Annotated in this window: 215 protein-coding genes, 7 tRNA genes, 1 other RNA gene, 2 pseudogenes and 1 riboswitch (1 of these 226 running past the window's edge); of the genes and pseudogenes, 151 read left to right on the top strand and 74 right to left on the bottom strand. The window is 72.1% G+C overall.

The features are described 5' to 3' along the window. Positions 1-89 carry the final stretch of a 2'-5' RNA ligase family protein gene (locus DEJ22_RS11320; protein ID WP_111227222.1) on the top strand. The gene continues 403 nt to the left of window position 1, outside the view, so only the last 89 of its 492 coding nucleotides appear in the window; the start codon falls outside the window, past its left edge; it ends in the stop codon at positions 87-89. A gap of 36 nt (positions 90-125) precedes the next feature. Here DEJ22_RS11320 and DEJ22_RS11315 read toward each other — a convergent pair whose 3' ends face one another. The 3 genes from DEJ22_RS11315 to DEJ22_RS11305 form a co-directional block, all read right to left on the bottom strand. Continuing rightward, on the bottom strand, positions 126-1,373 hold the full coding sequence (locus DEJ22_RS11315; protein WP_111227221.1) for an FAD-binding protein: 1,248 nt from the start codon (positions 1,371-1,373) through the stop codon (positions 126-128). 64 nt (positions 1,374-1,437) lie between these two features. Beyond that, positions 1,438-2,922 (bottom strand): MDR family MFS transporter, encoded by a 1,485-nt coding sequence (locus DEJ22_RS11310; protein ID WP_111227220.1) that lies wholly within the window; start codon positions 2,920-2,922, stop codon positions 1,438-1,440. A gap of 118 nt (positions 2,923-3,040) precedes the next feature. Further along, positions 3,041-3,322, bottom strand: coding sequence for an acylphosphatase (locus tag DEJ22_RS11305; protein ID WP_220033770.1), 282 nt, complete (start codon positions 3,320-3,322; stop codon positions 3,041-3,043). 102 nt (positions 3,323-3,424) lie between these two features. On the opposite strand from DEJ22_RS11305, the gene DEJ22_RS11300 reads away from it, so the two are divergent. From DEJ22_RS11300 to DEJ22_RS11275, 6 genes are all read left to right on the top strand, one after another. Beyond that, positions 3,425-4,138 (top strand): NUDIX hydrolase, encoded by a 714-nt coding sequence (locus DEJ22_RS11300; RefSeq protein ID WP_111227219.1) that lies wholly within the window; start codon positions 3,425-3,427, stop codon positions 4,136-4,138. Positions 4,139-4,146: 8 nt separating this feature from the next. Continuing rightward, a complete protein-coding gene (nadA, locus tag DEJ22_RS11295; RefSeq protein WP_111227218.1) occupies positions 4,147-5,418 on the top strand; it encodes a quinolinate synthase NadA in 1,272 nt (423 codons plus the stop codon). 32 nt (positions 5,419-5,450) lie between these two features. Then, entirely contained in the window at positions 5,451-7,151 is a 1,701-nt protein-coding gene (locus DEJ22_RS11290) for an L-aspartate oxidase (protein ID WP_111227217.1), read from the top strand. Then, positions 7,148-8,071: a carboxylating nicotinate-nucleotide diphosphorylase gene (gene nadC, locus DEJ22_RS11285; RefSeq protein ID WP_111227216.1), complete on the top strand. Its 924-nt coding sequence runs from the start codon at positions 7,148-7,150 to the stop codon at positions 8,069-8,071. Before DEJ22_RS11290 ends, nadC begins: the two co-directional genes overlap by 4 nt. Positions 8,072-8,076: 5 nt before the next feature. Then, complete coding sequence (locus DEJ22_RS11280; protein WP_111227215.1) at positions 8,077-9,249, top strand: cysteine desulfurase family protein; 1,173 nt, start codon at positions 8,077-8,079, stop codon at positions 9,247-9,249. 69 nt (positions 9,250-9,318) lie between these two features. Further along, positions 9,319-9,585 carry a hypothetical protein gene (locus DEJ22_RS11275; RefSeq protein WP_111227214.1) on the top strand — a complete coding sequence of 89 codons (267 nt, stop codon included), beginning with the start codon at positions 9,319-9,321 and terminating at the stop codon, positions 9,583-9,585. Between the two features lie 181 nt (positions 9,586-9,766). Here DEJ22_RS11275 and DEJ22_RS11270 read toward each other — a convergent pair whose 3' ends face one another. Then, entirely contained in the window at positions 9,767-10,264 is a 498-nt protein-coding gene (locus tag DEJ22_RS11270) for an MSMEG_6728 family protein (RefSeq protein WP_111227213.1), read from the bottom strand. 87 nt (positions 10,265-10,351) lie between these two features. Between DEJ22_RS11270 and DEJ22_RS11265 the strand changes: the two genes are divergently transcribed. After that, on the top strand, positions 10,352-10,948 hold the full coding sequence (locus DEJ22_RS11265; protein ID WP_181430796.1) for an NAD(P)H-dependent oxidoreductase: 597 nt from the start codon (positions 10,352-10,354) through the stop codon (positions 10,946-10,948). A 144-nt stretch (positions 10,949-11,092) separates the two neighbouring features. Here the strand turns inward: DEJ22_RS11265 and aroQ are convergent, their stop codons facing one another. Continuing rightward, positions 11,093-11,572, bottom strand: coding sequence for a type II 3-dehydroquinate dehydratase (gene aroQ, locus DEJ22_RS11260; RefSeq protein WP_111227211.1), 480 nt, complete (start codon positions 11,570-11,572; stop codon positions 11,093-11,095). Positions 11,573-11,705: 133 nt separating this feature from the next. Between aroQ and DEJ22_RS11255 the strand changes: the two genes are divergently transcribed. The 4 genes from DEJ22_RS11255 (at position 11,706) to DEJ22_RS11240 (ending at position 14,937) form a co-directional block, all read left to right on the top strand. Further along, positions 11,706-13,376 (top strand): sodium:solute symporter family protein, encoded by a 1,671-nt coding sequence (locus DEJ22_RS11255; RefSeq protein ID WP_111227210.1) that lies wholly within the window; start codon positions 11,706-11,708, stop codon positions 13,374-13,376. Between the two features lie 24 nt (positions 13,377-13,400). Then, positions 13,401-13,727 carry a hypothetical protein gene (locus DEJ22_RS11250; RefSeq protein ID WP_181430794.1) on the top strand — a complete coding sequence of 109 codons (327 nt, stop codon included), beginning with the start codon at positions 13,401-13,403 and terminating at the stop codon, positions 13,725-13,727. A 164-nt stretch (positions 13,728-13,891) separates the two neighbouring features. After that, positions 13,892-14,287, top strand: coding sequence for a VOC family protein (locus DEJ22_RS11245; RefSeq protein ID WP_258379624.1), 396 nt, complete (start codon positions 13,892-13,894; stop codon positions 14,285-14,287). Between the two features lie 35 nt (positions 14,288-14,322). Further along, entirely contained in the window at positions 14,323-14,937 is a 615-nt protein-coding gene (locus DEJ22_RS11240) for a DNA-3-methyladenine glycosylase I (RefSeq protein ID WP_111227209.1), read from the top strand. 11 nt (positions 14,938-14,948) lie between these two features. Here the strand turns inward: DEJ22_RS11240 and DEJ22_RS11235 are convergent, their stop codons facing one another. Both DEJ22_RS11235 and DEJ22_RS11230 read right to left on the bottom strand, forming a co-directional pair. Further along, entirely contained in the window at positions 14,949-15,419 is a 471-nt protein-coding gene (locus DEJ22_RS11235) for a GNAT family N-acetyltransferase (protein ID WP_146241759.1), read from the bottom strand. Continuing rightward, positions 15,416-16,186: a LysR family transcriptional regulator substrate-binding protein gene (locus DEJ22_RS11230; protein WP_111227207.1), complete on the bottom strand. Its 771-nt coding sequence runs from the start codon at positions 16,184-16,186 to the stop codon at positions 15,416-15,418. The genes DEJ22_RS11235 and DEJ22_RS11230 overlap by 4 nt, the downstream gene beginning before the upstream one ends. A gap of 33 nt (positions 16,187-16,219) precedes the next feature. Here DEJ22_RS11230 and DEJ22_RS11225 point away from each other — a divergent pair, with 33 nt between their 5' ends. From DEJ22_RS11225 to DEJ22_RS11215, 3 genes are read left to right on the top strand one after another with little or no spacing between them, the layout of a single operon-like run. After that, entirely contained in the window at positions 16,220-16,609 is a 390-nt protein-coding gene (locus DEJ22_RS11225; protein WP_111227206.1) for a DUF5997 family protein, read from the top strand. Between the two features lie 28 nt (positions 16,610-16,637). Then, positions 16,638-17,153, top strand: a complete 516-nt coding sequence (locus DEJ22_RS11220; RefSeq protein WP_111227205.1) for a hypothetical protein — start codon at positions 16,638-16,640, stop codon at positions 17,151-17,153. A 31-nt stretch (positions 17,154-17,184) separates the two neighbouring features. After that, positions 17,185-17,712 carry an Lrp/AsnC family transcriptional regulator gene (locus tag DEJ22_RS11215; RefSeq protein WP_111227204.1) on the top strand — a complete coding sequence of 176 codons (528 nt, stop codon included), beginning with the start codon at positions 17,185-17,187 and terminating at the stop codon, positions 17,710-17,712. A gap of 39 nt (positions 17,713-17,751) precedes the next feature. On the opposite strand, the gene DEJ22_RS11210 is transcribed toward DEJ22_RS11215, so the two are convergent. Further along, positions 17,752-18,183, bottom strand: a complete 432-nt coding sequence (locus DEJ22_RS11210) for a GNAT family N-acetyltransferase (RefSeq protein ID WP_111227203.1) — start codon at positions 18,181-18,183, stop codon at positions 17,752-17,754. 111 nt (positions 18,184-18,294) lie between these two features. Between DEJ22_RS11210 and DEJ22_RS11205 the strand changes: the two genes are divergently transcribed. From DEJ22_RS11205 to DEJ22_RS11165, 9 genes and pseudogenes are all read left to right on the top strand, one after another. Then, positions 18,295-19,692, top strand: a complete 1,398-nt coding sequence (locus DEJ22_RS11205; protein ID WP_111227202.1) for a hypothetical protein — start codon at positions 18,295-18,297, stop codon at positions 19,690-19,692. A gap of 91 nt (positions 19,693-19,783) precedes the next feature. Further along, on the top strand, positions 19,784-21,694 hold the full coding sequence (locus DEJ22_RS11200) for a hypothetical protein (RefSeq protein WP_111227201.1): 1,911 nt from the start codon (positions 19,784-19,786) through the stop codon (positions 21,692-21,694). Between the two features lie 171 nt (positions 21,695-21,865). Next, positions 21,866-23,188, top strand: coding sequence for an alpha/beta hydrolase (locus tag DEJ22_RS11195; protein ID WP_258379618.1), 1,323 nt, complete (start codon positions 21,866-21,868; stop codon positions 23,186-23,188). Further along, positions 23,185-25,632 (top strand): bifunctional lysylphosphatidylglycerol flippase/synthetase MprF, encoded by a 2,448-nt coding sequence (locus tag DEJ22_RS11190; RefSeq protein WP_111227200.1) that lies wholly within the window; start codon positions 23,185-23,187, stop codon positions 25,630-25,632. Before DEJ22_RS11195 ends, DEJ22_RS11190 begins: the two co-directional genes overlap by 4 nt. Positions 25,633-25,875: 243 nt before the next feature. After that, positions 25,876-26,009, top strand: a riboswitch (FMN riboswitch). A gap of 90 nt (positions 26,010-26,099) precedes the next feature. Next, entirely contained in the window at positions 26,100-26,741 is a 642-nt protein-coding gene (locus DEJ22_RS11185; protein WP_111227199.1) for a riboflavin synthase, read from the top strand. A 44-nt stretch (positions 26,742-26,785) separates the two neighbouring features. After that, positions 26,786-27,400: pseudogene (gene ribB, locus DEJ22_RS11180) on the top strand (3,4-dihydroxy-2-butanone-4-phosphate synthase); the annotation flags it as partial. Between the two features lie 29 nt (positions 27,401-27,429). Beyond that, positions 27,430-27,909, top strand: a complete 480-nt coding sequence (ribH, locus tag DEJ22_RS11175; protein ID WP_111227198.1) for a 6,7-dimethyl-8-ribityllumazine synthase — start codon at positions 27,430-27,432, stop codon at positions 27,907-27,909. A 92-nt stretch (positions 27,910-28,001) separates the two neighbouring features. Beyond that, on the top strand, positions 28,002-28,679 hold the full coding sequence (locus DEJ22_RS11170; protein WP_111227197.1) for a TetR/AcrR family transcriptional regulator: 678 nt from the start codon (positions 28,002-28,004) through the stop codon (positions 28,677-28,679). After that, positions 28,676-29,263 (top strand): hypothetical protein, encoded by a 588-nt coding sequence (locus tag DEJ22_RS11165; protein WP_111227196.1) that lies wholly within the window; start codon positions 28,676-28,678, stop codon positions 29,261-29,263. Before DEJ22_RS11170 ends, DEJ22_RS11165 begins: the two co-directional genes overlap by 4 nt. Before the next feature lie 168 nt (positions 29,264-29,431). Here the strand turns inward: DEJ22_RS11165 and DEJ22_RS11160 are convergent, their stop codons facing one another. Continuing rightward, entirely contained in the window at positions 29,432-29,602 is a 171-nt protein-coding gene (locus DEJ22_RS11160; protein WP_181430791.1) for a hypothetical protein, read from the bottom strand. A gap of 90 nt (positions 29,603-29,692) precedes the next feature. Beyond that, positions 29,693-30,247 carry a TetR/AcrR family transcriptional regulator gene (locus DEJ22_RS11155; RefSeq protein ID WP_111227195.1) on the bottom strand — a complete coding sequence of 185 codons (555 nt, stop codon included), beginning with the start codon at positions 30,245-30,247 and terminating at the stop codon, positions 29,693-29,695. 136 nt (positions 30,248-30,383) lie between these two features. On the opposite strand from DEJ22_RS11155, the gene DEJ22_RS11150 reads away from it, so the two are divergent. The 5 genes from DEJ22_RS11150 to DEJ22_RS11130 all read left to right on the top strand — a co-directional run bounded on the left by DEJ22_RS11150 (position 30,384) and on the right by DEJ22_RS11130 (position 36,545). Continuing rightward, positions 30,384-32,432, top strand: a complete 2,049-nt coding sequence (locus DEJ22_RS11150; protein WP_111227194.1) for an aldo/keto reductase — start codon at positions 30,384-30,386, stop codon at positions 32,430-32,432. Then, positions 32,411-33,502 carry a LacI family DNA-binding transcriptional regulator gene (locus tag DEJ22_RS11145; RefSeq protein WP_258379616.1) on the top strand — a complete coding sequence of 364 codons (1,092 nt, stop codon included), beginning with the start codon at positions 32,411-32,413 and terminating at the stop codon, positions 33,500-33,502. The genes DEJ22_RS11150 and DEJ22_RS11145 overlap by 22 nt, the downstream gene beginning before the upstream one ends. Before the next feature lie 222 nt (positions 33,503-33,724). Continuing rightward, complete coding sequence (locus DEJ22_RS11140) at positions 33,725-35,293, top strand: MFS transporter (RefSeq protein ID WP_111227255.1); 1,569 nt, start codon at positions 33,725-33,727, stop codon at positions 35,291-35,293. Between the two features lie 82 nt (positions 35,294-35,375). Continuing rightward, complete coding sequence (locus tag DEJ22_RS11135; protein ID WP_111227193.1) at positions 35,376-35,885, top strand: flavin reductase family protein; 510 nt, start codon at positions 35,376-35,378, stop codon at positions 35,883-35,885. 45 nt (positions 35,886-35,930) lie between these two features. Continuing rightward, positions 35,931-36,545 carry a superoxide dismutase gene (locus DEJ22_RS11130; RefSeq protein ID WP_111227192.1) on the top strand — a complete coding sequence of 205 codons (615 nt, stop codon included), beginning with the start codon at positions 35,931-35,933 and terminating at the stop codon, positions 36,543-36,545. 97 nt (positions 36,546-36,642) lie between these two features. On the opposite strand, the gene DEJ22_RS11125 is transcribed toward DEJ22_RS11130, so the two are convergent. Then, the gene (locus DEJ22_RS11125; RefSeq protein WP_146241758.1) at positions 36,643-37,215 is read right to left on the bottom strand and encodes a TetR/AcrR family transcriptional regulator; all 573 of its coding nucleotides are present in this window, start codon (positions 37,213-37,215) and stop codon (positions 36,643-36,645) included. Positions 37,216-37,411: 196 nt separating this feature from the next. On the opposite strand from DEJ22_RS11125, the gene DEJ22_RS11120 reads away from it, so the two are divergent. Further along, a complete protein-coding gene (locus tag DEJ22_RS11120; RefSeq protein WP_181430790.1) occupies positions 37,412-38,383 on the top strand; it encodes a carbohydrate kinase family protein in 972 nt (323 codons plus the stop codon). Between the two features lie 23 nt (positions 38,384-38,406). On the opposite strand, the gene DEJ22_RS11115 is transcribed toward DEJ22_RS11120, so the two are convergent. The 5 genes from DEJ22_RS11115 to upp all read right to left on the bottom strand — a co-directional run bounded on the left by DEJ22_RS11115 (position 38,407) and on the right by upp (position 44,143). Then, the gene (locus DEJ22_RS11115; RefSeq protein ID WP_181430788.1) at positions 38,407-39,897 is read right to left on the bottom strand and encodes a serine hydrolase domain-containing protein; all 1,491 of its coding nucleotides are present in this window, start codon (positions 39,895-39,897) and stop codon (positions 38,407-38,409) included. Continuing rightward, entirely contained in the window at positions 39,894-41,243 is a 1,350-nt protein-coding gene (locus DEJ22_RS11110) for a cryptochrome/photolyase family protein (RefSeq protein WP_111227188.1), read from the bottom strand. The genes DEJ22_RS11115 and DEJ22_RS11110 overlap by 4 nt, the downstream gene beginning before the upstream one ends. Next, on the bottom strand, positions 41,240-41,740 hold the full coding sequence (locus tag DEJ22_RS11105; RefSeq protein WP_111227187.1) for a MarR family winged helix-turn-helix transcriptional regulator: 501 nt from the start codon (positions 41,738-41,740) through the stop codon (positions 41,240-41,242). The genes DEJ22_RS11110 and DEJ22_RS11105 overlap by 4 nt, the downstream gene beginning before the upstream one ends. 293 nt (positions 41,741-42,033) lie before the next feature. Next, on the bottom strand, positions 42,034-42,801 hold the full coding sequence (locus tag DEJ22_RS11100) for a winged helix-turn-helix domain-containing protein (protein ID WP_111227186.1): 768 nt from the start codon (positions 42,799-42,801) through the stop codon (positions 42,034-42,036). A gap of 706 nt (positions 42,802-43,507) precedes the next feature. After that, on the bottom strand, positions 43,508-44,143 hold the full coding sequence (gene upp, locus DEJ22_RS11095) for a uracil phosphoribosyltransferase (protein ID WP_111227185.1): 636 nt from the start codon (positions 44,141-44,143) through the stop codon (positions 43,508-43,510). 75 nt (positions 44,144-44,218) lie between these two features. Between upp and DEJ22_RS11090 the strand changes: the two genes are divergently transcribed. Continuing rightward, on the top strand, positions 44,219-44,650 hold the full coding sequence (locus tag DEJ22_RS11090) for a nucleoside deaminase (RefSeq protein WP_111227184.1): 432 nt from the start codon (positions 44,219-44,221) through the stop codon (positions 44,648-44,650). Positions 44,651-44,669: 19 nt separating this feature from the next. On the opposite strand, the gene DEJ22_RS11085 is transcribed toward DEJ22_RS11090, so the two are convergent. Together DEJ22_RS11085 and DEJ22_RS11080 are read right to left on the bottom strand one after the other, a co-directional pair. Continuing rightward, on the bottom strand, positions 44,670-45,047 hold the full coding sequence (locus tag DEJ22_RS11085) for a hypothetical protein (RefSeq protein WP_111227183.1): 378 nt from the start codon (positions 45,045-45,047) through the stop codon (positions 44,670-44,672). A 49-nt stretch (positions 45,048-45,096) separates the two neighbouring features. Next, positions 45,097-46,053 (bottom strand): cation diffusion facilitator family transporter, encoded by a 957-nt coding sequence (locus DEJ22_RS11080; RefSeq protein WP_111227182.1) that lies wholly within the window; start codon positions 46,051-46,053, stop codon positions 45,097-45,099. Between the two features lie 91 nt (positions 46,054-46,144). Between DEJ22_RS11080 and proC the strand changes: the two genes are divergently transcribed. Continuing rightward, on the top strand, positions 46,145-46,975 hold the full coding sequence (proC, locus tag DEJ22_RS11075; protein WP_111227181.1) for a pyrroline-5-carboxylate reductase: 831 nt from the start codon (positions 46,145-46,147) through the stop codon (positions 46,973-46,975). An 82-nt stretch (positions 46,976-47,057) separates the two neighbouring features. Here proC and DEJ22_RS11070 read toward each other — a convergent pair whose 3' ends face one another. Together DEJ22_RS11070 and DEJ22_RS11065 are read right to left on the bottom strand one after the other, a co-directional pair. After that, positions 47,058-47,696, bottom strand: a complete 639-nt coding sequence (locus tag DEJ22_RS11070) for a potassium channel family protein (protein ID WP_111227180.1) — start codon at positions 47,694-47,696, stop codon at positions 47,058-47,060. Between the two features lie 67 nt (positions 47,697-47,763). After that, positions 47,764-49,203, bottom strand: coding sequence for a TrkH family potassium uptake protein (locus DEJ22_RS11065; RefSeq protein ID WP_111227179.1), 1,440 nt, complete (start codon positions 49,201-49,203; stop codon positions 47,764-47,766). 71 nt (positions 49,204-49,274) lie between these two features. Between DEJ22_RS11065 and DEJ22_RS11060 the strand changes: the two genes are divergently transcribed. The 5 genes from DEJ22_RS11060 (at position 49,275) to DEJ22_RS11040 (ending at position 50,957) form a co-directional block, all read left to right on the top strand. Beyond that, positions 49,275-49,790 carry an ArsR/SmtB family transcription factor gene (locus DEJ22_RS11060; RefSeq protein WP_111227178.1) on the top strand — a complete coding sequence of 172 codons (516 nt, stop codon included), beginning with the start codon at positions 49,275-49,277 and terminating at the stop codon, positions 49,788-49,790. 123 nt (positions 49,791-49,913) lie between these two features. Next, on the top strand, positions 49,914-50,108 hold the full coding sequence (locus DEJ22_RS11055) for a helix-turn-helix domain-containing protein (RefSeq protein WP_111227177.1): 195 nt from the start codon (positions 49,914-49,916) through the stop codon (positions 50,106-50,108). 125 nt (positions 50,109-50,233) lie between these two features. Then, entirely contained in the window at positions 50,234-50,332 is a 99-nt protein-coding gene (locus DEJ22_RS11050; RefSeq protein ID WP_003792170.1) for a 30S ribosomal protein bS22, read from the top strand. A gap of 71 nt (positions 50,333-50,403) precedes the next feature. Next, a complete protein-coding gene (locus tag DEJ22_RS11045) occupies positions 50,404-50,667 on the top strand; it encodes a glutaredoxin family protein (protein WP_111227176.1) in 264 nt (87 codons plus the stop codon). Continuing rightward, positions 50,664-50,957, top strand: coding sequence for a Dabb family protein (locus tag DEJ22_RS11040; protein ID WP_111227175.1), 294 nt, complete (start codon positions 50,664-50,666; stop codon positions 50,955-50,957). Before DEJ22_RS11045 ends, DEJ22_RS11040 begins: the two co-directional genes overlap by 4 nt. Positions 50,958-51,034: 77 nt before the next feature. Here the strand turns inward: DEJ22_RS11040 and aspS are convergent, their stop codons facing one another. Then, positions 51,035-52,375, bottom strand: a complete 1,341-nt coding sequence (gene aspS, locus DEJ22_RS11035; RefSeq protein ID WP_111227254.1) for an aspartate--tRNA(Asn) ligase — start codon at positions 52,373-52,375, stop codon at positions 51,035-51,037. A 140-nt stretch (positions 52,376-52,515) separates the two neighbouring features. Between aspS and DEJ22_RS11030 the strand changes: the two genes are divergently transcribed. Next, positions 52,516-52,824 (top strand): hypothetical protein, encoded by a 309-nt coding sequence (locus tag DEJ22_RS11030; protein ID WP_111227174.1) that lies wholly within the window; start codon positions 52,516-52,518, stop codon positions 52,822-52,824. A 24-nt stretch (positions 52,825-52,848) separates the two neighbouring features. Next, complete coding sequence (locus DEJ22_RS11025) at positions 52,849-53,061, top strand: hypothetical protein (RefSeq protein WP_111227173.1); 213 nt, start codon at positions 52,849-52,851, stop codon at positions 53,059-53,061. Between the two features lie 20 nt (positions 53,062-53,081). Here the strand turns inward: DEJ22_RS11025 and DEJ22_RS11020 are convergent, their stop codons facing one another. Continuing rightward, on the bottom strand, positions 53,082-53,456 hold the full coding sequence (locus DEJ22_RS11020; RefSeq protein WP_258379623.1) for a MerR family transcriptional regulator: 375 nt from the start codon (positions 53,454-53,456) through the stop codon (positions 53,082-53,084). A gap of 133 nt (positions 53,457-53,589) precedes the next feature. Here DEJ22_RS11020 and DEJ22_RS11015 point away from each other — a divergent pair, with 133 nt between their 5' ends. The 6 genes from DEJ22_RS11015 to ccsB all read left to right on the top strand — a co-directional run bounded on the left by DEJ22_RS11015 (position 53,590) and on the right by ccsB (position 59,837). Further along, positions 53,590-55,080: a SulP family inorganic anion transporter gene (locus tag DEJ22_RS11015; RefSeq protein WP_111227171.1), complete on the top strand. Its 1,491-nt coding sequence runs from the start codon at positions 53,590-53,592 to the stop codon at positions 55,078-55,080. A 105-nt stretch (positions 55,081-55,185) separates the two neighbouring features. After that, positions 55,186-55,842, top strand: a complete 657-nt coding sequence (locus DEJ22_RS11010; RefSeq protein WP_111227170.1) for a histidine phosphatase family protein — start codon at positions 55,186-55,188, stop codon at positions 55,840-55,842. Next, positions 55,842-56,453, top strand: coding sequence for a TlpA family protein disulfide reductase (locus DEJ22_RS11005; protein WP_111227169.1), 612 nt, complete (start codon positions 55,842-55,844; stop codon positions 56,451-56,453). Before DEJ22_RS11010 ends, DEJ22_RS11005 begins: the two co-directional genes overlap by 1 nt. Before the next feature lie 45 nt (positions 56,454-56,498). Continuing rightward, complete coding sequence (locus tag DEJ22_RS11000) at positions 56,499-57,197, top strand: cytochrome c biogenesis CcdA family protein (RefSeq protein WP_111227253.1); 699 nt, start codon at positions 56,499-56,501, stop codon at positions 57,195-57,197. 28 nt (positions 57,198-57,225) lie between these two features. After that, on the top strand, positions 57,226-58,851 hold the full coding sequence (resB, locus tag DEJ22_RS10995) for a cytochrome c biogenesis protein ResB (protein WP_111227252.1): 1,626 nt from the start codon (positions 57,226-57,228) through the stop codon (positions 58,849-58,851). Positions 58,852-58,856: 5 nt separating this feature from the next. Continuing rightward, positions 58,857-59,837 (top strand): c-type cytochrome biogenesis protein CcsB, encoded by a 981-nt coding sequence (ccsB, locus tag DEJ22_RS10990; protein WP_111227251.1) that lies wholly within the window; start codon positions 58,857-58,859, stop codon positions 59,835-59,837. Between the two features lie 215 nt (positions 59,838-60,052). Here the strand turns inward: ccsB and DEJ22_RS10985 are convergent, their stop codons facing one another. Beyond that, positions 60,053-61,033, bottom strand: coding sequence for an o-succinylbenzoate synthase (locus tag DEJ22_RS10985; RefSeq protein WP_111227168.1), 981 nt, complete (start codon positions 61,031-61,033; stop codon positions 60,053-60,055). Between the two features lie 192 nt (positions 61,034-61,225). Here DEJ22_RS10985 and DEJ22_RS10980 point away from each other — a divergent pair, with 192 nt between their 5' ends. From DEJ22_RS10980 to DEJ22_RS10965, 4 genes are all read left to right on the top strand, one after another. Further along, positions 61,226-61,858: a hypothetical protein gene (locus DEJ22_RS10980; RefSeq protein ID WP_111227167.1), complete on the top strand. Its 633-nt coding sequence runs from the start codon at positions 61,226-61,228 to the stop codon at positions 61,856-61,858. Between the two features lie 61 nt (positions 61,859-61,919). Then, on the top strand, positions 61,920-62,849 hold the full coding sequence (locus tag DEJ22_RS10975; RefSeq protein WP_111227166.1) for a 1,4-dihydroxy-2-naphthoyl-CoA synthase: 930 nt from the start codon (positions 61,920-61,922) through the stop codon (positions 62,847-62,849). A gap of 16 nt (positions 62,850-62,865) precedes the next feature. Next, positions 62,866-64,017, top strand: a complete 1,152-nt coding sequence (locus DEJ22_RS10970) for an AMP-binding protein (RefSeq protein ID WP_111227165.1) — start codon at positions 62,866-62,868, stop codon at positions 64,015-64,017. A 24-nt stretch (positions 64,018-64,041) separates the two neighbouring features. Continuing rightward, complete coding sequence (locus tag DEJ22_RS10965) at positions 64,042-65,037, top strand: 1,4-dihydroxy-2-naphthoate polyprenyltransferase (RefSeq protein ID WP_111227164.1); 996 nt, start codon at positions 64,042-64,044, stop codon at positions 65,035-65,037. A 40-nt stretch (positions 65,038-65,077) separates the two neighbouring features. Here the strand turns inward: DEJ22_RS10965 and DEJ22_RS10960 are convergent, their stop codons facing one another. Then, positions 65,078-65,449: a DUF4229 domain-containing protein gene (locus DEJ22_RS10960; protein ID WP_111227163.1), complete on the bottom strand. Its 372-nt coding sequence runs from the start codon at positions 65,447-65,449 to the stop codon at positions 65,078-65,080. A 78-nt stretch (positions 65,450-65,527) separates the two neighbouring features. On the opposite strand from DEJ22_RS10960, the gene DEJ22_RS10955 reads away from it, so the two are divergent. Beyond that, on the top strand, positions 65,528-65,887 hold the full coding sequence (locus DEJ22_RS10955; RefSeq protein WP_111227162.1) for a PLDc N-terminal domain-containing protein: 360 nt from the start codon (positions 65,528-65,530) through the stop codon (positions 65,885-65,887). Then, positions 65,880-67,619: a 2-succinyl-5-enolpyruvyl-6-hydroxy-3-cyclohexene-1-carboxylic-acid synthase gene (menD, locus tag DEJ22_RS10950; protein ID WP_111227250.1), complete on the top strand. Its 1,740-nt coding sequence runs from the start codon at positions 65,880-65,882 to the stop codon at positions 67,617-67,619. The genes DEJ22_RS10955 and menD overlap by 8 nt, the downstream gene beginning before the upstream one ends. 76 nt (positions 67,620-67,695) lie before the next feature. Here the strand turns inward: menD and DEJ22_RS10945 are convergent, their stop codons facing one another. Further along, entirely contained in the window at positions 67,696-68,955 is a 1,260-nt protein-coding gene (locus DEJ22_RS10945; protein WP_111227161.1) for an isochorismate synthase, read from the bottom strand. Between the two features lie 84 nt (positions 68,956-69,039). Between DEJ22_RS10945 and DEJ22_RS10940 the strand changes: the two genes are divergently transcribed. The 4 genes from DEJ22_RS10940 to DEJ22_RS10925 are packed head-to-tail and all read left to right on the top strand — an operon-like array spanning position 69,040 to position 73,558. After that, positions 69,040-69,831: a demethylmenaquinone methyltransferase gene (locus tag DEJ22_RS10940; RefSeq protein ID WP_111227160.1), complete on the top strand. Its 792-nt coding sequence runs from the start codon at positions 69,040-69,042 to the stop codon at positions 69,829-69,831. 32 nt (positions 69,832-69,863) lie between these two features. After that, positions 69,864-70,940, top strand: coding sequence for a polyprenyl synthetase family protein (locus DEJ22_RS10935; RefSeq protein ID WP_111227159.1), 1,077 nt, complete (start codon positions 69,864-69,866; stop codon positions 70,938-70,940). A gap of 58 nt (positions 70,941-70,998) precedes the next feature. After that, entirely contained in the window at positions 70,999-72,369 is a 1,371-nt protein-coding gene (locus tag DEJ22_RS10930; RefSeq protein WP_111227158.1) for an FAD-dependent oxidoreductase, read from the top strand. A gap of 10 nt (positions 72,370-72,379) precedes the next feature. Continuing rightward, positions 72,380-73,558 carry a heparan-alpha-glucosaminide N-acetyltransferase domain-containing protein gene (locus DEJ22_RS10925; RefSeq protein WP_111227157.1) on the top strand — a complete coding sequence of 393 codons (1,179 nt, stop codon included), beginning with the start codon at positions 72,380-72,382 and terminating at the stop codon, positions 73,556-73,558. 66 nt (positions 73,559-73,624) lie between these two features. Here DEJ22_RS10925 and cls read toward each other — a convergent pair whose 3' ends face one another. Next, positions 73,625-75,085: a cardiolipin synthase gene (gene cls, locus DEJ22_RS10920; protein WP_111227156.1), complete on the bottom strand. Its 1,461-nt coding sequence runs from the start codon at positions 75,083-75,085 to the stop codon at positions 73,625-73,627. Positions 75,086-75,096: 11 nt separating this feature from the next. Further along, positions 75,097-75,585: a YajQ family cyclic di-GMP-binding protein gene (locus DEJ22_RS10915; protein ID WP_058730193.1), complete on the bottom strand. Its 489-nt coding sequence runs from the start codon at positions 75,583-75,585 to the stop codon at positions 75,097-75,099. 184 nt (positions 75,586-75,769) lie between these two features. On the opposite strand from DEJ22_RS10915, the gene DEJ22_RS10910 reads away from it, so the two are divergent. From DEJ22_RS10910 to DEJ22_RS10890, 5 genes are all read left to right on the top strand, one after another. Further along, positions 75,770-75,851, top strand: a tRNA-Tyr gene (locus DEJ22_RS10910). Between the two features lie 128 nt (positions 75,852-75,979). Next, complete coding sequence (locus DEJ22_RS10905) at positions 75,980-76,801, top strand: inositol monophosphatase family protein (RefSeq protein ID WP_111227249.1); 822 nt, start codon at positions 75,980-75,982, stop codon at positions 76,799-76,801. Positions 76,802-76,970: 169 nt separating this feature from the next. Next, the gene (locus tag DEJ22_RS10900; RefSeq protein ID WP_111227155.1) at positions 76,971-78,173 is read left to right on the top strand and encodes a M23 family metallopeptidase; all 1,203 of its coding nucleotides are present in this window, start codon (positions 76,971-76,973) and stop codon (positions 78,171-78,173) included. A 92-nt stretch (positions 78,174-78,265) separates the two neighbouring features. Beyond that, positions 78,266-78,337, top strand: a tRNA-Thr gene (locus DEJ22_RS10895). Between the two features lie 32 nt (positions 78,338-78,369). Beyond that, positions 78,370-78,446 (top strand) — tRNA-Met (locus DEJ22_RS10890). Between the two features lie 310 nt (positions 78,447-78,756). On the opposite strand, the gene DEJ22_RS10885 is transcribed toward DEJ22_RS10890, so the two are convergent. Beyond that, on the bottom strand, positions 78,757-79,134 hold the full coding sequence (locus DEJ22_RS10885) for a hypothetical protein (RefSeq protein WP_111227154.1): 378 nt from the start codon (positions 79,132-79,134) through the stop codon (positions 78,757-78,759). 121 nt (positions 79,135-79,255) lie between these two features. On the opposite strand from DEJ22_RS10885, the gene DEJ22_RS10880 reads away from it, so the two are divergent. From DEJ22_RS10880 to DEJ22_RS10870, 3 genes are read left to right on the top strand one after another with little or no spacing between them, the layout of a single operon-like run. Next, positions 79,256-79,705 carry an FAS1-like dehydratase domain-containing protein gene (locus DEJ22_RS10880; RefSeq protein WP_111227153.1) on the top strand — a complete coding sequence of 150 codons (450 nt, stop codon included), beginning with the start codon at positions 79,256-79,258 and terminating at the stop codon, positions 79,703-79,705. Beyond that, the gene (locus DEJ22_RS10875; protein WP_111227152.1) at positions 79,702-80,127 is read left to right on the top strand and encodes a MaoC/PaaZ C-terminal domain-containing protein; all 426 of its coding nucleotides are present in this window, start codon (positions 79,702-79,704) and stop codon (positions 80,125-80,127) included. Before DEJ22_RS10880 ends, DEJ22_RS10875 begins: the two co-directional genes overlap by 4 nt. Continuing rightward, positions 80,124-81,161: a UDP-N-acetylmuramate dehydrogenase gene (locus DEJ22_RS10870; RefSeq protein ID WP_111227248.1), complete on the top strand. Its 1,038-nt coding sequence runs from the start codon at positions 80,124-80,126 to the stop codon at positions 81,159-81,161. Before DEJ22_RS10875 ends, DEJ22_RS10870 begins: the two co-directional genes overlap by 4 nt. Positions 81,162-81,283: 122 nt before the next feature. Here DEJ22_RS10870 and DEJ22_RS10865 read toward each other — a convergent pair whose 3' ends face one another. Beyond that, positions 81,284-82,468, bottom strand: coding sequence for a pyridoxal phosphate-dependent aminotransferase (locus tag DEJ22_RS10865; protein WP_111227247.1), 1,185 nt, complete (start codon positions 82,466-82,468; stop codon positions 81,284-81,286). A gap of 212 nt (positions 82,469-82,680) precedes the next feature. On the opposite strand from DEJ22_RS10865, the gene DEJ22_RS10860 reads away from it, so the two are divergent. From DEJ22_RS10860 to rplA, 5 genes are all read left to right on the top strand, one after another. Next, positions 82,681-82,753, top strand: a tRNA-Trp gene (locus DEJ22_RS10860). A gap of 35 nt (positions 82,754-82,788) precedes the next feature. Further along, positions 82,789-83,052 carry a preprotein translocase subunit SecE gene (gene secE / locus DEJ22_RS10855; RefSeq protein WP_111227151.1) on the top strand — a complete coding sequence of 88 codons (264 nt, stop codon included), beginning with the start codon at positions 82,789-82,791 and terminating at the stop codon, positions 83,050-83,052. A 148-nt stretch (positions 83,053-83,200) separates the two neighbouring features. Next, on the top strand, positions 83,201-84,247 hold the full coding sequence (gene nusG / locus DEJ22_RS10850; protein ID WP_111227150.1) for a transcription termination/antitermination protein NusG: 1,047 nt from the start codon (positions 83,201-83,203) through the stop codon (positions 84,245-84,247). 159 nt (positions 84,248-84,406) lie between these two features. Then, positions 84,407-84,838, top strand: a complete 432-nt coding sequence (rplK, locus tag DEJ22_RS10845) for a 50S ribosomal protein L11 (protein WP_017888638.1) — start codon at positions 84,407-84,409, stop codon at positions 84,836-84,838. An 85-nt stretch (positions 84,839-84,923) separates the two neighbouring features. Beyond that, positions 84,924-85,613 (top strand): 50S ribosomal protein L1, encoded by a 690-nt coding sequence (gene rplA, locus DEJ22_RS10840; RefSeq protein WP_066655236.1) that lies wholly within the window; start codon positions 84,924-84,926, stop codon positions 85,611-85,613. A gap of 215 nt (positions 85,614-85,828) precedes the next feature. Here rplA and DEJ22_RS10835 read toward each other — a convergent pair whose 3' ends face one another. Together DEJ22_RS10835 and DEJ22_RS10830 are read right to left on the bottom strand one after the other, a co-directional pair. Then, a complete protein-coding gene (locus DEJ22_RS10835; RefSeq protein ID WP_258379622.1) occupies positions 85,829-86,434 on the bottom strand; it encodes a YqaJ viral recombinase family protein in 606 nt (201 codons plus the stop codon). Between the two features lie 200 nt (positions 86,435-86,634). Continuing rightward, positions 86,635-87,846, bottom strand: coding sequence for an ROK family transcriptional regulator (locus DEJ22_RS10830; RefSeq protein WP_111227148.1), 1,212 nt, complete (start codon positions 87,844-87,846; stop codon positions 86,635-86,637). A 143-nt stretch (positions 87,847-87,989) separates the two neighbouring features. Here DEJ22_RS10830 and DEJ22_RS10825 point away from each other — a divergent pair, with 143 nt between their 5' ends. The 11 genes from DEJ22_RS10825 (at position 87,990) to DEJ22_RS10775 (ending at position 99,307) form a co-directional block, all read left to right on the top strand. Then, positions 87,990-88,736, top strand: a complete 747-nt coding sequence (locus tag DEJ22_RS10825; RefSeq protein ID WP_111227147.1) for a sugar phosphate isomerase/epimerase family protein — start codon at positions 87,990-87,992, stop codon at positions 88,734-88,736. Then, on the top strand, positions 88,733-89,878 hold the full coding sequence (locus DEJ22_RS10820; RefSeq protein WP_111227146.1) for a Gfo/Idh/MocA family protein: 1,146 nt from the start codon (positions 88,733-88,735) through the stop codon (positions 89,876-89,878). Before DEJ22_RS10825 ends, DEJ22_RS10820 begins: the two co-directional genes overlap by 4 nt. Positions 89,879-89,994: 116 nt before the next feature. Further along, entirely contained in the window at positions 89,995-91,296 is a 1,302-nt protein-coding gene (locus DEJ22_RS10815) for an ABC transporter substrate-binding protein (protein WP_111227145.1), read from the top strand. Positions 91,297-91,516: 220 nt separating this feature from the next. Beyond that, positions 91,517-92,512: a carbohydrate ABC transporter permease gene (locus tag DEJ22_RS10810; RefSeq protein ID WP_181430786.1), complete on the top strand. Its 996-nt coding sequence runs from the start codon at positions 91,517-91,519 to the stop codon at positions 92,510-92,512. Continuing rightward, positions 92,505-93,344: a carbohydrate ABC transporter permease gene (locus DEJ22_RS10805; protein WP_111227144.1), complete on the top strand. Its 840-nt coding sequence runs from the start codon at positions 92,505-92,507 to the stop codon at positions 93,342-93,344. Before DEJ22_RS10810 ends, DEJ22_RS10805 begins: the two co-directional genes overlap by 8 nt. A 183-nt stretch (positions 93,345-93,527) precedes the next feature. Next, the gene (locus tag DEJ22_RS10800; RefSeq protein ID WP_111227143.1) at positions 93,528-94,475 is read left to right on the top strand and encodes a TolB family protein; all 948 of its coding nucleotides are present in this window, start codon (positions 93,528-93,530) and stop codon (positions 94,473-94,475) included. Between the two features lie 195 nt (positions 94,476-94,670). Beyond that, entirely contained in the window at positions 94,671-95,411 is a 741-nt protein-coding gene (locus tag DEJ22_RS10795; RefSeq protein ID WP_111227142.1) for a response regulator transcription factor, read from the top strand. Then, positions 95,408-96,868: a sensor histidine kinase gene (locus tag DEJ22_RS10790; protein ID WP_111227141.1), complete on the top strand. Its 1,461-nt coding sequence runs from the start codon at positions 95,408-95,410 to the stop codon at positions 96,866-96,868. Before DEJ22_RS10795 ends, DEJ22_RS10790 begins: the two co-directional genes overlap by 4 nt. Positions 96,869-97,134: 266 nt before the next feature. Beyond that, positions 97,135-97,650 (top strand): 50S ribosomal protein L10, encoded by a 516-nt coding sequence (gene rplJ / locus DEJ22_RS10785; protein WP_111227140.1) that lies wholly within the window; start codon positions 97,135-97,137, stop codon positions 97,648-97,650. Between the two features lie 51 nt (positions 97,651-97,701). Next, entirely contained in the window at positions 97,702-98,085 is a 384-nt protein-coding gene (gene rplL, locus DEJ22_RS10780) for a 50S ribosomal protein L7/L12 (RefSeq protein WP_058727461.1), read from the top strand. A 304-nt stretch (positions 98,086-98,389) separates the two neighbouring features. Continuing rightward, entirely contained in the window at positions 98,390-99,307 is a 918-nt protein-coding gene (locus DEJ22_RS10775; protein ID WP_111227139.1) for a hypothetical protein, read from the top strand. Positions 99,308-99,437: 130 nt separating this feature from the next. Here the strand turns inward: DEJ22_RS10775 and DEJ22_RS10770 are convergent, their stop codons facing one another. Next, complete coding sequence (locus tag DEJ22_RS10770; RefSeq protein ID WP_111227138.1) at positions 99,438-100,862, bottom strand: APC family permease; 1,425 nt, start codon at positions 100,860-100,862, stop codon at positions 99,438-99,440. Positions 100,863-100,990: 128 nt separating this feature from the next. On the opposite strand from DEJ22_RS10770, the gene DEJ22_RS10765 reads away from it, so the two are divergent. From DEJ22_RS10765 to DEJ22_RS10745, 5 genes are all read left to right on the top strand, one after another. Continuing rightward, a complete protein-coding gene (locus DEJ22_RS10765; RefSeq protein ID WP_111227245.1) occupies positions 100,991-102,892 on the top strand; it encodes an ABC transporter ATP-binding protein in 1,902 nt (633 codons plus the stop codon). Positions 102,893-102,902: 10 nt separating this feature from the next. Further along, positions 102,903-104,267, top strand: coding sequence for a cystathionine beta-synthase (locus DEJ22_RS10760; RefSeq protein ID WP_111227137.1), 1,365 nt, complete (start codon positions 102,903-102,905; stop codon positions 104,265-104,267). A gap of 20 nt (positions 104,268-104,287) precedes the next feature. Beyond that, positions 104,288-105,433: a cystathionine gamma-synthase gene (locus tag DEJ22_RS10755; RefSeq protein ID WP_111227136.1), complete on the top strand. Its 1,146-nt coding sequence runs from the start codon at positions 104,288-104,290 to the stop codon at positions 105,431-105,433. Positions 105,434-105,564: 131 nt separating this feature from the next. Further along, a complete protein-coding gene (locus DEJ22_RS10750; RefSeq protein ID WP_111227135.1) occupies positions 105,565-106,950 on the top strand; it encodes an MFS transporter in 1,386 nt (461 codons plus the stop codon). A 63-nt stretch (positions 106,951-107,013) separates the two neighbouring features. Further along, on the top strand, positions 107,014-107,556 hold the full coding sequence (locus tag DEJ22_RS10745) for a sugar ABC transporter substrate-binding protein (RefSeq protein WP_111227134.1): 543 nt from the start codon (positions 107,014-107,016) through the stop codon (positions 107,554-107,556). A 38-nt stretch (positions 107,557-107,594) separates the two neighbouring features. On the opposite strand, the gene DEJ22_RS10740 is transcribed toward DEJ22_RS10745, so the two are convergent. After that, positions 107,595-108,176, bottom strand: a complete 582-nt coding sequence (locus DEJ22_RS10740) for a TetR/AcrR family transcriptional regulator (protein ID WP_111227133.1) — start codon at positions 108,174-108,176, stop codon at positions 107,595-107,597. Between the two features lie 362 nt (positions 108,177-108,538). Here DEJ22_RS10740 and DEJ22_RS10735 point away from each other — a divergent pair, with 362 nt between their 5' ends. Beyond that, positions 108,539-109,795, top strand: coding sequence for a multidrug effflux MFS transporter (locus tag DEJ22_RS10735; RefSeq protein WP_111227132.1), 1,257 nt, complete (start codon positions 108,539-108,541; stop codon positions 109,793-109,795). 95 nt (positions 109,796-109,890) lie between these two features. Continuing rightward, positions 109,891-111,921, top strand: coding sequence for a helicase HerA-like domain-containing protein (locus DEJ22_RS10730; protein ID WP_111227131.1), 2,031 nt, complete (start codon positions 109,891-109,893; stop codon positions 111,919-111,921). A gap of 68 nt (positions 111,922-111,989) precedes the next feature. Here DEJ22_RS10730 and DEJ22_RS10725 read toward each other — a convergent pair whose 3' ends face one another. Both DEJ22_RS10725 and DEJ22_RS10720 read right to left on the bottom strand, forming a co-directional pair. Beyond that, complete coding sequence (locus tag DEJ22_RS10725; protein ID WP_146241755.1) at positions 111,990-112,634, bottom strand: hypothetical protein; 645 nt, start codon at positions 112,632-112,634, stop codon at positions 111,990-111,992. A 305-nt stretch (positions 112,635-112,939) separates the two neighbouring features. Beyond that, positions 112,940-113,027: transfer RNA gene (locus tag DEJ22_RS10720), tRNA-Ser, on the bottom strand. Between the two features lie 119 nt (positions 113,028-113,146). Between DEJ22_RS10720 and pta the strand changes: the two genes are divergently transcribed. Together pta and DEJ22_RS10710 are read left to right on the top strand one after the other, a co-directional pair. Then, positions 113,147-115,255 carry a phosphate acetyltransferase gene (gene pta, locus DEJ22_RS10715; RefSeq protein WP_111227129.1) on the top strand — a complete coding sequence of 703 codons (2,109 nt, stop codon included), beginning with the start codon at positions 113,147-113,149 and terminating at the stop codon, positions 115,253-115,255. 64 nt (positions 115,256-115,319) lie between these two features. Next, the gene (locus DEJ22_RS10710) at positions 115,320-116,516 is read left to right on the top strand and encodes an acetate/propionate family kinase (RefSeq protein ID WP_111227128.1); all 1,197 of its coding nucleotides are present in this window, start codon (positions 115,320-115,322) and stop codon (positions 116,514-116,516) included. A gap of 193 nt (positions 116,517-116,709) precedes the next feature. On the opposite strand, the gene DEJ22_RS10705 is transcribed toward DEJ22_RS10710, so the two are convergent. After that, positions 116,710-117,384, bottom strand: coding sequence for an SDR family oxidoreductase (locus DEJ22_RS10705; protein WP_111227127.1), 675 nt, complete (start codon positions 117,382-117,384; stop codon positions 116,710-116,712). A gap of 36 nt (positions 117,385-117,420) precedes the next feature. Between DEJ22_RS10705 and ffs the strand changes: the two genes are divergently transcribed. The 12 genes from ffs (at position 117,421) to DEJ22_RS10645 (ending at position 131,628) form a co-directional block, all read left to right on the top strand. Then, positions 117,421-117,517, top strand: an RNA gene (gene ffs / locus DEJ22_RS10700) — signal recognition particle sRNA small type. A gap of 153 nt (positions 117,518-117,670) precedes the next feature. Continuing rightward, complete coding sequence (locus DEJ22_RS10695; RefSeq protein WP_111227126.1) at positions 117,671-120,640, top strand: DNA polymerase III subunit gamma and tau; 2,970 nt, start codon at positions 117,671-117,673, stop codon at positions 120,638-120,640. Continuing rightward, entirely contained in the window at positions 120,640-121,239 is a 600-nt protein-coding gene (recR, locus tag DEJ22_RS10690; RefSeq protein WP_111227125.1) for a recombination mediator RecR, read from the top strand. Before DEJ22_RS10695 ends, recR begins: the two co-directional genes overlap by 1 nt. Positions 121,240-121,360: 121 nt before the next feature. After that, positions 121,361-122,626 (top strand): aspartate kinase, encoded by a 1,266-nt coding sequence (locus tag DEJ22_RS10685; protein ID WP_111227124.1) that lies wholly within the window; start codon positions 121,361-121,363, stop codon positions 122,624-122,626. A 37-nt stretch (positions 122,627-122,663) separates the two neighbouring features. Continuing rightward, complete coding sequence (locus DEJ22_RS10680) at positions 122,664-123,713, top strand: aspartate-semialdehyde dehydrogenase (RefSeq protein WP_111227123.1); 1,050 nt, start codon at positions 122,664-122,666, stop codon at positions 123,711-123,713. 113 nt (positions 123,714-123,826) lie between these two features. Then, the gene (locus DEJ22_RS10675) at positions 123,827-125,314 is read left to right on the top strand and encodes a malate:quinone oxidoreductase (protein ID WP_111227122.1); all 1,488 of its coding nucleotides are present in this window, start codon (positions 123,827-123,829) and stop codon (positions 125,312-125,314) included. Between the two features lie 48 nt (positions 125,315-125,362). After that, positions 125,363-126,571, top strand: a complete 1,209-nt coding sequence (locus DEJ22_RS10670; protein WP_111227121.1) for an Rv2578c family radical SAM protein — start codon at positions 125,363-125,365, stop codon at positions 126,569-126,571. A 157-nt stretch (positions 126,572-126,728) separates the two neighbouring features. Continuing rightward, positions 126,729-127,973 carry a sensor histidine kinase gene (locus tag DEJ22_RS10665; protein ID WP_111227120.1) on the top strand — a complete coding sequence of 415 codons (1,245 nt, stop codon included), beginning with the start codon at positions 126,729-126,731 and terminating at the stop codon, positions 127,971-127,973. Further along, positions 127,970-129,148 (top strand): hypothetical protein, encoded by a 1,179-nt coding sequence (locus tag DEJ22_RS10660; RefSeq protein WP_146241754.1) that lies wholly within the window; start codon positions 127,970-127,972, stop codon positions 129,146-129,148. The genes DEJ22_RS10665 and DEJ22_RS10660 overlap by 4 nt, the downstream gene beginning before the upstream one ends. Further along, positions 129,135-129,836, top strand: a complete 702-nt coding sequence (locus DEJ22_RS10655) for a response regulator transcription factor (RefSeq protein ID WP_224441368.1) — start codon at positions 129,135-129,137, stop codon at positions 129,834-129,836. Before DEJ22_RS10660 ends, DEJ22_RS10655 begins: the two co-directional genes overlap by 14 nt. Continuing rightward, complete coding sequence (locus tag DEJ22_RS10650; RefSeq protein ID WP_111227118.1) at positions 129,836-130,471, top strand: thymidine kinase; 636 nt, start codon at positions 129,836-129,838, stop codon at positions 130,469-130,471. The genes DEJ22_RS10655 and DEJ22_RS10650 overlap by 1 nt, the downstream gene beginning before the upstream one ends. A gap of 119 nt (positions 130,472-130,590) precedes the next feature. Further along, positions 130,591-131,628: an LLM class flavin-dependent oxidoreductase gene (locus DEJ22_RS10645; protein ID WP_111227117.1), complete on the top strand. Its 1,038-nt coding sequence runs from the start codon at positions 130,591-130,593 to the stop codon at positions 131,626-131,628. A gap of 18 nt (positions 131,629-131,646) precedes the next feature. Here the strand turns inward: DEJ22_RS10645 and DEJ22_RS10640 are convergent, their stop codons facing one another. The 5 genes from DEJ22_RS10640 to DEJ22_RS10620 form a co-directional block, all read right to left on the bottom strand. After that, entirely contained in the window at positions 131,647-132,267 is a 621-nt protein-coding gene (locus DEJ22_RS10640; RefSeq protein ID WP_111227116.1) for a response regulator transcription factor, read from the bottom strand. After that, on the bottom strand, positions 132,264-133,292 hold the full coding sequence (locus tag DEJ22_RS10635; protein ID WP_111227115.1) for a sensor histidine kinase: 1,029 nt from the start codon (positions 133,290-133,292) through the stop codon (positions 132,264-132,266). Before DEJ22_RS10635 ends, DEJ22_RS10640 begins: the two co-directional genes overlap by 4 nt. A 149-nt stretch (positions 133,293-133,441) precedes the next feature. After that, positions 133,442-133,515, bottom strand: a tRNA-Pro gene (locus tag DEJ22_RS10630). A 104-nt stretch (positions 133,516-133,619) separates the two neighbouring features. After that, positions 133,620-134,576: a metallophosphoesterase gene (locus DEJ22_RS10625; protein ID WP_111227114.1), complete on the bottom strand. Its 957-nt coding sequence runs from the start codon at positions 134,574-134,576 to the stop codon at positions 133,620-133,622. Beyond that, complete coding sequence (locus DEJ22_RS10620; RefSeq protein WP_111227113.1) at positions 134,573-137,134, bottom strand: transglycosylase domain-containing protein; 2,562 nt, start codon at positions 137,132-137,134, stop codon at positions 134,573-134,575. Before DEJ22_RS10620 ends, DEJ22_RS10625 begins: the two co-directional genes overlap by 4 nt. A 50-nt stretch (positions 137,135-137,184) precedes the next feature. Between DEJ22_RS10620 and sp36 the strand changes: the two genes are divergently transcribed. Next, positions 137,185-137,343 (top strand): Sp36 family protein, encoded by a 159-nt coding sequence (gene sp36, locus DEJ22_RS10615; protein ID WP_111227112.1) that lies wholly within the window; start codon positions 137,185-137,187, stop codon positions 137,341-137,343. After that, positions 137,340-137,801: a RidA family protein gene (locus tag DEJ22_RS10610; protein ID WP_111227111.1), complete on the top strand. Its 462-nt coding sequence runs from the start codon at positions 137,340-137,342 to the stop codon at positions 137,799-137,801. Before sp36 ends, DEJ22_RS10610 begins: the two co-directional genes overlap by 4 nt. A 74-nt stretch (positions 137,802-137,875) precedes the next feature. Here DEJ22_RS10610 and acs read toward each other — a convergent pair whose 3' ends face one another. After that, positions 137,876-139,828, bottom strand: a complete 1,953-nt coding sequence (gene acs / locus DEJ22_RS10605) for an acetate--CoA ligase (RefSeq protein ID WP_111227110.1) — start codon at positions 139,826-139,828, stop codon at positions 137,876-137,878. 554 nt (positions 139,829-140,382) lie between these two features. Here acs and DEJ22_RS10600 point away from each other — a divergent pair. From DEJ22_RS10600 to DEJ22_RS10540, 13 genes are all read left to right on the top strand, one after another. After that, entirely contained in the window at positions 140,383-141,441 is a 1,059-nt protein-coding gene (locus tag DEJ22_RS10600) for a TadA family conjugal transfer-associated ATPase (RefSeq protein WP_111227109.1), read from the top strand. Beyond that, positions 141,438-142,295 (top strand): type II secretion system F family protein, encoded by an 858-nt coding sequence (locus DEJ22_RS10595; RefSeq protein WP_111227108.1) that lies wholly within the window; start codon positions 141,438-141,440, stop codon positions 142,293-142,295. Before DEJ22_RS10600 ends, DEJ22_RS10595 begins: the two co-directional genes overlap by 4 nt. A gap of 129 nt (positions 142,296-142,424) precedes the next feature. After that, positions 142,425-142,586, top strand: coding sequence for a DUF4244 domain-containing protein (locus DEJ22_RS10590; RefSeq protein WP_349775143.1), 162 nt, complete (start codon positions 142,425-142,427; stop codon positions 142,584-142,586). Between the two features lie 80 nt (positions 142,587-142,666). Beyond that, complete coding sequence (locus tag DEJ22_RS10585; protein ID WP_146241753.1) at positions 142,667-142,972, top strand: TadE family type IV pilus minor pilin; 306 nt, start codon at positions 142,667-142,669, stop codon at positions 142,970-142,972. Between the two features lie 476 nt (positions 142,973-143,448). Next, positions 143,449-146,214 carry a type I DNA topoisomerase gene (topA, locus tag DEJ22_RS10580; RefSeq protein WP_111227244.1) on the top strand — a complete coding sequence of 922 codons (2,766 nt, stop codon included), beginning with the start codon at positions 143,449-143,451 and terminating at the stop codon, positions 146,212-146,214. After that, positions 146,211-146,852 (top strand): dTMP kinase, encoded by a 642-nt coding sequence (gene tmk, locus DEJ22_RS10575; RefSeq protein WP_111227105.1) that lies wholly within the window; start codon positions 146,211-146,213, stop codon positions 146,850-146,852. Before topA ends, tmk begins: the two co-directional genes overlap by 4 nt. Before the next feature lie 25 nt (positions 146,853-146,877). Further along, positions 146,878-148,020: a DNA polymerase III subunit delta' gene (locus DEJ22_RS10570; protein WP_111227104.1), complete on the top strand. Its 1,143-nt coding sequence runs from the start codon at positions 146,878-146,880 to the stop codon at positions 148,018-148,020. 263 nt (positions 148,021-148,283) lie between these two features. Further along, on the top strand, positions 148,284-148,919 hold the full coding sequence (locus tag DEJ22_RS10565) for a TetR/AcrR family transcriptional regulator (protein ID WP_111227103.1): 636 nt from the start codon (positions 148,284-148,286) through the stop codon (positions 148,917-148,919). Positions 148,920-148,963: 44 nt separating this feature from the next. After that, positions 148,964-149,036 (top strand) — tRNA-Thr (locus tag DEJ22_RS10560). A 201-nt stretch (positions 149,037-149,237) separates the two neighbouring features. After that, positions 149,238-150,248 carry a Gfo/Idh/MocA family protein gene (locus DEJ22_RS10555; protein ID WP_111227102.1) on the top strand — a complete coding sequence of 337 codons (1,011 nt, stop codon included), beginning with the start codon at positions 149,238-149,240 and terminating at the stop codon, positions 150,246-150,248. Positions 150,249-150,323: 75 nt separating this feature from the next. After that, entirely contained in the window at positions 150,324-151,823 is a 1,500-nt protein-coding gene (gene dacB / locus DEJ22_RS10550) for a D-alanyl-D-alanine carboxypeptidase/D-alanyl-D-alanine endopeptidase (RefSeq protein WP_111227101.1), read from the top strand. A gap of 40 nt (positions 151,824-151,863) precedes the next feature. Next, positions 151,864-152,484, top strand: coding sequence for an isochorismatase family protein (locus tag DEJ22_RS10545; protein ID WP_111227100.1), 621 nt, complete (start codon positions 151,864-151,866; stop codon positions 152,482-152,484). 29 nt (positions 152,485-152,513) lie between these two features. Then, positions 152,514-153,995, top strand: a complete 1,482-nt coding sequence (locus tag DEJ22_RS10540; protein ID WP_111227243.1) for an NAD-dependent succinate-semialdehyde dehydrogenase — start codon at positions 152,514-152,516, stop codon at positions 153,993-153,995. A gap of 38 nt (positions 153,996-154,033) precedes the next feature. Here DEJ22_RS10540 and DEJ22_RS10535 read toward each other — a convergent pair whose 3' ends face one another. The 9 genes and pseudogenes from DEJ22_RS10535 to DEJ22_RS10495 all read right to left on the bottom strand — a co-directional run bounded on the left by DEJ22_RS10535 (position 154,034) and on the right by DEJ22_RS10495 (position 163,328). Beyond that, complete coding sequence (locus DEJ22_RS10535; RefSeq protein ID WP_111227099.1) at positions 154,034-155,890, bottom strand: ABC transporter ATP-binding protein; 1,857 nt, start codon at positions 155,888-155,890, stop codon at positions 154,034-154,036. Positions 155,891-156,057: 167 nt separating this feature from the next. Next, positions 156,058-157,482 carry an MFS transporter gene (locus DEJ22_RS10530; RefSeq protein WP_111227098.1) on the bottom strand — a complete coding sequence of 475 codons (1,425 nt, stop codon included), beginning with the start codon at positions 157,480-157,482 and terminating at the stop codon, positions 156,058-156,060. A gap of 216 nt (positions 157,483-157,698) precedes the next feature. After that, positions 157,699-158,340, bottom strand: a pseudogene (ribA, locus tag DEJ22_RS10525) (GTP cyclohydrolase II); the annotation flags it as partial. An 11-nt stretch (positions 158,341-158,351) separates the two neighbouring features. Continuing rightward, the gene (ribD, locus tag DEJ22_RS10520) at positions 158,352-159,434 is read right to left on the bottom strand and encodes a bifunctional diaminohydroxyphosphoribosylaminopyrimidine deaminase/5-amino-6-(5-phosphoribosylamino)uracil reductase RibD (protein WP_111227096.1); all 1,083 of its coding nucleotides are present in this window, start codon (positions 159,432-159,434) and stop codon (positions 158,352-158,354) included. A gap of 57 nt (positions 159,435-159,491) precedes the next feature. Beyond that, entirely contained in the window at positions 159,492-160,097 is a 606-nt protein-coding gene (locus tag DEJ22_RS10515) for a GNAT family N-acetyltransferase (RefSeq protein WP_111227095.1), read from the bottom strand. Between the two features lie 2 nt (positions 160,098-160,099). Then, positions 160,100-161,110, bottom strand: coding sequence for a tryptophan--tRNA ligase (trpS, locus tag DEJ22_RS10510; RefSeq protein WP_111227094.1), 1,011 nt, complete (start codon positions 161,108-161,110; stop codon positions 160,100-160,102). A 35-nt stretch (positions 161,111-161,145) separates the two neighbouring features. Next, on the bottom strand, positions 161,146-161,988 hold the full coding sequence (locus DEJ22_RS10505; RefSeq protein WP_111227242.1) for an exodeoxyribonuclease III: 843 nt from the start codon (positions 161,986-161,988) through the stop codon (positions 161,146-161,148). A gap of 220 nt (positions 161,989-162,208) precedes the next feature. Further along, entirely contained in the window at positions 162,209-162,481 is a 273-nt protein-coding gene (locus DEJ22_RS10500) for an HPr family phosphocarrier protein (RefSeq protein WP_111227093.1), read from the bottom strand. Positions 162,482-162,557: 76 nt separating this feature from the next. After that, a complete protein-coding gene (locus DEJ22_RS10495) occupies positions 162,558-163,328 on the bottom strand; it encodes a DeoR/GlpR family DNA-binding transcription regulator (RefSeq protein WP_058728882.1) in 771 nt (256 codons plus the stop codon). 261 nt (positions 163,329-163,589) lie between these two features. Between DEJ22_RS10495 and ptsP the strand changes: the two genes are divergently transcribed. From ptsP to DEJ22_RS10475, 4 genes are all read left to right on the top strand, one after another. Next, complete coding sequence (gene ptsP, locus DEJ22_RS10490) at positions 163,590-165,245, top strand: phosphoenolpyruvate--protein phosphotransferase (protein ID WP_111227092.1); 1,656 nt, start codon at positions 163,590-163,592, stop codon at positions 165,243-165,245. 84 nt (positions 165,246-165,329) lie between these two features. After that, on the top strand, positions 165,330-166,886 hold the full coding sequence (locus DEJ22_RS10485; protein WP_258379615.1) for a PTS mannitol transporter subunit IIBC: 1,557 nt from the start codon (positions 165,330-165,332) through the stop codon (positions 166,884-166,886). Between the two features lie 75 nt (positions 166,887-166,961). Beyond that, positions 166,962-167,399, top strand: coding sequence for a PTS mannitol transporter subunit IIA (locus DEJ22_RS10480; RefSeq protein ID WP_022907882.1), 438 nt, complete (start codon positions 166,962-166,964; stop codon positions 167,397-167,399). Next, entirely contained in the window at positions 167,396-168,550 is a 1,155-nt protein-coding gene (locus DEJ22_RS10475) for a mannitol-1-phosphate 5-dehydrogenase (protein ID WP_111227091.1), read from the top strand. The genes DEJ22_RS10480 and DEJ22_RS10475 overlap by 4 nt, the downstream gene beginning before the upstream one ends. A gap of 124 nt (positions 168,551-168,674) precedes the next feature. Here the strand turns inward: DEJ22_RS10475 and DEJ22_RS10470 are convergent, their stop codons facing one another. The 8 genes from DEJ22_RS10470 to DEJ22_RS10435 are packed head-to-tail and all read right to left on the bottom strand — an operon-like array spanning position 168,675 to position 178,325. Then, positions 168,675-169,283, bottom strand: coding sequence for a hypothetical protein (locus DEJ22_RS10470; RefSeq protein WP_111227090.1), 609 nt, complete (start codon positions 169,281-169,283; stop codon positions 168,675-168,677). Further along, positions 169,280-169,627 (bottom strand): hypothetical protein, encoded by a 348-nt coding sequence (locus DEJ22_RS10465; protein ID WP_111227089.1) that lies wholly within the window; start codon positions 169,625-169,627, stop codon positions 169,280-169,282. The genes DEJ22_RS10470 and DEJ22_RS10465 overlap by 4 nt, the downstream gene beginning before the upstream one ends. Then, positions 169,617-173,663, bottom strand: coding sequence for a type VII secretion protein EccCa (gene eccCa / locus DEJ22_RS10460; protein ID WP_111227088.1), 4,047 nt, complete (start codon positions 173,661-173,663; stop codon positions 169,617-169,619). Before eccCa ends, DEJ22_RS10465 begins: the two co-directional genes overlap by 11 nt. Then, positions 173,660-174,502 carry a hypothetical protein gene (locus DEJ22_RS10455; RefSeq protein ID WP_111227087.1) on the bottom strand — a complete coding sequence of 281 codons (843 nt, stop codon included), beginning with the start codon at positions 174,500-174,502 and terminating at the stop codon, positions 173,660-173,662. The genes eccCa and DEJ22_RS10455 overlap by 4 nt, the downstream gene beginning before the upstream one ends. 2 nt (positions 174,503-174,504) lie before the next feature. Further along, the gene (locus tag DEJ22_RS10450; protein ID WP_111227086.1) at positions 174,505-175,878 is read right to left on the bottom strand and encodes an EsaB/YukD family protein; all 1,374 of its coding nucleotides are present in this window, start codon (positions 175,876-175,878) and stop codon (positions 174,505-174,507) included. Next, positions 175,875-176,123 (bottom strand): hypothetical protein, encoded by a 249-nt coding sequence (locus DEJ22_RS10445; protein WP_111227085.1) that lies wholly within the window; start codon positions 176,121-176,123, stop codon positions 175,875-175,877. Before DEJ22_RS10445 ends, DEJ22_RS10450 begins: the two co-directional genes overlap by 4 nt. Continuing rightward, complete coding sequence (locus tag DEJ22_RS10440; RefSeq protein ID WP_111227084.1) at positions 176,107-177,222, bottom strand: DUF6177 family protein; 1,116 nt, start codon at positions 177,220-177,222, stop codon at positions 176,107-176,109. The genes DEJ22_RS10445 and DEJ22_RS10440 overlap by 17 nt, the downstream gene beginning before the upstream one ends. Then, positions 177,219-178,325: a double zinc ribbon and FHA domain-containing protein gene (locus DEJ22_RS10435; RefSeq protein WP_111227083.1), complete on the bottom strand. Its 1,107-nt coding sequence runs from the start codon at positions 178,323-178,325 to the stop codon at positions 177,219-177,221. The genes DEJ22_RS10440 and DEJ22_RS10435 overlap by 4 nt, the downstream gene beginning before the upstream one ends. Positions 178,326-178,454: 129 nt before the next feature. Between DEJ22_RS10435 and DEJ22_RS10430 the strand changes: the two genes are divergently transcribed. The 6 genes from DEJ22_RS10430 (at position 178,455) to DEJ22_RS10405 (ending at position 183,568) form a co-directional block, all read left to right on the top strand. Further along, positions 178,455-178,790, top strand: a complete 336-nt coding sequence (locus DEJ22_RS10430) for a WXG100 family type VII secretion target (protein ID WP_079236509.1) — start codon at positions 178,455-178,457, stop codon at positions 178,788-178,790. 29 nt (positions 178,791-178,819) lie between these two features. Continuing rightward, positions 178,820-179,137 (top strand): pore-forming ESAT-6 family protein, encoded by a 318-nt coding sequence (locus DEJ22_RS10425; protein WP_111227082.1) that lies wholly within the window; start codon positions 178,820-178,822, stop codon positions 179,135-179,137. Between the two features lies 1 nt (position 179,138). After that, entirely contained in the window at positions 179,139-179,522 is a 384-nt protein-coding gene (locus DEJ22_RS10420; protein WP_111227081.1) for a DUF6507 family protein, read from the top strand. After that, positions 179,519-181,882, top strand: a complete 2,364-nt coding sequence (locus DEJ22_RS10415; protein WP_111227080.1) for a TNT domain-containing protein — start codon at positions 179,519-179,521, stop codon at positions 181,880-181,882. Before DEJ22_RS10420 ends, DEJ22_RS10415 begins: the two co-directional genes overlap by 4 nt. Beyond that, the gene (locus DEJ22_RS10410; RefSeq protein WP_146241752.1) at positions 181,875-182,390 is read left to right on the top strand and encodes a hypothetical protein; all 516 of its coding nucleotides are present in this window, start codon (positions 181,875-181,877) and stop codon (positions 182,388-182,390) included. The genes DEJ22_RS10415 and DEJ22_RS10410 overlap by 8 nt, the downstream gene beginning before the upstream one ends. A gap of 500 nt (positions 182,391-182,890) precedes the next feature. Further along, a complete protein-coding gene (locus DEJ22_RS10405) occupies positions 182,891-183,568 on the top strand; it encodes a hypothetical protein (protein ID WP_111227078.1) in 678 nt (225 codons plus the stop codon). A 444-nt stretch (positions 183,569-184,012) separates the two neighbouring features. Here DEJ22_RS10405 and DEJ22_RS10400 read toward each other — a convergent pair whose 3' ends face one another. Together DEJ22_RS10400 and DEJ22_RS10395 are read right to left on the bottom strand one after the other, a co-directional pair. After that, a complete protein-coding gene (locus tag DEJ22_RS10400; RefSeq protein WP_181430783.1) occupies positions 184,013-184,669 on the bottom strand; it encodes a TNT domain-containing protein in 657 nt (218 codons plus the stop codon). Positions 184,670-185,109: 440 nt separating this feature from the next. Then, entirely contained in the window at positions 185,110-186,717 is a 1,608-nt protein-coding gene (locus tag DEJ22_RS10395) for a hypothetical protein (protein ID WP_181430781.1), read from the bottom strand. Between the two features lie 9 nt (positions 186,718-186,726). On the opposite strand from DEJ22_RS10395, the gene DEJ22_RS10390 reads away from it, so the two are divergent. From DEJ22_RS10390 to DEJ22_RS10375, 4 genes are read left to right on the top strand one after another with little or no spacing between them, the layout of a single operon-like run. Then, entirely contained in the window at positions 186,727-187,053 is a 327-nt protein-coding gene (locus tag DEJ22_RS10390; protein ID WP_181430779.1) for a hypothetical protein, read from the top strand. Positions 187,054-187,072: 19 nt separating this feature from the next. Further along, positions 187,073-188,005, top strand: coding sequence for an NADP-dependent oxidoreductase (locus tag DEJ22_RS10385; RefSeq protein ID WP_111227075.1), 933 nt, complete (start codon positions 187,073-187,075; stop codon positions 188,003-188,005). A 60-nt stretch (positions 188,006-188,065) separates the two neighbouring features. After that, the gene (locus tag DEJ22_RS10380) at positions 188,066-188,602 is read left to right on the top strand and encodes a DUF805 domain-containing protein (RefSeq protein WP_258379614.1); all 537 of its coding nucleotides are present in this window, start codon (positions 188,066-188,068) and stop codon (positions 188,600-188,602) included. Then, positions 188,599-189,192, top strand: coding sequence for a DUF805 domain-containing protein (locus DEJ22_RS10375; protein ID WP_111227074.1), 594 nt, complete (start codon positions 188,599-188,601; stop codon positions 189,190-189,192). The genes DEJ22_RS10380 and DEJ22_RS10375 overlap by 4 nt, the downstream gene beginning before the upstream one ends. A gap of 76 nt (positions 189,193-189,268) precedes the next feature. Here DEJ22_RS10375 and DEJ22_RS10370 read toward each other — a convergent pair whose 3' ends face one another. From DEJ22_RS10370 to DEJ22_RS10345, 6 genes are all read right to left on the bottom strand, one after another. Further along, on the bottom strand, positions 189,269-189,913 hold the full coding sequence (locus DEJ22_RS10370; protein WP_181430777.1) for a TNT domain-containing protein: 645 nt from the start codon (positions 189,911-189,913) through the stop codon (positions 189,269-189,271). A 70-nt stretch (positions 189,914-189,983) separates the two neighbouring features. Then, positions 189,984-190,757, bottom strand: a complete 774-nt coding sequence (locus DEJ22_RS10365) for a succinate dehydrogenase iron-sulfur subunit (RefSeq protein WP_066655113.1) — start codon at positions 190,755-190,757, stop codon at positions 189,984-189,986. Further along, on the bottom strand, positions 190,757-192,550 hold the full coding sequence (gene sdhA, locus DEJ22_RS10360; RefSeq protein ID WP_111227072.1) for a succinate dehydrogenase flavoprotein subunit: 1,794 nt from the start codon (positions 192,548-192,550) through the stop codon (positions 190,757-190,759). The genes DEJ22_RS10365 and sdhA overlap by 1 nt, the downstream gene beginning before the upstream one ends. Positions 192,551-192,637: 87 nt before the next feature. Further along, complete coding sequence (gene sdhD, locus DEJ22_RS10355) at positions 192,638-193,084, bottom strand: succinate dehydrogenase, hydrophobic membrane anchor protein (RefSeq protein ID WP_111227071.1); 447 nt, start codon at positions 193,082-193,084, stop codon at positions 192,638-192,640. A gap of 20 nt (positions 193,085-193,104) precedes the next feature. Further along, complete coding sequence (gene sdhC / locus DEJ22_RS10350; RefSeq protein ID WP_111227070.1) at positions 193,105-193,554, bottom strand: succinate dehydrogenase, cytochrome b556 subunit; 450 nt, start codon at positions 193,552-193,554, stop codon at positions 193,105-193,107. A 78-nt stretch (positions 193,555-193,632) separates the two neighbouring features. Next, the gene (locus DEJ22_RS10345) at positions 193,633-194,871 is read right to left on the bottom strand and encodes a glycosyltransferase family 4 protein (RefSeq protein ID WP_258379613.1); all 1,239 of its coding nucleotides are present in this window, start codon (positions 194,869-194,871) and stop codon (positions 193,633-193,635) included. 226 nt (positions 194,872-195,097) lie between these two features. Between DEJ22_RS10345 and DEJ22_RS10340 the strand changes: the two genes are divergently transcribed. The 15 genes from DEJ22_RS10340 (at position 195,098) to DEJ22_RS10270 (ending at position 211,922) form a co-directional block, all read left to right on the top strand. Beyond that, a complete protein-coding gene (locus DEJ22_RS10340; RefSeq protein ID WP_111227068.1) occupies positions 195,098-196,213 on the top strand; it encodes a mannose-1-phosphate guanylyltransferase in 1,116 nt (371 codons plus the stop codon). 67 nt (positions 196,214-196,280) lie between these two features. Beyond that, positions 196,281-198,266 (top strand): alpha/beta hydrolase, encoded by a 1,986-nt coding sequence (locus tag DEJ22_RS10335; RefSeq protein WP_146241749.1) that lies wholly within the window; start codon positions 196,281-196,283, stop codon positions 198,264-198,266. A gap of 131 nt (positions 198,267-198,397) precedes the next feature. Next, positions 198,398-198,796, top strand: a complete 399-nt coding sequence (locus DEJ22_RS10330; protein ID WP_146241748.1) for a hypothetical protein — start codon at positions 198,398-198,400, stop codon at positions 198,794-198,796. Positions 198,797-199,064: 268 nt separating this feature from the next. Further along, positions 199,065-200,135, top strand: a complete 1,071-nt coding sequence (locus tag DEJ22_RS10325; protein ID WP_111227065.1) for a BMP family lipoprotein — start codon at positions 199,065-199,067, stop codon at positions 200,133-200,135. Positions 200,136-200,230: 95 nt separating this feature from the next. Continuing rightward, a complete protein-coding gene (locus DEJ22_RS10320) occupies positions 200,231-201,751 on the top strand; it encodes an ABC transporter ATP-binding protein (RefSeq protein ID WP_111227064.1) in 1,521 nt (506 codons plus the stop codon). Then, entirely contained in the window at positions 201,748-203,124 is a 1,377-nt protein-coding gene (locus DEJ22_RS10315; RefSeq protein WP_258379612.1) for an ABC transporter permease, read from the top strand. Before DEJ22_RS10320 ends, DEJ22_RS10315 begins: the two co-directional genes overlap by 4 nt. After that, positions 203,121-204,407 (top strand): ABC transporter permease, encoded by a 1,287-nt coding sequence (locus DEJ22_RS10310; protein ID WP_111227063.1) that lies wholly within the window; start codon positions 203,121-203,123, stop codon positions 204,405-204,407. Before DEJ22_RS10315 ends, DEJ22_RS10310 begins: the two co-directional genes overlap by 4 nt. A 169-nt stretch (positions 204,408-204,576) precedes the next feature. Continuing rightward, on the top strand, positions 204,577-204,936 hold the full coding sequence (locus DEJ22_RS10305; protein WP_502862546.1) for a cytidine deaminase: 360 nt from the start codon (positions 204,577-204,579) through the stop codon (positions 204,934-204,936). A gap of 1 nt (position 204,937) precedes the next feature. Continuing rightward, positions 204,938-206,227 (top strand): thymidine phosphorylase, encoded by a 1,290-nt coding sequence (locus tag DEJ22_RS10300; protein WP_111227061.1) that lies wholly within the window; start codon positions 204,938-204,940, stop codon positions 206,225-206,227. A gap of 118 nt (positions 206,228-206,345) precedes the next feature. Continuing rightward, a complete protein-coding gene (locus tag DEJ22_RS10295; protein ID WP_111227060.1) occupies positions 206,346-207,458 on the top strand; it encodes an adenosine deaminase in 1,113 nt (370 codons plus the stop codon). A 3-nt stretch (positions 207,459-207,461) separates the two neighbouring features. Next, the gene (locus DEJ22_RS10290) at positions 207,462-207,908 is read left to right on the top strand and encodes a PTS sugar transporter subunit IIA (RefSeq protein ID WP_111227059.1); all 447 of its coding nucleotides are present in this window, start codon (positions 207,462-207,464) and stop codon (positions 207,906-207,908) included. Beyond that, positions 207,905-208,183, top strand: coding sequence for a PTS sugar transporter subunit IIB (locus DEJ22_RS10285; protein WP_111227058.1), 279 nt, complete (start codon positions 207,905-207,907; stop codon positions 208,181-208,183). Before DEJ22_RS10290 ends, DEJ22_RS10285 begins: the two co-directional genes overlap by 4 nt. 32 nt (positions 208,184-208,215) lie before the next feature. After that, on the top strand, positions 208,216-209,043 hold the full coding sequence (locus DEJ22_RS10280; protein ID WP_111227057.1) for a purine-nucleoside phosphorylase: 828 nt from the start codon (positions 208,216-208,218) through the stop codon (positions 209,041-209,043). A gap of 65 nt (positions 209,044-209,108) precedes the next feature. Next, entirely contained in the window at positions 209,109-210,797 is a 1,689-nt protein-coding gene (locus tag DEJ22_RS10275) for a phospho-sugar mutase (protein ID WP_502862544.1), read from the top strand. 537 nt (positions 210,798-211,334) lie between these two features. Then, on the top strand, positions 211,335-211,922 hold the full coding sequence (locus tag DEJ22_RS10270; RefSeq protein WP_111227056.1) for a type IV toxin-antitoxin system AbiEi family antitoxin: 588 nt from the start codon (positions 211,335-211,337) through the stop codon (positions 211,920-211,922). Positions 211,923-212,025: 103 nt separating this feature from the next. On the opposite strand, the gene DEJ22_RS10265 is transcribed toward DEJ22_RS10270, so the two are convergent. After that, positions 212,026-213,804 (bottom strand): acetyl/propionyl/methylcrotonyl-CoA carboxylase subunit alpha, encoded by a 1,779-nt coding sequence (locus tag DEJ22_RS10265; RefSeq protein ID WP_111227055.1) that lies wholly within the window; start codon positions 213,802-213,804, stop codon positions 212,026-212,028. 79 nt (positions 213,805-213,883) lie between these two features. Next, a complete protein-coding gene (locus tag DEJ22_RS10260; RefSeq protein ID WP_111227054.1) occupies positions 213,884-214,693 on the bottom strand; it encodes a Maf family protein in 810 nt (269 codons plus the stop codon). A 14-nt stretch (positions 214,694-214,707) separates the two neighbouring features. On the opposite strand from DEJ22_RS10260, the gene DEJ22_RS10255 reads away from it, so the two are divergent. The 4 genes from DEJ22_RS10255 (at position 214,708) to DEJ22_RS10240 (ending at position 219,166) form a co-directional block, all read left to right on the top strand. Beyond that, complete coding sequence (locus DEJ22_RS10255) at positions 214,708-215,967, top strand: class I SAM-dependent RNA methyltransferase (RefSeq protein WP_111227053.1); 1,260 nt, start codon at positions 214,708-214,710, stop codon at positions 215,965-215,967. Between the two features lie 129 nt (positions 215,968-216,096). Then, positions 216,097-216,813 (top strand): response regulator transcription factor, encoded by a 717-nt coding sequence (locus DEJ22_RS10250; protein ID WP_111227052.1) that lies wholly within the window; start codon positions 216,097-216,099, stop codon positions 216,811-216,813. A 134-nt stretch (positions 216,814-216,947) separates the two neighbouring features. Beyond that, a complete protein-coding gene (locus tag DEJ22_RS10245; RefSeq protein ID WP_146241747.1) occupies positions 216,948-218,120 on the top strand; it encodes a sensor histidine kinase in 1,173 nt (390 codons plus the stop codon). Further along, on the top strand, positions 218,117-219,166 hold the full coding sequence (locus DEJ22_RS10240) for a DUF8320 family protein (RefSeq protein WP_111227050.1): 1,050 nt from the start codon (positions 218,117-218,119) through the stop codon (positions 219,164-219,166). Before DEJ22_RS10245 ends, DEJ22_RS10240 begins: the two co-directional genes overlap by 4 nt. A 530-nt stretch (positions 219,167-219,696) precedes the next feature. On the opposite strand, the gene DEJ22_RS10235 is transcribed toward DEJ22_RS10240, so the two are convergent. Next, positions 219,697-219,954, bottom strand: a complete 258-nt coding sequence (locus tag DEJ22_RS10235; RefSeq protein ID WP_111227049.1) for an acyl-CoA carboxylase subunit epsilon — start codon at positions 219,952-219,954, stop codon at positions 219,697-219,699. A gap of 49 nt (positions 219,955-220,003) precedes the next feature. Continuing rightward, the gene (locus DEJ22_RS10230; protein WP_111227048.1) at positions 220,004-221,599 is read right to left on the bottom strand and encodes an acyl-CoA carboxylase subunit beta; all 1,596 of its coding nucleotides are present in this window, start codon (positions 221,597-221,599) and stop codon (positions 220,004-220,006) included. 74 nt (positions 221,600-221,673) lie between these two features. Between DEJ22_RS10230 and DEJ22_RS10225 the strand changes: the two genes are divergently transcribed. From DEJ22_RS10225 to DEJ22_RS10215, 3 genes are all read left to right on the top strand, one after another. Further along, positions 221,674-222,531 carry a biotin--[acetyl-CoA-carboxylase] ligase gene (locus tag DEJ22_RS10225; protein ID WP_111227047.1) on the top strand — a complete coding sequence of 286 codons (858 nt, stop codon included), beginning with the start codon at positions 221,674-221,676 and terminating at the stop codon, positions 222,529-222,531. A gap of 4 nt (positions 222,532-222,535) precedes the next feature. Then, positions 222,536-223,054: a PH domain-containing protein gene (locus DEJ22_RS10220; RefSeq protein ID WP_181430775.1), complete on the top strand. Its 519-nt coding sequence runs from the start codon at positions 222,536-222,538 to the stop codon at positions 223,052-223,054. Between the two features lie 73 nt (positions 223,055-223,127). Beyond that, the gene (locus tag DEJ22_RS10215; RefSeq protein ID WP_111227045.1) at positions 223,128-224,435 is read left to right on the top strand and encodes a UDP-glucose dehydrogenase family protein; all 1,308 of its coding nucleotides are present in this window, start codon (positions 223,128-223,130) and stop codon (positions 224,433-224,435) included. Positions 224,436-224,519: 84 nt separating this feature from the next. On the opposite strand, the gene DEJ22_RS10210 is transcribed toward DEJ22_RS10215, so the two are convergent. The 3 genes from DEJ22_RS10210 to DEJ22_RS10200 are packed head-to-tail and all read right to left on the bottom strand — an operon-like array spanning position 224,520 to position 227,831. Further along, on the bottom strand, positions 224,520-225,698 hold the full coding sequence (locus tag DEJ22_RS10210; RefSeq protein WP_181430773.1) for a glycosyltransferase: 1,179 nt from the start codon (positions 225,696-225,698) through the stop codon (positions 224,520-224,522). Continuing rightward, positions 225,695-227,305 (bottom strand): ArnT family glycosyltransferase, encoded by a 1,611-nt coding sequence (locus DEJ22_RS10205; protein ID WP_111227043.1) that lies wholly within the window; start codon positions 227,303-227,305, stop codon positions 225,695-225,697. The genes DEJ22_RS10210 and DEJ22_RS10205 overlap by 4 nt, the downstream gene beginning before the upstream one ends. Before the next feature lie 40 nt (positions 227,306-227,345). Then, complete coding sequence (locus tag DEJ22_RS10200) at positions 227,346-227,831, bottom strand: GtrA family protein (protein WP_258379611.1); 486 nt, start codon at positions 227,829-227,831, stop codon at positions 227,346-227,348. Positions 227,832-227,933 lie beyond the last annotated feature (102 nt).

Raw genomic sequence — 227,933 nt, 5'->3', positions numbered from 1 at the left:
TCCGGGCGACCCCGCTGCCGGAGACCCTGACCGTCGGCGGGGTCCGGCACTGGGACGGGGAGACGAAGACGGTCACACCGCTCGCGTGACCCGCGTGGCGGGCGGGTCCGGCCTGGAGGCGCGGTTCAGGTCCGCAGCACCCGCTCACCGAACACGGACGCGAACCGCCGTTCCGGGTCGGCCGCCGCCACCAGCCTGCGGAAGTCCGGCAGCCGCGGCCAGAGGGCCTCGAGCGCGTCGACGTCGAGCGAGCTCGTCTTGCCCCAGTGCGGCCGCCCGTCCAGCCGGGCCAGTCGTGCCTCGAGGTCCGGGAGCAGCGCCGCGACGGCGTCCGGGTGCTTCCGCCAGGTGAACGCGATGCACAGGACGTCCTCGCCCTGCGTCGGGCTCAGCCAGAACGGATCGGCGGCCATCGTGCGGAGCTCGCACACGTGCAGGTGCGGCTGGATGCGGTCCGCGAGTCCCCGCACGGCCTCGAGCGCGGCGGCGGCGTGCCGCAGCGGGACGAAGTGCTCGCTCTGCACCTCGGACCCGACGCTGGGCACCGCGTCGATCGGGAAGTGCGGCAACCGGTCCCACCAGGGACCGACGGAGCCGTCCCGCGCGGTGTGGTGCCCGTCGGCCGGTCGCCCGGGCAGCCGCGGTGCGCCGAGCACGGCGTCGGGCACGGACACGTCGTCGGCGCCGTCGCGCACCCGGGACTTCAGGAGGACCTCGCTGACCCGGTCCCCGAAGACCGTGTACGAGCACACCGAGTAGGCCTCGGCGTGCACGTCGGCGACGTTCGCGACGAAGCGGTCCCAAGGGATCGGACCGTACGTGTCCTGCCGCATCCGGTAGCTGGGCTCGACGTCGAGTTCGACGCGGGTGACGATCCCGAGCAGCCCGAGGTGCAGGACGGCCCCGTCGAAGTCGTCGTCGCCGCGCCGCAGCACCCGCCGCGCTCCGTCGGCGCCGAGCAGCTCGAACGACCGCACCGCCGTGCTGAGCGAGCCGAGCCTGGTCCCCGAGCCGTGCGTCCCGGTGGCGATCGCACCGCCGATCGAGATGTGCGGCAACGATCCGGTGTTGTGCAGGGCGACCCCGGCAGCGTCGAGCTCGGGGGCGACGAGTCCGTACCGGGTGCCCGCGCCCATGGTCGCGGTGCCCGCTGCGTGGTCGACGACCAGGTCGCTGGGGACGCCGGTCAGGTCGAGCAGCACACCGGACGTGTCCGCGACGTCGTTGAAGGAGTGTCGGGTGCCGATGCCGTGCACCCGCGGTGCCCGGGCGACGATCTCGGCGGCCTCGTCGATGGTCCGCGGGCGGACCACCCGCTCCGCCGTGTAGGTGACCGTGCCGGACCAGTTGCGTTCGCGCGCCGTCGACCCCATGGCCCCCACGATGCCACCGACGCGCCGGTCCGGGACGCCGGCGGCACGAGGGAGGCGGCCCGGGTCAGTGCACCGCCGGGGCGCCGGCGGGTGCGCCCTCGGGCGTCTCCGGGCGGCGGACGAACGCGGACGTGAGGATGCCGAACAGCGAGATGACGCCGCCCACGAGGAACGCGGTCTGCACACCGGAGGCGGTCGCGGCGGCGACGCCGGCTGCGTCCGCGTCGGCGCCCGCCGTGGCGGCGCCGATCGTCAGGAGCGTGACGAAGAGCGCCGTCCCGGCGGCGCCGGCCAACTGCTGCGCCGTCCCGAGCACCGCGCTGCCGTGCGAGTAGAGCTTCGGCGGCAGGCCACCGAGCGCGGCGGTGAAGAGCGGCGTGAAGGTCAGCGCGAGGCCGACGCTCAGCACGACGTGGGCACCGAGGACGAACCACACGCTCGTGTCGACACCGACGGTGGAGAGCGCCCAGAGCACGGCACTGATGATGATCGACCCGGGGACGAGGAGCACGCGCGGCCCTCGGCGGTCGTAGATGCGACCGACCACGGGGGAGAGCAGCCCCATGATCAGGCCGCCCGGGAGCAGCAGGAGGCCGACGGTCAGGACCTCGAGCCCGAGGACGCGCTCGAGGTAGATCGGCAGCAGGATCAGCGTGCCGAACATCGCCATGAAGCTCAGGCCCATCGCCACGATCGGCACCGTGAAGCCCTTGGTGCGGAAGGTCCGCAGGTCGAGCAGGGCGCTGTCGGTGCGCTGCAGGCGGGTCTGCCGGACGACGAAGAACGCCAGCGCCGCGAAGCCGACGACCAGCGCGAGGACGGGAACGAGCGGACCGGTCGACCCGGCCTCGCCGAAGCTGGAGAGCCCGAAGACGATCCCGCCGAACGCCACGGCGGAGACCACGACCGACAGGACGTCGAGCGGCGCGCGGCGGGGCGTGGTCACGTTGCGGACCTTGAGCATGCCGAGCACGAGCGCGGCGACGGCGATCGGCAGCACGAACCCGAACAGCCAGCGCCACGAGAACGCGTTGAGGATCAGGCCGGAGATGGTCGGGCCGACGGCGGGTGCCACCGAGATGACGATCGAGATGTTGCCCATGATGCGACCGCGGTGGGCGGGCTCGACCAGGTTGAGGACGGTCGTCATGAGCAGCGGCATCATGATCGCGGTCCCGCTGGCCTGCACGATGCGGCCGACGAGCAGCACGGGGAAGCCGGGCGCCGCGAGCGCGACGAGCGTGCCGAGGCTGAACAGCGCCATCGCCGCGATGAAGACCTGGCGCGTGCTGAAGCGCTGGAGCAGGAAGCCGGTGATCGGGATCACCACCGCCATGGTGAGCAGGAAGCCCGTGGTCAGCCACTGGCCGGTGGCGGCGGAGATGTCGAGGTCCTCCATGAGCCGGGGCAGCGCGACGCCCATGATCGTCTCGTTGAGGATGACGACGAACGCCGAGACGAGCAGCAGCCCGATCACGAGTCGGGTCTCGCCGGCGGAGGGCTGCGAGACGCTCCCGGTGCGCGGGGCGGAATCGACGGCCTGGGTCATGCGGGGCTCCTGGGGAGTGACGGCGGACTACGAGGGGGCGCGGACGGCGCAGACAGGGCAACCGCCTGAACGGATCCGAGTATTCCGCTTCCGTGTGTCATCCTCGTGAACGGGGTGCTCACCGCAGGATCGCGAACCCGTCGCCGTCGCCGTGGGGCACGACGCTCCGGAGCGTCACGTCGGTCACGGTGGCGGTCGGCGGTCCGGTGCGCAGGAACGCCATGAGCGCCTCGACCGACTCGGACGGCCCCTCCGCCTCGACCTCGACGGTGCCGTCGAACAGGTTCCTGGCGTACCCGTCGAGCTCCAGCCCGTCTGCCTTGCGTGCGGTCCAGTACCGGAAGCCGACCCCCTGCACGGAGCCCGACACCACGGCGTGCACCCTCGTCACCGTCGTCATGCCGCCAATGTAGGCACGGTCGGGGCGGGGGAGGTTACGGCACTGTTCCGGTCTCGTGAAACCGCTGATAGTGTCATTGCAACCCGAACACTTCGAGTCAAGATGACACAAACAGATCCCACCCCCATCCGCGTCGCGGCCTCCACCGTGATCGTCGCGCTGCGCCCGCACCCCGACACCGGCGCCCCGGCCCTGTGGATGCCCCTCGTGCGGCGGGTGACCGATCCGTTCGAGGGCTCGTTGGCGCTCCCGGGCGGCTGGGTCGGGGCGGACGAGGGGCTCGAGGACTCCGCGGCCGCTCGACTGCGCGAGACCACGAACGTCCAGCCGCGCTACCTCGAGCAGCTCTACGCGTTCGGTGACGTCGACCGGTCCCCGACCCGCGTCGTGTCGATCGTGTACTGGGCGCTGGTGCACCCGGACGAGGCGGACTCGGTCCCCGACGACTGGAACGTCCGCTGGTTCCTGGCGGACGAGCACCCGCCCCTGGCCTTCGACCACGACCGCATCGTCGACTACGCACTCTGGCGCCTGCGCAACAAGGTGTCGTACTCCCGCATCGCGCAGGCGTTCCTGGGGGACCGGTTCACCCTCGCCGAACTCCGCGGCGTCTACGAGGCCGTGCTGGGACGCACGCTCGACCCCGCGAACTTCCGGCGCCAGGTCGCACAGGGCGACGCCGTGCTGCCCACCGACGAGACGACGAGCGGTGACCGTCACCGTCCGGCCCGGCTCTACCGCTCGAACCCCGACCTGGCGTACGCCGACAACGGGCCGCTGACCGCTCCCGTCCCCGCGACGCCCCCGACCCGATAGGAACCACCGTGTCCATCGCGCTCACCATCGACCGCATCTCCGACGGCAGGGCCGCCGGCAGCACCTGCACCCCCGACCTGGCGATGCCGACGTGGGAGGTCGACGCCCTGCCCGGCTACGGTCCCGGGTCGTCGATGACCGACGTCATCCCGACGACCGCCCCGCGGCAGGGGCAGATCCCGGACGAGTACAAGCACGCCTCCGACGACGAGCTGCACCAACGGATCGAGCGGGCGAAGGCGTCGCTGGGGGACCGGGTCGTCGTGCTCGGGCACTTCTACCAGCGCGACGAGGTCGTGCGGCACGCTGACTTCCTCGGCGACTCGTTCCAGCTGGCGAACGCCGCCCTGACGAAGCCCGACGCCGAGGCGATCGTGTTCTGCGGTGTGCACTTCATGGCGGAGACGGCCGACATCCTGGCCCGCGACGACCAGCGCGTGATCCTGCCGAACCTCGCCGCCGGCTGCTCGATGGCCGACATGGCCGACATCGACAGCGTCGAGGCGGCCTGGGCCGAGCTGACCGCGGTCTACGGCACCGAGCCGGACGCCGACGGACGCGTGCCGGTGATCCCGGTCACCTACATGAACTCCGCCGCCGACCTCAAGGCGTTCTGCGGTCGGAACGGCGGGATCGTCTGCACGTCGTCGAACGCCGCGACCGTCCTCGAGTGGGCCTTCGAGCGCGGGCAGCGCGTCCTCTTCTTCCCCGACCAGCACCTCGGCCGGAACACGGCGAAGGCGATGGGGATCAGCACCGACCTGATGCCCATGTGGAACCCGCGGAAGCCCCTCGGCGGCAACACCGTCGCGGACCTCGAGGCGGCCCGCGTGGTGCTCTGGCACGGCTTCTGCTCCGTCCACCGCCGCTTCACGGTGGAGCAGATCGAGCAGGCGCGACGCGAGCACCCCGGCGTCCGGGTGATCGTCCACCCCGAGTGCCCGATGGCCGTGGTCGACGCCGCGGACGGCGCGGGCAGCACCGACCTCATCCGCCGGACCGTCGCGGCCGCCACCGAACCGACCACGTTCGCCATCGGCACCGAGATCAACATGGTCAACCGGCTCGCCGCGGAGTACCCCCAGCACACGATCTCCTGCCTCGACCCGGTCGTCTGCCCGTGCTCGACGATGTACCGGATCCACCCCGGGTACCTCGCCTGGGTGCTCGAAGCGCTCGTCCGCGGCGAGGTCCTCAACGAGATCGTCGTGCCGGCGGACGTGCAGGCCGACGCCCGGGTCGCGCTCGAGCGCATGCTCGCCGCGAAGCCGCGGGGCTGACGGACACCGGGTCGGACCGCAGGGAGCGCAGCGTGCACGTCGTCATCGTCGGGTCGGGCATCGCCGGCCTCACCGCCGCGATCCGCGCGAGCGCGCGGCACGACGTCACCCTGGTGACGAAGGGGGTGCTCGCGGACGGTGCGACGGCCGCGGCCCAGGGCGGCATCGCCGTCGCGCTCGGGGCCGACGACTCCGTCGCGCTGCACGAGCGCGACACCCACACCGCCGCTGCCGGCACCGCCGATGCCAGGGCCGTCGCCGTGCTCTGCGCCGACGGGCCGGCCCGCGTCCACGACCTCCTGGCACTCGGAGTGCCGTTCGACCGGAGCACGGACGCCGCCGCACTCGAGCGCCACGGCGACGACCTGGCCCGTGGGCGCGAGGCGGCGCACGGTCGCTGGCGCGTCCTGCACGCCGAGGGCGACGCCACCGGTGCCGCCGTCGAGCGGACGCTCGTGGACGCGCTGCACCGCCAGCGCGTCACGGTGCTGGAGCGCACCTGCCTCACCGACCTGGTGGTCCGTGACGGCGCCGTCGTCGGGGTCGACGTGCTCGACCTGTTCGGCGAGCCGCAGCGGATCCACGCCGACACGGTCGTGCTCGCGTCCGGCGGATCCGGGCACCTCTACCGTGAGACGACGAACCCGCTGGTCGCGACCGGCGACGGCGTGGCGGCCGCGTGGCGGGCGGGCGCCGTCCTCGCCGACCTGGAGTTCGTGCAGTTCCACCCCACGCGGCTCGCCGTGCCCGGCGGCGGCCTCGTCTCCGAGGCGGTCCGCGGCGAGGGCGCCGTGCTGCGCGACGCCTCCGGCCGTCGGTTCATGCAGGCGGTGCACCCGGACGCCGAGCTCGCTCCGCGGGACGTCGTCGCGCGAGGGATCGCCGCGGCGGTGCGCGACCAGGGTGGGCAGCCCGTCCTCCTCGACGCCACCGGCCTCGACCCGACGTTCCTCGTCGGACGCTTCCCGGGCCTGACCCGCGCCACGCGGGCCGCGGGGTTCGACTGGACGCGCGAGGGCGTCCCCGTCGCCCCGGCAGCCCACTACGCGATGGGCGGGATCGCCACGGACGCGGAGGGCCGGACGAGCCTGCCCGGACTCCTCGCCGTGGGCGAGGTCGCCTGCACCGGCGTCCACGGCGCGAACCGACTCGCGTCGAACTCGCTGCTCGAGGGACTCGTCTTCGGTGTCCGCGCGGCGGACGCCGTCGGGTCGCCCCGACCCGCGACCCCGCGTCTCCGCGGTGACGCCGCCCTCCCGGTGCACGCGGTCCCCGACGCCCCGGTGACGCACGAGGCGGCGGGGCGCCGTGCCTCCCGTCCGGACAGTGCCGTCGAGGGTCGGGACGGGGTGCGCCGGACGGGAGGCACGGACGACCGTCCCGACGCCGGTGCCGTCCGGCGGGCGGTCCAGACCGAGATGACGGAGCGGGTCGGACTGCTCCGCGACGCGACGGGGCTCGCCGCGGCGCGGCGAGCGCTGGCAGCGCTCCGTCCGCCCACGCCGTGGACCGTGCGCGACCACGAGGACCGCGCGCTGCTCGACCTGGCGCGGGTGACGGTGCTCGCGGCCGAGGCCCGCACGGAGTCCCGGGGCGCGCACGCCCGGACCGACCACACCGACACCGACCCGTCCGCACCGCCCAGCACCGCCTGGGTGCGCGCCGCGCGCACGGGCGCCAGCACGTCCGCCGACACCGCAGCAGCCACCGTCCCGCAGGGAGTCCCCGCATGACCAGCACCACCGAACCCGTGACCGGGACCACCGTCGTCGCGCCGTCCGACCCCGGCTCGATCCCGCCCCACGCCCTCCGCCGCATCGTCGAGACCGCGCTCGAGGAGGACGCGCCCTGGGGTGACGTCACCAGCGAGACCCTCATCCCCGTCGACGCCGTCGCGGCCGCCGTGCTCGCCGCGCGAGAACCGGGTGTGCTCGCCGGGGGCGGGGTGTTCGCCGCGGTGATGCACGCCGTCGACCCGTCCATCCACACCGAGCTGCAGCTGTCCGACGGCGCGGCGTTCGAGGCGGGGCAGGTCCTGGCGACGGTGCACGGCCCCGCGCGGTCGGTGCTCCGTGCCGAGCGGGTCGGCCTCAACCTGGTGCAACGGATGTCGGGCGTCGCGACCGCCACCGCGCAGTACGTCGCGGCCGTCGCCGGCACCGGGACCCGCATCGCCGACACCCGGAAGACCACCCCGGGCCTCCGGGCGCTCGAACGGTACGCGGTGCGCTGCGGTGGCGGACACAACCACCGGAACTCGCTCTCCGACGCCGTGCTCGCCAAGGACAACCACCTCGCGGTGCTGCTGGCCGGCGGCACCTCGATCGGTGACGCCGTCCGCGATGCCCGCCGCCGCCTCGGGCACACCGTGCACCTGGAGGTCGAGGTCGACCGGATCGACCAGGTCGACCCCGTCGTCGCGGCCGGCGTCGACACGATCATGCTCGACAACTTCACGCCGGAGCAGCTCGTCGAGGGTGTCCGGCTCGTCGCGGGTCGCGCGGTCGTCGAGGCCTCCGGCGGGGTGTCGCTCGAGACCGTCGGACGGATCGCCCGCACGGGTGTCGACGTCGTCTCCGTCGGTGCCCTGACCCACTCGGCCCGCGCGCTCGACCTCGGGCTCGACGTCGACGTGGCGACCGCCGCCGACTGAGCGCCGTGTTCTACCTGGACCGCGCGGCCACCACACCCGTGCGCCGCGAGGTGCTCGAGGCCATGTGGCCGTACCTGACGGGTGTCTTCGGCAACCCCTCGTCGACGCACGGCGTGGGCGGAGCCGCCGCTCGCGGGCTGGCGGAGGCGCGCGCCGCGGTCGCGACGTTCCTCGGCTGCCGACCGGGCGAGGTCGTGTTCACCTCCGGGGGCACCGAGGGCGCGAACACCGCCGTCAAGGGCATCGCGCTCGCCGCGCCCCGTGGTCGCCACGTCGTCACGAGCGCCGTCGAGCACGACGCCGTCCTCGAGAGCTGCCGGTACCTCGAGCGCCACCACGGCTTCGCCGTCACGGTCGTGCCGGTCGACCGTGACGGGCTCGTGGCACCGGGCGCGCTCGCCGCGGCGCTGCGGCCGGACACGAGCCTGGTGTCGATCGCGCACGCCGACAACGAGATCGGCACCGTCCAGGACCTGCCGCAGCTGGCCGCCGTCGCGCACGGTGTCGGCGCACGCTTCCACACCGACGCCGTGCAGAGCGCCCCGTGGCTGCCCGTGGGGCTCGACCGGCTCGGGGTCGACGCGTTGTCGTTCTCCGGGCACAAGCTCGGCGCGCCGAAGGGGACCGGCGTGCTCGCGGTCCGTGGCGGCGTGCCCCTCGAACCGCTGCTGCACGGCGGCGGCCACGAGCGGGGGAGGCGGTCGGGCACCGAGGACGTCGCCGGCGCGGTCGCCGTCGCCACCGCGGTGACGCTCGCCGCTGCCGAGCGGGACGTCGCGGCCGCTCGCGCCACCGTGACGCGCGACGCGCTCGTGCAGGGCGTCCTGACGACGGTGCCCGGCGCGGTGCTGACCGGGTCGGCCGAGCGCCGGCTCCCGGGACACGCGTCGTTCTGCTTCCCCCGGGTGCCGGACGGTCCGCCTGCGGTCAACGGGGAGACCGTCCTGCTCGAACTCGAGCAGCGCGACGTCGTCTCGTCCTCGGGGAGCGCCTGCGCCGCCGGCAGCACCGAGGCCTCGCACGTCCTCACCGCGCTCGGCCTGACGGAGGACACCGCCCGGACCGCCCTCCGGCTGACGTTCGACGCCGACCTGTCGGACGACGACGTCCCCGTCGTGGTCGGGGCGGTGGCGGACGCCGTCGCCGCGGTGCGGACGCTCGCGCAAGGGGTGTACTAGACGTTCTCCTCCACAGTTGGGGTCGTGTCCCCCCTTCTGTGGACCGTGCTCGTCGGTCACCATGGAGGCATGGCGAACGCGATCACCACTCGGGTCCGGCGGGAGGACCGCTTCCGGGCGGTCCAGCTCCTCCCGGCACCGGCCACGGTCGTCGCGCTCGCCGTCGCCGCGCAGCACGACCTCGGTACCGCCCCGCTGGGCGTCATCGCGACCGTGGGTGCCGTCGCCACCGTCGCCAGTGCCGTGCTGCCGACGGTCCGACCCGCGGCGCTCCGTCGCCCGATGCCCGCGCCGGACGAGACGGACCGGTACCGAGGGGACACCGGACGACCCTGAGGAACCCACCCGAGACCGGCACCACGGTCCCGTCCCCCGCGGGACCCGCGGTGCCCCGACCGGACACGGACCCCTGACCGTGTCCGGCACGGGACACGACATCCCCTGTCGTCGTGCCCCGTGCGGATGCCGCGCCCGTCGTGGACGCGGCGCCGGACCCTGACCGGCGCCGCACCCCCTGTCAGTCCACGACGGGCCGCGGTGCCACCACCGCTGCCGCGGACTCCGGGGGTTCCGGCGTACCGGGCCAGACGTACTCCAGGTCGTCGGGGACGTCGGGGAAGAGCGGCCGGTAGTGCTCCGGCGCCTTCTGCACGAGCTTCGACCGGTGGGACCGGTGCACCGCGGGGTCGGCGTTCCACGCGGGGACCGCGAAGTCCCCGCGCTCGTACGCCGCCAGGTCCTCCGGTACGCGGCCGAGGTCGAGCAGCGTCTTCTCGAGGCAGGTGTCGACGTGCCCGCGCTCGAGCCACTCGCGGCACGTCGCGTCCTGGTAGGCCATGAGCGCGGGCCGGTACCCACGCCACATCGCGACGACAGGGTGGTGCTGCCACCCGTAGTCCGGCAGGGTCAGGGCCCGCATCACCTGGAGCGTCTCGACGCGCTGCTTGCCCAGCCGCTTGTCGTCGAGCACCTCGGCGGAGGCGCGGAAGTCGGCGTACGGCAGGAAGGTCTGCATCGACCGGAGGCTACGCCGGGCCGCTGGCACACGACACAAGACGTCACACCCGAGCAGGGTCGCGGGTGGCGTGTGAGCATCGAGCGCATGGACGGAGCACTCGTCGTCGGCGTCAGCGGCAGCCCATCGGACCCCTCACGCACCTCGACCCTCGTGGCGGCGACCGTGGCACGGCTCGCCGAGGACCTTCCCGACGCCCGCACCCGGACCGTCGAGATCGGTCCGCTGCTGGCCGACCTCGGGGCGGCACCCTCGCGGGAGGCCATGTCACCCGTGACCCGGGAGGCCCTCGAGACGGTCGAGGCGGCCGACGTCCTGGTCGTCGGCAGTCCCGCGTTCCGGGCTGCGTACTCCGGCGCCTTCAAGCTCTTCTTCGACTGGGTCGGGCAGTACGACCTCGTCGACACCCCGGTGCTCCTGACGGCGACCGGCGGCAGCGACCGGCACGCGCTGCTCGTCGAGCACCAGATGCGTCCGCTGTTCGGGTTCTTCCAGTCGACGACCCTGCCGCTCGGCGTGTTCGGCAACGAGCGGGACTTCACGAAGCGGGAGGGCGGCTACGACATCGCGAGCGTCGACCTCGAGCTGCGCATCGACCAGGCGGTCCGTCGGGCGCTCCCGATCGTCCGCGGGGGCTTCGCGGCCGTCGGCGCACCCGACGTGCGGCGTCCCGCCGACTTCTAGTCGCTGCCCCGGGCCGAACCGAGGCCGGTCGGGGCCGCGCGACCGGGCACGCCACGCCGCGCGTCGTCAGCCGCGTGGGCGGGACCGGACAGGACGGGGCCGGACGGGAGGCGCGGGGCGGACGTGCGCCGCGCCTCCCGTCCGTCAGTCGGTCGGGTCGGCCACCAGGGACGCGACGTGCGCCACCGCCAGGCGGTAGCCGTCGGCGCCGGCCCCCGCGATCACCGCGGTCGCCGCCGTGGCGACGTGGTCGACGTGGCGGAACGGCTCGCGCCTCCACGTGTTCGACAGGTGCACCTCGACCACGGGGACGCTCAGGGCCTCCACCGCGTCGTGCAGCGCGACCGAGGTGTGCGCGTACGCCGCGGGGTTGATGACGACCCCGACGAAGTCGTCGAGCGCCTCGTGCAGCCACTCCACGAGTTCGCCCTCGCGGTTGGTCTGCCGGAAGTCCGCCTCGAGGTCGTGCACGGCCGCCTCGGTGTGCACGATCGCCTCGAGCTCGGCCAGCGTCACGGTGCCGTACTGCGCCGGGTCGCGGCGTCCGAGGATGTCGAGGTTCGGCCCGTTCAGGACGAGGATCCGCCGCGGGCGTGTCGTGGTGTCGGTGACCGGCTCGCTCATGGGGAGAGCCTACCGAGCGGTCGGGCAGCGCGACGGATCCATGCGCCGGCTATGTGAACGGTCACATCGCGGTGTAACGTTCCCGTCCGGGTCGGCGCAGTTGCCGACTGCAACACACTGATGTGGAGATCGCATGGTTCTCGCTGCGGCGACCAACGGGATCCGGCTCGAACTGGGCTGGGTCGACTACTTGATGATCATCGTGTACTTCGCGGTGGTCATCGGCATCGGGTTCACCGCCCGCAAGCAGGTCCGGACGAGCATGGACTTCTTCCTGTCCGGCCGCTCGATGCCGGCCTGGATCACCGGCCTGGCCTTCGTGTCCGCCAACCTCGGCGCCACCGAGATCCTCGGCATGGCGGCGAACGGCGCGCAGATCGGCATGGCGACGCTGCACTACTACCTCATCGGCGCCGTGCCGGCGATGGTGTTCCTCGGCCTCGTGATGATGCCCTTCTACTACGGCTCGAAGGTGCGCTCGGTCCCTGAGTTCATGCTCCGACGGTTCGGCAAGGCACCGCACCTGGTGAACGCGATCGCGTTCGCGGTGTCGAACGTGCTCATCGCCGGCATCAACCTCTACGCGATGGCGATCGTCATCGAGGCGATGCTCGGCTGGCCGGAGTGGCTCGCCATCCTCGTGTCCGCGGCCTTCGTCCTCGCCTACATCACGCTCGGTGGCCTGAGCAGCGCGATCTACAACGAGGTCATGCAGTTCTTCGTGATCATCGCCGGTCTCGTGCCGCTGACGATCGTCGGCCTGCACCGCGTCGGCGGATGGGGTGGTCTGACCGAGGCGATCAAGCAGACCCAGGGCGTGCAGCACCTGCAGACCTGGGCCGGCACGGGCATCGGCGACGTCACGAACCCGATCGGCGCGAACTGGCTCGCGATCGTGCTCGGCCTCGGCTTCGTGCTCTCGTTCGGGTACTGGACGACGAACTTCACCGAGGTGCAGCGCGCGTTCTCCGCGAAGAACATGTCCGCCGCCCGCCGCACCCCGCTCATCGCGGCGATCCCGAAGCTCTTCATCCCGTTCATCGTCGTCGTGCCCGGCCTCATCGCGGCGGCGGTCGTCGGCAACCAGTTCGCCTCGGGGGAGCTGACCTACAACGACGCCATCCCGAAGCTCATCCAGATGTACCTGCCGACCGGCGTGCTCGGCATCGCGGTGACGGGTCTCCTCGCCTCGTTCATGGCGGGCATGGCGGCGAACGTGTCGTCCTTCAACACCGTCTTCACGTACGACATCTGGCAGCGCTACATCAAGCCGAACATGCCCGACCTGCACTACCTGACGACGGGCCGCTGGGTCACCGTCGTCGGTGTGCTCGTCGGCATCGGCACGGCGTTCCTGGCCGCCCAGGCCGGCAACATCATGACCTACATGCAGACGCTGTTCTCGTTCTTCAACGCACCCCTGTTCGGCGTCTTCATCCTCGGCCTGCTGTGGAAGCGGATGACCACCCAGGGCGCGCTCTGGGGCTACGTGCTCGGCATCGTCACGCCGACGATCACCTGGATCGCCTACCTGGTGAACCCGTCGCTGTTCTCGACGGCGACCGCCGAGACCATGTACGGCGCGATCATCTCGTTCGTCACGGTGCTCGTCGTGGGCGTGCTCGTCTCGCTCGCCACGAAGCCGAAGGACGTCTCCGAGCTCGGCGGCCTGGTCTACGGCGTCGGCAGGATCGACATGTCCGCCGGGGCCGTCGCGACGGACACCGCCTGGTACCGCTCGCCCGCGCTGCTCGGCACCGTCGCGCTCGTGCTCTGCGTCGCCCTCTACCTGCCGTTCCTCTAGGCCCGGACCCGAAGGAGTACTCCCATGCGTGAGGACACCACGAAGCTCACCGAGGAGCAGGCGGCCCTCGTCCGCTCCACCCGCCGTCTCGACCTGCGCCGCATCCTCGGCGGCCTGTTCGTGCTCTACGGCGTGATCACCACGATCGTCGGCATCGTCCACTGGGACACCGACCCGGAGAAGACCGGCGGCATCCACATCAACCTGTGGGTCGGCCTCTCGCTGCTCGTCGGCGGTCTGCTCTTCTTCCTCTGGGACCGGCTCAACCCGGTCCCCGCGGAGGACATCGTCGGCCAGGCCGAGGCCGAGGAGCACCAGAAGGCAGCCGGCGAGGGCCGCGAGCTGGTCTGACGCGTCGCGCGCAGTCGCCCGGCGTCGAACCACGGAACCGACATCGAACCAGCGCCCAGCCCTGGTTCGATGTCGGTTCCGTGGTTCGTTGCGGGGCGGAACGGTTGCGCTCGTCGGGCGCCAGGGCCAGGTTGGTGGTGACGAAGGGAACCACCGTGGAACAGATGGTGTTCATCAACCTGCCGGTCGCCGACCTCGACCGCGCGGTCGGCTTCTACGAGGCGCTCGGGTACACGGTGGACCCGGAGTTCACCGACGAGACCGCCGCCTGCATCGTCGTGAGCAGCGCCGTGTACGTGATGCTCCTCACGCACGCGAAGTTCCAGGAGTTCACCGACGGGACGATCGCCAGCCCGGGAACGGTCGAGGTGATCAACTCCCTCAGTGCCGCGTCGAAGGACGAGGTGCACCGGATCGTCGATGCCGCCGTGATGAACGGTGGGGACGAGGACCGGCCGGAGACGGACCTCGGGGTCATGTACCAGCGGAGCTTCACCGACCCGGACGGACACCGGTGGGAGATCGTCTGGATGGACCAGGCCGCGATGTCGGGGGAGTGACCTGCGCTGTCGGTGTCCTCGGCCAGGATGGTCCCGTGAGCACCGACCCGACGACCACCACCGACGGCCTGGTCACGGGCGACGACGGCCTCGCCCGACCGCTGTGGGCTGTCGCCGACCCGTTGCTGCGCGACTACTACGACACCGAGTGGGGCATGCCGGTCCACGACGAACGCGGGGTGTACGAGCGGCTCTCGCTCGAGGCGTTCCAGTCCGGACTGTCGTGGCGCACGATCCTCGCGAAGCGTCCGGCCTTCCGAGCGGCCTTCGCCGACTTCGACCCCGACGTCGTCGCGCAGTTCGGCGAGGACGACGTCGCGCGTCTGATGGGTGACGCCGGCATCGTCCGGAACCAGGCGAAGATCCGCGCGACCATCACGAACGCGGCCGCGACCGTCGCGCTCCGGGCGGACGGTGGACTGGCCGACCTCGTCTGGTCGTTCCGCCCCGCCGAGACGCCCGCGCCACGGACCGCGGCAGCGGTCCCGACCACCTCGCCGGAGTCGGTGGCCCTGTCGAAGGCGCTCCGGGAGCGGGGGTTCGCGTTCGTCGGGCCGACGACGATGCACGCGCTGATGGAGGCGCTGGGCATCGTCGACACCCACCTCGTCGGCAGTCACCGACGCGGCACCTCCGGCGTCTGGAGCTGAGCCGACCGCTCTCAGGCGAGCGGCAGCTGCATCTGCGTCGCGGTCACCCGGTAGCCGAGCTGGGCGTACAGGTCCTGCGCGCCGGTGTTGTACCCGAAGACGTTCAGACCGATGCTCGCTGCGCCGTTCGCCCGCGCGACGTCGTGCGCGGCCGCGATCGCGCGTCGAGCGTGACCGCGGCGTCGGTGCTCCTCGGCGACCTCGACGTCGAACACCCACCACTCGGCGCTGCCCGGGCTGAACGGACCGATCCACAGGTACCCGACGACGGCGTCCGCGTCGTCGACCAGGTCCCACACGAAGTGCTCGGGCAGGGGAGCGCCGTCCGGGAACCACTGGTCGAGCGACCGCTGCTTGTTCGCTTCCGCCTGCTCGCGCGTCTCGCCGGCGCGCACGCGCGACTCGACGTACTCCGCCATGGTGCGCTCGAGCCACGCCGGGATCGCCGACGCCGGCATCGGGACGAGTCGCGTACAGGTCACCGGTTGCCCTTGGACCCGCGCTTCGGCTTGCCGTTCCCGAGCCGCTGCGTACCCGGACGGCCGGACCCGCGGGGCTTCCGAGCACCCTTGCCCCCGGCCTTGCCGCCGGACGGCTGCTTCGCCGAGGCCTTGCCGCCACCGGAGCGCGCGGCGCCGCCGGAGCCACCACGGGACCCACGCGGGTCGCCGTCGTCCGCGCGATCGGAGCCTCCTGGCCGTTCCGCCGCGTTCCGCGAGCTGTTGGCGGTGCGACCGCGGACGACGCCGATGAACTCCTCGGTGGTGTCGGACGCGTCGGCGTCGCGCCAGACGAGCGCGATGCGGGTGCCCGCAGCGCCCGCGAGGGGCTTCGCGACCAGGTCCTTGCGGCTCGCGGCGCGGAACAACGACTGCGGCAGCACGACGACACCGACGTTCGCCTCGACCAGGTCGAGGGCAGCGGACACGTCCGCCGGCACCGGACCGGCGTCGACGACGTGCACGTCCGAGAGGTCCGCGTCGGTCACCGTGTCGGCGTCCGCGAGCGGAGCGTCCCTCGGCATCGCCACGACGGCCGTCTCGGTCCACAGGGGGATGGCGTTGAGGTGGGCGCCGACCGGCATCCGGGCGAAGGCCATGTGCGCCTCGCCGGTGAGTGCCTGGTCGACGTCGTCCGGGCCGATCGGCAGCAGGCCGAGCTCGGCGTCCGGGAAGCGTTCCCGCCAGACCCGGACCCACTTCGCGGGGGAGACCCCCGGGACGAAGGCGATGGTGAGGGCCGCGGTCATGCAACCGAGTGTAGGGGCCGTACCCTTGTACGCATGGCGCAGGAACAGACGATGAAGCCCGAGACGGCTGCGAAGAAGCTCGGCATCCTGCTGGCGGCAGCCCCGGAGTCGTTCCGTGCGGAGCCGGTCACGCGGACCGCCTTCGACGAGCTCCGCACGCAGCCGCCGACGTGGCTCGAGGACCTCCGTCGTGACGGACCCCACCCGCGCCCCGTGGTGGCACAGAAGCTGGGCGTGTCGATCTCGGGCCTCGTCCGTGCCGGTGTCGACGAGCCGCTGACCACCGCCGAGATCAAGGCGCTGCTGCAGGAGATGCCGGAGTGGCTCGTCCGCGAGCGTGCCACCCAGGCCGAGGTGCACGCGGAGAACGCCCGCGTGAAGCAGGAGCGGGCCGACAAGGCCGCCGCTCGCGCCCAGGACTGACCCCGGTCCCTCCCGGACGTCGTCCGCCATGACCGCCGTGCACGAGACCGTCGCCGACGCGATGCTCGTCGTGCCGCAGTTCGCCTCGGTGTGCTGCATCGTCGGTGACCGCTACCGACCGCGCCCCGGCGTGATCGTGCCCGCGACCGTGATGCTCGTCGCGATGCTCATGCCGGTAGTGCAGGCGGGTGCCTCGTGGACGTTGCTCGCAGCTGCCGCGCTGCTGCTCCTGGCCCCGCTGCCGGTGATGCGCCGCCGCCGACCGGACGGGCACCGTGCGGAGCCGATGGACGTCCATCGTGCGCTGTCGTCCGTCGTGATGGCCGGGATGCTCCTCATGGGGCACGCGACCGGCCTCGCCGACGGGCACGCCGGACACGGCATCGCGCTGTCCGCGGTGCTCGGCGCCGGGGTGATCGGGTACTGCGCGTTCAGCGGCTGGCTGCTCCGCCACGAGTGGGCGCGGGAGGACCGTCGCGCGGTCCGCAGCGGCGAGGTCTTCGCGATGACCGTCGCCGTGGTCGGGATGACCCTGGCGATGTAGCGGGAGCGTCGTGCAGCGGTAACGTCGGGGCGTGTCCGACCGTCCCGCTCGCCGCCCCGACCCCGCTCCGCGCCTCGACGAGGTCGACGAGCGCATCCTCTGGACCCTCGCCGCCGACGCCAGGATGCCGAACAACCGGCTCGCCGCGGCGGTGGGTGTCGCGCCCTCGACGTGCCTGACCCGCGTGCGGGCACTCGAGGACGCCGGGCTCATCCGCGGGTACCGGGCGGACGTCGACGTCGCCAAGCTCGGGTTCGCGATCGAGGCGATGGTCTCCGTGCGGGTGCACGCCGCGGCCCGGCACGAGTTGCGGGACTTCGCGAAGCGGCTGCTCCGGGTGCCGGTCGTGCAGGACGTGTCGTTCCTCGCGGGCGACAAGGACTTCCTCGTGCACATCGCGTGCACGTCGACGGAGCAGCTCCGCGACTTCGTGGCCGACGAGTTGAGCGGAGACCCGGCCGTCGCGACCACGCAGACGAACATCGTGTTCGAACGGCTCGTCGCCGATCGGGCACACCAGGGCCGGTCGTTCGACGAGCTGCGGCGCTGGCGCGCCTGACCCGCGCGGACGCCACTGGCACGCCCGACCCGCGCGCGCCTAGCGCGTGCGGGTCATCGGCACGTGCGGGATGGCGTCCTCGAGGAAGTCGTCGCCCGAGCGCACGAAGCCGAACCGGGCGTACCACTGCTCGAGGTGGGCCTGGGCGTTGATCGCGATCGAGCCCGACCGCGACTCGGCGATCGCCGCCTCCATCAGCTGCGCCCCGAGCCCCTGCGAGCGAGCGTGGCGCGCGGTCGCGACCCGGCCGATGCGCTCGGTGCCGTCGTCCTCGCGGAGCAGCCGGAGCGTCGCGTCGACGGAGCCCCGCCCGGCCCAGAACTGCAGCGTGCCGGGCTCGAGGTCACGGCCGTCGATGTCGGGGTAGGCGCACTCCTGCTCGACCACGAAGACGTCCTGCCGGAGCCGGAGGATCTCGTGCAGTGTCACGATGTCGAGATTGCGCGTCGGGGCGTTGAAGATCGAGACCATGTCTTGCGTTTCCTGACTGTTCGTCGAGGAACGGGGTGCGTTCCGGAGCGGTTCGGCGTACATTGCCGGTCAACCACTCTACGTGCGCAGCCGAGATCAGGAGGTGAGCGCATGGACCAGCCGTTGCGCGACCCCTGGCGCGCGCTGCTCCGGTACGCCGTCGTCGGCGTCGGGGTCGCCGCTGCCCTCGTGCTGCTCTCGCTGCTGCTCGGGGCCCGGCCGGCCGCCGCGGCGGAAGCCTCCGCGCACCGCGGTCTGGTCGGTGGGGTCGTGCAGGACGTCGGCGGGAGCGTGCAGGGCGTCGCGAGCGGTGTCGGGGAGACCCTCGGCACGGCCGTGGCTCCCGTGCGCACCGCGGTCCCGCAGCCCCAGCCCGCTGCTCCTGCGCCTGCCGCTCCCGCTCCGGCCGCCCCCGCTCCCGCCCCGGCACCGGCTCCGGCACCTGTCCAGGCCGCGCCGCCGGTGCAGCACGCCGCGCCCGCCGCGCCGAGCGACCCGCACACGAGCGTGACGGCGCCGGCTGCGCCGCAGGCGGCCCCCGTCGAGGCACCCCGCCCGGCCGCCGTGCCGACCCCGGCCACCCCCGCGACGGGCGGCGGCTCGGGCGACGCGGGCAGCGCCTCCCGGCCGGTCACCGACACCCTGACGGGCGCGCTCCGACCCGTCACCGACACGGTGCAGACCATCACCGACGCGCGTCCCGTGACGGGCGTCGTCGACGGCGTCGATCGCGTGGTCGGCTCGCTCCCGGTGACTCGTGACCTGCTCGGTGACGACACCGTCGGCACCGTCACCTCGCCGGTGACCGGTGTCGTCGACGACGTCGTGGGCGGCGTCGGGATGACGGTCGGCGCGCTCCCCGGGACGGTGGAGCAGGTGCTCCCGCCCGTCGAAGGGGTGCTGCCGCTCCCGGTCCTGCCGCTCCCGGTCGCGCCGGTCCTGCCGCTCCCGGTCGCGCCGGTCCTGCCGCTGCCCGGCACGCCGGTCCTGCCGGAGCCGCCCCTCCTGCCGGGAGGCACGGCTCCCCTCCCCGGGACCTCCCCGGCCCCGGTGGTCGGCCCGGTTGCGGAGCCCGTCGGGACCGGACCGGCGACCGGTACGACCGACCGAGCGGCCCTGGACGCTGCCGGCTCGCCGCTCCTCGGACCGGGCGCCTCCGCGGCTCCCGTGTCCGGGACGCTCGACGCAGCCCCGGCCCGCGCCGACGGCACGGTGGCGCAGGTCGTGGCTGCCGCGAGCCCCGTCGCCCCGCTCCTGGCCGCAGCGACGCTGGGTGGTCACGCGCTGCTCGTCCCGGCGGACGGTGAGGGCCACCACGGCCTGCCGTTCGGCCCCGAAGCCTCCGGTGTCGCCGGCGGCGCCTCCTCCGGTTCCGCGGGCGCAGCGCCCGTCGGGATCGACGGCGCAGCCGGTGCCCGGTTCTCCCTCGCCGCGGGGTCGCGCGGCACCCTCGCCGACGACGCTGTCCCCGCGTCGGTCGTCGGCGACCACGACGTCGCTCCTGACTGAGATCGGTGCGCCTGTCCACCACGGCAGGCACGCACCACCCGACCGCGATCGCGGTCGGCGACAGATCTCGATCAGTGAGGAACGAACGACCATGAACAAGTACGTCTGCAGAGGGCTGTGGTTCACCCTCTTCGTCGGAGGCCTGACGCTCGGAGGGACAGCGGCCGCGAACGCCGCGACGACCTCCGGCACCGACGGCATCCTGTCCGGCACGCAGGTCGTGCCCTCCGTGAGCGCACCGGTGTCCGTCGCCGGGAACGCCCTCGGGGTGCTCGGCGACGCCGAGTCCACCACCCCGGCCCCGGCCGCTCCCGCCCCGGCGGCTCCGGCTCCGGCTCCGGCCACCGCTCCCGCCCCGGCGGCTCCGGCTCCGGCACCAGTCACCTCGGGCACCGACGGCGTGGCGTCCGGCACCCAGGTCGCGCCCGTCGTCACGGCACCCGTGCAGGCGACCGGCAACGCGGTGGCCGTCGGCGGTGACGCCGAGGCGACCGCGCCGGCTCCCGCGCCGGCTCCCGCTCCTGCGGCAGCCCCGGCCCCGACCGCAGCTGCTCCGTCGACGTCCGGTACCGACGGCATCGCGTCCGGTACCCAGGTCGTCGGTGACGTCACCGCCCCGGTGACGGCCGCGGGCAACGCGATCGCCGTCGCAGGGGACGCGGACGCCGCGTCGGCACCCGCGTCGGCTCCTGTGGCGGGCACCCCGGCCACGGCGGAGCCAACGTCGGCACCGTCCACGTCCGGGTCGGACGGCGTGGCCGCCGGGACGCAGGTCGCCCCGGTGGTGTCCGTCCCGGTGACGGTCACCGGCAACGGCATCGGCGTGCTCGGTGACGGCTCGGCGACGAGCCAGGCGCCGGCCACCGGTTCAGGTCCGGGTTCGGGTTCGGGTTCGACCCCGACCGCGGACGGCACGACCTCGGGTGTCGACTCCGTGCTCGGTGGTACGCAGGTCGCTCCGGTCGTCTCGGTCCCGGTGACCGTGGGCGGGAACGGCATCGGTGTCGTCGGTGACGGCACCAGCACCACCACCCCCGGTGCCGGCACGACCCCGGGCTCGGGTACGGGTTCGGGTTCGACCCCGACTGCGGGAGGTACCACCTCGGGTGACGACTCCGTGGCCGGTGGTACGCAGGTGACCCCGGTCATCAGCCTGCCGATCACGATCGGTGGGAATGGCATCGGCATCATCGGTGACGGCACCAGCACCACCACCCCCAGCACGACCCCCGGTTCGGGTTCGGGTTCGGGCTCGACCCCGACCGCTGGAGGCACCACCTCGGGTGACGACTCCGTGCTCGGTGGTACGCAGGTGGCTCCCGTCGTCTCGGTCCCGGTAACCGTGGGCGGGAACGGCATCGGTGTCGTCGGTGACGGCACCAGCACCACCACCCCCGGTGCCGGCACGACCCCGGGCTCGGGTACGGGTTCGGGTTCGACCCCGACTGCGGTAGGTACCACCTCGGGTGACGACTCGGTGGCCGGTGGTACGCAGGTGACCCCGGTCATCAGCCTGCCGATCACGATCGGCGGGAACGGCATCGGCATCATCGGTGACGGCACCAGCACCACCACGCCCGGCGCCGGCACGACGCCGGGCACCGACCCCGGCACGGACCCGGGGACGGACCCGGGGACGGACCCCGGCACGACCCCGGGGACGGACCCCGGCACCGACCCGGGCACGACCCCCGGCACCGACCCGGTGACGACGCCCGTCGACGTCACCGACGGTGACGGCGCTCCCGGTGCCACGGACCCGGGCGTGACCACGGTCCCGGTGGCGACCACCGGATCGACCACGGTCGGCGCGGTCGTCGCGACCAGCGCCTCCCGTCCGGCGGTGACGGCACCCGCCGCCGCCAGCACGGCGACCACCGCGGACGCGCAGCCCGCGCTCGCCTACACCGGTGCCGGGTCGCAGACGGTGCCTGCGGGCACCGCCCTGCTGCTCCTGCTCCTCGGGGCCGGCGCACTGGCGCTCCGCAAGCGGATCGCCTGACACGACGGGTCGGAGGGGCACCGTCAGCGGTGCCCCTCCGACCCGTGTGCCCGGGCACCGGCCCGTCTGAAGGGCGGCTGGTGCCTTCCTGGGAGCGATCGGTGCCCAACCTGTGCGCAGTGGAAGCGCACGTCAGGGTGTCCGGCGGTGCTCCGGGGCCACGATGAACCCGTGCTCCACGAACTCCTGCGCATCCCCATCACGGGCGCGAGCCTGCTCGTCCCCGTGTACGTCCTCGCCGCCGTGCTGGCGGCGTGGGTCGTCGTCGGACCGGTGCACGAGCGCCGTCGCCTGCGCCGTGCGGCGGTCCGCCTCGGAGCGGCGGTGGTCGGTGCGCTCGTCGGGCTGGGCGTCGTGTGGTGGACGGGTGACGTGCAGGACGACTTCGGGGTGCAGTTCACCCCGGTGACCAGGATGTGGGTCGCCTTCGCGTTCGCGGCGGCCGCGCTCCTGCTCGTGGTCCTGGTGCAGGGCGGGTGGCTCGCACGGGTCCTCGCCGTGGCCGCAGCCGGTGCCGTGGTGCTCTCCGCCGGTCTCGGTGTCAACGTCGACTTCGGCTTCTACAAGGACGTCGAGCAGGCCGTGGCCACGAACCCGTACCCGACGAGGGTGTTGCCGGCCCTCCACTCGACGGAGCGCGACGTCAGCGTCGCCGACTGGCACGCACCCGCCGACATGCCCAGGACGGGGGAGACGCTCAGCGTCCGCATCCCCGGGACCGTGTCGCACTTCCGCGCCCGTGATGCCGTCGTCTGGCTGCCGCCGGCCGCACGGGTCGCCGACCCACCGCGTCTGCCCGTGCTCGTCGCGCTGTCCGGGCAGCCCGGACAGCCGGCCGACATGTTCCAGACCGGTGACCTCGGGGGGTTCCTCGACCGGTACGCGGCGGCGCACGACGGGCTCGCTCCGATCGTGGTCTCGCCCGACCAGCTCGGTGCGCCGAACCGCAACCCGATGTGCGTCGACTCACGGCGGCTCGGCCGCAGCGCCACCTACGTCATGACCGACACCGTCCGCTGGATCGACCACCACCTGCCCGTCGCGACCGGACCGGGTGCGTGGGGCGTCCTCGGGTTCTCACAGGGCGCCACCTGCGCCGAGCAGTTCTCGACCGCGCACCCCGAGGTGTTCGGGACGGCGCTGGCGATCTCGAGCGAACTCGCGCCCGTCACCGGGTCGGCCCGGCAGAGCGCCGCGCTGGCCTTCGGTGGCTCGACGTCCGCGTACCGAGCGGCGGCTCCGAGCGCGATCATGGCGGCACACGCGCCCTACCGCGACCACCTCACCGTGTTCGGCTACGGTCAGGACGACGCACCCTACAAGGCGTCGACCGAGGCACTCCGCGCCGCCGCGGTCCGCGCGGGCATGCAGACACAGGTCATCGTCTCGCCCGGTTCCGCGCACGACTGGAACACCGTGCGGTACGTGCTCGCGAACGGGCTGCCGACGGTCCTGTCGCACCTCGGGCTCCCGCAGACGGAGGGCGCACTGTGAGCAGTCAGGACACCACCCGGACCTCGGCGCTCTGGTCGCGGTGCCTCCGGGCGCTCCGTCGCTACCCGGTCACGGCGGTCGTCGCGGTGCTGGTGCTCGGCACGTCGACCGCGGGGCTGCTCATCCGGGTCCTGGGCAGGACCGGTTCGGTCGACGCGGTCCACTTCGGCCCCTTCCGGGTCTTCGCGGTCACCACCGGGGCGCTCGCGCTGGTGCTCACCATCGCAGGGGTCGTCGTCCTGGTGGGCGCCTCGGAGCGCCTGATGGGCGGTCGACGCACGGTGCTCGCGTTCGTCGCGACCACCGTCGTCGGGACGGGGATCGGCTCGCTCACGGCCTTCGTGGACCAGGACGGCCACGAGGTCGGTCGGCTCCTGCTCGGCCGCGCCACCAGCTTCGACCCGTGGACCGCGCTCGTCGGGACCATCGTCACCGCCAGCGCCTTCGCCGGCCCGCTCTGGCGTCGGCGCATCCGGGTCAACGCCGTCGCGGTCGTGGCCGCGCTGCTGCTCTACGCCGGGCACGCCTCGGACCTCTCCGCGGCACTCGCGGCGGCGGCCGGGTGGGTGCTCGGCGACCTGCTCCGCAGCGGTCCGGCTCGGCTCGGGTGGACCCGGAGCTCCCACCGCGAGACCCGGGTGCTGCTCGGCACGGTCGTCCTGGTGTCGGCGGTCGGGCCCTTCATCGCGCTCGTCTCGCGGGCCCGGGTCGGCCTCCTCGCCCCGCTCGCCGCGGTGGTCGGGACGGGGCCGGCCACCTCGGTCCGGGGATGCCACGCGGACGGCGCGTCGGGGGAGTGCCTGCGCGGCCTGCTGGCCTTCCGGGCCACCGACCCCTGGACGCTCGTGCTCGCGGTCGCGCCCCTCCTGGTGCTCGTGGTCGCGGGGCTCGGCCTGTTCCGCGGCAGCCGGTTCGCGGTGTGGCTCGCGGTCACGGTCGACGTCCTGCTCGCCGCGGCCGCCGCGGTGACCTACGGCGTCCTGCCGGCACGTGCGGCCGAGCTGCACGGTGCCGAGAACCGTTTCGTCGTGACGGTCTCGGTGGCCGCGTCGATCGTCGTCCCGCTCGCGACGGCGATCGTGCTCGTGCTCCTGCGCCGGGCCTTCACCGTGCTCCCGTCCCGACGCCGCGTCGTGACCTTCTCCGTGGTCGTGCTCGTCACCCTCGCGGTGGTCGCGACGGTCCTGCTCGTGACCGCAGCGTCCTCGCCGCGCCCGGTGCCCGACGCCTGGCGACTCGTCGTGGCCGCGCTCGGCCCGCTGTCCCCGGTGCTGGCCTGGGACCGGCTCGCGGCGCTCGACCCGGCGCTCCGGTTCGTCCTCGCCGCCGCGGGGCCGGTCGTGTGGCTCGTCGTCGCGGTCGCTGCGATCCGTCCGACGGGCGCGGTCGAGCAGGACGCCGACGCCGACGGCCTCCGCGAGAGCCGCCTCCGTGCGCGCACCCTGCTCGAGGCCGCGGGCGGTGACACGTTCGGGTGGATGACGACCTGGCAGGGCAACGCCTACTGGTTCGCCGACGACGGCCGGGCCGGCGTCGCGTTCCGTCGGAACGGGCGGGTCGCGGTCACGGTCGGCGGACCCTTCGGGTGGCCGGACGCGCGTCACGCCGCCATGACCGCCTTCGCGCGGTGGTGCGACGACAACGGGTGGACGGCCGTGTTCTACGGCATCGGGGTGGACGCTGCCGGGACCCTCACGGCGCAGGGCTGGGACACGCTGCCGGTCGCGGAGGACGCCGACCTCGACCCGCGCACCTGGACGACGAGCGGCAAGAAGAAGCAGGACGTCCGCACGGCCGTGAACAAGGCCGGACGCGAGGGCATCACCGCCCTGTGGTCGTCGTGGCAGGACCTGCCGCCGTCGACGGTCCGGCAGATCGAGGCGATCTCCGAGGAGTGGGTCTCCGAGCGAGAACTGCCCGAGATGGGCTTCACGCTCGGGGGCGTCGACGAGATGCGGGACCCCGCCGTCCGGACCCTCGTGGCGCTCGACCCCGAGGGCACGGTGCTCGCCGTGACGAGTTGGCTCCCGAGCCACCGAGCCGGACGCGTCGTCGGGTGGACCCTCGACGTGATGCGGCGCACGAGCGCGGCGCCGAACGGTGTGATGGAGTTCCTCGTCGCGAGCGCGGCGGACCGGATGCGCGAGGACGGCGTGGAGCGGCTCAGCCTGTCCGCCGCCCCGCTCGCGCAGTCGGCGGGAGGCAGCCCGGCGGGCGACGGCGTGCAGGACCTGCTCGACCTGGTCGGCGGGGTCCTCGAGCCCGTGTACGGCTTCCGGTCGCTGCTGCGCTTCAAGGCGAAGTTCGGGCCCGAGCTGCACCCGCTCGTGCTCGCCTACCCGGACCCGGTGGCGCTCCCAGCGATCGGCGTCGCGGTCGTGCGCGCCTACCTGCCCGACCTCTCGCTCCGGCAGGCGGTGTCGCTCGTGCGCGGGCGCGGCTGAGCGGGGGACACCCTCCCGCCCCGGGGTCGGCGTCGCGCCGACCGCTCCCGGGCGCGGAGCTCCCGACGCCGGTGTCCCGCCGAGACGCCTCCGGTCACGGGAGACGCCGCCGGATCCGCCGGTGTCTGGCAGTGCCGCCGGCGTCTCGCGCTGCCGCCGTCGTGTCGTGGGGCCGACGGCCGTCACACGGCGCAACGCCGTCGGACGGGCGGTCGGGGGCGTGGGGTATCGTTCGGGGTACGCAAGCGCTCCGGGGTCGGTGCAAGTCCGAACCGGTGGTGACAGTCCACGAGCTGACGACGGGTGCGAACCCGACCGATGCTGACCCGGTGGGATTCCGGGACCGACGGTGAGAGTCCGGACGGGAGGAAGCGCTGGCGGGCAGGACGCTCCCGTGACCGGGTGCGCCCGGTCCGTCGATGCCGACGATCGTCGAGCACCCCCGGAGTCCCGTTGAGAGGACACCAGTGTTCACCGGCATCATCGAGGAACTCGGCACCGTCACCGCCGTCGAGCAGCACGGCGACTCCGTCGCGCTCACCGTGCGCGGCCCGAAGGTCGTCGCCGACGCACGGCACGGCGACTCCATCGCCACGAGCGGCGTCTGCCTGACGGTCGTGGAGCAGACCGACGAGACCTTCACCGCGTTCGTGATGAAGCAGACGCTCGACATGAGCGCCCACGGCACGCTCGTCGTCGGGGACCGGCTCAACCTCGAGCGCGCGGCCTCCGTCGGCGACCGACTCGGCGGCCACATCGTGCAGGGGCACGTCGACGGCACCGCCACGGTGCTCGAGACCGCCGACGGCGACGGGTGGCGGCGCGTGCGGTTCTCGCTCGCGCCGGACCTCAGCCCGTTGGTGGTCGACAAGGGGTCCGTCGCGGTCGACGGCGTCTCGCTCACCGTCAGCGCCGTCTCGTCCGAGCACACCCCGCCGGCCGACGCCTGGTTCGAGGTGAGCCTGATCCCGGAGACGCTCGAGGCCACCACGCTCGGCGCCCGCGTCCCCGGTGACCGGGTCAACATCGAGACCGACGTCCTCGCACGGCACGTCCGCCGCATGCTGCGGCTCGACGCCGCGACGGCGCCCGTCCTGGAGGCACGGTGACCGCCGTCGGGGCCCCGCACGCCGAGCAGGCGGCCGGCCCGGTCCTGTCGAGCATCGACGACGCGGTCGCCGCGATCGCCGCGGGGCGCCCGGTCATCGTCGCCGACGACGAGCACCGTGAGAACGAGGGCGACGTGATCCTCGCCGCGGAGCTCGCGACGCCGGAGTGGGTCGCGTGGACGGTCGCGCACTCGTCGGGCTTCATCTGCGCCCCCGTCAGCGCCGCGATCGCGGACGCGCTCGACCTGCCGCCGATGGTCGCCCGGAACGAGGACGTCCGCGGCACGGCCTACACCGTGACCGTCGACGCCGCCACCGGTGTGACGACCGGCATCAGCGCGCACGACCGGGCACGGACGCTGCGGGTGCTCGCCGACCCGACCTCGGTCCGCGACGACCTGCACCGACCGGGGCACGTCGTCCCGCTGCGGGCACGTCCCGGTGGCGTCCGTGAGCGCGCCGGGCACACCGAAGCCGCGATCGAACTGGTCACCGCAGCCGGGCTCCGTCCCGCCGCGGCGATCTGCGAGATCGTCGGCGAGGACGGCGAGATGATGCGTCTGCCGGCCCTCGTCGAACTCGGGGCGCGCGAGGGCGTGCCCGTCATCACCATCGCCGCACTCGTCGAGTGGCTCGACGCGGCCGACCGGGCAGCGGCGACGTCCGCGCCCACGGAAGGAACGACACGATGAGCGGAGCAGGAGCCGCGGAGCGCGACCACGTCGACGGCACGGGGGTCCGGGTGGCGATCGTCACCGGGCAGTGGCACGAGACCATCGCCGGGGGCCTCCTCGCCGGGGCACAGCGCGAGGTCGAGCGCCTCGGCGCGACGGCCCAGGTCGTCCCCGTACCGGGCAGCTTCGAGCTGCCGGTCGTCGCGAAGACCGCTCTCGAGTCAGGCTTCGACGCGGTGGTCGCCCTCGGCGTGATCATCCGCGGCGGGACCCCGCACTTCGAGTACGTGTCGAGCGCAGCCACGAGCGGGCTCACCACGGTCGCGATCGAGACCGGCAAGCCCGTCGGCTTCGGGGTGCTGACCCTCGACGACGAGCAGCAGGGGATCGACCGGGCAGGACTGCCCGGGTCGAAGGAGGACAAGGGCGCCGAGGCCGCGCACGCGGCGATCGCCACCGCGGTCTCGCTCCGGAGTCTCCGACAGCTCGCCTGACCGGACGACGCAGCGCCCCGCACCACGGACTCGTGGCGCGGGGCGCTTCGTCGTCCGTGGACAGGAGTCAGCACCCGGTGTAGTTTTTGAACATGTTCGAAAATGCGGGTACGGCGGGCAGCAAGCGGGACCGGACGCGGGGGCGCCTCCGCGAGGTGGCGCTGCGGTCGTTCCGCGAGCAGGGCTACGACGGGACGACCATGCGGGGGATCGCTGCTGCAGCGGGACTCTCGGTGGGGAACGCCTACTACCACTTCCCGACGAAGGACCACCTCGTCCAGGAGCTCTACGTCGAGGTGCAGCACGAGCACGTCGCCCTCGCCGGCCCCGCGCTCGACGGCGTCGAGGACCTGACCGAGCGCGTCGGTGTCGTGGTCCGGACCGGCCTGGCGAACCTGTCGGCCTGGCACGCGATCGCACCGCAGTTCCTCACCACCGCCATCGCTCCGGGCTCACCGAACAACCCCTTCTCCCCGGAGTCGGCCCCTGCACGTGACGTCGTCCTCGGACTCTTCGAGCGCGCGGTCTCGGAAGCCCGGACACGGGTGCCCGAGGAGCTGCACGCCGACCTCCCGCGGGCGCTGTGGACCGCCTACCTGCTCGTCACGCTCTTCTGGGTGTACGACGACTCACCGGGTCAGCGCCGGACCGACCGCCTGGTGGACGCGGCGCTGGGGATCCTGCGCTTCGCGCTGCCGATGCTCCGCGTCCGGCCCTTCCGGCGTTCCGTCGTGCGCATCGTGGGCATCGTCGCCGGGCGGGACGCATGAGCGACGACGAGGGGCGACCGACCGACCTCGTTGGGTTCCCCGTCGCGCCAGCACCCGGGTCGTCGGCCCGGCCCCCGGGGCGTACCTGGACCCTCGACGACTCGGTCGCACTCGAAGCACGCGCCTTCGCCTGGCTGATCGTCGTCGTGCTGCCGGCCCTCAGCCTCCTGCCGACGCTCGTCGGCCTCGTCGTCGCGCTCTTCCCGGGTGACGTCACCGTGGCGGACGCGACCGCGTCCCTCCCGTGGGTGGTCCTGGTGCCGGTGCTCTCCGCGATCCCGGCCCTCGTCGCTGCTGTCCTGGTGCTGCCGGTGACGTGGCTCGTCGGGCTCCGGCTCCGGCGCGTGCGTTCGGACCGGGCGCACGTGGCCTGCACCGCGCTGACCGCCGCGGTGCTCGCGACCGTCTCGACCGCCGTGGTCGCGGTCCTCCTGTCGGGCGGGTACGGCGATCCCCTCGTGGTCACCGGGTCGGCGCTGCCGATGGGGTTGGCCGCCGGTGTGGCGGGCGCCCTCGCTCGGCGCGGTCAGCTGCGGAGCGGCCGTGGGGCCGGTCCGACAGCGGAACCGGCGCCGTCCGCCTGATGCCGCTCGCGTGGGGTCGCGCCGCGGAACCGGCATCGAACCAGCTGTGGGGGGTGGCTCGATGTCGGCTCCGTGGTTCGACGCCCAGGCCGAGGCGCTCGGTGCACGGACGACGACGGCCCCGTGCCTCCTGGCGGAGGGACGGGGCCGTCGTCGTGTGGCTGCGGGTTACTTCTTGCCGAAGACGTGGATCGGCAGGAAGAACGAGATGGTCATGAGGAGCAGGCCGCCCATGAAGACGAACGCCTGGCCCGACTCCACCTGGAACGCGAACCCGAACAGGTACATCGACACCAGCAGCAGCAGGATCGAGAAGAAAGCGGCGATGACGCGGCCCACAGTGGTACCTCCGGTTCGAGCGGGTGGATCGCGACCAGTCTATCCCCAGGAATGCCGGGACCGGTTCACCCGCGTCGCGCGGACGGTCGGTTAAGCACCCGGTCGGGTCGCGATGAGGCGGTCGACGACCGCGAGCAGGGCGTCCATGTCGACCGTGCCCCGGTTCGGACGGAGGTCGGTGGCGATCGCCGCCCCGAGCGATGCCTGGTGGTAGAGCCCGTCGCCCAGGAGCTTGACCGCCTGCGCCGTGGGGACGTCACCGAGCGCGTCGACCAGGGTCTCGAGCCAGGCGTTCTCGGTCTCGTCGAGGGTCCGGCCGGCCTCTTCGTACCCGGCCTGCTGCAGCCGACTGGCCGCGAGCAGGGCCAGGTCGAGCTCACTGCCGACGTACAGGCAGTTCCGCACGAAGTACCGCGCGGCGCCGTCCTCGGCCTCGCGCATCCGGTCGACGTCGATCGCCGACAGGTCCGAGAGTCGCTCGCACAGCCCCTCGACGAGCGCGGCCTTCGAACCGAAGTGGTAGAGCAGGCCGCCCTTGGACACACCGGCCCGTGCGGCGACGGCGTCGAGGGTCGCCGGACGCTCGCCCTCCTCGCAGACGATCGCGACGAAGCTGTCCAGGACACGGTCACGGGCACTTGCCATGCGGACGAGTCTAGGGAACCGTCCGGACCGTGACGACCGATCGGTTCCGTGAACGTTCACGAACGCCTTGTCGCGCAGCACCCGCGGGGCTAGCGTCACCGTGACCGTGAAGGTTCACGACACGAACAGGATCCGCATGTCAGCGCAGACCGCGACCCCCTCGCCCACGCCCTCCGGGGACCCCGCCGCCGACGGCACGGCCGGCCCGGGCTGGGCCGTCCTCGGCCCGGGCGGCATCGCCCGCCGCTTCCTCTCGCAGCTCCCGGCGAGCACCGGCACCCTCGTGGCCGTCGGCAGCTCGTCTCCGGAACGCGCGCAGGCCTTCGCCGGGGAAGCCGCCGAGCACGGCTTCGCCGACGTCCGCGCCGGAGCGTACGACGCGGTGCTCGCCGACGCCGCCGTCGACGCGGTGTACGTCTCGACCGTGCACACCGGTCACGCCGACCTCGTGCTCCGCGCCCTCTCCGCAGGCAAGGCGGTGCTCTGCGAGAAGCCCCTCGCCCCGAACCACGGCACCGCCATGGCGCTCGTCGACGCCGCGCGCCAGGCGGGTCTGCCCCTGGTCGAGGCCTACATGTACCGCTTCCACCCGCAGACCGCGGCCCTGCTCGACCTGGTCCGCGACGGCGCGGTCGGCGAGGTCACCCACGTCGACGCCTCGTTCGCGTTCCGCGCCGGCGAGCGCTCCGGGCGCCTGTTCGACGTCGGGACCGCGGGTGGCGGCATCCTCGACGTCGGTGGCTACCCGGTCACGATGGTGGCCGCGGTGGTCCAGGCCGCCACGGGCACGGCCGTCGCCGAGCCGGTGGAGCTCACCGCCACCGGCACCCTCGGCCCGACGGGCGTCGACGAGTGGACGGTCGCGCGCCTGACCTACCGGGACGGCACCACCGCCAGCGTCCGGACCGGTGTGCGCGTGCAGGACGAGAACACCGTGACGGTGCACGGCACCCGCGGACGGATCGTGCTCACCGATCCCTGGACGCTCTCCGACGACCCGACCATCACGGTGCACACCGTCGACGACGACCCGCGCACGCTCTCGTTCGCGGGGGCCCGGCCGTACGCGCTCGAGGCGGACGCGACGACCGCGGCCCTGGCCTCGGGTGGGGTCGAGGCCGCACAGATGACGCTCGACGAGACGCTGGCCACCGCCCGGACCCTCGACCGCTGGCGCGCGGCGATCGGGCTGCGCTACCCGTTCGAGGCCGAGACGGCGGACATCCCGACGGTGAGCGGTCGTCCGCTGCGCGTGCGCGACGACGCCCCGATGCGGTACGGCGAGGTCCCGGGCGTCGGCAAGCGGATGTCGCGCCTCGTGATGGGCGTCGACAACCAGCCCGACCTCGCACACGCCAGTGCGCTCTTCGACATGTTCGTCGAGCAGGGCGGCAACGTCTTCGACACCGGGTACATCTACGGCGGCGGTGTGCTCGAGGGGCGGCTCGGCAGGTGGATCGAGAACCGCGGGATCCGCGACGAGGTGGTGGTGATCACGAAGGGCGCCCACACCCCGTACTGCGATCCCGAGTCGCTCACCCGGCAGCTGCTCGAGAGCCTCGAGCGGCAGGGCACCGACCACGCGGACGTCTACATGATGCACCGCGACAACCCGGACGTACCGGTGGGCGAGTTCGTCGACGTGCTCGACGAGCACCGACGCGCCGGTCGCATCCGCGTGTTCGGCGGGTCGAACTGGACCCCCGCACGGTTCGACGAGGCCAACGCGTACGCCGCCGCCAACGGTCGGCACGGGTTCGAGGTCCTCAGCAACCACTTCGGGCTCGCCGAGGCGTACGACGTGCCGTGGGACGGGTGCGAGCACGCGACCGACCCGGCGTCGAAGCGGTGGCTCGAGGAACGCCAGGTCCCGCTGCTGCCGTGGTCGTCGCAGGCCCGCGGGTTCTTCACCGGACGTGCCGCCCCGGAGGACACGAGCGACGCCGAGCTCGTGCGCTGCTACTACTCCGACGCCAACTTCGAGCGCCTCCGCCGCGCGCGGGAGCTCGGCGAGCGGTACGGCGTCCCGGCGACCGCGATCGCGCTGGCGTACGTGCTGCACCAGCCGTTCCCGACCTTCCCGCTGTTCGGCCCGCGGACCATCGCCGAGGCGCGGTCCTCGATGACGGGCCTGTCGGTCGAGCTCAGCCCGGAGCAGGTGGCGTGGCTGGACCTGCGCGCCTGACCGGGACCGACGCGACGGAGGACGCGGGCGGGGCCGGTCCGGTCGCGCCCGCGTCGCTCCGTCGGGCCCCACGCACCGTCGGCCTCCCGGCGAGCCGCGCGACGATCCACGACGTCGCGGCGGCGGCCGGGGTGTCCCGCCAGACGGTGACCCGCGCGATGAACGGTCTGTACGGGATCAGCGAGACGACGAAGGAACGCGTCCTCGCCGCGGCCGCCGCGCTCGACTACCGGCCGTCCCGGTTCGGGCGCGGGCTCGTGACGGGCGGGGACCGTCAGCTCGGGCTGGTGGTGAACGACCTGCGCAACCCCTACTCGCCCGAGCTCGCCGCCGCCGTGCTCGGGCTCGCGGCGGCGCGGGGGTGGGACGTGATGCTCGCCGACGTGGGCCTGGCGGGGGACTCGGACCGTGCGGTGCAGGCGCTCGGCCAGCAGACCGACGTCGTCGTCGGCTACCTCGGTGCCCGGGCGCCCGAGTGGATCGAGCGCCTCGGGCCGGTGCCCGTCGTCGAGCTCGACCCCGCCGGCGAGGTCCTCCGCGGTGCGGTCCGCATCGACCCCGCGGCGGCGATCGAGGAGCTCGCGGACCACCTGGTGCGCACGGGCGTGCGCCACCCGGTGATCGTCGACGCGTCGGACACCGGACGCCCGAGCAGCCGCGGTGGGCTCATGCTCGACGCACTGCGACGCCGCGGCTACCTGCCCGAGGTCGCCGTCGCCGACGCCCCGACGTCCGAGCACGGCGCGGCGATGGCCGCTCGTGCGCTCGAGCGCTTCCGCCGTGTCGACGCGGTGCTGGCCTTCAACGACCTGATGGCGCTCGGCGTGCTCGCCGCGTGCCGCCGTGCGGGGGTGGACGTCCCGCGGGACGTCCGGGTGGTCGGTGTCGACGGCCTCGCGCTCGGCACGCTGGTCGCGCCGACGCTCACGACGCTCGCGGTCGACCTCGATGCCGTGGCCCGCGAGGCGCTCGACCTCGCGCTCGGCATGCTCGCGGGGGAGCTGCCGCGCTCGGGGGAAGCCGTGCGGCGCACGGTCCGGCACCGGCTGCTGCTGCGCGAGTCCGCCTGAGCGCTCGCGGTGGGGAGGGCGGCCGGCAGGCGGACGGGAGGCTCGTGGGGACGCAGCCACGGGCCTCCCGTCCGCGCGTTGATTGCAGTTGCAACCATGACCGTCCAGACGGTACACTTACGGAGTCCTGACGGGGCGCGTGTCCATCCCGCGTCCCGTCTCGTCTGCCCCATCGAAGTGTCCGCCGTCGACCTGGTCCGGCTCGTTCCCCAGGGAGTCACCGTGTCCGCTCTGCTCACCAGCCCCGTCGCCACCGCCGTCACCGGCAGCCGCGCCCGACGGTTCGCGGCGCTCGCCGTGCTGATGCTCCCGGTGCTGCTCATCTCCGTCGACAACACCGTGCTGAGCTTCGCGCTGCCCACGATCGCGCGCGCCCTCGACCCCAGCGCGACGACCCAGCTCTGGATCGTCGACGCCTACCCGCTCGTGCTCGCCGGTCTGCTCGTCGTGATGGGCAGCATCGGCGACCGCATCGGGCGACGCCGGATCCTCGTCATCGGCGCGACCGGCTTCGCGCTCCTGTCCGTCGCCGCCGCCTTCGCGACCGAGGCCTGGATGCTCGTCGCCGCCCGCGCCGTGATGGGCGTCTTCGGCGCGATGCTCATGCCCGCGACGCTCTCGATCATCCGGAACGTGTTCGTGGACGCGGGGGAGCGCCGCTTCGCGCTCGCGGTCTGGTCGACGATGTTCGCAGCGGGCAACGCCCTCGGTCCCCTCGTGGGCGGCGTGCTGCTCGCGCACTTCCACTGGGGCGCGGTCTTCCTCGTCGCGGTGCCGATCCTCGTGCTCATGCTCGTCGGCGTCCCCTTCTTCGTCCCGGAGTCCCGCGACCCGCAGCCCGGGCCGGTCGACGTCCCGAGCATGCTCCTGTCGCTCGGCACCCTCGCCCCGACGGCCTGGGCGATCAAGTCGGTCGTGCACCCGGAGGAGCGCGGCTTCGCGATCGCGATGCTCGCCGTGGGCGTCCTCTGCGGCATCGCGTTCGTCCGTCGCCAGCTCCGGTCGCGCACCCCGATGCTCGACCTGCGGCTGTTCCGGAGCACCGCCTTCACGGGCAGCGTCCTCATGAACATGGCGGCGATGTTCTCGCTCACCGGGTTCCTGTTCTTCATCGCCCAGCACCTGCAGCTCGTCGCCGGGCTGGACCCGTTCGCCTCCGGCCTGGTACTCGTGCCGGGATCGGTCCTGACCATCGTGGCCGGGCTCGTCGTCGTGCCGATCGTCGCGCGGGTCGCGCCGCGCTGGGTGGTGGCGGTCTCCCTGACCTTCTCGGCCGCGTCCTACGCCATGGTCTCCGTGCTCGGGCACCACGCCTCGATCGTCGCGCTGGCGTTCGCCTTCGTGCTGCTCGGCATCGGGATCGGAGCGTCCGAGACCGTCACGAACGACCTCATCATCTCCACCGCACCCGCGGACAAGGCCGGTGCCGCGTCCGCGGTGTCGGAGACCGCGTACGAGATCGGTGCCGTGCTCGGCACGGCGGTGCTCGGGACCATCCTGGCCACCGCGTACCGGTCGCACGTCGTGGTGCCGGACGGGCTGGGCGGCGCAGCGCACACCGCGGCGCAGGAGACCCTCGGCGGCGCGGTCTCGGCGGCCGCTGACCTCGGCGGCACGGCCGGGCAGGCGCTGCTCGAGAGCGCCCGTGCAGCCTTCGACTCCGGTGTCACGATCACCGGAGCCGTCGCCGCGGTGCTCATGCTCGTCGCCGCGGCGGCGTCCGTGGTCATGCTCAGGCGCGACCGACCGCTCCCGGCGCGCCCGGGATCGGACGAACCTGGGAATCGTTGACCTGAACCCCGGTTGAGGTCCTACGTTGGGACGTGGCCGCGCAGCCGCGGCCGACCCCACCCGGAGGAACCCCACGACTGCCATGCCCGACGAAGCCCCGGCCACGACCGCCGACGCCTACAAGGCCGCCTTCCGCGGACACCCGGCCGGTGTCGCGGTCATCACCGCCGAGGGCCCGGACGGCCCCACCGGCCTGACCGCCTCGAGCGTCGCGAGCGTGGCGGTGGACCCGCCCGTCCTCGTGTTCTCGCTCTCCACCAAGTCCGGTTCCGCGGGCGTCGTGCTCGGGGCTGACGTCTTCGTGGTGCACCTCGTGGACTCGCTGAGCGTCGGCCTCGCCAAGCGGTTCGCCGCCACCGGCAGCCCGGCGGCGGACGACCCGATGTGGGGGACCCTGCCGACGGGGGAGCGCTACCTGCCCGCCGCCGCGACCGCACTGCGGTGCCGACCGCGCTCGACGACCGAGATCGGTTCGTCGACGGTCGTCGTGGCCGAGGTCCTCGACATCGTCGTCGGCCAGGAGCACGGGGAACCGCTCGTCTACCACAACCGGGAGTTCCACTCCCTCTCCGATCGTTCCCGGCTCTCCTGAGCCGCGGAGCCCGCCCCGCCAACCCCTGATCGAAAGGACCTCGCAATGGCCGAGTACACCCTGCCCGAGCTGCCGTACGACTACGCCGCGCTCGAGCCGCACATCAGCGGCAAGATCATGCAGCTGCACCACGACAAGCACCACCAGACCTACGTCACGGGTGCGAACACGGCGCTCGAGCAGCTCGCCGAGGCCCGTGAGTCCGGCAACCTCGCCAACGTGAACAAGCTCGAGAAGGACCTCGCGTTCAACCTCGGCGGTCACGTGAACCACTCGATCTTCTGGACCAACCTCGGCCCGGACACGAAGGTCCCGGAGGGCGAGCTCGCCGCGGCGATCGACGAGTTCTTCGGCTCGTTCGAGAAGTTCCAGGCACAGTTCTCCGCCGTCGCCACGGGCATCCAGGGCTCCGGTTGGTCGGTGCTCGCCTGGGACCAGGTCGGCCAGAAGCTCACCACCTTCCAGCTGTTCGACCAGCAGTCCAACGTGCCGCTCGGTGTCGTCCCGATCTTCATGCTCGACATGTGGGAGCACGCCTTCTACCTCGACTACCTCAACGTCAAGGCGGACTACGTCAAGGCCGTGTGGAACATCGTCGACTGGGAGAACGTCGCCGCTCGCTTCGCGAACGCCAAGTCGCAGTCCTTCGTCACGCTCTGACGTGCGGGGCGGTCACCACAGTGACCGACCGACGGACGGGAGGCGCGGTGCCGGTCGGCAGCGCGCCTCCCGTCCGTCGTCCGTGCGGTCCCTGCGGTCAGGCGGCCGCCAGACGGGCGCTCGACGCGAGCTCCCGCGCGATCGCCCGGATGGCGGCGTCGACGTCGGTGTGCTCCGGGTCGACCAGCGCGCCCCACTGGGCGCCCCGCGCGGACTCGACCGCGGCCCGCGCGGTGCGCTCCGCCTCGACGTCGCAGTGGCCGTGCGCGCGACACCAGGCCGCGAGCTCGGCGACGCGTCTGCGGTGTAGACGCTGCTGGCGGTCCCGGCCGTCCAGCGACTCCACACACCCGAGTTCGAACGTGAGCCGGACCGCCAGTGCCCGCTCCGGGGAGTCCAGTCCGCCGAACACCGCGACGAGGTGCTCGGTGAGCGAGCACGGGTCCGCGTCCGGGGCGAGCGAGCGGTCCTCGTCGACGGACAGGTGGTCGACGACGGCGTCGATCAGTGCCTCGCGCGTGCCGAAGTGGTACACGATCGGGTACGCGCTCGTCCCGAGCACGCGTCCGAGGCTCCGGACCGACGCGTCCTCGAGCTTCGTGTGTCGGAGGTGTCCGGCGACCTTGGCGACGATCGCGGGCTTGAGGGTCGGGTCGGGTCTCCTGGGCATGGTCCCTCCGGCGATGGTTCGAGTGGTGGTCCGCGACCGCGTGACCACGATCATCTGGAATGTTAGCGGATAGGTGTGACGAGGGCTGCCTGCTCGTCGCGTCCCCGTTGCCGTCTCGTGCGTCTTCCGTCTCACGGACTTCGCTGCGGCGCTCCGTGAAGCGGAGCAATCCTCGATTCCGCCTAGGATGGGAGACGTGTCACCCCTTCCCGAGCCCGTCCCGCCCCCTCCGGGCCCCGCAGCACCGCGCGCAGGACGGCAGGACGCGGGGCGCCGTCGCGGCGTCGGGAAACGCTTCCTGGTCGTCGGCGACGTCCTCGACGGCGTCCTCGTCCGGACCACCGCCGCCGCGATGGGTGTCCACGACCCGGGAGCCGTCATCCGCCACCGGCCGGTCGGCGCGGCCGGCAACGTCGCGACCTGGCTCGGGTGGCTCGGCGCCGACGTCGACCTGGTCGCCCGCGTCGGGGTCGACGACGTCCACCGGCACGAGCGGTCCCTGACCGACGCCGGCGTGCGTGCGCACCTCCGGTACGACGCCCGGACCACGACCGGTGCGCTCGTGTCGGTCCAGAACGACGCGGGTCGCACGACCATGTCCGACCCGGCGGCCAGCGGTGTGCTGTGCGCGGAGGACGTGCCGGACGAGCTCGTCGACCGAGCGGACATCGTGCACCTCACCGGCGCGGCGATGCTCGGCGGCGGGGCCGATCGGATCGCGGAACTCGTCGGACGGGCGCGGACGGGTGGCGCGCGGGTGTCGCTCGACCCCTCGTCGGCGGCCGTCGTCCGGGCCATCGGGTCCGGTGCCGCGACGGCGGCGCTCACCGGTGTCGACGTCCTCTTCCCCAACGTGCCGGAGGCGCTCGCCCTGACCGGGACCACGCGGCTGACCGAGGCCCTGCGACGGTTGACCGACGTCGTCCCGCTCGTGGTCGTGACGACCGGGGTGGACGGCGCGGTCGTCGGACGGCCGGGGCGGTCGCCGCTCCGCGTGCCGGCGGTGGTGACGACCGCGGTGGACACGATCGGCGTGGGCGACGCGTTCGCGGCGGGGTTCCTCCGCGCGTGGGCCACGGATCCGGTGCGCGTCGGTTGCGCCGCACAGGAGGGCGCGAGGCTCGCCGCCCGCGCGCTCGGGTTCGTCGGGGGCAGGCCACCCGTCTAGCGGCACGGCCGACAGCCCGCCGTTCAGCGCTCGGCGGGCTCGGCCGTCACGACCAGGGTCTGCACGCGACCGGCGGCGAGCGGGGCCAGGCGGATCTCCACGCGGAGGCGACCGGCGCTGCCGGGCAGCCACCACCGCAGCTGCGACGGCACCGCGGACTGCTCGTCCACCGGCTCGGCACCGAGGTCGGCGCCGACCGCCCGCACGGCCTCGAGCGCCGCACGCCGGCGCGCCGCCCACGGCCGGTCGAGTGGCACGTTCGGGGTGCAGATCGTCGACGCGAGGTCGGCGGCCTCGCGGTCGTCCACGTCGGGCGACGCCCAGGCCCGCAGGAGCGCCGAGACCGCAGACCGCGCCGCCCGGGCAGCCTCGACCGTGCGGCGGACGCCGGGTGCCGACCGCGACCCCACGCCGTCGCGGGTCTGCTCCGGCCCCGCCGCGCCGTCGGCGAGCGCCTCGGTGAGCAGCGCGTCGAGCGCCCGGTCGGCCGCGACGGAGACCTTCGCCTGGGTGGTGTTCTCGAACGCCACCACCCCGATCCCGAGCTCGGTCGACCACCGCATGTGCGCGGAGAAGCCGGGGTACCCACCGGAGTGCGAGACGATCTCGCCGGAGCGGGCGTCCTGCTCGACGAAGAGTCCGAAGCCGTAGCCGGTCACACGTGCCGACCCGGGGACGACCGCCGGCGGGACGACCCGCATCGCCTGCTGCATGGTCCGCCGGTCCGCGGGGGAGAGCGGGCCGGGTTCCGGCGCGTCGGACGCGGCGGACGCCAGGTGCCGGGCCCACCGCGACAGGTCGCGCACCGTGGAGAACAGGCCGCCGATCGCCGAGAAGGCGCCGGGCCCGGTCATCGGCTGCGGGGTCCAGGCGCCGTCGTCGTCCCGCTGACCGGTCACGACCCAGCCGCGGGCCTCGGCGGCGCTGAAGACGGTGTCCGTCAGCCCGAGCGGCCGGAGGACACGGTCCGTCGCCGCGCGGGTGAACGACGTGCCAGCCGCCCGGGCGACCGCGCGACCGAGCAGCGCGTAGCCGGTGTTCGAGTAGGCGAAGCGTGTGCCGGGCACCGAGTCGAAGAGCAGGCCGGCGCGCAGGACCGCGTCGAGGTCGTCGTCGCCGATCGACTCCTGCCGGTCCGCCCACGGGTCGTCCGTGGGCAGGCCGCCGGACATGGTGAGGAGCATCCGCAGGGTGGGGACGGGTGCGTCCGACGACGGCAGGTCGACCGCGGCGAAGGCCGGGACGGCGTCGGTGATCGGTGCGTCGAGGTCGGCGAGCCCGTCCGCCACGAGGGTGAGCAGCGTCGCCGCGGTCACGCTCTTCGTGCACGAGGCGATGCGGTAGACGGTGTCGGCGTCCGGGGCCTGCCCGTCGCCCCGGTCGCCGTGACCGCCCGAGGCTACGAGGCCCTGGCGGTCGAAGACGCCCCACACGCTGCTCGGCGTCGTGCCCGCGGCGACACGGTCGCGGAAGAGCGCGTCGATCCCGTCGAGGACGTCGGACGACGGGGTCACGCGCGGCGCATCTGCTCGTAGGCGTCGAGCGCTCGCTGTCGCGAGGCCCGGAGGTCGACCATCGGTTCCGGGCGGTCCTCGTCCGCGGGGACCCACCGCCGCACGTACTCGCGGTGCGGGTCGAACCGCTCGAGCTGGCGGTCGGGGTTGAAGACGCGGAAGTACGGGGCGGCGTCGAAGCCCGACCCCGCCACCCACTGCCAGTTCGCGGCGTTGTTCGCGGGGTCGGCGTCGACCAGTGTGTCCCAGAACCACTGCTCGCCGATGCGCCAGTCGACGAGCAGGTTCTTCACGAGGAAGCTCGCCGCTGCCAGCCGGACGCGGTTGTGCATGGCGCCGGAGTGCCAGAGCTCCCGCATGCCGGCGTCGACCAGGTCGTAGCCGGTCCGGCCGTGCCGCCAGCGGTCGAGCTCGTCCTCGTCGACGTCGCGCCAGGGGAACGCATCGAACGCACGCCGCACGTTCACGGTCGCGATGTCGTCGCAGTGGAAGTACTCGTTCCAGTTGAACTCGCGCCAGGCGAGCTGCCGCAGGAACGCCGGTGCCTGCCGGCGCTGGGCGGGTTCCAGGTCGCCGTGCAGGCGGTGCCAGACCTGGTACGGGCTGACCTCGCCCCAGCGGAGGTGCGGCGACAGGTCGCTCGTCGCGGCCATCGCCGGTTCGTCACGCTGGTCGTAGTCCTCGAGGGCGTCGTGCACGAACTGCTCGAGCTTGCGGTGGGCACCGGCCTCACCCGGCTCCCACGCGTCGCGGAGTCCGCCGGCCCAGTCCGGTGCCGTGGGCAGCAGCGCCCAGTCGTCGAGGTCGTCCGAGGGCACGTGGGCGGGAGCCGGCAGGTCCCGCGGCTGTGGCAGTGGGTGTCGCGGTTCGGGCATCGCCTGGGCGGCGCGCCAGAACGGCGTGAAGACCTTGAACGGCTCGCCCTGACCGGTGAGCACCGTCCACGGTTCCCAGAGCAGGTTGGCCGCGAAGCTGTGGGCGTCCTTGCCGTCGTCGACCAGGGCGCTCTTGATGCTCGCGTCGAGGTCCCGTTCGACCCTGCCGTAGCGACGGTTCCAGTACACCGCGTCGGCACCGGCCTGCGCGACGAGCTCGGGGATCACCGTCGCCGCACTGCCGCGGCGCAGCACGAGCCGCGAGTGCCGGTGCCGGAGCTCGGCGTCGAGCGCCGTCAGGGAGTGGTGCAGCCACCAGCGGCTCGCGGCCCCGACAGGACGGATGCCCGGTGTCTCCTCGTCGAGCACGACCACCACCGTCACCGGCCCACCGTGGTCGATCGCAGCCCGGAGCGCCGGGTTGTCGCCGAGGCGCAGGTCCTCGCGCAGCCAGACGACCGCGCCGCTCATGCCGACACCCGGTCGGCACCGCGGTCGCGACGCTCGGAGCCGCCGGCGGCGACGCGGAGCTTCGTGCAGAGTTCGGTGAGGGTCCGGAGCTCGTCGTCGTCGAGACCGGCGCCGACCTGCTCCGCGATCGTCTGTGCGTGCTGCACCGCGACGGAGCGGTAGACGTCGAAACCGTGCGCGGTGAGCGCGACGATGACCCCGCGGGCGTCGGTGGGGTCGGGCTGCTTCTCGACGAGGCCACGGGACGCCAGGCGGTCGACGAGACGGCTCACACTCGGCTGCGTGAGGAGCAGGTGGCCGGTCAGGTCGCGCATCCGGCACCGACGACCGGGCTGCGTCGACAGGTTGAAGCAGACGTCGTACTCGTTGAACGAGATCTCCCCACCGGGGAAGTCCGCGTTGAGTGCGCGCATCACGGTCACCTGGGCCCGGAACAGGGCCTCCCAGGCCGCGACGGCGGTCGCCTTGTCGCTGCGGCGTGCGTCGTCCACGGTCATCGTCCCTCCGGTCGTGCGTCGATCCACACTACCGACGCCGGGCGACAGCGAGAGCGGGTCGCGGGGGACAGTGGTGGGACCCCGCCGGGAGGGACGCCCGGCACGACGAAGGCCGGTCGCCTTCTGGGCGACCGGCCTTCTCCCTTGCACCAAGAGTGTCCTGCAATCACATTCCGCAGACGGTGCCACAGCAAACACTGCCTGCACGACCGACTGTATAACGGCGAGGTAACGGTGCGCCAGCGTGTCCCGCAACCGTTCGCTGCGAGTTCGCCGAACGGATCCGGTGTGGATCAGAAGAGGTCGGGCGACGGCGTCGACGCGTAGCGCACCGCGACGTCCGCGTGGCGGTCGAACCGGTAGCCGACGCCGCGCACCGTCCGGACGATCTCCTCGAAGGCACCGAGCTTCGACCGCAGGCGCCGCACGTGCACGTCGATGGTGCGCTCGTTCGGGGTCTCGTCCTCGCCGTCCGACCACAGGCCGTCGATGATCGCAGCACGATCGACGGTCTGTCCCTCGCGGAGGACGAGGAACTGGAGGAGCTCGAACTCCTTGTAGGTCAGGGGAGCGGCCTCGCCGTCGAGCGTGACACGCTTCCGGGAGATGTCGATGACGACCCCGGTCTCCTCGGGCTCGGGCTTCTCCGCCTGCTTCCGCGCCGCCACGGCGGATCGGTCCTGCAGTGCGAGGCGCACGACGTCGACGTCGCGGCCACCGGACCCCTCGGCGGCGACGGCGACCGCGGCGTAGGTCTCGGACGACGGGACGAGCTGCGCGGTGAGGGCCTTGAGCTGCTCGACGACCGCGGCGAGGGTCGTCCCGGCGGCGGCAGCGGCCGCCTCGTCGATCCCGACGTAGAGCGCGAACCCGCGGGCCTCGGTGCCCTCCGGCAGCGCCCGGTTGCGCTGCGGCGCGACGACGGGGCTGGTCGGGATGCCGCTCGGGACCGGCGGGGCGACCGGCTGCCGGCGCGGACGGATCGGGGTCACGGTCCCGAGGTCGGTCGACGCGGCGGCGGTGCGGAGGGCGGTGCGGGGCTGGGCGATGGTGAGCGACATGGCGGTTCTCCGGGCGGGTGGCTGCGGTGTGGTGCACCGCGGCGGTGTCGAATGCGTCGGTCCGGGTACGGCGGATCGCCGTGTCGCCCAGCGGTCCTGCGGTGGACCGGGGCCTCCCGGGAGGTGCGGGGGACGGTGCCTCGTGCGCTCGCAGTGCCTGCGCGTCGTCGAGGTGGCGTCACCCGGGGATCACACGCGCGCGACCGGGGTGGTGTCGCGGGGGATCCGGCTGGAACGGGTACCGATCAGGCACACATTCGACAACGCATGACCGCCGTCGCCGGCATGATCATGCCGGCGGTCCCCAGGGCCTCGCAGAGGACTCGGGTGGACACGGTTGCAGTCATGGGACGAGTATCGGCGGTATACCAAGGCGCTGTCAACCGTCCGCCCGGACGGTGACCGGAGTGGACAGACGGTGCGCCGACCGGACCGACGACCGGACGGGAGGCGCGCTGCGGCCCCGCCACGCGCCTCCCGTCCGCCGTCGTGCGGAGCGGACGCGGTGCGCGAGACGCCGGCGTGCGTGCCGGACGCCGCCGCTCGCGCGAGACGCCACCGGACGCGGCGGCGTCTCGACGACGCCGCCGCGTCTCGCGGCGACGCCGGCGTCTCGACGCGACCGCCGCGGACGAGAGACGCCCCCGCCGACCGGCCCGCCACGAGGGGCGGAGCCGTGTCGACGGGGGCGTCGGGGGAGCGGGCGCTACTCGGCCAGGCCGTACAGGCGGTCGCCGGCGTCGCCGAGGCCCGGGACGATGTAGCCGTTCTCGTCGAGCTTCTCGTCGAGGGCGCCGAGGACGATGCTCACGTTGCGGTCGCCGACGGCCTGCTCGACCGCGGCGAGGCCCTCGGGAGCGCCGAGGATGCACACGCAGGTGACCTCCTCCGCGCCGCGGGCGAACAGGAAGTCGATGGCGGCCGCCAGCGTCCCGCCGGTCGCGAGCATCGGGTCGAGCACGAAGCACTGGCGCCCGGACAGGTCGTCGGGCAGGCGCTCGGCGTAGGTCTGCGGCTCGAGCGTGTCCTCGTTGCGGGCCATGCCGAGGAACCCGACCTCGGCGGTCGGGACGAGCTTGACCATGCCCTCGAGCATGCCGAGGCCGGCGCGCAGGATCGGCACGACGAGGGGACGGGGCTTCGCGATCGCGACACCCATGGTGTGGGCGACGGGGGTGTCGATCGGCGTGGCCGTGACCCGGACGCCCCGCGTGGCCTCGTACGCGAGGAGCGTGACGAGCTCCTCCGTCAGTGCGCGGAAGGTCGGGGAGGGTGTGGTCCGGTCGCGGAGCACCGAGAGCTTGTGGGTGATGAGCGGGTGGTCGGCGACGTGGACTCGCATGGGATCGAGCGTACCGTGCCGATGGGGCAGGATCGACGCGTGGAACACCCAGCAGGTCGCCCGTTCGCCGCGGCGATGGACATCGCCCTGGCCGAGGCCCGTGCCTGCCTCGCGACCGGGGACGTCCCGGTCGGCGCCGTCGTGCTCGACGCCACGGGAGCGGTCGTCGCGGTGGGGCGGAACGAGCGCGAGGCCCGGCAGGACCCGACGGCGCACGCCGAGGTGCTCGCGCTGCGGGCGGCGGCGGCGGTGGCGGGGGACTGGCACCTCGCCGAGCACACCCTCGTCGTGACGCTCGAGCCCTGCCCGATGTGTGCCGGCGCCGCGCTCGCGGCCCGTGTGCCGCGGATCGTGTTCGGGGCGTGGGACCCGAAGGCCGGGGCGAGCGGCAGCGTCTACGACATCGCCAGGGACCGTCGGCTCCCGCACCGGTCCGAGGTGGTCGGTGGCGTGCGTGAACAGGCCTGCGCGGACCTGCTCGACGCGTTCTTCCGCGAGCGCCGCTGACGGGCCCTGCGTCCGACACCTACTTCCAGAGCACCGCGATCAGGACGTTGGCGATCGCGAGCGCACCCGCCGAGTGGAAGAACGGCAGCGCGGCCTTCGGCTTCGCCTGTCCGGCGTCCGCCCGCCCCTGGCGTGCCCGGGCGACGAGGGCCAGGACCAGGGCGACCGCGGCGACCACCAGCTTCACCCCGAGCTTCGCGTGGTTCGCACCGCCGTCGCTCGACGCGTCGATGATGCCCATCATGGCGAGTCCGGTGACGAGCTGCACGACGAGCCCGACGACCATCCACCCGGTCTGGAACCCGCCCTTGCGACGCACCTGGACGAGGAACGCGCCGATCACCGCCGCGAGACCGAGGAAGTGCAGGACGAGCAGGATCGAGAAGAGCGCGTTCATGCTCCCGAGCCTGCCGGAAGCAGCGCAGGCGCCGCCAGCAAGGACTGCCTCAGTCGGCCGCGCGGATGACGATCGCCTCGGTCGGCGGACGCGGTCCGGTCCGGAGGACGTCCGGCTCGACGTAGATCACACGGGCGACCGGCACGGCGGCGCGGATGCGCTGCTCGACGGTGTCGATGCCAGCGGCCACGTCGCCGAGCCGGCGGTCGCCGTCGACGGCGACCTTCATGCCGACCATCAGCTCGTCCGGCCCGAGGTACAGCGTCTTGAGGTGCACGATCGACTCGACCTCGGGACCGTCGAGCACGGCGGCCTTGATCCGCTCGACGTCGGCGACGCTCGCGCCCTCGCCGACGAGCAGGCTCTTCGTCTCGATGCCGAGCACGACGGCGACCGCGATGAGCAGCAGTGCGATGAGGATCGTGCCGATCGCGTCGAACACCCCGTTGCCGGTGAGCACGGTGAGACCGACGCCGAACAGGGCGAACACGAGGCCGGTCAGCGCGGCGGTGTCCTCGAGCATGACGACGGGGAGCTCCGGCGCCTTCGCCCGGCGGACGAACTGCACCCACGACTGGGAGCCCCTGTGCGGACGGGCCTCGCGCAGGGCGGTGCGGAGCGAGAAGCCCTCGAGCCCGATCGCGATGACGAGCACGGCGACGGGGAGCCACCAGTTCGAGATCGGGTGCGGGTCGGCGAGCTTCTCGATGCCCTCGTACAACGAGAACACGCCGCCGATGGTGAACAGGATGATCGAGACGACGAACGCGTACACGTACCGCTCGCGGCCGTGGCCGAACGGGTGCTCCTGGTCGGCCGCGCGTCGGGCACGGCGACCGCCGAGCAGGAGCAGGAGCTGGTTCGCCGAGTCGGCGAGGGAGTGCACGCCCTCCGCGAGCATGGCCGCGGACCCGCTGATCGCGGCCGCGACGAACTTCACGATCGCGATGCCGACGTTGGCGGCCAGCGCGGCGAAGATCGCCTTCGTGCCTCCGGAAGCGCTCACGGGTGTCCCTTCTCCCTGCCGTGCACCGGGCCCGTCCCGGGCGGCCCGCTGACGGCGATCCTAGGCGCGGGCGCTGGGTAGGGTCGGGAGCATGACGATCGCACTGCCCCGCACCGCCATGCTCGGTGTCGGCTCCATGTCCGGCAGCGTCCTCGAGGGGCTGCTCGCCGCGGGCCTCGACCCGGCGACCGTGACGCTCACCACCCGGTCCGAGCCCTCTGCGGCGGCGTGGCGCGAGCGCGGACTGGAGGCGTCGGCGACGGAGACCGACCCGGACGCCAACCGGGCGGCCGTCCGCGGCGCCGGCCTGGTCGTCCTCGGGGTGAAGCCGTACCAGGTCGGCGAGGTCCTCGACGAGGTCGCCGCCTCGCTCCACCCCGGCGCGGTGGCCGTGAGCGTCGCCGTCGGCACCACGCTCGCCTCGATGGAGGCGCGGGTCCCCGCGGGCGTCCGTGTCGTGCGGGCGTTGCCGAACACCCCGATCGGCGTCGGCCACGGGGTCACCGGTGTCAGCGCCGGGTCCACGGCCGACGACGATGCCGTCGCGCTCGCGTCGAGCGTCTTCGCCGCGTCAGGGCAGGTCATCGAGGTGCCGGAGCCGCAGCTGGACGCGCTGTCCGCCGTCTCGGGTTCCGGACCCGCGTACGTGTTCCTGCTCGTCGAGCAGTGGCAGCAGGCCGCCGAGGCGCTCGGGTTCACCCCGGAGCAGGCCGCGACGATGGTGCAGGGGACCCTGCGGGGAGCCGTCGAGCTCCTCGCCGCGTCCGGACGGGAGCCCGCCGACCTGCGCCGCGCCGTCACCAGCCCGAAGGGCACGACCGAGCGCGCGGTCGCCGTCCTGCAGGAGGCCGACCTGGCCGGCATCTTCACGCGCGCGTCGCGCGCGGCCATCGCACGGGCCGAGGAGATCGCCGCGTCCTGACCCGGCTCGGGGGCCGTGACCGGGAGCCGGACGGGAGGCCCGTGGCGGCGTCGCCACGGGCCTCCCGTCCGCCGCCGGGTCGCTACTCGAGCGCGGCGAACCGCTCCAGGTCCGTCTCGGTCCCCGAGACGATGATCACGTCGTCCTCGCCGATGACGCTGTCCGGCGTCGCCGGCACGAACGCCTTCCCCGGCGACTTGATGCCGAGCACCGTGAGGCCGTGCCGGGTCCGGATGACGGTGGTCGCCAGGTCCTTGCCGCGCACCGCCCGCGGCGGGAACATCTTGACGACCGCGAAGTCGTCGTCGAACTCGATGAAGTCGAGCATCCGACCGGAGACCAGGTGCGCGGTCCGTTCACCCGCTTCGCGCTCCGGGTACACGACGTGGTTCGCACCGATGCGCGACAGGATCGTGCCGTGCGAGCGGCTGACGGCCTTCGCCCAGATCTGCGGGATGCCGAGGTCGACGAGGTTCGACGTGATGAGCACGCTCGACTCCAGGTGCGAGCCGACGGCCACGACCGCGATCGCGAAGTCCTGCGCGCCGATCTGCCGCAGGGCGTCGATGTCCGTCGCGTCCGCCTGCACGGCGTGGGTGACCCGGTCGGACCACTTCTGCACGAGGCCGGCGTCGGTGTCGACGACCAGGACCTCGCGGTGCTGGCGCTCGAGCTGACCGGCGGTGGCGGCTCCGAAGCGGCCGAGGCCGAGGACGAGCACGGGCGCGTCGTGGCTGACGGCCCCGGTGACGGGGTGGGGTGCGCGGCGGTCGGCGCGGGGGCGGCGGTCAGCCAACGATCGGCCTCTCCTCGGGACGGCGGAACAACTGCCGGCTCTGGCTGGCGGCCAGCGCGGCGGCGATGGTCACTGTACCGACCCGGCCCAGGAACATCGTGGCGGCGAGGACGTACTTGCCGGCCTCGGGGAGCTCGGCGGAGATCCCGGAGCTCAGACCGCAGGTCGCGAAGGCGGAGATGACCTCGAAGAGCACGCGGTCGAGCGAGTCGCCCGTGATCTGCAGCAGGACCACCGTCATGACGGCGACGATCGTCGCTCCCCAGAGCACGACCGCGACGGCGACGCGCAGGACGTCGCCGGGGATGCGGCGGCCGAACGCCTCCATGCCCTGGCGGCCGCGGGCCTCGGCGACCGCGGCCAGGAAGAGCACCGCCAATGTCGTCACCTTGATGCCACCGGCCGTCGACGCCGAGCCGCCACCGATGAACATGAGCATGTCGGTGACGAGCAGGCTCGCGCCGTGCATCTGCTCGACGTCGATCGTGGCGAACCCGCCGGATCGCGTCATCGTCGAGAAGAACAGCGCCTGGAACGCGGTGTGTCCGGCGCCGGCGTCCCCGAGCGTGCGGGGGTTCGACGCCTCGAGTGCCGTGTAGACGACCGCGCCGAGGACGAGCAGCACCGCGCTGGTGGCCAGGGTCAGCTTCACGTGGATCGGCCACCGCCGCGGGGTGCGGAACTGCTTGGTGACGGCCCGGATCACCGGGAACCCGATCGAGCCCGCCACCACCGCGACCATGAGGAGCGACAGGAACCAGTAGTCGTTCGCGAAGGGGGCCAACCCCTCGGCGTTGGGGGAGAACCCCGTGTTCGTGAAGGCCATCGCCGAGTAGTAGAAGGCGTCCCCGACGGCGGTCCAGAAGGGGTAGCCCGCCGCGAGCACCGACGGCAGCAGGAGCACACCGATCGCGACCTCGATCGTCAGGGTGCTCACCGCCACGGTGAGCAGGAGCGTGCCGACCTCCCCGAGCCGCACGGCCTGCCCCTCGGGCACGGCCCCGGAGTGCGTGCGGAGCGGGTTCGAGTCGCCGGCGGCGATGAGCTTCGCGCGGAGCCCCAGTCGCCGCGTGACGACCAGGCCGAGGATCGAGGCGAAGGTGAGGACGCCGACGGCGCCGATCTGGGTCCCCACGACGATGAGCACCTTGCCGAAGACCGACCAGTGCGTGGCCATGTCGACCGTCGCCAGCCCCGTCACGCAGACGACCGACGCCGCGGTGAACAGCGCGTCCGCGAAGTGCGTCGGGGTCCGGTCCGCCGCCGCCCACGGGGTCATGAACAGGGTCGTGAAGATGAGGATCAGCGCGACGAAGACCAGGATCGCGAGCCGGGACGGTGACGACCGGAGGACGCCGAGCACGCCGTCGAGACGCCGTCTCGCGCCGCTCGTCGGCGTGTGCCGGTTGAGCGGCTCGGTGCGGTCGAGCATCCTGTGCCTCCGGAGCCGTGGGCAGGTCAGCGGTCATGGTACATGCGTACGGGTCCGGCTAGCCTTGCCGCATGGCCGACATCTTCACCGTCGTGGCGGACCCGACCCGGCGCGAGCTGCTCGGGGCGCTGCTGACGGCGTACGGGTCGGACGCCACCGGCGGCGAACTCAGCGTCGGGCAGCTCGTCGAGAAGATCGGCGTGAGCCAGCCGACCGTGTCGAAGCACCTCCGGGTCCTGCGCGACCACGGTCTCGTCTCCAGTCGCGAGGAAGGCCAGCACCGCTTCTACCGGCTCGACCCGGAGCCGCTCGTCCGGCTCGAGGAGTGGGTCGTCCCGTTCACGGGCGCGGTCGACGCGGACGGCACCCCGGCGACGACGTCGTGGACCCTCGATGGACAGCCGGTCTCGTTCCGCCGGACCGGCACCTCCGGACGGTCCACCGTCGAGGTCGGCACCGAGCTGGGGCGTGTCATGGCCGAGGCCTCGCACCGCGCCACCGCCGCGTTCACGGGTGCGCAGCAGGGCTGGGAACGTGTGGTCGACCGGAGCCGGAAGCGCTTCACCCGCCGCGGCGAGGACGACTGACGCGGACGGTCGAGCGCGGGCTCGGAGTCTCCTGGACACGCGGTCCCACGCGCCCCTATGCTCACCCTGACCACACAGGTCACACCGACCCCGTGCTCGTGCACGGCCACCCGAAGGCGGACCATGACCGGCAGTTTCGACGACGTGCGTTTCCTCACCGTCGCTGAGGTCGCCGAGATGATGCGCGTCTCGAAGATGACCGTCTACCGCATGGTGCACGCCGGGGAACTGCCCGCGATCCGCTTCGGCCGGTCCTTCCGCGTGCCGGAGTCGGCCGTCGCCGAACTCCTGCGCGGCGGCGTCGCCGACGTCGGCTGAGGTCGGTCCGGCCCGCGCTCGTTCGACAGGACCGCTGCGCTCCGCTAGACTCGGCCGGGTTGATTTTCCGCGGTCTCTTCGGGCCCGGTGTCCACACATCTGCATCGTTCCGAGCGAGGTCCACTATGGGTTCTGTCATCAAGAAGCGTCGCAAGCGCATGGCGAAGAAGAAGCACCGCAAGCTCCTTCGCAAGACGCGTCACCAGCGTCGCAACAAGAAGTAAGTCCAGTACTTGCACCCGAAGCCCCGGTCCGCCGGGGCTTTCGTGTTCCCCGGGCCGGTTATGGTGGGGGCATGCCCGCCGTGACCCTCCTGACGAAGCCCGGCTGCCACCTCTGCGACGACGCACGACCCGTCGTCGAGCAGGTCGTGGCGGCGCACCCCGGTGTCACGCTCGAGGAACGGTCGATCCTCGACGACGACGCGCTGCGCGAGGAGTACGCCGAGGACATCCCGGTCGTCCTCGTCGACGGACGGGTGCACAGCAACTGGCACGTGGACGCCGACCGGCTGCACCGTGCCATCGAGAACGCAGAGAAGGCCGAGGCCCGCGCATGATCCACCACGTCGTCTCCTGGACCGTGCGGGAGGACCTCGACCGCGCCGCGACGATCGAGCGCATCCGCGAACTGCTGACGGGGCTCGTCGGCACGATCGGCTCCGTCCGGTCCCTCGAGGTCGTCGAGAACGTCGCGTACCCGGGGAAGAACCAGGACGTCGCCGTCGTCGCGACGTTCGACGACCTCGCCGGTCTCGACGAGTACCAGTTCCACCCCGACCACCAGGCGGCGGCAGCGGAGATCCGCGAACTCGTCACGGGGCGGGCGGCCATCGACTGGGAGCGCTGAGCAGCGCCTCCCGGCGCGCACGCGACAGCGGCCACCCTCCTGTCGGAGGGTGGCCGCTGTCGTGTCCGCGCTGGTGACTACGGGGTCAGGCGCGTCGGACCGCGGAACAGGTACGTGACCTCGCGGATGGACGGCTCGTGCAGCGCGAGCATGAGCACGCGGGCCAGGCCCATGCCGAAACCGCCGTGCGGCGGGACGCCGTAGCGGAAGAAGTCGAGGTACCAGCCGAGCTCCTCGGGGTCGAGGCCCTTCTCGACGGCCTGCGCCTCGAGCACGTCGACGCGGTGCTCGCGCTGGGCACCCGTGGAGATCTCCGCGCCGTTGAACAGCAGGTCGTAGCTGTTCGTGAGCGACGGGTCGTCGGCGTGACGCATGTGGTAGTACGGGCGGATCGAGGCGTCGTAGTCGGTGACGAACACGAACTCCGAGCCGTGCGTCTCCTTCGCCCAGGCGCTCACGCGGCGCTCACCCTCGGGGTCGAGGTCGCCGTCCGCCCGCACGACGTCGTGTCCGCTGTCGGCGACGATCTTCCGCGCCTCGGCCAGCGTCACGCGGGGGAACGGGGCGGTCGGCACGACGAACTCGAAGCCGAAGACCTCCTCGATCTCCTTGCCGTACTTCTCCTTGACGGCGGTGAAGCCCGCGACGAGCAGCTCCTCGTGCATCGCCATGACGTCGGCGTGCGACTCCACCCACGAGATCTCGGCGTCGACGCTCGTGAACTCGGTGGCGTGGCGGCTCGTGAAGGACGGGTCCGCACGGAACGCGTCCGCGATCTCGAACACCGCTCCGAAGCCGGCGGGCTGCGCCATCTGCTTGAAGTTCTGCGGGGACTGCGCCAGGTAGGCGGTGGTCTCGAAGTACTCGAGCTGGAACAGCTCGGCGCGCGACTCGGACGCCGACGCCATGAGCTTCGGCGTGTGGATCTCGATGTAGTCGCGCTCGACCCAGTAGGTACGGAACGCGTGCTCCAGCGTGGTCTGGATGCGGAAGATGAGGTTCTGCTTGCGGTTGCGCAGGTCGAGGAATCGCCAGTCGAGGCGCTTGTCGAGCGACGAGTCGTCCGCGATGGGCGTCTCCGGGATCGCCGCGCTGACGACCTCGAGCGAACCGACCTTGACCTCGAGCCCGCCGAGCTTGACGCGCTCGTCGTGCTTCAGGGTGCCGCGGACGTGCACGAAGGTGCCGTGCGCCAGGCCGGAGATCTCGTTCGTGATGGCGAGCCGGGCCCGGGCGTCGTCGTCGCCGTCCTCGGCCTCGCGCGTGGCGGGGTTCACCAGCTGCGCGGCGCCGGTCTCGTCGCGGAGGACGACGAACTGGACCTTCTTCTGGTCGCGGACGGTCTCCACCCAGCCGGCGACGGCAACGGGGCCGTCGGGGAGGGCGGCGAGGTCGGCGATGCGGGTGCGTTCGATCACGGTCGTCGAGTCTACGGCCTCCTCCACAGATGGGGTCGCGGCGCGTTCTCTCCACAGCTCCGGCCGGGAGGCGCGGCACGCCTCCGGCACCTCCGTAGCGTCGTCCGTGCGGTCGGGTCGCGAGTCGAGAGGGGTCCCGGATGGCGGCATCGGGAGCGGGGCTCGCGGCCTGGCCGCCCGTCGCGGTGGCGGCGGTGGCGGCGGCGCTGGTCGGGTCGGCACTGACGCTGGTGGGCGCGGCCGTGGGCGGCGTCTGGGCGCTGCTGCGGTGGCGGCGGGTCGTGGCACGTGAGGAGCGTGACCGGGCCTGGGCGGGGTCCGTGTGGACGGTGGAACACGCGAGCGACGCAGACGTCGGGCGTGCGGAGATCGGTCGGGCCAGCGCGCAGGCGATGTCCGACATGCAATCCTCCGCGACGACGACATCGCGGTCGGCAGGATCGTGTTGACGCTCATCACGAAGGGAGACAGACGTGGCAGTACAGGACCCGACGGAAGCGTTCATCGAGCGCGACGATGAGCGGTGGCGGCAGCAGGTCCGACGGCGGTACCGCTTCCGCCCTCGGAAGGCCCGCCGGATCATCCGACTCCACGACGACACGCAACTCTGGCTCGAGGAGCTCCGGGCGGTGCGGCGCGAGCGGGCACGGCTCATCGAGGCAGGAGAACTGCAGGTCGATCGGTGACCGTGCGGAGTCTGGTGCTGTCAGGGGAGCGAAGCGCGCAGGGTGCTGAGCGTGCCGATGAACTCCTCGGCCATGCCGGCGCGCTCGACGAGCTTCGCGTGCCGGGCGCGCGCGTCGTCGAGGGATGCGTCGAGCCGTGCCGCGAGTGCCGCCTGGTCCTCGGGGCCGGCGTCGGCCAGGGCGTCGACGACGCGCAGCAGCTCCGCCATCTCGTCGAGTGAGAACCCGAGGGGCTTCATCCGGCGGATCACGAGCAGGCGTTCGAGGTCCTGTGCGGTGTACACGCGGAACCCTCCGGCGGTCCGGCCGCTCGGCACGAGGAGCCCGACCTCGTCGTAGTGGCGGATCGTCCGCAGGGACATCCCCGCTCGTTCGGCGAGCTCGCCGATGTGCATGGTGTCACCCGGCGTCGGGGTGGTGGAGTCGGTCGCGTGCACGGAAGCCATGGTGGCAGACCGCCTCTCGAGGTCGCTCGGTGCTCGGTGTGCGTCGCAACCCTACCCTCACGTCAGGGTAGTGTTGCCGGTGATGTCCCTCGCACCCCTCGCCCCCGCGGCGCCCACCGTCCTCAGCGCGCTCCGGTCGCCCCGGCTCCTCACCCGTGAGCTCCTGGCCGGTGTGGTCACGGCACTCGCCCTCATCCCCGAAGCGATCTCCTTCTCCGTCGTCGCCGGGGTCGACCCGGCCGTCGGACTCTTCTCGAGCGTCGTCATCGCGGTGGTGATCTCGATCGTCGGCGGTCGACCCGCGATGATCTCCGCCGCAGCGGGCTCGGTCGCGCTCGTGATCGCCCCGCTCGTGCGTGACCACGGCGTCGCCTACCTCGTCCCCGCGGTGGTGCTCGGCGGCGTGTTCCAGCTGGTGCTCGGCTTCCTCGGCGTCGCCCGGCTCATGCGCTTCATCCCGCGCAGCGTCAACGTGGCCTTCGTCAACGCGCTCGCGATCCTCATCTTCACCGCGCAGCTGCCGAACCTGTTCGGCGACGACGTGCCGCTCGTGGTGTGGCCGCTCACGGCGCTCGGCGTCGGCATCATCATCGCCTTCCCCTTCCTGACGAAGGCCGTCCCGGCTCCGTTGATCGCGGTCGTGGTGATCACCGCGATCACGATGGTCTTCGGCGTCGCCGTCCCGACCGTCGGCGACGAGGGGGCGTTGCCGACCGCGCTGCCCGGCTTCGGCGGCATCACCGTCCCGCTGTCGCTCGAGACCCTGCAGATCGTCGCGCCCTACGCGTTCGGTGTCGCGATCGTCGGGCTCATCGAGACGCTGCTCACCGCGCAGCTCGTCGACGCGCTCACCGAGACCCGGTCCAGTGCCTGGCGTGAGTCGTGGGGGCAGGGCGTCGCCAACATCGCATCGGCGTTCTTCGGCGGGACCGGCGGGTGCGCGATGATCGGGCAGACGGTCATCAACGTGAAGACCGCGGGCGCACGGACCCGGGTGTCGACCTTCGCCGCCGGCGCCTCGGTGCTCGTGCTCACGATCGTCCTCCACGACCTGGTGGCCCAGATCCCGATGGCGGCCCTGACCGCCGTGATGCTCATGGTCTGCGTCGCCACGTTCGACTGGCACAGCGTCCGACCGCGCACGCTCGGGCGGATGCCGCTCGGCGAGACGGCGGTCATGGTCATCACCGTCGTGGTGGTCGTCGCGACCGACAACCTCGCCACGGGCGTACTGGTGGGCGTGGTCGTCGCCGCCCTCGTGTTCGCCCGTCGCGCCGCGCACGTCGTCTCCGTGGTCCGCGAGCCGGTCGACGAGCACACCGTGCGCTACCGCGTCCGCGGCGCGCTGTTCTTCGCGTCGTCGAACGACCTGGTCACGCGGTTCTCCTACGCCGAGGACCCGGAACGGGTGATCGTCGACATGTCCGACGCGCACGTGTTCGACGCGAGCACCGTCGCGGCGCTCGACGGCGTGGAGCAGCGGTACGCGCGGCACGGCTCGACCGTCGAGGTGGTGAACCTCAACACGGGCTCGGTCGCCCTGCACGGCCGGCTCACCGGGCGCCTGGGCTGACGGGCCGGCCGGTCCGAGTCCGGTCGACCGGGGCTGAACGGTCGCACATCCGGTGAATCCCCTGTGGGGCGGGTGATGACGGCGGAGCGACCTAGACTGGAACCCATGCCCGCGACACGGATCCACCTCGTCCGGCACGGCGAGGTCCACAACCCGGGGCGAGTGCTCTACGGTCGGCTGCCCGGCTTCGGCCTGAGCGATCTCGGTGCCGAGATGGCAGCCGCGTCCGCGACCACCTGGCACGACGCCGGGGTCGACGTCCGGCGGATCGTCGCCTCGCCGCTCCAGCGCACGCAGGAGTCCGCGGCACCGTGGGCCGCCGCGTACGGGCTCGACGTCTCGCTCGACGAGCGCCTCATCGAGCCGACGAACCGGTACGAGGGTCAGCGCCCGGGCTTCACCAAGCGCTCGATCGGCCGGCCCGCCGAGTGGCCGTGGATCGCGAACCCGTTCCGACCGAGCTGGGGCGAAGCGTACGAGTCGATCGCCGACCGGATGCTCGCCGCGGTCACCTCCGCGTGGGAGAGCGTCGACGGCGGCGACGTCGTCCTCGTCAGCCACCAGCTGCCCATCTGGATGGTGCACCGCCGGCTCGCGGGGGAGCCGCTCTGGCACGACCCGCGCAAGCGACGGTGCGACCTCTCCAGCATCACGACCCTCGAGCGTGTGCCCGCCACCTCGTCCGGTCGCTTCACCGAGGTCGGGTACGCGGACCCCGCGCAGTCCCTGCGGGCGTCCGCGATCGACGAAGGAGCAGTCTGATGTCCACTCGCAGCCGGATCGCCGCCGCCGTGGCATCGGCGGTGATCGCAGCCCTGGCGCTCGCCGGGTGCTCGTCGTCGAACGACGACCTGTCCCGCCAGTACGGCAGTGGCACCACCCAGAACTACATCTCCGGCAACGGGGCGGTGACCGAGGTCGCTGCTGACGACCGCAGCGCCCCGGTCGACTTCACGGCGAAGGACACCGACGGCGACACGATCTCGGCGGAGGCGCTCCGCGGCAAGGTCGTGGTCCTCAACTTCTGGTACGCCGGGTGCCCGCCGTGCCGTGCCGAGGCGAAGTACCTCAACCAGGTGCACGACGAGTACGCGGACGACGACGTGGCCTTCGTCGGCGTCAACGTCCGCGACGAGGAGGGCACGGCGGCCGCCTTCGAGCGCACCTTCGACGTGCCGTACCCGACGGTGCTCGACGCACGAGACGGCACGGTGCAGCTCGCGCTCTCGGGGCAGATCGCACCGAACGCGGTCCCTGCCACGATCGTGCTCGACAAGCAGGGCCGTGTGGCCGCCCGCGTGCTCGGTGCGGTCGACGGGAAGAGCATCCTGCAGACCCTGGTCCGCGACGAGCTCGACGGCAAGGCGTCCTGACCCGTGCCCGGCAACCCCTTCGCCGACGCGATCCTGAGCGGCCAGATGCTGGTGGCGCTGCCCGTCGCAGCGCTGGCCGGACTGGTGTCGTTCCTGTCCCCGTGCGTGCTCCCGCTCGTGCCCGGCTACCTGGGCTACGTCGGCGGGATCGCCGAGGGCGGGCAGCGCAGGGGCCGGGTGGTGCTCGGGGTCGTGCTGTTCGTGCTCGGCTTCACGGCGGTGTTCGTCGCCTACACGACCGTGTTCGGCGCGCTCGGCTTCTGGCTCGTGCGGTGGCGTGACCTCATCACGCAGGTGCTCGGGATCGTCGTGATCCTCATGGGCCTGGTGTTCATCGGGCGCTTCACGTTCCTGCAGCGCACGATCAAGCCGTCGTGGACCCCGGCGACCGGGCTCGTCGGCGCACCGCTGCTCGGCATCGTGTTCGGGCTCGGCTGGACGCCCTGCCTCGGGCCGACCCTCGCCGCGATCAACCTGCTCAGCGTCCAGTCGGGCAGTGCCTGGCAGGGCATGTGGCTCGGCGTCGCCTACTGCCTCGGGTTGGGGATCCCGTTCGTCCTCGTCGCGCTCGGCGCCGGCTGGGCGACCGGTGCGATCCGTGCCGTGAAGCGCCACATGCGCACCGTCAACATCATCGGAGGAGCGATCCTGATCGTCATCGGTCTGCTCATGGTCACCGGTATCTGGTCGGCCGTCATGTCGAGCCTCGGGGCGGTGATCCAGAGCTTTGTCCCCGCGGTCTGAGCACGACACCACCTCCGGCGTCGACCCGATGCGGCCGTCGGACCACGTCGACAGCGCCCTCCCTGCCTCCGACGACGGCGGCGTGACGCAGCCGAGGCTCGGGTTCCTCGGGTACCTGCGCTTCTTCTGGCGCCAGCTGACGAGCATGCGCACCGCGCTGTTCCTCCTCATGCTGCTGGCGCTGGCCGCGATCCCCGGGTCGCTCGTGCCGCAGCGCACGGCCGACCCGAACGGTGTCGTGCAGTACAAGGCGGACCACCCGCAGCTGTTCCCCGTGCTCGACGCGCTGCAGGTCTTCGACACCTACACGTCCGTGTGGTTCTCGGCCATCTACCTGCTGCTCTTCGTGTCGCTCATCGGCTGCATCGTCCCGCGCACGAAGCACCACTGGCAGGCGCTCCGCACCCGCCCGCCGAAGACACCGGTGCGCCTCGGTCGGCTGGCCGGCTACCGGTCCGTGCCCGTCGAGTCGGACGCGACCACGAGCCTCCCGTCCGTCGACGACGCCGTGACCCGCGCGGCGGCGCTCCTCAAGCGGTCCGGCTACCGCGTCGAGCGGTTCGGGGACTCGGTCAGTGCCGAGCGCGGGTACCTGCGCGAGACCGGCAACCTCGTCTTCCACGCGGCCCTCGTCGGTGTCCTCGTCGCGGTCGGCCTCGGCGGTGGGTTCAGCTACACCGGGCAGCGACTGCTGGTCGAGGGCCAGACGTTCTCGAACGTCCTCGGTTCCTACGACTCGTTCAACCCGGGACGCTGGTTCCGGCAGACCGACCTCCAGGGCTACAACCTGCGGCTCGACAAGTTCACGACCACGTACGAGGAGAAGAACCTCGACGCACTCGGTCAGGCGCTCGACTACTCGGCGACGGTCACCAGCCAGGAGAAGGGCCAGGCGGCGAAGACGAGCCGGATCGGTGTGAACGACCCGCTCTCGGTCGGCGGGACGAACGTGTACCTCCTCGGCAACGGCTACGCCATGCAGGTCACGGTCCGCGACGGCAAGGGCAACGTGGCGTTCCAGGACGTCGTGCCCTTCCTGCCCGAGGACGCGAACTACACGTCCACCGGCGTCATCAAGGTGCCGGACGCCTCGCCGTCGCAGCTCGGGCTCGTCGGGTTCTTCTACCCGACGGCGTCGAAGCTCTCGACCGGTGCGTTCGCGAGCGCCTACCCGGACGCGCAGAACCCGCTCCTGACCCTGCAGGTCTACCGCGGTGACCTCGGGCTCGACAGCGGTGTCCCGCAGAGCGTCTACTCGCTCGACACCAGTGGCCTCGAGCAGATCGCGGGACGGCAGTCGACGACGGCGAGCATCGAGCTCAAGCCCGGTGAGACGAAGACCCTGCCCGACGGCACGGGCTCGATCAGCTTCGACGGCGTGAAGCGCTACGTCTCGCTCGACGTGCACCACGACCCGTCGCAGCTGTTCGTCGCCGGGTTCGCCGTGCTCGCGGTGCTCGGACTGCTCACGTCGCTGTTCGTGCCGCGCCGCCGCGTGTGGGTGAAGGCCGTCCCGCGCAAGGGTGCGGAGCACGGCGAGTACGACCTCGAGTACGCCGGTCTGGCGCGCGGCGAGGACCCCAACCTCGAGCGCGCGGTCGACGACATCGCCCGCCGGCACCTGTCGGACCTCGGAGTTAGGATTCCTGCGTGAACGACATGACGACCAACCTGGCGACCTACTCGGTCGTCCTGACGTACTCGGCCATGGCGGTCTACGTCATCGCGTTCATCTCGTTCGCACTCGACATGGCCAAGCGGTCGGGCCAGGTGACGGCCGCTGCCGGCGGCGCCGCTGCGGCTCCCGCCGAGCGCACCGTCGCGACGGTGCAGGGCGGGACGGTCGTGCTCGAGAAGGTCACCGCCGACGCCGGTCGCTCCGGCGGCGGCGGCACGAAGTTCGAGCGTGTCGGCATGGCGATGACGATCCTGGCGCTCGTGCTGCACGTCGGTGCGACGGTGCTGCGCGGCATCGCCGCCGATCGTGTGCCGTGGGGCAACATGTTCGAGTTCTCGCTCACGGGCACGGCGCTCATCACGCTGATCTTCCTGCTCGTGCAGTTCTGGCAGAACCTGAAGTTCCTCGGGGTGTTCATCACCGGGCTGACGATCATCCTGCTCGGCATCGCGACCGTGAACTACTGGGTGCCCGTGGTGCCGCTGCAGCCCGCGCTGCAGTCGTACTGGCTCGTCATCCACGTGTTCGTCGCGATCGCGGGCACGGGGTTCTTCGCCCTCGGTGCCGGCCTCGCCGTCGCGCAGCTCGTGCAGACGCACCGGCAGGGCCGGCCTGCCTCGAAGCAGCTCCGCTTCATGGAGACCCTGCCCGACGCCGACCGGCTCGAGGTGCTGACCTACCGCGTGCTGCTCGTCGGCTTCGTGCTCTGGACCTTCACGCTCATCGCCGGCGCGATCTGGGCCGAGCGGGCATGGGGCCGCTACTGGGGGTGGGACACCAAGGAGGTCTGGACCTTCATCATCTGGGTCGTCTACGCCGGGTACATCCACGCTCGTGCGACCCGCGGCTGGCGCGGTGCCCGGTCCTCGTGGCTGGCACTCATCGGCTTCGCCGCCGTGATGTTCAACTTCTCGGTGGTCAACGTGTTCTTCAAGGGCCTGCACAGCTACTCGGGTCTGTGAGCGCGGCAGGGCGTCGCTGACGCGACCACTCGACGGACGGGAGGCGCGGTGCCGGACGGCACCGCGCCTCCCGTCCGTTCCGGTGCCGGTCGCGCGCGTCCTGTTCCCACCCGCGAGTGGGCCTGATCCCTCACGCTCCGTGGTCGGCGCCGACACAGTGCGCCCGTCCGGCGGACGTGAGCGGCATGTCCTGGCCGCTCGACGCCGCCGCCCGCCTACGCGGCGGCGAGCAGGGCGTGGACGCGTCCCAACCGCGCGAGCCACCATGCCGTCCGCTGTGGTGACGCGGCGTTCCGTTCCAGCAGCTCCTGCGACACCTCCACCCGACGGACCGGCACGCGGCCGTCGGCCGGCAGTAGGGGAGCGGCGGTGACGTCCGACCCGAACATCGCGGCTGTCCCGAGGCCGGCCGCGTAGCCGGGGCTCATCGCCGCCGCCGCGAGGAACGCCCCCATGCCGAGGCCCACCGACGTGTCCAGGGCGCTGGAGACCACGCACGGCAGACCGGCCTCGGCGACCACCGCTCGCGCTGCCGTCACGCCCCCGAGGGGCTGCGCCTTCACGACGAGCACGTCCGCTGCGCCGGCGCGTGCGACCGCGAGGGGGTCCGACGCCTTGCGGACGCTCTCGTCTGCGGCGACGGCGACTCCGAGCCCCGCGGTCCGCGTGCGCAGGGCCGCCAGCTCGGGAACGGTCCCGCACGGTTGCTCGGCGTACTGCAGGTCGAACCGTGCGAGCCGCTCGAGCGCATCGGTGGCCTGGTCGAGGGTCCACAGGCCGTTGGCGTCGACACGCACCGCCGCGTCGGGACCCATCACCCGCCGGACCTCGGCGACCCGGGCGACGTCGTCCTCGACGGTGGTCCCGGGCTCGGCGACCTTGACCTTGGCGGTCGTGCACCCCGGGAAGCGGGCGAGCAGGTCCGCGACGGCGTCCGGTGCGATCGCGGGGACCGTCGCGTTCACCGGGACGGACTCCGCCGCCGGCTCGTGCTCGGTCCACCCGAAGTCCACCGCGGCGCGGAGCCACGCGGCCGCTTCGGCGTCGTCGTACTCGACGAAGGGCGAGAACTCGGTCCAGCCGGCCGGTCCGCGGAGCACGAGGGCCTCGCGGACGGTGATGCCACGGAACCGGACCCGCATCGGGAGGGCGACGACGTGGGCGTCGGCGGTGAGGTCGGCGAGGTCGGGGAGCACACCCCATCCTCCCGCACCGGCACCACCGACGACCGGGCCGCGGCGGTCGGGCTGTCCCGCGTCCAGCGCACCCGCCGGTTCCTCGGAGCCGACCGCCAGGGCCGGCCACTAGCATGCATCGGTCGGCCAGGGTCGACGAGGCCGCGGAGCAACGCGGCGCGAACGTGCAGCGACCGAGGAGAGGGAGGGCCGGTGGCGTCGGATCCGCAGCAGCGCGCCGCAGCGCAACGCGCCGCCGCCGAGCGTGCAGCAGCGCAGCGGGCGGCCGCCCAGCGCCAGACCCCGCAGCGCCAGACCCCGCAGCGCCAGACCCCGCAGCGCCAGCCGGCGCAGCGTCCGACCGCCCAGCGGCCGACGACCCAGCGTCCGGCCGCCCAGCATGCTCCCGCGCAGCGCGCCGCTGCACCCGCGACGGCATCGGAGGCGCGCGGCGGCGCAGCCCGGTCCGACCCCCGGTCGACGGGGGACTTCGAGCGGCTCATGCAGCGGAACACCGTCGACACACGGATCCTCGCGCAGACCGCCCGACGACGGAAGAACCCGATCACCGGCAAGATCGCTCTCGGCCTGGCGGTGGTCTCCGCGGCCGTGGACGCCAGCGCGTTCGCCGTCTTCATGGGCGGTGACACGACCTTCGCCTTCGGTATCTGCTTCGTGGTCGTCTTCCTCACGCTCATCGCGGCGGTGCTCGGCTTCATCGCCGCGGTCGGGTCGTTCGGCCGCTGGTACGGCGCGGTCGGGGTGGTGCTGGCGTTCTTCGCCAACCCGGTCATCCTGATCGTGCTGCTCGTGGTCGTCGCACCCGAGGCGCTTTCGGGGATGTAGCCGGGCGGCTCCGCGCGTCGACCGATCCGACGGCACGGGTGTCCGGCGATACGGTGGGGACATGGCAGCTCCCGTCTCCGACCTGTTCGACCCCGACGTCTGGACCGCCGCCCCGGTCGCGGAGCACTTCACCGACATCACGTACCACAAGCACGTCTCGCAGGGCATCGTCCGGGTCGCGTTCGACCGGCCCGAGGTCCGCAACGCCTTCCGCCCCCGCACCGTCGACGAGCTCCACCGCGCGCTCGACGACGCCCGCCAGGACCCGCGCGTCGGGGTCGTCCTGCTCACGGGGAACGGTCCGAGCCCGAAGGACGGTGGCTGGGCCTTCTGCTCCGGCGGGGACCAGCGGATCCGCGGCCGCAGCGGCTACCAGTACGTCGGTGACGAGGGCGCTCCGCCCGAGGGCGTGGACCCGGCCGCGGCCCAGGCGTCGATGGGCCGCTTGCACATCCTCGAGGTGCAGCGCCTCATCCGCATGATGCCCAAGGTCGTCATCGCGGTCGTGCCCGGGTGGGCCGCCGGCGGCGGACACTCCCTCCACGCGATCTGCGACCTCACGATCGCGAGCGCCGAGCACGGACGGTTCAAGCAGACCGACGCGGACGTCGGCTCGTTCGACGGTGGGTACGGCAGCGCCTACTACGCGAAGCAGATCGGGCAGAAGTTCGCACGCGAGGTGTTCTTCCTGGCCGAGGAGTACTCGGCGCAGCGCGCGTACGAGATGGGCGCGGTGAACAAGGTCGTCCCGCACGAGGACCTCGAGCGCGAGGCGATCCGGTGGGGCGAGACGATCCTCGGCAAGTCGCCGACCGCGATCCGCATGCTGAAGTACGCGTTCAACGCGGTGGACGACGGCCTGGTCGGGCAGCAGGTCTTCGCGGGCGAGGCGACACGCCTCGCCTACGGCACGGACGAAGCCGTGGAGGGTCGCGACTCCTTCCTCGAGAAGCGCGCGCCCGAGTGGACGTCGTTCCCGTGGCACTACTGACGCCGGGTCGGCGCGCGTGAGCCGGCCGCTCGTCGCGGCGGGTGCGTCGGACCCGGTCGCCGTGCTGCGCGGCCTGGAGGCTGCCCTCGCCGGCGGACCCGCACTCCTCCCCGTCGCCGAGGACGCACCGGCGCTGCCGACGCCGGCTCCGTCGCACGTCGCCCAGCGGGTCGCCGTCGTCGTCGAGACGAGCGGCTCGACCGGCACCGGGAAGCGTGTGGCGCTGTCCTCGGACGCGCTCCTCGCGGGCGCGGCCTCGGCCGACGCGGCACTCGGCGGCCCGGGACGCTGGGTCCTCGCGCTGCCGACGCACTACATCGCGGGCCTCAACGTGCTGACGCGTTCGATCACCGCCGGCACGACGCCCGTCGTCCTGGCGCCGGGCCACTTCGACGCCGGGAGCTTCGCGGACGCGGTCGACCGGCTCGACGTCGGCCCCGAGGCCCCGCACCGGTACACCTCGCTCGTGCCGGTGCAGCTCGCGCGGGTCCTCGCCGACCCCCGTGCCACGGCGGCTGCGGCCCGCTTCGACGCCGTCCTCGTCGGTGGGCAGGCGACGCCGGCCCCGCTCCGGCAGCGGGCGCTCGACGCCGGGGTCCGCATCGTCACGACCTACGGCGCGAGCGAGACGAGCGGCGGGTGCGTGTACGACGGCACACCGTTCGGCACCGTCCGCACCGCGCTCGTCGACGGCGCGCTCGAGCTCGCCGGTCCGATGCTCGCCGAGGGTTACCTCGACGACCCGGAACGCACCGCAGCGACCTTCACGGAGCGGGACGGGCACCGCTGGTACCGGACCGGCGACGCGGCCGTGATCGACGACGACGGACGGGTGCGCGTGCTCGGACGCCTCGACGACGTCATCGTGTCCGGCGGCGAGAAGGTCCCGCTCGGCGCGGTCGAACGGCGCGTCCGCGAACTCGCCGGCCAGGAGGCCGCCGTCGTCACCCGGCGGGCGTCAGGGGAGTGGGGCGAGGTGCCGGTCGTCGTCACGGAGCACCCGCTCGACCTCGACACCGTGCGCGCCCACGTCGCCCGCACGCTCGGGCGGGCCGCGCGTCCCGCGGACGTCCTGGTCGTGGACGCGGTGCCGATGCTCGCGTCCGGCAAGCCCGACCGCCGTGCCGTCCGAGCGCTCGCGGACCCCGAGGGTGCTCCGACCCCGTAGCCGTCACGGATACGATGGTCGGCCGTGGCACGTACGAAGAACACGACCCCGGCACGCGGACGCAGCGGCAACCCGGCGAAGGCCGCTGCACCCCAGCGCACGAAGCAGCGGGCGACGGCTCGCGACTGGATCGGCGGAGCCCGGCTCCGCACCCTCACGCTCGGCGTCGTCCCGGTCGTGCTCGGGACCGGGGTGGCGTTCGTCGACTCCGGCGAACCGGGCGACTTCGGGAGCTACCTCGGCCGTGACCACCACCTGGCGGTCGCGCTCCTCGCCCTCGCGGTCGCGCTGTTCCTGCAGATCGGCGTGAACTACAGCAACGACTACTCGGACGGCGTCCGGGGCACCGACGAGTTCCGCGTCGGCCCGGCCCGGCTCACGGGTGCGGGGCTCGCGAAGCCGCGCACCGTGCTCACCGTCGCGCTGACGTTCTTCGGGCTCGCGGCCGTCGCCGGGCTGGTCATCGTGCTGCTCACCGGGCTGTGGTGGCTGCTGCTCGTCGGGGCGGCAGCGATCGTCGCCGCCTGGTTCTACACCGGCGGGAAGAAGCCCTACGGCTACAACGCGCTCGGCGAGGTCTTCGTCTTCGTGTTCTTCGGCCTGGTCGCCGTGCTCGGGACCCAGTACGTGCAGATCCGCGAGGTGACGGCGAGCGGCTGGGCAGCAGCGGTCGCGGCCGGCTTCTTCGCCTGCGCCGTCCTCATGGTGAACAACATCCGCGACGTCGACGAGGACCGACAGGCGGGCAAGCGGACCCTGGCGGTCGTCGTCGGACGTCCCGTGGCCCGCGTGCTGTTCGGCCTGTTCCTGATGCTGCCGTACGTCGTGCTGCTCTGGTTCGTGCTGCTCTACTTCCGCACCGGCTTCGCGTACTTCTCGCTGTTGCTCGCGCTGCCGGCGCTCGCGATCGGTGTGTCCTCACGGAAGCCCCGCGAGCTCGTCACCGCGCTGCAGCTGTCGTCGTTCGCCTCGCTCGCCTACGGCGTGGTGCTCGGCCTGACCCTGGTCCTCCTGCCGTAGGAGCGGCGGCGACCAGCGGACGTCCGACGTCCGACCGGGACTACTCCTCGTCGCGCTCCCGACGGGCGCGGTGCCGGTCGGCATCGCTGCGCGCGGCGTCGGTGCCCGCGACGTCGGTGCCCGCTGCGTCGGAGCCCGCGGCTCCCGACCCTGCCGCCTCGGTGTCCGCGGCGTCGACGAAGTCGTCCTCGAAGTCCGAGTCCGCGTCACGCTCGGGACGACCGCGACGCGACGCGATGGTGGACGTCACCTGCCCGCGCAGGCCGGGCAGCGCGATGTAGGACACGAGCAGGCCGATGAGGGCGGCGCCGATCGCCGCCCAGTACCAGCGCAGTCCGATGACGAGCAGGACGGCCAGCGCCGCGGCGAAGATGCCGAGTCGGGCAAGGGTGTAGACGAGCCACGCTTTCACCCGACGATTCTACGGAACACCGCCGTGGTGTCGGCTGACGGGCAGGTCGGTCCCAGGAGTGCTGCCTAGACTCCGGGGATGGTCCGTCTGTGGTTGATCGTCGCCGTCGCCGCCGTGGCCTTCACGGTCTACGCGGTCATCGACTGCGCGACCATGCCGCGCCAGCGGATCCGGTCCCTGCGCCGCGGGTGGTGGATCCTCCTCGTGGTCGTCCTGCCCGTCCTCGGCGGGGCGCTCTGGTTCCTGCTCGGTCGGGCCCCCGCGACCCCCGGACCGACGCCCCGGTACCGTGGACCCGAAGACGACCCGGACTTCCTCGGCGGCCCCCGTGCCGCCGGGTCACCCCGCACCGGAACGGACCAGGACGACGCAACCCTCCGAGACCTCGAAGACCAGTTCCGAGACGAACGAGACGACGACAGCCGCCCCGATCGCTGACGGTCCCACCGGATCCGGCAGCCCCGCGACCGACTTCGCGCTCGCGCTCCTGCGCGAACTCGCGCGGGCGGGGGTGACCGACGTGGTGGTGAGCCCCGGCTCCCGCTCGCAGGCGCTCGCACTCGCGGCGGTCGCCCTCGAACGAGCGGGCGGTGTCACCGTGCACGTGCGGCTCGACGAGCGGACGGCCGGGTTCTTCGCCCTCGGCCTGGCGGTCGAGTCCGGTCGACCCGCAGCGGTCGTCACGACGTCGGGCACCGCTGTCGCGAACCTGCACCCGGCCGTGCTCGAGGCACACCACTCCGGCGTGCCGGTGATCGTCCTCAGCGCGGACCGTCCGGAGGAGCTCCGGGGGATCGGCAGCAACCAGACGACCGTGCAGCCCGGGCTCTTCGGACCGGCGGTCGCCTTCGTCCGCGACGTGCAGGCCCCGACCTCGGCAGGGGTCGACGTCGACGCCGTCCGTTCGCTCGCGCGCGAGGCGGTCGCCGTCGCAGCCGGGCACACCGGACAGCCCGGTCCGGTGCAGCTGGACGTCGCGTTCCGCGAACCGCTCTCCGCCGGCCTCCGCGCCGAGGACGTGCCGGGGGTGCCGGACGACGAGGTGGACCTCGAGCACGCCCGGCGCCGCGTGCACACCGGGCTGCCGGTGGCCGAACTCGCCCCCGACGACGAACCCGCGACGGTCGTCATCGCCGGGCACGACGCGGGCGCGGACGCGGAGCGCATCGCCTGGGAGCTCGGCGCGCCACTGCTGGCCGAGGTCTCCAGCGGTGCGCGCTTCGGCCGCAACCTCGTCGTCGCCTACCGCGAGCTGCTCCGCGACCCGGAGCTCGGCGGCGCCGTCCGCCGGGCCGTCGTGCTCGGACACCCGACCCTCAGCCGCGAGGTCCCCGCGCTCCTGCAGCGGGCCGGCGTGGAGACCGTCGTGGTCCGCGGTGCGGGAGCCGACCCGTACGACCCCGCCCGTGCCTCCCGTCCGGACGCAGCCACCGCCTTCGTGTCGGACGTCCGCGCGACGGGCCGCACCACCCCGGCACACCGCGCGTGGGTCGGCCGTTGGGTGACCACGAGCCGCGCGCTCCTCGGCGACGGCGACGCCGGGCCGGACCTCGACGCCAAGCGTTCGGGGGACCGAGCCGAGCGCAACCGCTACCTGCGCGACGAGGTGGCGCTCCGACGCCGACCGGTCGACCGCACCATGCTCGTCGACGCGGTGTGGGGCGCGACCTGGCCGCACGACCGACTCGTGCTCGGCGCGTCCCAGCTCATCCGCGTCGCCGACGCGCACGTGCCGGGCAAGAAGCTCCGGGTGCACGCGAACCGCGGGCTCGCGGGGATCGACGGGACCGTCTCGACGGCGCTCGGCATCGCGGCGGCCCTCGAGCGCACGGCGGACTCGGTCGGCACGACGCGGGTGCTCGTCGGGGACCTCACGTTCCTGCACGACATCGGCGCGCTCGTCACGGGCACCGAGGAGCCGACGCACCGTGTGCAGGTCGTCGTGGGCAACGACGTCGGCGGGGCGATCTTCCGCGGTCTCGAGGTCGCGGCGACCACACCGGACGCGGACATGCGGCGGATGATGACGACACCGCAGCACGTCGACGTCGAGCGGGTCGTCACGGGGCTCGGCTGGGAGTACCGGCGCGCAGCGACCTGGGGCGACCTGGAGGCCGTCCTCACCGACCCGGCGCAGCGTCTCGTCGTCGAGGTGCCGCTGGCCGACTGACCGGAGCGGGTGCCCGTCGTGGGCACCCGTCGGGCGGGAGGCGCGAGGCGGGGCCGTCCCGCGCCTCCCGACCGTGTCAGGCCAGGGCGTCGCGGACGGGTCGGAACTTCAGGGCCGTCTCGGCGACCTCGCGCGCCGGGTCGGACCCGGCCACGATGCCGGCGCCCGCCCAGGCGCGGACGGTGCCGTCCGGGTCGATCCGGGCGCTCCGCAGCGCGAGCATCCACTCGCCGTCCCCGTTCGCGCCGAGCCACCCGACGGGACCGGCGTACCGCCCGCGGTCGACGCCCTCGAGCTCGGCGACGAGCCGCACCGCGACGTCGGTCGGCGTGCCGGCGACCGCAGCCGTCGGGTGCAGTGCGTCCGCGACGTCGAGGGAGGTCGTGCCGACCGGCAGGGTCGCGCGGACGTCGGTGGCGAGGTGCCAGAGGTTGGGCAACTGCAGGCGGAAGGGTTCGGGGTCGGCGCGCAGGTCGCTCGCGATCGGGCGGAGCGCCGCGAGCAGGCTCGCGATCGCGAAGCCGTGCTCCTCGACGTCCTTCGCGCTCGACGCCAGGGCCTCGGCGGCGGCACGGTCGGACACGGGGTCGGTGCCCCGCGCGGCACTGCCCGCGAGCACCCGGGCGGAGAGCTCGGTGCCGTCGGTGCGCGCGAGCGTCTCCGGTGTCGCACCGACCAGGCCGTCGACGGCGAAGGTGACGCACTGCGGGTACGCGGCGGCGAGGTCGAGCAGCACGGCGCGCCGGTCAGCACCGGGCGGGAGCGTGCCGACCAGGTCACGGGCGAGCACGACCTTCTCGGCGTCCCCCGCAGTGATCCGGCGCACGGCGTCCGCGACGGCCGCGGCGTAGGCCTGTTCGTCGATCTGCCCAGGGCCGAGGGGGACGGAGACGTGACCACCCACGGCCGGGACGGGGACCGAGGTCCGCGAGAACCCGAGCGGCGCCGGGTCCGGCGTCGTGTCCACCGCGGTCAACCACGCCTTGCCGCGCCGCTTGCCGATCACCACACGCGGGACGATCAGCACGCTCTCCTCTGCGGAGTCGTCGGCGAACGCGAACGAGCCGAAGGCGACCAGGCCCGTGCCCCGCAGCTGCACCGGGTCGTCCACCGTTGCGGCGCCGACCAGGTCGCGCCACACCGAGGACGCCTGCCGCATCCGGTCGGGGCCGGAGAACGAGAAGCGCACGGCTTCTCCGATGCCGACGATCCCGTCACCGTTCCGCACGAACGCCAGCGGTGCGTCCCGGAGCGTGTGCCGGAGGACGTCCCCCGGGTCGTCGAGGATCCTCGTCGAGACCGTGAGCGAGGGCGCCGCCGTGGTGGTTCGGGTCACGGACTGATCGTACGCGCGCAGCCGGTCCGCGGACCTCCGCCGGGCGTCCGGGCAGCTGCGAGCCGTGCCCTCTAGGATGGTGCGGTGAGCAGAGCGGACCTGAGCAAGCGGCCGGACGAGGTGGCGGCCATGTTCGACGACGTCGCCGCGAAGTACGACCTCACGAACGACATCCTCTCGGCGGGCAACGCCCCGCTGTGGCGCGTCGCGACGGTCCGTGCGGTCGACCCCCAGCCGGGTGAGAAGGTGCTGGACATCGCCGCCGGTACGGGCACCAGCGCGGCAGCGCTGGCGAAGAAGGGCGCGGACGTCACGGCCCTCGACCTGTCCGCCGGCATGATCGCCGTCGGCCGCGAGCGGCACCCCGAGATCTCGTTCGTCGAGGGCGACGCGGAGCACCTGCCGTTCGACGACGACACGTTCGACGCGGTCACGATCTCGTTCGGGCTGCGCAACGTCAACGACCCGATGCAGGCGATCACCGAGATGCTGCGGGTGCTCAAGCCCGGTGGTCGCGTGGTCATCTGCGAGTTCTCGACGCCGCCGATGGCACTCCTGCGCTTCGGCTACGGCGCGTACCTCAAGCGCGTGCTCCCGGGCATCGCGCGCCTGTCGAGCAGCAACCCCGCCGCCTACCGGTACCTGGCCGAGTCGATCGAGGCGTGGCCGGACCAGCAGGTCCTCAGCCAGTGGCTCCGTGGCGTCGGCTTCACCATGGTCGCCCACCGCAACCTGACCGCCGGCATCGTCGCGCTGCACCGCGGCCGGAAGCCCGTCGCCGGCACCGTCCGCGAGTCCGTCGCCCGTCGGGCGAAGGCGCGCCGTCAGCACCAGCACACCGGCGAGCAGCCGAGCGTCGACCCCTCCGACGCCTGACCGGTCCCCGGACCCCGAACACGGAGCAGCACTTGAACCCGAGCGTCCCGGTCGCACGTCGCGCACCGAGCCTCCGCGCCTCGTTGGGCATCGGCGAGCGACTGTTCGCCACGCCGTCCGAGCGACGCTTCATCACCGCGGTCGACGACGGGCTCGAGCTCGTCGAGCAGGGGCTCGAAGAAGCCATGCGCTCCACCGACACCCTCGCGGACACGACGAGCAGGTACCTGCTCGCAGCGGGTGGGAAGCGCATCCGCCCGACGCTGACCCTGCTCATCGCGCAGCTGGGCCAGGGGGTGACCGACGCGGTCGTCAAGGCCGCGGTGAGCATCGAGACGACCCACCTGGCGTCGCTCTACCACGACGACGTCATGGACGAGGCGCCCGTGCGTCGCGGAGTGCCCGCCGCGCACGTGACCTACGGCAACAACGTCGCCATCCTCACCGGCGACCTGCTGTTCGCCCGGGCCAGCCTCATCACCGCGGACCTCGGCACCGAGGGCATCCGCATGCAGGCCGAGACCTTCCAGCGGCTGTGCATGGGGCAGCTGCACGAGACGACGGGCCCCCAGCCCGACGACGACCCCGTCGAGCACTACATCCAGGTGCTCAGCGACAAGACCGGGTCGCTCATCGCCACCGCGGCGCGCGCCGGGGTCATGTTCTCCGGAGCGGACCGGGCCTACCTGGACGCCGTCGGCACCTTCGGCGAGAAGGTCGGCGTCGCCTTCCAGCTCGTCGACGACGTGATCGACCTCGCGCCGGCGAAGGACCGAACCGGCAAGATCGCCGGCAACGACCTGCGCGCGGGCGTCGACACGCTCCCGCTCCTGCAGCTCCGCCGCCTGGCTGCCGGCGACGAGGGCGCCGCGGCGCTGCTCGACCGCATCGAGCTCGACGTGAAGGGCGCCCCGGACGACGCCGTCGACTCGGCTCCGTACCAGTCAGCCGTCGCCGCGCTGCGCGAGCACGAGGCGACGACCGCCACCCGCGCCGTCGCCGTCCGGTGGGCCGAGGAAGCGGTCGCCGCGCTGGAACCGCTGCCCGACGGCACCGTCAAGCGGGCACTGACCCGCTTCGCCGAGTCCGTCGTCGAGCGCAGCCGCTGACCCGGGGGTCCACCGCCACCGACCGGGAGCACCCCGCCCGAACGAACTGGAGACATCAGTGCCCACCCTCCGACTCGCCATCGTCGGCGCCGGCCCCGCCGGCATCTACGCCGCCGACATCCTGCTGCGCGAGGCCCACGGCTACGACGTGTCGATCGACCTCTTCGAGCAGCTGCCCGCACCGTACGGCCTGGTCCGGTACGGCGTCGCCCCGGACCACCCCCGCATCAAGGGCATCGTGAACGCGCTGCGTGACGTGCTCGACCGGGGTGTGGTGCGCCTGTTCGGCAACGTGCGCTTCGGCGAGGACATCACGCTCGACGACCTCAAGCAGCACTACAACGCCGTGCTGTTCTCCACGGGAGCGATCAAGGACGCCGACCTCGACATCCCGGGCATCGACCTCGACGGCTCGTACGGCGCGGCGGACTTCGTCAGCTGGTTCGACGGCCACCCCGACGTCCCGCGCACGTGGCCGCTCACGGCGTCGAGCGTTGCGGTGATCGGCAACGGCAACGTCGCCCTCGACGTCTCGCGCATCCTGGCGAAGCACGCGGACGACCTGCTGCCGACGGAGATCCCGGCGAACGTGTACGAGGGGCTCAAGGCCTCCCCGGTCACGGACGTCCACGTCTTCGGACGTCGCGGCCCCGCGCAGGTGAAGTTCACGCCGCTGGAGCTCCGCGAGCTCGGCGAGCTCCGCGACGTCGACATGGTGGTGTACGACGAGGACTTCGACCACGACGAAGCCTCGCGCACCGCGATCCAGACGAACAAGCAGGTCATGGTGATGAACCGCGTCCTCGAGCAGTGGCGGACGCGCGAGGTCGGGACGGCAAGCCGTCGTCTCCACCTCCACTTCTACGCGAAGCCCGTCGAGCTGGTCGGCTCGGACGGCCACGTCACCGCCCTGCGGTACGAGCGGACCCGGCCGAACGGCGAGGGCGGGGTCGAGGGGACCGGGGAGTTCCGCGAGGTCCCGGTGCAGGCCGTCTACCGCGCCGTCGGCTACTTCGGCTCGCCGCTGCCCGGCGTGCCCTTCGACGAGCGCACCGGGGTCATCCCGAACCGCGAGGGCCAGGTGCTCGACGAGGACGGCACGCCGCTCCCCGGCGTCTACGCCACCGGGTGGATCAAGCGCGGACCCGTCGGTCTCATCGGCCACACGAAGTCCGACGCGATGGAGACCGTCCAGCACATCGTGAACGACCAGGCGTTCTGGTGGACCCCGGCGGACCCCTCGCCGGAGGCGGTGCCGGCACTGCTCCGCGAGCGGGGCGTGGACTACACCGACCTCGACGGTTGGCACGCCCTCGACGAGCACGAGCAGGCCCTCGGCGCCGTGGAGGGCCGCGAACGCATCAAGGTCGTGCCACGCGACGAGATGGTCGACGTCTCGCTGCGCCGCGCCGGCTCCGCCGCGGGTTGAGCACGCAGCGATGACCGCCGCACACCCCGCGCCGCCCGCCGCGATGCGGGGTGTGCTCGTTCCTCCGGGTCGACTGCAGGGGGTCGACGTCGCCCGGGCAGTCGCACTGCTCGGCATGATGGCCGCGCACATCGGCGGTATCGCCGACGAGTTCGACTGGGGCGACCCGACCACCTGGTCCGCGGTTGCGCACGGGCGCCCGTCGACGCTGTTCGCCGTGCTCGCGGGTGTCTCCATCGGCCTGACGAGCGGGCGGACCGCTCCGCCGGGGCCGCCGGTGATCGGTCGGGTGCGCGCACGGCTCGCGGTGCGCGCGGTCGCCGTCGTCGCCATCGGTCTCGCGCTCATGGCACTCGACACCCCGGTCTACGTCATCCTCCCGACGTACGGGGCGCTCTTCCTGCTCGTCCTGCCCGTCCTGCGACTGCGTCCGGTGTGGCTGCTCGTGATCGCGGCGGTGTGCGCGCTCCTGTCGCCGGTCGTCGCGCTCGCCTCGGTACCGCTGTACGCGGGCGCCGGCATGTGGGAGGTGCAGCTCGGACTCGTCTACCCCGTGGTCACCTTCCTGGCGTACGTCCTGGTCGGTCTCGCGGTCGCCAGGACCGGACTGGGGCCGGGCCGCCGGTACCCGGGCGCGCCAGCGGCGTCCGGGCCGAGCCGGTGGGAGGAGGGGCGGGGCACGCAGGTCGCGCTCCTCGCGTCCGGCGTGCTGGTCGCCCTCGCCGCGTACGCGATCGGGAACGTCCTGGCACCGGTCCCGGCCGACGCCGAGCTGGCGGCGTTCCCCGGGGTTCCTTGGGCGCCGGACGGCAGCGGGGGAGCGGCGGCGCTCGCGCAGCTGCTGCTGTCCCCGCGCGACCACTCGTCGTCGGTCGTCGACGTCGTCGGGACCGCCGGGGTCGCGGTGGCCGTGATCGCCCTCTGCACCCTGGTGTTCGACGGTCGTGGCCGGACGGTCGCGAGGTCCGCCTTCCCACTCGCCGCCGTGGGGTCGATGCCGTTGACGGTCTACGCGGGCCACCTCGTGGTGATCGCCCTGCTGCCGGAGTACCCGGAGTCGGGCGCCGCGTGGGCGTGGTTCGCCATCGGGTCGGTGCTCTTCGCGATGGTGTGGCGCACGTTCCTCGGGAGCGGGCCGCTCGAGCGTCTGGTCGCCCGGCTCACCGGGCTGGTGCCGGCCGCTCGGTGACTGACCGGCACCGCGGACGACCGAGCCCGCAGGAGGAGCCGTGCCGGGCCTCCCGGCCGGTGTTCCCTACTGCAGGGCGGCGGTGAGGCGCGCGACGTTGTCGAGGACCTGCGACCGCCGCGGCCGTTCGAGCCAGGCGTCGAGCGTGAGCTCGAAGGACGCGTCCTTGTAGGCCGCCTGCACGTCTCGCAGCGCGTCGACGAACCGCTTGCCGCGGACCATGACGGAGACCTCGAGGTTCAGGCTGAAGGACCGCATGTCCATGTTGCTCGACCCGATCACCGAGACGTCGTCGTCGATCGTGAAGTGCTTGGCGTGCAGGATCGTCGGAGCCCGGTACAGCCAGATCTTCACGCCGGCGCGGAGGAGCTCCTCGTAGTAGGAGCGTTGTGCGTGCCACGTCATCGCGTGGTCGCCCATCTCGCCGACGAACAGCTCGACCGCGACACCGCGCTGCGCGGTCGTGGTGATCGCGTAGAGCATGGAGTCGTCGGGCACGAAGTACGGCGAGGTGATCGAGACCTTCTCCTGCGCGGCGTAGAGGAGCGCGTTGAACAGGCGCAGGTTGTTCTCGCCGTCGAAGCCCGGACCGGACGGCACGACCTGGCAGTCGAGCGCGTCGCCGCGGTCGGCGCGGTGGACCGGGTCGCTCTCACGGAGCAGCAGCTCGTCGGTCTCGCTGTACCAGTCGGTCACGAACAGGGCGTTGAGGCCGGCGACGACCGGTCCCTCGAACCGGGCGAACAGGTCCTTGTAGACCATGCCCTTCTCGATGTGCGCCTTCAGGTCGTACGACGGGTCGATCAGGTTCTGCGAGCCGGTGAAGGCGACCGACCCGTCGATCACCATGATCTTCCGGTGGTTGCGCAGGTCCGGGCGCTGGAACTTCCCCTGCAGCGGCTGCAGCGGCAGCATGAGGTGCCACTCGATGTTCGCCCGGTCGAGGAACGCGAGCGTGTCCTTGTAGCCCGGGTACCCGCGGCTCGCCCAGTGGTCGAGCAGGAACCGGACCGTGACACCGCGGGCCTGGGCCCGGGCGAGCGCCTCGAAGTACGGCCGCGTGGTGTCGTCGAGGGTCGCGATGTAGAACTCGACGTGCACGAAGCGCCGCGCCCGGTCGATCTCGCGGGTCATCTCCCGCACCGACTCGTACGAGTCGGGGTAGAGCTCGGCGGAGTTGCCGCCGACGAGGGGCATCGCGCCCAGCTCGCGGTTGAGCGTCGTCACGCTCTCGAGCCACGGCGGCCACGGGTGGTCGCGCCGCACGCGTTCGATGCCCTCGGTCTGCTCGAGGATGTACGCGTTGATCTCGGTCTGCTTCTCGCGCCGCGACCTCGGCAGCTTCGTCGACCCGATGACCAGGAAGACGACGAACCCGATGTACGGGATGAGGAAGATCGCGAGCAGCCAGGCGGTCGCGGTCTGCGGCTTCCGGTTGTACGGGACGTAGATGATCGAGAAGACACGGATCGCCAGGTCCAGCAGGACCAGGAGAACGGTGATCGCGACGCCGAGCCAGTGCTCCACGACGTGCGGCGCTAGCGGAAGTTGATGAACTGCAACGGCACGTCGAACTCTTCACCCTTGAGGAGCTGGATCGTGTTCTGCAGGTCGTCACGGCTCTTCGACGAGACCCGGAGCTCGTCGCCCTGGATCTGGCTCTTGACGCTCTTGGGCGCGTTCGCGCGCAGGAAGGCGCCGATCTTCTTCGCGACGTCCTGCTCGATGCCGTTCTTGAACTTCACCTCGATGCGGTACTCCTTGCCCGAGGGGTAGGGGTCGCCGGCGTCGAGGCTCTTCAGGGAGATGTTCCGCTTGATCGCCTTGCTCTGCAGCACGTCGAGGACGGCCTTCGCGCGCTCCTCGGAGTTCGCCTTGATGAGCACGTCCTCGCCGCTGAAGGCGATGGACGCGTCGGCGCCCTTGAAGTCGTACCGCTGCTCGATCTCCTTGGCCGCCTGGTTGAGGGCGTTCTCCGCCTCCATCTTGTCGACCTTGCTGACCACGTCGAAGGAACTGTCTGCCATGCGGGACAGCCTAACGGCGCACGGCGGGCCCGGTTCGGCCCGCAGCTCGGCGGGGGATGCACGCACGGACGAGCGTGCGTGTGGAGGAACGTGCGGTCGCAGCGTGGTCACGAGCACCCTCCGAGATCCGCTATGCTCTTCAGCGCGCCTTCGGTTGGTGACAACACCGGCCGGGTGCGCACATGGCGAGTTACCCAAGCGGCCAAAGGGATCTGACTGTAAATCAGCCGGCGTAGCCTTCGGGGGTTCGAATCCCTCACTCGCCACGGTTCTCGGAACAGCCCCGTCCCTCCCGGACGGGGCTGTTCGCGTTCCGGGCTGTTCTCGGTCCGAGCCGGCCTCGGTGCGCGCCGTCACTGTGCGGCTGAGCGCGCACGTCGGGCAGGCTGGGGTCATGCCCGAGACGCTCACGCCCGCCCAGTTCGCCGACCTCGCCGAGTCCGTCGCCCGCGAGGCCGCGGCCCTCGCTGCCCGCCGTCGCGCGGAGGGGGTCGAGGTGGCCGACCGGAAGTCGAGCATCGTCGACGTCGTCACCGCGGCCGATCGGGAGGTCGAGGACCTCATCCGCACGCGCATCGCCCAGGCGCGCCCGGACGACGCGTTCCACGGCGAGGAGTCCGGGTCGGACGCCGGTTCGACGGGCGTCACCTGGGTCGTCGACCCGATCGACGGCACCGTCAACTACCTGTACGGCAGCGAGCAGTACGGCGTGAGCATCGGCGTCGTCCGGGGGAGTGCGGATCCCGTGACCTGGCAGGCGATCGCCGGCGTGGTCGTCGCACCCGCCACCGGCACCGTCTGGCGGGCCGTGTCGGGCGAGGGAGCGACGCGGGACGGAGTGCCGCTGGGGGTCGCCGCGCCGGCCTCGCTCGGCGAGGCGCTCGTCGCCACCGGGTTCGGCTACACCGCCGACCGCCGCCGGGAGCAGGTCGCGGTGCTGGCCGGCCTGATCGGCGAGGTGCGGGACGTGCGCCGGGCCGGAGCGGCATCGCTCGACTGCTGTGCCGTGGGTGCCGGGACGGTGGACGCGTACTACGAGCGCGGGATCAACCCGTGGGACATGGCGGCAGGGGCGGTCATCGCCGCGGAGGCCGGGGCGACCGTCCGCATCTGGGAGGCCGGCGGCACCCGCTCCTTCCTCTTCGCCGCACCCGCCGTGGCCGACGAGCTCGAGTCGCTCGTGCGTCGGCTCGAGGACGACGTGCTCGGCGCCTGACCGTCCGCTGCGCGGTGCACGGACGACGCGCCACGTGCCTCCCGGCGTCGGTGCACGGTCGTGCACCCGACTGGCGACGAGCCACGCCCCCTGCTAGCGTGCTGCAGTCCCGTTACCTGCTCGTTACCAACGAGCGCCCCGCGCCCCGATCAGGATCAGCTCCGAACACATGCCCCACGCCTCCCGGACGACCACGCAGACGCCCTCCCGCACCGACCCCGCGACCGCTCACGAGCCGGTCGTGCACCTGACCCGACGCGCCCGCATCGAGGCAGAGCGTCGGGCGGCAGCGACGCAGTCGTCCACCGTGGCAGGACTGTCCGACTCCCGGGAGCCAGGACTCGCGTCGCCCTCGTTCGACGATCTCGTCGCACCGTCGACGCCCGCGGCCCCCGTCTCGCCGATCGACCTCGCTCCGGTCTCCCCGGCCATGCCGGCTCCGTCGGCCGGGGCCGTGACGCCGCCCGCTCCTGCGTCCCCGGACGTCGCGCCCGTCGTCGACGCGACCCCCGCACCGACGCCCTCGACTGCCGTTCCCCGCCGGGTGCTCGGGCAGGTCCCGCCCGCGCGTCGGACCGGCCGCGTCACCCCCGCGGTGCACGTCGACCGCGCCACCCGCCACATTGCCGCCGTCCCGACGACCCCTGCCGCCGGGCGCGAGCAGGCCGTTCGCGGCAGCGCGTTCCGACGAGCCGCCTCCCGGGTGACCGCCGTGGGCGCCCTCCTCTTCGCCGCCGGCCTCGTCGTGTCGACGTCGCTCCCGGCGCAGGCGCTCTGGGTCCCGACGGCCGACTCGACCACGGCCCGCACGACCGCCGCCGGAGCCGCGCAGTCGCTCAGCGTCGGTGCGGCGGCCGGTGATGCCGAGACCGCGCGTGACCAGTACTCGGTGACGTCGGCGACGCAGTACAAGAACGTCGATGCGTCGTCGTTCTCGAACGACCCGAACGGTTCGATCCAGTGGCCGTTCCTCACCGGCGTGCCGATCACCTCGGGCTTCGGCGGCCGACAGGTCGCGGGCTGCTCGTTCTGCTCGACGAGCCACATGGGTGTCGACTTCGCTCCGGGCGAGGGCACACCGATCCGTTCCGTCGCGGCCGGCACGGTGATCAAGGTCCAGGCGCATGACGGCGGCTTCGGCAACGACGTGTGGGTGCAGCACGACGTCGACGGCAAGCAGTTCACCAGCGTCTACGGCCACATGAAGGACGGCACCTTCAAGGTCGTCAAGGGCCAGCAGGTCGCCGTCGGGGACGAGCTCGGCGAGGTCGGGTCGACCGGCAACTCGACGGGCCCGCACCTGCACCTGGAGATCCACGTCGACGGTGTCCCGGTGGACCCGCTGACCTGGCTGCGAGCCAACGCGAACTAGCGGGGGAGCGGCGGCACGCCCGGGCGTCACGTCCGGTTCCTGACCACCGTCGCGCGTCTGCTATTCTCGTGTGGTGCCGCCGAGCGGCACTCGCCCCGATAGCTCAGTGGTAGAGCACTTCCATGGTAAGGAAGGGGTCGTCAGTTCAATCCTGACTCGGGGCTCCGACCCGGAGCTGTTCTCGCTCCGGATCTCTGGCGGGGTAGCTCAGTTGGTTAGAGCACACGACTCATAATCGTGGGGTCACGGGTTCAAGTCCCGTCCTCGCTACCACAGGCCCGGCGGCCAGTTCGCCGGGCTTTCGTCGTTCCCGGGCTCCGCCGCGCGTCCGGTCCGACGGTTCTTTCCCATGACGAGTGCTGTGTCTGGTGGGATCGGGCATGCCTGGTGGTTCCGCTCGACCAGGTACGCCCGTTCACACCCGGTACGCCCGTTCTGCCGGGGGGCACCGGCAGCGCGCGCCGCAGCACGACACCGGCAGCGCGCGCCGGCAGCACGACACCGCAGCGCATCGGCAGCGCTCGAGCCACAGCGCGACGCCCGCGGCGCCGCCCTCGCCCCGACGGCCGACCGGACCGACGCCTCAGCGCGGGGGAGCGGTGAGCACGCCCGCTGCGCGGAGCGCCCGCTCGAGCGTCGCCTCGACCTGCCGCCACGCGCTCCGCCGCCTACCGGCACCGATGCTCCCGCCGGACACCGCCACGCCGTGCTGGGCATGCCGCAGCGTGATGGTGGTGGACGTGCCCGTGACCGTCGTCGAGACCTCGTAGCGCCGGAACTCGCGCGACGGGTGCACCAGTGCCCCGAGCAGGATCGTCAACAACCGGTTGCCGGTCGTCGCGGTGATCGTCCCACCCGTGGACTCCACCCGGTGCCCGGTCTCCCGGAGTGCTGCTCCGGCGACCTCCATGGCGGTGCACCGGTCTCCCGTGTGCACCGCGTACTCCGTCGTGTGCTCCATGCGTCCCTCCCCGAACCCGGAGTCGTCCCCGCTGCGTCCCCCCGGACGCCGTGCGGTGATCATAGCCGATGCAAGCTCATGAACAGGGGGCGTGTCGCGGGTGCTCGGTAGACTCTCCCTCGTGTCTGTGAACCCCGAGCTCGTCGGCAGGACGTTCCCGCCGGCCCCGCCCTACCTGGTCGGTCGTGAGAAGGTGCGCGAGTTCTCGCGCGCCGTGTTCGCGACGAACCCGATCCACCACGAGCCCGAGGCGGCCCGCGCCGCCGGGTACGCCGACGTCGTCGCGCCGCCGACCTTCGCGGTCGTCGTGCAGGAGGCGACGCTCGCGCAGCTCCTGGCCGAGCCCGACGCCGGCATCGACTTCTCCCGCGTCGTGCACGGCGAGCAGTCCTTCACCTACGACCGGGCGATCGTCGCCGGCGACGAACTCACCGCCACCCTCACCGTCACGAGCGTGAAGACCCTCGGCGGCAACGCGATGGTGACGGCCGAGAGCACGATGAACGACGCCACGGGGGAGCACGTCGTCACGGCGACCTCCACCCTCGTGGTCCGAGGAGACGACGCATGACCACCGCCCCCGTCACCGCACTCGAGGTCGGCACCGTCGTCGCCGAGCGCGAGGTCCACCTGACCCGCGACTCGCTCGTCCGCTACGCCGGCGCCTCGGGGGACTTCAACCCGATCCACTACCGCGACGACGTGGCCGCGTCCGTCGGGCTGCCCGGCGTCCTCGCCCACGGCATGCTCACGATGGGCCTCGCGGTCCAGCCCGTCTCCGAGTGGCTCGGCGACCGCGGCTGGGTCCAGCGCTACGGCGTCCGGTTCACCCGCCCCGTGGTGGTCGACCCGGAGCAGGGTGCGACCGTCGGCGTGGTCGCCAAGGTCGGCACCGTCGACGGCGAGGGTCGCCCGCAGCGCATCGACCTCACCGTGACGGCCGCCGGGCAGACCGTGCTCGGCAAGGCGCAGGTCACGGTGGTGTTCCACTGACCGGGGGGACGCGGCTGGCCGACCTCACCACGTTCCGCGTGGGCGGCCCCGCTGCGACGCTGCTGACCGCGGAGACCACCGACGAGCTCGTCGCCCACGCGCGCACCGCGTGGCAGGACGACGAGTGGCTCGTGGTCGGGGGTGGCAGCAACCTGCTCGTCGCCGACGAGGGCTTCGCGGGCACCGTGGTGCTCGTGCGCACGCACGGGCTGGCCGCGGAGCCGGACGCCGACGGCGTCACCGTCCGCGTCGCGGCCGGCGAGCCCTGGGACCGGTTCGTCGCGACGACCGTCGAGAACGGGTGGACCGGCCTGGAGGCGCTCAGCGGCATCCCGGGCACCGTCGGCGCCGCCCCCGTGCAGAACATCGGCGCCTACGGGGTCGAGCTCTCCGACGTGCTCACCCGGATCGAGTTCCTCGACGCGTCGACGGGGGAGCGCACGTGGGTCGGCGCGGCCGAGCTGGCGCTCGGCTACCGGACGTCGACGCTCAAGCACGGGCGACGGGGGGTCGTCCTCACCGTGGAGTTCCGCCTCGGCACGACCGTCGACGAGGGGGTCCCGGTGCGCTACGCCCAGCTCGCCGGCTCGCTCGGCGTCGACCTCGGCACCCCGGTCGACCCGATGACGATCCGGACGACGGTGCTCGGCCTGCGGTCCTCGAAGGGCATGGTGCTCGACGCCGACGACCCGGACACGTGGAGCGCCGGGTCGTTCTTCACGAACCCCATCGTGTCGGCGGCCTTCGCCGAGACGTTGCCCACCGAGGCCCCGCGCTGGCCGGCCGGCGACGACGTGAAGCTCAGCGCAGCCTGGCTCATCGAGCACGCCGGGGTCCACCGCGGGTACGCAGTGCCCGGGTCGCACGCGGGGATCTCGTCGAAGCACACCCTGGCGCTCACGAACCGCGGTGGCGCGACGGCGGCGCAGGTCGCCGAGCTGGCGCGCTACGTGCAGGTGACCGTCCTCAACCGCTTCGGGGTCGCGCTGGTCCCGGAGCCGGTGGTGGTCGGGGACCTGCTCGCCGCGAGCTGACCGCCGGACGTGCTCCGGCCCGCCCGGACGGCCGACGCGGTCTCGCGGAACGCGACGTGGGCGGTTCCTCGCAGCGACGTACCGTCGCGAGGAACCGCCCACGTCGCGTGGTGCGGTGTGGCCTAGGCGGAGAAGAACTCCGCCAGGCGGCGGACGCCCTCGGCGATGTCGTCGTCGCCGAGCGCGTACGACATCCGGATGTAGCCGGACGGGCCGAACGCCTCGCCAGGGACGACCGCGACCTCGGCGTGCTCGAGGATCAGGTCCGCGAGTTCGAGCGTCGTCGTGGGGGTCGAGCCGGCCCACTCGCGGCCGAGCAGCGCCGTGACGTCCGGGTACACGTAGAAGGCGCCCTTCGGCGTCGGCGTGACGAAGCCCGGGATCGCGTTGAGCCCCTCGACGATGGTGCGACGGCGACGGTCGAACGCCTCGCGCATCGCCTCGACGGGCTCCTGCGGGCCGGTCAGTGCGGCGATCGCGGCACGCTGTGACACGTTCGCGACGTTCGAGGACAGGTGCGACTGCAGGTTGGAAGCGGCCTTGACGGCGTCAGCCGGCCCGATGAACCACCCGACCCGCCAGCCGGTCATCGCGTAGGTCTTGGCGACACCGTTCACCAGGATCGTGGTGTCGGCGAGGGCCGGGACCGCCTCGAGGACGCCCGTGAACCGGACGTCGTCGTAGACCAGGTCCTGGTAGATCTCGTCGCTGATCACCCAGATGCCGTGCTCGAGCGCCCACTCGCCGATCGCCTTCGTCTGCTCGGCGGAGTACACCGAGCCGGTCGGGTTCGACGGCGAGCAGAACAGGAGCGCCTTGGTGTGCGGCGTGCGCGCGGCCTCCAGCTGCTCGACCGTGACGAGGTAGTCCTGGTCACTGCCGGCGAAGACCTCGACCGGCGTGCCACCGGCCAGGCGGATCGCCTCCGGGTAGGTGGTCCAGTACGGGGCGGGGAGCAGGACCTCGTCGCCCTCGTCGACGATCGTCTGGAACGCCTGGTAGACGGCTTGCTTGCCGCCGTTCGTGACGATGACCTGCGACGGGTCGACGACGACGCCGGACTCGCGGGCGGTCTTCTCGGCGATCGCACGCTTCAGCTCAGGGAGGCCGGTGGCCGGCGTGTAGCGGTGGTTCGCGGGGTCCTGGACGGCGAGGACGGCCGCCTCGACGACGTGCCGTGGCGTCGCGAAGTCCGGCTCGCCGGCGGCGAAGGAGATGACCGGACGGCCGGCGGCCTTGAGCGCCTTGGCCTTCGCATCGACCTTGAGCGTCGCCGACTCGGCGATCGCGGCGATGCGCGAGGCGATGCGCGGTCGGTCGGTGGTCGCGTCGACGGCGTGCTGGACGGACTCGTGGGCGGTGGACTCGGGGCCGGGGGCTGCGGTGCTCACGGCCGCCAGCCTACCGGCGCGGCACGCCGGGGAGGCGGCCAAGTGGACAGCGTGTGACGGACTCCCGTACACTCGACCACCGGTGCACGGAACGGTGACGGAACGTGCCCGGGGGTTCAACCCCTCCTAGGGCGGTGGCTCAATTGGTAGAGCAGCGGTCTCCAAAACCGCAGGTTGCAGGTTCGAGTCCTGTCCGCCCTGCAAGTCTGGAAGGTGTGAAGTTGGCGAGCAAGGACATGGAAACGACGACGGACGACGTCGTCGCGAAGGCGAAGGCCGACCGCGCCAAGCGCGGTGGCCCGTTCGCTGCCATCGCCCTCTTCATCCGCCAGGTCATCGGCGAGCTCCGCAAGGTCGTCACGCCGACACGCAAGGAGCTGTTCAGCTACACCGGTGTCGTGCTCGTCTTCGTCGTCGTGATGATGATCCTGGTGTCGATCCTCGACTTCGTCTTCGGTCTCGGCGTCGGGTACGTCTTCGGCAACGGTCCCACGGTCTGACCCGACCTCGGCCGGCCGAGTGACGGCTGGTAGGCGTCCGTGCACCTGGCTGGATCCCGACAGGAGTACGGTCGCCCCGAGACGGCGACGGATGCGTACCGCTCCGACCGAACACCCGATCCGCACCACCGAACGGAAAGAATCGACAGTGTCTGACAACTCCCGCGACGACATCGACCTCGCCACGGCTGCCGAGCAGTCCTCCGAGGTCGAGGAGAACCAGGAAGGCGACGTCGAGACGAGCGAGGGCCGTTCGGTCGAGTCCGCCGAAGAGCGCGCCATCTCGGTCGAGGACGAGGACGACGAGTCCCTCGGCCTGAGCGACGAGCCGGACGACGGCACGGTCGACGCCTCCATCGACGAGGCCCTCGCCGCGCTGGCCGAGTCCCGCGACCCCGAGGCCGACGCGGTCGTCGACGACGCGCTCGAGATCGACTCCGCCGACGAGGCCGAAGCCGCCGTCGAGGCGGTCGAGGACGAGGAGGAGTCCGAGCTCGAGGAGGCCACCGCGGCCGAGGCGAACGAGACGCTCGCCGCGGACGAGGCGCTGGACGACACCGAGGCCGAGGAGTCCGAGGTCGACCCGTACGAGGCGTTCAAGGCCGAGCTGCGGATGAAGCCGGGCAAGTGGTACGTCATCCACTCGTACGCGGGCTTCGAACGCCGCGTGAAGTCGAACATCGAGAACCGCATGGTCTCGATGTCGATGGAGGACTCCATCTACCAGGTCGAGGTCCCGATGGAGGACGTCGTCGAGATCAAGAACGGGCAGCGCAAGCTGGTCACCCGCGTCCGGATCCCCTCGTACGTGCTCGTCCGCATGGACCTCAACGAGGACTCGTGGTCCGTCGTCCGGCACACCCCCGGTGTGACGGGCTTCGTCGGCAACGCGCACAACCCGACGCCGCTCCGGTTCGACGAGGCGTTCGGCATGCTGAAGTCCCTGGTCCAGGTCGCCGAGGCCGCTCCGGCCAAGGGTGGCGCGAAGTCCGGCGGTGCCGCCCAGGCCCAGCCGCAGGCCGAGGTCGACTTCGAGATCGGGGAGACCATCACCATCAAGGAAGGCTCGTTCGCGGGCCTGCCGGGTTCGATCTCGGAGATCAAGCCGGAGAGCGGCAAGCTCACCGTCCTCGTCTCGCTGTTCGAGCGCGAGACCCCGGTCGAGCTGAGCTTCGACCAGGTCACCAAGCTCTAGATCGTCCCCACCCGTCGACCCGGTCCTGGTGATCGGGTAGACTATTGAGGTTTGGCCCCGCGTGCTGAGGCATGCGGGGCTTCACCGCGGTCCGGATCCGCCGGGCCAGCGGGAGAGTGCACGGATCCCCGTGCGTTCGATTCCAGGAGGAAGCACAACATGGCACCGAAGAAGAAGGTCACGGGCCTCATCAAGCTGCAGATCAACGCGGGCGCCGCCAACCCGGCCCCGCCGATCGGTCCTGCGCTCGGTCAGCACGGCGTGAACATCATGGAGTTCTGCAAGGCGTACAACGCCGCGACCGAGTCGCAGCGCGGGAACGTCGTGCCGGTCGAGATCACCGTCTACGAGGACCGTTCGTTCACGTTCGTCCTCAAGACCCCGCCGGCCGCAGAGCTGATCAAGAAGGCCGCGGGTGTGCAGAAGGGGTCCTCGACCCCGCACACGGTCAAGGTCGCGAAGATCTCGATGGACCAGGTCCGTCAGATCGCCGAGACCAAGCAGGCCGACCTGAACGCCAACGACATCGAGCAGGCCGCGAAGATCATCGCCGGCACCGCTCGTTCGATGGGCATCACGGTCGAGGCGTAAGCCTCAGCGCTCCACACACCCCGACCCCTCCCCGTGGGAGAGCCTCGCCGGCTCGTCAACCACGTAGCTCTGCAAGGAGAACACCATGGCGAAGAAGTCCAAGGCCTACCAGGCCGCGGCCGCGAAGATCGAGGCCGACAAGTTCTACACCCCGACCGAGGCAGTCGCCCTCGCGAAGGAGACCGGCTCGGCGAAGACCGACTCCACGGTCGAGGTCGCGCTGAAGCTCGGCGTCGACCCGCGCAAGGCCGACCAGATGGTCCGCGGCACCGTCATCCTGCCGCACGGTACGGGCAAGACCGCCCGCGTCATCGTCTTCGCGGTGGGCGCTGCGGCCGAGGCCGCCATCGCCGCCGGGGCCGACGAGGTCGGTGGCGACGAGCTCATCGCGAAGGTGGCCGAGGGCTACACCGCGTTCGACTCCGCCGTCGCCACGCCGGAGCTCATGGGCAAGGTCGGTCGACTCGGCAAGGTGCTCGGCCCGCGTGGCCTCATGCCCAACCCGAAGACCGGCACCGTGACCCCGAACGTCGCGCAGGCCGTCAACGACATCAAGGGCGGCAAGATCGAGTTCCGCGTCGACAAGCACGCCAACGTGCACTTCGTCGTCGGCAAGGCCTCGTTCACGCCGGAGCAGCTCGACGAGAACATCTCGGCCGCGCTCGAGGAGATCGTCCGCCTCAAGCCGTCCGCCTCGAAGGGTCGCTACATCATGAAGGGCGCCGTCTCGACGACCTTCGGACCGGGCATCCCGCTCGACGTCAACGCCATCTGATCCACTGATCGGATCGAAGGACCCGCACCGTATCGGTGCGGGTCCTTCTGCGTTCCCGGCTGTCGAGCCGGCCCCGCTGTACGCGGTGCTCGACTGGCTGCTGTCCTCCGACCGGGCGCTCCGGCGTGGTGGCGCTGTCCTGCCTCGGCATCGCGGTCTCCACCGGGCTGATGGGCATCCTCGCGGTGGGACGAGCCGACTGCGCCCGGTGGGGTCTAGACCCGGAACGCCCGCAGCTTGTCGAGCACGAGGTCGGCGAGCTGCACGAGACCACGGATCTGGTCGTCGTCCCGGTCGACCCACCGGCACTCGGGCTCGTCAGCCACAGGCACGAAGTCGTCGTGCCGTTCCCAGACGAACAGGGTCCGCTCGGCGCCGAGCACGTACTGCTGCCACCACACCTGCCGCAGGTAGTGCCGGGGGATGCTCCGCCAGGCCTTGCCGGTCGTCTTGATCTCGGCGAGCACGAGGCGCTGCGACGCGTCGTACCCGACCCCGTCCGGGGTCGCCAGGTGGGCGCGGTTGGTGCTGGCGTGGAACAGGTGCGCGGACGGCTCGATGCCGTGCGTCGCCGCGACCCAGGCGGCGATGACCGGTTCGCGGTCCTTGCCGTGCTCGGTCCACGCGTTGCCCGAGAACCGGGAGCCGTAGCGCTTGTCGGCGACGACGGCCTCGACGGCGCGGAGCGAGGCCAGCCGCGCGACGTCGGTGGCGGTGATGCCCATCGCTCGGGCGCGCAGCCACGCGACGCGGTCGGACGAGTGCGCGACGATGCGCTCGGTGTGGCCGCGGAGGGCGGTGAAGGCGCCACGGGCCGGCATGTGTGCGGGGGACGCTCCGCGTGCCGTGACCGGTGCCGGTGGTGCCGACCGTGTGCCGGACGCAGCCGACGTGGTGGACGCGGGGCGTTCCTCCAGGCCGGGGTCCAGGTCGCCCCACAGGGTGGGCTGCACGATCGTCACCCGACGATTCTCACCCCGCGGGCCGACACGGCGCGAACCGACGCGCGCGGTGTCCGCGCTCAGGAGACGAGCGCGCGGTGCTCCGCGAAGGCGACGAGCTCGTCGACGCCGGCGGGGGAGAGCGCGTACCCGATCGCGAGCGCCGCGGCGCCCTGGAGTGCGGCGAGCGACCCGGCACGGGACTGCGCGATGACGAGGTGCTCGGTGGCGAGGGGCATCGACCGGGCGTAGACGACCTCGCGGACCCCGGCGAGCAGGTGCTCCCCGGCACGCGTGATCGATCCGCCGAGCGCGATCACCGAGGGGTTCACCAGGGAGACACAGGTGGCGAGGACCTCACCGATGTCACGCCCGGCCTGGCGGACGGCTCCGATCGCGTCGAGCTCGGACCGGTTCACGAGGTCGATGACGTCACCGCTCGTGTGCACGTCGTGGCCCTTCGCGCGCAGTGCGCGGGCGATGGCGGGACCGGAGGCGACGGCCTCGAGGCACCCGGTGTTGCCGCAGTGGCACGGGACGTCACCCGCGCGGGAGACCCGGACGTGCCCGATGTCGCCCGCGGTGCCCTGCGCCCCACGACGGAGCTGCCCGTCGGAGACGATGCCGGAGCCGATGCCCGTCGCCACCTTCACGAACAGCAGGTGGTCGACGTCCGGCCACCCGTGCTCGCGTTCGCCGAGCGCCGCGATGTTCACGTCGTTGTCGAGCAGCACGTGCGCGGCGACGTGCCCCCGCAGCCACCCCGGCACGTCGAAGCCGTCCCACCCGGGCATGATCGGCGGGTTCGCCGGGCGCCCCGTCGAGAACTCGACCGGGCCGGGCACGCCGATGCCGATCGCGACGACGTCCTCGCGGACGCGCCCCACCTCGGCCAGCAGTTCGTCGATCGTCTCGACGAGCCAGCTCAGCGTGGGGACCGGGCCGGCGGCGATGTCGATCCGTGCCTCGCGCGTGGCGAGGGGCGACGCGACCAGGTCGGTCACGGCGACGCGACCGTGCGATGCGCCGAGGTCGGCCGCGATGACGAGGCGGGCGCGGGGCACGAGGGCAACCTGCGCGGGCGGCCGACCGCCGGTCGACGCAGCCGTCTCGACGGCACCCACGAGCCCCACGTCGATGAGGGCGTCGAGGCGCACGGCGATCGTCGAGCGTGCCAGTCCTGTCAGGGCGGCGAGCTCCGCCCGGGTCCGCGGCACGCCGTCGCGGAGGATCTGGAAGAGCTCGCTCGTCCCGACCGGAGGCGACGCTGCCGTCCGGGTGAAGTCGACCATGTCGGGAGTGAAGCACACATCGAACGCACCGCGCAACGAAGATTGTCGAGGAGGTCGCAACTTTTGCTTGACCGCCGACAGAAGCGGCCATAGTGTGACGCTCGATCACTGACGATCCACCATCTCGACGAGGAGAACACCTGGTGACGCAACCCCTCTCGGTCCAGCTCTACACGGTGCGGGACGCCCTCTCGGCGGACCTGCCCGGCACGCTCCAGCGCATCGCCTCCATCGGCTACACGAACGTCGAGGCCTTCGGCTTCGTCGACCGCGCCGAGGAGCTCCGGGACGCCCTGGCCGCCGCCGGCCTGCAGGCACCCAGCGGCCACGCGCGGCTCCTGGACGCCGGCGAGCAGGACCTCGAGCGCATCCTCCACGCGAGCACCACCATCGGGCTGGGCACGCTGATCGACCCGCACATCGACGAGACACGCTGGACGACGCGCGAGGACGTCGAGGCCATCGCCCGCGAGCTGAGCGCCCTCGCCCCCCGGGCCGCGGACCACGGGCTCGTGCTCGGCTACCACAACCACGCGTTCGAGTTCTCGAACCGCATCGACGGGGTCAGCGCGTACGAGGTCTTCGCCGACGCCCTGTCCGACGACGTCGTGCTCGAGCTCGACACCTACTGGGTGCGGGTCGGCGGCGACGACCCGGTGGCGATCATCGGCAAGTACGGCGACAAGGTGCAGTTCCTGCACGTCAAGGACGGCGACGGCTCGCACGACGACAAGCAGCAGGTCGCCGTCGGTGACGGGGTCATGCCGATCCGCGAGATCGTCGCCGCCGCGCCGGACGCGCTGCACGTCGTCGAGCTCGACGACCACGAGGGCGACGTGTTCCAGGCCGTCGCCGACTCCTACACGTTCCTCCAGGGGGCACGTGCATGACCGACACCGCAGTGGACCAGCAGGCCGTCGGGACGACGAGGACCGGCCCGGTCGGTGTCGGCGTCATCGGGGCCGGGGTCATCTCCGACCAGTACCTGTCGAACCTGACGGTGTTCCCCGACGTCGTCGTCCGCTTCATCGCCGACATCGACGAGCCGCGTGCCGCCGCCCAGGCCGAGAAGTGGGGCGTCGCCGGGTCCGGGTCCGTCGAACAGCTCCTCGCCGACGACGACATCGAGATCGTCGTGAACCTCACGATCCCCGCCGCCCACGTCGAGGTCGCCCTGCAGGCGCTCGCCGCCGGCAAGCACGTCTGGGGTGAGAAGCCCTACGCCCTCGACCGGGAGAGCGCCGCGCAGCTCCGCGACGCGGCCGCCGCGGCCGGCAGGACCGTCAGCGTCGCGCCGGACACGTTCCTCGGCGCCGGGCTGCAGACCGCCCTGCGCACCATCCGCGAGGGCCGGATCGGGACGCCCCTGAACGGACTGACGCTCTTCCAGAGCCCCGGTCCGGAGTCGTGGCACCCGAGCCCCGAGTTCCTGTTCGCGTACGGTGCGGGTCCGCTGTTCGACATCGGCCCGTACTACATCACGACGCTCGTGCAGGCGTTCGGGCCGGTCGCGAAGGTCACCGCCACGGCCTCGAGGTCGCGCGCGACCCGCACCATCGGGTCCGGTCCGAAGGCGGGCACCGAGTTCCCGGTGGACGTGCCGACGAACCACTCCGCGCTCATCCAGTTCGAGGACGGTGGCAGCGCCCAGAGCGTCTTCTCCTTCGAGTCGGACCGCGGCCGCACCGGCTTCGTCGAGATCGCGGGGGAGACCGGCACGGTCGTCTTCCCGGACCCGAACGAGTTCGACGGCGACACGCAGCTGTACGCCCACGGCACCGAGGAGCCGGAGACCATCCCGGCCGTCGGCTCCACCTACTCGCGCGGCACGGGCGTGGTCGACCTCGCCCGCTCGCTCCGCGCCGGCCAGGACAACCGGGTCCCCGGTGCCCTCGCCTTCCACGTCCTCGACGTCATGGTCTCCATCGCCGAGGCAGCAGAACGTGGTGAGACGGTGCTCGTCGAGAGCACCGTCGAGCCCTCCCCGACCCTCCCCGAGGGCTGGGACCCCGCGGAGTCGACCCTGTCCTGACCAGGACGGGGCGGACACCGCCCGCGGGCCGGCGCCGACGTCGGCCCGCACCGACACAGCAGCACCCGACACGCACCACCCTTCGCACCATCTCAACGACGAGAAAGTAGAGAGTCATGCGCACTGCCATCCGCGCACTGGCCATCACCGCGGCCGCGGCACTCACCGTGACCGGCCTGACGGCCTGCTCCTCCGGGTCGTCCGGTTCCTCCGGCGACTCGAAGACGCTCACGTACTGGGCGTCGAACCAGGGCACGTCCCTGCAGAACGACAAGGAGGTGCTCACCCCCGTCCTCGAGAAGTTCACCGAGGAGACCGGGATCAAGGTGGACCTCCAGGTCATCGGTTGGAACGACCTGCAGAACAAGATCCAGACCGCCGTCACCTCGGGTCAGGGGCCTGACGTCGTCAACATCGGCAACACCTGGGCGACCTCGCTCCAGGCCACCGGCGCCTTCCAGGAGTTCGGCGACGCGGAGATGAAGGCCATCGGCGGCGCCGACAAGTTCGGCAAGGTCGCGCTCTCCACCGGCGGCGCCCCGGGTGAGACCGTCACGAGCGTCCCGCTCTACGGTCTCGCCTACGGCCTGTACTACAACAAGCAGATGCTCGCCGACGCCGGCATCACGCCCCCCACCACGTGGGAGGAAATGGTCGAGGACGCGAAGAAGCTGACCGCCGACGGCAAGTACGGCTTCAGCCTCGCGGGCGGCTCCTACACGGAGAACTCGCACTTCGCGTTCATCAACTCGGCCCAGAACGGGGGCGAGTGGTTCGACGAGGACGGCAAGCCGACCTTCACGTCGAAGGCGAACGTCGAGGGCATCAAGCGCTACCTGGACCTCATGCAGGACGCGAAGGTCGCGAACCCCTCGAACGCGCAGTACGACAACGCAACGCAGTCGACCACCGACTTCGCCAAGAAGAAGGCCGCGTTCATCCTCAACCAGAACAACGCGAACGCGACGATCGAGTCCCTCGGCATGAAGTCGGACGAGTACGGCGTGGTCGCACTGCCGGCGCCGGAGGGCGGCAAGGAGATCGCCAGCTTCCCGGCCGGTATCAACCTGTCGATCTTCAAGAACACGAAGAACAAGGACGGCGCGCTGGAGTTCGTCAAGTACATGACGAGCATGGACACGCAGACGACGCTGGACAAGCCGTACTCGGCGCTGCCGGTGCTCGCCGAGGCTGCTGACTCCGTGACGGACGAGCAGACCAAGACGTTCCTCGACATCTACAACAACAAGGCGAAGCCGCTCCCGCTGGTGCCCGCCGAGGACCAGTTCGAGTCGACGGTCGGCAAGGCGATGAACGACATGTTCGCCAAGATCGCCACCGGCTCGACGGTGTCCGAGAGCGACATCAAGTCGGCGCTGCAGACGGCTCAGGACCAGGTGTCCCAGGCCGCCGGTTGATCCGTCCGGAGGCCCGGGTCGCGTCCGCAGGACGCGTCCGGGCCTCCGCCCCTCGCCTGGTCACCGCCGCGCACCGTCCGCGCCGACGCACCAGCAGCCCCGCACCCGGCCCACGCGCCGGGGGTGAGCCGATCGGCTCACGTCTGCCGTTCCTCCCGGCCGCTGCCACGGTCGGACGGACGAAGCACCCGATCCCATCCTCGCCGGAAGGCCACCACCCATGTCCACCTCGGTCCTGCCCGACTCCGAGCGCATCGACCTGACCCACACGAAGGCCCCGACGCTGTCGGGGCCCCAGCCGGGTCGGAAGCCGAAGCGCCACTGGCTGCCGTACGCGCTCGTCGCGCCGGCCATCCTGTTCGAGCTGCTCATCCACATCGTGCCGATGCTCGTCGGCATCTGGATCTCGTTCATCCAGCTCACCAAGTACTTCATCGCGAACTGGGGTGCGGCGCCCTTCGCCGGGTTCCGCAACTACTCGGTCGTCGTCGACTTCGACCAGGCGATCGGCAAGGGCGTCCTCAACTCGTTCCTCGTCACCTGCGCCTTCACGGTGCTCGTGGTCGGGCTGTCGTGGGTCCTCGGCATGGCCGCCGCGGTCGCGCTGCAGAAGCCGTTCGCCGGCCGGGGCCTGTTCCGCACGCTGTTCCTCGTGCCGTACGCGCTGCCGATGTACGCGGGCGTGATCACGTGGAAGTTCATGTTCCAGCGCGACACCGGGGCGTTGAACCACCTGCTCGTCGACCAGCTCGGGCTGTTCGGCGGGAGCGCACCGTTCTGGCTCATCGGCAACAACGCCTTCGTCGCCGTCGTCGTGGTGGCGATCTGGAAGACCTGGCCGTTCGCCTTCCTCATGCTCATGGCCGGCCTGCAGTCCGTGCCGAACGACGTCTACGAGGCCGCGTCCGTCGACGGTGCGAAGCCCTTCCGCCAGTGGCGGTCGATCACCCTGCCGATGGTGCGTCCGGTGAACGTGACGCTCGTGCTCGTGATGTTCCTCTGGACGTTCAACGACTTCAACACGCCGTTCGTGCTCTTCGGCTCGACCGCGCAGCCCCCGGCGGCCGACCTGCTCAGCTTCCACATCTACAACGCGTCGTTCATCACCTGGAACTTCGGCTCCGGTGCCGCGATGAGCGTCCTGCTCCTCATCTTCCTGCTCATCGTCACGGGCATCTACCTGGCCGTGACCAACCGGAGGTCCGTCCGTGCGTGAGACAGTCGGCGCCAAGTCCTTCAAGATCGTCACCCTGGTCGTCCTGACCCTGTTCACGGTCGTCCCGCTCTACGTCATGGTCACGACGGCGATGAAGCCGCTCGGTGACGTGCAGGACAACTTCACCTGGATCCCCTCGAACATCACGATCCAGCCGTTCATCGACATGTGGTCGACGGTGCCGCTGGGCCGGTACTTCATCAACTCCCTGGTGGTCTGCACGGTCGCCACGGTGTTCTCGCTCATCATCGCGACGTTCGCCGCCTACGGCGTCTCGCGCTGGAACTTCAAGGGCAAGAGCGCCTTCACGACCGCCGTGCTGTCGACGCAGATGTTCCCGGGCGTGCTGTTCCTGCTCCCGCTGTTCCTCATCTTCACGAACCTCGGGAACGCGATCGGCGTCCAGCTCGTCGGGTCGTGGCTCGGCCTCATCATCACGTACCTGACCTTCACGCTCCCGTTCTCGATCTGGATGCTCGCGGGCTACTTCGAGACCATCCCGCGTGAGCTCGACGAGGCCGCGATGGTCGACGGCTCCGGCCCGATGGGCGCCCTGTTCCGGGTCATCCTGCCGTCGGCCCGTCCGGGGCTCGTGGCGGTCGGCATCTACTCGTTCATGACGGCCTGGGGCGAGGTCCTCTTCGCGTCGGTCATGACGAACGGTCTCGGCTCGACCCTGGCGGTCGGTCTGCAGCAGTACTCGACGCAGACCAACGTGTACTGGAACCAGGTCATGGCGGCGTCCCTCGTGGTGTCGATCCCCGTGGTGCTGGCGTTCCTCATCGTGCAGCGCCAGTTCGTGGCCGGCCTCACCGCAGGTGCGGTGAAGTAGGCGCGGCTCGGGCTCGGGCTCGGGCCCGGGCTCGGGCTCGCGGTTCGGGCTCGGGCTCGCGGCTCGGGCTCGGGCTCGGGCTCGCGGCTCGGGCTCGGGCTCGATCGGTTCCGCGGAAGCGACAGATTGCCGGCAACCATCGCTAGCAATCTGTCGCTTTCGCGCATCAGACAGGATGGACACATGAGCGAGAACCGCGGACGGCAGCTGCTGCCGGGGCAGACCAGCCGGGTGCACGTGTACGACGTGGACGCGCGCACGAGTCGGCTCGTGTTCGAGTCGCGGACGCTGCTCGTCGAGGCGCCGAACGTCCTCGACGACGGCACGCTCGTGCTGAACGGCGACGGGGACCTGTGGCTGCTGCCGCTCCCGGCGCCCGGCGAGGACGGCGTGCTCGACGAGACCGCCCTCGTCCGCGTGCCGATGCCCGGTGTCGACGAGATCAACAACGACCACGTGCTCGACCCCACCGCAGACTCGGTCGTGGTGAGCGCCCGCGACGGCGAGCTCTACCGCGTCCCGCTGCCCGAGGGCGGCTCGGCGGCCCGCATCACCGACACCACCGCGGTGCTGCCGGTCGTCCGCAAGTACTACCTGCACGGGATCGCACCGGATGGATCGGCGCTCGCCGCGATCGTGGGGGAGCGCACCCCGGAGGGCGTCTGGACCACCGACGTCGCCCTCGTCGACCCGTCGTCGGGCGACACGACCTTCCTGACGCGCGACGCGCACCCGGACGACGGCTGCGCGATCAGCCCGGACGGCCGCACGGTGCTGTTCAACACGGAGCGGTTCACCCCGGGCACCGCGCAGCTCGCCGCACTCCGCCTCGACGAGGGGTCGTCGCCCGTGTCCATCACCGGCGACGAGCGGGTGAACTGGTTCCCGCACCTGTCGCCGGACGGCACGCACCTGCTCTACCTGTCGTACGAGCCCGGCGTGCAGGGCCACCCCGCCGACCACCGCGTGGAGCTCCGCCTGCTCCCCGGGTCCCTGACCCGCGGGGCCCGCATCGCCGTCGTGCCGGAGACGCTCGTCACGCTCGACGGCGGGCAGGGCACCGTCAACGTGCCGCCGTGGTCCCCGGACTCGGCGTGGTTCGCGTACTGCGACTACCCGGTGGGCGGCTGACGGCTGCCCGGAGGCACGACGGCGACCGCGCGAGACCCGGCTCTGGCTCGGGCGCGGGCGCGGGTGCGGGTGCGGGTGCGGGTCGGACTCGGCCTGCCGGTGCGCGGGAGGGCCGCGGCGGGACCCCCGGTGATCCACAGGGCGCCGAGGGCTGCTCCTCAGACGGCTCATAGGAACCTCTCCGATCCTCGGAACGTGACCGTCTCCCAGCCCGCCGCAGCTCCTCGTCTCACCCGCGCCGACGGCACCCCGTTGCGCATCCTCGTCGTCGACGACGAGGCCAGCCTCACCGACCTGCTCTCGATGGCGCTCCGCTACGAGGGTTGGGACGTGAAGAGCGCGAACGGCGGGCAGGAGGCGCTGACCACGGCACGCGAGTGGAAGCCCGACGCCATGGTGCTCGACGTGATGATGCCGGACCTCGACGGGCTGCAGGTGCTCGGACGGCTCCGCCAGAACAACGACGACACCCCGGTGCTGTTCCTCACCGCGAAGGACTCCGTCGAGGACCGGGTCACCGGGCTGACCGCGGGCGGCGACGACTACGTCACGAAGCCGTTCTCGCTGGAGGAGGTCGTGGCGCGCCTCCGCGGCCTCATCCGCCGCTCCCAGATCTCGATCTCCGAGGCCGGCGACTCCCGCATCGTCGTCGGCGACCTCGTGCTCGACGAGGAGTCGTACGAGGTGTCGCGGGCCGGCCGGCCGATCGAGCTGACCGCGACCGAGTTCGAGTTGCTCCGCTTCCTCATGCGCAACCCCCGGCGGGTGCTCTCCAAGGCGCAGATCCTCGACCGCGTCTGGTCCTACGACTTCGGTGGCAAGTCGAGCGTCGTCGAGATCTACATCTCCTACCTGCGCAAGAAGATCGATGCCGGCGAGACCCCGATGATCCACACGGTGCGCGGCGTCGGGTACGTCATCAAGCCGACCTCGTGACGCTCCGTCGACGGCTCGTCCTGAGCATCGTGGCGCTGGTCGTCGCCGTCAGCGCGGTGATCGGCGCGGGCAGCATCATCGCGCTGTTCTCCATCCAGCGCGCGGCGATCGACGAGCAGCTCTCCTTCGCGACGACGCGCGCCCAGCGATCGGTCGAACAGCAGGGGCCGGGTGGTCCCGGCCTGGAGATCGGTCGACCGAGCGGGCAGTCCGCCGGGACGCTCACCGTCTACTTCCTCAACGGCAACGCCGTCGTCGGGAGCGTCCTCGACAACGCCGGTGACGTCGACCGGCTCACTGCCTCGGCGGTCCGGCCGCTGGGCGACCTGACGGTCGACGGCGACGCGCACACCGTCGACCTCGGCGACGACCTCGGACGGTACCGCGTCACCGCGGTACCGCTCGGGCCCGCCGTGCTCGTGGTCGGGCTGCCGATGACACCGGTCTACGAGAGCGTCTGGAAGCTGTTCGCGGTCGTGCTGGTCGTCACGGTGCTCGCCCTCCTGGTCGCCATCGCGCTCGCCGCGGTCGTCGTCCGCCGGTCGCTCCGCCCGCTCGAGCGGGTCGCCGAGACCGCATCGTCCGTGGCCCGGATGCCCCTCGAGCGGAGCGACGCACTCGACGGCGTCCGAGTGCCCGACACCGATCCGCGCACCGAGGTCGGACGGGTCGGCGCCGCGTTCAACCGCATGCTCGGGCACATCGCGGGCGCCATGCAGGCCCGCGAGCGCTCGGAGCAGAAGGTCCGGCAGTTCGTCGCCGACGCGTCGCACGAGCTCCGCACCCCGCTCGCGTCGGTCCGCGGGTACGCCGAACTCACCCGGCGGATGGGCGCCGACCTGCCCCAGGACGTCGTGTACGCGATGAGCCGCATCGAGTCGGAGTCGAAGCGCATGACCAGCATGGTCGAGGACCTGCTCCTGCTCGCCCGCCTGGACGAGGGCCGGGAGATCCAGTTCGCCGACGTCGACCTCACCGGGCTGGTGCTCGACGCAGTGAACGACGCCCACGCCGCCTCACCCGACCACGTGATCGCCGTCGACCTGCCCGAGGAACCGGTGGAGGTCACAGGCGACGCGGCCCGCCTGCACCAGGTGATCGTCAACCTCGTCACGAACGCCAGGACCCACACGCCGGAGGGCACGCGCATCACGGTGGGCATCGCCCGGGTGCCCGGCGGCGTCGACCTGACCGTGCGTGACGACGGACAGGGCATCGATCCGGAGTTCCTGCCGAAGCTGTTCGAGCGGTTCGCCCGAGCCGACAGCTCGCGGTCGCGGAGCGCTGGGTCGACGGGCCTGGGGCTGGCGATCGTGGACGCGGTCGTGCAGGCGCACGGTGGCAGTGTCGAGGTCGCGAGCGTGCCCGGCGACACCGTCTTCACGGTGCACCTGCCGGCCACGCGATCGGTCGGACCGATCGAGCGACCGGTCACGGGCGCCGACCCGACCGTCTGATGGACGGGAGGCGCGCGGCGGTGCCGCCCCGCGCCTCCCGACCGGCGCTTGGTCGCCGTCCGATCGTGTGGTACCTTCTTCGAAGCCAAAGACCGCCGGTCGTCTGTGCGCTCGCGTACAGACCGAAGGTCCTCACTCGTGGGGCAGCCAGCGCAGGTGTTCAGATCCACTCCTCCCGATCGTGGGGGAGCAGCTCCGAGCCTCTGCGCCGGAGCTTTTTTCGTGTGGTGACCAGGGGCTAGCCGGCAAGAACCCCAAGGAGAACCATGGCGAACAAGGAAGCTGCGGTCGCCGAGCTCACGGAAGCATTCCAGAGCTCGAACGCCGTTCTGCTCACCGAGTACCGCGGTCTCACGGTCGCGCAGCTCAAGGAGCTCCGCAACTCGATCCGTGAGCACGCCACGTACGCCGTGGTGAAGAACACGCTGACCAGGATCGCGGCGAACAACGCCGGCATCACGTCGTTCGACGACGAGCTCGCCGGTCCGTCCGCTCTCGCCTTCGTCCACGGTGACACCGTCGCCGTCGCGAAGTCGCTGCGTGCATTCGCCAAGGCGAACCCCCAGCTCGTGGTGAAGGGCGGTTACTTCGACGGTAACCCGCTCACCGCGACCGAGGTGGACAAGCTCGCCGACCTCGAGTCCCGTGAAGTCCTGCTCGGCAAGCTCGCCGGCGCCTTCAAGGCCTCGCTGTTCGGTGCTGCGTACCTGTTCCAGGCACCCCTCTCGCAGGCCGTCCGCACCGTGGACGCCCTCCGCGAGAAGCAGGAGTCCGCGGCCTGACCAGGCACGCGTTCATCAACCACACGTACTAGCTAGTAGTAGGAGAAAATCATGGCGAAGCTTTCGCAGGACGAGCTCATCGAGGCCTTCAAGGAGCTCACGCTCATCGAGCTCTCGGACTTCGTGAAGAAGTTCGAGGAGGTCTTCGAGGTCACCGCTGCTGCCCCCGTCGCGGTCGCCGCGGCCGGTGGCGCTGCTGCCCCCGCCGAGGAGGTCGAGGAGAAGTCGGAGTTCGACGTCGTCCTCAAGTCGGCCGGTGACAAGAAGATCCAGGTCATCAAGGAGGTCCGTGGCCTCACGTCGCTCGGCCTGGGCGAGGCCAAGGCGCTCGTCGAGACCGCCGACGCCAAGATCCTCGAGGGTGTCAACAAGGAGACGGCCGACAAGGCGAAGGAGGCCCTCGAGGCCGCCGGCGCCACGATCGAGCTCGCGTAAGTACCCCTTACGGCTCTTCACGGAGGCCGCTGCCCCCTCGGGGCGGCGGCCTTCGTCGTGCGCGGGGCGCGGCTGCGCCGGCCCGTTGCCGCTGCCGCTGTCGCTGCCGTTGCCGCTGCACTGTCGCTCGGGCGGAGATCCCGCGAAAGCGACAGAGTGCGCCCGACTGTCCGCGGTGATCTGACGCTTTCGTGGTGGTGACGGGCAGCGGGAGTGCACCGGCAGGCGGTCGGGAGGCGCGGGAACTGTCCACAGATCGGCTCGACCAGCCTGATCGACGCCGTCAGGGCGACAAGGTTGCGCCATGCATCCGTCGAACGCCGTCCCCGTCCTGCGCACCGATGTGCTCGACCGCGCGAACGCTCGCGATCTGCAACGTCGCCACCGCGCCGGTGAGGTCGTCCGGGTGCGTCACGGCGTGTACGTCGAGGCCGCGGCGTGGGCTGCTCTCGACGAGCGTGCGCGGCACCTCGTTCGGATGCGCGCCGTCCTCCCACTGGTGCGAGCGGGCAGCATGTGGGCGCTCGACTCCGCCGGCGCGGTGCTGGGCGTCCCGAGGATCGAGCCGTGGCCCGCGCAGGCGCACGTGTTCGCGCCGGACCTCGATGCCGACCGCCGTCGTGTCGGTCTGACGATGCACGCCGAGCACCCGGTGCGGTCCGGGATCGAGTTCCACGGCGTCGGCGTGACCGAGCTCGCGCAGACCGTCGTCGGACTCGCTCGTCGCGGGTCGCTCTGCACCGCGGTCGTCTCGCTCGATCACGCGCTCCGTTCCGGTGTCCCGGAGGAAGAGCTCCGTGCCCGCGCAGCCGACGCCGGACCGTGGGGAGCTGCGCGCGTCGAGCAGGCGCTGCGTCGGTGCGACGCCCGGCACGAGTCCGTGGGCGAGTCGTGGTTCGCCGCGCGCGCGGGACAGCTCGGTCTGCGGGGGCTCGTTCCGCAGCACGTCTTCGTTGCTCCCGACGGGACGATCGACCGCGTCGACTTCTGGCTGCCGGACGAGGGCGTCGTCGTCGAGTTCGACGGCCGCCAGAAGTACGACGATCCGGACATGCTGCAGGGCAGGAGTGCATCCGACGTCGTGTGGGCGGAGAAGATCCGCGAGGACCGTCTCCGCGCACGCCCCGAGGTCCGGACCGTCGTCCGTCCGCGGTGGTGGCACCTCGTCGATCCCGAGCGCTTGCGCGCGCTCTTCCGGATGCACGGCGTGCGGTGCCGGTGAGCGGCTCGCGGGGCGGTGCGCGCTCAGCGGTACGCGACTGAGTGCAACGCGAAAGCGACAGTGTGCGCCCGAGGGGTTGCGGCAGTCTGTCGCTTTGGCGGAACGAACCAGGCGGGCGCCGCCGCGTGCGTCAGCGCAGCGTGCTGCGGCGGCGGCCGTAGGCCAGGTACAGCACGGCTCCGGCGACCATCCACAGGCCGAAGGCGATCCAGGTTCCGGCGCCCAGGAACACCGCGAGCAGGACGCAGCACAGTGTGCCGAGCACCGGGACGACCGGGAAGAGCGGGACGCGGTACGAGCGCTCGAGGTCGGGCCGGGTGCGGCGGAGGACCATCACGGAGACGTTGACGAGTGCGAACGCCACGAGCGTGCCGATGCTCGTCGCGTCGGCGAGTTCGCCGAGCGGCACCAGTGCGGCCGCGACGGCGACGACGACCCCCACGATGAGCGTGTTCGCGACCGGGGTGCCGGTGCGGTGCGAGACACTGCCGAAGACCGGGGGCACCATGCCGTCGCGAGCCATGGTCAGCAGGATGCGGGTCTGGCCGTAGAGCACCGTGAGCACGACGCTCGCGATGGCGATCACGGCACCGATCGAGAAGACGAGGGCGACGACGGGCTGGCCGGTGACCTCGACGACGATGCGGACCAGGGAGGCCTCGTCGGAGGAGAACGACGTCCACGGGCGGGCACCGATCGCGGCGACGGCGACCAGGATGTACAGCGTCGTGACGATCGCGATGGAGGCGATGATGGCGCGGGGCAGGTCACGGCGCGGGTCCTTCGCCTCCTCGCCTGCCGTCGACGCGGCGTCGAAGCCGATGTACGAGAAGAACAGGCGCGAAGCCGCGGCCGTCACTCCCGCGGCACCCATCGGCGCGAGCGGCGCGAAGTTCTGCGACGAGAACGCGGTGAAGGCGACGACCACGAAGAACACCAGCAGTGCGATCTTCACGACGACCATGAGCGTGTTCGCCCAGGCACTCTCGCGGGCGCCGGGCAGCAGGACGGCCGTCGCCAGCAGCACGAGGACCGCCGCCGGCAGGTTCACGAGGCCGCCGTCGCCCGGGGGAGCGGCGATCACGGCCGGCAGGTGCAGCCCGAAGACCCGCAGCGTCTCGTCGACGTACTCGCTCGCGCCGACCGCGACGGCGGCGACGGACACCGCGTACTCGAGCACCAGGCACCAGCCGCACACCCAGGCGATGCCCTCGCCCATGGTCGCGTACGTGTACGAGTAGCTGGACCCCGACGTCGGCACGGCACCCGCCATCTCGGCGTACGACAGTGCGGACAGCAGGGCGGCGACCCCGGCGAGGACGAACGAGATCCAGACCGCCGGCCCGGCGAGCGGGACCGCCGTGCCCAGGACGACGAGGATGCCCGTGCCGAGCGTCGCGCCCACGCTGATCATCGTCAGGTGCCACACCCCGAGCGAGCGTCGGAGCGGCTCGCCGTTCACCCCGGCGGCGGCCTCGGCCTGCAGCTGCTCGATCGGCTTGCGGCGCGCGAGCTGGTGGCGGAGGGACGTGGGGCGGGAGGGCGCGGACGTCATGGGACCTCGGTGTGGGCGCAGGGAAGGGGACGGACGATGGTCGCACGCCCCCTGAACGGGGTCAAATACGCCGACGGCTGACGACCGCTGCCCGGCAGGTGCGCCCGGGATACGTTGGTCCCATGAGCATGGGCCACGGGATGCGTCCGGGCGGTCCCCGCGGCGGCGGGCGCATCTCCAGCGGGGACGTGGCGGCGCAGAGGGCCGCCAACGCCGAGGCACCGCGCATCCCGCACCTGCTCCGACGGATCGCCGGGCTCTTCGTGCCCCACCGCCGCGCCATCGTGCTCACCGTCGTGCTCGTGCTCCTCGGCGCCGCGATCTCCGTCATCCCGCCGCTCCTGACCCAGCAGGCCTTCGACCGGGGGCTCTTCCCGCCGTCCGGCCGTCCGGACGTGCCGGTGCTCCTCGAGCTCGTCGGCGGGATGATCGCGCTCTGGATCGCGAGCGCCGGGATCGGCATCTGGCAGACCTGGCTGACCGCGACCGTCGGCAACAAGGTGATGGGCGCGATGCGCATGCGCCTCTTCGCGCACCTGCAGCGCATGGAGCTCGCCTTCTTCACGCGGACGAAGACCGGCGTGATCCAGTCGCGGTTGCAGAACGACGTCGGCGGCGTGGCGAGCGTGCTGAACAACACGATCTCGTCGGTGCTCGGCAACACCGTGACCGTGATCGCCGCGGTGGTCGCGATGCTGCTGCTCAGCTGGCAGATGACCCTGGTGGCCGTCGTCCTGCTCCCGCTGCTCGTCATCGCCCAGCGCCGGGTCGGCCAGGTGCGCGCCCGGATCGCCGCGCAGACCCAGGAGTCGCTGTCGGACATGACGGCGATCACCCAGGAGGCCCTGAGCGTCTCCGGCATCCTGCTCGCCAAGAGCTTCAACCAGCAGCGCAGCGAGACGCAGCGCTACGCGGACGAGAACCGCAACCAGATCCGGCTGCAGGTGCGCCAGCAGATGTCGGGGCAGTGGTTCTTCGCCATCGTGCAGGTGTTCCTGTCGATCATCCCGGCGGTCATCTACGTGGTCGCCGCGTACCTCATCATCGGCGACGTCCCGATCACCGCCGGCACCATCGTCGCGTTCACCACCGTGCAGTCGCGGTTGCTCTTCCCGACCGTCGGGTTGCTGCGTGTGGTGCTCGACCTACAGACCTCGGGCGCGCTCTTCGCCCGCATCTTCGAGTACCTCGACCTGCGCCCCGCCATCACGGACGCTCCGGACGCCCGGCCCGTCGACGAGTCGCGCGTCGGGCACGTGGCGTTCGAGGACGTGACCTTCACCTACCCCGACGGCGAGCCCGACAAGCCGACCCTGCGAGGTGTCTCCTTCGAGCTGCAGCCCGGCCGGTTCGCGGCCTTCGTCGGTCCGTCGGGCGCGGGGAAGACGACGATCTCCTACCTGGTGCCGCGCCTGTACGAGGCGACGGCGGGATCCGTCCGGTTCGCCGGGGCCGACGTGCGCGACATCGAGCACGAGGACCTCGTGCGCCACGTCGGGATCGTCAGCCAGGAGACGTACCTCTTCCACGCCTCCATCGGCGACAACCTGCGGTACGCGAAGCCCGACGCCACCGACGAGGAGGTCGAGCGCGCCGCCCGCGCCGCGAACATCCACGACACGATCGCGTCGTTCCCGGACGGCTACGACACGGTCGTGGGCGAGCGGGGGTACCGGCTCTCCGGCGGCGAGAAGCAGCGGATCGCGATCGCCCGCGTGCTGCTCAAGGACCCGCCGGTGCTCGTGCTCGACGAGGCCACGAGCGCGCTCGACTCGATCTCGGAGCACGTCGTGCAGACCGCACTCGACGCCGCGGCCGCCGGTCGGACGACGATCTCGATCGCGCACCGACTGTCGACGGTCCGCGACGCCGACGTCATCTTCGTCCTCGACCACGGCCGGATCGTGGAGCAGGGCACGCACGACGAACTCCTCGAACGCGACGGCACCTACGCGGCGCTGTACCGCCAGCAGAACACTCCGACGACCTCGTTCGTCGCATCCCAGCCGACGGGTGGCCCGGCCACCTAGACTCTGCCGCGTGCGATACGCGAACTCCGTCGTCGACCTGGTCGGCGACACCCCGCTCGTCCGGCTGAACCGCGTCACCGAGGGCATCCGGGCGACCGTGCTCGTCAAGGTCGAGTACCTGAACCCGGGCGGCTCGTCGAAGGACCGCATCGCGACGCGGATCATCGACGCGGCCGAGGCCTCGGGCGACCTGCGCCCCGGCGGCACGATCGTGGAGCCGACCTCGGGCAACACCGGTGTCGGGCTCGCCCTGGTCGCCCAGCAGCGCGGCTACCGGTGCGTGTTCGTGCTGCCGGACAAGGTCGGCGAGGACAAGCGGAACGTGCTCACCGCGTACGGCGCCGAGATCGTCGTGACGCCGACGGCCGTGCCGCCGGAGCACCCGGAGTCGTACTACTCGGTGTCGGACCGTCTCGTGCGCGAGATCCCGGGCGCGTACAAGCCGAACCAGTACGCGAACCCGAACGGCCCGCGCAGCCACTACGAGACCACCGGTCCGGAGATCTGGCGTGACACCGAGGGGCAGATCACCCACTTCGTGGCGGGCGTCGGCACGGGCGGGACCATCTCCGGTACCGGCCGCTACCTGAAGGAGGCGTCCGACGGTCGCGTCCGGATCGTCGGTGCCGACCCCGAGGGCTCCGTCTACTCGGGCGGCACGGGTCGTCCCTACCTGGTCGAGGGCGTGGGCGAGGACTTCTGGCCCGGCGCGTACGACGCCGGCGTCCCCGACGAGATCATCGCCGTCTCCGACGCCGAGTCGTTCGCGATGACCCGGCGCCTGGCGCGCGAGGAGGGCCTGCTCGTCGGTGGGTCCAGCGGCATGGCGGTCGTCGCCGCCCTGCGTGCCGCGCGCGACCTGACCGAGGACGACGTCGTCGTGGTGCTGCTGCCCGACGGCGGCCGCGGGTACCTCGGCAAGATCTTCAACGACCGGTGGATGCGCTCCTACGGCTTCGCCGAGACCGACGACGACCGCACGGTCGGCTCGGTCGTCGCGGGCAAGGACGGCCGGCTGCCCGACCTCGTGCACGCGCACCCGTCGGACACGGTGCGCGACGTCGTCGAGATCATGTCGACCTACGGCGTCTCGCAGATGCCCGTGCTCACCGCCGAGCCGCCCGTCGTGATCGGCGAGGTCGTCGGCGCCGTGGCCGAGAAGGACCTGCTCGAGCAGGTCTTCACCGGTGCTGCCGCGATGACCGACGCGGTGAGCGGGTTCGTCGGCGACCCGCTGCCGCTCATCGGGGTCGGCGAGTCGCTCGCGGCGGCCCGTCGTGCCCTCGAGACCGTGGACGCGCTGCTCGTCGTCGACGACGGCAAGCCCGTGACGGTGCTCACCCGCCACGATCTCCTCACCTCCCTGTCCGACTGACCCGCAAGGAACCAGAACGCATGACCGAGTTCGCCACCCGCGCCGTCCACGCCGGCCAGGACCCCGACGCCACGACCGGTGCCGTCATCCCGCCCATCCACGTCACCTCCACCTACGTGCAGGACGGCGTCGGGAACATGCGCAACGGCTACGAGTACTCCCGCGGCGGCAACCCGACGCGCGACGCGCTGCAGACCCTGCTCGCGGACCTCGACGGCGGCGTCGCGGCGTACTCGTTCGCGTCGGGCCTGGCCGCCGAGGACGCCCTGCTCCGCGCGTACCTCGAGCCCGGCGCCCGCGTCGTCATGGGCAACGACGTGTACGGCGGCACGCACCGCCTGGTGAACCGCCTGCACGTGCCGTGGGGCGTGGAGCTCGTGGTCGTCGACATGAGCGACGTCGACCGGGTCCGTGCCGCGCTCGAGGGCGCACCGGCGAAGACGGTCCTCTGGGTCGAGACCCCGACGAACCCGCTCATGAAGATCGCGGACATCGCACTGCTGTCCGAGGTCGGGCACGCGGCCGGCGCGCTGGTGGTCGTCGACAACACCTTCGCGTCGCCGTACCTGCAGCAGCCGCTCTCCCTCGGCGCGGACGCGGTGTCGTACTCGACCACGAAGTACCTCGGCGGACACTCCGACGTCGTCGGTGGCGCGGTCGTGCTCCGCGACGAGGCGTTCGCGGAGCAGGTCGGCTTCCTGCAGTTCGGTGCGGGCGCGATCGCCTCGCCGTTCGACGCCTTCCTGACGACCCGCGGGATCAAGACACTGCCCGTCCGCATGGAGCGGCACTCCACGAACGCGCAGGCGGTCGCCGAGGCGCTGGTGTCCGCCCCCGGCGTGGAGCGCGTCTACTACCCCGGGCTCGCCGACCACCCCGGCCACGAGGTCGCGGCGAAGCAGATGCGCGGATTCGGCGGCATGCTGTCGGTCGCGCTGTCCGGCGGCCCCGAGGCCGCGAAGCGCTTCGTCGAGTCGACCGAGGTCTTCACGCTCGCTGAGTCCCTGGGCGGCGTCGAGTCGCTCATCGGGTACCCGAGCGAGATGACGCACGCGTCGGTGCAGGGCACGGAACTGGCGGTGCCGGAGAACGTGGTGCGCCTGTCGGTGGGCATCGAGGACGCCGGCGACCTGGTCGCGGACGTCCTGCAGGCACTGTCGCGCTGAGTGCGACCCGCTGACCCGGCGCGCTGACGCGGGACGTGACGGACGGGAGGCTCCCCACCGGACCGGTGGGGAGCCTCCCGTCCGTCGTGCGGACCGGACGGATCGTCGGGGCGCGCCCCTAGGCTGGTCCGGTGAGCAGCGTGGCGACGAGGTCGGGGATCCTCAGCGGACGGTACGCGCTCGCGACACTCGGCATGGTCGCCATCGTCGGGGTCGCCGCCTTCCAGAACCTGGCGATGACCACGGTCATGCCGGAGATCAGTCGCGACCTCGACGGCCAGACGCTCTACGCACTCGCGTTCGCCGCGCCGCTCGCCGCCGGCGTCCCCGGCATGGTGCTCGCGGGCACCTGGACGGACCGCTCGGGCGGCCGGGTCGTGGCGTGGGTCTCCGCCGCGCTGTTCGCGGTCGGGACCGCCCTGGTGATGACCGCGCCGACCATGGAGGTCTTCCTGACCGGCCGCCTGGTCGAGGGCTTCGGCGCGGGGGCGATCGACGTGGTCCTCTACGTGCTCGTGGCCCGGATCTTCCCCCCGGAGCTGCACGGGCCCGTGTTCGCCGGGTTCGCCGCCGCGTGGGTGGTCCCCGCGCTCGTCGGCCCGGCGCTCGCCGGGATCGTCACCGAGGTCTGGGGGTGGCACTGGGTCTTCGCCGGGGCCCTGGTGATCGCTGTGGTCGCCTTCGCCCTGCTCGTCCCGACGCTGTCCCGGCTGCACGCGCCGCCCGCGGAGCGCCGACCCGCGTGGCAGCGGGGCCGGATCGTCTGGTCGGTCGCGGCCGCCCTGGCGATCCTGCTGCTCAACGTGGCACCGGACCTGGGCGTCGGGGCGCGTGTCCTCGCCGTCGCCGTCGGGGTCGTCGGGGCCTGGGCCGCGCTCCGCCCGCTCCTGCCGGCGGGGACGTTCCACGCGGCGCCGGGTCTGCCGTCGGTGGTGCTCCTCCGCGGTCTCGTCGCCGCCGCGTTCTTCGGGAGCGAGGCGTACGTGCCCTTCCTGCTGCAGTCCCGGCACGGACTGTCCGCATCGGCAGCGGGCCTCGCGCTCACCGTCGCGTCGCTCAGCTGGGCCGGCGCGAGCTGGCTGCACGGCCGCCTGGGCGAGGACCGGCTCACGGCGGCCAGGACGTTCCGGATCGGCCTGGCGCTCGTGCTGGTCAGCCTGCTCACGGCGCTCGCGGTCGCGGTCTGGGGCCTGCCGTGGACGGTGCTGGTGGCGGGCTGGTTCGTCGGGGGCGCCGGCATGGGCGGCATGTACCCGCGGCTGTCGATGCTGACGCTGCGGTTCTCGGGCGAGGGCGACGACGGGTTCGCGAGCTCGGCGCTCACGATCGCCGATGCCGCGGGCAGCGTCGTCGGCCTCGCGGTCACCGGTCTGCTGTTCGTCGGCAGCGGGGGAGCGGACGGCGCCTGGTCGTTCCCGCTCGTGTTCGTCGCGATGACGGGCATCGCGCTCGTGGGCGCGGTGGCCGTCCGTCGGCTCGGTCCCGTCCCACCCGCACCGGCGGGCGGTCCTGCCTGAGGCCGCGCCGACACGGACCGTCCGGGGCGGTAGCGTGGCAGTCGACCGAGTGGAGGACACCGAGTGCGCATCACCGTCGTGGCCGTCCTGGTGGGCCTGTCCCTCGCCCTGACCGGGTGTCAGGGCGCGACGACCGCTGCGCCGACGCCGGTCAGGAGCACCGACCTGACGAGCTCGGACGGCGGCTTCGACCGGAACGCCGTGGTCGGCGTGGTGCTCCCGGCCGGTGACGACGAGCTCGCGGTGGACCTGCGCGACGGCCTCGACGACGCGGGGTTCCGTGCGGAGGTCCGCGTGGCTCCATCCGAGGGGGCCGCGGTCGCGCAGCGACGCGCGGTGGACGGACTCGTGCGCGACGGGGCCAAGGCGCTGCTGGTGCGTGCGGTCGACGCGGACGCGCTGCGGGAGGCCGTCCAGACCGCGCACGACGCCGGGGTGGTGGTCGTCTCGCTCGGTGACACGGTGCCGGCGAGCGGTACCGGGGGCGACGGGGTCTCCGCCGACCACCGTGTCCGCGCCTCGGACGACCCGGAGGTCACCGCGCGGTCGGCGGTCGAGGTGGTGCGTTCCCTGCAGCGCGGCGAGCGGCCTGACGTCGACGACTGATCGGTGCGCTGCCCGCGGCGCCGGTCGGGGTCACCCGGTCAGTGCCACCACGCCGGGAAGGACGACGTGATCGTCTCGACCAGGGACTTCCGCGAGCGCCGCGGGCCCGCCAGCCAAGCCTCGATCGCACCGACGAAGCCCTGGGCGACGAAACCGGCTGCGACGTCGTCGAGCAGCGGCGGACGCGTCTCGGCGTCGAGTTCGCGGATGTGCTGTGTGCTCGAGACGGTGAAGTGCTCGACGAGCATGCGGTGCAGCGCGGCGTCCTCGGTGTCCGGCAGCCCCCGGGCGTAGATGTCGCGGTGCGCCACGACGTGCTCCACGACGGCGTCGATGCCCCGACGGGTGATCGCGGCGAGCTCGTCCGGACCGGCACCGCGCGCGGAAGCGGTCCGGCGGGCCTCGACGTCGTCCTCGCGGATGCGGTCGAGCTCCGGGGTGAGCACGTCGGCGAGCAGCGACCCGGGTGAGACCGCGTGGGAGTAGAAGGTCGCGCGGTTGATCCCGGCGGCCCGTGTGACGTCGGCGACCGTGATCTCCGACACGGGCCGGTCGGCGGCGAGCCGGAGGATCGCCTCGCGCAGCGCTGCCGTGGTGTGCAGGATCCGGGCGTCGACCACGACACCACCCCCTCTTCGTTCCGTCCGCGTCCCGCGGCCCCGAGCAGTCCGACGCTACCGCATGGCGACCGCGCGGACGGGACACTGCGCGCAGTGTGACGGGGCGGATCGCGCCCGGTCGTTCCGAGAGCGCTCACGCAGCCCGTAGGATGGTTCCGCGGCCGAATCGATTCGATTCGACACGACGGATCACCTCCGGCGTCCGCGATCAGCACCCCGTCCGGACCCCGCCGAGGGTCCTGCCCGGCCGCCCCGGTCGGTTCCTCGGCCCGCCCGGCTCGTCCCGCCCAGCTCGTCCCGTCGGGCTCCGTGCCGGCCGGTACGGCACCCTCCGCCCCGTCTCTCCCCGTGAAGGACCACCTGTGACCGCGCCCGCCACCACCGGCTCGCTCCGCGTCGTGCTGCACCCCGGTGACTCGCTCACCCGTGGGCAGCGCCTCGTCTACGTCTTCGTGCTCGGCGCGCTCACCGCGCTCGGACCGTTCACCATCGACCTCTACCTGCCGGCGTTCCCGTCGCTCGAGCACGAGTTCGGGATCAGCGAGGGCGCCGTCCAGCTGACGCTCACGGCGACGACGCTCGGCTTCGCGGTCGGGCAGCTGCTCGTGGGGCCGTGGAGCGACAAGGTCGGGCGCCGACTGCCGCTCATCATCGCGACCTCGGTGCACGTCGCCGCCTCGGTGGGTGCCGCGCTCGCGCCGAACGTCGAGGTGCTCGCCCTCTTCCGCGTGCTCCAGGGCATGGGCGCCGCGGCCGGTGGTGTCGTCGCGATGGCGACCGTGCGCGACCTGTTCGGCGGGAAGCCGCTCGTGCGGATGCTGTCCCGCCTGGCGATGGTCAACGGCCTGGCGCCGATCCTCGCGCCGCTCATCGGATCGCAGATGCTCCAGTTCGTGAGCTGGCGCGGCGTCTTCGTGTTCCTCGCCTGCTACGGCGCGGCGGTCGTCATCGCATCGTCGATCCTCATCGTCGAGACCCTGCCGCCGGAGCGCCGCCGCGAGGCCGGGCACTCCACCATCGGGCAGCGGTACAAGGCGCTGCTGTCCGACCGGATCTTCGTCGGCGTCGCGCTGATCGGCGCGATGGTGTTCAGTGGTCTGTTCTCGTACCTCAGCGCGTCGCCGTTCCTGTTCCAGACCGTCTACGGCCTCGACGCACAGCAGTACGGACTGCTCTTCGCCGTGAACTCGATCGGCGTCGTCGTCGGCGTGCAGGTGTCCTCACGGCTGGCGCAGCGGGTCGGTCCCCAGTGGATCCTGGCGTGTGCGACGGCGACCCTGTTCGTCGCGGCCGTGGCGATCGTCGTGCTCGACCAGCTCGGTGCCGGGCTCGTCGGGGTCCTCGTGCCGCTGTGGTTCTTCATCGCTGCGTGCGGGTTCACGTTCCCGCTCGTGCAGGTGATCGGTCTCGCGGCCCACGGGAAGGAGGCCGGCACCGCGGCGTCGCTCCTCGGTGCGCTGAACTTCGGTGTCGCCGGTCTCGTCTCGCCGATCGTCGGTTGGCTCGGCATCGACGCGGCCACGCCGATGGCCGGGGTCATGACGTGCACCTCGGCGGTCGCCGTCCTCGTGCTCTGGGTGGTCGTCCGCCCGCGGACGGTGCCGGCGCTCTCGCACTGACACGTTCGCGCCGCCGCGCTCGCCCCGCCGCGTTCGCCCCGCTGCGTTCGGCCCTACCGCGTCCGCCGTGCCGTGCTCGTCCGTAGGCTGCGGGCATGAGCGACGTGGTGGAGCAGGCCCGGGCGGCAGCAGCGGCGGCGCAGGCCGCCGCCGAGGGGGCGCGCCGGCTCGCCGACGCGGCCGCCCGGCGTGCGGAGGAGCTCGCCGCCGCGGTCGAGCGGGCCGCCGGGCAGGCGGCGTCGGCAGCGGCACCGACCGGCGCCGCGCCGCGGGCGGGCACGGAACCGCTCCCCGCCGGCGACGGCTCCGCGGCGCCCGCACCGGACCCCGCCGGTGCCGCGCCGCACGCCACCACCGAGCCGGGCGCGACCACACCGGGCGGCACCGCGACGTCGGCGACGGGCACCGAGCCTCCCGGCCCGCTCGGTCCCGACGCCGTCGCCGCCGTCCGGGCCGGCTACGCCGTGGCGGGCACCGCGCTCGAACTCGGGGCCCTCGTGAACGGCGGACCCCGGCCCGACGTGCAGGTCCGCATCCCGCTCGGGATGCTGAACCGCCACGGCCTGGTCGCGGGCGCGACGGGGACGGGCAAGACCCGCACCCTGCAGCTCCTCGCCGAGCAGGCCGCCGCCAGTGGCGTCCCGGTCTTCGCCGCCGACGTCAAGGGCGACCTGTCCGGGATCGCCGCGCCCGGCCAGCCGAGCGAACGGCTGCTCGCGCGCACCGTCGCGATCGGGCAGCGCTGGCAGGGCCTGGCGAGCCCCGTCGAGTTCTACTCGCTCGGTGGTCAGGGGACCGGGGTCCCGATCCGTGCGACGGTGTCCGGCTTCGGGCCGCTCCTGCTGTCGAAGGTGCTCGGCCTCAACGAGACCCAGGAGTCGTCGCTCGGGCTCGTGTTCCACCACGCCGAACGCGCCGGGCTGCCGCTCGTCGACCTGTCCGACCTCCGGGCCGTGCTCACGTTCCTCGTCAGCGACCAGGGCAAGGCCGAGCTCGCCGAGCTCGGCGGGCTGTCGAAGCAGACCGCCGGCGTCATCCTCCGTGAGCTGGTGACCTTCGCCGACGCCGGAGCCGACCGGTTCTTCGGCGCCCCCGAGATCGACACGCAGGAGTTCCTGCGCACCGCGCCGGACGGCCGCGGCATCGTCAGCCTGCTCGAGGTCCCCGGGGTGCAGGACCGGCCCGAGGTGTTCTCGACCTTCCTCATGTGGCTGCTGGCGGACCTGTTCAACGAGCTGCCCGAGGTCGGCGACACCGACCGGCCGAGGCTGGTGTTCTTCTTCGACGAGGCGCACCTGCTGTTCGCGGGCGCGTCGAAGGACTTCACGGCGCAGATCGTGCGGACCGTGCGGCTCATCCGGTCGAAGGGCGTCGGCATCGTCTTCGTGACGCAGACGCCGAAGGACGTGCCGGACGACGTGCTGGCACAGCTCGGCTCCCGGGTGCAGCACCAGCTCCGGGCGCACACCCCCGACGACGCGAAGGCGCTCCGGGCGACGGTGTCGACGTACCCGACCAGTGACTACGACCTCGCCGAGGTGCTGACCTCGCTGGCGACCGGCGAGGCGATCGTCACGGTGATGAACGAGGACGGCGCGCCGACACCGGTCGCGTGGACCCGGCTGCGCGCGCCCCAGGGATCGATGGAACCGTTGCCGGCGGCCGGACTGGAGGCACGGGTCGCCTCGTCCCCGCTCCTCGCCCGGTACGGCACGGCCGTCGACCCCGAGTCGGCGCGCGAGGTCCTCGCGGCGCGCCTGGAGTCCGCCGCTGCGCAGGCGGCGGCCGCCCGGGCGCAGGTCGAGGCGGAGGCGGAGGCGGCGCGCGCCGCTGCCGCTGCCGCGGAGGAGTCGGCGGCGCAGACGGCGCACGACGAACGCGAACGTGCGGCGGCGCAGGCGGCGTACGAGCGGGCACAGCGCGAGTTCGAGCGGGCTGAACGGGCGGCGGCGGAGCGTCGGTCGCGGTCGACGTCCTCGCGCTCGACGTCGTCGGGTTCGTCGTCCCGCCGTCGTCCCCGCCCGGCCGACGACGCGCTCGGGGACCTGCTCGGCCCGGGCCTCGGGCGGACCATCGCGAAGGAGGTCGTGCGCGGCATCTTCTCGACGCTCCGCCGACGTCGGTGAGGTCACCGCGCCGGACGTCGTCCCGGTCCCGGCACCCGGCGGGTCGTCGCCGGACGGTCAGCGGACCGTCAGCGGGTCAGGAGGTCGACGGTCTCGACCGCGACGAGACCCACCACGATGCACACCGCGGCCGCGACGACCGCGAGCACACCGCTGCGTCGCTCGTACCAGGTGCGGCTCCCGGGCCAGCGCCGCGACGCCTCGCGCACGTGGACGGGGCGGCGTTCGTGCTCGACCGGGACGTCGAGGGTGTCGAGCACACGGTCGAGGGCGGCGTCGCCCCAGACGTCCGCACGCATCCGGAACAAGTGCGTCCCGTCCGCGTCGAAGGCGAGGAGCTCACGCGTCGTGCGGTCCGGCGAGGTGCCGTAGGTCGGCGCGACCACGATCCGACGCACCCGCTCGCGGGCGATCCGGCGGTTCGGGGTGAGCACGGCGTTGAGCACCACCGAGTCGGCGTCGATGCCGAGGAACGCCTGACCGAGACGGACGAAGAGCACCCCGACCAGGACGGCCGCCACGACGACGAGCGAGGCGACCAGGGTCCACCAGCGCACCGGGAGCGAGACCCAGACCAGGGCGACGGCGAGCGGCACGGCGGAGCACACGACGCTGAGCACCGTGGAGCGGACGAGCGAGCGACGCGGGCGCAGGAACACGTCGAACACCGGTGTCCGCAGTCGTCGGGCGGCTGGCATCGTCGCTTCCCCCACGTGGGTCTCCTCACCCCTCGGGCGCGCACGGGGCAGGCCGAGGCCCGCCCCGCGGGCGACGCCCCTGCCGCCCGCTGCACCGTGGTCGACCCGTCCCGGGGTCGTCCGTCTGCACAGACTAGGGGGTGTGACGGGCAGGAGGACAGCCCGTTCCACCCCGGATCGGCGTGTTCCGGCCAGACCGGTCCGGGCGGGGTGCGCCGGTGTCCCGCGCGTGGGGGACCTGCCGGAACGCACAGCAGGCGCGATCACCCTGGTGATCGCGCCTGCTGTGCGTGTGGTGCTCGTACTGCTCGTGTTCGTACTGGCGGAGAATGGGGGATTCGAACCCCCGAGGGCTTGCACCCAACACGCTTTCCAAGCGTGCGCCATAGGCCACTAGGCGAATTCTCCCGGTGTCGTCTCGCGACGACACCCAATGGTACAGGTTCGCGAGGGTGGTGACGACCACCTCCCTCCACAGCCCCGGCGGCTCCCAGAGCGCACGGTGCCCGCGCGACTAGCCTGGAGGCGTGTCGACCCGCATCTACATCACGTCAGCAGAAGGACACACGGGCAAGAGCACCGTCGCCCTCGGTGTCCTCGAGACCCTCGCGCGGTCCGTCGGACGCGTCGGCGTGTTCCGTCCGGTCGCCCGGTCGGTCGCCGAGCCCGACTACGTGCTCGAGCTCCTCCTGCAGCACAGCGCGGTCGGACTGTCCTACGACGAGGCCGTCGGCGTCACCTACGACGACGTGCACGCCGACCCGGACGCGGCCCTCGGCACGATCCTCAACCGCTTCGCGCAGGTCGAGCGGCAGTGCGACGCGGTCGTGGTGCTCGGGTCGGACTACACGGACGTCGGCAGCCCCACCGAGCTCTCCTTCAACGCGAAGGTCGCCGCGAACCTCGGTGCGCCCGTGCTGCTCGTGCTGGGTGGACGCGACTCGGCTGAGCGGGGTGCCCGGACGCCGGACGCGATGGCACAGGTCGCCGACGTCACGACGAGCGAGCTCCGTGCCGCGCACGCGCAGCTGCTCGGGGTCGTGGTGAACCGGGCCGACCCGGACGCCCTCGCGGCGATCGTCGCGAGCGTCGAGCGCGCCGTGCGCGACGACCACCCCGACACCCCGGTGTGGGCGATCCCGGAGGACCGGGTGCTCGTGGCCCCGACCGTCCGGGCGCTGCTCGAGGCGACGGGGGCGACGCTCGTCCGCGGGGACGAGGCACTGCTCGACCGAGAGGCCCTGGGCACGGTCGTCGCCGGCATGAGCATGGAGAACGTGCTTCCCCGGCTCATCGAGGGCGGCATCGTCGTCGTGCCGGGGGACCGCAGCGACGTCCTGCTCGCCACCGTGCTCGCGAACCAGTCCGAGACCTTCCCGAGCCTCGCCGGCGTGATCCTCAACGGCGGGTTCGAGACGTCCCCGCAGATCACGCGCCTCCTCGACGGCCTGTCGAGCTCGCTGCCGATCGCCCGGAACGAGCTCGGCACGTACGACACCGCGCTCCGGATCACGCACACCCGGGGTCGGCTGGCGGCCGACTCACCGCGCAAGGCCGACCTGGCGCTGGCCCTGTTCGAGCAGCACGTCGACGCCGACGCCCTGCGCGACCGCCTGCAGCTCACGCCGTCGGGGGTCGTCACGCCGCTCATGTTCGAGCACGGGCTGCTCGACCGGGCCCGCGGGTACGGCAAGCGCATCGTCCTGCCCGAGGGCGACGACGACCGCATCCTGCACGCCGCGTCGACGCTCCTGGCGCGGCAGGTATGCGAGCTGACGATCCTCGGCGAGCCCGGGGCCATCCGTGCCCGGGCGACCGAGCTCGGCCTCGACCTCGAGGGCGCGCAGCTCGTCAGTCCCTTCGACCCGGAGCTCCGGGAGCGCTTCGCCGAGGAGTACACGCGACTCCGGGCGCACAAGGGCATGTCGATCGAGCTCGCTCGTGACACCGTCACCGACGTCTCGTACTTCGGCACCCTCATGGTCCAGCTCGGCCTGGCGGACGGCATGGTCTCCGGTGCGAAGCACACCACGGCGCACACCATCCGACCGTCGTTCGAGATCATCAAGACCCGGCCCGACACGTCGATCGTGTCGAGCGTGTTCCTCATGGCGCTGGCCGACCGGGTGCTCGTCTACGGCGACTGCGCGGTGATCCCGGACCCGACGAGCGAGCAGCTCGCGGACATCGCGATCTCGTCCGCCGAGACCGCGACGCAGTTCGGGATCGACCCCCGGGTCGCGATGCTCAGCTACTCGACGGGTGACAGCGGCACCGGTGCTGACGTCGACAAGGTGCGTGCCGGCACGGCCGTCGTCCGCGAGCGTCGCCCGGACCTGCTCGTCGAGGGTCCGATCCAGTACGACGCCGCCGCCGACCCCACGGTCGCCCGCACCAAGATGCCGGACTCGCCGGTGGCCGGTCGCGCGACGGTCTTCATCTTCCCGGACCTCAACACCGGGAACAACACCTACAAGGCCGTGCAGCGGTCCGCCGGTGCGGTCGCCATCGGCCCGGTCCTCCAGGGGCTGCGCAAGCCGATCAACGACCTGTCCCGTGGTGCCCTCGTCAGCGACATCGTGAACACCGTCGCGATCACGGCCATCCAGGCCGGCACCGCGACCGACGCCGCCTGACCGACGCGGGTCTGCCGACCCGGCCGCACCGCGCCTCCCGACCGACACAGAAAGTGACCTCCCCGTGACCGCAGCCCTCGTCGTGAACTCCGGATCGAGTTCGTTCAAGTACCAGCTCATCGAGCTCGAGGGCGAGCGCACGCTCGCGTCGGGACTCGTGGAGCGCATCGGGGAGTCGGCCGGTGCCTGGAAGCACACCAACGCGGTGACGGGGGAGTCGTCCTCGAACGACTCCGCATCGGTGCCGGACCACGCGGCCGGGTTCCAGGCGATGATCGATGCCTTCGCGAAGGTCGGACCCTCGTTCGAGGAGCACCCGCCGGCCGTGGTCGGACACCGGGTCGTGCACGGGGGGACCACGTTCGACCGGGCGACCATCGTCACCGACGAGGTCGAGCAGCAGATCGAGGACCTGAACAGCCTCGCACCGCTGCACAACCCGGCGAACCTCGAGGGCATCCGCGCGGCGAAGCAGGTCTTCTCGGACGTGCCGCACGTCGCCGTCTTCGACACCGCCTTCCACCAGACGATGCCGCCGCACGCCTACACCTACGCGATCCCCGCCGACCTCGCCGAGCAGTACCGGATCCGCCGCTACGGGATGCACGGCACGAGCCACAAGTACGTGTCCGAGCAGACCGCGGAGTTCCTCGGCCGCCCGCTGTCCGACCTGAAGACGATCGTGCTGCACCTCGGCAACGGGGCGTCGGCCGCAGCGATCGACGGCGGGCGCTCGATCGAGACGTCGATGGGGCTCACGCCGCTCGAGGGGCTCGTGATGGGCACGCGGTCCGGGGACCTCGACCCGGCCGTGCTCGTCCACCTGCACCGCGAGGCCGGCATGTCGTTCGACGAACTCGACACGATGCTCAACAAGGAGTCCGGGCTCCTCGGGCTGACCGGCAACGGTGACATGCGCGACGTGCAGGACGCGGCACTCCGTGGCGACGAGGAGGCGGAGGCGGCGCTCGCCGTGTACCGGCACCGGATCCGACGCTACGTCGGGGCGTACACGGCACAGCTCGGCGGGCTCGACGCCGTCGTCTTCACCGCCGGCGTGGGGGAGAACAACGCGCTGCTGCGGCGCCGTGTGCTCGCGGGGCTCGAACACCTGGGCATCGAGGTCGACGCCGACCGGAACGAGCTCCACTCGAAGGAGGCGCGGCTCATCTCGACGGACTCGTCACGTGTCGCGGTGCTCGTCGTCCCGACGAACGAGGAGCTCGAGATCGCGCGGCAGTCGGCGGACGTGGCGCTGTAGTCCGCCGCCGCCGCGCGTCGCCGGGTGCCCGGTGGCGCCCCGGAGTCCGCGAGACGCCGCCGGGCGCCTGAGACGCCGCCGGGTGCCCGAGACGCCGCCACTTCCGGCGGCGTCTCGCTGGCACGCAGGTGTCTCGCGGTTCCTGCGGACGCACGGGGCAGGAGTCGGGACGCCTCGCCCGGCTCGGCTCAGCTCAGCTCAGGGCGTGCAGCGCCGCGGGGATGGGCGTGTTGCCGCTCGTCACCTCGAACTGCACCCCGACGGCCGTGTCGTCGAGCAGTGCGTGCAGGACGAGGGCGGCGACGTCCGCGCGGGGGATCGACCCGCGGGGGACCGTCCGGCCGACGTGCACCGTGCCCTGCGGGGGCGTGTCGAGCAGGGCCCCGGGACGGATGATCGTCCAGCGGAGGTTGCGCATGCGGATGTTCGCGTCCGCCTCGGCCTTCGCGCGCAGGTAGACCTGGAACACGTCCGCCTCGGTCTTCGCGGGGACCTCGGCGCGTTCGGGGTCGTACGTGTCCGCCGCCATCGCGGAGATCATCACGTACCGCTGGATGCCGACCCGCTCAGCGGCGTTCGCGAGCAGGATCGCGGCGTCCCGGTCGACGCTGAGCTTGCGCTCGGCACCGCTGTTCGGGCCGGCTCCGGCGGCGAAGACCACCGCGTCGACGCCGCGCAGGCGCAGTCCGAGCTCGTCGTCGTCGAGCTGCTCCAGGTCCGCCACGAGCGCCGTCGCGCCCTGCTGCTCGACGTCGGTCACGTGGGCGGGGTTGCGGATGATCGCGACGGCGTCGTGGCCCGCGTCGGTGACGAGTCGGGCGAGGAGCAGGGCGATCTGGCCGTGGCCTCCGGCGATGGCGATCTTCATGCGTCCGATTCTGCCCGCGGGATCCGGTAGACTTTCGGAGGCTCCTCACGTGACGCCATCCAGGCCAACTCCCCCAGGGCGGAAACGCAGCAAGGGTAACCGGGCTCTGGCGGGTGCGTGAGGAGTCTTCTTCGTTCTCAGGGCCCGATGCCGCACGGGGCGCGAGCGGTCCGCTCACGTGGTCCGCAACCGGTCGGGAGGCGCGGTGCCACCGCCCGTGCCGTCGCGCCTCCACAGGTGGTCGCGGAGGGCCTGTGCTGTCGGCCGTCCCGGCTACCCTTGTCGCGTGGTCACCGCCCTGTATCGCCGTTACCGGCCCGAGAACTTCGCCGAGCTGATCGGACAGTCGCAGGTCACCGACCCGCTGCGGACAGCCCTGCGGACGAACCGCGTCAACCACGCGTACCTCTTCAGCGGCCCGCGGGGCTGTGGCAAGACGACGTCGGCCCGCATCCTCGCGCGCTGCCTGAACTGTGCCGAGGGGCCGACGGACACGCCGTGCGGCGTCTGCCCGAGCTGTGTCGAACTCGCTCGCGGGGGTGGCGGCTCCCTCGACGTCATCGAGATCGACGCCGCGAGCCACAACGGCGTCGACGACGCGCGTGACCTGCGCGACCGCGCCGTCTTCGCACCGGCCCGCGACCGCTACAAGATCTTCATCCTCGACGAGGCGCACATGGTGACGCCGCAGGGCTTCAACGCGCTGCTCAAGCTGGTCGAGGAGCCGCCGGAGCACGTGAAGTTCATCTTCGCGACCACCGAGCCGGAGAAGGTCATCGGCACGATCCGGTCCCGGACCCACCACTACCCGTTCCGTCTGGTCCCACCAGCGACCATGCTCGAGTACGTCGAGCAGCTGTGCCAGCAGGAGTCCGTGTCGGTCGCACCCGGTGTGCTCCCGCTCGTCGTCCGTGCCGGCGGGGGATCGGTGCGCGACACGCTGTCGCTGCTCGACCAGCTCATGGCCGGCAGCGAGGACGGTGCGATCGCCTACGAGCGTGCGGTCGCCCTGCTCGGGTACACGGACGCCGCCCTCCTCGACGACGTGGTCGACGCGCTGGCCGTGGCCGACCCGGCGTCGGCCTTCGCCGCGATCGACCGCGTCGTGCAGACCGGACAGGACCCGAGGCGCTTCGTCGAGGACCTCCTCGAACGCCTGCGCGACCTCATCGTCGTGGCGGCCACGAACGAGAGCGCTGCGGCGGTGCTGCGCGGTGTCTCGCCGGAGGAGCTCGACACCATGACCCGCCAGGCGGGCGTCTTCGGTGCGACAGCGCTCTCGCGCTCCGCCGACATCGCCAACCGGGCGCTCACCGAGATGACCGGCGCCACCTCGCCCCGGCTGCACCTCGAGTTGATGACCGCCCGCATGCTCGTCCCCGAGGCGGACGACACGCAGCGTGGCGCGCTCGCTCGTGTGGAGCGCCTCGAGCGTCGTGTCGGCGTGGGGGACGCCGGCGGGCACCAGGCCGCGGTCCCGACCGAGTCCGCTCCGGCGCCGGCGGTGGCAGCGCGTCCTGCCGCCGTGTCGACCGTCCCGGCGCAGCCGACCAGCGGGCAGGCCACGGCCCCGTCGACGACGCCGTCCAGCCCGACGGCCGCCGGGCCCGTGGCGTCGCGACCGGCTCCGTCGGCCTCGGCAGCACCCTCGTCGTCGTCGAAGCCCTCCGCCCCGCAGCCCGATCCCGGCGCCGCCGTCCGTGACGCTGCGGCGTCCTGGGCGGCCGTCGCCCCGAGCGGCACCGGTACCCCCGCTGCGCCGGACCGACCGGTGCAGGAGCGGCCCACCACCCCGGCTGCCCACGAGCCCTCGGGCACCGCGAACGGATCGTCGACCGGTCAGGGCACGGCCGTGGGGGACGAAGCGGTCGTGCGCCCCGTCGCCGCCGTCGGCTTCCAGCAACTCCGTGACGCCTGGCCGCAGGTCGTCGAGCACGTGCAGCGTGCCCGGCGGTCCGCCTGGTCGGTCGTCGTCACGGCGCAGGTGACGGCACTCCGCGAGGACGTCCTGACCCTCACCTTCCCGAGCCACCAGGACGTGGCGTCGTTCAAGGAGATGTCCGACCCGACGACGAGCGTGAGCGAACTGCTCCGCTCGGCGATCATCGACGTGCTCGGCCTCCGGGTGAAGTTCGTCGCGCGCGGGCCCGGGCAGCAGCGGCCCGGTGGCGGCTCCGGAGGTGACGGCGCGCCGCAGCAGCCTGCGGGTTCGGTGCCGGGACGCTCCGGCGCGACACCGCAGGTGGGCGGTCCGCAGCGGCAGGGCGAACGGCAGCAGTCGCAGCAGCAGCACGCGTCGCCGCAGCAGCCGACGCCGGCGCAGCAGCAGCCGCCGGCGCAGCAGCAGCGGAACACGCCGCAGCCGTCGTCCGCTCCGGCGGCACGGCAGTCGACTCCGCAGGAACGGTCGGCACCGCAGCAGCAGGCGCCGACCGAGCAGCACCAGGGTGCAGCGGCTCCGGCGCAGCGCGAGACCCCGGAGCAGCAGACCCAGCAACAGCAGCGCGCGCAGCAGCAGCCCGCTCCGCAGCAGCAGGCGGCTCCGCAGCAGCAGGCGACGGCGGGACCGAGCGGACCGGTCACCGACTGGGTCGTCGCTGCGATCCCCGCGACCGACCCGACCGCCGGTGCCGTCCCCGAACACCTCGAACCCAGCTGGTCGGCCCCGTTCGGTACCACGGACACCGGCGAGCCGGTCGTTCCCGTCACGCCGGTCTCCGACCCGGTCGCGGACGCCGCGCTCGCCGCGCAGCTCCGCCCGGCCTCAGCCCTCGGGAGCGCGGCGGAACGCCAGCAGTCTGCACCGGGTGTAGCCGGCGCCCCGTCGGTGCCGACCGGCACGCAGCCGACGTCGCCCGACTCCGGACAGGCGCGGGGCCAGAGCACCCAGACTCCCGCCACGGCGCCGTCCGCTCCCGCACCGGCCGGCAACCCGGACGTCCCCGTCGACGACTACCCCCTCGACGACGACCCCTACGACGACGGTGCGCCGTTCCCCGACCCGGGGGCAGGGCAGTCCCAGCCTCGCCGATCGCCGGCGGACGGCCCCGCCACCGGTGGCGCACCGACCCAGGCACCTCCGGCGCGGACCCAGTCGCCTCCGGCGCAGGCACCGTCTGCTCCGCCCCGGCAGCACGCCGCGCCGCCCCAGGTGCGCCGCACCCCCGTCGCCGGCCGCTACGGCGAGGCCGTCGTCCGTGAGATCCTCGGTGCCCAGTTCATCGAGGAGACCGCCCTGCACGAGGAAGGCGCCTGATGTACGACGGCATCGTCCAGGACCTGATCGACGAGTTCGGTCGTCTGCCGGGCATCGGCCCCAAGTCGGCGCAGCGCATCGCGTTCCACATCCTGCAGACCGAGTCGTTCGACCCGGCACGGCTGTCCGAGCTCCTGGCCGAGGTCAAGGAGAAGGTCCGCTTCTGCGAGGTCTGCGGCAACGTCACCGAGAACGTGCGGTGCAGCATCTGCCGTGATCCCCGTCGGTCGCCGTCGGTGATCTGCGTCGTGGAGGAGGCGAAGGACGTCGCCGCCATCGAGCGCACGCGCGAGTTCCGCGGCCTCTACCACGTGCTCGGCGGTGCGATCAGCCCGATCGACGGCGTCGGCCCGGACGACCTGCGGATCCAGCAGCTCATGACGCGCCTGGCCGACGGCACCGTGGACGAGGTGATCATCGCGACCGACCCGAACCTCGAGGGCGAGGCGACCGCGACCTACCTCAGCCGTCTGCTCGTCCCGATGGGCATCCGCACCACGCGCCTCGCGTCCGGCTTGCCGGTCGGTGGCGACCTGGAGTACGCAGACGAGGTCACGCTCGGCCGGGCCTTCGAGGGCCGTCGCGTCGTCGGGAACTGAGGCCGTCCCGCGCAGGATCGTTGCGTCGCCGCCCGCTCGCACGCAACATCCGCGGAACACCCTCTACGATTGACGGACCGCGCGACCGTCGCGGAACCGTCGTCCCCGGGAGTACCAGCCAGTGGCCCTGATCGTGCAGAAGTTCGGTGGATCGTCCGTCGCGGACGCCGAGAGCATCAAGCGCGTGGCGAAGCGGATCGTCCAGACGAAGAAGGCCGGCAACGACGTGGTCGTGGCCGTCTCGGCGATGGGCGACACCACCGACGAACTCGTCGACCTCGCGCACTCCGTGACGCCGATCCCCGCAGGTCGTGAGCTCGACATGCTGCTCACCGCGGGGGAACGCATCTCGATGGCGCTGCTCGCGATGGCGATCAAGAGCCTCGGCGTCGAGGCGTCGTCGTACACGGGCAGCCAAGCCGGCATGCTGACCGACGCCCAGCACGGCAAGGCCCGCATCGTCGACGTCACCCCGAAGCGCGTGCGTGAGGCGCTCGACGCCGGACACGTCGCGATCGTCGCCGGCTTCCAGGGCTTCAACCGGACGACCGGCGAGATCACCACGCTCGGTCGCGGTGGGTCGGACACGACCGCCGTCGCCCTCGCCGCGGCCCTCGACGCCGACGTCTGCGAGATCTACACCGACGTCGACGGCATCTTCACCGCGGACCCCCGTGTGGTGCCCAAGGCGAAGAAGGTCGACCGGATCACGAGCGAGGAGATGCTCGAGCTCGCCGCGTCCGGCGCCAAGGTCCTGTACATCCGTGCCGTCGAGTACGCCCGTCGGCACGGCGTCACCCTGCACGTCCGCTCCTCGTTCAGCAACGCCGAGGGCACCATCGTCTACAACCCTGCAGAGGGGGAAACCGTGGAAGAACCGATCATCACCGGCATCGCCGGAGACCTCTCCGAGGGCAAGATCACCGTCGTCGGCGTGCCCGACACCCCGGGCAAGGCCGCCGAGATCTTCACGATCGTGGCGCGCGCCGGCGCGAACATCGACATGATCGTGCAGAACGTGTCCGAGGCCGTGACCGGTCGCACGGACATCTCCTTCACGCTGCCGAAGGACCAGGGTCAGGGCGTCCTGACCGCGCTCGAGGTCGCGAAGGCCGACATCGGGTACGAGGGCATCCAGTACGACGACCAGATCGGCAAGCTCGCCCTGGTCGGTGCCGGCATGCGCACGAACGCCGGTGTCTCCGCCGCGCTGTTCCGCGCGCTGCACGAGGCGTCGATCAACATCGAGATGATCTCCACCTCGGAGATCCGGATCTCGGTCGTCACCCGGGCCGACACCCTCAACGAGGCGATGCGCGTCGTGCACAAGGCCTTCGGGCTGGACGCCGACCAGGAAGCCGTCGTCTACGCGGGCACCGGGCGCTGAGCGCGGCACCGACACGACCCAGGAGCAGGAGCACCACATGAGCACCACCGTCGCCGTCGTCGGCGCCACCGGCCAGGTCGGCGCCGTGATGCGCCGTCTCCTCGAGGACCGCGCGTTCCCGGCCGACCGGGTCCGGTTCTTCGCCAGCGCCCGGTCCGCCGGCACCACCCTGCCGTTCCGCGGCGAGGAGATCGTGGTCGAGGACTCCGAGACCGCCGACCCGTCGGGCATCGACATCGCGCTGTTCTCCGCCGGTGCGACCGCGTCGCGCGCACTGGCACCGCGCTTCGCCGCGGCCGGTGCGATCGTGGTGGACAACTCGAGCGCCTGGCGCATGGACCCCGACGTGCCGCTGGTCGTGAGCGAGGTCAACCCGCACGCGATCGACGACGCCCCGAAGGGCATCATCGCGAACCCGAACTGCACGACGATGGCGATCATGCCGGTCCTCAAGGTGCTCGACACCGAGGCCGGGCTGCGCCGTCTCGTCGCCACGACCTACCAGGCGGTCTCGGGCTCCGGGCTCGCCGGCGTCGAAGAGCTGCTCGGCCAGGCCCGAGCGGCGCTCGAGCAGGACACCGCGGCGCTCACGCACGACGGTTCGGCGGTGACGTTCCCGGAACCGGTGAAGTACGTCCGCCCGATCGCGTTCGACGTGGTGCCGCTCGCGGGCAGCATCGTCGAGGACGGCCTGGGGGAGACCGACGAGGAGAAGAAGCTCCGCAACGAGAGCCGCAAGATCCTCGAGCTGCCCGACCTGCTCGTCGCCGGCACCTGCGTGCGCGTCCCCGTCTTCACCGGGCACTCGATCTCGGTGCACGCCGAGTTCGCCCGTCCGCTGTCGCCGGAGCGCGCGACCGAGATCCTCGCATCCGCGCCGGGTGTCGAGCTCTCCGAGGTGCCGACGCCACTGCAGGCCGCGGGCCAGGACCCGTCCTTCGTCGGCCGCATCCGCGCCGACCAGTCCGCGCCCGAGGGGCACGGTCTGGTCCTGTTCGTGAGCAACGACAACCTGCGGAAGGGCGCCGCGCTCAACGCGGTGCAGATCGCCGAGACGATCCTCGAACGACGCGCGGTCGCGGCGTAGCGATCCCGTCGCCGACGCGACACACGACGGACGGGAGGCCCGTGGCGAGACCGCCACGGGCCTCCCGTCCGTCGTGTGTCCACCCTGTCAGCGCGCGCTTGTAGGATCGTCGCGTGGCAGTGAAGCAGGTGGATCCGATCGACGTCGTCCTGGTCGGGGGAGGGATCATGAGCGCCACCCTCGGCGCCATCATCCACCGCCTCGAACCCACCTGGAAGATCCGCGTGTACGAGCGGCTCGGGTCCGTCGCGCAGGAGTCCTCGAACCCGTGGAACAACGCCGGCACCGGCCACTCCGCGCTGTGCGAACTGAACTACACGCCCGAGATGCCCGACGGACGCGTCGACATCGCCAAGGCCGTCACGGTCAACGAGCAGTTCCAGGTCTCGCGGCAGTTCTGGGCGCACCTGGTCGAGACGGGCGCCCTGCCGCAGCCGTCGAACTTCATCAACCCGACCCCGCACATCTCGTTCGTCTGGGGTGCGGACAACGTCGAGTACATGCGGAAGCGCTACGAGGCGCTCAAGGACCACCCGCTGTTCGCCGGCATCGAGTACTCCGACGACCCGGCGCAGATCCGCCGGTGGGCACCCGCGCTCATCCCCGGGCGCAAGAAGGACCAGCCGATCGCGGCGACGTACTCGGCAGCCGGGTCCGACGTCGACTTCGGTTCGCTCACGCGGCAGCTGTTCGACGAACTCGAGATCGCCGGCGTGGAGTTCGAGCCGTCGCACCAGGTGCAGAAGATCTCGCGCTCGAAGGTCTCCGAGGGATGGGTCCTCGACGTCCGGAACGAGGTCGGCCGCTCGACGCAGCGCATCGCGGCGAAGTTCGTGTTCGTCGGCGCGGGCGGCGGGGCCCTGCACCTGCTGCAGAAGTCGGGCATCCCGGAGATCCGCGGGTACGGGGGCTTCCCGGTGTCGGGGGAGTTCCTCCGCACCGACGACCCCGAGGTCGTGCAGAAGCACGCGGCCAAGGTCTACGGCAAGGCGAGCGTCGGCGCCCCGCCGATGTCGGTCCCGCACCTCGACACCCGCATCGTCGACGGCAAGGCCTCGCTGATGTTCGGCCCGTACGCCGGGTTCAGCCCGAAGTTCCTCAAGCAGGGGTCGTTGCTCGACCTCTTCCGCTCGATCCGGCCGCACAACCTCCGGCCGATGTTGAGCGTGGCGTTCTCGAACTTCGACCTGGTCCGGTACCTCGTCGGACAGCTCCTCGCGTCGAAGCAGACCAAGTTCGATGCGCTGCGGGACTTCATGCCGGCGGCGGAGCCGGAGAACTGGCACCGCATCACCGCCGGGCAGCGCGTGCAGGTGATCAAGCCGGACCCGGAGAAGGGCGGCGTGCTGCAGTTCGGCACCGAGGTCATCACCTCTGCCGACGGCTCGATCGCGGGCCTGCTCGGCGCCAGCCCGGGGGCGTCCACCGCGGTGCCGATCATGCTCACGATGCTGCAGCGCTGCTTCCCGGACCGGTGGGACGCGTGGGCGCCGATGGTCCGCACGATGGTCCCGACCTACGGCAAGGACCTCGGGAGCGACCCCCGGCTCGCGGACGAGACGCTCGAGCACACCGCGAAGGTGCTGGGGCTGCACCACTGACACCCGCCCTGGCTTGCACCGGAATCGAACGTGTGTTCGAATGACGGCATGCGGTGGAGCGGGCAGGCGATCGGTGCGGAGCGCGCGGACGCGCTCCCGGGACTCGAGTCGAACAGCGGACTCGTCCGCAGCGTGACCACGCCGGAGTTCGCCGGGGTGACCTTCCACGAGGTCCTGGCCAGGAGCGCCCTCAACCGGGTGCCCGCGGCGGACGGCAGTGGCACCTACGGGTGGACGATCAATCCCTACCGCGGGTGCAGCCACGCGTGCGTGTACTGCTTCGCGCGGCCGACGCACACGTACCTCGAGTTCGACGGTGGGGCCGACTTCGACCAGCAGATCGTCGTGAAGACGAACGTCGCCGACGTCCTGCGCCGCGAGCTGCGTCGCCCGAGTTGGGACCGTCACCCGGTGGCGCTCGGCACGAACACCGACCCGTACCAGCGCGCCGAGGGGCGGTACCGGCTGATGCCGGGCGTGATCCGCGCCCTGGCCGAGTCCGGCACGCCCTTCAGCGTCCTCACCAAGGGCACGTTGCTCCGACGTGACCTGCCGTTGTTGGTCGAGGCGGCACGGTCGGTGCCGGTCGACCTGGCGATGTCCATCGCGGTGTACGACGACGCGCTGCAGCAGCAGGTGGAGCCGGGTACGCCGACGACGGCCGCGCGTCTGGCGACGGTCCGGGCGATCCGCGACGCCGGCCTCGAGTGCTCCGTGTTCCTCATGCCCGTGCTGCCGTTCATCACCGACACGCGTGCGCACCTCGACGATGCGGTCGGGCGCGCTGCCGCGGCCGGGGCGTCGAGCGTCATGTACTCGGCGTTGCACCTGCGGCCCGGTGTGAAGCCGTGGTGGTTCTCGTGGTTGCAGCAGACGCGGCCCGACCTGGTCGCCCGGTACCGCTCGATGTACCTCGACGACACGTACGCACCGGCGGACTACCGACGCTGGCTGGCGGACCGCGTCCGGCCGATCCTGCGGGCGCACGGGCTCGCGGTCGGCCGGGTCGACCCGACCACCGGTTCGATGGGCTTCAGCGACCGGCAGGCCGACCTCGTCCCGGAGTGCGCACCAGCGGTCCCGCCGACGCCGTCGCGGCCGGGGATCTCCAACGGGCGCCGCGTGCCCGCGTCGCTCGACGAGCAGTCCCGACCGGCCAGTTCTCCGCTCAAGCGTGCCGACCCCGACTGGGACCGCCGGTCAGCGGTCGTCGGCGCCGGTGCCAGTGCCGGCAGGGGCAGCCCGACGCTGTTCTGACGAGAGTCCACCTTCCGCGTTCGGGGGACACCCTGTGTCGGCGATCGGCGGTACCATCGAGCAGGTCGCCGGGCCGTGCTCGTTTCGGGGTACACGACCGCCCCGTGGTGGTCGTGAGGACCAGCGGCCGGACCACTCCCGGAAGGACCCTCGACCCGTGCTCGGTATCCCCACGCACCTCGCTCCGCGAGTGAACGCGTGGTCGACCGTGCGCGCCTTCCACGCGGCGGCGGTCGGCTCGGTCGTCGCCGCGGCCGTCACCCTGCTGCTCTACCGGCTCGCTGAGCCGGAGGTCCGTGTCGCCGGCGCGGTGCTCGCGCTGTTGCCGATGCTCGCCATGATCGGCGTGCACGTGCAGTTCGGCACCTGGCGGTCAGCGGTCGCGTTCCTGCTGACGGGCGGCGTGTGCGCCTGGTGGTTCACCGTGGTCGTGCAGCGCGAGGTGCCGGCCGGTTGGGTGACGAGCTACCTCCTCTCGCTCGCGGTGATCCCGCTCGTGCTCGTCGGCGGCGCCGGTGCGGTGGCCGGTCGCGTCGTGCTGTGGTCGGTCGGCGGGTTCCTGGTCGGGCGTCTGGCCACCTCCGTCGCGGTCCTGCAGGCCGGGGGGCCGCCACGGCCGCTCGTCCTGGCGTGGATCACCCTCGGGTTCGTGGTCGCCCTCGTGCTGTTCACCAGCCGCAACACGGCCCGGTCCGAGCGGGTCCAGCCCGAGCTGCTGCGCTCCGCGCGCGAGGAGCACGTCTCCGCCTACCGCGCCGGGGTCGAGGCCGAGGCGGCGGCGATCCTGCACGACACCGTGCTCAACCACCTCGGGGCCATCGCGTTGGCCCCCGACGGGCCGATGGACGCGCAGCTCGCCCGGACGGTCGAGGCCGACGTGGCGATGCTCACCGGCAAGCAGTGGCTCGCGCCGCAGGGGTCCACGGCCGGGTCCGACCCGGACGGTGCGGTCGCCGCGTTCGACACGATGGTCGACGAACACCGCGCGGCGGGGCTCGACGTCGTCGTCACCGGCGACCCGGCCGTCCTCTCGCGCCTCGACGCGTCCGCCATGACCGCGCTGCTCCGTGCCGTGGGGCAGTGCCTCGCGAACGTCCGGAAGCACGCGGGCACCGACGCGGCCGAGGTCAGCGTGTTCGACGACGGTGCATCGTGCACGGTGATGGTCGTGGACGACGGGCGCGGGTTCGACGAGCAGGACACGGGCGCCGACCGGATGGGTCTGCGCGGGTCGGTGCGCGAGCGCATCGGCCGCGTCGGTGGTGACGTCCAGGTCTGGTCCTCCCCGGGCTCGGGGACCAGCGTCATGATGACGGTCCCCTACGAGCCCGTCCGGAGCCCGGCCGACGACGCCGGGTCCTACGCCGTCACGGGGGAGTCCGACCGGGGGGCCACCCGGTGAGCCGGGTGGACGCGGTGCGCGCTGCGGTGAGGGGTTCGCGGACGGCACAGCAGTACGACCCGCTCGGGGCGATGGGATCCCGGCCGCTCGCCGTCGTGCTCGGCGCCGCCGGTGTCCTGTGGGCGCTCCTGGTGTCGGTGTTCGACCGTGACGTCCCCGGGTCCCCGACCCTCAGTGCCCTGACGGTGCTGCTCCTCGCGGCGTCCGGTGCCGTGGTGGTGGCCGCGTCGTCGCCGTTCCGCGCGCCCTTCCCGCGGTGGGCGTACGTGCTGCACGTGGTCCTGCTCGCGACGGCCTCGGTGACGAGCGTCGCTGCCCAGTGGGGGCCGGACCGGAACGCCCTCAACGACTTCATGTGCCTGCTCACCGCGACCGGCGTCGTGATGGTCGCGCCGTACCGGCCGTGGCGCGACCTGGCCGTCGGCGGTGCGGTGCTCGCAGTCGTCGACGCGGTCACGTGGGGCGTCGCAGCCTCCGTCTTCCCGCACCAGGTGCCCGTCGCCGTCGCGGCGTTCCTGGGCGCGGCTCCGACGCTCGTGCTCACCGCTGCGTCGGTCGTGTTCGCGTGGACCTTCGCCGGGCTCGCGGAACGGGTGCAGATACGAGCCGGCTCGTACTCCGTCGCGCGGGCCGAACGTGACGGCATCGCCGCCAGCGTGCAGCAGGACCGCTCCGTGATCCTCGCCCGCGACGTCGCGCCGTTCTTCGCCGAGCTCCGGACCCGTGAGGTCATCACCGACGCGGACCGGGACCGTGCCCGGGCGATCGCGGACGGCATCCGACGGGCCATGGTCGCGGACGCCGACCGGACGTGGTTCGAGTACGCGGTCGTCGTCGAGGGCGGCTCCGCCGAGTCGGTGGACGATCCCGACGGCCTCATCGCGACGCTCGACGCCGAGCAGCGGACCGTGGTGCGGACGTTCGTGCGGGCCGCCCTCGGCGCCGCCACCGTCGACCCGGCCGGGTTCCACGCCGTGGTCCGCCGCGCGGAGGGACTCGGCGCACCCTCCGATCGTGTCGCCGTGCGGATGGAGCTGGCGGTGGACGACTCGGACACGGGCATCCACCGCACCTTCGACCCCTACTTCGCGGTGCTCCGCGTCACCTTCCCCGACCTCGACGTCGCCGTCCGACCATCGTCCCTCGCACTAAGGTTCTCCTATGACCAGCACTGACCCGAACCGGACCACGGAGGGCGTGCCCCCGCTCCCGCAGCCCGGAACACGACGCGTGCGGCTGGCGATCCTCGACGACCACGAAGTGCTGCTCGACAGCCTGTCGAGCTGGATCGCCGTGAACGCCTTCGACTTCGACCTCGCCCTCACCGCGCACACGTGGCTCGAGATGGTGCACAGCGAGAACTTCCCGACGGACCTCGTGTTCCTCGACTTCCAGCTCAAGGAGCCCGTGTCGATCGAGGCTCGCGTGCGGACCTGCCGGGCCGCCGGCGCGAAGGTCATCGTGCTCTCGAGCGTCGACAGTCGTGAGTCCCGCGACCGCGCCCTCGCAGCCGGCGCGGCGGCGTTCCTGTCGAAGTCCCTGCCCATGCGCGAGGTCATGGACGTGGCGCGCGAGGTCATGGGCGTCTCGCGCGAGACACCGCCGCAGCGCGACTGGCGACCGCTGCCGACGGGCGCGAACGCACACCAGCGTCCGAAGCTCAGCGCGGGCGAGGAAGAGGCGCTGCGCCTCTACGTGTCCGGCTACTCGACCAACGAGGTGGCCGCGCAGATGAACGTGCAGTACGAGACGGCGAAGACCTACCTGCGACGTGTCCGCGAGAAGTACAGCAAGGTCGGTCGCCCCGCGTCGAAGAAGTCGGACCTCATCCGCCGTGCCGCCGAGGACGGGTTCCTCGCGTAGTGGCGAAGCTCTACTTCCGGTACGGCGCGATGAACAGCGGCAAGAGCACCGGGCTCCTGCAGGCGGCGTACAACTACGAGGAACGCGGACAGCGCGTGCTCCTGGCCAAGCCGTCCGTGGACACCAAGGGCGACCGTGAGATCGTCTCCCGGCTCGGGGTGACCCGCGAGGTCGACGTCGTGTTCGCCCCGCACGACGACGTCCGTGCCGCGGTGGCCGACGCCGGTGCCACGGACCCGGCGTCCGACCGTCTCGACGGCATGGTGCGCCCGGTGAGCTGCGTGCTCGTCGACGAGGCGCAGTTCCTCACGCCGAAGCAGGTCGACGACCTGCTCCGGGTCGCGGTGCTCGACGAGGTCCCGGTGCTCGCGTACGGCATCCGCACCGACTTCCGGACCGAGGCGTTCCCCGGCAGCGCACGGCTCCTCGAGGTCGCGCACTCACTCGAGGAACTCAAGACCATCTGCCGGTGCGGACGCAAGGCGGTCTTCAACGCGCGCAAGGTCGACGGACGCTTCGTGTTCGACGGGTCGCAGGTCGCGATCGACGGCCTCGACGTCACCTACGAGTCGCTCTGCGCGAACTGCTACCTGAGCGAGTCCGGCGGACGCCTGGACGGCGAGCTCGCGCACTGACCGGTCCACGTCCGTCGGGTGACCCACCGAGGGACGGGAGGCGCGGGGCCGCGCCGCCACGTGCCTCCCGTCCGTCCGTGGTGCGGAATGCGCGCACGTCGGCAACGGTTGTCGTCGGCATGAGCGACGCCACCGTGCACCTGTCCGTCCTCGACCTGGCCACCCGCGAGTACGGTCAGTCGAACACCGAGGCCCTGCAGGGGTCGATCGACATGGCGGTGCACGCCGAGCGGCTCGGCTACGAGCGGATCTGGGTCGCGGAGCACCACGGCATGCCGGGCATCACCTCGTCCGCGCCGGCGGTGCTGCTCAGCGCGGTCGGCGCTGCGACCTCGCGCATCCGCATCGGCTCCGGCGGCGTGATGCTGCCGAACCATGCGCCGCTCGTCGTCGCCGAGCAGTTCGGCACGCTGCGGGCGCTGTACGGGGACCGTGTCGACCTCGGCATCGGACGGGCACCCGGCACCGACGGCGCGACCGCGATGGCCCTGCGGCGCACGGACCGTCTCGACGTCGACGACTTCCCGCAGCAGCTCGCCGACCTGATCGGGTTCTTCACCGGGATGGACGAGGGGAACCCGCTCTCGCGCATCCGCGCCGTGCCCGGCTACGGCGACGTCCCGGAGTTCTGGCTGCTCGGGTCCTCGGGCTACAGCGCCCAGGTGGCGGGTGCGCTCGGGGTGTCGTTCGCCTTCGCGCACCACTTCGCGTCGGACAACACCGAGGCGGCGCTCGCGCTCTACCGGGACTCGTTCCGGCCGTCGAGGTTCCGGCAGACGCCGAACGCGCTGATCGGCGTGCAGGTCGTCACTGACGAGGACCCGGCGGTCGTCGAGGAGCAGAGCGCTCCCGGGATGATCTCGTTCATCCGGATGCGGCAGGGGGCGAAGCCCGAGCCGGTGTCGATGGACGAGGCCCGCGCGTACGAGTTCTCCGACCTCGAGCGTCGCTTCATCGCCGCGCGCACGGAGCGGCAGGCCTACGGGTCGCGTGAGCAGGTCGCGACGAAGCTCAACGAGCTGGTCGCGTCGACCGGGGCCGACGGCGTCATCGTCGCTCCGGGCGCTGCGCAGGCCCGCTACCGGCACCAGGCGCTCGACGTGGTGGCGTCGCTGCAGGCCGAGGGACGGCTCGTCCCGGCCGGCGCGACGGTCTAGCGCCCGACCGTACCGGCGTCAGGCGAGCAGGCCGAGGCGGGTGGCGGCGGTGATGGCGGCGACGCGTGTCCCGACGTCGAGCTTGCGGTAGACGTTGTAGACGTGGCGCTTCACCGTGCCGACCGCCAGCCCGAGCTCGGTGGCGATCTCGGCGTTCGACCGGGCTGCGGCCACGAGTCGGAGCACCTCGAGTTCCCGGTCGCTGAGCGGTGACCCGGCGCGTGCGTCCGTGACGAGGTCCACCGGGAACGTCACCGGGGCCGCGCCGGTGCGGGTCGCTCGGACGATCCGGTCGACGAGTTCGCGGCTGGGGGTGTCCTTGGTGACGAAGTCGACGGCTCCCGCGTCGAGCAGTGCCCGGCGGAGGACGGCGTCGCGGTGCATCGTGAGCACGACGACGCTGATGCGCGGGTGGCTGCGCCGAACGGTCGCGATGGTGGTGCGCGCCGGCGGCCCGTCGAGCTCGACGTCGAGGAGGAGCACGTCGATCGCGGCCGCCTCGGGGGAGTCGAGCACGTCCGACGGGCGCTCACCGTGGGCGACCACCCGGATGGTGGGCACGGCGGACAGGATCGTCGCGAGCCCCTCGCGGAAGAGCCGGTGGTCGTCGACGAGTGCGACGTGGGTGATGGTGGTCACAGGGAGCCCCTCGGGACGGTCAGACGGACGGTGGTGCCGGCACCCGGTGCGCTCTCGACGTCGAGCCGCGCGCCGAGGATCCCGGCCCGTTCGCGCATGGTGCGCTGCCCGAGTCGTCCGTCGGCGTCCGCGCCCGGGGTGAAGCCCGGCCCGTCGTCACGCACGACGGCGACCACGGCGGCCGTGGTCCACTCGACGGTCACGACCGCGGTCGAACCGGGGGCGTGCTTCCTGCGGTTGGTGAGCGCTTCCAGCAGGATGGTGAGCGCCTCCTCTGCCTTCCAGTTCGGCAGCACGCCGGGGGTCCCCGTCGTCGTGATGGTCAGTCGGTCGTCGCCGGGGAACAGGTCGTCCACGTGCCGCCGCAGCGCGTCGTCGAGCCGGTCGTCGCCGACGCGGGCGTGCAGGGAGACGGCGAGGTCCTGCACGTCGGTCAGCGCGGCACGGAGCAGGCGCCCGGCGGCCTCCAGCTGGTCCGTCCGTTCCGCTGGCGGGGGATCGGTGAGCAGGACGAGGTCGAGCCGCTGCAGGCCGGCGAGGACCCCGTGCGCCACACGGTCGTGCAGGTCGCGTGCGATCTGCGCCCGCGAGTCGAGGTTCGTCGTCGTGACCCGTTGCCGGAGCGCCTCGGTGTAGGCGATCGCGCCGGCCGGGAACCGGCTCCACACCCCGGCGTGGAGCGCGCGGGCGGCGCGGAGGACCTGCTCTGTCGTGCTGGCTCCGACCTCGTCGACGAACACGGGAAGGTAGGCGTCGAACAGCATCTCCGCGGCGAGCATGGCGCCTGCCGGGTGTTGGGCGTGTTCCGCGTGGAGGGCACCGGTGGCCAGGTGGTCCGGATCGAGGTACCGGTCGCTGACGATGCTGCCGTCGGCTGCACCGGCGGCGTAGCGCTCGTGCGCGTCGGCGATCATCGACGTGACGTTCTCGAGGAGGCTCCGTGCGAGGACCGGATCGTCCGCGAGCTCGGGGAAGCGGTCACCGATCTCCGCGAGGACGTCGGCGAGCGGGGCAGGGATCGTCATGACGTCTGCGAGCGTAGTGGGGGCGCGGCCGTGCAGGGGCGATCGCTCGTGCTGGTGTGCCCGTGGACACACGGGCGCACGCTGACTGCGGAGGGAAAAACGAAGCCCGGGTCCGAGGACCCGGGCTTCGTCACTGTCTCAACACAGTGTCGGGGTGACAGGATTTGAACCTGCGACCTCCTCGTCCCGAACGAGGCGCGCTACCAAGCTGCGCCACACCCCGCGGTGTGGTCACTCCGAACCGGAGCGACCAGGAAAGTCTACCGGACGTTCGGGGGTGCTCACGACCATCCGCGGAACACCCGGGCGCGTCGTGGTGCAGCTCGGTCAGGAGGTCTTCGCGGTGAAGGTCACGACGACGGCCTCCGGCCGGCAGGAGAACCGCACCGGCGCGTAGATCGACGTCCCGATGCCCGCCGAGACCTCGAGCCACGACCAGTGTCCGCGGTGCTGCCACCGGTGCAGCCCGCTGACGTACCGGCGGGGGAGGTCCGAGTTGGTGACGAGCGCGCCCACGCCGGGCACCTGCACCTGACCGCCGTGCGTGTGCCCGGCGAAGACGATGTCCGCACCCTGGTCGACGAAGGCGTCGAGGACCCGGCGGTACGGAGCGTGCGTGATCCCGATGGCGACCGGCGTGGGGCCGTCCTCGTCCTCGGTCCACGGAACGGCGCTGCGCATCTCGTCGACGTTCGTCGGCAGCAGGTCCAGGCGGTCCCAGTCGCGGTGGGCGTCCGAGGTGCCGAAGAGCTCGAAGCGCGATCCGCGGAGCTCGATCGCGTGGGCCTGGTCGTTGACGTCGAGCCAGCCGAGGGACTCGAAGAACGCGGTCTGTCGATCGATGTCGAGTTCGACCTGACGGTGCCCGGTGTGGTGCGCGCTCGGACCGGTGAAGTACTTGAACGGATTCCGTGGCGAGGGGCCGTAGAAGTCGTTCGAGCCGTGCGCGAAGGCGCCCGGGATGCCGCGGAACGGCTCGAGCGCGTACTCGACCGCCGCGTTGGCCGTGGCGTGTCCGAGGTTGTCGCCGGTGTTCACGACGAAGTCGGGCTCGACCAGGCTCAGGTCGCGGAGCCACTGCTGCTTGTCGGCCTGCCACGGGGCCATGTGGATGTCTGAGAGGTGCAGGACGGTCACGTCCCGCGAGCCCTCCGGCAGCACCGGGATCGTCTCCCAGCGGATGCCGAAGCGGCGACGCTCGACGAGGGAACCCCACGCCGCCGTCGCCGCTCCGACGGCCGCGCCCGCCGCGATCACTCCCAGCGCGCCGCGGCCGCGGCTCACTTGCAGTCCTTCGGTGCCTTGCCGTCCTTGTCGCCGAACAACTGCACCGTGACGGTCGCGTCCTTGCCGATCGCGGTGCCCTCACCAGGGTCGACCGAGGCGACCGTGCACTGGTTGCCGCCGTCACCCTTGGCGTAGTCTCCGGCCAGTGCGACCTTCGTGATCCCGGCCCCCTGCAGGGCGTTCTTGGCGTCACCGACGCTCTTGCCGGTGATCTGCGGGACCGTCGTCTGGCTGCCGTCGGTCGTGAACACCGTCACGCTCGAGCCGGTCGACAGGAGCGAACCCGCTGACGGGGACGTGGACGAGACCGTCCCGGGGGTGCCGCCGCCGGCCTGCGTGCCGCCGTCGACGTACGTGAAGCCAGCGCCGGCGAGGGTGGCTCGAGCGTCGTCGGCGGTCTTGCCGGTGACGTCGGGCACGGCGACGCTGTTCCCGCGCAGGGCGGTCTGCGACGGCGTCGGGAACGGGTCGGCCGGGTGCCGCTGGTTGATCGGGATCATCGCCTGCTGCCAGACGTGTGCACGCTGCGTCGCGTAGGTGCCGTAGCCCGCTCCGCTGCTGTACTTCCGCAGGCTGGTCTTCGCGCCGTCGGTGTTGCCCTGCCAGTAGGCGGTCGCGACCTTCGAGCTCGCGCCCACGAGCCAGATCTGCTCGGCGTTGTCCGTCGTGCCGGTCTTGGCGAACAGCTGCGTGCCGTCCGGGGTCTGCGCACCGACGGCGGTGCCGGACTGGATCGTGCCGCGCATCGCGAAGGCGGCAGTCGCGGCGACGCTCGGGTCGAGGACCTGCTTGCACTGCTTGGGCTGCCCGCCGAGCTGCTTCCCGGTGGCGTCGGTGACCTGGTCGATCGCGATCGGGGAGCAGTAGGTCCCGCCGTTGGCGATGGTCGCGTACGCCGACGCCATGGTCAGCGGGGCGATGTTGTTGGTGCCGAGGATCGACGACGGGTAGGCGTTCAGCTCGGTCTTCTCGTCCGCGGAGTGCACGCCCAGGTCCATGGCGGTCTGGCGGATGTCGCAGAGGTCGAGCTTCGCGGCCATCGAGGCGAACGCGGCGTTCACCGACAGGGCCGTCGCGCGGGCCACCGTGAACTGACCACGCTCACCGGCGGAGTCGTTCTTCGGCGCCCACGGCGAGGTGATCGTCGAACCGCACTGGGTCCACCGCGACGTGTTGTGTGGCGTCCCGTTGACGGTCTCGTTCAGCCCGTGGCCGGCCTTCAGCCAGTCGAGCAGCGTGAACACCTTGTACGTCGAACCGACCTGGAAGCCGATGGAGCCCCCGTACTCCTTGTCGACGCTGTAGTTGATCGAGGTCGCGGTCGGCGGCGACTGCAGGGACTGGTCGTAGTCCTTGTTCTGGGCCATCGTCAGGATGCGGCCCGTGGACGCCTCCACCGAGTTGAGCGCACCGCCGAGCTGCAGCCGCGACTCGGTGTTCGGATCGTACTTGTTCAGCAGGTCCTTCTGCTGCCCGTTCAGGTCGATGTCGAGGGTGGTCTGGATCTTGTACCCGCCGTTGCGCCAGGCCTGGTCGCGCTCCTTCTGGGTCCCGCCCAGCTGCGACATCTGCTTGACCACCTTGACGGCGTAGTCGCAGAAGAACTGCGAACCGTTGCCGGCCGCCGACTTGCAGCCCTGGCTCGGCTCGGTCAGGTGCACGTAGTCCGCGGGGTTCGACGCGATCGCCTGGTCGAACTCCTCCTTCGTCAGGTGCTTCTGCGCGTACATCGACTTGAGGATGACGTCGCGGCGGGCCTTGTTGGCGTCGTAGTTCTCGGCCTTCGCCAGGTTGCGCGTGTTGGGCGACTGCACGATGGCCAGGATCGAGGCGGCCTCGGCCGGCGTGAGATCGGTCGCCGACTTGTTGAAGTAGTGCTGTGCAGCGGCCTGCACGCCGTACGTCTGGTCCCCGAAGTAGGCGATGTTGAGGTACCCGGTCAGGATCTCCTTGTGCGAGTACTTCTTCGCCAGGCCGATGGCGAGCTTCATCTCCTCGAGCTTGCGGGGGATGGTCTGCTCGACGGCGTCGTTGTACGCCTTCTGGCGCTCTTCTTCGGTCGGCAGCTCGAGGGCCTGCTGCATCTTGATGTTGCGCACGAGCTGCATCGTCAGGGTCGACCCGCCGCCGGACTCACCGAGCCCGCCGGCGATGCTGCCGACGCCAGCGCGGACGAGCGAGGTCATGTCGACGCCGCCGTGGTCCCAGAAGCGCTTGTCCTCGCCGTCGATCGCCGCGTTCTTCAGCTGGTCGCTGATCTGGTCGTACTGGAGCTCCTCGCGGTTCTGGTCGTAGACCGTCGCGAGCTGGACCGGCTGCCCGTTGCTGTACGCGTAGATCTCGTTGCGCTGCGGGAGGTCACCGATCTCGATGTACTCCGGCAGTGACTCGAACACGCCGATCGTGGAGGTCGTGGTGACGCCGGCGACGGCGATCGCCGGGGTGACCCCGATCGTCACCAGCAGACCGGCGAGCGCGCTGAACCCGACGAAACCGACGAAGGCGCCGATCGCGGAGACGGGCTTGGTCCGCGAGGCAGACTTCTGGGCAGACATAGGATGCAGCCTAAACGACGCCCACGACTGAAAGGCTGGCAAGGAACCGCATGACTCGCTGGGAGTACTTCACCACGCCGCTGATGATCCACAACACCGCCGCCATCCTCAACGCCCACGGGGACGAGGGGTGGGAGCTGGTCCAGGTCGTCACCGGTCCCGAGGGTGGGCTCGTCGCCTACCTGAAGCGGCCGAAGGCCGACGCGTGACCGTCGCCGACCGACTCGCCGAGCTCGGGCTGACCATCCCCGCGGTCGCGGCCCCCGTCGCCGCCTACGTGCCCGCCGTCGTCACCGGGCAGTACGTGTACACGGCCGGGCAGCTGCCCTTCGTCGACGGCGCGCTGCCGGTCACGGGCAAGGTCGGGGGCGGGGTCGACGCCGAGACCGCCACCACCGAGGCGCGCGTCGCCGCGCTGAACGCCCTCGCGGCCGTGCAGTCCGTCGCCGGGTCCCTGGACCGCGTCGCCCGGGTCGTCAAGGTGACGGTGTTCGTCGCCTCGGACCCGTCGTTCACCGGCCAGCCGGCCGTCGCCAACGGGGCGTCGACCCTGGTCGGCGAGGTCTTCGGGGACGCCGGTGTCCACGCGCGCAGCGCGGTGGGCGTGGCCGTGCTCCCGCTGGACGCGCCGGTCGAGGTCGAGCTGGTGGTGGAACTGGCCGACTGACGGACCGTCAGCGACGCACGTGACGCGAGCCGCGCCTCCCGACCGGACGGGAGGCGCGGCTCGCGTCGTTCCCGCTACATGAGATCCGCGATGGTCGCCATGATGGTCGGGTCGGCCAGCGTGGTCGTGTCACCGATGCGGCGGCCCTCGGCCGCGTCGCGGAGCAGACGGCGCATGATCTTGCCCGAGCGCGTCTTCGGCAGCTCCGGCACCACGACGACCTGCCGGGGCTTCGCGATCGCACCGATGCGCGCGCCGACCCAGTTGCGCAGTTCCGTCGCGACCGCGTCGCGGTCGACACCCTCGGCCGCCTCGGCGGTCAGGATGACGAACGCGACGACCGCCTGCCCGGTCGTCTCGTCGGCGGCGCCGACGACGGCGGCCTCGGCGACGCCCTCGTGCCCGACCAGTGCGGACTCGATCTCCGCGGTGGAGAGCCGGTGGCCGGAGACGTTCATGACGTCGTCGACGCGGCCCTGCACCCAGATGTCGCCCTGCCCGTCGAGCCGCGCGCCGTCACCGGCGAAGTAGCGGCCGGGGAAGCGGCTCCAGTACGTCTCGACGAACCGGTCGGGGTCGTTCCAGATGCCGCGGGCCATCGACGGCCACGGCTCCGTGATCGTCAGGTAGCCGCTCTCGCCCGGGTCGGCGCGGTGGCCCTCCTCGTCGACGATCTCGGCGACGATGCCCGGCAGCGGGGTCTGCGCGGCGCCGGGCTTGAGCTTGGTGACGCCGGGCAGCGCCGAGATCATGATCGCGCCGGTCTCGGTCTGCCACCAGGTGTCGACGATCGGCGTGCGGTCGTGACCGATGACCTGCCGGTACCACTGCCACGCCTCGGGATTGATCGGCTCGCCGACGCTGCCGAGCAGCCGGAGGCTCTCGAGGCTCCGCGCCTCCGGGATCTGCCGACCGGCCTTCATCGCTGCGCGGACCGCGGTCGGCGCGGTGTAGAGGACGGTGACCCCGTACGTGTCGACGATGTCCCACCAGCGACCGGGCCTCGGCTCGTCCGGGGTGCCCTCGTACAGCACCTGGGTCACCCCGTTCGCGAGCGGGCCGTAGACGACGTACGAGTGCCCGGTGATCCAACCGATGTCGGCGGTGCACCAGTAGACGTCCTTCTCCGGGTGCATGTCGAAGACGTTCCGGTGCGTGTAGGCGGCCTGCGTCAGGTACCCGCCGGACGTGTGCACGATGCCCTTCGGCTTCCCGGTCGTGCCCGAGGTGTAGAGGATGAACAGGGGGGTCTCGGCGGGGAACGCCTGCGCCTCGTGCTCGGGCGCGGCCTTCGCCATTTCGTCGTGCCACCACAGGTCGCGGTCGTTCCAGGCGATGTCGTTGCCGCCGCGCTTGACGACGAGCACGCGCTCGACGGTGTCGGTGCCCTCGCCGGTCAGGGCCTCGTCGACCGCGGGCTTGAGCGGCGAGACCGCTCCGCGTCGCCATCCGCCGTCCGCGGTGACGACGAGCTTCGCGCCGGCGTCCTCGATCCGGGCGCGGAGGCTCTCGGCGCTGAAGCCGCCGAACACGACCGAGTGCACGGCGCCGATGCGCGCGACCGCGAGCATCGTGACGACGGCCTCGGGAACGAGGGGCATGTAGACGACGACGCGGTCGCCCTGCCCCACCCCGAGGTCGGTGAGCATGTTCGCGGCGCGCTGCACCTCGGCGGTGAGTTCCGCGTAGGTGATCCGGCGGGTGTCACCCGGAGCGCCCTCGAAGTGGATCGCGACCCGGTCGCCGTTGCCCGCACGGACGTGCCGGTCGAGGCAGTTGTCGGCGACGTTGAGCTCGCCGTCGTCGAACCACTTCGCGAACGGCGCGCCCGACCAGTCCAGCGTGCGGGTGAACGGGGTGCGCCAGTCGAGGAGGGTCCTGGCCTGGTCCGCCCAGAACGCCTCGCGGTCGGCGGTGGCGGCCTCGTGCAGGTCCTCGTGCGCGACGGCGTCCGCGACGAAGTCCGCCGGGGGAGCGAAGGTCGGGCCGTCCTCGTGGCGTTCGTCGGCCTGGGTCGGTGTGGACATCGGTGTCCTCTCGCATCGTTGCGGCTGGGGTGCAGTCGGAGACTACCCCTCGGTCCGCCACCGCCCGCGGCCCCGGTGCCACCGTGACGGGCGATCCCGCGGCAGGGGGTTGCCGAGCTGGGGTGTTCATGGGGTACAGTGGTTCCTGCCGGACTCGTTTCCGGCGGCACCGGGTCGGATTCCCCCCAATCCTCCGATGTCAGGCGGCACCAGTTCCCCCCAACCGGTGCCGCCTCTTCTTTTTGTGCGACGACCGTCGGGTAGCGGGCGTCGCGGCGGTCGGACGATCCGCGTCCTGGTGCCGAACGGTGGACAGAACTGTCCACGCCTTCGCTGCACGGTCCCGTCGGCCCGCCCACCCGTGAGCGTGCCCGCGTCGAGCGGACACGAGGCCTGCCGACGACGTGGTCTGGGCGCGCATCACAGGAGCCGAACGGGGTACGGCTTTGCGTTCCGGGGTACAAAAGAGTCCGACGCCGGCGGAGTCCGGGGCTGGTCCACAGGACGTACGAACTCCTGCGGACGAAGCGGTCGGACGTCCTACCGTCGCCGGCATGCACCGACACCGAGCCGAGGTCCCTGCGACCGAGCGGGACCTGGGGGACCGCGGCTGGGCGGCCGACCCCTCCGCGGTCCCGTTCCTGCCCGGCGCCGCCCGCTCCCGCCGACGGCGGACGCTCGACGTAGCCGCCTTCGAGGAGCTCGCGGGGCTCGTCGGTGACGCTGCCACCACCGACGTCCTGGTGCTCGGTGGACGCGGCACGTGGGTCGACCGGGGGCGGGGGCTCGAGCGGGTGCGTCCCGAGCTGTCCGAACGGCGGGTGCGTGCGCTCGCGTCGGAACTCGTCGCCGTGGGTGGGCGGCACGTCGACGAGACCACACCCTGCGCGGACGTCCGACACGGTGACGGCGTCCGGGTGCACGTCGTCCTCGCACCGGTCTCGGTCGGTGGCACGGCGCTGTCCATCCGCCTGCCCCGACCCGAGCGACCGACCCTCGCCGAGCTCGAGCGGCTGGGCGCCTTCCGGTCCGTCCCCCGCACCGTCCTCGACCGTGCGGTGGAGGAGCGGCGGAACGTCCTGGTCACCGGCGCGACGGGGAGCGGCAAGACCACCGTGCTCGCGGCCGTCCTCGGGAGCGTGCCGCACGACGAGCGCATCATCACCGTCGAGGACGTCGCCGAGCTCCGCGTGGAGCACCCCCACGTCGTCACGCTCGAGGCGCGCCAGGCGAACACCGAGGGGGCCGGAGCCATCGCCCTCGACCGCCTCGTGCGCGAAGCCCTGCGCATGCGACCGGACCGCCTGGTCGTGGGGGAGTGCCGTGGCGCCGAGGTCCGTGAGCTCCTCGGTGCGCTGAACACGGGGCACGCCGGCGCCGGGACCCTGCACGCCAACGGCGTGCTCGACGTCGCGGCGCGTCTCGAGGCACTCGGTGCGCTCGCCGGACTCGGACCGCAGGCACTCGCCCGTCAGGTCGTCAGCGCCGTGGACCTCGTCGTGCACGTCGAGCGCAGGTCGTCGTGGCGGGGCGTCGTCGCCGTCGGGGCCTTCGCGGTCGACCGGGACGGGCGGCTCGAGGTCCGGCCGGTCGGCGGGACCGCCGACGCGTGACCCGCGGACCTGCGGCACAGCGCGACCCGGTGGCGGTCGCGCGCACGCTCGAACAGGTGGCGGTGCTCGTCGCGTCCGGGGTGCCGTCACCGCGGGCCTGGATGCTCGTCGGTGGCCGGCCGGACGCGGACACGCCGGCGTGGTGTGACGTGCGGGCGGTGCTCGACGTCGCGGACCGGACCGGGGCCCCCTCCGCGGTCGCCCTGCGGTCGCTGGCGTCGGCGATGCGGCGGAGCGCCGCGGCGGACCGGGCGGTCCGGGTCGCCCTCGCCGGACCACGGACGAGCGCGCGGGTGGTGCTCGCGTTGCCGGTCTTCGGGCTCGGGCTGGGGTCGACGTGGGGCCCGGACGCCCTCGGGGTGCTCCTCACCCGTCCGCTGGGCTGGGTGTGCTGCATCCTCGCGGTGGGCCTGGTGGTCGCCGGGCAGCGGTGGGCGCGACGACTCGTCCGCAGTGCGACGCCGGACGGGCACGTGCCGGGCATCGTCCTCGACGCGTGGGCGGTCGCGCTGTCCGGCGGAGGCCCGTGGTCCGCTGCCGAGCAGACCGTGCACGCGGCGCTCGCCGTGACCGGGCGTCCGCAGGACGACTCCCGGGAGGCGGCGGAGGCCGAACGGGTGCGTGCTGTGCTGGACCTGGCTCGCCGGGCCGGCGTGCCGGCAGCCGCCATGCTCCGGGCGGCCGCGGAGGACGTCCGTGACGACGCGGCGGCGGCGGGACTGGCCGCGGCGGAGCGTCTGGCCGTGCGTCTCGTGCTGCCGCTCGGGGTGTGCGTGCTGCCGGCGTTCGTCCTGGTCGGGGTCGTGCCCGTCGTGGTCGGAGTCCTGTCCTCCACCGTCGGTGGTCTCCGCTGAGCCGTCCACAGATCGCACCGGGACGGGGCACCGGCGCGGCCGGGTCGGCGATCGTGGGAGCACCACAGAGGAAGGGGAACGACCATGACCGACAGTACGACTCCTCGGCGACGGACACGGGTGGTACGAGTGCTGCGCCGATCGATCGACGACCGCGGCTCGGCGACGGCGGAGTACGCGGTCGTCATCCTGGCGGCGGTCGCCTTCGCCGGCGTCCTCGTCGCGGTGATGCGCTCGGGAGAGGTCCAGCAGATCCTGACCGACCTCGTCCGCGGAGCGCTCGTCCCGTGAGCACGGCGACGGGTGGCGCGCTGCCAGGGGACGCGGTGACCGGGGCGACGCCGGGCCGGGGCGCGGCGGACGAGGGCAGCGTGAGCGTCGAGTTCGCGGTCGCGCTGCCCGTCGTGGTGCTCGTGCTCGTGTCGCTGGTGGCCGGGGTCGTGCTCGTCGACCGCGTCGGGCGGTTCCAGTCGGTCGCGGCGGTCACGGCTCGGGCCCTCGGCCGTGACGACGCCCCTGCGGCTGCCGCGGCCCTCGCAGGCGGCGCTCCCGGCGCGTCGACCACCGTGCGGCGCGGCGGCGGCCTGGTCTGCGTCGTGGTCCAGGGCTCGGCTCCCGGACCGTTCGCACTCCTGCCGCTCCGGGCGACCGGGTGCGCGGCCGAGGGCGGCCGGTGAGCCCGGTGGCCAGGGCGCTCCCGGCCGCGGCGGGCGACGAGCGAGGATCGGCGACGGTCCTCCTCGTCGCGGTCGTCGCCGTCGCGCTCGTCGTCGGGACCACCGCGCTCGGCGGAGCGCGTACGCGCGTGCTCGACGCACGCGCCCGGACCTCGGCCGACGCCGCCGCCCTCGCGGCCGCGGCGGTCCTGGTCGGACGTGTCGCGGGCGATCCGTGCCCCCTGGCAGCTCGGGTCGCCACGGCGAACGGCACCGTGCTCGCCGCCTGTGCGACCGCGGGGGTGACCGCCCGGGTACGGGTGGTCGCCGGGTCGCGACCGTTCGCCGTGAGCGCAGTCGCGGTCGCCGGTCCCGCAGCCGGGTCGTGCGAACAGTGTGTGTATGGTGTGCACGTCGGCCCCCGGTCACCGTTGTCCCGGTCGACCCGGACACCGCTGCGGTCCAGGGCCGGCACGCACCATCGATCAAGGAGTCACGTGCCAGGCACGAAGAAGCTCGTGATCGTCGAGAGCCCTGCGAAGGCGAAGACGATCGCGCAATACCTCGGCGACGGGTACGAGGTCCAGGCGTCCGTCGGACACATCCGCGACCTCGTCGAGCCCAAGAACCTGCCCGCCGAGCTCAAGAAGGGCTCGCTCGGCAAGTTCTCGGTCGACGTCGACAACGGCTTCGAGCCCTACTACGTCGTCTCCGACGCGAAGAAGAAGACGGTCACCGAGCTGAAGCGGGCGCTCAAGGACGCCGACGAGCTCTACCTCGCAACCGATGAAGACCGCGAGGGCGAGGCCATCGCGTGGCACCTGCTCCAGGTCCTCAAGCCGAAGGTGCCCGTCAAGCGCATGGTGTTCCACGAGATCACGAAGGAGGCCATCCAGCGCGCGCAGGAGGCCACCCGTGAGCTCGACACGGCGCTCGTCGACGCGCAGGAGACCCGGCGCATCCTCGACCGCCTGTACGGGTACGAGGTCTCGCCGGTGCTCTGGCGCAAGGTCGGCCCGGGGCTGTCCGCAGGCCGCGTGCAGTCCGCCGCGACCCGTCTCGTCGTCGACCGCGAGCGTGAGCGCCTGGCGTTCGTTTCCGCGAACTACTGGGACCTGACCGCGCGGTTCGAGAAGGTCGGCGACGCGGCGTTCACGGCCCGACTGGCGCGCCTGCAGGGCACCCGTGTCGCCTCCGGCCGCGACTTCGACGACCGCGGCGCGCTCAAGGGCGACGCCGTCCGGCTGGACGAGGCCTCGGCGGCCGCACTCACCGCGGTGCTCGAGGGCTCCGGCGACGCCGTCGTGCGCAGTGTCGAGTCGAAGCCGTACACCCGCCGCCCGGCGGCACCGTTCACCACGTCGACCCTGCAGCAGGAGGCCGCGCGCAAGCTCCGCTTCTCCGCGCGCCAGACGATGAGCGTCGCCCAGTCGCTCTACGAGAACGGCCACATCACCTACATGCGTACGGACTCGTCGTCCCTGTCGCAGCAGGCGGTGACCGCCGCACGCAAGCAGGCGTCGTCGCTGTACGGCTCGGAGACGATCCCGGACAAGCCACGCAGCTACGCGGGCAAGAGCAAGAACGCGCAGGAGGCCCACGAGGCGATCCGTCCCGCGGGTGACACCTTCCGCACCCCCTCCGAGATGGACGGCGTGCTGCGGGGCAACGACTGGAAGCTCTACGACCTGATCTGGAAGCGCACCGTTGCGTCCCAGATGGCGGACGCGAAGGGTTCGACCGCGTCGGTCGTCCTCGGGATCACCTCCCCGGAGCCGGTCGCGGGCATCGCCTCGACCGCGAACGGGACCGACGCGGAGTTCACCGCGTCGGGCACGGTGATCACCTTCCGCGGGTTCCTCAACGCGTACGAGGAAGGCCGCGACGAGGAGCGCCACGGCGCCGGCGAGAACGACGCCAAGCTCCCGCAGATGTCCGAGGGCGACCACCTCGGCGTCAGCGAGGTCGAGGCGAAGGGCCACGACACGTCGGCTCCGCCGCGCTACACCGAGGCCAGCCTCGTCAAGACGCTCGAGGAGCTCGGCATCGGTCGTCCGTCGACCTACGCGGCGATCATCTCGACGATCATGGACCGCGGGTACGTCAGCCAGCGGGGGAGCGCCCTCGTGCCGAACTGGATCGCGTTCAGCGTGGTCCGTCTGCTCGAGGACCACTTCGCCGACCTCGTGCAGTACGACTTCACCGCCGGCATGGAAGAGGACCTCGACCGCATCGCGAGCGGTGACGAGGACCGGGTCGACTGGCTCAAGGAGTTCTACTTCGGCGGCGGCGACCAGCGTGGCCTGCGGACGGTGATCGACAACCTCGGCGAGATCGACGCCCGCGACATCAACTCGGTCGAGCTCGCACCGGGGCTCACCCTGCGCATCGGTCGCTACGGGCCCTACATCGAGGTGCCGAGCGACGACCCGGAGAAGCCGCGTCGCGTCAACGTCCCCGAGGACCTGGCGCCCGACGAACTCACCGCCGAGAAGGCGCAGGAACTCGTCGACGCGCCGGTCGTCGGTGACCGCGTCGTCGGGATCAACCCGGAGACGGGCAAGGAGGTCCTGGCGAAGGACGGCCGCTTCGGTCCCTACGTGACCGAGCGGGCCCCGGAGCCGGAGCCGACGGTCGATCCGTCGACGGGCGAGGTCGTCGAGCCCGCGGCGCCCGCCGCTGCCGAGCCGTCCACGACGACGGCCAAGGGCGCGAAGACACCCGCGAAGAAGACGACGAAGAAGGCCGCCGCGCCGAAGGAGCGCACCGCGTCCCTGTTCAAGTCGATGGACCCGCAGACGGTGGACCTGGAGACCGCGCTGAAGCTCCTCGACCTGCCGCGTGTCGTCGGCAAGGACCCGGAGTCCGGCGAGGACATCACGGCGCAGAACGGTCGCTACGGTCCGTACATCAAGAAGGGCACGGACACGCGGACCCTGCCGAGCGAGGACGCGATCTTCGACATCGACCTGCCCGGCGCACTCGAACTGTTCTCGCAGCCGAAGTACGGCGGCCGTCGGGCGGCCAGCGCCGCCCTGAAGGAGTTCGAGGCGGATCCGGTGTCGGGCAAGCCGATCAAGGTGAAGGACGGCCGCTTCGGTCCGTACGTGACCGACGGTGAGACGAACGCAACGATCCCGCGCGGCGAGGACGTCGAATCGGTCGACCACGCGCGGGCCGTCCAGCTCCTCGCGGACAAGCGCGCCAAGGGGCCGGTCAAGAAGAAGGCGCCGGCTCGGAAGACCGCGGCCAAGAAGAAGTGACCGGGCGGTTCATCACCCTCGAGGGCGGGGACGGCGCGGGCAAGACGACGCAGGCCGAACTCCTCACCGTATGGCTCGAGGAGCACGGTCGGACGGTCGTCCGGACGCGCGAGCCCGGCGGCACGGACCTCGGGCAGCGCATCCGCGAGATGGTGCTGCACGAGCGGGGCCACGTGGCGCCGCGTGCCGAGGCGCTGCTCTACGCGGCCGACCGCGCCCACCACGTCGAGACGGTCGTGCGACCGGCGCTCGACCGCGGCGAGGTCGTGCTGCAGGACCGGTACATCGACTCGTCCGTGGCGTACCAGGGGGTCGCCAGGGGCCTCGGCGCCGACCGCGTCCGCTCGGTGTCGGACTGGGCGGCAGACGGGCTCGTACCCGACCTCACCGTGCTGCTCGACCTCGACGTCACGGTCGGACGCGCCCGGGTCGCCGCGGCGCGCGGAGACACCTTCGACCGGCTCGAGTCGGAAGCGGCGACGTTCCACGAGACCGTGCGCCGGGCGTTCCTCGACGCAGCGGCGGCGGAACCCGAGCGGTTCCTGGTCGTCGATGCGTCCTCCTCAGCCGGCACCGTGCAGTCCGCGATCCGCGCAGCGGTGGGTCCGCTCGTCGGCATCGACGACGGCGCCGCGTGACGGTGGCGGCTGACAGGATGACCCCGTGAGCGTGTGGGACGGCCTGACCGGTCAAGAGGAAGCGGTCGCGGCCCTGCGCAGTGCGGCCGAGGCGCCCGACGGCACCGGCGGGATGACGCACTCGTGGCTCATCACCGGACCGCCCGGGTCCGGCAGGTCGAACGTCGCCGCCGCCTTCGCCGCAGCACTCGTCGGCGCCGGCCCGGACGACGACCACACCCTGCAGCAGATCACCGCGCGCACCCATCCGGACGTCTCCGTCCTGACCACCCAGCGCGTGATCATCACCATCGACGAGATCCGCCAGCTGGTCACCTCGTCCCACTACTCGCCGTCGGTCGGGCGCTACCGCGTGGTCATCATCGAGGACGCCGACCGCATGACCGAGCGCACCTCCAACCTGCTGCTCAAGGCGCTCGAGGAGCCGCCCGAGCGCACGGTGTGGATCCTCTGCGCCCCGAGTGAGGCCGACCTGCTGCCCACCATCCGCTCACGCGTCCGCTCGGTCCGCCTGCGGGTGCCGGGCATCGAGTCGGTTGCCGACCTCATCGTCGCCCGCACCGGGGTGGATCGTGCCCTCGCGACCGACGCCGCCCGACAGGCGCAGAGCCACATCGGCATGGCGCAGCGCCTCGCGACGAGCGAGGACGCCCGTGACCGCCGACGTCGGACGCTGGAGACGGTGCTCGGTGTCCGGTCGGTCGGCGACGCCGTGATGGCGGCCGCCGAACTGCTGGCCGTCGCGGACGAGGACGCGAAGGCCATCACGCAGCAGCGTGACAGCGAGGAACGGGACGCGGCGCTCCGGTCGCTCGGCGTCGAACCCGGCGGGACCGTGCCGCCCGCGCTCCGCTCACAGTTGCGCGCGCTCGAGGAAGACCAGAAGCGCCGTGCCACCCGCAGCCTGCGCGACGGGCTCGACCGCATCCTCGTGGACGTGTCCTCGCTCTACCGGGACCTGCTGCTGCTCGGACTCGGAGCGCCCGCCGAACCCGTGAACCTGGCGATGCGCGAGCAGCTCGACCGCACGCTCGAGGTCGTGCCGCCGGCCGCGGCGCTCGAGGTGCTCGACGCCGTCGCGCTCGCACGCCAGCGGATCGCGGCGAACGTCGCGGCACTGCTGGCGCTCGAGGCGCTGCTCGTCACCATCGCCCGCGCGACGCGCTGACGTCGGCGCGACGCGCTGTCGTCGGCGCGACGCGCTGTCGTCGGCGCGACGCGCTGTCGTCGGCGCGACGCGCTGTCGTCGGCGCGACGCGCTGACGCCGGCGCGACGCGCCGTCGCCGACGGGGCGGAAGCGCGTGGTCCCGTCGCCACGTGCCTCCCGTCCGGCGGCCGGAGGCGCGCCTCGCCGACCGTCCTTGCGGCCGCGCTCGGACCCTGCGCACACCCGCAGCCGCCCCTTCGGGCGGCCGTGAGAAGATCGCGGCATGCCCGACGTCGAACCCGGTCTGCGCGAACGGAAGCGCCGTGCCACCCGTCTCGCGATCCAGCAGGCAGCACTGCGGATCGCTGTGGAGTCCGGCTGGCCCTCGGTGACCGTCGACGAGATCGCGCGCCGCGCCGACGTGTCCCCGCGTACGTTCTTCAACTACTTCCCGAGCAAGGAGCAGGCACTGCTCGGCGACGACCCGACCCTGCCGACCGGACCGGCGCTCGACGTCTTCCGCGCCGGAGGCCCGAGCGGCGAGCTGCTGGCGGACCTCGGCGCTCTGCTCGTGCACGCGACGGCCGAGCTCGTCGACGAGCGGGGACTGCTCGTCGAACGGCAGCAGGTGCTCCGCGCCGCGCCCGAGTTGTTCAGCAGGCGGATGGCGTCGATGAAGGAGTTCCAGGCCGAGATCGAGGAGGCCGTCGCGGCGCGGTCGGCGGCGACCGATCCGGACCTGGCGGAGGACCCGGACGCGCTCCGGCGCCGGGCACGACTGGCCTCGGTGGTGGCGCTCGCGGCGTTGCGCCACGCGTGGTGGGAGTGGTCGGACGGCGCCACCGAGACGCACCTCGTGGAGGAGCTGCAGCGGTCCTTCGACGAGCTCGGCACGCTCGTTTCGCGTTCCCTCGTCTGAACCTGTATAGTCGTCTCCCGTGCCGCTCCGGCAACGGAGCGTCCGCCGCCTTAGCTCAGTCGGCAGAGCGATTCACTCGTAATGAATAGGTCGTCGGTTCGATTCCGACAGGCGGCTCGACACCGGAACCCCCGGTCGGACACTGTCCGACCGGGGGTTCCGTCGTTCGCGCGGCGACTGCGCCGGGCCCCGGCCCGCGGGACGGCACGAGCCTCCGGGACGGCGCACGCACGCCGGGGACGGCTCGCTGCGGGTGCTCCGGTGGCCCGGCGGAAACGGTCCCCGCGGACCCGGTGACCCGCCTGGTAGACAGGAGCCATGACGGTTCGCTGGGGAGTCATCGGTACGGGCGGCATCGCCCACTCGTTCGTGACGGACTGCTCCGCCACTGGCATCGAGTTCGTCGCGGTCGGCAGCCGCACACGGGAGAGCGCCGAGGCCTTCGCCACCGAGCACGGCATCGCCCGGGCGCACGGGTCCTACGCGGACCTGGTGGCCGACGACGGCGTCGATGCCGTCTACGTCGCGACCCCGCACTCCCGCCACGCGGAGGACGCCCTGCTCGCGATCGCCGCCGGGAAGCACGTGCTCGTCGAGAAGGCCTTCACGATCACCGCAGCCGAGGCGCGCCGCGTCGTGGACGCCGCACGTCGCGCCGACGTCGCCGTCATGGAGGCGATGTGGACCCGCTTCCTGCCGCAGTCGGTCATGATCCGCGAGCTCATCGCCGAGGGGCGCATCGGCCGGCCGCGTGTGGTCGAGGCGACGCACCACCAGGCCCTGTCGACGGACCCACAGCACCGCCTCAACGACCCCGCGCTCGGTGGTGGCGCGATCCTCGACCTCGGTGTCTACCCGATCTCCTTCGCCGTCGACGTCCTCGGTACCCCGACCGCCGTGGCGGCAGCCGGCACCCTGAGCGACCAGGGCGTCGACACGCAGATGGGGATCCTGCTCACCCACGAGGGCGGCACCCAGTCCGTCGTGCACTTCGGCCTCGACCTCCGCAGCCCGAACACCGCGTCGATCATCGGCGAGGACGGGCGCATCGACCTCGATGCCACGTGGTACACGCCGACCACCTGGCGGCTGCGCGATCGGGACGGCGTCGTCGTCGAGGAGTTCGACTCGCGCGAGGAGCGCACCGGCTACGCGCACGAGGTCCGCGCGTTCGAGGCGATGATCGCGTCCGGGACGCACGAGGGCGGTGCGATGGACCCCGAGGAGACCGTCGCCGTGATGGCGGTCATGGACGAGGCCCGCCGCCAGGTCGGTGTCCGCTACGCCGCCGACCAGGACCAGGACCCGGCCAGGGGCCCGGTGGACTGACGGTTCCACCCGTTCCGCCAGGAGGGGCGGATCCGGTCTGGAGGCACCTCCCGCAGCCACGTAGGATCGGTCGCGATGTCCGACCAGCCCACCCCGCCCCAGAAGACGTCCCTGTCGGCCCGCCTCCGTGGCCGCGTCGCCGCCGCGCGCCGTTCGGCGGCCCGCCGGCCGGTCCCCTGGATCGCGGGCGGGCTCGTCGGGGTCCTGGTGCTCGGGTCGGGCGCCACCGTCGCCGTCGCTGCCGCCACCATGCCGGTCCGGCCGACGGCGGCAGCGCCCTCGTCCAGTGGGAAGCCGGCGACGGCGGCGCCGACGCCCGAACGCACACCCACCGCCGAGCCGACGTCGGACGCGCGCGCCGTGCCGGACGACCCCGCCGGACCCAGTGCGCTCCGGACCTGCACGATCGACGCCGAGGCCTCGGCCGCGGGGCTCGGCTCCTTCGAGGGCTTCGTGATGGACGCGGCGACCGGGGAGACCCTGTTCTCGCGCAAGGGTGACGTGCCGGCACAGACCGGCAGCGTGATGAAGACGTTGACGAGCGCCACCGCCCTGGCCGTGCTCGGTGGCGACCACCGCATCCCGACCACGGTGACGCGGGAGTCCGACGGCACGATCGCCCTCGTCGGACACGGTGACGCCACGCTCTCGGCGGGCAACGGTACCGTCTACCCGGGGGCACCCACCCTGGCGCAGCTCGCGCAGCAGGTGAAGGCGCGGCTGGGCGACGCACCCGTCACCACGATCGTCGCCGACGACAGCTACTGGGAGGACACCGACGCGTGGGACCCGACGTGGCCCGAGAGCGAGCGGACGATCGGCTACCAGCCGCGGGTGACCGCACTGATGGTCGACGGCGACCGGGCGAACCCGGCGGCGGCGACCTCCCCGCGTTCGACCGACCCGGTCGGCCGTGCCGGAGCGGCGTTCCGCACGGCACTGGCGTCCGCCGGGGTGGTCGGCGCCGCGGACGCGCAGGTCGTGCAGCGTGCGACGACGGGCACGGACACGATCGCGTCGGTGTCGTCGCAGCCGGTCTCGACGCTCATCGGGCAGATGATCCCGAACTCGGACAACACGCTGGCCGAGATGCTCGCCCGGGTCTCCTCGAAGGAGTCCGGTGCCGGGGGCTCCGCCGCGTCCCTCAGCGACGTCTACCGTGCGGCACTCGCCGGGTACGGGGTCGACCCGGCCGGCATCGTCATCAAGGACGGTTCGGGGGAGAGCGCCGCGAACGCCGTCTCGCCGTCGTTCGTCGCCCACCTCATGGTGCAGGTCGCAGCCGGGACGAAGGGACTCGGTGCGCTCTCCGGGGCGCTGCCGGTCGCCGGGGTCTCCGGAACCCTCGCCAGCCGGTTCACCGGAGCGAACGCGGTCGCGCGGGGCAAGGTGCACGCGAAGACCGGGTGGATCGACAGTGCCAACACGCTGGGCGGGTACATCGACGCGGCGGACGGCAAGCGCCTGACGTTCGCGTTCTACGCGATCGGGTCCCCGCGGGCGGCCGCGCTGCCCGCGCTGGACGCGGTGACCGCCGCGGCGTACCGGTGCGGCGGGAGCCTCACCTCGTCCTGACGTCCACGCCGCCGCAGGGTGCGGGGTGCAGGATGGACGCATGGCCAGGGCATTGCTCGTCGTCGACGTCCAGAACGACTTCACGGAGGGCGGAGCGCTCGGCGTGACCGGTGGTGCGGCCCTCGCGGGGCGCATCAGCGCGTTCCTCCGTCGGCACGCGGACGAGTACGACCTCATCGTCGGCTCCCGGGACTGGCACCACGGCGACGACGACAACGGCGGACACTTCGCCGGTCCCGAGGGACCGGACTTCGTCGACACGTGGCCGGTGCACTGCGTCGGCGGGACCCCCGGTGCGGCGTACCACCCGGACCTCGACACGAGCGTCGTCGACGTGCACGTGTACAAGGGGCGCGGCCGTCCGGACTACTCGGCGTTCCAGGCGAGCACCGACGACGGGACGTCCCTGCCGGACCTGCTCGCGGAGCGCCGGGTGACGACGGTCGACATCGTCGGCATCGCCACCGACCACTGCGTGCGCGCCTCGGCGCTCGACGCCCGCGCCGCCGGGTACGACGTCGCCGTGTACGAGGACCTTGTGGCGGGCGTCGACCCGGACCGCAGCGCACGTGCCCTGGACGAGATCAGCGCGGTCGGCGGGCACGTCGACCACAGCGACATGGACGAGGGGCTCGCGAACCCCGGAGGAGCAGTACTGTGACCACCACCCCCACCACCACCACGACCGGGCTGACCACGACCGTCGCCGACGAGCACGTCTCCGTCGCCGAGGTCCCCACCGGACTCTTCATCGGCGGCTCGTGGCGTGCCGCGAGCGCCGGGGGGACCTTCCCGGTGCGGGACCCGAGCACGGGTGACGTCCTCGCCGAGGTCGCCGACGCCACGCCCGAGGACGGCGTCGCGGCCCTCGACGCCGCCGTGGCCGCGCAGGAGGGGTGGGCGTCGACCGCCCCGCGGGAACGGTCGGACGTCCTGCGCCGTGCGTTCGACCTGGTGCACGAGCACGAGGACGACCTCGCGGCACTGATGACGCTCGAGATGGGCAAGCCGCTCGCCGAGTCCCGGGGCGAGGTCGCCTACGGCGGCGAGTTCCTGCGGTGGTTCTCGGAGGAGGCCGTCCGCATCTCGGGCGACTACCGCACGAACCCCGAGGGCACCGGCCGCGGCATCGTGCTCCGCCGTCCGGTCGGACCCGTGTACGCGATCACGCCGTGGAACTTCCCGCTCGCGATGGCGACGCGCAAGATCGGCCCGGCGCTCGCGGCCGGCTGCACCGTGGTGCTGAAGCCCGCGGACCTGACGCCGCTCACGACGCTGTTCCTCGTCGAGCTGTTCCGCCGCGCGGGGCTGCCCGACGGCGTGCTCAACGTCGTGGCATCGTCGGACGCCAAGGCCCTGTCGGAGCCGATCATCGCCGACCGCCGGCTGCGCAAGCTCACGTTCACGGGGTCGACCCCGGTCGGCTCGGCCCTCCTCAAGCAGGCGGCGGACAACGTCCTCAAGACGAGCATGGAGCTCGGCGGGAACGCCCCGCTGCTCGTGTTCGACGACGCCGACCTCGACGAGGCCGTCGCCGCGGCGATGCAGGCGAAGTTCCGGAACGTCGGCGAGGCCTGCACGGCGGCGAACCGCTTCTTCGTGCAGGAGGGGATCGCGGACGCGTTCACGGCGGCGCTCAGCGCGAAGGTCGAGGAGCTCCGTGTCGGCCGTGGCACCGAGGACGCCACGACGCTCGGTCCGCTCATCGACGACCGAGCGGTGGACAAGGCTGCAGGGCTCGTCGACGACGCCGTGGAGCGGGGCGCCCGCCTGGTCACCGGCGGGCAGCGGGTGGACCGCCCGGGCACCTTCTACGCGCCCACGGTGCTCGACGAGGTGCAGCCGGGGTCCGAGATCCTGACCACGGAGATCTTCGGTCCGGTGGTGTCGATCACCCGCTTCTCCACCGAGGAGGAGGGCATCCGCCTCGCGAACGACACCGAGTACGGGCTCGTCGCCTACGCGTTCACGACCGACTTCCGTCGCGGTCAGCGCCTGGCAGAGCGGCTCGAGACGGGCATACTCGGCCTGAACACGGGCGTCGTGTCGAACGCGGCGTTCCCGTTCGGCGGCGTCAAGGCGTCCGGGCTCGGCCGCGAGGGGTCGCACGAGGGCCTCGAGGAGTACCTGGAGTCGGTCTACGTCCTGACCCCGGACCCGTTCGCCGCCTGACCCCTCCGTCCTCCTCCGCGGCGGGCGCCGGCCGGCGTTCAGACCAGCAGCTGGTGCTTCGCCAGGTCGCGGTAGAGCGGCGTGGACTGCACGAGCTCCGAGTGGGTGCCCGTGCCGACGACCCGGCCGTGCTCGAGCACCACGATGACGTCCGAGTCGACGACGGTCGACAGCCGGTGCGCGATGACGAGCAGCGTCCGGTCCGCGGCGACGGCGTCGATCGCGAGGCGCATCTTCTGCTCGTTCACTCCGTCGAGCGACGAGGTCGACTCGTCGAGCAGCAGGATCGGGGGAGCGGCGAGCAGGGCCCGGGCGATCGCGAGCCGCTGCCGCTCACCACCGGAGAGCATGACGCCGTCCTCGCCGACCTGGGCGTCGAGGCCTCGGGGGTCACGGTGCAGCACGTCGCCCAGGTTGACGGCCTCGAGCACGCGGACGCACTCCGCCTCGGACGCGTCGGGGGAGCCGAGCAGCAGGTTCGCCCGGATGGTGCCGGCGAGCACGGGGGCGTCCTGCTCGACGTACCCGATCTGTGCGCGGAGCTCCGCGCGGTCGAGCCCGCGGACGTCGACGCCGCCCAGGCGGATCACGCCCGACGTCGGGTCGTAGAAGCGCTCGATGAGCGCCAGCGTGGTGGACTTGCCGGCACCCGAGGGGCCGACCAGCGCGACCCGCGAGCCGCGGGGCACCCGGAAGGACACGTCGTCCAGCACCACGTCGTCGGCCGAGCCCGTCGCGTCGGCGTCTGCCGCGCCTCCAGACCGAGCGGACGGAGCCGGTGCAGCCGCCGCCCCGTCCGCGCCGGACGCGTCCGCGGTCCGCGCGTACCGGAACGTGACGTGCTCGAACGCGATCGCGTCGTCGGTCTCGGTCGCCGCTGCGACCCGGACGGCGGCGTCGTCCTGGTCCTCGGTCGGCAGGTGCAGGATCTCCTCGATGCGGCCGAGGGCGCCGAGTGCCTGTGCGACGGCGACGGCTGCGCCGAGCGCCTGACCGAGCGGCATGACCATCATGAAGAGCAGCAGGATGAAGGTGATGAGCGTCGCGATGGTGATCTGCCCGGCGGCCACCTGCGCCCCGCCGACGCCGAGCACGGCGATGAACGCGACCTGCATGACGATGCTCGCCACGGGGACGACGAACGCGGACATCTTCGCGATGTCGAGCCCGCGACGGTAGGCCTCGGTGGCGTGCCCGTCGACCTCGGCGACCTCGCGGTCGGTGGCGCCGGCGGCGCGGATCGTGCGGACGGCGCCGATGCCCCGCTCGACCGCGGCGGTGAGGTCGCCGACCTTCTCCTGCGCGCGCTTCGACGCGATGCGGATGCGGCGGCTGAGCCCGCCGACGACGACGATCGCGACGAGCACGATGAGGACGGTGATGCCGAGCAGCAGCGGGTCGATGACGGCCATGGCGATGATCGCGCCGACGAAGGTGAGCGCGCCGCCGATCGACTCGATCAACCCCTGCGTGAGCACTGCCCGCAGGAGCGTGGTGTCGCTGCCGACGCGGGACACGAGGTCACCGGTGCGGCGGGTGTCGAACTCCGAGATCGGCAGGTTGAGGATCCGGGCGATGAGCTTCCGGCGGGTGGAGAGGACGACCCCCTCACCGGCGCGCTGGAGCAGGAAGTGCTGGATGCCGTTGAGGAGCCCCGACACGATGACGAGCCCGACGAGCGCCCAGACGAGGATCGAGAGCGTCTCGCCGTGCTGGACGGCGGTGACGACCTGGTTCACGAGCAGCGGCTGGGCGAGCGACGCCGCGGCGCCGAGCACGCTCAGCACGATGATCACGGCCATCGCGGGCTTGTTCTCGAACAGGTAGGTCAGCAGGCGACCGAAGCTCGCGCGGGGACCCTCGGACGGCTTGCGGCGTGCGGAGAAGAGGCTCATCGTTCCTGGTTCCTGCCGCCCGTGCGGGGTGTGCTGGCGGCCGTCGTCCATCTTCGCACCGTCGCGTGGGTGCGCGGTGCGCAGCGCGCACGCGACGGACGGGAGGCGCGGTGCCGGACCGGCACCGCGCCTCCCGTCCGTCAGGTGGTCACGTCAGGACGCGCAGGTCACGCCCGTACGTCTGCCGGAGCCGCGTCCGGCGAGCCGGCGACGTCGGCCTCGTCGAGCCCGGCGCCCTTGGTCTCGCGCACGAACAGCAGCGCGACGAAGGTCACCACGGCGGCGATCGTCAGGTAGAGCCCGACCAGGAAGATCGTGCCGTCCGGCTGCCACAGCGCGAGCGCGATGGTCGGCGCGAGCGACGCGCCGAGGATCGATGCGACGTTGTAGGCGATCGCGGACCCGGTGTACCGGACGTTCGTCGGGAACAGCTCGGGCAGCAGCGCCCCCATCGGCCCGAAGGTGAGGCCCATGAGCGACAACCCGACGATCAGGAACGTCACGACGGTGATCGGACCGGTCGACGCGGCGAACCAGAACTGGAACGTCAGACCGAACAGGGCGATGCCGATCGTGGTCGGGATGAGGGTGCGACGGCGGCCGTACCTGTCCGCGAGCCAGCCGGCGATCGGCGTGAAGATGCCGAAGAACACGACACCGATCATGAGCAGCGTGAGGAACTCACCGCGGCTGTAGCCGAGCCCGACCTTCGGCACGAGCGGACCGGCCTCGGCCCCGGTCGTGCCGTAGGACAGCGTGAAGGTGGTCATGAAGTAGAAGAGCACGTAGGTCGCGACCATGCCGAAGGTGCCGACGATGAGCGCCTTCCACGAGGTGCGGAACACCCGGCCGAGCGGCACCTTGGCGACCGCGCCGGACTCCTGCACGCCGCGGAACACCGTCGACTCGACGAGCTTGAAGCGCACGTAGAGCCCGACGAGCACGAGCACGGCGGAGAGCAGGAACGGGATGCGCCAGCCCCACGCCTGGAAGTCGGCGTTCGGGGTGCCGTCCGCACCGGCGGGCATCGCGGCGTTGATCGCGATGAACAGGCCGTTCGCGAGCAGGAAGCCGATCGGGGCGCCGAGCTGCGGCATCGAGCCGAAGACGCCGCGCTTGCCCTTCGGGGCGTTCTCCGTCGCCAGGAGCGCCGCTCCGGACCACTCACCACCGAGCCCGACGCCCTGGGCGAAGCGCATGACGGCGAGGAGGACCGGCGCCCAGATGCCGATCGACGCGAAGGTCGGCAGGCAGCCGATGAGGAACGTCGCGGTCCCCATCACGAGCAGCGACGCGACGAGGGTGGCCTTGCGGCCGACGCGGTCGCCGAAGTGCCCGAAGACGATCGAGCCGACCGGTCGCGCGAAGAAGGCGAGGGCGAACGTGACGAACGAGGACAGCTGCGAGGCCGTCGGGTCCTCGTTCGGGAAGAACAGCGTGGGGAAGACGAGGACGGCGGCGGTCGCGTAGACGTAGAAGTCGTAGAACTCGATCGAGGTCCCGACGAGGCTGGCGACGATCACGCGGGAGCGCGGGTTGCCGGTGGGCTTCGAGTCGGGGGACGTGGCGGTTGGTGCCGGTGCGGCGGTCATGTACGGGGGACTCCGGAGGGAGCGCTCTCATCGAGCGCGGCGGCGTGCCGAAGCTGCGGACACCGGTCGGTCGCGCTTGGTGGCGCGCACGCGGACCGGGTGCGTTCGGTGGGTGGTGGACCGCTCGTGACGGAGCCCACAGCTTACGACACCCGTCGCTCAGCTGGAAATCAGCCGGGAGGTGCGTGGCAGCGTCCGCGCGCCGCGGACCGACGGTCAGCTGGTCGCGCCGGCCTCGAGGTGCGCCGGCAGCTGGTGCCCCATGCGGTCGCGCTTGGTGTCGAGGTACCCGGCGTTCTGTGCGGAGATGCCCACGACGAGCGGCACGAGCGACGACACCTCGATGCCGTGCTCCTCGAGCTGGCGGCGCTTCTCCGGGTTGTTCGAGAGCAGGCGCACCCGCGAGATGCCGAGGTCGGTGAGGATGCCGGCGGCGCCGCCGTACTCGCGGGAGTCGGCCGGCAGCCCGAGCGCGAGGTTCGCGTCGAGGGTGTCGAGCCCGTCCTCCTGCAGGCGGTACGCCTTGAGCTTGTTGATCAGACCGATGCCACGGCCCTCCTGGCCGCGCAGGTACACGACGACCCCGCCCTCGGCGGCGATGGTGTCGAGCGCGGCGTCGAGCTGCGGGCCGCACTCGCACTTCAGGGAGCCGAAGGCCTCGCCCGTCAGGCACTCGGAGTGCACGCGCACGAGGGCGTCGTCCCCGGGCATCGAGCCGTCCGGCAGCCTGCCGATGATCGCGACGTGCTCGGCGCTCGTGACGAGGTCGCGGTACGCACGCATCTCGAAGGTGCCGTGGGTGGTCGGGACGTTCGTCGCGACCTCGAACTGGACCGGGCTGCCCGGGGTGGGGGAGGTGAGTGCGTCGGTCATGGGGTGCTCCGGTCGTTCTGTGCCTGGTCGGTCCCCGTGTCCGCCGCCGTGTCCGTGGCGGTGTCGGCGGGACGGGCCGTGCGGGCTCGGACGCGGTGGGGTCGCGCGCGGACCAGGAGGTCGGGGCCCAGGCTGGTGGTCGATGTTACGTCCAACTGGTGGCGTTCGCCGATGCTTCCCACGCCGACGTCCCCGATGGCGACACGAGGACCGCCGAGCAGCACGGGGGCGAGGTACACGAGCACCTCGTCGACGAGCCCGGCGGCGACGAGCGCGGAGGCGACGGTGGGGCCACCCTCGACGAGGACGGAGTGGACGCCGTGGTCGCGCAGGGAGCGCAGCGAGGCGTCGAGGTCGTGCCCGGGCAGGGTCAGCAGACCGCGCGGGTGCTGTCGGACGGCAGCGTCGTCCGGCACCGGGCGGTCCCCGACCACCACGGGGAGCGGCTGGTCGGGGAGGAGCTCACCGGCGTCACCGCGCGCGGTCAGGCTCGGATCGTCGGCGAACACGGTGCCGGTGCCGACCAGGATCGCGTCGTGTGCTGCGCGCTGCTCGTGGACGTGCTGGCGTGCGGCGGTGCCGGTGATCCACTTGCTCGTGCCGTCGGCGGCGGCAACTCGACCGTCGAGGCTCGACGCCCACTTCACCGTCACCCAGGGGCGACCGGCGCGGACCGACAGCAGCCACCGCTCGAGGAAGGCCTCCGCGTCGTCGGCGAGAACGCCGGACACGACCTCGACGCCGGCGGCCCGGAGCCGGTCGGCACCGCCGTGCGCGTGCTCGCCGGGGTCGTCGACCGCGTAGACGACCCGGCCGACTCCGGCCTCGACGAGGGCGACCGCGCAGGGACCGGTGCGGCCGACGTGGTTGCAGGGTTCGAGGGTCACGACGGCGGTCGCCCCGCGGAGGTGCTCGGCGGGGACCTTCGCCATCGCGTCGACCTCGGCGTGCGGGGTGCCGGCGCCCTTGTGCCAGCCCTCGGCGAGGACGTCACCGGCGGGCGAGAGCAGGACCGCGCCCACGCGGGCGTGGTCGCCGACGGCCGGCCCGAGCGCGGCGAGCTCGAGCGCGCGGCGCATGGCGCGGAACTCTTCCGGGCGGGCCGCAGGGGCGGGCGTGGTGGTCACGCTCCGACACTACCGACGAGGATTCGGTGACGCGTCACCTTCTTGTCCCCTGACAGCGAACGACGCCGCCGGCCAGGGCAGGTCGGACGCAGGGAGGCCGTCGGCGCGCCGGAGTCCGGTCCACGCCGTCGTCGGCCCGCCGTCCCGGTCGGGGATCCGGGCGGTCCCGGTGCCGGTGAAGGAGAAGCCGCTCGCGCGGGCCACCGAGGCGGAGCCGACGTTGCCCTCGTAGCACTCCCAGTAGACGTCCGGCGCTCCCTGGGAGAACGCCCACCCGACCACGAGCTCGACGGCCGCGTGCATGAGCCCCGCACCCCGGGCCGAGGGAGCGAGCCAGAACCCGAGGTCGCGGTGCTCGGTGCGGAACGACACCACGCCCTCGAGCCACGTCGACCCCGCACGCCGGATGCCCCACGTGTACTCACGGTCGGACGCCCAGCCCGGCCCGACCAGCGCGTCGACGAAGGTCCGGGCGTCGCGCTCGGTGTACGGCGTCGGGACCGTGGTCCAGCGCACGACTGCCGGGTCCTGGCAGCCCTGCGTGATGGCCGCCGTGTCGGACCGGGTGGGTACCTCGAGCCGTACCCGGTCCGACGACAGCGTGACGGGGAGCATCGTCAGCCGCGCGAGCGGGGCACGAAGCCGATGCGGTCGTACACGCGGGCGAGCGTGGCCTGCGCGATCGACTCGGCACGCTCGGCCCCGACCGCGAGCAGCCGGTCGAGCTCAGCCGGGTCGTCGAGCAGCTCGAGCGTCCGGGCGCGCACGGGCTCGAGCTCGGCGACGACGGCATCGGCCACGGCACCCTTGAGATCGCCGTAGCCCTTGCCGACGAACTGCTCCTCGAGCGACGCGACCGGGGTCCGCGTGAACGCCGACAGGATCGCGAGCAGGTTCGTCACACCGGGCTTCTCCTGGCGATCTGCCCGGATCTCGCGCTCGGTGTCGGTGACGGCCGAGCGGATCTTCTTCGCGGTGCGCTTCGGGTCGTCGAGCAGGCGGATGAGGCCGTTGTCCGACGCCGCGGACTTGCTCATCTTGCTCGTCGGGTCCTGCAGGTCGTAGATGCGTGCGGTCTCGGTGCCGATCTGAGCCTTCGGCACGACGAAGGTGTCGCCGAAGCGTGAGTTGAACCGGGTCGCCAGGTCTCGCGTCAGCTCGACGTGCTGGCGCTGGTCGTCGCCGACCGGCACGACGGCGGTGTCGTAGAGCAGGATGTCCGCCGCCATCAGGATCGGGTACGTGAAGAGCCCGACCGACGCGGCCTCGGCACCCTGGCGCGCGGACTTGTCCTTGAACTGGGTCATCCGGCTCGCCTCGCCGAAGCCGGTCAGCGTGTTGAGCACCCAGGCGAGCTCGGCGTGGGCCGGCACGTGCGACTGCACGAACAGGGTCGACTTGGTGGGGTCGATCCCGGAGGCGATGTACTGCGCCGCGGTCGCCCGGGTGCTCGCGCGGAGCTCGGCCGGGTCCTGCGGGGACGTGATCGCGTGCATGTCGACGACGCAGTAGATGGCGTCGTGGTCGTCCTGCAGGTCGCGCCACTGCATGAGCGCCCCGACGTAGTTGCCGAGGTGGAGGGACCCGGCCGAGGGCTGGATGCCCGAGAAGATGCGCGTCTTGGTCATGGTGGTGTTCCTGTACTGCGTGGAGGGGGAGGAGGTCAGAGTTCGTAGTCGACGACCACGGGGGCGTGGTCGGACCATCGCTGGTCGTACGCCGCGGCGCGGTCGACCGTGTAGCTCGTGACCTTCGCGGCGAGGTCGGGTGTGGCCACCTGGTAGTCGATGCGCCAGCCGCTGTCGTTGTCGAACGCCTGTCCACGCCACGACCACCACGTGTAGGGCCCGTCGACGTCGCCGGCCTGCTCGCGTCCGACGTCGACCCAGCCGAGGCCCGGCCCGGTCGACCCGTCCGCACCCTCGACCTGCTCGCCCTCGGCGCCGAAGAACCGCGAGAAGTAGGCACGCTCACGCGGCAGGAAGCCGGCGCGCTTGACGTTGCCCTTCCAGTTCTTGATGTCGCGCTGGTCGTGCCCGACGTTGAGGTCGCCGACGACGACCGCGAGCGGGTTGTGCGCGCGCAGGGCGGGCAGTCGCTCGGACATCGCGTCGAGGAACTTCCACTTCTCGTCCTGCTTCGGGGTGTCCACCTCGCCCGAGTGGACGTAGCAGGACACGACCGTGACGGTGGTGCCGTCGAGCTCGTAGTCGGCCTCGATCCAGCGCCCGGCCGAGTCGAAGTCCGTCGGGCCGAGCTCGACGCGGTGGATGTGCGCACGGTGCCGTGAGGCGATGGCGACCCCCGCGCGACCCTTCGCCGTGGCGGGGTCGTGCACGATGTCCCACTCGTCGCCGAGCAGCCCGGCCAGGTCGTCGCTCGAGGCGCGGACCTCCTGCAGGGCCAGGACGTCGACGTCGCGGGTGTCGAGCCAGTCGCCCATGCCCTTCCGGAACGCGGCGCGGACGCCGTTCACGTTGACGGATGCGAGGCGCAGGCGTGTCATGCCGACCACCCTACCGACGCGCGACGACGGCTCCGGCCGCCGGTCGTCGTGCCGGGTCGGACCGAGTCGGGTGGAGCAGCAGCTGTCGGGTGCGGGCGGGCGACACGACGATTCCTGCTCCACGACGGCCGTGGGTGCGCGCACGGACGGACGGGAGGCCCGTGGCTGCGCAGCCACGGGCCTCCCGTCCGTCGTGTGGTCGCGTGCGCGACCTGCGCGATCAGGCCGCGTCGTGGTCCGTCTGCAGGAACTCGACCAGGCTGTCGGCCGTCGCCTCGGCGTCGTCACCGGTGACCGTCAGGGTGACCTCGTCGCCGTTCTCGATGCCCAGGCCGAGGAGCGCGAGGATGCTGCCCGCGTTGCCGGACTTGTCGCCCTTGGCGATCGTCACCTGGTGACCGGACGCGGTGACGGTCTGGACGAAGAGGGACGCGGGGCGGGCGTGCAGGCCGGACGCGCTGGCGACGGTGACGGTGCGGGTGGCTTCGGACATCGATGGACTCCTGTCGACGGGTGGTGCGCTCATGCTAGCGAGCGCGTGGTGGGCGGTTCCGGGGGACCGACGCCGGTCAGTCGCGACCGGGCCAGAGGACCTCGGTGCCGGCGGCCTCGACCTCGCGCACGAGGTCGGCGTTCACGCCGGGGTCGGTGATGATCGTGTCGATCGCGGCGAGCGGCGCGACGCGGCCGAACTCCTCGCGGCCGAACTTCGTGTGGTCGGCCAGCAGGATGCTCCGCCGGGCCGACTTGATCATCGCGCTCTTCACGGCGGCCTCGGCCATGTTGTGCGTGGTCAGGCCGCGCTCGGGCGTGATGCCGTTGATGCTGATGAAGGCCACGTCGACGCTCACCATGCCGATGAGCTGGTGCGTCCACGTGCCGACGCCGGCGAGCGAGTCGCTGCGGATGTTCCCGCCGAGCAGGTGCAGGTCGATCCCCGAGCGGTTCGCGACCGCCATCGCGACGGGCAGCGAGTGCGTGACGACGGTGAGCCCGCGGTCGGTGGGGAGCATCTCCGCCAGGCAGATCGTCGAGGTGCCGGCGTCGATCATCACCGATCCGTTCTCCGGGAGCTCCGCGAGGGCGGCCTCGGCGATCACCATCTTCTCGGCCTGGTTGATGCCGCCGCGATCGCCGACGCCCGGGTGCAGGGTGATCCGCTCGACCGGGATCGCGCCACCGTGTGCTCGTCGGACCAGACCACGGCGCTCGAGGCTCGTCAGGTCGCGGCGGATGGTCTCCGGGGTGACCTCGAGCAGCTCGGCGAGGTCCTTGACGTCGACGCGCCCCTGCGACCGGGCGCGCTCGACGATGCGCTGGTGGCGCTCTGGTGCGTACATGGACCTCGTCGTCTCGGTCGATCGGCGTGCTCGGAACAGAACGGGCATGCTCGGGCAGATCAGCGGCGGATCCGTCCGGATCGCTTCGTCCGCCAGACGCAAACGGGCATCTGTTTCTGCATTTTTATCCCCGGATGTGTTTGTTTGTCAACGCGGATCGGGGTAGTGTGCTGCCAAGCCGCACGGGCGTGGTCCGTTCGTGCCGCTGCGCACCGAACGAACCACCCCCACCGTGAGCGCGTGGAGATGAAGGAGTCTCGAATGTCCGAACTGCTCGGCACCGGCGTCGGCCGCGGCGTCGCCCACGGCCCCGTGCTCCGCATGGCGGATCCGCTCGGCGAACCGTCGAAGGACAGGCTGACCGGCACGGCGGACGACGCGAAGCACGCCGTCGCCGAGGCGCTGGCAGCCGTGGCCGAGGACCTCAACAAGCGCGGACAGCTCGCCGGCGGCGACGCCCAGGCCGTGCTCGAGGCGCAGGCGCTCATGGCGCAGGACCCGACGCTCCTCGATGACGTGCACGCCCGCATCGACGGCGGCACCAACGCCGAGCGTGCGGTGTTCGAGGCGTTCGGTCAGTTCCGCGACCTGCTCGTCGGCATGGGCGGCTACATGGGGGAGCGCGCCGCCGACCTCGACGACGTGGCACAGCGCATCATCGCGAAGCTCCGCGGCGTGTCCGCACCCGGCGTCCCCGGGTCCGACACCCCCTTCGTGCTCGTCGCCCGTGACCTCGCACCGGCCGACACCGCCCTGCTCGACCTCGACAAGGTGCTCGCCCTCGTCACCCGCGACGGTGGTCCGACCTCGCACACCGCGATCCTCGCCCGCGCCAAGGGCATCACGGCGATCGTCGGCGTCACCGGGGCCGACGCGCTCACCGACGGTACGCACGTCGTCGTCGACGCCGCGGCCGGCACCGTCGTCACCGAACCGTCGACCGAGCTCGTGGCCGAGGTCGACCAGCGCATCGCGGACCGCCTCGCCGCCGCTGCCGCACCGCTCACCGCCGGTGCGCTCGCCGACGGCCACACCGTCCCGCTGCTCGCGAACCTCGGCAGCCCGGCCGACGCCGCGGGCGCCGTTGCTCTCGGTGCGGAGGGCGTGGGGCTCTTCCGCACCGAGTTCCTCTTCCTCGACTCGCCGAAGGCGCCGACCGTCGAGCAGCAGACCGAGTCGTACCGCCAGCTGCTCGAGGCGTTCCCCGGCAAGAAGGTCGTCGTCCGCGCGCTGGACGCCGGCGCCGACAAGCCCCTGCCGTTCCTCACCGACAAGGACGAGGAGAACCCGGCGCTCGGCCGTCGCGGACTGCGTGCCCTGCGGAACCACGAGGAGGTCCTCCGTGACCAGCTCACCGCGCTCGCCCAGGCCGACGCCGCCACCGAGGCCGACCTCTGGGTGATGGCACCGATGGTCGCGGACGCCGAGGAGACCGAGTACTTCGTCGACCTGGCCCGCGAGCTCGGCATCCGCACCGCCGGCGTGATGGCCGAGGTGCCGTCCCTCGCGCTCATGGCCGAGCAGGTCTTCGCGAACGCCGACTTCGTGTCGATCGGCACGAATGACCTGACCCAGTACACGATGGCCGCCGACCGCATGCTCGGCACCGTCGCGTCCTACCAGGACCCGTGGCACCCCGCCGTCCTGCGCCTCGTCGCACAGCTCGGTGCGGCCGGCGCCGACGCGGGCAAGGCCGTGGGCATCTGCGGCGAGGCCGCGGCCGACCCGCTGCTCGCCGTCGTGCTCGTCGGCCTCGGCGCCACCACCCTGTCCATGACCCCCGCGGCCCTGGCCGACGTGCGCGCCGAACTCGGCAAGCACACGCTCGAGCAGGCCCGCGAGATGGCGAAGGCGGCCCTCGCCGCGAGCACCGCGGCGGCGGCCAAGTCCGCCGCGGCCGCCGCGCACGCCGTCTGACCCGACCGCTCCACCCCACGCAACACCCGCAGCACCCAGCACCCCTTCACACCGCAGCAGCACCCCTCACAGAAAGCCAGGCACATGACAACGTCGTCCGTTGCAGCGCCCGACGCCCCCGCGAAGTCGCGGGGCGGCGCACGCGTCGCCGTCCAGAAGTTCGGCACGTTCCTCTCCGGCATGGTCATGCCGAACATCGCGATCTTCATCGCGTGGGGCCTCATCACCGCGTTCTTCATCGAGACCGGGTGGACGCCCGTGGGCGTCCTCGGCGGCTTCGGTGAGACCGACGGCGTGGCCAACATCGGTCTCGTCGGCCCGATCCTGACCTACCTCATCCCGCTCGCGATCGCCTTCCAGGGCGGCCGGATGATCTACGACACCCGCGGAGCCGTCGTCGGCGCGATCATGGCGATGGGTGTCATCGTGGGCGCCAACGGAACGATCATGATCCTCGGCGCGATGATCTGCGGTCCGCTCGGTGCCTGGCTCATCAAGCAGGTCGACAAGATCTGGGACGGCAAGATCAAGCCCGGGTTCGAGATGCTCGTGAACAACTACGCGGCCGGCATCCTCGGCTTCGTGCTCGCGCTCATCGGCTTCTTCTGGCTCGCGCCGCTGTTCAAGCTCATCGCCGAGGGCCTCGGCGCGGCGGTGAAGTTCCTGGTCGACAGCTCGCTCCTGCCGCTCGCCAGCGTCATCATCGAGCCGGCCAAGGTCTTCTTCCTCAACAACGCCATCAACCACGGCGTGCTCTCGCAGCTCGGCGCGCAGCAGGTCCAGGAGTCCGGCAAGAGCATCCTGTTCCTCCTCGAGGCGAACCCCGGCCCAGGTCTCGGCGTCCTCCTCGCCTTCACCTTCTTCGGCGTCGGCATCGCCCGCTCGACCGCGCCGGGCGCCATCCTCATCCAGTTCCTCGGCGGCATCCACGAGATCTACTTCCCGTACGTGCTGCAGAAGCCGGTCCTGTTCCTCGCCGTCATCCTCGGTGGCGCGACCGGTGTCGCGACGAACGTCGCCTTCCAGTCCGGCCTCGTCGCCCCGGCGTCGCCCGGGTCGATCTTCGCCGTCCTGACCGCCACGGCGAAGGACAGCTTCCTCGGCGTCATCCTGTCGGTCGTCCTGTCCGCGGCGGTCTCGTTCGCGGTGGCGTCCTTCTTCCTGCTCGCCAGCCGCAAGCGTGACCTGGCGAACGGTGGCGGTGACATGACCGCGGCGATGGCCAAGCTCCAGGCCAACAAGGGCCGCGAGGCCAACGCCGCGACCTCGGGTCTGCTCGGCAACAACGCGCCGGCCAACGAGGAGGAGGCCGAGGCCTCGCTCGGCGGCGTCGGCTCGGCGTCCACCGCGACGGCGACCCGCGTCGAGAGCGTCGTGTTCGCCTGCGACGCCGGCATGGGATCGAGCGCCATGGGCGCCAGCGTCCTGCGCAACAAGGTGAAGAAGGCGGGCATCGAGGGCGTCACGGTCGTCAACAAGGCGATCGCGAACCTCGACGGCACCGAGGACCTGATCATCACGCAGGAGGAGCTGACGGACCGCGCCAAGCAGAAGAACCCGAACGCGCAGCACGTGTCGGTCGGCAACTTCATGAACGCGCCGCAGTACGACCAGGTCGTCGACCAGCTCAAGAACCAGTAACGAAGTGCAGTATCGGAGGGGACGGGTGCGAACCCGTCCCCTCCACCACGTCCGTCGAGAACAAGGAGAACCCCGATGCCCGTCCTGCAGGAGAGCCAGATCCGCATCCACACCGAGGACACCGCCCCGACCAAGTCGGAGGCGATGAAGGAGGCGGCCGAGATCCTCGAGGCTGCGGGCGCGGTCACGGCGGACTACTACCCGGCGATGCTCGAGCGCGAGAAGAGCGTCTCGACCTACATGGGGAACTTCCTCGCCATCCCGCACGGCACCAACGACGCCAAGGACGCCATCAAGTCCTCGGCGCTGTCGTTCATCCGGTACGCCACCCCGATCGACTGGGACGGCAACCCCGTGCGCTTCGTCGTCGGCATCGCCGGCGTGAACAACGAGCACCTCGACATCCTGTCGAAGATCGCGATCGTGTTCTCCGACGAGGACGAGGTCCAGAAGCTCACGGACGCGCCGGACACCGCCGCGATCCTGTCGATCCTCGGCGAGGTCAACGAGTGACCGCGACCGCCGTCCACTTCGGCGCCGGCAACATCGGGCGCGGCTTCGTCGGGCTCCTGCTCCACGAGGCGGGCTACGAGGTCGTCTTCGCCGACGTCGCCGCACCGCTCATCGACGCACTCGCCGCCGCCGACTCGTACACCGTGCACGAGGTCGGGCAGGGTGCGCGAGACCACGAGGTCACCGGCTTCCGCGCCGTGAACAGCGCGCAGGACGAGGCCGGCGTCATCGCCGAGGTCGCCGCCGCTGACGTCGTCACCTGTGCGGTCGGCCCGACCGTCCTGAAGTTCATCGCCCCGGTCATCGCGAAGGCGCTCCAGCAGCGCGCCGCCGACGCCGCGCCGCTCGCGGTCATGGCGTGCGAGAACGCGATCAACGCGACCGACCGGCTTCGGGAGTTCATCGTCGAGGCGCTCCCCGCCGAGTCGCGCGACGAGGCCCTGGCCAAGGCCGTGTTCGCGAACACCGCTGTCGACCGGATCGTCCCGGCACAGCCCGAGGGCGCCGGCCTCGACGTCACGGTCGAGACCTACTACGAGTGGGCGATCGACCGCACCCCGTTCGGCGGGAACGAGCCGGAGATCCCCGGCGCGCACTACGTCGACGGGCTCGCCGCCTCGATCGAGCGCAAGCTGTTCACGGTGAACACCGGGCACGCGACCGTCGCGTACCACGGGTTCCTCGCCGGCGCCGACAAGATCTCGGACGCCATCGCGATCCCGGCCGTCCGCTCCGAGCTCGAGTCGGTGCTCGCCGAGACCAGTGACCTGCTGGTCCGTCGTCACGAGCTCGACCCCGAGGTGCACCGCTCCTACGTGCAGGCCATCGTCGGTCGGTTCGAGAACCCGCACCTGCCCGACACGGTCACCCGCGTCGGTCGGCAGCCGCTCCGCAAGCTCTCGCGCGACGAGCGCTTCGTCTCGCCGGCCGCCGCCCTCGCCGAGGACGGCACCGAGCCGACGGCGCTGCTCGACGCGATGGGTGCCGCCCTGCGGTTCGACGTCGCGGACGACGAGCAGAGCGTCGAGCTGCAGGAGCTGCTGCGCTCGGACCGGTCGGACGCCGACGTGGCGACCGAGATCACCGGGCTCGACGCCGAGCACCCGCTGCACGCGGCGTTCGCCGACCGGGTGCGGTCTGCGCGCGGCTGACGCGACCACACGACGTCCTGGAGGCGCGGTGCCGGCTGGCACCGCGCCTCCAGTCCGTCCGGGGTCGCGGCACGCCGTCGGGGTCGCGGTCCCCGTCGCGGCTGCGGGACGACGCGACCGGTCGCTACCAGCGGAGGGCGGACAGGAGCTCCGACACCGTCGCGATGGTGGGGCGACTGAGTCGGGTGGTGTCGATGCGGCCCGGTCGGGCGAGCGCGCGGTCCGAGCGGAGCACGAGCACCCCTGCGACCCCCGTTTCGCGCACCGGCCGCAGGTCGATCGTCGCCGGCTTCGGAGCCCGATCGACGAGCACCACCACCGCGCGTCCGAGCAGCGTCGGGTCCGGCTCGGCCGCGATCTCGGTGAGTGCGGCCCGGACGTCCGCGGCACCGTCCGGGGTGGCACGCCCCACGACCACCAGGGAGCTCTCCGGCGTCGCCGCGAGCGCGGCGGCCGGACCAACGTGGGCCCCGGCGTCGTGCACCGTCACGCGCGAGGTGGCCGGCCCGAGCGACGGCAGCCGGGCGGCGAGCTCGCCGCCGGAGTGGTCCGTCGCCTGCACCACGACGCCGAGCCGGCCGCCGACCGCATCGACGAGCAGCGCCGCGACCGTGGTCGTCCCGGTCCCGCCGGCGACCCCGGCGACGAGGACGGACCGAGCGCGCCGGGCCGCGGACCGACGCGGACCCGGCATCGGGGGGAGCGGCGCGGAGCTCGGCGGCAGGGTGCTCACGAGCCGTCCTCCACGCGGATCTCGGCTCCGCTGGCCTCGGCGAAGGCCCGTGCGATCGCGACCCCGACGTCGCCCTGCTCGCCCCACGGTGCCCAGGCGTCGGTCCACCACACAGGAGCTGACAGGGTTGACCAGGCCGCGAGTCGCGCGACCTCGGCGGGGTTCTCGACGAGTTCCGGGACCTGGACGCTGAGGACTGCCCGACCGCGGCGGTCCACGATCTCGGTCACCGCGCCGCCGTCGAGCGTCCGGACGCGGAGCTCGGGCGCGATGTCCGCACCGGCCCCGACGAAGACGGAGAGCTCCGGGGCGGTTCTCGAGAGGATCAGCAGCTCACGGGGCACCGACGGCTCCCTTCGGGTCGAGGACGGTCGTCTGGCCTGCCGGATCCGCCTGGGCCGGGGCCGGGACGTGCGCCGCGGGGAAGTGGGCGACCTGCACGATGCGTGGCGGGGTGCCGCGGCGCACCAGGCGGCCGCGGCCGGGCGGGAACTGCTCGGCGTACACCTTCGGGAAGACCTGTCCCTCGGAGCGTTCGCCGCTGAGGACGAGGCCCGTCGCCCCGGAGTCCCGCAGCGACTGGATCACGGTGTCGTACATCGCACGTGCGGCTCCGGCGACGGGCCGGGTGAGCACCACGTGCAGGCCGAGGTCACGCGCCGACGGCAGGTACGGCATGAGCGGTGCGAGCGGGTCGGTCCCCGCCGAGGCGACGATGTCGTAGTCGTCGACGAGCACGACGATGCGGGGGCGGGGGCCGGTCGAGGTGCCGGCCGCGCGCTGTTCCAGTTCCGTCGCGATCGCTGCCGCCAGACCCCGGGCGTCCCGCCCGTTCGTGGCGTGCCCGCCGAGGAACTCGTCGGGGGTGCCGGCCGCCGCACCGCCACGGACGTCCAGGAACGCCAGGACGAGTTCGTCCGGCGTCGAGCGCTCGACGAAGCCGGCCGCGAGTCCGCGCAGCAGTGCGGTCTTCCCGCTCGCCGTGTCGCCGAACACGAGGAGGTGCTGGTCGACGGCGGGGTCGAACGCCACGAAGTCCATGGTGTCCTGACGGAGCGCGAACGGCACCGTCGCCGGTGTCGCGAGCGCGTCCGGCAGCTCGGCCGGGTCGAACGACTCGGGGAGCAGCCGGATCGGCGCGGCGGCCGGACCGCCCCAGCTGTCCGCGACCCGCTGTGCGAGCGCGGCGAGCTCGTCGCCGACGGCCCCGTCGTCCACGTCGTCGAGCACGGGCAGGGCGACCTGGCCGAAGAGCTCGTCACCGGTCAGGACACGGCCGGGCTCGCCGGCCTTGAGCGTCGCCGCCGCCGCGCGTGCGATGGTCGAGTCCGCCGGGTCGTTGAGGCGCAGCTCGAAGCGCTGTCCGATGAGCGGCTGGTTCGCGAGCCGGAGCTCGTTCCAGCGGGTCAGCGCCACGACCACGTGGATGCCGAAGCTGCCGCCGCGCTGGAGCAGGTCGCCGAAGGCGTCCTCGAGCTCCTCGAACTCCGTCCGCATCACCCCGAAGCCGTCGACGAGCAGCACGACGTCCGCGGACCCGAGCTCGGGGATCCGTCCGGCGGCGTGCCGGACGCGCAGCTCGGCGAGCGAGTCGATGCCGTGGTCGCGGAACACCCGCTCGCGCAGACGGATCATCGCCTGGAGCTCCTCCACGAGGCGCAGCAGCCGGTTCCGGACCGCACGGGTCGCGACGCCGCCCACGTGCGGGAAGCCCTCGATCCGGCCGAGGCCCCCGCCGGCGAGGTCCATGCCGTACACGCTCACCTGCCGTGGGGTCGTCGTGAGCGCGATCGACGCGGCGACGGTCCGCAGGAAGGTCGTGCGGCCGGATCCGGGGGCGCCGATGACGGCGACGTGTCCGCCGCCCTGCGTGAGGTCGAGCGACCACGGCCGCTGGCGCTGGCGGGCCGGGTCGTCGAGCAGCCCGATCGGCACGGTGATGCCCGCGGGGTCCGGTGCCCGGTCGGGGTCGAGCACCGCGCCGAGCGCCAACCGCGTCGGGAGCGGCGGCAGCCAGACCGGTGTCGTGGCCCGGTCGCCACGGCCGAGCCGTTCGACGGCCTCGTCCACGACGCTGCGTCCGACGTCGGGCGTCGCGAGCTGGGCCTCGCCCGGGTCGTCGTCCTCGGTCGCGAGCGTGTTGTACACCGGGAGCTCGAACGGCTCCGGCGCCGCGTCCGTGCTCGCGGCGGCTGCGACGGCCGCCGGGGCGGCGTCCTCCACCGGGCCCGACACGTAGCCGGAACGGAACCGCGTGTAGACGCTCGTGTCGACCTTGAGGTACCCGTAGCCCGGGACCGCCGGCAGGTGGAACGCGTCGCCGGTGTCGAGGACGACCTGGCTCTCGGCCTCCGAGAAGGTGCGGAGCCCGAGCCGGTACGACAGGTAGGTGTCCAGACCGCGGAGCTTGCCGGCCTCGATCCGCTGGCTGGAGAGCAGCAGGTGCACGCCGATCGACCGTCCGATCCGGCCGATCATGAGCAGCAGGTCGACGAACTCGGGCTCGGCCGTCAGGAGCTCCCCGAACTCGTCGATGACCAGCACGAGGTGCGGCATCGGCGGCAGTTCCGGTCGGTGCGTCCGCAGCTCGCGGTAGTGCGTGATCGACGGTGCCGCCCCGGCGTCGCGGAGCATCTCCTGTCGGCGGCGGACCTCGCCGGCGATGGAGGCACGGGCACGTCGGGTGAGCTGCGGGTCGTCCGCGAGGTTGTCGATGAGCCCGGCGACGTGCGGCAGGCGTGCGAACGGCGCGAACGCCGCACCGCCCTTGTAGTCGACGAGGATCATCGCGAGGTCCTCGGGCGGGTGCGAGACCGCGAGCCCGAGGACGAGCGTGCGCAGCATCTCGCTCTTGCCGGAACCGGTCGCACCGATGCAGATGCCGTGCGGACCCATGCCGAGCTGCGCGGACTCCTTGAGGTCGAGCAACAGGGGAGCGCCGAAGTCGTCGACCCCGATCGGCACGCGGAGGAAGTCCCGGGGAGCCCGCGGTCGCCACGTCCGGTCCGGGTCGATCGTCGTGACGTCGTCGACACCGAGGAGGTCGGTGACGCCGATCGCGGTCGACGACTCGGTGCGCTCCTCGGCGTCCGCGGACAGCCGGAGCGGCGCGAGTGCCCGGGCGACGGCCGTGACGAGCGTCGGCGCGACCGGATCGCACACCGCCGTCTGGACGGGCGCGGGCTCGCCCTCCTCGACGTCGCGGGCGTCGACGACCTCGAGCGTGGTCCTCGGGGGCACACCCTGGGCGTCGGTCGTCTCGGTCCGCGCCGTGACGCGCACGCGGACGTCTGACGGCTCGTGCAGTCGGTCCGCCACCAGGTGGACGACGGTGATGCGGAGGTCCTCGGGGCGGGTCTCGCCCTCGGGCAGCGCGAGCGGGACGGCGACAGCGCCGTGCTCGTCGGCGAGGACGACCAGTCGGGCGAGGTCGCTCCGCTTCCCGGAGTCGCCCGAACGTCGCCAGGTCGCAGCGGTCCGAGCACGCTCGCCGAGCTCGGCGGCGAGGGTCCGGGCCAGCGCGTGGACGTCCTCGGCGACGCGGCGTGCCCGGAGCGGACCGTCGAAGGTCCGGTCCATCCGCACGTGCGGCAGCAGGTCGAACCACTCCCAGTCGGCGGCGCGGTCGGCGGGGAACGCCGCCGCGAGCTGCAGGTCCTCGGGGGCGTGGAGCGCGGCGAGCTGGGCGACCAGGGCCCGGGCGACCGCGAGCACGGCATCGCGGTCGCCGACGACCGAGACGTCCCCCGCGTCGTCGAGCCGGATCGATATCGGCATCGCGTGGACCGTGCCGTAGTGCTCCGCGACCTGTTCGAGCTCGGCGAGCATCAGCGGGTCGAGGGGTTGGACCGGGTTCTGGTCCGGCGGCACGGTGAGGTCGAGCCAGTCCACGTCACCCGAGCCGACGCGCACCCGGAGGAAGTCCCCGTGCGACCGGCGGCGTTCCCAGAGCCGTGCGGGGTCCCCGACCAGCCGAGGGAGCGTGTCCGGGGACGGGTCGACGTGCTCGGCCCGCTCGCGGATCGCGGTCGTCCGGGCACGCAGGTCGCCGCGGAGCTCCTCGAGGTAGTCGAGGTACCGCTCCCGCTGGGTCCGGCGGTTGCGGACGGCGTTGCCCCGCTGCGTGAACGCCATGCCGAGCCCGCCGACCAGGGCGACCACGAAGACCAGGGCCGCGACGACCATGAGCACGGGGTTGTTCCCGCGGAGCACGACCATCATCACGACCGATGAGACCGCGCCCACGACCGGCAGGAGCGACTGCAGGGGGAGCCCGCCGCTCGGTCCCTCCGGCAGCTGCGGCGGAGGTGCGAGCTGCTCCGGCTCCGGTCGGACGAGCGGCGTCGAGACCCGCGCGGGTCGGTGCACGATGCGGTTCACCGGTCTGCCTCCGGCCCTCGGCGGCCGACGGCGGCGTCGACCAGGGCTGCGGTCAGGTGGACGAGGGCGGTGCGGGACGCGGTCGATCGGACGCCCGGTGCGGCCGTCGTCCGGTCGTTCGGTACCGCGAGGACGGCCTGCTCGGGCCAGTCCGCTGCGACCCGCGCAGCACGGAGTCCGGTGCCGACGGTGTCGACCGCCACCACGACGGCGCGGATGTCGGGAGCGTGGCGGCGGAGGGCGTCGGCGTGTGCGATGCCCTCCTCGATCCCGGATCGGTCGGCCCCGGTCACGAGGGCGACGACGTGGGCGTCCGCGGCGACGGCGCCGAGGTCGACGAAGGGACTGCGAGCCCCCCAGTCGCCGACGACGACGTCGAAGAACCTGGCGATCGGGTCGACCGCTTCCGCCCATTCGGCAGGCGCGGCTCGACGGGTGGGCTGCTGCGGGTCGCCGATCCGGAGCACGCCGAGCCCCGAAGGTGTGGACGCCAGACCGTCGGCGGCGTCCCAGGACGTCCGAGCGGCCGAGCGCCGGTCGGACGGCGGGGTCGGGCCGCTGTGGTCAGCACCCGCCAGCGCCGCGAACGACCGTGCACCGGCAGCGCCGTCGACGCCGAGCACCCGACCGGTCCGCCGTCGGGCGAGGACGGTGGCGACCGCGGCCGCCGTGGTCGAGCAGCCGGTCCCGCCCCGGAGCGACGCGAAGGCGATCCGCCGACTCGTCGGGACGCCCTGCCGGATCGCCCGGTGCGCGTCGTCGAGTTCGCGCGCACCGCTCACCACGCTGCCGAAGAACGCCCGTCCGATCGCAGGGACCACGTCGTCGAGGAGTCGCATGGTCAGAAGGTCTCCAGGAGCGCGGCGAAGAGGCCGAAGGTACCGAGCAGCAGCGGGAGCATCACGACCACCGAGACGGTCTCGAGCACGTTGCCGAGCGAGCGGAGCCGGGCACGCCCGTGCGCCGCCGGACGCACCCCGGCCAGCAGGGCTGCGAGGACGCCGATGCCCGCCGTCGCACCGAGCACCGTGGCGGGAGCCGTGGCGGCGTGTCCGACCAGACCGAGCACCACGGCGACCACCACGGCCGACCAGAGCAGGACGCCCTGCACCGCCAGCGGGAAGGCGCGGGTGCGGAGTGCCGCGACCACGACCGTCGCGGCACCGAGGCCGATCGCCCAGGGGTCGTCGTCGGCGACGAGGGCGGCCCCGGCGAGTGCGATCGGGGCCGCGACCGCCGCGGTCGTCCAGTCGAGTGCCCGGTACGCGTCGTCGAGGGCGGTGAGCACACGTCCGCGCGCGACGGGCTCGCCGCCGCTGACCTGGTCGTCCAGGCCGGTGAGGCCCGCGGTCGACATCGCGACGGACGGCAGGAGACCGCACACCGCGATCGCGGCCACTGCCACCACGCCCCACCCGGCGGCGGTCGGCGCGGGGGTGGCCCAGGTCACCATGCCGAGCAGGGGCAGCACGACGCCGACGACGGCGGCCACGCCGACCGTCCGGGTCCGCCCGCCGACGCCGAGCCCGAGGCCGAGTGCGATCCACGCCCAGACGAGCACCACCCCGGCGGTCATGGCGGGCGTCGTACCGTCGGAGGCGACGAGCGGCCCGAGCACGAGGCCGATCGGCAGGGCGAGCCCCGTCGCCGCCGCCGTGAGGACGATCCCGGTCCACCGGGCACCGGCGCGACCGGCGACGAGCGCGGCGACGGCGAGGACGACCCCGCTGCCGACCAGCACGCCCGGCACGAGCGCGGGGTGGACCGTGGCGGCGTCGTCCGCGAAGGCGGCGCGGACCGAGGCGACGGTGGACGTCGCCACCACGAGGGTCCCCGTGACGGACGCGGTCGTGCCGACCACCGTGGCGGCGACGGCCTGGCGCGCGGCCGTGCCCCAGCCGTCGTGCCGCCTGCCGAGGGTGTCGGCCACCGTGTCGGTCACGTCCGAGACCTCGGGCGGCGGCGGGGCGTCGGCGCGCCGGACGAGGTGCAGGACCTCGCCGTCGCCGATCTCCTGCGTAGCGGCGTCGTCCGCGAGCGAGACCTCCTCGCCGGTGACCCGCACGAGGGCGATCGGGTGCGCGGAGTCGGCGATCGGCTCGTCGAGGATGTCGACGAACCGGGGGAGGAGTCCGGCGAACGGCTCGTCGGACGCCACGACGACGTCGGCACGACGGCCGGCGCCGACCACCGTCACACGGGTGAAGTCGGTCACTTCGTCTCCTGTTGCTGCTGCTGCTGCTGCTGCGCGGCCTGCTGGGCGAGCGCGTTCGTGACGAACGAGTACCCGAGGCAGCCCACCCCGACGACCGCCGCGAGCACGACGCTGCCGATGAGGCGCTTGACGTTGTCGTTCACGAGCCGCCGGTCGGCCAGGCGCCCGAGGACGAACGCCTGTCGGAGCCGTCGCCGGTGCGTCGAGACGCTCTCGAGCAGGATCGAGTCACTGTTCCGTGGCACGCCGCACCTGTTCCCTCGTCGACTCGTCCATCCCCACCGCTTCCGCCACCCGGTCCTGCCCGACGTGCTCGACCAGGTCGCGGAGCTCCTCGACCGGGCTGCGGTCGCGGTGACGACCGAACGGCAGCACGAGTGCCGGGATCCGCGGCTTCCCCGCGACGACGGCGCCGAAGCGGTCGCGCATCACCGCGGGGTCCAGCCCGAGCTGCCGGACGGCGGGCGCCCCGAGGAGCACGGCCACCGGGACGGGCGGGAACGGCATGCGCGGCGCCTGCGCGAGGTCGGCGCGACCCGGCCGACGCAGGACCAGCGCGAAGAGCGGGAGCTGGGTGGCGGCGAGCCGTCCGAGCACCTGCGGCACGGCCTCGACCCGGGCGGTGGCGGCCGCGTCCCCCGGCGCGCCCACCGAGAGCAGTCCCGTGGTGAGTTCCTCGACCCCCTGGTCGGTGCGCTGGGCGGTGACGGTGAACGCGACGGGAGCCGCCGCCGATCCCACGACGACGAACCGGGTCGGGTCCGGCATGCGGTCCCGCGCGGCCTCGGTCAGCGTGCGACGGTCCCACGGGCGCCCGGCGGGCTCGTGCGTGCCCCAGCCCGTGGGCGCCGCGCCGGCGAGCTCGGTGGCGAGCAGCTCGGACGTCGTGCCGAGCACGGTCTCCGCGGCGGCACGGTGTCGCACCGACACCGAGACCACGACCTGGTCGGCGGTCGGCGCGACCGGGCGGAGGAAGCTGACCGCGACCTCGTCGACCGACCGCGGCGGCCCGGTCAGCACGGCGTCCGGGAACGCGTCGAGTCGACGGCCGTCGAGCCCGTTCCGCAGGCCGTCGTCACCGCGGACGACCCATGCGCCGCCCGCGTCGAGCAGCGCCTGCCGGAAGGCCTCGGTCACGACGGACAGGCCGTCGGTCACGAGGATCGGCCGCGCTCCGACGTCCGCGGCGCGTCCGAGCAGGTCGGCCTGCGCCCGCCCGAGCCGCACGACGGCAGCCCGGCTCTCGATGCGCACGCTGCCGTCACCGACGGAGTCGAGGAGCGGGTGCCGCGCCGGCGGACGGTCGTCCGTCGGGTCCGTCCGCCGGGCCGCGGACGGGCTCACGACGCCGCTCCGGTGCGGACGACCGAGAAGGCGTGGTCACCGATGCGGACGGTCGAGCCGCCGTCCACCACGAGGTCCACGCCGGAGACGAGGACCTCGAAGGAGCCGTCGGGACGCACCACGGTCGTGCCGTTCGTCGAACCGAGGTCGCGGAGCACGACCGCGCCGGCGGCCTGCACGAGCGCGACGTGGGTCTTCGACAGCGTCCGGGACAGGTCGGGTACCGCGACCGTTGCGACGCCGGGTTCCGCCTCGGGGTTGCGTCCGACGACGCATGTCCCGTGGAACCAGTGGACGGCACCCTGCTCGAAGCGGAGCACGACGGCGTCCGCCGGGATCGACTCGTCGAGGGGCAGCGCGGCCGGTGCAGCCGGTGCAGCCGGTGCGGGCACCGCGTCGAAGCCGGCGAGGGCCGTGTACGCGCCCACCGACCGTCGCGTGGCGTCGAGGCCGACCGGCACCGGGCCTCCAGGCTGGTCGCGCGCCGGTGCGGAGCCCGGACGCACGCCCGCGGACGCTGCCGCACCGAACGCCGTCCCGAGGGGCGGCAGTGCCGGCGAGAGCGGCTCGCGGCCGAGCCGGAGGGCGGCGGTGAGCGTGCCGGTCGCGGCGGCCCAGGGGCCGGAGCCGGACGCGCGGCGTGCGCCGCGACCGATGCGGGTCAGCTGGCGGAACGGCCCGGCGGGCAGCGCGTCGTCCACGTCGACGACGCGGGTGGCGAGGAGGACGCCGCCGGGACCACGACCCGTCCTGGAGGCGCGGGCCACCACGATCGCGGCCGTCACGACGACGCCGAGCAGCGCTCCGGCGATCGTGGTGCCGACCGCGTCGGACGACGGGACCGCCGTGTGGGCGAGGAAGAGGAGGGCGGCGCCCGCGGCGCCACCGAGCAGGCAGACGACGACGTCGACCAGTCGTGCGACCGCGACGGTGCCCGCGCGGGCGACGGCGACGTCGCGCAGGGCGTCGTACTCCGACGCGGCGACGGTACGGCCGAGCAGTGTGCCGCAGTCCGTGCAGAACCGCTGCCCCTGCGTCGACGGCGCCCCGCAGTGACCACAGGTCATCACGGGGACCACGGTCTCGACCACGATCGACGACATGCCTCACCTCCCGTCGGCACCACCGATCATGTCAGACGGGGGACGTGACGGGTCGCGCGCGGTGGTCTAGGCTGCACACGTTCGCTGTCACCCGTACAGGGGTGGGGGGAAGGACAGAGAGGATGAGCGATGAAGTTCGCAATGGGGGCACAGGTCCTCACCAACCTGACCAAGCAGACGTCCGGCGCTTCCGGTGACCTGGGGACCCTGGTCCGCAAGCTGGCCGACTCGGCCGAGCCGCTCCAGGGACGGTTCAACGGCGCCGGACGTGCCGCGTTCGACCGCTTCAAGTCCGAGACGGACACCATCGCCAACGAGCTGAACGGTGCGCTCGCGAGCGTGCTCCAGGGCATCTCGGGCATGGACCGCTCGTTCCAGGAGGGCGACCAGGACATGGCGCAGTCCACGAGCTCGCTCGAGGGCAGCTCGAACTTCGACGCGGCCCGCTTCAGCGGCCGCGCCTGACGGAACTCCGGGGAGAGGGAGCACACACCATGAGCGGTGGCAACCAGGCAGACCGTCGCGACTACGACGTCGCGGCGTCGCAGAACGCGCAGGACAACTTCAACGCCGTGGCGGCGCAGCTCGAGGCGCTCATCGCGCAGCGTGACTCCGACGTCAAGGCAGCGATGGCCGACTACCAGGCCGACGGCGTCTCCGACGAGTACCACGCCAAGGAGCAGCGGTGGAACACCGTCGCGGGCGAGGTCAAGCAGATCATCGCCACGCTGCGCTCCTCGCTGCAGTCGAACGACGAGTCGGCGCAGGCAGCGATCAGCAAGGCGAAGTCGGCCGTCGGCAACATCGGCTGACGTGGTCGACGGCTGGCGGGTCGATCCCGCGGGGGTCGAGGCCGTGCTGCAGGACGTCGCGTCCAGGACCACGACGATGAACGACGCCCTGGGCGGATCCGAGGACGGGTCCGTCCAGGGCGTCGCCACCGTGGTGCAGGACGCGGCGACCGCTGCGCAGTCACAGGTCATCGGCGAGGCGCTCGCCGGGTTCTTCGAACACCGGCAGGACATGCTGACGGGGATCCAGGACCGGATCCAGGCGTCGCTGTACGGCGCCGCGGGCGCGACCCGCGCCATCGTCGAGGGGGATGACGAGATGGGGGCTTCGACCGCGCAGGCGAACGCGATCGCCGCGTCGAAGGACGGGAACTTCACCGCGTTCGACGGGATGTTCGACCGGTGAACGCCGTCGTCAAGAGCGGGGAGATCCCGTACACCGACGTGCAGCTCGAGGGCATCACCGCCGGTGCGACCTCGCTGCGGTCGGTCGCGTCCGCGGTCCGGGACGGCACCGCCGACATCGTCACCGCGTGGAGCGCGATCTCCGGCTCGTACGAAGGGCCGAGCGACCAGGAGCTCTTCGACGTCATGACGCCGATCGGGCCGCAGGGCACGACGTTCGGCGACGACCTCGACTCCGCCGCGAAGGCGCTCGACACATTCGTCGAGGAAGCCACCCCGATCGTCGCTGCGCTCAAGGCCTACGTCACGCGGGCCGAGCAGCTGCAGCGGGACGTCGCCGCGTTCCAGCCGCAGACCATCCAGACGATGGACGGCCCGGTCACGCAGACCGAGAGCTGGGACCAGGACGAGACCCTCAACGGCGAGAACAACGACATCATCAACGGCGTCGCGAACCGCGTCGTCGAGTACCAGGCCGCCGAGCGCAAGTGCGCGAACGCCATCCGTTCGCTGAGCGGCCTGCCGGCACTGCACGCCATCACCGGGTCCGGCGACGACGCGCTCGGCTACGGCTACGACGAACTCCCGATGGGCACGCAGTTGCCGTGGGGCACCGCTGAGTCGCGCAACGAGTCGTGCGCCGAGAAGACGACGTGGTTCCTGCCGCACCTGGTGAAGGGTGTCGTCTGGGACGGCGTCATCGTCGGGACCCTCGGCGGCATCGGCGAACTGATCGGCTTCCGCGACTGGAAGTGGAGCGGCGACAACTTCGTCGACACCTGGAAGAGTCTCGGCTCCTTGATCGGGTACGACAAGGAGTCGAACGAGTGGTGGAACGGCGACGCCGCGAAGGCCGGGTGGGGCGGGCTGCTCAAGGGCACCCTGGCGTGGGACAAGTGGGCCGACGACCCCGGGACGGCGCTCGGTGAGAGCGGCTGGAACGTCGTGTCGATCGTCATCCCGTTCTTCGGCGTCGCGAGCAAGGTGGGGGCGGTCGGGCGGACCGGCGAGGTCGCCTCGGCGATCAGCAAGGCGGGGAAGGCCCTGGACCTCGTGGACGCCGGAGCCTGGGCGTCGAGGGGTCTGACCAAGGTCCTGCCGAACCTCGGCGACCTCAAGGGTGTGCTGACGAACGGCTTCGAGCACCTCCCCGACACCTTCAGGACGAGGATCGCGGAGTTCAGAATCGACCTCAACGAGTGGCGGCACGGGTCACACGCCGATGCGGACAGCACGGTCGACGGGCCTGCGGCGCGGAGCGAGGGGGCGGCGGACGCGGCGGCCGATGCGCACGTGCAGGCGCAGGCGAACGCGAGCGCCCGCGCGCACACGGAGGGGGCGGAGTCGAACGCGCCGACGCCCGAGCGTGAGCCGGCGATGGTCGGTGGCGGCCACGGGGAGAGCACCACCGTGCACGGGGGCGGTTCCGAGGCGGGGTCGAGCGGTGGCGGTGGTCACGGGACCGGTGTGCCGACGGGCGGGTCCGGGGGATCGTCCGGCGGCGGTGGGCACGGGACCGATGCCGGCGGCGAGACCGCTGGGGGGATGCCTGATCGCGGACACCAGGTCGATCCGACCGAGTCGTTCGGCAAGGTGCCGTACGGCGACGGCGTCGCGAACCACGCCGGGCCCGGCGGTACGACGCTCACGGACGACCTGACGCGCCCCGGCGCTGATCTCCCCGTCGGCGTTCGCGACGTCGGGCACAGCGGCTCCCCGATCGATTCCGACTACGGCAAGCCGCGCCTCGACCACGGCGCCTTCAACCCGAACTACGCTGCGCCGGGCGACCCGTTGTACGTGGCCCCGCACGGCGGTGACGGTCACGTGAACCCGGCAACCGAACAGCTCGTGACGACCGGGTCGGGCCCCGACGGGTACTACGGCCACCATGCGGACGGAACTCCGCTGACTCGTCAGGACTACGTCGAGCGCTACATCAAACCAGACGACACGCCCCGTTACCCGGGGAATGACGGCGCAGTCTCGGGGTCGCGGATCGAGTTCAAGGACCCGACCGTTTTCGGCCAGTACTACTCGACGACCATCGACCGAATGGGCAGAGACACCGGGACGTACTTCTCGTTCCCGGGAACGTCATTCGAACAGCGAGGTCTTCCTCCGACGAACCTCAGAGATCCGTACTCCGTCTTCGAGATGGACACGGACGCGATGAAGACCAACGGATACAAGGTTCAGGTGAGCCGGATCGATGCGGCCTTCGGCCAGCCCGGTGGGGGGCTGCAGGTCCAGGTCATGGATCGATTCGGAAAACCGGTCGGGGCCGACTTGATGCTCAAGGGCAACCCGGGGGCCGGTGTCTTGCCGATGTTGAAGAGAACGGCGTTCACTCTTGACTGATCACGACGACCTCGAGCAAGAGGATGCTGACCTCCTTGGCGAATTCGTGGGCAACGAACCGCCCGATCTGTCCTCCGCTCCGGGAGTGAGACGAGGGAACTCCGTCCTCTTCGAGTACGGCACGCTGGAGACGACCTTCCGTATTGCGGTCACCGGTTCGGGGTTTGCCTTCGAAACCCGCGACAGGGGCAGCTCCTGGGCGCTTGCCGAGTTCAGTCGGCTCGACGATGCGGAGCGATTCGTGCTGCTCTGGGAAGGGGCACGGCGTAATCCCGCCCTGTGGTTCGACGGTCTGGCGACTGTTCCCGATGGGGTGGTCGTCCTCGAGGACTACCCCGGGAAGGTCCTGCGATGGGACAACGGGGGCGTAGATCACGTTGCGCGGGCGCTCTCCGACGAGGCCTCAACGCTCGTCTGTCAGCTTGCATGGGTGCGGAGTCGTTCCCTGCCCGAAGTCCTGGCGGTGGTCGACTCCGTCGACCCGGGACGGTTGGTAGGCAGTAAGTAGTGCGACTCCGTTCGGCGCAAGGTGAGCTGAACACGTCCGGCGTCCGCGTGACCCGAGTCGTCTCGGGCCGACTACCAGGCGCATGTTGCAGGCGTCGAGCGGACGGCAGAATGCCGGAGTGCCGTCAGTTCGCCGAAGACGGCGCGAGGGTGGGATCGATGACATGACCAAGCAGGGTCATCCGCCGCAGGAGGTCTTCCTCGATGCCAAGGTGTCCAGCCGAGCGATCGCGTTGGCGCACCAAGCCGATCCCGGCTGAAGCAAGCGGATCTCGAGGATGATCGAGCAGGCTGAAGTTCAGCTCGCAGCGCTTTCGGACAGCGCTCGTCGAGCATGGCACGTGTCTGATCCGTACGCCGCGGACACTGTCCGTCGCTTGCTTCGCGGAGCGGGAGCCCAGGGAGATGATCTGACGGTCATCTTTGCGCCGATGAGAACGGAGTAGCCGGTCCATGCCCTTCCCGTCTTGGTCACGGACGACTCAGGTGACGGCTCGAGCCGTGTGGGATGCGCGTGGAGAGGAGCCCGCAGCACTGGCAGAGCGCATCGCTGTCCAGGTCGCTGCCTACGACGAACTCCTCGGAGCCGGTGGCCGATGGGCGCTCGTCGAGGAAGACGACCGCGTCGTGTCCACCGACCCTTCGTCACTCACGCCCATCCTGTCCGCCCACGCTTTCCGGGACGCCGAGGGCCTCGAGTTCCCACTGCGCGGCTACGTGCTCGGTCTCGCGCGAGAGGGGAGCGCAGGGTTCATCTCGATCCGCTTCCGGGTCGGGTCCGCGAAGATCGTCCGTCGCATGCCGGCGAACGGGGTTCAGATCACCATCGCTGGGCCGCTGCGGGAAGCGAACCGTCTGTCGATCGACGCAGATCTCGCCGAGGGTGTCCTCCGCGGACTCGCTCGAGCTTGGAACCCCGACTCCGCAGCGGTGTCCGACGACGCTGGAGCAATCGCCTCCGAAGGACGAGGCAAGTTCGCACCGGTGATCGGGCAGCGCACCTGGGTTTCGGATCGGCTTGGGACCGTCGAGACGTCGACGTCTGGAGTGCGGGTCGAGCGAGCGGACGGAGGCAGCTACCTCACAGCCGACGACGCCCTGGACTCCGAAACGGCAGTGCGTGAGGTGTGGGCGACTCTCGAGGCCAACGAGGTCACCGAGATCATCCGCGCTGCATGATCGGACACGCTCCTCTGGGTCCCTCGTCGGTACGGTGCGGCAGGATCTCCTTCGATCGAGCGACGAGCGCGCTGTGGCTCGGATCCGCACAGGAGGCGATGTCGGGGCAATCTGGACGCTCGCCCGGGTGCTGTGTTCGGTCAGCCTCACGGTGATGTCCACGCCGCGTGTGTCATCAACGAGCTGGATCAACGACGGTGACTCAACCGAACCGGGTCCACGGCGACTGGGTGATCGTGCGGGCAGAGCGGGACGCACGCCCTGCCGAGGTGACCGGCCTCACGTGACCGGTACCGGAGACCGGGGGCGTCGGGAGCCCGGCCCGACACCACAGCGTCCTGGCTCAGTACATCGATGTCATCGCCGACTCTGGAGATGTTGCCCTCGACAGTCTCGTCCGAGAACGTCGTCTGTCGCCCGAGCAGCTACGGGAGTACCACGCCTTCAGCCTGCGGCTGCACGCACCGGCACGGTGATGCGCCGGAGCGAGCCCTCCACGAGGAGGTCCCGGACGGTCAGCGACGTGTCCGCGATCGTGTACCGGATCGCACCGCCGGGCTGCCCGAACCACGGCTGCACGACGGACGCCTCGACGAGCACGGTCGCCTCGGTCACGAACTGGTGGACGCCGGACGGCTGTCGGAGCGCCGTCGGCGGCAGGGAACGCGACTCGAATGACGAGTTGAGTTGGTTCAGCAACCAACCGTCCACGGCACCGACGCGGTCGACGAGGATGCCGGGCGGGAGCTGGATGAGACTGATTCCGCCGCGAGCCGCGATCTGGCCGCGGAGCTCCGGGTAGTACGGAGCGAGCCTGGACTGGACAGCGTCCACCTCGGGCTGAGCCATCTCCATCGGGCCGGGAACGGGACGGTCCAGGAAGGACAGGAGCGCCGAGGAGATGCTCGCGGCATCAGGCGCCGTCGCAACGATCCGAGCCTGCCCGTAGTCGATGCAGTGGAGCTGGTACCCGCCGTCGATCTCCACCACACGCAGCTCGCCCTCGACGAGTGGCCCGGTGGGAGGATCTCCGGGGAGTACGACGAGTTCCGGGCCGAAGCCCCGTTCGTGGAGATCGGAGCGGAGTCGCTGGAACGTCACCTCGTGAGCGTAGCAATCGGCTCCGCGCAGGGTGGGAACCGGGGTGTGGGGATCCGCACACCCGACCGACGCGTGTCGCCGCCACCCCCGCTGCGCGAACACCTGTGCGATGCTGCTGTCCAAGCGTGCAACGTCGTGATCTTCCGAGTTGCGCACTGGCGAGCAACGGAGTGGGGGAGAGTTGATGCGGTACCCGGAGTGGGTCTGCGGAGAGCGCGTACTGCTCCGCGCAGAGTGGAACGGCCGACCCTCGTCCTCGGACGATCTGAGCAACTCGCTGCTGGCCCAGCTGCGCGGAGTCGACGCTGTCCTCGGCGCTGGGGAGCCCTGGGAGGTGGACGGCGTCGGCACGACCCGCGAGTACGACCCCGGCGTCGTGCAGGAACTGCTCGAGCATGGTGTCGAACGCGGGGACGACGGAACCGCGTGGCCGGACCACGCTACAACGTGATCATGAACCGTCGAGCGGAGCGCGGCTTCGTCTCGTTGAGCCTGAAGGTCGGAGCATCCGTCCCGCGGCGTCGCCGACCGGCGAACGCCGTGTCGGTGAGCGTCGTCGGGCCCGTCGCGGGGGGCGAGCGGAGAGCGCCGGATGTCGAACTCATCGAGGAGGTGCTGGTGACGATCGTGCGTGCGTGGGACCCGGACTCCGCTGGAGCCTTCGATCGAGCTGCTGCACGGGCGGTGGAGGACGCGGGCCGGTTCGGTCCCGTGCTCGGGCAGCGGACCTGGGTCTCGGAGCGGCTCGGAGTCGTGCCCGCGACGAACTCGGGAGTGACCAGGTCGTCGCTGCATCGTGGCACGTTGCTCGCGGCGGATGACGCGCTCGATGCTTCGACCGCAGTGGCCGAGGTTCGGGCAGTCCTCGCAGGAGTCAGCGTCCCCGATCCGCCGAGCGAGGGTCGAACAGCGTGAACACCCCGGTGTCCGAGGACGGCATCTGCCCCCGCCCCGGTTTCGATCAGCGCAGCCTCGTCGTCCTTCGACGCCTTGCTGAACGCGCTGGGTACTCCGACACGACAGCACGATCCGACCGCTTCGAGTACGGGGACCTCGAGATCCGCTTCCGTTACGACGTCTCGCCGCAGGGAGTCAGCGAACGACGGTTCTCTCGAGGTGAGGTCAGCTTCACGGGCACGACCTTCGACGATCCGGAGGACGCGGCGCGCTGGGTGGCCCTGCAGCTCGCGTTCGAGGTCCGCACTCAGACAGGTCTTCCTCGAGTCGATGACGCTCGGCGCTCCCTGGCCTTCGCGAGGGTGGCACGAGTCGAACTCGACGCCATCCCGTGGTCTGCGCTGCAGCCAGACCCCGTGCAAGCGCTCGAACTGGCTGCCGGGGACGTCGGAACCGCGGAGGACGATGTGCCGCACGCTGTCGCGCTCGGGCGGCTCGTCGGCAACCGGCCCGATGCGCCGGCCACCCTCGACGGCATCCGCAGGGCCCACGGAACACTGTTCGAGTACGGCGACCACGAGACCGCCAGCCGGATCGTCCAGCGGGGCAACTCGTTCGATGTCATCTGCCGTCAACGCGCGTCCGAGCACCTGATCGCTTCCACGTCGCACGTCGAGGATGCGGAGCGGCTCGTCGTCGTCCTCGAGCGCTCGTCCGGCATCAGGATCCCCGGGCCGCACCAGCTGTCCGCCGTCTCCCTGCCACGAGGCGTACTGGATCGCTCTCGAGGTCTCGTCACCGAGTTCGAGTGGCAGTCCGATGTGGACGGAGCCTCTCACTCCGTCCGTTCTGTCGCTCGCGCACCAGGTCGATCGTTCGACTTCTCCTCCCTTGTCCGACTCACCTGGTTGCGTGACGTCCCGGTGAACGTCCTCGGCGACACGCTTCGCGGGCGCGACGGAGCGTTCGCCGTCGGAGGTCCGGTCGGCGTGACGCTGGGGACGACGGCGTTGATCCGCGCCTTCTCTCGCGGCCGCGGAGGCTTCCGGGACGACGCCCAGAGCGCCGTCGTCTGCTCCGAGTTCCGTCGACTGGTCCGGCAGGGCGACCTGCCCGAGGCGTGCTGGCAGCCGGTCCGGGAGGCCGTGCACGGGACACACATGGACAGCTGGTCGTCCGGGCTGCGCGTCGACGACCGGTACGAGGCCCTCTGGCCGCTCTTCGAAGGGCCGGCTCCGAGACTGTCCGACGAGACGGTCGCCTCCGTCGACGTCGAGGTCGCCCTGGCCGCGGTCGAGTACGGCCTGACCGTGGTGCCTGCGGGCCCTCGCGTCGCTCGCCGCTTCCCCGTCGAGAACGACGCGGTGACGGAGGTGTGGAACGGAGCTGGCTGGAGCGTCCGCCCGGGCGCCGAGTTCGGCCACCCGATGACCCGCAGCGAGGCCGTCCGGTTCGCCGGCGTGCACTCCTGGAGCGACCTCGACTGAGCGGCGTACCGTCCACCCCATGACGAAGCACTGGGTCGCCCCCGAGTTCGGCGGCAGCGAGGTCCTCGAGCACGTCGACACCGAGGTGCCCGCCCCCGGCACCGGCGAGGTCACCATCGACGTCCGGGCGGCGGGCATGAACCCCGCCGACACGAAGCACACCCGGCAGGGCGATCCGTCCGACCTGCCGATCCCGGTCGGGTACGAGGTCTCCGGCGTCCTCAGCGCGATCGGCCCCGACACCGAGATCGCGTCCGGCGGGGGAGCGGTCGGCGACGAGGTCCTCGCCTTCCGCGTCGAGGGCGGCTGGGCGGAACGCATCACCGTCCCCGCTGCCGACGTCTTCGCCAAGCCCGCGTTGCTCGATCACCCCCAGGCGGCGAACCTGCTGCTGGCCGGGACGACCGCAGCCGACATGATCCGCGTCACCCGCGCCGAGGGACGCGACACGGTCCTGGTGCACGGCGCGTCCGGTGCCGTCGGCGTCGCGGTCCTGCAGCTCCTCCGCCCGCTCGGCACCCGCGTGATCGGCACTGCCTCCGAGCGCAACGCCGACACCGTCCGTCGCTTCGGCGGCGAGTGGGTGGCGTACGGCGACGGCCTGGAGGCGCGCATCCGTGACCTCGCACCCTCCGGAATCGACGTGGCCCTCGACTGCGTCGGTACGGACGAGGCGGTCGACGTCTCGCTGGCACTCGTGGCCGACCGCTCCCGCATCGTGACGATCGCGGCCTTCGGCCGCGCGCAGCAGGACGGCTTCCCCGCGGTCGGCGGCAACCAGCCGGAGAGCAAGGCGTTCCGCGACTCGGTGCGGCAGCGGCTGGTCGACCTCGCCGCGGCGGGCGAGCTCGAGGTGCCGGTGGCCCGGACGTTCCCCCTGGCCGAGGCGAAGGCCGCGGCGGAGCTGCTCGAGTCGCAGCACCCCGGTGGGAAGCTCGCGCTCGTGCCGTGACGGCCACTTCTGGTTGACTCGTGGGGTACGTCGCACGACCGACACCACGAGGGGGAACACGTGAGCGACCACATGACGTCCGACCAGCCGTACCCGAGCGCGCCGCCGCCGCAGCAGCCGTGCCCGACAGCGGGCGGAGAACCGCCGCGGTGGGCGCCGCGCTACGGCGCCTCCTTCGGGCAGGCGCTCGGCCGCTTCTTCGGGAAGTACGCGACCTTCTCCGGGCGAGCGAGCCGCAGTGAGTTCTGGTGGGCCTACCTCGTCGTCACCGTCGTGGGACTGGTGCTCGCCACCATCCCCTTCGTGTACCGCTTCGCGACGATCGAGTACACGACAGTCGACCTGAGCGGCGTCGAGTACCAGGTGTCGAACCCGCCGTCGCCGCTGTTCTGGGTGCTGCTGACCCTGCCGGCGATCTGGTGGCTCGCGACGATCGTGCCGTCGTTGGCGCTCGGGTGGCGCCGCCTGCACGACGCGAACCTGCCCGGGGCGCTGTGGATCATCGCGGTGTTCGTCGGTATCGCCGGGATCGTCTTCGGGCTCCTGCCGTCGAACCCGCAGGGCGCACGCTACGACCGACCGGAGGGCACTCGATGAGCGACGACCAGCAGCGCGGACAGCAGCCGCAGCAGCCGTACGGCCAGCAGCCGCCGCAGCCGTACGGACAGCCGTACCCGCAGTACCAGCAACAGGCACCGATCCCGACGGACGCCAGTGGCGCCCCGCCGCTCTGGGCACCCTGGTACGGCGCCGGCTTCCTCGACGCCTTCGCCCGGTTCTGGAAGAAGTACGCCCGCTTCGACGGACGCGCGAGCCGCAGCGAGTTCTGGTGGTGGTACCTGGCGAACGCCATCGTCGTGACGGTCCTGTTCGGCGGTTACATCGCCTCGATCCTCGTCTGGGCCGCCGGTGCCACCACGACGGACGAGTACGGCACGACGACCACGACCGGCGGCTTCCCCGGGCTCGCGGTCCTCTTCGCCGGTCTGCTCGGCCTGTGGGGACTCGCGACGTTCATCCCGTCCCTCGCACTCGGGTGGCGCCGCGTGCACGACGCCGGTCTCGCCGGGCCCTTCTGGCTGATCTCCTTCGCGGCAGGGGTCGCGGGGATCGTCTTCGGGTGCCTCGAGCCGAACCCCAACGGCGCGCAGTACGACCAGCCGGACGTACCCCGCCCGCAGGCCTGATCGGCCCCGTCACGACGAAGCGGCCCGCCCCGTCAGGGGTGGGCCGTTTCGTCGTGCCAGGGGAGCGGGCGGAGGCTCAGACCACCCGGAGGCGGACCAGCGAACCGTCCACGACCAGGTCGCGCACCGTGACGGACCGGTCGGCCGTCGCGAACCGGAGCGCGCCTCCCGGCTGGTCGAACCAGGGCTGCACGAACGTCACGGTGACCAGGAACGGGCGGTCGACGACGTAGCGGTGCACCTCTGGGGCCGCAGCCACGTGCGGCGGCAGCGACCGCTGGGCGAGCGGGGTGTCGAGCGGGTGCAGCAGGTACCCGTCCGGGCCGCCCACGCGGTCGACGGGCACGCCGGCCGGGATCTGGATCGTGAGGCCGTCGGGGCCGGCCTGCCCGACCTGCTGCGCCAGCTGCGGGTACGTCGACGCCGCGCGGTCACGGAGCCCGTCGAGCTCGTACCGCGGCATGTCGCGCGGTGCGGGGAACGCCCGGTTGAGGAACCGGCGGAGCATCTCCACCGCGTCCTCCTCGCCACGGGCGGTGGCCAGGCGACGTGCCGTGCCGTAGTCGACGACCTCGAGCGCGAAGTCGCCGTGCGTCTCGGTCGGGACGACACGGAGTGCACCCTCCACCGGCGGCTCGGTGAGCGCCTCTCCGGGGAGCTGCACGTAGCGGATCGTGTAGCCGAGCTGGTCGAGGATGGGGCGGGTCTCCGCGAACGTCATGCGCGCGAGCCTACCGGCCGCATGCATGCCGTTCGCCGAGACACCGCCGTGCCCCCGGTGCGACGATGCGTCACACGCCGCCGCGCATGATCGCCTGCTTGACCTCGGAGATCGCCTTCGTCACCTGGATGCCACGGGGGCACGCGTCGGTGCAGTTGAAGGTCGTGCGGCAGCGCCACACGCCCTCCTTGTCGTTGAGGATGTCGAGGCGCACGTTCGCCGAGTCGTCGCGCGAGTCGAAGATGAAGCGGTGCGCGTTCACGATCGCGGCCGGGCCGAAGTACTGGCCGTCGGTCCAGAACACCGGGCACGACGAGGTGCACGCGGCACACAGGATGCACTTCGTGGTGTCGTCGAAGCGGGCGCGGTCGGCGACGGACTGCACGCGCTCCTTGCCCTTCTCCGGCTTGCTCGAGGCCTGCAGGAACGGCTGGACCTCGCGGTAGGACTGGAAGAACGGCTCCATGTCCACGACCAGGTCCTTCTCGAGCGGCAGGCCCTTGATCGCCTCGACGTAGATCGGCTTCGACACGTCGAGGTCCTTGATCAGGGTCTTGCAGGCGAGCCTGTTGCGGCCGTTGATGCGCATCGCGTCCGAGCCGCACACGCCGTGCGCGCAGGAGCGGCGGAAGGTCAGCGAACCGTCCTGCTCCCACTTGATCTGGTGCAGGGCGTCGAGGATGCGGTCCGTCGGGAGCATCATCACGTCGAAGTCCTGCCAGCGCGGCTCGTCGTCGACGTCCGGGTCGAACCGACGGACGATGATCGTGACGGGGAACGATCCGGGAGGAGCGCTCTGCACGGTGTCGGTGCGCGGGCTGTCGGAGACCAGGGTGTCGGTCATCAGTACTTCCTCTCCATCGGCTCGTACCGCGTCACGACGACGGGCTTCCAGTCGAGCGTGATGTGGTCGTCGGCGAGTGACGAGTGCGGGTCGCCCGTCAGGTACGCCATGGTGTGCTGCATGTAGTTCTCGTCGTCGCGCTTCGGGTAGTCGTCGCGCATGTGGCCGCCGCGGCTCTCCTTGCGGTTCCGCGCGGAGAAGACGACCACCTCGGCCAGGTCGAGCAGGAAGCCGAGCTCGACGGCCTCGAGCAGGTCGGTGTTGAAGCGCTTGCCCTTGTCCTGCACGGCGACGTTGCGGAACCGCTCGCGCAGGGTGTGGATCGTCTCGGTCATCTTGCCGAGCGACTCGTCGGTGCGGAACACCTGCGCGTTCTTGTCCATCTCGTCCTGCAGCTCCTTGCGGAGGACCGCGATGCGCTCGGTGCCGGTCGAGGCGCGGAGCTGATCGAGCATGCCGCGGACACCGGCGGCCGGGTCCTCGGGGAGCGGCAGGAACTCCGCGGTCTGCACCCACTCGGCGGCGTTGTTGCCGGAGCGCTTGCCGAAGACGTTGATGTCGAGCAGCGAGTTCGTGCCGAGGCGGTTCGAGCCGTGCACCGACACGCAGGCGCACTCGCCGGCGGCGTACAGGCCGGGTACGACGGTGGTGTTGTCGTACAGCACCTCGGCGTTGGTGTTCGTCGGGATGCCGCCCATCGCGTAGTGCGCGGTCGGCATCACGGGCACCGGCTCGACGACCGGGTCGACGCCGAGGTAGGTGCGGGCGAACTCGGTGATGTCCGGGAGCTTCGTCTCGAGCACCTCGGCACCGAGGTGCGTGCAGTCGAGCAGGACGTAGTCCTTGTTCGGCCCGGCACCCCGGCCCTCCGCGACCTCCTGCACCATGCACCGGGCGACGATGTCACGGGGCGCGAGGTCCTTGATGGTCGGCGCGTAGCGCTCCATGAAGCGCTCGCCCGAGGCGTTGCGGAGGATGGCGCCCTCGCCGCGGGCGCCCTCGGTGAGCAGGATGCCGAGGCCCGCCAGGCCGGTCGGGTGGAACTGGAAGAACTCCATGTCCTCGAGCGGCAGGCCCTGGCGCCAGACGATCCCGACGCCGTCGCCGGTCAGCGTGTGGGCGTTCGAGGTGGTCTTGTACATCTTGCCGAAGCCGCCGGTCGCGAAGATCACGGCCTTGGCGTGGAAGACGTGCAGCTCACCGGTCGCGAGCTCGTAGGCCACGACGCCGGCGGGCTGCTGGCGGGTGACCCCGTCGTCGCCCGTCACGTCCACCATGACGAGGTCGAGCGCGTAGAACTCGTTGTGGAACTCGACGCCGAGCTTGACGCAGTTCTGGAAGAGCGTCTGCAGGATCATGTGGCCCGTGCGGTCCGCGGCGTAGCAGGCTCGGCGGACGGGTGACTTGCCGTGGTCGCGGGTGTGCCCGCCGAAGCGTCGCTGGTCGATCTTGCCCTCGGGCGTGCGGTTGAACGGCAGGCCCATGTTCTCGAGGTCGATGACGGCGTCGATCGCCTCCTTCGCCAGGATCTCCGCGGCGTCCTGGTCGACCAGGTAGTCACCGCCCTTGATCGTGTCGAAGGTGTGCCACTCCCACGAGTCCTCCTCGACGTTCGCCAGGGCCGCAGCCATGCCGCCCTGCGCCGCACCGGTGTGGGAGCGCGTCGGGTACAGCTTCGAGATGACGGCCGTCTTCGCCTTCGGCCCGGCTTCGATGGCGGCACGCATGCCGGCACCGCCTGCGCCGATGATGACGATGTCGTGCTGGTGGTGGTGGACGGTGGTCTCGGTCACTGGGGCCTTTCAGGATGGGTCAGCGCGCCGGCAGGGGTGCTCGCGGCGTGCTCGTGGGGTCTCGAGGCGGTGCGGACGGCGCGGTCGCTACTGCGCCGGGCAGAACGACGGCAGGTCGGCAGCGGCGGCGCCGGCGGGGCACGGGTCGAACGTCCAGCAGACGAGCAGGCCGAGCACGATCAGCGCGACGCAGGCGATGAGCACCGCGAGCAGCAGGGTCTTCCGGATGCCGGGCTTCGCGACGTAGTCGTTGATGATCGTCCGCATGCCGTTCGAGCCGTGGATCAGCGCGAGGACGAGCATCAACGAGTCCCAGACCTGCCAGAACGGGTTGGCCCACTTGCCGGCGACGAAGGCGAAGTCGATCTGCTTGACGCCCTCGCCGGCGACCATGTTGACGAAGAGGTGCCCGAAGATGAGCACGACGAGCAGGACGCCCGAGGCGCGCATGTAGATCCACCCCCACTTCTCCCAGTTGGTGGTGCGGCGGGCTGCTGCGGCCGAACGAGGCGGCTCGACGATCTGTGTGGTCATGATTGGTGGCGTCCCTTCGCCTACTGGAAGTCCGCGACGAGGTTCATGAGCTGACGGGGCAGGAAGCCCGCGATCAGGACGGCCCACACGACCAGGACGACCCAGAACATGGTGCGCTGGTACTTCGGACCCTTCGACCAGAAGTCGACCAGGATGATCCGCAGCCCGTTGAGCGCGTGGAACACGATCGCCATGACGAGTGCGATCTCACCGAGGTTCATCAGCGGCGTCTTGTACGTGCCGATCACGGCGTTGTAGGCCTCCGGCGACAGCCGGACGAGCGCCGTGTCGAGGATGTGCACGAGCAGGAAGAAGTAGATCGCCACACCGGTGATGCGGTGCAGCACCCACGACCACATGCCCGTGGAGCCGCGGTACAGGGTCCCCTCGAGCCTCCGAGAGGCGCGGGGCGCCTCGATCGTCACCTCGGGTTCGACCACCGTCGTCCCGCCTGCGGTCTGCTCGGCCATGAGCTCGCCCTCCCATAGGACGGGCTCGCCCGATCGGCGAGCCCTTGCCGTTCGTGTTCGTGTGGAACACGTCCCATCCTATGCGCGCGCGCTGACGTTCTCGTCCCACCCGACACGGAGGCTGCGAGGAGCGGCCGGCACAGCGCCGATCGTGCGGGCCGTGTCGTGGTGCGCCAGGAGCTGGTCGCCCACCGCCTCCCACGTCGTGCCCTCGACCCGGAGCCGTCCTGCCGAGCCCATCCGGGAGGCCGCAGCCGGGTCCTGGACGAGTCCGAGCACGGCACGACGGAGCGCCTGCGGCACGTCGGGGTCGTAGAGTTCGCCGTCGAGCCCCGGGGCGACGAGGTCCACGGGGCCGCCGGCAGCAGGGGCGACGACGGGCAGGCCGCTCGCGTGCGCCTCCTGCAGGGTCTGACCGAAGGTCTCTGCCGGACCGGTGTGCACGAAGACGTCGAGCATCGCGTACGCGTCAGCCAGGGCATCGCCGCGCAGCGGTCCGGTGAACGTGACGTCGAGGTGCCGCAGCCGACGCTCGAGGGTCGCCCGCGACGGCCCGCCGCCGGCCACCACGAGCCGGAGGCCGGGGACGCCGCCGAGCTCGGCGAGCCGCTCGACCTCCTTCTCCGGCGCGAGCCGCCCGACGTACCCGACGATCGTCTCGCCGCCGGGTGCGATCCTCCGTCGTGCGGCACGGACGTGCGCGGAACGACGACGGTCCGGATGGAAGAGCACGGTGTCCACGCCGCGCCCCCAGCGGGCGACGCGCGGCACGCCGTCCTCCGCCAGCATCGCGGCGGTCGCGCTCGACGGGGCGAGCGTGAGCGACGCCCCGGCGTGGATGCGCCCCAGGATCCTCCTGACCAGCGGGACGGTCGCGGTCAGGCCGTTGCGGCGGGCGAACCCGGCCACGTCGGTCTGGAAGACGGCGACGGAGGGGATGCCGAGCCTCCCGGCCGCCGTGATCGCGCGACCGCCCAGCAGGAACGGGCTCGCCGCGTGCAGCACGTCAGCGCCGGAGGCGGCGAGGATCGTGTCGAGCACAGGGTGGGGGAGCGCGACCGGGAACTGACGGTACGCCACGGCCGGCACCCGGTGCACGTCGAAGGACCGGTACCGCTCGACCTGCGTCTTCGACCGGAACTGGGCGAGGCCGGGGGTGTCCGGCGCGATGACGACCGCGCGGTGGCCGCGGCGCTCCAGGTGGTCGAGGACCGCGAGGACGCTGGTGGTCACGCCGTTGAGGGTGGGCAGGAAGCTCTCGGTCACGACGGCGACGGTCCGCTGGGACGTGCCGCGCTCCACGCTGCGTGCGCTCATGGTGCGTCCCATGCTCCGCGCGGGTCGTGACCGGCCGGGGCGCTCCGGGTGAACGGGCGGCGCGCAGGGGGTGAACAGGCGGCCGGGAGGCCCGGTGTGGCCACCGCGGTCGGGTCCGATCCGTCGCGGCGCGGGCCGGACCGCCGTGGCGGCTCCGGCAGGCCGCGTGCGGAGACCGTCCGGGTGACATCCAGGTCGCGTCCGGGCGCACCGGTACGGTGAGCGGGTGGCAGACGCACTCGAGGACTTCTACGCGATCATCCCGGCCGGCGGCATCGGCTCCCGGCTCTGGCCGCTCTCGCGCGCCGACGCGCCGAAGTTCCTGCACGACCTGACCGGTTCCGGCACCTCGCTCCTGCGGCAGACCTGGGACCGGCTCGCACCGCTCGCCGGGGACCAGCGGATCATGGTCGTCACCGGTCGGGCGCACCGAGCCGCCGTCGAGGCGCAGCTGCCCGGCGTCGCCGACCACAACGTCGTGCTCGAGAGCGAGCCGAAGGACTCCACGGCCGCGATCGGCCTGGCCGCGGCGATCCTCCGTCGTCGTGAACCCGACGTGGTGATCGGCTCGTTCGCCGCCGACCACGTCATCGGCGACGCCCGTGGCTTCCGGCGGTCGGTGCGCGACGCCGTCGCCGCGGCACGGGCCGGGTACGTCACGACGATCGGGATCACCCCGACCGAGCCCGCGATCGGGTTCGGCTACATCCACGCCGACGAAGCGGCGCTCGACGTCGAGGGAACTTCGACCGTGCACGCGGTGAAGTCCTTCGTCGAGAAGCCCGACCTGGACACCGCGCGTCGGTACCTGGACGACGGGTCGTACCTCTGGAACGCCGGCATGTTCATCGCACGGGCCGACGTGCTGCTCGCCGAGATCGGCCGCACGAAGCCCGAGCTGCTCGCCGGCATCGAGGAGCTCGCCGCCGCGTGGGACACCTCGTCGCGCGGTGCCGTGGTGGACGCCGTGTGGCCGGGGCTCGAGAAGATCGCGATCGACTACACGGTCGCCGAGCCGGCCGCGGCGGCCGGTCGCATGGCCATCGTGCCCGGCGACTTCGACTGGGACGACGTGGGCGACTTCGCCTCGCTCGCGAAGCTGCAGTCCGGCGGGCGGGCGAACAACCTCGCCGTGCTCGGCGACGGCGCGCGCATCCTCGCCGACTCGTCGAGCGGCATCGTCGTGGCGCACAGCCAGCGACTCATCTCGCTCATCGGCGTCGAGGACATCGTCGTCGTCGACACCCCGGACGCGCTGCTCGTGACCACGAGCGAGAACGCGCAGCGGGTGAAGGGCGTGGTGGACGCGCTGAAGCTGAGTGGTCGGGGGGACGTGCTCTGAGGTCCCGCGGACCTGGTGTACGGTGATGTTCCGGTCATGGGGACCGGGCTGACTCGGGGGAGTGCTGATGGGGGACATCGCGTTCGACGCGGACGAAGCGAGGTCGGCGGCGCGAGTGGCGCGTCGGGCGGCCGAGACGCTCCGCGGGCAGGCTGGCGCTCGCTCCGGAGCGGTCGAAGCGGCGCTCGACGACTTCGAGGGCTCGTACGCCGAGCGGTTCCGGAGTGCCGCGGTGATCGAGGCCGAGGACCGGGCGCGTCTGGCGGGCGTGCTGGTCGACCTCGCGGAACAGATCGACGCCGCAGTCGCCGCCGCTGAGCGTGAACGGGCGCGACAGCGTGCCCGTGCCGAGTGGAAGGCACGCGACGCCGACCGGAAGCGGGCAGCATCCGTTGCCCAAGCCATCGCCGGTGCTGCCGGGCGATCGGTGCTCGATGCCTGGGAGGGCTTCACCGATCCCGAGCCGTCGACCGAACCCGAGCCGAGGCCCGTGGTCGACGCCGAGTTCCGAGGTCGCGAGCGCGCGCGCTACGGCGACGGGGCGAGCCGTGGAAGGAGTTCTGCCGACCCGAGCGCTCTCCGGGCCTTCGTCACGACGACCTCAGGGCTGGACTCCACCGCGTCAGCGGAGTCCACGCGCGTGGGATCGGCCTGGTCCTCCTTCCGGGACTCCTGCGGCGGGGTCACCGTCGACCGCGCGAGCATGCCAGCGGGCTTCGAGCGCTACGTTCGTGAGAACGACGAGGACCGGAGCTGGATCGGCAGGATCGCGGAAGCCTTCGAAGCCGCCGGCGGCAGTGGATCGCTGTCGAACGTCGCTCTCGACATCGCGGCGACCGGACAGGCGGCGCCTGCCCTTCAGCGGCTGTTCGCGGACGACCTCATGCCGGCGGAGGTCGCGGAGCGCTGGGCCGCGCTCGGGCTGACGGTGGCCGACGCCGGCGTGTTCGACGGCCTGCCGACGGACGTGCTCGCGCGACTCGGCAACCTCGAGGGCGTCCCGTACTGGGCCAGGAGCACGGCGAATACCCTCGTGCTGAACCAGCGACTCGGCGATGTGGAGCGCCAGATCGAGCAGCTGGAGGGGACAGTGGCATCGGCGGGTGACGGCTCTCGGGCGTTGTCGCGGGAGCTCACGGCGCTGTACGCGGACCGCAAGGCCCTGCGGAACATCAACGCTGCGTTGAAGGTCACGGACGCGAGCGAAGGACAACGCTTCCTGACCGCGCTGACCGCCGACCGTCCCCCACTCGCGGCTGTGTCGATCGGTGATCTCGACACCGCCGCCAACGTGACTTGGGCAGTGCCAGGCATGGATACGGGGACATCGGACATGAGCAGCTGGTCACGAGCTGCCCAGAACATCTACGACGAACAAGGACGAGAGGCTGCGGATTCTCGACGGGCCGTGATCGCCTGGATCGGGTACGAGACGCCCAGTCCGGCGACCGTTCTCGGCATGGCGAAGGCCGAGACCGGCGGTCGCAAGCTCGCCGACTCAATCGAGGGTCTCGGAGCGGTTCGCTCCGAAAACATGCCGACGACCAATGTGGTGGCGCACTCGTACGGCACCACCACTGCAGCGGTCGCGTTGTCCGAGACGGGGGCGCACGTGGACCGATTCGTCTTGCTGGGCTCGGCTGGGCTGCCCAACCAGGTCGATTCGGCCGGCAAGTTGCACGCTGAACATGTCTTCGTCGGTCAGGCACGGAACGTGGTCTTCGACGAGGCCGGACAGGGAGATCAGTTGGCGGCGCTCGGCAGGCAAGCTCCTGGACACCACGTTGATCCCGCGACTCGGGTGTTCGGCGCGACTACATTCGGCACGGACACCAATCCGGCGGGGGTTGCGGAGCAGCGACCTGTCCTCAACCACGACCCATTGACCGGGGACAGGGCCGGCTACCTCGATGCGCAGACGGAATCCGTGTACAACGTCGGTCGAGTGACGACCGGCCGCGGAGATGCGGCAACGCCTTTCCTCCCCAAGGCACCTACTGCGCGAGACCGAGAACTCTACGAGCGTTTCCACTCCCTGATCGGAGAACGATGATCGGCACCACCTCGAAGACGGCGCGCCGCCACGTTCTGGGCATCGTCGTCCTGCTCGCACTCGCTGGACTGCTGACCGGCTGTGTGTTCAGAGCGCCGGACAGAGCATCGAACCAACGAACGGAACCGGACATGGATGCTGAGACCGCAAAACAGCAGATGATCGACGCCGTCGACGACGCAACCCGACTCCTCGGCGGACACTGGGAGGCGCGGACCGGACCTGACTACCCCGAGGACTGCGTCCTGTCCGACGGCGAGCAGGGTGCGCAGTGGCGGTACCTCACGGGGAGCACGCTGGCGGGCAACCCGTCCGAGGACGGCGCCCGGATCGCGGACCACTGGCGTGGGCAGGGGCTGCAGGTCGTCGTCCGTGGTTCGAGCGACGGACCGGCGGTGTTCGGGAGCGGGGGCGGACAGATTGCTTCCATCAGCGCGTACGTCTACCCCGGGAACTACACGGTCCAAGCAGTGTCCCTGTGCTTCCCCGGCGACGCCGACCGCATCGTGGAGCAGCAGGCCGACGAGTGATGCATCATCGGCGTCTGGTGCTTCCGTGCACGATCGACGGCAGGTGTCGCCGGCTGTAGCGCTCCACCACGAAATCGTCGGATCGTCCCCCGGACCGGGCCTCCGGGGGACGACGGCGTTACGGGCGCGTTTCGTCGGGGTCGCGATCGGGTAACTGATCCCAGCAGTCCCTCAGGGGCGTTCTGTACCGGCCCGACGGTCGTGTACTGTCGCCACGATCGCCCGGAACGCACGTGGTCCGGGCACCGCCCCCCGGAGGAACCAACCCGTGACATCTCGTACCCGTCAGGTCGTGCTCAGCGGCCTCGCGCTCGTCGGCACCATGGCCGTCCTGGCCGGCTGCTCGGCCGCCCCGTCCGAAACCGCCTCGGCGAAGAAGACCGACTTCCGCCCCTGCATGGTCTCCGACGCCGGTGGCTTCGACGACAAGTCCTTCAACCAGCTCGGCTACGAGGGCATGCTCGACGCGGCGAAGGAGCTCGGCGCGGACACGAACAAGGCCGAGTCCAAGGACGCCACGGTCTACGACTCGAACATCGAGCAGCTCATCAACCAGAACTGCAACATGATCATCACGGTCGGCTTCAACCTGGCGGACGCCACGAAGAAGCAGGCCGCGGCGAACCCCGACACCGAGTTCGCGATCATCGACGACAACTCGATCGACGCCAAGAACGTCAAGCCGATCACGTTCGACACCTCGCAGGCGGCCTTCCTCGCCGGCTACGCCGCGGCGTCGTACTCGAAGACCGGCGTCGTCGGCACCTTCGGCGGCATGCAGATCCCGACCGTCACCATCTTCATGGACGGGTTCGCGGACGGCGTCGCGTACTACAACGAGCAGAAGAAGAAGGACGTCAAGGTCGTCGGCTGGAACGTCGAGACCGGCAAGGGCTCCTTCACCGGTGGCTTCGAGGCGGGCACGCAGGCCAAGTCGGTCGCGCAGACGCTGCTCGACCAGGACGCCGACGTGATCCTGCCCGTCGGTGGTCCGATCTACCAGTCGGCTGCCGAGGCGATCAAGGACGCGAACAACGGTTCGGTCCTGATCGGTGCGGACAGCGACCTGTACGAGGCCGACCCCCGCTACAAGGACATCGCCTTCACCTCGGTGATGAAGGGCATGCGCCCGGCGGTCAAGGACGTCGTCGAGCAGGCGGCGGACGACAAGTTCTCGAAGGAGCCGTACGTCGGCACCCTGAAGAACGACGGCGTCGGCATCGCGCCGTTCCACGACTACGAGTCCAAGGTCGACTCGGGTCTGCAGGACGAGCTCGACACGATCAAGTCGGGCATCATCGACGGCTCGATCAAGGTCGAGACGCAGTCGAACAAGTAGTCGGGTGAACGCGGGCGGGGGATCGATCCTCCGCCCGCGTTTCCGCGCGTCCACCGACGGGTGGCGCGTTGACCAACAGGAACGCAGTAGACAACATGAAGCTCGAGCTCCGCGGGATCACGAAGCGGTTCGGCCCCCTGGTCGCGAACGACCACATCTCCCTCACGGTCGAACCCGGTGAGGTGCACTGCCTCCTGGGCGAGAACGGTGCGGGCAAGTCCACCCTGATGAACGTGCTCTACGGCCTGTACCAGGCGGACGAGGGCGAGATCCTCCTGGACGACGTCGTCCAGGACTTCGACGGCCCCGGCGACGCCATGCGCTCCGGCATCGGCATGGTGCACCAGCACTTCATGCTCGTGCCCGTGTTCACGGTCGCCGAGAACGTCATGCTCGGCCAGGAGCAGACGACCTTCGGCGGACGCCTCGACCTCGCCGGTGCCCGCAAGCGGGTCCGCGAGATCAGCGACCGCTTCGGGTTCGACGTCGACCCCGACGCCCGCATCGAGGACCTGCCCGTCGGCGTGCAGCAGCGCGTCGAGATCATCAAGGCACTGTCCCGCGACGCGAAGGTCCTCGTGTTCGACGAGCCGACGGCCGTCCTGACGCCGCAGGAGACCGACGAGCTGATGGGCATCATGCGCCAGCTCCGCGAGGCCGGCACCGCCATCGTCTTCATCACGCACAAGCTGCGCGAGGTGCGCGAGGTCGCCGACCGGATCACGGTCATCCGCCTCGGCAAGGTCGTCGGCGAGGCCTCGCCGACCGCGACGAACAACGAACTCGCCGCGCTCATGGTCGGCCGAGCCGTCTCGCTCGTCGTCGACAAGACGCCCGCGTCCGGCGGCGAGGACGCCCTCGTCGTCGAGGGCGTGACCGTCACCGACCCGTCCGGTGTCGTGCTCGTCGACGACGTCTCGTTCACCGTCCGCCGTGGCGAGGTCCTCGCCATCGCCGGCGTGCAGGGCAACGGGCAGACCGAGCTCACCGAGGCGATCATCGGACTCGAGCCCGTGCACGCGGGCCGCATCACGCTCGACGGCAAGGAGCTCACCGGCCGCACGGTGAAGCAGGTCCTCGACGCGGGCGTGGGCTTCGTACCCGAGGACCGCAAGGAGGACGGCCTGGTCGGGGAGTTCACGATCGCCGAGAACCTCATGCTCGACCGCGCCGACCACGACGAGTTCGTGCGTGCCGGCACCATCCGCTCCGCCGAGCGCGACGCGTTCGCCGACGAGAAGATCGCCGAGTTCGACATCCGCACGCCGTCCCGCACCACCGCGGCCGGTCGGCTGTCCGGCGGCAACCAGCAGAAGATCGTCCTCGCCCGCGAGCTCAGCCGCGAACTGCGGCTGTTCGTCGCCGCGCAGCCCACGCGCGGCATCGACGTCGGTTCGATCGAGTTCGTGCACAAGCGCATCGTCGCCACCCGCGACACCGGCGTCCCGGTCATCGTCGTCTCCACGGAGCTCGACGAGGTCGTGGCGCTCGCCGACCGGATCGCGGTCATGTACCGCGGCGGCATCGTCGGCATCGTCCCCGCGGACACCCCCCGCGACGTCCTCGGCCTCATGATGGCCGGAGAACTCCCTGAAGGAACGGAGCTGGCAGCGTGAGCACCCCCACGCCAGACAACACGCAGCCGGCCACCCCGGCCGAGCACGACCGCACGTCGGCGACCCCGACCGAGGCGCCCACCGACGACCGCCTGCAGGACGTCGAGGGCACCCCGCACCTCATGACGGACTCGGCCGACGACACCGAGCGCCGGGCCGCCGGCGGTGACCGCTGGAGCACCGCGCTGCAGAGCATCGTCAACGGCTCCGTGCTCGTCACGGTCCTGGCCGTCGTGCTCGCCCTCGTCGCCTGCGGCATCCTGATCGCCGTCACCGACGAGAACGTCCGCGCAGCAGCCGGGTACTTCTTCGCCCGCCCGACCGACACCTTCCAGGCCGTCGGCACCGCGGTCGGCGGGGCGTACAAGTCGCTCTTCCAGGGCTCGGTCGTCAACTTCGGTGCGAGCTCCTTCGCCCAGGCGATCGCCCCGATCACGCGCTCGGTGGACTACTCCGTCCCGCTGATCGCCGCCGGTCTCGGCATCGCCCTGTCGTTCCGCGCCGGCCTGTTCAACATCGGCGGTCAGGGGCAGATCCTCATCGGCGCCGCGGCCGCGGGCTGGGTCGGCTTCTCCTTCGACGGTCCCGCCGCGATCCACATCCCGCTCACCGTCGTCGCCGGCATCGTCGGCGGTGCGGTCTGGGGCGGCCTGGTCGGTGTCCTCAAGGCCCGCACCGGTGCCAACGAGGTCGTCCTGACGATCATGCTCAACTACGTCGCGCTCTACCTGGTCAGCTACCTGCTCCGCACCCCGGGCCTGCTGCAGGCCCCGGGGAGCTCGAACCCGATCTCGCCCGCCACGAAGGAGAGCGCGGTGTTCCCGGCGCTGTTCGGCCCGCGGTACGGCATCGACCTCGGCTTCGTCGTCGCGCTCGTCGCCGTGGTCGTGGTGTGGTGGCTCGTCAACAAGTCCTCGCTCGGCTTCCGGTTCCGCACGATCGGTGAGAACCCGCGTGCCGCCCGCGTCGCCGGCATGAGCGTCCCCGCGCTCACCATCTGGGTGATGGTCATCTCGGGGGCGCTCGTCGGCATCGCCGGCGCCTACCAGGTGCAGGGCGCCGTGACCTCGGGCTTCACCTCGGGCATCGACGCCGGCATCGGCTTCGACGCGATCACGGTCGCCCTCCTCGGTCGTTCGAAGCCGTGGGGCGTGTTCTGGGCCGCGATCCTGTTCGGCGTGCTGAAGAACGGCGGCTACGCCATGCAGGCCGCGAACGACATCCCGATCGACATCGTCGGCGTGATCCAGGCGCTCATCGTCCTGTTCATCGCCGCACCGCCGCTCGTCCGTGCGATCTTCCGCATCCCGCAGCCGGGTGCGCGTCGTCGCGGTCGTGCCGCGAAGAACTCCCGGAAGGCGGTCGCCGCATGAGCACCACCACCACCGCGGCGCCCGCACCGGCGCTGTCCGACCGTCCGATCGAGACGACCCGGAGCTGGAAGGCCCCGATCGGCTTCGGCGTGTTCACCCTGCTCGCGCTGCTGTTCTTCGGCGTGCTGCACCGCGCCGGTGACACCACGTTCCGCCTGGCGAACGGCGGCGACTTCTTCGCGCTGCCGAACGTCCCGCTCCCCGCGACCGGCACCGGCATCGTCGTCATCGTCCTGCTGGCCCTGGCCACCGTGTACGCCGTCGTCGAGGTCCGCGCGTCCCGTCGGATCCCGCTCTGGCTGACCGCGGTGTTCGCGGTCGTCTTCGTCGTCGGCTTCCTCACGTGGTCGGCCGCCGGCGACACCATCCCGGTCCCCGGTCTGCTCGTCGGTGCCCTCGGCCTGAGCGTCCCGCTCGTGTTCGGTGCCCTCGGCGGTGTGATCTCCGAGCGCGTCGGCGTCGTCAACATCGCGATCGAGGGCCAGTTCCTCGCCGGGGCGTTCACCTCCGCGATGATCGCCTCGCTCACCGGCTCGGCGTGGGTCGGCCTCGTCGGCGCGTTGATCGCCGGCGTCCTGGTGTCGTTCGTCCTCGCGGCGTTCAGCATCAAGTACCTGGTCGACCAGGTCATCGTCGGTGTCGTCATCAACGCGTTCATCTCCGGCCTGACCGGCTTCCTCTACTCGCAGGTGCTCTCGCCGAACGAGCAGACGCTCAACGTCGGCGTGCGCTTCCCGAAGCTCGAGATCCCGGTCCTGCACCAGATCCCGGTCATCGGCCCGGTGTTCTTCGAGCAGACGGTCGTCGTCTACCTGGCCTACGTCGCCGTCGCGGTCGTCACCTTCGCACTGTTCAAGACCCGCTGGGGCCTGCGCCTCCGCGCGGTCGGCGAGCACCCGCAGGCCGCGGACACCGTCGGCATCAACGTCGCCCGGACGCGGTTCTGGAACGTGTCGCTCGCCGGCGCGATCGCCGGTCTCGGCGGTGCGTACTTCACGCTTGACGCGGTCGGCCCGTTCACGAAGGACATGACCGCCGGCGCGGGCTACATCGCCCTGGCCGCCGTCATCTTCGGTCGCTGGGACCCGATCCGGGCGACGCTCGCGGCGCTGCTGTTCGGCTTCGCGTCGAACCTGCAGAACATCCTCGGCGCGATCGACTCGCCCGTGCCGAGCGAGTTCCTGCTCATGCTGCCCTACGTCGTCACGATCTTCGCCGTCGCAGGCCTGGTCGGGCAGTCGCGCGGGCCGGCGGCCGCCGGCAAGCCGTACATCAAGAGCTGACGGGCTGGAGGCACCACACGTGACCCACACGAACGGATCCGGTGACCGAGTGGTCACCGACACCACCGGGGCGGACGCCGCCACGAGCCTCCCGGCCGACACCGGCCTCGCGGCCGACGCGAGCGTCGACGTCGACTGGAGCGCCCTGCGGGACGCCGCGACCGCCGCCATGCGACGGGCGTACGTGCCGTACTCGTCGTTCCCGGTGGGCGCAGCGGCGCTCACCGACGACGGTCGCATCGTCTCGGGCTGCAACGTCGAGAACGCGTCGTACGGGGTCACCCTGTGCGCCGAGTGCTCGCTCGTCTCGCAGCTGCACATGACCGGCGGCGGCAAGCTCGTCGCCTTCACGTGCGTGGACGGCGACGGCGCGACGCTCATGCCGTGCGGGCGTTGCCGGCAGCTGCTGTTCGAGCACTCGACCGAGGGCATGCTCCTCGAGACCGTCTCGGGCATCCGGACGATGGACCAGGTGCTGCCCGACGCGTTCGGCCCGCGCACCCTCGCCACCTACCAGCAGGAGCACTGACATGGCCGTCGAACCGTTCGACACCGTCGACCTCATCCGCACGAAGCGCTCGGGTGACGCCCTCTCCACCGCCGAGATCGACTGGCTCGTCGACGCCTACACCCGCGGGTACGTCGAGGACCCACAGATGGCGGCGCTGGCGATGGCGATCTTCCTCAACGGCATGGAGCGGCGGGAGATCAAGGACCTGACGCTCGCGATGATCGCGTCGGGGGAGCGGATGTCGTTCGGCTCTCTCGGCAAGACGACGGTCGACAAGCACTCGACCGGCGGGGTCGGTGACAAGATCACGCTGCCGCTCGCACCGCTCGTGGCCTCGTTCGGCGTGGCCGTCCCGCAGCTGTCCGGGCGCGGGCTCGGCCACACCGGCGGCACGCTCGACAAGCTCGAGTCGATCGCCGGTTGGCAGGCATCGATCTCGAACGACCGCATGATGCAGGTGCTGTCGGACGTCGGAGCGGTCATCTGCGCCGCCGGTTCCGGGCTGGCCCCGGCGGACAAGAAGCTCTACGCGCTCCGTGACATCACCGGCACCGTCGAGTGCATCCCGCTCATCGCGTCGAGCATCATGTCGAAGAAGATCGCCGAGGGCACGGGTGCGCTCGTGCTCGACGTGAAGTTCGGCTCCGGTGCGTTCATGCCCACCTACGAGGCGTCGCGGGAGCTCGCGCAGACGATGGTCGACCTGGGGAACGACGCCGGGGTGTCGACCTCGGCGCTGCTCACCGACATGGAGGTCCCGCTCGGCCTCACCATCGGCAACGCGCTCGAGGTCCGCGAGTCGGTCGAGGTCCTCGCCGGCGGTGGACCGGCCGACGTCGTGTCGCTCACCGTCTCGCTCGCAGAGGAGATGCTGCGCCTGGCCGGTCTGCCCGACGCCGACCCCGCCGCGGCGCTGGCCGACGGCCGAGCCATGGACACCTGGCGACGGATGATCGAGGCACAGGGCGGTGACCCGGCGGCGGCCCTGCCGGTCGCCCGTGAGCAGCACGTCGTGACCGCGACGGAGTCCGGCGTGCTCGTGCAGCAGGACGCCCTGCCGTTCGGCATCGCGGCGTGGCGCCTCGGGGCCGGCCGTGCCCGGGCACAGGACCCCGTGCAGGCCGGTGCGGGCATCGAGTTGCACGTCAAGCCGGGCGACACCGTGACCGCGGGGCAGCCGCTCTGGACGCTGCACACCGACGAGCCCGCGCGCTTCGGACGGGCGCTCGAGTCGCTCGAGGGCGCTTGGGCGGTCGGCGAGGCGGCCGAGCAGCGCGGGCCGATCGTCCGCGAGCGCATCACGGCCTGATCGCGCACCGCCCGGACGGAGGCTCCCCACCGCGCTGTGGGGAGCCTCCAGTGCGTCAGGGGTCCCGTTGTCCACAGGCTCCTGCGCGGATTCGGCGACCACCGATAGCCTGGAGCGCATGAGCGCCGACGCCCCGACCCACCGCCTTCCCGACGCCGGGGCGGTCATCGACGACCTGCCGAAGGTCTCCCTGCACGACCACCTCGACGGCGGTCTGCGTCCCGCGACGATCGTGGCGCTGGCGGACGAGGCGGGCATCGAGCTGCCGACCACCGACCCCGACGCGCTCGGGCAGTGGTTCGCGGACCAGGCGGACTCCGGGTCGCTCGTCGAGTACCTGAAGACCTTCGACGTCACCGTCTCGGTGATGCAGACCGCGCCGCAGCTCCACCGCGTCGCCAAGGAGTTCGTGGAGGACCTCGTCGCCGACGGTGTCGTCTACGGCGAGATCCGGTGGGCGCCGGAGCAGCACCTGCGCGGTGGGCTGACGCTCGACGAGACGGTCGAGGCGGTCCAGGCGGGCATCACCGAGGCCGTCGACGCCGCGGGCGGCTCGATCCGCATCGGGCAGCTGGTCACCGCGATGCGGCACGCCGACCGGTCCCTCGAGATCGCGCAGCTCGCCGTGCGGCACCGCGACCGCGGCGTCGTCGGCTTCGACATCGCGGGGGCAGAGGTCGGCTTCCCGCCCGCGAACCACCGCGCGGCGTTCGAGTACCTCGCGTCCGAGCTGTTCCCGGTGACCGTGCACGCGGGTGAGGCGGACGGCCTCGCCTCGATCCGCTCGGCGCTGGTGGACGGCCGTGCGCTCCGACTCGGCCACGGCGTCCGCATCTTCGAGGACATCTCCCTGTCCGACGCCGGCGACGGCTCGACCCTGGCGTCGCTCGGCGAGGTCGCCTCGTGGGTCCGCGACCGCGAGATCCCGCTCGAGGTCGCACCGCAGTCGAACCTGCAGACGGGTGCGATCGCCGCGTGGGGCGACGACCTCGCCGACCACCCGTTCGACGTGCTCTACCAGCTCGGCTTCCGCGTGACGGTCAACACCGACAACCGCCTCATGAGCCGCACCTCGCTGTCGAAGGAGCTCGCGCTCCTCGCCGGCACCTTCGGGTACGACCTCGACGACCTCGCCGCGTTCCAGATCAACGCCGCGCTCGGTTCGTTCCTCCCGCTGGAGGACCGCGAGGAGATCATCGCCACGATCACGGCCGGACACCAGGAGGCCTAGGCGATGCCCCTGCCACCGCTGCCGGACGAGGCCGTCGTGCTCGGGGCGACCGCGTCGTCGTGGCGTGACGCGCTCCGGCTCGCGGGCGGTGCGCTCGTGACGTCCGGCGCCGCCACGCCGGCCTACACCGACGCGATGATCGACCTGGTCCACGAGCACGGTCCCTACATCGTCATCGCACCCGGACTCGCGTTCGCGCACGCCCGGCCCGGGCCGTCCGTGCGGCACGACGGCCTGGCGGTCGTGACGCTCCGTGAACCGGTGGTGTTCGGGCACGCGCACAACGACCCGGTGTCCGTCGTCCTCGGGTTGGCGGTGGCCGAGGTGGGGACGCACCTCGAGTCGATCGGCGAGATCGCGAACACGTTCAACGACGACACGGTCACCGCCCGGTTGGCGGCGGCGACCTCGGCGGACGAGGTCCGGACGATCATGGGGGTACCGGCGTGAAGATCGTGACCATCTGTGGTGCGGGCATCGGGTCGAGCGGGATCCTCAAGGTGAACGCGGAGAAGGCCCTCGACGCCCTGGGGCTCGCTGCCGACGTCGTGGCGGCCGACATCGCGTCGGTGCGGGCCGTGGCCGAGGACGCGAACGTCATCCTCACCAGCGCGGAGTTCGTCGAGGCGATCGGGGACACCTACGCCGAGGTCATCGTGATCCGGAACCACTTCGACCAGGGCGAGATCACCGGGGCGGTCGACCGGGCGCTCGGGGAGCACTGAGCGGCTCCCGACACTGCCTCTAGAGTTGGGGCATGAGCACGGAGAACCCGCTGAACGACCCCGCCACCGACCCGTTCGAGGTCGCCCGCGACGCCGCCGCCGTCATCGCCGACCGGTCCGGCATCGAGCGGCACGACATCGCCCTGACACTGGGATCCGGCTGGGGCAAGGCCGCCGACATCGTCGGCGAGACGGTGTCCGAGATCCCCGCGGCCGAGGTCCCCGGCTTCAGCGCCTCGGCGGTGCCCGGACACTCCGGCACCGTCCGGTCGATCCGCCTCGGCGACGGCCGCCACGCACTCGTCATCGGTGCGCGGACGCACTACTACGAGAACCACGGCGTCCGTCGCGTCGTGCACAGCGTCCGCACCGCCGCGGCCACCGGTGCCTCGATCATGGTGCTGACGAACGGCGCCGGTGGCATCAAGGAGCACTGGAAGCCCGGCACCCCGGTGCTCATCAGCGACCACATCAACCTCACCGCGGACAGCCCCCTCGAGGGCGCGACGTTCGTCGACCTGACCGACCTCTACTCGGCGCGGCTGCGGGAGATCGCGAAGTCGATCGACCCGACCCTCGACGAAGGCGTCTACACGCAGTTCCGCGGCCCCCACTACGAGACCCCGGCCGAGGTCCAGATGGCGAAGGCGATCGGCGGGCACATCGTCGGCATGTCGACCGCGCTCGAGGCCATCGCCGCCCGGCAGGCCGGCATGGAGGTCCTGGGCTTCTCCCTCATCACGAACCTCGCCGCGGGCATCCAGAAGACCCCGCTCTCGCACACCGAGGTGCTCGAGGCCGGCAAGCAGGCGGAACCGGTCATCGCCGACCTCCTCGCCCGCGTGGTGGCGGCGCTGTGACCCGGCACGAGGGCGCCTCGGACGGTGCCATCGCGGACGGCGACCTCGGCGAGGGCACCGAGCCCGTGACGGACGGCGGTGCCGCCGACGGTCTGGAGGCCGTGCTCACCGCCGCCAGGTCCTGGTCGGAGCAGGACCCCGACAGCGAGACCCGTGCCGAGCTGGAAGCGCTCGTCGCGTCCGCCTCGTCCGGCGACGCCGCCGCGGCGGACTCGCTGCGCGAGCGTTTCTCCGGGCGCCTCGCGTTCGGCACCGCGGGACTCCGCGCCGAGCTCGGTGCGGGGCCGCAGCGCATGAACCGGGTCGTGGTCACGCAGGCCGCCGCGGGGCTCGCCCGCTTCCTCATCGACACCGGCCGCGACCGCAGCGTCGTGATCGGGTACGACGGCCGCGTCAACTCCGACGTCTTCGCCCGCGACTCCGCCGAGGTCATGCGCGGCCTCGGGCTCGAGGTCACCCTGCTGCCGTCCGCGCTGCCCACGCCGGTGCTCGCGTTCGCGGTGCGCCACCTCGGGGTCGGGGCGGGCGTGATGGTGACGGCGAGCCACAACCCGCCGCGCGACAACGGCTACAAGGTGTACCTCGGAGGCGACGACGACGGTTCGCAGATCGTGCCGCCGGTCGACGGCGAGATCGCCGCGGCGATCGACGCCGTCGCGGCGGGCGACGTCCGCGACCTCGTGCGCGCGACGGACTACACGGTGGCGACCCCGGCCCTGGTCGAGGCGTACGTCGAGGCGACGGCCGCGACCGTGCCGGCCCCGGCCCTCCCGGCCGACGCGCAGCCGAAGGTCGTCTACACGGCCATGCACGGGGTCGGGTGGGAGACCGCGCGCGCCGTGTTCGCCGCGGCGGGCTTCGCCGAACCGGTCGTCGTGCCCGAGCAGATCGAGCCGGACGGGGCCTTCCCGACGGTGTCCTTCCCGAACCCGGAGGAACCGGGCGCGATGGACCTGTCGGTCGCGCAGGGCGTCGCGGTCGGCGCGGACCTGGTCATCGCGAACGACCCGGACGCCGACCGTCTCGCCCTCGCGATCCCGGACGGCCAGGGCTCGTTCCGTCGGCTCTCGGGCAACGAGGTCGGGTGGCTGCTCGGCTGGCGCGCCGCCGCTCGTGCACAGGCCGCGGGTCCGTCGGACGGGTCGGGCGTGCTCGCCGCATCGATCGTGTCGTCACCCGCGCTCGCACGCGTGGCAGAGCGCCACGGGCTCGGGTACCGGGACACGCTGACCGGCTTCAAGTGGGTGTCGCGTGTGCCCGGGCTGGTGTTCGGGTACGAGGAAGCGCTCGGGTACCTCGTCGACCCCGGCGTCGTGCGCGACAAGGACGGCATCTCGGCTGCCCTCGCGCTGCTCGACCTCGCCGTGGAGCTGGCCGCCGACGGCAGGACGATCGCCGACCAGCTCGCCGCGTTCGCCGCCGAGTTCGGGGCGTTCGCCTCCGGGCAGGTGTCGACCCGCGTGGACGACCTCTCGCGCATCGGGGAGATCATGGCGTCCCTGCGGTCGACGGCGCCCACGTCGCTGGGTGGCCTGGACGTCGTCGGCGTGACCGACTACTCCGACGGGGTCGAGGGGTTCCCGCCGTCCGACATCCTGCGCTACGACCTCGAGGGCGGCGCACGGGTCATCGTCCGCCCGAGCGGTACCGAGCCCAAGGTGAAGGTCTACATCGACACGGTGGCCGACACCCCCGCCGAGGCGCAGGCGCTGGTCGACGCCCTGGCCGCCGACGTCCGCCCGCTCGTGTCGTAGCGGCGCGCGCCCACTGTCGCGGGCCGCGCTTCGAACCACGAATCCGACATCGAACCAGCCCCTCGTGCTGGTTCGATGTCGGATTCCTGGTTCCGAGGCACATCCTCGGGCAATTGTGAGCGGCGTGAGCCCTCCACAGCGTCCGTACGAGCGGCCCACGGAGACGGCGTGTTCGCGCAGGCTCGGGGGCATGGCACCGCTGCACGTGATCCGCAGTCACCCCGACCCGTCCGTCGCTCGCCTCCAGCAGCGCGACGTCGCATCGGGACGCCTCGTCCGCATCGGGCACGGTGCGTTCGTCGCGCGCTCCGAGTGGGACGCCGCGACCGAGTGGGAGCGCCACACCGCGCGCGTCGTGGCCGCCTCCGGACGTTCCCCGCGTCTGTACGCGTCCCATGCCTCCGCAGCGGTCCTGCACCGCCTGCCGTGGATCTCCCCGGTACCGGATCGCCCGACCCTGACGGACCCGGCACGATCCACGTCGCAGCGGACTCGGTTCGTCGACAAGATCGCGGCCCCGAGCGTGATCGTTGCCTCATGCGCATCGAGGGCGTGCTCGTCACCGGACCGGCGGACACCGCAGTGGACGTCGCGGTCCGCTACGACCGGGCTCGCGGGTTGGCGGTCGCCGATGCGGTCGTGCGACGGGGAACCCCTCGCGAAGCGCTGCTCGACCGGTACGCCGAGCGACCCGCGGTCCGTGCGCATCGTCGCGCGCGCCAGGTGCTCGAACTGGCGTCCGGTTTGTCCGAATCAGCGGGGGAGAGCGTCGCGCTCCTCGTCATGCGTGACGTCGGCTGCCCGCCGCCGACGCAGCAGCAGCTCTTCCACGATGCGTCCGGGCCGATCGGTCGGGTGGACTTCTGGTTCCCGGACCAGGGTGTGGTGGTCGAGTTCGACGGCCTCGCGAAGTACCGGGATCCGGCGATGCGTCGCGGTCGGAGCGCCGACGAGGTCGTCGTCGCGGAAAAGATCCGCGAGGACCGCCTGCGCGCAGTGCCCGGCGTCCGGCACGTCGTCCGGCCCATCTGGCGCGACGTCGTGACGGGCGGCCGCTTCCCAGCGATGCTCGCCGACGCGGGCCTCCCGGTGCGACGCGGCGTTCGTGCGACCCCTGCGTGGTGAGCGGCGCGCAACGTCGGTGCGGAACCACGAATCCGACATCGAACCAGGGGCCGTCCTTGGTTCAATGTCGGATTCGTGGTTCGACGCGGCGGCTGCGGCCGCGCTACGCGAGCTCGAGCAGCACGTGGCCGGACGAGATCGTCTGGCCGACGGGGGCGTTCAGGCCGGTCACGACGCCGTCGCGCGGGGCCTGCACCGGCTGCTCCATCTTCATGGCCTCGAGGACGACGAGCAGGTCGCCCTTCACCACGGTGTCACCCTCGGCGACCGCGAGCTTCACGACCGTGGCCTGCATCGGCGACGTCACCGAGCCCGAGGAGGCGAGCCCGCCCTTCACGCCGGACGAGCGGCGCTTCGGGGGAGCGGACGGCCCGGCGGGACGACGACCGGCGGCTCCGGCGGCGCCACCACCGACGATCGACGGCATGGTGACCTCGATGCGCTTGCCCTGGACCTCGACGACGACGCTCTCGCGTGCGGCCGGTGCGGGGAGCTCCTCGGGGGAACCGCTCCACGCCGGGATGTCGTTCTGGAAGTCGGTCTCGATCCACTGCGTGTACACGCTGAACGGCGTCTCGTCGTCCGTGGCGAACGCCGGGTCCGACACGACCGCGCGGTGGAAGGGCAGCACGGTGGGCAGGCCGGTGACCTCGAACTCCGCGAGGGCCCGGCGCGAGCGCTCCAGTGCCTCTTCGCGGGTGGCACCGGTGACGATGAGCTTCGCGAGCATCGAGTCGAACGAGCCGGAGACGACGTCGCCGGAGACGACGCCGGAGTCGACGCGGACGCCGGGGCCCGACGGTGCGGTGAAGGCGTGGACGGGGCCGGGGGCCGGGAAGAAGTTGCGACCCGGGTCCTCGCCGTTGATGCGGAACTCGAACGAGTGCCCGCGGGGTGCCGGGTCCTCGTAGTCGAGCGTGCCGCCCTCGGCGATGCGGAACTGCTCACGGACGAGGTCGATGCCGGTGACCTCTTCGGACACGCAGTGCTCGACCTGCAGGCGGGTGTTCACCTCGAGGAACGACACGGTGCCGTCGGCACCGATGAGGAACTCGCAGGTGCCGGCACCGACGTAGCCGACCTCGCGGAGGATGGCCTTCGACGACTCGTACAGGCGCTCGGTCTGCGACTCGGTCAGGTACGGCGCCGGCGCCTCTTCGACGAGCTTCTGGTGCCGACGCTGCAGCGAGCAGTCGCGCGTCGAGACGATGACGACGTTGCCGTGCTCGTCGGCGAGGCACTGGGTCTCGACGTGACGCGGCTTGTCGAGGTACTTCTCGACGAAGCACTCGCCCCGACCGAACGCGGCGATGGCCTCACGCGTCGCCGACTCGAACTGCGACTCGATCTCGTCGCGCGTGCGGGCGACCTTCAGGCCGCGGCCACCGCCACCGAACGCGGCCTTGATGGCGACGGGCAGCCCGACCTCGTCGGCGAACGCGACGACCTCGGAGACGTCCTGCACGGGCTCGATCGTGCCCGGCGCGAGGGGCGCACCGACCTTCTCGGCGACGTGACGGGCAGACACCTTGTCGCCGAGCTGCTCGATCGACTCCGGCGAGGGGCCGATCCAGGTCAGGCCGGCGTCGATGACGGCGCGGGCGAAGTCGGCGTTCTCGGCGAGGAAGCCGTAGCCGGGGTGCACGGCGTCCGCACCGGACCGGCGGGCCACCGAGATGATCTTGTCGATGACGAGGTAGGTGTCGGCGCTCGTGGTGCCGTTCAGCGCGTAGGCCTCGTCGGCGAGGCGGGCGTGGAGGGCGTCACGGTCCTGGTCGGCGTACACCGCGACCGATGCCTTGCCTGCGTCGCGGGCCGCGCGGATGATGCGGACGGCGATCTCGCCGCGGTTCGCGATGAGGACCTTGCTGATACGGGGCATGGTTCATCAGCGTATTCGTGCTGCGCGACCGTGAATTGAGCGGCATCGACAAAGAACCTCGCGGATCAAGTGTGGATGTCTACAGCGCCCACAGGTCGTGCCATGCGACGCCGAAGCCGCGGAGCAGCATCGAACGCAGCACCGGCAGGGAGAGCCCCACCACGGCGGAGGGTGCGCCGTCGATCCGGGTGATGTACGCGGCGGCCCGTCCGTCGATCGTGAACGCGCCCGCGACCTCGAGCGGTTCACCCGTCGCCACGTAGGCGTCGATCTCCTCCGTCGACATGTCGTCGGCGAAGGTGAGCACGGCGCTGTCGACCGCGACGACGTGGTCGCCCGCGGCGACCATCGCGGAGCCGCCGGGCGAGACGTCACCCAGGTGGCCGGCCACGCCGAGCGCCCCGCCGCCCGCCGCGTCCACCTGCCGGACGGGAGGCACGGTGCCCGTCCGCCCCGCGCCTCCCGGACCGTCCGCGCTCGTCCCCACCGCCGTGGCTGGTCCGCGGTCGAGCCGACGGTCCACGACGCAGTGCCCGCTCCACAGCGTGCCGCCGCCCGCGGCGAGCATCTGCCGCCAGCGTTCCTGGGCCACGGCCGGGTCGTGGGGCTTGCCGTACAGCACGCCGTCCACCTCGAACGCCGAGTCACCGCCGAACACGAAGCCGTCCACCGGGGAGCCGGCCACGCGCGCGTCCGCGACGGCGTCCGCCTTCGCGACCGCGAGCAACCCGACCAGCTCCGGACCGGTGAGGTCGCGTCCGAGCACCGCCGCAGCCGCCGCCACCGCGGCGTCCTCGTCGACCCCCGGCGCGACGAGCACCGGTTCGATGCCGGTCTGGGCGAGGAGCGCACGACGGGCGGGGGAGGTACTCGCGAGGTACAGACGCATGGGAACATCGAACCATGGGTGAATCCGTCGGAACGCTGCTCGAACTCGACGTCACCGGGATCGCCCACGGCGGCATCTCGGTGGCACGGCACGAGGGGCGCGTGGTCTTCGTCTCGGACGCGATCCCGGGCGAGCGCGTCGTCGCGCGGGTGACCGAGGACCGGAAGAAGTCGTTCTGGCGCGCGGACACGGTGTCCGTCGTCACCCCGAGCGAGCACCGCGTCGACCACGTCTGGCCCGAGGCCGCGCTCGACCGTGACCCGGCCGTCCGCGCCGGCGGTGCCGAGTTCGGGCACATCGCGCTCCCGCACCAGCGCACCCTGAAGCACGACGTCCTGGTCGACGCCTTCGCGCGCTTCGCCCGCACCGACCTCGCCGAGGTCCTCGGGCACGACGTCGCGGTCGAGGCGGCCCCCGGCGACGACGCCGCGAACGGCCTCGGCTGGCGCACCCGCGTCCGGCTCCACGTCGACCAGGACGGGACCGCGGGCCCGTTCGCCGCCCGCTCCCACACCGTCGTGCCGGTGACGTCGCTGCCGCTGGCCGCCGAGCGCGTGCAGGACAGCGCCCCGCTCGGACGCGGTGCGATGCCCGGTGCCTCGGTCGTCGACGTCCTCGCGCCGAGCGGTTCCGAGGGCGCGCGGCTCGTGATCGACGAGCAGAAGCCGACCGTGGTGACCGAGGTCGTGGGAGCGCGCTCCTTCGCGGTGGACGACAACGGCTTCTGGCAGGTGCACCGCCAGGCCCCGACGGTGCTCACCGCGGCGGTGCAGGACCTGGTCGACCGCGACCGGCTCGACCCGGAGGGGCAGCACCTGGACCTGTACGGCGGCGTCGGCCTCCTCGCCGCCGCGCTCGGTGACGTCGTCGGTCCGAAGGCGCGCATCACGAGCGTCGAGAGCGCCCCGCGTGCCACCGAGCACGCGCAGGAGAACCTGTCCGAGTGGATCGGCGCGCGCGCCGAGACCGGTCGCGTCGACCGCTGGCTCGCACGGACCGCCGCCGCGGCCTCCCGCCCGGAGCAGGAGCGCTTCCGCGCGGGCACCGTCGTGCTCGACCCGCCCCGCTCCGGCGCGGGCCGCGAGGTCGTCGTGCAGATCGCCGCGCTCCAGCCGGCGCAGGTCGTCTACGTCGCCTGCGACCCGGTCGCGCTGGCCCGCGACGTCGCGACCTTCGCCGACCTGGGGTACCGGCTCGAGGCGCTGCGGGCCTTCGACCTCTTCCCGCACACGCACCACCTGGAGGCCGTCGCGCGCCTGGTGCCGATCGCCTGACGCCCGTCGTCACCGGAGCAGTGTGACGCGGTGTCCCGGAAACCCGTGACCGCCCCCGACCTGGGTATCCTTGGGCGGTGATCGCTCCCGGCGACAGGGGCCGGGCGTGCATCGGAACGAGAGGCCACCGTGGCAGCAGACACGAACACCAGCACCGGAGCGACCGGATTGGCCACCAGGCCCGTCCGGGTCGCGATCGTCGACGACCACGAGTCCGTGCGGCTCGGCATCCAGGCGGCGTGCCAGAACGAGGGGTTCGAGGTCGTGCTCACCGCCGCGAGCGTGCCCGAGTACGTGGCGCAGCTCGACGGCCGTGAGGTCGACGTCGTGGTCCTCGACCTGTCGCTCGGTGACGGCTCGACCGTGACCGCGAACGTGAAGGGCGTCCAGGGCACCGGTTCGGCGGTCCTCGTGCACTCCATCGCCGACCGGGTCGCCAGCGTGCGTGAGGCCCTGGCCGCCGGTGCCGCCGGGGTGATCCCGAAGTCCTCGGCGACGAAGACCGTGATGGCAGCCGTCGCGACCGTCGCCCGCGGCGAGGTGCTCAACAACCTCGAGTGGGCGAGCGCCATCGACGCCGACCGTGACTTCGCGAAGGCGCAGCTCGGTCGCCGCGAGCGGGAGATCCTGCACCTGTACGCCTCGGGTCTGCCCCTCAAGCTCGCCGCCCAGCAGCTCGGGATCGGGTACTCGACGGCGCGCGAGTACCTCGACCGGATCCGCGTGAAGTACGTCGAGGTCGGGCGGCCCGCGCCGACGAAGGTCGACCTGCTGCGCCGCGCGGTCGAGGACGGCATCCTCCCCGGGCTCGACTCGGGGATCGACCCCGACACCGACGGCCGCTGACCCCGATGGCCACGACGGCCGGACCGGCCCGGTCGGCAGGCGTGCCGGGCCGGACGTCCGACGCCCCCGGACCCGTGACGGAGGGTGGGGCGCCGACAGAACCGGCGCCGTTCGGGGTCGACCCCCTGCGAGGCGTGCGCCCCGCGATCACGCAGGCGTCCGTCGAACGACTGTTCGCGATCCTCATCGCGCTCGCCGCGATCGGTTTCGGCGCGGTCTACGCGCCGCAGGTCGTCGGGCAACTGCCGTACCTGGATCCGGTGTGGGGGCCCGTCTCGGCGGGGCTGCTCGGGGCGTCGTTCCTCTTCGTCGGCGTCTCGGCGTTCGTCCAGCGGCTCGCGCAGGTCGCGCAGATCACCTGCGCGCTGCTCTTCCTCCTCGTCCTCGTGACGTGGCCGGTCATCGTCCGCGAGGCCATCCCCGCGAACCAGGTGCCCTGGCCGTGGTGGTTCCTCACCGTGGGCTCGACGGCCGCGGCGATGGGCTTCGCGCCCTGGCGTGCGACCGTGTACACCGCACTCGTGCCCGCCGTGTACGTCGTCGTGCGGCTCACGCCGCTCGGCGGTGACGCGGGGCTCAGCGCGGTGCTCCAGGGCGTGTACACGGCGATCCTCAGCGGTGCGGTCCTCGTCATCGCCGTGCTCCTCCGCAGGGCCGCCGCGGCCGTCGACGCCGCGCAGGCCACCGCGGTCCGGCGCTACTCGCACGCGATCCGCGAGCACGCGACCGAGGTCGAGCGGGTGCAGGTCGATGCGATCGTGCACGACAGCGTGCTCACCACGCTGCTCTCGGCTGCCCGGGCGGACACCCCGGAGGCGAAGGCCCTCGCCGCCCGCATGGCGCGCAACGCCATCGACCACCTCGGAGCCGCTGCAGCCGACCTGCCGGGAGCGGCCCCGCCGGTCACGGTGCACGACCTCCGCGCGCGCATCGTCGACGCCGTCGGTGCACTCGCCGCTCCCGTCCGGTTGCGGGACGCGCCCGTCGGCGGGTTGCGCATCCCGGCGACGGTCGCCGACGCCCTCGCCTCGGCGGCGTTGCAGGCGTGCGTGAACAGCGTGCAGCACGCCGGCGGTCCGGAGGTCGAGCGGTGGGTCCGGGTGGAGCAGCGCGGGAGCACGGTGCACCTCGAGGTCGGGGACGACGGCTCCGGCTTCGACCTGGCTGCCGTCCCCGCCGCCCGACTCGGGGTCCGCCGTTCGATCATCGAGCGGGTGCAGAGCGTCGGCGGCACCGTCGTGGTGGCGAGCAACCCGGGTGCCGGCACCCGGATCCGGCTCGGGTGGGGCCCCGGGGGTGACGCGTGAGGGTCTCGCTGCCGGCCGGCATCGCCATCGGGCTCGCGGCGCTGTTCTCCGTCTTCCACCTGGTGCTCGGCGTGGCGTCGTTCCCGTACGTCCGGGACGTCGGCCCGGTCCTCGCGTGCATGGCGCTCTACGCGGCTGCCAGTGCCGTCGCGATCTTCCTGCCCGGACGCGTGCTGCCGGTCTGGGCGGCGTGCTTCTCGCTCGCCACCGCGCTGGTCATGCCGGTCATCGCCGCACCCGTCGTGGACCTGTCGGACAAGGACGACTGGGCCACCTGGTGGGTCGCGGCGATCGGCACGCTCATGGTGGTGCTCGTCGTGCGGGGCCGGAGGGCCTTCGCGTGGGCGGGCGTCGGCTTCGTCACGCTCTTCGTCGTGGCCTGGGCGGGACCGGGCGCCTTCGGGGCGCTGGGATTGGTCGGCAACCTGACGTGGGTCGCGGTGGCGACCGGGTTCGCCGTCGCGATGGACCGGGCGAACCGGGCGACCCTCGACTTCGTCCGTGCCGAGCAGGAGACCGCTGACTGGCAGGCGGCGCAGGACGCCCACGTCTTCGAGCGGCAGTTCCGCCTGAGCCAGACGACGCGCATGGCGCTGCCGATGCTGCAGCAGGTCATCGAGCAGGGCGGGGAGCTGACCGAGGAACAGCGGGCGGAGTGCCTGCACCTCGAGCAGGCGATCCGCGACGAGATCCGCGGGCGGTCGCTGCTGTCCGATGACGTCCGCGACGAGGTCATGCGCCTCCGTCGTCGCGGCGCCACCGTGCAGCTGCACGACGACGGCGGTCTCGACGACCTCGAGGTGGACGACCTCCGGCGCGTGCACGCCCAGGTCGCCGAGGCGCTGCGACGTGCGCGCGAGGCCGACAACGTGATCGTCCGGACCGTGGCCGAGGGGTCCGGATCGGCCGTCACCATCGTCGGCCTCCGGCTCGACACGGCCGCCAGCGAGTCGGCGGCGCTCGGCGCCGGGCTGGACGACGAGGACGACGACGAGGATGACTCGGTCGTGCTCTGGCTCGAGATCCCGCGGCACGTCACCGCCTGACGACCACCCGGTCCTCGTCCCGACCACCGCCCGACGGCGAGGGGGCTCGCGAGGACGACGACAGCCCGAGCGTGACCGCAGCGACGGCGGCTCGACCCGTGCGGCGGGGCCGGGAACGGGAACGGGCCGGTCCCTGGGGGACCGGCCCGTTCACGACCCGAGCCTGAGCGACAACCCGAATATCGCCCTGGCTCGTAGCTGGACGGTGGCGTCGTACCCTAGTCGGCCACCGACCCGCGATGTTCTTCATCGAAGGACACCGAACACTGACAACTATGCCCCGTGCGCGTGCCCGTGTCAGTCGTCATTATGGGGGACAGATCGGGCCGGAGCGGGGCTCCTCCGTGGCTCCTGTCCCCCGAGCGAGGGAAGACCGACCGGGAAGTGCACCCTGCAACGGCGATCGGGACCGGGCGGCGGCCAGGTGCATCGGGGTACATCGTCGTTCGACACCTCCGGACGCGCTCGACCCCCGCCGGGCGCCGGCGGGGGTCGAGGGCTGCGACGGGCAGGACGACGGCTCAGGCCGGTCAGCGCAGGGAGCGGGTCCAGGCACCGTCGCCGTGGTCGAGCGGTCGACGCAGGCCCCGGGCCGTCGCGTCCCACCCGGCACGCGGCGACACGGTCACCTCCGCACGTCCGAGCGCAGCGGCCTCGTCCGCCTGTCGCTGCAGCACGGCGATCACGGCGGCGAGTTCCTCGGGGGACGGGTCGCCGGCGACGACGCGGACGTCCGCGCCGACCGGCGCGGGCTCGTCGGCGGGCACGGTCGCGGCGTGGCGGCCCATCAGCCGTCACCTCGGAGCGTCGTCGCTCGGTGCATCGTGACGGTCTCCATCAGAGCGGGATGTTCCCGTGCTTCTTCGGCGGCAGGGAGGCACGCTTGCCGCGCAGCGCCCGCAGCGCCTTGATGACCGACACCCGGGTGGCGTGCGGCTGGATGATGCCGTCGAGCTCGCCGCGCTCCGCCGCGAGGTACGGGGACGCGACGTTGTACGTGTACTCGTTGGCGAGCTTCGCCCGGACCGCCGCGACGTCCTCGCCGGACTCCTCGGCGCGCTTGATCTCGGCGCGGTACAGGATGTTGACGGCGCCCTGCCCGCCCATGACGGCGATCTCGGCCGTCGGCCACGCCAGGTTGATGTCGGCCCCGAGCTGCTTCGAACCCATGACGATGTACGCACCGCCGTACGCCTTGCGCGTGATGACGGTGACGAGCGGCACGGTCGCCTCGGCGTAGGCGTACAGGAGCTTCGCGCCCCGGCGGATCACACCGGTCCACTCCTGGTCGGTGCCGGGGAGGTACCCGGGCACGTCGACCAGCGTGAGGATCGGGATGCCGAAGGCGTCGCAGAACCGGACGAAGCGCGCGGCCTTCTCACCGGCGTCGATGTTGAGCGTGCCGGCCATCGCCTGCGGCTGGTTCGCGATGATGCCGACCGTGCGGCCCTCGACCCGGCCGAAGCCGATCAGGATGTTCGGTGCGAAGAGCGGCTGGACCTCGAGGAACTCGCCGTCGTCGACCACGTGCTCGATGATCGTGGTGACGTCGTACGGCTGGTTCGTCGAGTCCGGGATGACCGTGTCGAGCTCGTGGTCCGCGTCGGTCGTCTCGAGCTCCGGGGCGACGTCGTAGGCGGGCGCGTCGGACAGGTTGTTGTCCGGCAGGAACCCAACGAGCGACCGGGCGTAGTCGAGCGCGTCGGTCTCGTCCTCGGCCAGGTAGTGCGCGACGCCGGAGACGGCGTTGTGCGTCTGTGCGCCGCCGAGCTCCTCGAAGCCGACGTCCTCGCCCGTCACGGTCTTGATGACGTCCGGGCCGGTGACGAACATGTGGCTCGTCTTGTCGACCATGATCACGAAGTCGGTCAGGGCGGGGGAGTAGACCGCCCCGCCGGCCGCCGGGCCCATCACGATCGAGATCTGCGGGATGACGCCGGACGCCTGCGTGTTGAGGCGGAAGATCTCGCCGTACTTGCCGAGGGCGACGACACCCTCCTGGATGCGGGCACCGCCGGAGTCGAGGATGCCGATGATCGGCACGCCGGTCTTCAGCGCGTGCTGCATGACCTTGACGATCTTCTCGCCGGCGACCTCGCCGAGGGAGCCGCCGAAGACGGTGAAGTCCTGCGCGTACACCGCGACGTTGCGGCCGTGGATGGTCCCGACGCCGGTCACGACCGCGTCACCGTAGGGACGCTTCGCGTCCATGCCGAACGAGGTCGTGCGGTGGCGGACGAACTCGTCGAACTCGACGAAGGAGTTCTCGTCGAGGAGCTGTTCGATGCGCTCGCGGGCGGTGCCCTTGCCCTTCGCGTGCTGCTTCGCGATGGCGGCCTCGCCCGCGGCGGTCACGGCCTCGTGGTAGCGGTCGCGCAGGTCCGCGAGGCGACCGGCCGTCGTCGAGAGGTCGGGGGTGTCTCCTGTGGTCACCCGCTCACCCTACCGGCGGCCACCACGACCCCGGTTGGAGGACCCCCACGGTTCCTGCCCGTAGATTTGCGTGCATGTCCACACCCGAGCCACCGGCCCTCCCGCGCGCCCGAGCCGTCGTCGAGGCCGTCGGCGGGGTGTTCGACACGCCGGTGCGCACCGGCTCGACCAACGCCGACCTGCTCGCCGTCGCGGTCGAGCGGCCCCACGGCAGCGTCGTCGTCACGCTCGACCAGACCGCCGGACGCGGTCGCCTCGACCGCACCTGGACGGCGCCGGCCGGGCAGGCACTCGCGGCGAGCCTGCTCGTCCGCGCCGACCTCGACGCGCGTGACCGGGGGTGGCTCCCGCTGGTGGCCGGTACCGCGATGCGTGACGCGGTGTCCGCGGTGCTGCCGGACGTCGACGGGACGCCGCGTGCCTCCCGGCCGATCGACGGCGAGCCGTCACGCGCGCCGGAGCCGCGGGCCCTGGTGAAGTGGCCGAACGACGTCCTGGTCGACGGGCGCAAGGTGTGCGGGATCCTCTGCCAGGTCGCCCCGGACGGCAGTGTCGTCGTGGGTGTCGGCGTCAACCTGACCATCCCGTCGGCATCGCTGCCGACCCCGACGTCCACGTCGCTCGCGGTGGCCGGCGCATCCGGCGACGCCGTGGACCTGGCGGACGCGGTCCTCTCCGCCTTCACGACGGCGGTCCTGGAGGCGGTGTACGCCCTGGTCGACGGCGGTCCGGCTGCCGAGGCGGTCCGGTCCCACGTCCGCGCCACGTGCGGCACGATCGGTCGCCGCGTCCGCCTGGAACTGCCCGACGGCACCGTCGACGAGGTCGACGCCACGGGCGTCGACGACGAGGGCAGGATCACGATCCGGGATCGGGACGGCCGCTCCAGGGGCGTCGCGGTGGGCGACCTCACCCACCTGCGGTATGCATGACGGCATGACCGAGGAGCCGCCGCCCGAACGCGTCGTCGCGCGGCTCCGGCCGCACGCACGCCGACTCGTCCGGCCCGCCGTCTTCGTCGTGCTCGTCGCCCTGGCGGGCGGGTTCGGATTCGGTGTCTTCCGCGCGCAGCTCGCGTGGCTGAACGTCGTCGTCGCCGGGCTGACGGTCCTGCTCGTCGTGCTCGGTGGGCTCGTCCCGCTGCTCCGGTGGATGTCCGAACGGTACGTCGTCACGACCCGCCGGTTGGTCGTGGTGCACGGACTCGGCACCCGGACCCGGCGGGAGCTGCTGCACTCGCGGGGCTACGACGTGACGGTGCGACGTCGCGGCCTGCAGGGGGTCTGGCGGTCCGGGGACGTCCTGGTGTTCCCCGGGGACGACGCACCGGTCGTGCTGGCCGACGTGCCGCACGCCGACCTCGTGGTGGCGGTGCTCCACGACCTGGTCGAGGCGTACGAGTCCAGGAGGCGGCACCGCGAGCCGGACTCGGACGAGATCGTCGGCGGGTACTGAGCGGACGCGAGCCCGGCTCACGACCGCCGTGTCCCGGCACCGGACGGACGACTGCGTCCGGTAGCGTCGACCTGTGCGTATCTCCGTCATCGGCTGCGGGTACCTCGGTGCCGTGCACGCCGCCTCCATGGCCAAGCTCGGACACGACGTCGTCGCCGTCGACGTCGATCCCGTGAAGATCGGACAGCTCGCCGCCGGGCAGGCGCCGTTCTTCGAGCCCGGACTGCCTGAGACCCTCGCCGAAGCGCTCGCCTCCGGCCGGATCGAGTTCACGACCGACACCGCGCGCGTCGCCGGTGCGCGCGTGCACTTCCTCGCCGTCGGCACGCCGCAGGGTCCGACGGGAGCGGCGGACCTGACGTACGTCGACACGGCGGTGACCGACCTCCTGCCGCACCTGGCGCCGGGCGACCTGGTCGTCGGCAAGTCCACCGTGCCGGTCGGCACCGCGGCGCGGCTCGCCGAGCGCGTGCGCGAGGTGCAGCCCGAGGCGACGCTCGTGTGGAACCCCGAGTTCCTGCGCGAGGGGTTCGCGGTGCAGGACACCCTCTCGCCGGACCGCTTCGTCTACGGCGTGCCCGCCGGCGATGTCGGGGACCGCGCCGTCGCCGTCCTCGACGAGGTCTACGCGCAGGCCCTCGCCAGCGGCATCCCGCGGCTCGTCGTCGACCTGCCGACGAGCGAGCTCGTCAAGATCAGCGCGAACGCCTTCCTCGCGACCAAGATCTCCTTCATCAACGCGATGGCCGAGATCGCCGAGGTGGCCGGAGCCGACGTCACGGCGCTCGCCGACGCCATCGGCCACGACGACCGGATCGGCCGGAAGTTCCTCAACGCCGGTCTCGGGTTCGGCGGCGGGTGCCTGCCGAAGGACATCCGGGCGTTCCAGGCGCGGGCGGACGAGCTCGGCGTGGGGAGTTCGCTCGCCTTCCTGGCCGAGGTCGACGCGATCAACCTGCGGCGTCGCGGCCACGTCGTGACCCTCGCCGAGGAGATGCTCGGCGGCTCCGTCGCGGGGCGTCGCGTGGCGGTGCTCGGACTCGCGTTCAAGCCGAACTCCGACGACGTCCGCGACTCGCCGGCGCTCGACATCGCCGTGCGGCTGGTCGAGCTCGGTGCGACGGTGCGGGCGTACGACCCCGCCGCCAACCACACCGCGGCGCGCGTGCGGCCGGAGGTCGCGACGGTGGACTCCGCCGCCGAGGCGCTGCGCGACGCCGACCTGGTGCTCGTGCTGACCGAGTGGGCCGAGTTCCGTCAGCTCGACCCGCAGGCCGTGGCCGAGCTCGTCGCCGCGCCCGTGGTGCTCGACGGCCGGAACTGCCTCGACCGCGAGGCGTGGACCGCCGCCGGCTTCACGGTACGGGGCATGGGGCGCTGACCCGCGGGACCGCTCGCTGACCGAGCCGCGCGACAGGGGGAGGCATCCGGCACTCGGCGCCGGCGCGCCGCGGCGCGCCGGCGGTCAGTCGGTGCCCCGCCCCGCGGCGTCCCGCAGGACCGCGCGGTACCGGGCACCGATGTGGTCACCGGCGTACGGCTCGGCGGCCCGTTCGGCGCCGGCCTGCCAGCGTGCTCGTCCGTCGCTGTCGGAGAGGGCGCGCCGGAGCGCCGCCGCCAGCGCCACGACGTCGCCCGGCGGGACGAGGAGGCCGGAGACGTCGTCCCGCACGACGTCCCGGATGCCCGGCAGGTCGCTCGCGACGACGGCGGCTCCGACGGCAGCTGCTTCGAGGAGCGTCACCGGGAGGCCCTCCTGGTCTCCGTTCGCAGCGGGCACGGACGGCATCGCGACCACCTCGGCGGACGCCAGCGCCTCGAGGACCTCTTCCTTCCCGCGCTGACCGACGAAGGTCACCGGCAGGCCGGCGGCCCGCTGCTCCAGCTGTGCGCGGAGCGGCCCGTCCCCGACGACGACCAACTCCCACGCGACGTCGTCGACGCGTCGCAGGGCGTCGAGGAGGACCGCGAACCCCTTCTTCTCGACGAGCCGTCCGACGGCCACGACCCGCCCCGCCGTCCGCGCCGTGCGTGCCCGGGCGGCGGCGGCGGGACCGGGTTCGACGCCCATCGGGACCACGCTCGTCCTGGCAGCGGGGACGCCCCAGGCGGTGAGCCGCTGGCGCATCTCGCCGTTCACCGTCGTCACGTGTGCGGCGCGTTCCAGCACCCAGCGCTTCAGCCGGACCAGGAGCGCTCCGCGCAGGGCGTAGACGTCGCCTCCGTGCGTGGTGACGACCATCGGGACCCGCGGCGCAGCCAGGGTCGCGACGAGGGCCTGCGGCACGGCCCAGTGGGCGTGCACGACGTCGGGCCGCCCGGACCGCACTGCGCGGCGGACCGCCAGGTACTGCGCCACGAGCAGGGACGGCACCTGCAGCACGCGGCTGCGGCGGGCCCGGAGGTTGTCGAGGATCGCCCCGTCGGCGAGGTCCTCGAAGCGTCGGGGGAAGTACGGGTAGCGCACCACGCGGACGCCGTCGACGACCTCGTCGGCGGCGGCTCCCCGCACCCGGGGTGTCAGCACCACGGTGTCGAACTCCTCGGCTTCGTGCCGCGCCAGGTCGAGCACGAACGCGGGCACGCCGTCATCGGGCCGCACGGGGAACGTCGACGCCAGGACGAGGAGCCGGGGGCGCGTCACCGGGACTCCCCGAGCGTGCGGTGGTCGCTGTCCGTCACGACCGGACCGGCCGCGGAGCGGGACCCCGCCACCCGGGCCACCGACAGGACGAGTCCGACGAGGACGAGCAGGGCCAGCACCACGACGGTCCACAGCGACACCGGTCCCAGCGCGGCGTACCGCGCGGCGCCGCCGTGTCCGGGCCACGGCACGGCACCGTTCCAGAACCAGCTCGTCACCACGACGGCGCCGTACAGGCCGACGGCGGGGCAGACGACCGCGAGTGCGGTCGCGGTCCACCGTCGCCCGCGAGGGGTCCCGGGAACGCGACGCCAGGCGATGGCGGAGAGCGCGACGAGGCACAGCAGCGCGGGGAAGGCGTACCGTCCCTGCGTCCCGGCGACCTCGGTGGTGGTGAGGTACGCCCGGACACTCGTCGCGGTCTGCACGAGCAGGACCACCGCCGGGAACGAGACGAGCACGAGGGACGTTCCCAGGTCCGGACGGCGGAAGGCGAACAGCACGACCACCGCGAGTGCGACCACCGTGAGCGCCGCGGTCAGGCCGTCGCCGATGCTCACCTGGGCACCCAGACCGGGGCTGCCCCAGAAGGTGCGGGCCAGCGTCCCCCAGCTCACGTCGACGAAGTGCACGACGGACGGGTGCTCTCCCGGCGGGAACGCCCTGGGCGGACGGATCGATGCGTAGCCGTCCGGCTGCAGGCGGTGGTACGCCACGAGGTTGTGCACCCACCACCAGGAGCCGACGGCACCGGCGACCGCGAGCACGACGAGGGCACGGACGAGCCGACGGACCAAGGGCAGGACGCCGGCCCCGGCGACGAGCACGGCGAGCCCGACGAAGGGGACTGCGGGCAACGCGGTGCCCTTCACCCAGCACGCGGCTCCGAGGGCGACCCCGAGCCCGACGGCGGCCCGCCATCGCAGGTCGCCGGTGAGCAGGCGCACCGCGAGCCACACGACGACACCGGTCAGCAGCATGGTCGGAGCGTCGTTCGTCACCGAGGCACCGATCGAGGCGAGCTGCGGCGTCGCGAACAGCGCGAGCGAGCCCACCAGCGCAGCACGCGGTGAGCGGGTGAGCCGGCGCACCGTGGCCCAGGCGAGGACGGCGAGCGGCGTGACCACCAGCGCGTCGGCGAGCCGCAGCGCGAGCACGGCCTGGTCGAGCCGCAGGTCGCCGAAGTGCACGGCACGGAGGACCAGGGCGTCGCCGAGGTACGCGGTCGGCGGGTGCTGCGTCATCTGGTTCACGGTGGTCGAGTCTCCGGGCGCGGCGGCGAGGAGCTCGCTGACCGTCGACCACCGGTCCTGCGGCAGCGACGACCGTTCCGAGGTGCCGGCGAGCACGGCCTCGAGCACCCGCATGTCCCCGGGGGCCGGCCACGCATCGCCGAGGGCGACGTGCAGGGCGGCGTCCACGTGCGCGGTCTCGTCGGGGGCCTCGAAGGTCGGCACGACCAGGGCCCACACGGCGAGCCAGAAGCCGAACGTCGCGGTGACGACCGCGACCGTGGTCCGCTCCCGTCGATCGACGGCGGGGTGGGGCCCGGTGGTCCGGTCGTACGTCGGGGCGGCGGACAGGTCGGTCGTCGGTTCTGCGCGCACCCCGCAATCCTACGGAGCGGACGGTCCCGGGTCCGTCGGCTCAGACGCCGTTCGGCAGGCGTGCGTCCTCGGGGACCGCCGCGCGCGCGGACTCCTGCTGGACGCGGTCGGGGTGGTACACCCACACCTTGTACAGCCAGAACCGGAAGGCGGTGCCGAGCGCGAGCCCGATCACGTTGCCCGAGACGTTGTCCGCGAACGCGGAGGTGAAGCCGAGCAGGTAGTGGGAGACCCCGAGGCAGCCGAGCGAGATGACCATGCCGCCCAGGGAGACGACGAGGAACTCGACGCCCTCGCGTGCGGCGACCGAACGACGTTGGTGCCGGAAGGTCCAGTACCGGTTGCCCAACCAGTTCACCGCGATGGCGAGGACCGTCGACACGACCTTCGCCCAGAAGGGGCCGGAGTGCACCTCGTCGGGTGAGAGCACGGTGGCGCGCAACAGGTTGAACACGCTGAAGTCGACGACGAAGCCCACGGCCCCGACGACTCCGAAGCGGGCCAGCTGCGCGATGAGTCGCCGCACGTCGTCTCCAGGATCCGTAGAGTTGTCCATGGCCGGGCGGGTCCCGGCTCGGTCCGGTCAGCGACCGGCAGAACCACGATTGTAGACAGCACGCTCTCCCGG

The organism is Curtobacterium sp. MCSS17_007, from assembly GCF_003234175.2.
Taxonomy (GTDB): domain Bacteria; phylum Actinomycetota; class Actinomycetes; order Actinomycetales; family Microbacteriaceae; genus Curtobacterium.
Note: the sequence above shows the minus strand (reverse complement) of the source record. Positions and strands in the feature narration are given on the sequence as shown.

What these genes read in the sequence shown, in the direction of transcription:
- DEJ22_RS11315 (WP_111227221.1), bottom strand. Translation starts at nt 1,373, where the DNA reads ATGGGGTCGACGGCGCGCGAACGCAACTGGTCCGGCACGGTCACCTAC.
- DEJ22_RS11310 (WP_111227220.1), bottom strand. Translation starts at nt 2,922, where the DNA reads ATGACCCAGGCCGTCGATTCCGCCCCGCGCACCGGGAGCGTCTCGCAG.
- DEJ22_RS11305 (WP_220033770.1), bottom strand. Translation starts at nt 3,322, where the DNA reads ATGACGACGGTGACGAGGGTGCACGCCGTGGTGTCGGGCTCCGTGCAG.
- DEJ22_RS11300 (WP_111227219.1), top strand. Translation starts at nt 3,425, where the DNA reads ATGACACAAACAGATCCCACCCCCATCCGCGTCGCGGCCTCCACCGTG.
- nadC (WP_111227216.1), top strand. Translation starts at nt 7,148, where the DNA reads ATGACCAGCACCACCGAACCCGTGACCGGGACCACCGTCGTCGCGCCG.
- DEJ22_RS11275 (WP_111227214.1), top strand. Translation starts at nt 9,319, where the DNA reads ATGGCGAACGCGATCACCACTCGGGTCCGGCGGGAGGACCGCTTCCGG.
- DEJ22_RS11270 (WP_111227213.1), bottom strand. Translation starts at nt 10,264, where the DNA reads ATGCAGACCTTCCTGCCGTACGCCGACTTCCGCGCCTCCGCCGAGGTG.
- DEJ22_RS11265 (WP_181430796.1), top strand. Translation starts at nt 10,352, where the DNA reads ATGGACGGAGCACTCGTCGTCGGCGTCAGCGGCAGCCCATCGGACCCC.
- aroQ (WP_111227211.1), bottom strand. Translation starts at nt 11,572, where the DNA reads ATGAGCGAGCCGGTCACCGACACCACGACACGCCCGCGGCGGATCCTC.
- DEJ22_RS11255 (WP_111227210.1), top strand. Translation starts at nt 11,706, where the DNA reads ATGGTTCTCGCTGCGGCGACCAACGGGATCCGGCTCGAACTGGGCTGG.
- DEJ22_RS11250 (WP_181430794.1), top strand. Translation starts at nt 13,401, where the DNA reads ATGCGTGAGGACACCACGAAGCTCACCGAGGAGCAGGCGGCCCTCGTC.
- DEJ22_RS11245 (WP_258379624.1), top strand. Translation starts at nt 13,892, where the DNA reads ATGGTGTTCATCAACCTGCCGGTCGCCGACCTCGACCGCGCGGTCGGC.
- DEJ22_RS11230 (WP_111227207.1), bottom strand. Translation starts at nt 16,186, where the DNA reads ATGACCGCGGCCCTCACCATCGCCTTCGTCCCGGGGGTCTCCCCCGCG.
- DEJ22_RS11225 (WP_111227206.1), top strand. Translation starts at nt 16,220, where the DNA reads ATGGCGCAGGAACAGACGATGAAGCCCGAGACGGCTGCGAAGAAGCTC.
- DEJ22_RS11220 (WP_111227205.1), top strand. Translation starts at nt 16,638, where the DNA reads ATGACCGCCGTGCACGAGACCGTCGCCGACGCGATGCTCGTCGTGCCG.
- DEJ22_RS11210 (WP_111227203.1), bottom strand. Translation starts at nt 18,183, where the DNA reads ATGGTCTCGATCTTCAACGCCCCGACGCGCAATCTCGACATCGTGACA.
- DEJ22_RS11205 (WP_111227202.1), top strand. Translation starts at nt 18,295, where the DNA reads ATGGACCAGCCGTTGCGCGACCCCTGGCGCGCGCTGCTCCGGTACGCC.
- DEJ22_RS11200 (WP_111227201.1), top strand. Translation starts at nt 19,784, where the DNA reads ATGAACAAGTACGTCTGCAGAGGGCTGTGGTTCACCCTCTTCGTCGGA.
- ribH (WP_111227198.1), top strand. Translation starts at nt 27,430, where the DNA reads ATGAGCGGAGCAGGAGCCGCGGAGCGCGACCACGTCGACGGCACGGGG.
- DEJ22_RS11170 (WP_111227197.1), top strand. Translation starts at nt 28,002, where the DNA reads ATGTTCGAAAATGCGGGTACGGCGGGCAGCAAGCGGGACCGGACGCGG.
- DEJ22_RS11165 (WP_111227196.1), top strand. Translation starts at nt 28,676, where the DNA reads ATGAGCGACGACGAGGGGCGACCGACCGACCTCGTTGGGTTCCCCGTC.
- DEJ22_RS11155 (WP_111227195.1), bottom strand. Translation starts at nt 30,247, where the DNA reads ATGGCAAGTGCCCGTGACCGTGTCCTGGACAGCTTCGTCGCGATCGTC.
- DEJ22_RS11150 (WP_111227194.1), top strand. Translation starts at nt 30,384, where the DNA reads ATGTCAGCGCAGACCGCGACCCCCTCGCCCACGCCCTCCGGGGACCCC.
- DEJ22_RS11135 (WP_111227193.1), top strand. Translation starts at nt 35,376, where the DNA reads ATGCCCGACGAAGCCCCGGCCACGACCGCCGACGCCTACAAGGCCGCC.
- DEJ22_RS11130 (WP_111227192.1), top strand. Translation starts at nt 35,931, where the DNA reads ATGGCCGAGTACACCCTGCCCGAGCTGCCGTACGACTACGCCGCGCTC.
- DEJ22_RS11125 (WP_146241758.1), bottom strand. Translation starts at nt 37,215, where the DNA reads ATGCCCAGGAGACCCGACCCGACCCTCAAGCCCGCGATCGTCGCCAAG.
- DEJ22_RS11110 (WP_111227188.1), bottom strand. Translation starts at nt 41,243, where the DNA reads ATGAGCGGCGCGGTCGTCTGGCTGCGCGAGGACCTGCGCCTCGGCGAC.
- DEJ22_RS11105 (WP_111227187.1), bottom strand. Translation starts at nt 41,740, where the DNA reads ATGACCGTGGACGACGCACGCCGCAGCGACAAGGCGACCGCCGTCGCG.
- DEJ22_RS11100 (WP_111227186.1), bottom strand. Translation starts at nt 42,801, where the DNA reads ATGTCGCTCACCATCGCCCAGCCCCGCACCGCCCTCCGCACCGCCGCC.
- upp (WP_111227185.1), bottom strand. Translation starts at nt 44,143, where the DNA reads ATGCGAGTCCACGTCGCCGACCACCCGCTCATCACCCACAAGCTCTCG.
- DEJ22_RS11090 (WP_111227184.1), top strand. Translation starts at nt 44,219, where the DNA reads ATGGACATCGCCCTGGCCGAGGCCCGTGCCTGCCTCGCGACCGGGGAC.
- DEJ22_RS11085 (WP_111227183.1), bottom strand. Translation starts at nt 45,047, where the DNA reads ATGAACGCGCTCTTCTCGATCCTGCTCGTCCTGCACTTCCTCGGTCTC.
- proC (WP_111227181.1), top strand. Translation starts at nt 46,145, where the DNA reads ATGACGATCGCACTGCCCCGCACCGCCATGCTCGGTGTCGGCTCCATG.
- DEJ22_RS11065 (WP_111227179.1), bottom strand. Translation starts at nt 49,203, where the DNA reads ATGCTCGACCGCACCGAGCCGCTCAACCGGCACACGCCGACGAGCGGC.
- DEJ22_RS11060 (WP_111227178.1), top strand. Translation starts at nt 49,275, where the DNA reads ATGGCCGACATCTTCACCGTCGTGGCGGACCCGACCCGGCGCGAGCTG.
- DEJ22_RS11055 (WP_111227177.1), top strand. Translation starts at nt 49,914, where the DNA reads ATGACCGGCAGTTTCGACGACGTGCGTTTCCTCACCGTCGCTGAGGTC.
- DEJ22_RS11050 (WP_003792170.1), top strand. Translation starts at nt 50,234, where the DNA reads ATGGGTTCTGTCATCAAGAAGCGTCGCAAGCGCATGGCGAAGAAGAAG.
- DEJ22_RS11045 (WP_111227176.1), top strand. Translation starts at nt 50,404, where the DNA reads ATGCCCGCCGTGACCCTCCTGACGAAGCCCGGCTGCCACCTCTGCGAC.
- DEJ22_RS11040 (WP_111227175.1), top strand. Translation starts at nt 50,664, where the DNA reads ATGATCCACCACGTCGTCTCCTGGACCGTGCGGGAGGACCTCGACCGC.
- DEJ22_RS11030 (WP_111227174.1), top strand. Translation starts at nt 52,516, where the DNA reads ATGGCGGCATCGGGAGCGGGGCTCGCGGCCTGGCCGCCCGTCGCGGTG.
- DEJ22_RS11020 (WP_258379623.1), bottom strand. Translation starts at nt 53,456, where the DNA reads ATGCACATCGGCGAGCTCGCCGAACGAGCGGGGATGTCCCTGCGGACG.
- DEJ22_RS11015 (WP_111227171.1), top strand. Translation starts at nt 53,590, where the DNA reads ATGTCCCTCGCACCCCTCGCCCCCGCGGCGCCCACCGTCCTCAGCGCG.
- DEJ22_RS11010 (WP_111227170.1), top strand. Translation starts at nt 55,186, where the DNA reads ATGCCCGCGACACGGATCCACCTCGTCCGGCACGGCGAGGTCCACAAC.
- DEJ22_RS11005 (WP_111227169.1), top strand. Translation starts at nt 55,842, where the DNA reads ATGTCCACTCGCAGCCGGATCGCCGCCGCCGTGGCATCGGCGGTGATC.
- DEJ22_RS11000 (WP_111227253.1), top strand. Translation starts at nt 56,499, where the DNA reads ATGCTGGTGGCGCTGCCCGTCGCAGCGCTGGCCGGACTGGTGTCGTTC.
- resB (WP_111227252.1), top strand. Translation starts at nt 57,226, where the DNA reads ATGCGGCCGTCGGACCACGTCGACAGCGCCCTCCCTGCCTCCGACGAC.
- ccsB (WP_111227251.1), top strand. Translation starts at nt 58,857, where the DNA reads ATGACGACCAACCTGGCGACCTACTCGGTCGTCCTGACGTACTCGGCC.
- DEJ22_RS10975 (WP_111227166.1), top strand. Translation starts at nt 61,920, where the DNA reads ATGGCAGCTCCCGTCTCCGACCTGTTCGACCCCGACGTCTGGACCGCC.
- DEJ22_RS10955 (WP_111227162.1), top strand. Translation starts at nt 65,528, where the DNA reads ATGGTCCGTCTGTGGTTGATCGTCGCCGTCGCCGCCGTGGCCTTCACG.
- DEJ22_RS10925 (WP_111227157.1), top strand. Translation starts at nt 72,380, where the DNA reads ATGACCGCCGCACACCCCGCGCCGCCCGCCGCGATGCGGGGTGTGCTC.
- DEJ22_RS10915 (WP_058730193.1), bottom strand. Translation starts at nt 75,585, where the DNA reads ATGGCAGACAGTTCCTTCGACGTGGTCAGCAAGGTCGACAAGATGGAG.
- DEJ22_RS10905 (WP_111227249.1), top strand. Translation starts at nt 75,980, where the DNA reads ATGCCCGAGACGCTCACGCCCGCCCAGTTCGCCGACCTCGCCGAGTCC.
- DEJ22_RS10900 (WP_111227155.1), top strand. Translation starts at nt 76,971, where the DNA reads ATGCCCCACGCCTCCCGGACGACCACGCAGACGCCCTCCCGCACCGAC.
- DEJ22_RS10885 (WP_111227154.1), bottom strand. Translation starts at nt 79,134, where the DNA reads ATGGAGCACACGACGGAGTACGCGGTGCACACGGGAGACCGGTGCACC.
- DEJ22_RS10875 (WP_111227152.1), top strand. Translation starts at nt 79,702, where the DNA reads ATGACCACCGCCCCCGTCACCGCACTCGAGGTCGGCACCGTCGTCGCC.
- secE (WP_111227151.1), top strand. Translation starts at nt 82,789, where the DNA reads ATGGAAACGACGACGGACGACGTCGTCGCGAAGGCGAAGGCCGACCGC.
- rplK (WP_017888638.1), top strand. Translation starts at nt 84,407, where the DNA reads ATGGCACCGAAGAAGAAGGTCACGGGCCTCATCAAGCTGCAGATCAAC.
- rplA (WP_066655236.1), top strand. Translation starts at nt 84,924, where the DNA reads ATGGCGAAGAAGTCCAAGGCCTACCAGGCCGCGGCCGCGAAGATCGAG.
- DEJ22_RS10835 (WP_258379622.1), bottom strand. Translation starts at nt 86,434, where the DNA reads ATGCCGGCCCGTGGCGCCTTCACCGCCCTCCGCGGCCACACCGAGCGC.
- DEJ22_RS10830 (WP_111227148.1), bottom strand. Translation starts at nt 87,846, where the DNA reads ATGGTCGACTTCACCCGGACGGCAGCGTCGCCTCCGGTCGGGACGAGC.
- DEJ22_RS10820 (WP_111227146.1), top strand. Translation starts at nt 88,733, where the DNA reads ATGACCGACACCGCAGTGGACCAGCAGGCCGTCGGGACGACGAGGACC.
- DEJ22_RS10815 (WP_111227145.1), top strand. Translation starts at nt 89,995, where the DNA reads ATGCGCACTGCCATCCGCGCACTGGCCATCACCGCGGCCGCGGCACTC.
- DEJ22_RS10810 (WP_181430786.1), top strand. Translation starts at nt 91,517, where the DNA reads ATGTCCACCTCGGTCCTGCCCGACTCCGAGCGCATCGACCTGACCCAC.
- DEJ22_RS10800 (WP_111227143.1), top strand. Translation starts at nt 93,528, where the DNA reads ATGAGCGAGAACCGCGGACGGCAGCTGCTGCCGGGGCAGACCAGCCGG.
- rplJ (WP_111227140.1), top strand. Translation starts at nt 97,135, where the DNA reads ATGGCGAACAAGGAAGCTGCGGTCGCCGAGCTCACGGAAGCATTCCAG.
- rplL (WP_058727461.1), top strand. Translation starts at nt 97,702, where the DNA reads ATGGCGAAGCTTTCGCAGGACGAGCTCATCGAGGCCTTCAAGGAGCTC.
- DEJ22_RS10775 (WP_111227139.1), top strand. Translation starts at nt 98,390, where the DNA reads ATGCATCCGTCGAACGCCGTCCCCGTCCTGCGCACCGATGTGCTCGAC.
- DEJ22_RS10770 (WP_111227138.1), bottom strand. Translation starts at nt 100,862, where the DNA reads ATGACGTCCGCGCCCTCCCGCCCCACGTCCCTCCGCCACCAGCTCGCG.
- DEJ22_RS10765 (WP_111227245.1), top strand. Translation starts at nt 100,991, where the DNA reads ATGGGCCACGGGATGCGTCCGGGCGGTCCCCGCGGCGGCGGGCGCATC.
- DEJ22_RS10755 (WP_111227136.1), top strand. Translation starts at nt 104,288, where the DNA reads ATGACCGAGTTCGCCACCCGCGCCGTCCACGCCGGCCAGGACCCCGAC.
- DEJ22_RS10730 (WP_111227131.1), top strand. Translation starts at nt 109,891, where the DNA reads ATGAGCGACGTGGTGGAGCAGGCCCGGGCGGCAGCAGCGGCGGCGCAG.
- DEJ22_RS10705 (WP_111227127.1), bottom strand. Translation starts at nt 117,384, where the DNA reads ATGAAGATCGCCATCGCCGGAGGCCACGGCCAGATCGCCCTGCTCCTC.
- recR (WP_111227125.1), top strand. Translation starts at nt 120,640, where the DNA reads ATGTACGACGGCATCGTCCAGGACCTGATCGACGAGTTCGGTCGTCTG.
- DEJ22_RS10680 (WP_111227123.1), top strand. Translation starts at nt 122,664, where the DNA reads ATGAGCACCACCGTCGCCGTCGTCGGCGCCACCGGCCAGGTCGGCGCC.
- DEJ22_RS10670 (WP_111227121.1), top strand. Translation starts at nt 125,363, where the DNA reads ATGCGGTGGAGCGGGCAGGCGATCGGTGCGGAGCGCGCGGACGCGCTC.
- DEJ22_RS10655 (WP_224441368.1), top strand. Translation starts at nt 129,135, where the DNA reads ATGACCAGCACTGACCCGAACCGGACCACGGAGGGCGTGCCCCCGCTC.
- DEJ22_RS10645 (WP_111227117.1), top strand. Translation starts at nt 130,591, where the DNA reads ATGAGCGACGCCACCGTGCACCTGTCCGTCCTCGACCTGGCCACCCGC.
- DEJ22_RS10635 (WP_111227115.1), bottom strand. Translation starts at nt 133,292, where the DNA reads ATGACGATCCCTGCCCCGCTCGCCGACGTCCTCGCGGAGATCGGTGAC.
- DEJ22_RS10620 (WP_111227113.1), bottom strand. Translation starts at nt 137,134, where the DNA reads ATGTCTGCCCAGAAGTCTGCCTCGCGGACCAAGCCCGTCTCCGCGATC.
- sp36 (WP_111227112.1), top strand. Translation starts at nt 137,185, where the DNA reads ATGACTCGCTGGGAGTACTTCACCACGCCGCTGATGATCCACAACACC.
- acs (WP_111227110.1), bottom strand. Translation starts at nt 139,828, where the DNA reads ATGTCCACACCGACCCAGGCCGACGAACGCCACGAGGACGGCCCGACC.
- DEJ22_RS10600 (WP_111227109.1), top strand. Translation starts at nt 140,383, where the DNA reads ATGCACCGACACCGAGCCGAGGTCCCTGCGACCGAGCGGGACCTGGGG.
- DEJ22_RS10565 (WP_111227103.1), top strand. Translation starts at nt 148,284, where the DNA reads ATGCCCGACGTCGAACCCGGTCTGCGCGAACGGAAGCGCCGTGCCACC.
- DEJ22_RS10555 (WP_111227102.1), top strand. Translation starts at nt 149,238, where the DNA reads ATGACGGTTCGCTGGGGAGTCATCGGTACGGGCGGCATCGCCCACTCG.
- dacB (WP_111227101.1), top strand. Translation starts at nt 150,324, where the DNA reads ATGTCCGACCAGCCCACCCCGCCCCAGAAGACGTCCCTGTCGGCCCGC.
- DEJ22_RS10545 (WP_111227100.1), top strand. Translation starts at nt 151,864, where the DNA reads ATGGCCAGGGCATTGCTCGTCGTCGACGTCCAGAACGACTTCACGGAG.
- DEJ22_RS10535 (WP_111227099.1), bottom strand. Translation starts at nt 155,890, where the DNA reads ATGAGCCTCTTCTCCGCACGCCGCAAGCCGTCCGAGGGTCCCCGCGCG.
- DEJ22_RS10530 (WP_111227098.1), bottom strand. Translation starts at nt 157,482, where the DNA reads ATGACCGCCGCACCGGCACCAACCGCCACGTCCCCCGACTCGAAGCCC.
- ribD (WP_111227096.1), bottom strand. Translation starts at nt 159,434, where the DNA reads ATGCGCCGCGCGCTCGAGCTCGCCGCGCTCGGGCCGGCCGTCGGCGAC.
- DEJ22_RS10515 (WP_111227095.1), bottom strand. Translation starts at nt 160,097, where the DNA reads ATGCTCCCCGTCACGCTGTCGTCGGACCGGGTACGGCTCGAGGTACCC.
- trpS (WP_111227094.1), bottom strand. Translation starts at nt 161,110, where the DNA reads ATGACCAAGACGCGCATCTTCTCGGGCATCCAGCCCTCGGCCGGGTCC.
- DEJ22_RS10505 (WP_111227242.1), bottom strand. Translation starts at nt 161,988, where the DNA reads ATGACACGCCTGCGCCTCGCATCCGTCAACGTGAACGGCGTCCGCGCC.
- DEJ22_RS10500 (WP_111227093.1), bottom strand. Translation starts at nt 162,481, where the DNA reads ATGTCCGAAGCCACCCGCACCGTCACCGTCGCCAGCGCGTCCGGCCTG.
- DEJ22_RS10495 (WP_058728882.1), bottom strand. Translation starts at nt 163,328, where the DNA reads ATGTACGCACCAGAGCGCCACCAGCGCATCGTCGAGCGCGCCCGGTCG.
- ptsP (WP_111227092.1), top strand. Translation starts at nt 163,590, where the DNA reads ATGTCCGAACTGCTCGGCACCGGCGTCGGCCGCGGCGTCGCCCACGGC.
- DEJ22_RS10485 (WP_258379615.1), top strand. Translation starts at nt 165,330, where the DNA reads ATGACAACGTCGTCCGTTGCAGCGCCCGACGCCCCCGCGAAGTCGCGG.
- DEJ22_RS10480 (WP_022907882.1), top strand. Translation starts at nt 166,962, where the DNA reads ATGCCCGTCCTGCAGGAGAGCCAGATCCGCATCCACACCGAGGACACC.
- DEJ22_RS10455 (WP_111227087.1), bottom strand. Translation starts at nt 174,502, where the DNA reads ATGCGACTCCTCGACGACGTGGTCCCTGCGATCGGACGGGCGTTCTTC.
- DEJ22_RS10435 (WP_111227083.1), bottom strand. Translation starts at nt 178,325, where the DNA reads ATGTCGTCGATCGTGGTCGAGACCGTGGTCCCCGTGATGACCTGTGGT.
- DEJ22_RS10430 (WP_079236509.1), top strand. Translation starts at nt 178,455, where the DNA reads ATGAAGTTCGCAATGGGGGCACAGGTCCTCACCAACCTGACCAAGCAG.
- DEJ22_RS10425 (WP_111227082.1), top strand. Translation starts at nt 178,820, where the DNA reads ATGAGCGGTGGCAACCAGGCAGACCGTCGCGACTACGACGTCGCGGCG.
- DEJ22_RS10390 (WP_181430779.1), top strand. Translation starts at nt 186,727, where the DNA reads ATGGACAGCTGGTCGTCCGGGCTGCGCGTCGACGACCGGTACGAGGCC.
- DEJ22_RS10385 (WP_111227075.1), top strand. Translation starts at nt 187,073, where the DNA reads ATGACGAAGCACTGGGTCGCCCCCGAGTTCGGCGGCAGCGAGGTCCTC.
- DEJ22_RS10375 (WP_111227074.1), top strand. Translation starts at nt 188,599, where the DNA reads ATGAGCGACGACCAGCAGCGCGGACAGCAGCCGCAGCAGCCGTACGGC.
- DEJ22_RS10370 (WP_181430777.1), bottom strand. Translation starts at nt 189,913, where the DNA reads ATGACGTTCGCGGAGACCCGCCCCATCCTCGACCAGCTCGGCTACACG.
- DEJ22_RS10365 (WP_066655113.1), bottom strand. Translation starts at nt 190,757, where the DNA reads ATGACCGACACCCTGGTCTCCGACAGCCCGCGCACCGACACCGTGCAG.
- sdhD (WP_111227071.1), bottom strand. Translation starts at nt 193,084, where the DNA reads ATGACCACACAGATCGTCGAGCCGCCTCGTTCGGCCGCAGCAGCCCGC.
- sdhC (WP_111227070.1), bottom strand. Translation starts at nt 193,554, where the DNA reads ATGGCCGAGCAGACCGCAGGCGGGACGACGGTGGTCGAACCCGAGGTG.
- DEJ22_RS10345 (WP_258379613.1), bottom strand. Translation starts at nt 194,871, where the DNA reads ATGAGCGCACGCAGCGTGGAGCGCGGCACGTCCCAGCGGACCGTCGCC.
- DEJ22_RS10335 (WP_146241749.1), top strand. Translation starts at nt 196,281, where the DNA reads ATGGGGGACATCGCGTTCGACGCGGACGAAGCGAGGTCGGCGGCGCGA.
- DEJ22_RS10330 (WP_146241748.1), top strand. Translation starts at nt 198,398, where the DNA reads ATGGATGCTGAGACCGCAAAACAGCAGATGATCGACGCCGTCGACGAC.
- DEJ22_RS10320 (WP_111227064.1), top strand. Translation starts at nt 200,231, where the DNA reads ATGAAGCTCGAGCTCCGCGGGATCACGAAGCGGTTCGGCCCCCTGGTC.
- DEJ22_RS10310 (WP_111227063.1), top strand. Translation starts at nt 203,121, where the DNA reads ATGAGCACCACCACCACCGCGGCGCCCGCACCGGCGCTGTCCGACCGT.
- DEJ22_RS10305 (WP_502862546.1), top strand. Translation starts at nt 204,577, where the DNA reads ATGCGACGGGCGTACGTGCCGTACTCGTCGTTCCCGGTGGGCGCAGCG.
- DEJ22_RS10300 (WP_111227061.1), top strand. Translation starts at nt 204,938, where the DNA reads ATGGCCGTCGAACCGTTCGACACCGTCGACCTCATCCGCACGAAGCGC.
- DEJ22_RS10295 (WP_111227060.1), top strand. Translation starts at nt 206,346, where the DNA reads ATGAGCGCCGACGCCCCGACCCACCGCCTTCCCGACGCCGGGGCGGTC.
- DEJ22_RS10290 (WP_111227059.1), top strand. Translation starts at nt 207,462, where the DNA reads ATGCCCCTGCCACCGCTGCCGGACGAGGCCGTCGTGCTCGGGGCGACC.
- DEJ22_RS10280 (WP_111227057.1), top strand. Translation starts at nt 208,216, where the DNA reads ATGAGCACGGAGAACCCGCTGAACGACCCCGCCACCGACCCGTTCGAG.
- DEJ22_RS10270 (WP_111227056.1), top strand. Translation starts at nt 211,335, where the DNA reads ATGCGCATCGAGGGCGTGCTCGTCACCGGACCGGCGGACACCGCAGTG.
- DEJ22_RS10265 (WP_111227055.1), bottom strand. Translation starts at nt 213,804, where the DNA reads ATGCCCCGTATCAGCAAGGTCCTCATCGCGAACCGCGGCGAGATCGCC.
- DEJ22_RS10260 (WP_111227054.1), bottom strand. Translation starts at nt 214,693, where the DNA reads ATGCGTCTGTACCTCGCGAGTACCTCCCCCGCCCGTCGTGCGCTCCTC.
- DEJ22_RS10255 (WP_111227053.1), top strand. Translation starts at nt 214,708, where the DNA reads ATGGGTGAATCCGTCGGAACGCTGCTCGAACTCGACGTCACCGGGATC.
- DEJ22_RS10235 (WP_111227049.1), bottom strand. Translation starts at nt 219,954, where the DNA reads ATGGGCCGCCACGCCGCGACCGTGCCCGCCGACGAGCCCGCGCCGGTC.
- DEJ22_RS10225 (WP_111227047.1), top strand. Translation starts at nt 221,674, where the DNA reads ATGTCCACACCCGAGCCACCGGCCCTCCCGCGCGCCCGAGCCGTCGTC.
- DEJ22_RS10220 (WP_181430775.1), top strand. Translation starts at nt 222,536, where the DNA reads ATGACCGAGGAGCCGCCGCCCGAACGCGTCGTCGCGCGGCTCCGGCCG.